Here is a 230686-nt window from a genome sequence, read left to right as displayed (position 1 = left end):
ACGGGCAGTTGATCCAGCCGCAGAAGGAGTACTGGCTGGAACAGCTGTCGGGCGAGCTGCCTGTATTGGAACTTCCGACGGACTTCCCGCGGCCTGCGGTGCAAAGTTTTGACGGCCGGACCGTGAAGTTTGATATTGGGAAAGAACGGACGGAAAAGCTGAAAGAACTGGCCGCACAGACGGGCACGACCCTGTACATGGTGCTGTTGTCTGCTTACTCGATCCTTATGCATAAATATTCGGGTCAGGAAGATCTGATCGTGGGAACGCCAATTGCCGGAAGAACGCAGGAAGAAGTGCAGCCAATCGTAGGTATGTTTATCAACACGCTTGCCATTCGCAGCCATCCGGAGCGTTCCAAGCCGTACCTTAAGTACCTGGAAGAAATGAAGGAAATCACACTCGGGGCTTTTGAACACCAAAATTATTTGTTCGAAGATTTGGTGGAAAGTCTTCACATTCCGCGCGCGACCGGCCGGAATCCGATCTTTGATACGTTCTTCTCCCTGCAAAATACGGAGAATGAGCAAATTGTCATCGAGGGGCTGGAGCAATCGTTTTATCCGTTGGAAAACCGAACGTCCAAGTTCGAGCTGCTTCTGGACATTTCGGAACTGGATGGCCAGCTCGAATGCCGGTTGGAGTACGCTACGGCTTTGTATAAACAGGAGACCGCGGAACGGTTCGCCAGACATTATGACAAGCTACTCGAAACTATCGCAACAGCGCCGGAAGGGGATATTGCTTCGCTGGAAATGCTAACCGAGCAGGAAATCCGTGAACTGGTGCGCGGTTTTAATGATTCGGAGGCAGACTACCCGCGTCAGCAGACGATTCATGGCTTGTTCGAAGAGCAGGCGAAGCTTTACCCGGATAACGTGGCCGCCGTCATGAATGAGCGGCAGCTGAGCTACCACGAACTGAACGAGCGATCCAATCGCCTTGCACGTAAGCTGCGGGAGACAGGAGTCGAAGCGGATCAGTTGGTAGCGATTCTGGCCGAACGTTCACTTGATATGGTCGTCGGCATTCTGGCGATTCTCAAAGCGGGCGGAGCCTACGTGCCTGTCGATCCCGACTACCCGGAGGAACGCATCCGCTTCATGATTGAGGATTCGGGCGCACCGTTATTGCTGATTCAAAAGCATTTGCATGAGAAGACCGATTTCGCAGGAACGCGCCTTGAATTGGACGATTTCGTTTGGGGCCACAAAGGGGCGGACTCCGCTGATGCACTGGACGCTTCGAATCTGGAACCAATTTCTGGCCCGGGTAACTTGGCTTATGTCATCTACACATCGGGAACGACCGGCAAACCCAAAGGCACGTTGATTGAGCATAAAAACGTCGTGCGCCTTTTGTTCAACGACAAGAACCTGTTCGACTTTGGGCCGTCCGACACGTGGACGTTATTCCACTCGTTCTGCTTCGATTTCTCCGTCTGGGAGATGTACGGAGCACTTCTGAATGGAGGAAAGCTGGTTATCGTACCGCCACTTACGGCGAAAAATCCAGCCGAGTTCCTGGCACTGCTGAGCCGCGAACGGGTCACGATTTTGAACCAGACGCCAACATATTTCTACCAACTGCTACGTGAGGTTTTAGCGGATCATCCGTACAATCTGCGGATTCGCAACGTCATCTTCGGCGGCGAAGCACTCAGCCCGCTGTTGCTCAAGGGTTTCAAGACGAAGTACCCGGAGACAAAGCTGATCAATATGTACGGTATTACCGAGACGACGGTTCACGTGACGTATAAGGAAATTACATGGATCGAGATGGAGGCGGCAAAGAGTAATATCGGCAAGCCGATCCCGACGCTGAGCGTGTATGTTCTGGATGAAAACCGTCGTCCTGTTCCGATCGGCGTAGCAGGCGAAATGTACGTGGCCGGTGAAGGCCTGGCAAGAGGATACCTGAATCGACCGGATTTGACGGCGGAAAAGTTCGTTGATTCCCCGTTTGCGGAGGGGGAAAAACTGTATCGCTCAGGCGACTTGGCGGCATGGCTGCCGGACGGCAACATTGAATACCTCGGCCGGATCGACCATCAGGTCAAAATCCGCGGGTACCGGATCGAGCTGGACGAAATCGAGACGCAACTTCTGAACGTGGAGGGCGTGGAAGAAGCGGTGGTGCTCGCCCGTCAGGACAACGAGGGAGAGAAGGCACTTGTTGCCTATTTTGTTGCAGACCGGGCGCTGACAGTCAGCGAAATGAGAACCTCGCTGGCACAGGGAATGCCGGGATACATGATCCCGTCGTATTTCGTGCAGCTGGAGCGCATGCCGCTGACGTCTAACGGCAAAGTGGATCGCAAAGCGCTGCCGGAGCCGCAAGGTAGTCTGCAAACGGGCGTCGAATACGTAGCCCCTCGTAACCTTACGGAGTCCCAGCTTGTGAAGATCTGGGAGGAAGTGCTGGGTTACTCCGGCATTGGAGTCCTGGACAATTTCTTTGAGCTCGGAGGGCATTCCTTGCGGGCGACAAACCTTGTCAGCAAGATTCGGAAGGAAATGAACGTTGAACTTCCGCTGCGCGATGTGTTCCGCTATATGACGGTAGAATCGATGGCAGAGGCTATTGCCAGCTTGAAAGAATCGCAGCACAGCTCGATTCCAAAAGCGGAAGAGAAAGCGTACTATCCAGTTTCCTCTGCGCAAAAAAGGCTGTATGTCCTGCACCAGCTAGATAGCTCGGAGCTGAATTACAACATCCCGAGCGCCTTGCAATTGAAAGGGAATTTGAACGAGGCCAAAATGGAAAAGGCGCTGACTACTTTGGTGGCCCGGCACGATATGCTGCGCACCGGTTTTGAAATCGTGAATGGAGAGCCGGTTCAGCGTATTCATCCGCTCGTAGATTTCAAGGTCGAGAAGCTTCAAGCAAGCAAAGATCAGGTCGCGGCCATTCTGGAAGGCTTCATTCAGCCTTTTGACTTGACCCAGCCGCCTTTGCTACGCGCCCTGCTGATCATACTTGAGAAAGAGAAATTCCTGCTTGCGCTGGATATGCATCATATTGGTTCCGACGGTCTTTCCATGGACGTGCTACTACGCGAATTTGTGGGGCTTTACAATGGGGAAGAATTGCCGGAGCTGCGGATTCAATACAAGGATTACGCCGTTTGGCAGCAATCCGACGAGCAATGTCAGCGTATCAAACGGCAGGAGGAATACTGGCGCGGGGTATTCAGCTCCGAGCTTCCGGTTCTTGAGCTGCCTCTTGACTTTTCCCGCCCAGCCGTCCGGCAGTTTGATGGTCAAACGCTCACGTTTGCGCTGGATGCGGAGAAAAGCGAAGCTCTAAAACGGCTTGCCGGAGATTCGGGGGCGACGCTGTACATGCTTCTTCTGGCTGCTTACTCCGTATTGCTTCATAAATACGCGGGACAGGAAGATATCGTAGTCGGCACTCCGATTGCCGCTCGTTCTCACGCCGACCTGCAACCAATTATCGGTATGTTTGTCAATACGCTGGCCCTTCGCTTGGGTCCGACGGCAGAGCAGACGTTCTTGGATTACTTGCAGGATGTGAAGGAAACGACGCTTGGAGCCTACGAGCACCAGGACTATCCGTTCGAGGAGCTGGTAGAAGCTCTTCAGGTGAGCCGGAATTTAAGCCGGAATCCGTTGTTTGACACCATGTTTTCTTTGCAAAAGCACGAAAGCCTGGATTTAGCCCTGAAAGGCTTGCAATGGTCGCTGTTTGACATCGAGGAAAAGAGAGCAAAGTTTGATCTTAGCCTGGATATCGTGGAAGAGGGTAACGAGCTGGTTTGCAAGATCGAGTACGCTACCTCGTTGTTTAGACAGGAAACGATGGTACGGCTGGCGGGTCATTACGAGCAGCTTTTGGCATCGATCTTGGCTCAGCCGGGTGCGAGGATCTCGGATTTGAATATCTTGAAGGACAGCGAAAAGCATGATTTGCTGGTCGGGTTTGCCGTGTCGTCTTCGGCTCTGGCGAAGCAGTCCGCCTCAGAGGGTCCAGGCTTGGAAGCGGATGAGTCGTGGAGAGAGAGAACGATCCACGAGCTGTTCGAGGAGCAAGCAGAGCGAACGCCTGAGCAGGTGGCCGTTGTCTATGAGGACAGCAGCCTGACTTACCGGGAGTTGAACGAGCGGGCGAACCGGCTGGCGCGATCCTTGCGTGCCTCTGGCGCGCAGGCCGATCAGCCGATCGCGATCATGGCCGAGCGCTCGCTGGAGATGATCGTGGGCATCTATGCGATCTTGAAGGCCGGGGGCGCCTACGTGCCGATCGACCCGCAATTCCCGCAGGAGCGCATCCGCTACATGCTCGAAGATTCGGGCGCTAGGCTGCTGCTGATTCAGAGCCATTTGCGGGAAAGCGCGTCATTTGCCGGGACAGAGCCACTTGGCAGTCTATCGCTCGTCGATCTGAACGATCCATCCGCGTATGACGAAGACGGCTCGAACCTGGAGCCGGCGAGCGGACCGGAGCACTTGGCCTACGTCATTTACACATCGGGCTCGACAGGCAAGCCCAAAGGCGTCATGGTGGAGCACCGTCCGGTGATCAACCGGCTACTGTGGATGCAGAATGCATACCCGATCGACTCCAAGGATACGATTCTGCAAAAGACGGCGATCACCTTCGACGTTTCCGTGTGGGAGCTGTTTTGGTGGGCTTGGACGGGGGCCAAAGTTTGCTTGCTGCCGCCGGGCGGAGAGAAGAATCCCGAGACGATTCTGGACACGATCGAACGGCAAGCCGTCACCACGATGCACTTTGTGCCGTCGATGCTGCACGCCTTCCTCGAATATGTCGAGCGTCAGCCGAGTGAAGATCTGGGTAACAAGCTGTCTTCGCTGAAACGGGTGTTTGCAAGCGGGGAAGCGCTGGCGACGTCGCATGTGAGCCGGTTCTGGCAGTGGATTTCGTCATCCGTGAATCAAGCGCAGCTGATCAACCTTTATGGGCCTACGGAAGCGACGGTTGATGTCTCGTACTACGATTGCGGACCGGAAGAGGCGTATGTATCGGTGCCGATCGGCAAGCCGATCTCGAACATCCGGCTGCATATTGTCAAGGAAGGGACGACAGCGCTGCAGCCGGTCGGCGTGCCGGGCGAGTTGTGCATCGCGGGCGAAGGTCTGGCTAGAGGCTACTTGAACCGTCCCGAGCTGACCGCGGAGAAATTCGTAGAGTGTCCGTTCGCGCCGGGCGGGCGGATGTACCGGACGGGCGATCTGGCCAGATGGCTGCCGGACGGCAACATCGAGTATATGGGCCGGATCGACCATCAGGTGAAAATCCGCGGGTACCGGATCGAACTCGGCGAGGTGGAGGCGCAGGTCCTGAAAGCGGCGTCCGTCCAAGAGGGGGTTGTCATCGCCAGAGAGGACGAAGCCGGTCAGAAGCAGCTCTGCGCGTACTTCGTGGCGGACAAGCCGCTTGCGGCGAGCGAGCTGCGAAGCGCGCTGGCGGAGGATCTGCCTGCGTACATGATTCCGTCCTACTTCGTGCAGCTGGAGCGGATGCCCCTCACACACAGCGGGAAGCTCGACCGTAAGGCGCTGCCCGCACCGGAAAGCAGTATGCTCGTTGGAACGGAATACGTGGCGCCCCGGACGGCGACGGAGCAGACGTTGGTTGCGGTGTGGCAAAAGGTGCTGGGAACGGGTCGTCCGATCGGCGTGATGGACAATTTCTTCGAGCTCGGCGGGGATTCAATTAAATCGATCCAGGTGTCTTCCAGGCTATATCAGGCCGGGTACAAGCTGGAAATTAAGCATTTGTTCAAATATCCGACCGTAGCGGAATTAAGCCCGTATCTCCAGTCGGTCTTAAGACGCGCCGATCAGGTGGTAGCTACGGGAGAGACGGGGCTGACTCCGATTCAGCGCTGGTTCTTCGAGCAGTCGTTCACCGATCTGCACCACTTTAACCAGGCGGTGATGCTGTACCGGGAGGAAGGCTATGACGAAGCGGCGCTTCGTCAGGCCGTGCGGAAGCTGGCCGAGCATCACGATGCGCTGCGCCTCGTCTTCAGCCGGACCGAGAGCGGGTATGCGGCATGGAACCGGGGCATCGCGGAAAGCGATGGCGAGCTCTACAGCCTGGAAGTGATCGATTTCCGCGGAATGACGGACTGCGCGCAGGTGATCGAAGCCAAGGCGAACGAGCTTCAGCGCAGCATTGACCTGCAGGTAGGGCCTTTGCTGAAGCTCGGCTTGTTCCGCTGTGCGGATGGAGATCATCTGCTGATCGCGATCCACCACTTGGTCGTAGACGGCGTATCCTGGCGGATTCTGCTTGAGGATTTTGCTGCCGGCTATGAGCAGGCGCTGCAAGGGCAGCTGATCCGTCTGCCGCTCAAAACGGATTCATTCCAAACGTGGGCGAAACAGCTCGCTGATTATGCGAACGGTCCGGCGATGGAAAGCGAGAGAGCGTATTGGCAGCATATCGAGCAATTGACCTATGAGCCGCTTCCGAAAGATTTTGAACAAGGCACATCCAAGCTGAAGGACAGCAGGCTCGTGACCGTCCGCTGGACGGCGGAGGAAACCGAACAGCTGCTGAAGCAGGCACACCGTGCTTACCATACGGAAATGAACGATTTGCTGCTTGCCGCGCTTGGCCTCGCGGTACAAGCTTGGAGCGGTCGGGAACGCGTGCTGGTGAATCTCGAAGGCCACGGTCGGGAAGAACTTTTACCGGATGTGGACATTACGCGGACGGTAGGCTGGTTTACAAGCCAATTCCCTGTCGTTCTGGAGCCGGGTCACGCTCAGGCACTCGGTCATCAGGTGAAACAGGTGAAAGAAAACTTGCGCCGCATTCCGAACAAAGGAATCGGCTACGGCATTCAGCGTTATTTGTCGGCGCCGCGTGACGGAGAGCACTTCGTTTTGGAGCCGGAGATCAGTTTTAACTATCTGGGTCAATTCGACCAGGATTACGAAAGCAGCGGCTCGCAGCCGTCTCCGTTCAGTCCGGGCTCCGATTCAAGCCCGAATGCTGTGATGAATTATGTCCTCGATATCAACGGTATGGTGTCGGAAGGCATGTTGGAACTCACGATCCGTTATGGGGAAACCCAGTATCAACGGGAGACGGTTGAGCGCTTGGGCACCCTGCTTCAATCGAGTTTGCGTGAAGTCATCAGCCATTGCGTATCGAAAGAGCGGCCGGAGCTTACGCCTAGTGACGTACTGCTTCCAGATGTGACGGTGGAGGAACTGGAGCGGCTGTCAGAACATACGACGGCACTCGGCGAACTGGAGAATGTATACACCCTGACTCCGCTGCAAAAAGGGATGTTGTTCCACAGCTTGCTGGATGCCGATTCGGAAGCCTACTTCGAACAGGTGACCTTCGATCTGTATGGAAGCCTGAATGTGGAAGCCTTCACCCGCGGATTGGATACGCTGGTACAGCGAAATGAGGCGCTGCGGACCAATTTTATTACCGGCTGGAGAGACGAGCCGATTCAAGTGGTATTCCGCGAGCGGAAGTGTGAAGTGTACTTTGAAGATATTCGCTCGGCAAGAGATGAACACCCGGAGAAGACGATAGCCGATTTTGTTAGCGCGGATAAAGCGAACAAGTTCGATTTGGCCCAAGGCTCTCTGATGCGCGTTACAGTTTTGCGTACGGGCGACGAGTCCTACCAAGTGATCTGGAGTCACCATCACATTTTGTTGGACGGCTGGTGCATGTCCTTAATGATCAAGGAAGTGTTCGACACCTACTTCGCGTTCCAGGAGCAACGGACGCTGGAGCTTCCTCCGGTTACCTCGTACTCTCGGTATATTGAATGGCTGGAAGCTCAAGATGCCGCGAAAGCTTCGCGTTACTGGTCCGAGTATTTGGCGGGTTATGATCAGCAGACCAAGCTGCCTCGGGAGAAAACAGGGCTGAAGCAGGGCGCTTTTGAAGCAGCTGAGATCGATGTGGAACTCAGCAAGGAACTGACTGGGCAAATCGAGCGGGTGGCGCGCCAGCATCAGGTGACGCTTAATACATTTATGCAGACCGTATGGGGACTGGTTCTGCAGGTATACAACAACAGCGAAGATGTTGTATTTGGCTCCGTCGTATCCGGGCGTCCAGCAGAGATTCCGGGTATCGAAAGCATGATCGGTCTGTTTATTAATACGATCCCCGTCCGTATTCAAGGCAAAGCCGAGGAGACGGTAGCCGATATTTTGAGAAAAACCCAGGATCAAGCGCTGACATCGGGAGCTTACGAAACGTTCCCGCTCTTCGAAATTCAGTCGCTGAGCGAGCAAAAGAGCGACTTGATCAACCATATTATGGTCTTTGAAAATTATCCGATGGAAGAACAGATTGAGCAGGTTGTCGGCGGAGGACAAGAAGCGCTGAAAATCGCTAATATCCAATCGCCGGAACAAACGAACTACGATCTGGACATTACCGTCATTCCAGAAGAGCATATTTTGCTGCGGTTTACGTACAATGCACTGACATTCAGAGAGCAAGACATCAGGCAGATCCACGGTCATTTTGCCCGTGCATTGGAGCAGGTTGCGGCTAATCCGAATGTTCGTGTACATGAGTTAGAGCTTTTGACGGCGGCGGAAAAAGAAGAAATTGTCGGCGTGTTTAATCCGGTGCAGCCGGAAGTGGCTCCTGTGGCAGCGTTCCATCGACTGTTCGAGCAACAGGCGGAACGCACGCCGGAAGCGGAGGCCATCGTATACGAGAAGGATCGGCTGACGTATGCGGAGCTGAACGAGCGGGCGAACCGCCTGTCGACCACGCTACGTGCAAGCGGAATAGGCCGGGAGACCATCGTTGGCATTCTCGCCGAGCGTTCGGTCGATTTGCTGGTGGCCGTGATGGCCGTCTGGAAAGCGGGAGGTGCGTATGTACCGCTTGACCCGGATTATCCGGCGGACCGCGTGCGGTTCATGCTGGAGGACAGCGGAGCGAAGGTACTGCTGACACAAATGCTGCTGCGAGAGCGTGCCGAATCCTGGCTCGGCGAAGAGGAACTGGCACTGGAGACGGTGCTGTATCTCGATGACGAAACGTCATACAGCGAAGACCGAGCGAATGCACCGATGGACTTCAGCCAAGGCTCCAGCAGTGCTCCCAATCCAGTCAACAGCAAGCTAACGGGGGCTGTGAACGGTGGTGGCGAGAGTCATCCAAATGATGTTGTGGGCATGGACAGCTTCCATGAATCCCGTCCGGATGATCTGGCTTACGTCATCTACACGTCGGGAACAACGGGTAAGCCAAAGGGTGTAATGATCGAGCACCGCAGCCTGGTGAACACGGCGGCAGGCTACCGGCGGGAATATCGGTTAGATCAGTTTCCGGTAAGGCTGTTGCAGCTCGCCAGCTTCTCGTTCGACGTGTTTGTGGGCGATATCGCGCGGACGTTGTACAACGGCGGCAGCATGGTCATTGTACCGAAGGACGATCGGATCGATCCGTCTCGTCTGCACTATTGGATAGAGCGGGAGCAAGTGTCGATCTTTGAATCAACGCCGGCACTGATCGTGCCGTTCATGGAATACGTGCATGAGCAGGGGCTAGAGTTAAGCAGTATGGAGCTGTTGATTACAAGCTCAGACAGTTGCAGTGTGGCGGAATACCGAACCTTACAGGAACGGTTTGGCTCGTCGTTCCGCATCATCAACGCCTACGGCGTGACGGAAGCGGCAATTGACTCCAGTTTCTATGACGAGCAGTTGGCGAAACTGCCGCAGACAGGCCATGTGCCGATTGGCAAAGCGTGGTTGAATGCGAAGTTTTACATCGTGGATGCACATCTGAACCCGGTGCCAGTCGGCGTGCTGGGCGAATTGGTTATCGGCGGAGTCAGTGTGGCGCGCGGGTACTTGAACCGTCCAGAGCTGACGGATGAGAAGTTTGTAGACAGTCCTTTCACCGCTGGTGAGCGACTGTATCGCACAGGAGACTTGGCGCGGTGGATGGAGGACGGCAACGTGGACTTCATCGGGCGGATCGATAACCAGGCAAAAATCCGGGGCTACCGGATCGAGACGGGCGAAGTCGAAGCAAAGTTGCTGAGTGTAGGTGGCGTGAAGGAAGCGGTCGTTGTTGTCAGGGAAGATCAAGAAGGGCAGAAAGCGTTGTGCGCTTATTATACAGTGGAAAAAGGCTTGACGGCGGCAGATTTGAAACGGGCGATCTCCAGCGAGCTACCGGGATACATGATTCCGTCGTATTTCGTCGAACTGGAGCAATTGCCTCTAACGCCAAATGGGAAAATTGACCGGAAGGCGCTGCCAGCGCCGGCAGGGGGAGCAGGCGGAGGCCGCAAATACGTGGCACCGCGCACCGAACTGGAGGCAAAACTGGCCGCCATTTGGCAGGAGGTACTTGTTCGGGAGAAGGCGGTAGGCGTAACGGACAACTTCTTCGACCTCGGAGGACACTCCCTGCGGGCGACAACACTTGTCAGCAAAATGCATAAGGAGCTGGGCGCCCAATTCCCGCTTCGCGACGTATTCCGCTACTCGACAGTTGAGGAAATGGCTGTGGCTATGGAGCATTTGGAGATCGGCTCGTTTATGGCTATTCCGGCTGCGGAACCTAGCGAGTATTATCCGCTCTCTTCTGCGCAGAAACGTCTCTATATCTTGAACCAGCTGGAAGGAGGCGAGCTGAGCTACAATATACCGGGAGCTATGCTGCTCGAAGGGCAGCTCAACCGGCAGCGGTTTGAAGAAGCGTTCCGCGAGCTTGTAGCTCGTCATGAAACGCTGCGTACCAGCTTTGAGATGGTTGAAGGCGAAGCGGTTCAGCGGATTTACGAAGAAGTCACCTTCCAGGTGGAATATGTGCAGATCAGCGGGGAGCAGGCGGAAGAAACGGTGCGCCAATTTGTTCGTGCGTTTGATCTAGCGAAGCCGCCACTTCTGCGGGTGGGCATTGCCGAACTCGCGCCGGACCGGCACATCCTGATGTTCGATACACATCATATCGTATCGGACGGCGTTTCAATGGACGTACTGATCGAAGAGTTTGTGCACTTGTACAGCGGGGAGCCGCTCAAGCCACTCCGCATTCAGTACAAAGATTATGCAGTATGGCAGCAATCGGACGAGCAGAAAACGCAACTTGCCAAGCAGGAAGCCTACTGGATTGACATGTTCCGCGGAGAACTGCCAGTTCTGGAAATGCCAACGGACTATCCGCGCCCGGCTATGCAGAGCTATGAGGGCCGCACGCTGCAATTGTTTATGAATATTGAGAAAAGCGAAGGTCTGAAACGGCTTGCAGCTGAAAACGGCGCAACGCTTTACATGGTTCTGCTTGCGGCATATAACGTGCTTCTGCATAAATATTCAGGTCAGGAAGACGTGGTGGTAGGTACGCCGATTGCGGGCAGAAATCATAGCGACGTTCAACCGCTGATTGGGATGTTCGTTAATACTTTGGCCATCCGAAGTTACCCGGCTGCCGGTAAAACGTTCCTTGACTACTTGAAGGAAATCAAGGAGACAACGCTTGGTGCTTTTGAACATCAGAATTATCCGTTTGAGGAACTGGTGGATAAGGTAAACGTGGCTCGTGATCTACGCCGTCATCCACTGTTTGATACGATGTTTGCTTTGCAGAATACAGAAAATGTGGAAATTCAGCTTCCGGGACTGCATCTGTCGACGTATGCCAGCGAAGAAATTGTTTCCAAATTCGATCTCAGCTTGGACGTCACCGAGATTGAGGACGGCTTGGAATATCTGTTTGAATACGCCACGGCTCTATATAAAACCGAAACGGTGGAGAAGTTGGCTGCCCACTACTTGCAGCTGCTTGAATCCATTCTCTGCAACCCGTCGGCGACTATTGCCGAGCTGAACTTGTTAACGGCAGAGGAAAAAGAGCAGATTGTCGGCGCGTTTAACCCTGCGCAACCGGAACAGGCTCCTATGGCAGCGTTCCATCGACTGTTCGAGGAACAGGCGGAACACACGCCCGAAGCTGAAGCTGTCGTTTACGAAAACGATCGGCTGACGTATGTGGAGCTGAACGAGCGGGCGAACCGTCTGTCGGCCACGCTGCGCGCAAGCGGCATCGGTCGGGAGGAGATTGTTGGCATTCTCGCTGAGCGTTCGGTGGACCTGTTGGTGGCCGTGCTGGCCGTCTGGAAAGCAGGCGGGGCGTATGTGCCGCTTGACCCGGATTATCCGGTGGACCGTGTGCGGTTCATGCTGGAAGACAGCGGAGCGAAGGTGCTGCTGACGCAAACGCCGCTGCGAGAGCGTGCCGAAGCCTGGCTCGGTGAAGAGGAACTGGCACTGGCGACGGTGCTGTATCTCGACGACGAAACGTCGTACAACGAGGAACGAAGCAATGTGCCAATGGACTTTGGCCAAGGCTCCAACAGTGCTCCCGATCGAGTCAACGGCAAGCTAACGGGGGCTGTGAACGGTGGTGGCGAGAGTTATCCAAATGATGTTGATGTTGTCGGTATGGACAGCTTCCATGAAGCCCGTCCGGAGGATCTGGCGTACGTGATCTACACATCGGGAACGACGGGCAAGCCAAAAGGCGTGATGATCGAGCATCGCAGCCTAGTGAACACGGCAGCGGGCTACCGACGGGAATACCGGTTGGATCAGTTCCCGGTGCGACTGCTGCAGCTCGCAAGCTTCTCGTTTGATGTTTTCGTGGGTGACATTGCGCGGACGTTGTACAACGGAGGCACCATGGTCATTGTACCGAAGGACGACCGGATTGATCCGTCTCGTCTGCACTACTGGATAGAGCGGGAGCAAGTGACGATCTTTGAATCAACACCAGCACTGATCGTGCCGTTTATGGAATACGTGCATGAGCAGGGGCTAAAGTTAAGCGGTATGGAGCTGTTGATCACAAGCTCGGACAGCTGCAGTGTAGCAGATTACCGTACCTTGCAGGAGCGGTTTGGCTCGTCGTTCCGCATCATTAACGCCTATGGTGTGACGGAAGCGGCAATCGACTCCAGTTTCTATGACGAAGAATTGGCGAAACTGCCGCAGACAGGCCATGTGCCGATTGGCAAAGCGTGGTTGAATGCGAAGTTTTACATCGTGGATGCACATCTGAACCCGGTGCCAGTCGGCGTGCTGGGCGAATTGGTTATCGGCGGCGTTGGCGTAGCACGTGGGTACTTGAACCGTCCAGAGCTGACGGAAGAGAAGTTTGTAGACAGCCCTTTCACCGCGGGTGAGCGGTTATATCGCACGGGAGATTTGGCGCGGTGGATGGAGGACGGCAACGTGGATTTCATCGGCCGGATCGACAATCAAGCGAAAATCCGGGGCTACCGGATCGAAACGGGTGAGATTGAGTCGCAGCTGCTGCGGGTGGTAGGTATACGCGAAGCGGTGGTGCTGGTTCGAAGTGATGCGAACGGTCAAAAGGCGCTGTGCGCCTACTACACAACGGATATCGAACTGACGGCGGCCGACCTGAAACGAGCGATCTCCAGCGAGCTGCCAGGTTACATGATCCCGTCGTACTTTGTGGAGCTGGAGCATTTACCTCTGACACCAAACGGGAAAATCGACCGGAAAGCGCTGCCGGCGCCGGAAGAGGGAGCAAGTGCAGGGCGCGAATACGTGGCGCCGCGCACCGATCTGGAGACGAAACTGGTCTCCATCTGGCAGGACGTGCTTGGGTCAGTTACGATTGGTGTGACGGACAACTTCTTCGACCTCGGCGGTCACTCGCTGCGGGCGACGACGCTGGTCAGCAAGGTGCACAAGGAGCTGCACGTGGACCTGCCACTGCGCGATGTATTCCGGTACTCGACTATTGAAGCGATGGCTGAAGTGATTAGCCGATTGGAGCAGCAGGAGTTTCTTTCCATTCCGGTTCTGGATAAAAGGGAGTATTATCCGCTTTCCTCTGTGCAAAAGCGGCTGTACATCCAGCAGCAGATGGAAGGGGCCGAGCTTAGTTACAACATGTCCGGCATGACGGTTCTCGTCGGGCGCTTGGAGCGGAATCAATTCGAGGCGGCGCTCAAAGGATTAATCGCTCGTCACGAAGTTTTGCGAACCGGCTTCGAAATGGTCGACGGCGAACCGGTACAACGGATTTATTCGGACTTGGAGTTTGCCGTCGAGTATACAAAGGCGACGGAAAGTGAAACGAAAAGCATTGCGGATGCCTTTGTACGTGTCTTTAATTTGGAGCGGCCGCCGCTGCTGCGTGTGGGCTTAGTTGAATGGGAAGCGGAACGTCATCTTCTTATGCTGGACATTCATCATATCGTCACGGATGGCATGTCGATGGGTATCTTCATCGAAGAGCTGCTACGCCTGTATAACGGTGAGACGCTGGAACCGCTTCGGATTCAATACAAGGAATTTGCCACTTGGCAGCAGTCCGAACCTGTAAAAGAACGGCTGAAACGCCAGGAAGCCTACTGGCTGGACATGCTGGAAGGTGAACTGCCAACGCTTGAGCTACCTACGGACTTTGTCAGACCTGCCGCTCGCAGCTTTGAGGGAGATGTGCTGCCTTTCATTATCGACAAGCAGATGACGGACAACTTGCAGCGCATTGCCGATGAGAACGGTGCTACCCTATATATGGTGTTATCGGCGGCCTATTCAATCCTGCTCAGCAAGTACTCGGGACAAGAAGACTTCATTGTAGGCACACCGGTTTCAGGCCGCACACATGCCGACCTGGAGCCGCTCATCGGAATGTTTGTCAACACGTTGGCGATTCGTCATTATCCATCCGGGGAGAAGACGTTCCTTGCTTACTTGAACGAAGTCAAAGAAACGATGCTGGGGGCCTACGACCACCAGGATTATCCGTTTGAAGAGCTTGTGAAAAAGCTGCAGGTGCCGCGAGATCAAAGCCGCAATCCTGTATTTGATGTCATGTTTGCGCTGGAAACGAAGGAAGATAACGTTCAAAACTTCGGGGATATCCAGATCGAATCTTATCCGGAAACGCATGCGGTTTCCCAATTTGACCTTACCTTGGTCATTTCGTTGCTGGATGAGGGAATGAACGGGCAGTTTGAATATGCAACGAAGTTGTTTACGCGCAATCTGATCGACAATTTCGCTCAGGACCTGCTCGTGATCATCACCCAAATTGGCGAACAGCCTTCGGTGCTGCTCAAGGATATTTCCCTGAACGGGCAATCCGAACAGGAGCAAGATGAGCTAGAGGCTATTGATATTATTTTCTAATCCTTTACACGGCTTGGGTGAAAATGGGTATTTAAGTTATGTAACAGAGGGTCCTGATGACAGTTGTCATCAGGACCCTTTGTTTATGAACGTATAATTAATGTTCTTATGACCAAATCAGTATGAGGCTATTATAATGAAAGCCTTTAACTGATATAGGATGAGTACTCTGGTATTATGGGATGCACAGTGATTTCCATCTATTTTTCAGACTTAGTATTTACTATAGTATCATCCATAGTCATTTTAGTCTTGAGAGTAGCTGTTGATTATGCCCAAGTTGTAATCGTTTCAACCGGGAGACGATAGGAAGGATAGCCATCTTTGGCTGCTTTACCTATGGAGATCAACATCACGGGCTGGAACCGTTCTTTATCCATGCCGAACGCTTCGGCGATTTGACCTTTGTCATAACCGGCCATAGGGTTGGTATCATAACCATGGGCACGGGCAACGAGCATGAGTTGCATGGATATGAGGCCTGAGTCAATGAGGTTCATGTCACGCAATTCGGATGCGTTTATGTTCGCATAATAAGGTTTTACCTGCTGCATCTGCATATCCATGATGTCTTGGGGCATGTACCCAAGTTCCACTGATTTGCTGAAAATCTCTTCCATGTAATCAACGTTGTTGGCATCGTAAAACACGGCAATGACAGCGGAAGACGTTAGTGCCTGTGTCTGGTTAAAAGAGGCCAGTGGTGCAAGCTTCTCTTTGCCTTCAGCACTGTCGATAACAAGAAAACGCCAAGGTTGCATGTTAATGGCCGAAGGGGCACGTGAAGCCTTCGCCAGTATTTCGGTCATCTCCTCGCGGCTGATCTTCACTTCAGGGTCGTAGGCTTTAACGGAATGGCGCTCCAAGACGATGTTATCAAAATCATTTGTTTTGTTGAATTGACCGGTAATAGTGTTCATATTAAAATCTCTCCTCATATCTATATTGGTGAGAGTAGGGTATAAATTATATCTCCATCTGTCTCACTATGAGGATTGTAAACTATGAAGTATACTTTATAGCAAGAAGAAGAAACGGGGGAAATCCATATGAAGATTAGTGAAGTAGCGAACCATGTAAACCTTCCGATATCCACGATTCGTTACTACGAGAAAATAGGTATGATCCCGGATGAACATATGCTGAGAGATCATAATAACTATCGAATATATGCGCAGAGCATTATTCAGCATCTGGAAGTGGTCAAACAATGTTTAGCTGTTGGTTTTACGATCCATGAGATCCAATCTATGATCTCTAAACATGGGTTTTCAAGTAATGATCAAGCAAGCGTTATCCAAGCGAAAATATCAGAAATTGAAGAAATACAAAATAAATTAGAGAATTCCAAACAAAATCTGTACGAAATTCTTAAATCGGATATCACGTGTGAGGATGGTTTTGGTAAGTATTAAGCCGGAAGTCCCTCTTGAGGTTTTCATTCAGTACGTTCTTACATCATATCGATTCAATCGAGTACATATCGTCCTGTATACGCAGATTACCGGGCTGCCCAGTTTCTACCTTCACCTCTGTAACAAATACACCAGGCATACGTCCGTCTGGGAACCAGGGCTTCTGTTTATCAATGACAATAAACATGCCTTCTGCATCACCCGTGGGGGAGAATTGTTTTCCGTCTCCGGCAAATGGTTCAAGTTGATAATGCTCATTCAATGTGTTCATTGTCTCAGGAACATCATCGACAGGCAGACCGATTTCACTAATACATAACAGATGCTTCGCTTCGAAAGCTTCATCAACTCCATTATCGAGTGAATGGTGAGCGATAAATTCCATCAAGTTGCCGCTTGGATCATAAAAATAGAAGGCTGTTGCATCCCAGTAGGGGAAATAGAATTCATCTTGTCCATCTTTGGATAGTAATGAAATGTTACGGTCTTGAGCCCATCTTTTTGCATCAGCAAGTTTATTCGTTGGAATCGTAAATGCTACATGATAGTAGGGCTTCTCTTGTTCTGGTGCCTTCTTGAAAGATAGGACCGAGTTCCCCCCACGGAATGAAACGCATGTTGCATTATCCTCCACAAGATTCAATTCCATTAGTGTACCGTAAAACTCTTTTATGGCCTCGACCTGATGTGTCAACAAACCAACTTCTCTTATTATCATTTCAATATCCTCCTTTTAATCTCACCTTTGATTGAAATACTCGATTGTTTTCTCAATAAATGCCTTGGCCGATTGCGTCAGGTAACGGTCGGACCGATGGATGATCTCAAAGTGCCGGTATGGCGGATCGTCTGTAATTCGGATGCAACGTAGCGTAGGCTCATTCATGGCTTTGATCAGAGGATAAGGCAGCAGTGTTCCTCCGACGTTGGCTTTGACCAGGCTAATGATGGAGGTTGCCGAACTGGTCTCCATGATTGTATTTAGGGTGAATCCATGTTTACGGCAATAGCCATCGACCAATTCTCTGCCTGTAAATCCTTCGGGGAACATCACCGTTTGGATATCACGTAACTCCTGAATTTCAATTGTGCTTCGTTCAGCCCAATCATGATTCTCGGATACGACCAGTACATATTCTTCACTGCACAAAGGAATACGTACAAGCCGCCTATCCGGGGCAGACGTGATCTCGATGCCGATGTCGACTTCATTTTCCAACACTTGATTTACGACATAGATCGAAGAGATAACCTTCAATTGCACCTTGGGGAATCGGGCATGAAAATCAACGAGTAACGGAGTGATACGGTAATCCAAATCCGACGGAAGAACACCAATAACCAATCGTCCCCGCTGATCATTCCGAAATTCAGCTAGCGCATCCTGGGTATTCTGTAAATGCCGGATCATCTGTACACAGTGCTCCAGAAACAGAGTGCCTGCCTGGGTCATCACTATTTTTTTGCCGACACGGTCAAACAAAGGAACACCGAGTTCATCCTCCAACCCACGTATCTGTTGACTCAACGTAGGTTGAGATATGCCAAGTTTCTCAGCTGCCCGTGTAAAATGAAGCTCCTCACACACTGTAATAAAGTTTTCCATTTGACGAATCTCCATGAATTCACCTCTGATCATTGGTTTTAGTAATCATTTTAATAGAAACAATAGTATTGTTCAATCATTATAATGAATCTATACTTAATCGTGCAACACTCAAAGATACTGACATTAACAAATAGGATCTTTGGTGAAGGCAAGAATACTACTCCCATGAGGTGATCCATAATGAAACTTTTTTATATTGTATTGGCGCTTATTCTGGCTTCACTGAACTTAAGACCACCGATTACTTCCGTTTCTCCTCTGATGAGTACCATACAGAATGATCTGGGTTTGAGCGGCATGACCGCCAGTCTGTTAACTACACTACCGGTATTATGTATGGGCATATTCGCTCCATTCTCTGTAAGACTAAGTAGAAGGTGGGGGAACGAAGGTGCCATTGTGCTGGCTTTAATCCTTATTGGGATAGGTACGGGATTACGATTGTTCGTAGGCGCAACTCCGTTGATGATGTTTACTTCTTTTCTGTCAGGTGTAGGGATTGCATTGGCAGGGCCGCTGTTGTCCAGCTTCATTAAGCAGTATTTCCCTAACCGAGTGGCAGCCATGGTCGGCATCTACTCTACAGCAATGGTGATGGGGGCCAGCATTAGTGTGGGGTTATCGGTTCCGCTCCAGCATACGTTGGGGGGATCTTGGAGAGGTTCTTTGGCTACATGGGCATTACTCGCAGCCATTGCATTGCCGATCTGGTTAAAATTAGCTTGGTCTGCGCGTACAGAGCGGCAATCCGGAAAAACTTCGGCTGTAGTCCATGCACCACTTCCGGTGAAGAACAGGCGTGCATGGGTGCTGACACTGTTCTTTGGACTGATGGCCGCGATCTTCTATTCATTAACCGCCTGGCTTGCGCCAGCCATTCAGAGCCATGGATATAGCCAAGAGACTGCTGGCAACATCCAAACATTATTTACATTGATATCACTGCCCTCAACGTTATTCATTCCCATGCTTGTACATCGGTACCAAAGACGTGTCTTCTGGCTTGTTGGATGTGCGATGTTGGAGTTAATAGGTGTCCTGATGCTGAATCTCTCTGTCAGTCCGTGGCTCGCGGCGATTCCGCTCGGGATTGGTGCAGGTGGACTGTTCCCAATTGCACTCATGTTGCCAATTGATGAGACAAACAATGCTCAGGAAGCGAGTAATTGGTCCGCTATGACTCAATCTGGTGGCTACATTCTTGGAGCACTTGGGCCGCTGGCGATTGGTTGGCTCCGCGATCTAACAGGCAGCTTTGTGCAAGCATTTTATGGTTTGGCTATCATCATCGTGTTGCAGATTATCGTTCAATTGGCTATTGGTAATAAAAAAAGTTTAAAAGTTAGCCAGGAGCAGAGCTAAAAGGCATGTAAAGTAAAATGGATATAGAAATATGATGATCTTTATACATGATCCAATAAGTCCAGGTAGTACTGCCTTAATGCTTTCTGTAAGATGACGGGCTCCATAATCTTAATCGATTTACCATAGCCCGCAAGATATCTCACTATGAAATCAAGCTCGTGAGGTTCATACGAACCGACAAGATACATGTGTCCCCTCTTCTCGCTGATCTGCATAGATGGGAAATGTTCTTGCTGGAATAGCTCCATCCCGGCTTCATCAATCAGGCATTTGAATGGAATTGCTTGTTCCGATGGTTTCCATAGAGATTGGGCATCCTGTGAATAGAGTTCCTTTACATGAGTTAAAGGTTCAATCTCCGTTGTTTCGGCTGAAATGATGCGGTCGCAGCGAAATACACGATACGCTTGTTTATGCAGATCATAGGCCTGGCAATACCAATAACCTTTCCTGGTATAGAGCGCGATGGGTTGAATGGTGCGGATATTGGTGTTTGTAGAAGATGGCCTTTGATCAGAGGATCTACGCTGATTAGCGTACGTAATCTGAATCACTATATTCTGCACAGCAGCCATCAACAGAAATTCCAAATGTGCACTATCGCGGATCTGCTCGGTATGTTGGAAGTAAACCCGGTGTTGGATGTTCTCAATATCCTGTCGTTGCTTATCGGATAACGCGTTCATAAATTTCTCATGAATGGTACGGAAAGAGATTTGAAAGGGTAGGCTGGAGAAGCTGCGAAGAGCCTGCATCGCAAAATAAAGGGCATGAAGCTCCCCCGTATTAAACGAAATGGGAGGCAGCTGCATTTGTTGCAACAGTCGATATCCGCCGTAGCGTCCATATTCGACATAGATGGGCGCACCTAACTCTTCCAATGAAGTGATATCTCTTAACGCGGTTCGTTTGGAGATCTGGAACTCCTGCATGAGATCTTGCAGGGTGAACTGTTGTTTTTGGTTAATAAAGCGCAGCATCTGGTTCATACGTTCTGATTTTTTCATATCAAACCCTCTTAAAGGTGCCATAGATTGGCACCTTTAGTTGTTATAGTGATAAGTGTAATCCAATAGGAACAAGGAGGCAATATAATGAGTTTTGAAGTGATACCATTTTTGTCGATGAACGGGGATGCGGCGGCAGCCATTGCTTTTTATGAAGAGTTTCTGGGCGCCAAGGTGATATTCAAGAAAAGTTATAAAGAGATGAAGGAAATGAACCCGGGTTTCGAGTACCCTGCCGGTCAAGATGAGTATATTACACATTCGGTGCTGGAGATTGGGGTTAACAAAGTCATGATTGCGGAAGAAGCAATGGACACGGAGAGAGCATGGCAGCTGGGGAACAGCACGTCACTATGTATTCAGTCCAAAGATAAAGATACCATCGATCAACTGTATCATTCTCTGATGCAACATGAGGGTGTGAAGGTACTGGTACCGTATGAACAAAATGAATTCAGCCCAGGATACGGTATTGTACGGGACCCATATGGCATTGCGATTCAGCTATGTGTCACTGTGCATGATTTTTAAAATGAGTTCAGGCCCTCGGTTAAGCACTCGGTATGTAAACCTGTAACTAACTTAAAAACATCAAAAAAGAAGAGCCATGGATATCATGCGCTCTTCTTTTTTCGGTTTCTATACAAGGTTGTTCGAGCAACCGATGGTTATAGCGGCCCTCTTTTCGTGTAAATCATAGAGGTACGGATGTCGCTGTGTACAAGCAAGTTCAATGGATAAAAGGAAAGAAGGGATAATATGATTACGAGAGGAATTGACCATATTGGAATAACTGTACCGGACATGGAGCAGGCGACACTATTTCTACAGCAGGCGTTTGGAGCTCAACTTGCCTATGACCATATAACGCCGGATGATCCCCACAGGAAGGACCCGAGGCAGAGCTTAAATTAGGACTGCGTTCAGGAGCAAAGGTTATTCATATTCGGATGTTATCGCTCGGGGAGAGCGCCAGTATAGAGTTATTTCAGTACGCGAATACAGCGCAATCGGAGCCAGTTAGGGCATCAGATTACGGATTGCAGCATATGGCGTTGTATGTGGACGATATGCAAGAAGCTGCACGACACTTCAAGGAAGCGGGCGGGGTGTTGCTAACAGAGCCTGGGGCATTGACCGGTCATATTGAAGGTGGAGAAGGCAATCAGTTTGTGTATGGAAGAGCACCTTGGGGGATGCTGATTGAGCTGATCTCCTATCCTGCGGGCATTCAGTATCCGAATCACAGTGAAACGAAGCGCTGGACACCACGAAAGAAATAATGGAGATGAGACTGGATAAGAAACAGGACGATGCACGACAAATCGTTCTGTTTTTCTTGTATATAGGGGTTAAACGGTTATTAAAAAACAGAAATTATGTTACAAATACGTTACAAATACAGAAGTGTATACCTCTTTGCCTTATGTTACGATACGTACTAGTAGATACAGAGATATTTTACGGATAAGATAAGTTATAACGTCTCTTTTCTGGACGATGAACATGCTCCGAAAGTATGTTGATGGAAGCCTTTTATCCAGGATTTTGAAGAAGCATTGAAACGAAGGAACAACTATATATTTTGACTGAACAGGGTTGCAATAAAAATAAATAACAACAGGTGATCCAAAATGCTGCAAATCGGGTATCCATAGTAGAGCCATCTAGAACCTGATGGATACATATGTTGTTATGATTGTTTTTTGCTAGTTAAAGGCTGTCTATTATGGAATGAACTGTGGGGGTTATCAAGTGTCTATATTAGATATGGAAAAGAAAGATGTTGTCACCGATGCAATGGTCATCAAGGCGATGGAGAAAAGTCTTGCTATCATTCGATTTGATCTGGATCGCCGGGTAACCTACGTGAATGAAGTCTTTGCCCAGACGATGGGATATACGGTAGATGAGATGTACGGCATGAAGCATCAGCAACTGTGCTTCGGTCATTTTGCAAATACTCCGGAATATGATGCTTTTTGGAATAGCATATTTAATGGTGTCAGCTTTCAGGACAAGGTTGAACGCAAGGATGCAAAGGGGAATTCCGTATGGCTTGAGGCGACATATATGCCGGTGTACGATGAGACAAATCAGAAGATACTGGGTGTATCCAAAATCGCCACCAACATTACCAACCGTCAGAACAACATTTCGGTCGTAGTGAATGAGCTGAAAACGATGTCCCATGAACTGAATGGGCAGGCAGATGTAGGCATTGAACGGAGCCAGGAATTAATGTCCAGTATCTCCTATATCTCAGAGGTGTCAACTTCTAACCGTGCAACGTTGACCCATCTGCAGGAACAGGCCGGATCGATTCAGGGCGTGGTACGAACGATACGCGAGATTTCGTCTCAGACGCAACTGCTTGCGTTGAATGCTGCCATTGAGGCTGCACATGCAGGAGAATACGGACGAGGATTTGATATCGTGGCCAAGGAAGTTAAGAAACTATCTGCAATGGTGGAGAGTTCGATTAATGAGATTCGTGATAGCGTGACTGGAATAACCAAGGAGATTGGTAATATCACGGGTGGTACCAAAAAAGTAGAAGAATATGTGGAGCAGAGCCAGAAGCAGATTGAGATCGCATTGAATGATTTTACAGCAATTGCTGCTTCAGCTCACTTGTTGGATGCCAAAGCGGAGCATGTGACCAGAATCGTATAACAATATATAGTAATAGCGGTTCCTTGCACAGGAACCGTTTTTTTGTCGTTCAGTACTCAAAAAAACGGGAATTATTGTGATCAAACGGGGACACAATACTTGGGAATACCTGCAGCTATGTCATGCAGAGAAATGTTGGGGTGGGAACATGTGGTCAACAATTGTATCCTACGTGCCGGATTGGTCCATATGGATTCAGGCATTCTTGGTCTTCATCATTCCAATTGGTATTACATTGAGCATGCGCTGGATCAATGCTGCCATTAAGCGCGGAAGCTTCTCTCGTTCCAAGCCATCGTCCATATCCTCGAAGGATATCTCGCCAGCAGCCAAAGGGCAGGGTGAAGGGACCGAAACAGGCCACTATGCCAATATTAAATTAACCGAAAAGTACAGCATAAATCTGACGAGTGTGAAAGAAAGCTTTGGACTCAATGCAGACGTGCATATTCGAGAATTTATTATTAAGGGAACGAATACACGGGCTGCGGTCATCTATACCGAAGGCCTGGTAGATCAGGACTTAGTTGATGATCACTTGATTACACCGTTGATGTTCGAAGGTGTTCCTCTACTTAAGCAGGAGGGTTTTCTCCATCCAGACAACGCACACTTACTGTCGGCATATCTGCAAGATCAATTACTTCCTGTCAGTCTGGTTGAGGAGACGAAGTCCCTCCAAGAACTCGCAGTTGGTGTGTTGTTTGGGAAAAATGCACTGCTGGTTGATGGTTTGCCTGGTGCTTTATTAATTGGAGCTCATAAGATCAAAACAAGAGGTATGAATGAACCCTTGTCAGAGGGACTTCTTCGTGGGCCTCGTATTGGTTTTACAGAGCAATTAAGCGATAATACAGGCATTTTACGTCGTTATGGAAGTGATCAGAGCCTGTTTATTAAGAAGTATGAAGTGGGTTCACGGATCAAAAAAGATTTGGCGATAGCCTATATTCAGGATATTGCCGATCCAAATCTCGTTGCTGAAGTATGCAAGCGAATTGAAGAGATGGATATGGATTCGATGTTGGAATCAGGTTATGTGGAACAACTCATCGAAGATAATACGCTGAGTCCTTTTCAGCAGGTACTGAATACGGAAAGACCTGACCGGGTGATGGGTGCCCTTCTGGAAGGCCGAGTGGCAATTTTGTTGGATGGAACGCCATTTGTATTAATTGTACCGGTGACCTTTAGCATGTTGCTTCAGTCTCCCGAGGACTATTATGAACGCTGGATTCCTGGAACATTTTTGCGAGTGCTGCGTTTTATGGCCGCGATGTTGGCATTACTTGCTCCTGCGCTCTATATCTCGTTTATCTCGTTCCATCCGGGTCTTATTCCAACCAAGCTGGTATTGACGATTATTGAAACGCGTACCGGAGTTCCATTCCCCTCAATTATTGAGGTACTCATCATGGAGCTTTCAATTGAAATCTTGAGGGAGGCCGGGATACGCTTGCCCAAACCGATTGCGCCAGCGATGGGTATCGTTGGAGGTCTGATTATTGGCCAAGCAGCGGTGCAAGCGGGAATAATAAGCCAATTTCTGGTCATTGTCGTTGCGGTAACAGCCATCTCTTCCTTTACGATTCCGGTCTATAGTGCGGGATTAACGCTAAGGATTCTACGATTTGCCGCTATGTTCAGCGCAGCCGTACTCGGATTGTTTGGCGTGGTTATGTTCTTTCTGCTTGTGTGTACACATCTGGCACGACTCTCAAGCTTTGGCGTACCTTATGTTGCACCAGCCGTTCCCTATCACATGAATGAATGGAAGGATTTTGTTATCCGTGCACCGCTAAATATGATGAGAATGCGTCCCAAAATGACTAATCCGATCGATGATGATCGGAAAAAATAAATGGAATTCCATCTACTGAAGGTCTGGAGGTGAACTAAGTGAATGGCTCCCAAGGAAAGCTAACCACGACACAGGCCGTTGTAATTATTGTCAATTACATGCTTGGTGCCGGGATATTGACACTACCTCGAACGACCAGCAAAGCTGTCGGAACACCGGATGTCTGGATTTCCATTATCCTATCTGGATTCATTATCATAGGTGTGGGAATAATTCTGGTTACCCTGTGTCGCAGATTTCCGGAGAAAACCGTCTTCCAGTTCACCCGTGAGATTACGGGCAGCTGGATTGCTTACATACTGGGATTGTCTATGATTATGTATTTCATAGTTATTGCCGCATTCGAAATCAGAGTTATGGCTGAAGTAACTGGGATGTATCTGCTCGAACGCACCCCCACCTGGGCGATTGTGATGGTCTTCATGTGGATCGGTGTATATATGATTTCAGGCGGGCTTGGCGTTATCGTACGCGTGTTTGAGATTATCCTTCCGATTACGATTATTATATTTGTGATTGAAATTTTGCTTAGTAATCAGCTATTCGAGATTGGCAATCTGAGACCCGTCCTCGGTGATGGGATTATGCCCGTTTTCCAAGGGTTGAAGCCTTCACTATTATCTTATACGGGCTATGAGGTGATGTTAATCATGACTGCCTATATGAAAAATCCGAAGAAGAGCAATAAAGCGATGACCTGGGGGATACTCATATCCACTATTATCTACTTGATCACGGTGGTGATGGTTATAGGCAGTTTATCGCTCGATGGCATCAAAACTCGAACCTGGCCAACGCTGGATTTGGTAAGAAGCTTCGAAATCCAGGGTCTGATATTCGAGCGTTTTGAATCCTTATTGCTGGTCATCTGGATTATGCAAATCTTTTCGACTACAGCAATTACACATTACTGCGCTTCGGTGGGTATTCGTGATTTGTTTCGTTCCAAAAAAATCAAAGGCATCATGTACGGCCTGCTGCCGTTCATTTATCTGACAGCAATGATACCCAAAACAGTGGATGATACCTTCGTACTAGGAGATATGCTAGGCAATGTGTCCGTATTTTTGTTTGGCATTTTACCTCTGGTACTACTGTTGTTAAGTCTGATTCGCAAAAAAGGAGGCAAGCATGCATGATTACATTCCGCATGTTGTTACGCTTAGCCACTGTATTATGCATTCTCTTAACGATATCCGGATGTTGGAGCAGTCGAGAGATAGAGGATCTAAGTGTCTACGTTGGTCTCGGGATCGATATCGGCAAAGAGACGGAATTTGAGGAGAACATCGCCAATCAGGGAGGAGGGTACTCCAAGCAGAACAATTTGACGGCCACGGTACAGATTGCTCCCGGTAATTCCAGCAGTCAAAAGAGCCAACAATCCGGTTCGCCTGCTTCTGGTAAAACGTCCTATTCCAATGAACAGCTTACCGGAGATTCCTTGCTGCAAATCTTTCGTCAGTTTGCACTGAGACGAGATCATCCGCTCATCGGACATCATCTGAAGGTTATCGTTGTGTCCAAGGATATCGCCAAAAAGTATGGTCTGGACCAGCTGCTGGATTTTGTACTTCGGGATAACGATATTCGTCCTAACTGTCTGGTGTTGATTAGCCATCATCGCGCTGTTGATGTACTGACTTCAGATGATCCTTCCCGGATTCCAGCATTTTATCTTACAGGTATTACCGGTAATTCATACTTGTCCAATAAAATCCTGGACCCCGTTCTACTCTCCAAATTAGATGCACAAATGCAATCCGGTTCCAGCTTTTTGCTCCAGAATGTACTGAACTTCAATGGAGAGGACAAGTTCTCCGGTGCCAGTATCTTTGATGGGAAAACAACCAAATTCATCGGGGAACTCAGCCAAACGGATCTAGAAGGGCTATCTTGGCTCAGACCTAAAGAAAAAGGAGGTATCTTGAAGACATACAATAAAGCGGGATTCACTGTTGTATATGAAATGAAGAAGAAAAAAACAACAATAATTCCAAAAGTGGTTGGCGATGATATTTCATTCCATGTGAAAACTGAATCCGAAGGCTGGTTGATGGAGGATTGGCGTGCTCCCGAGGAAGAGGAAAAAGGTGCGTATCTCAGTGAATTGGAAAAAGAATTTGCTGAACTTGCCAAACAACAGATTCGACAGTTGTTATACAAACTGCAGCATACCTATAAAGTAGATGTTGCGGATTTTCGGGATAGCTTACGTATCAAAGAACCTAAAACATGGAAAAAAGTCAAAGACGATTGGGATAAAATTTTTAGCACCGTGCCGATCACGTATGAGGTAAAGACCACCATCACGAATCCGGGGTCTTCCACCGAATAACGAGGTGTGCCATATATTATTTAAATGTTGACACATTCATGATAGATCGCTATATTAGTAAAAAATCATTTTCTTATCCAGAGAGGTGGAGGGACTGGCCCTTAGAAACCTCAGCAACAGATCTGAAGGATACTGTGCTAATTCCAGCGGGTGAAAGCCTGATAGATAGGAGCGTTTGTTTTTATTTGTCAGTAACGGCGCACTCTATAGGCAGAGTGGGTCTTTTTTGTTTTTTCTGGATGAAGAAGTAGGGGAGCAGCAGGTATGGAGAACAAAAACGACAAAGGGCATTTTCAGCGGAAAATGCAGGCACGGCATGTGGTCATGCTCTCTCTCGGAGGAGTTATTGGAACGGGATTATTCCTCAGCTCAGGTTACACCATTCAGCAGGCGGGACCACTGGGAACCATTTTGTCCTATCTGATCGGAGCCATCGTTGTATATCTGGTGATGCTCTGTCTTGGTGAACTGTCTGTTCATATGCCAGAGACGGGAGCATTTCATAGTTATGCCGCCAAATATATCGGACCGGCAACAGGCTACACGGTGGCTTGGTTATACTGGTTAACCTGGACTGTTGCGCTTGGCTCCGAATTCACAGCCGCCGGATTGCTGATGCAGCGCTGGTTCCCATCGGTAAACGTATGGATATGGAGCGCGGTTTTTGCACTGATGATCTTTCTGTTTAACGCTCTAACGGTGAAATTTTTTGCGGAATCCGAGTTCTGGTTCTCATCTGTAAAAGTAGTGACTATCGTAATCTTCATTATTATCGGTGGCGCAGCCATGTTTGGGTTCATTCCCATGGCGGATTCTGAACCGGCTCCATTTCTATCGAATATTACCGCATCAGGGTGGTTCCCTCATGGGGCTACAGCGATATTGATGACCATGCTTGCTGTAAACTTTGCCTTCTCAGGCACCGAGTTAATCGGCATTGCCGCCGGGGAGACGGAGAACCCGGAAAAGACGATACCAAAGGCTATTCATACAACGCTGTGGCGTTTGGTTATTTTCTTCATCGGAACGATTATTATCTTGTCGGCCTTGCTGCCCATGTCGGATGCCAGTGTACTGGAAAGTCCGTTTGTAGCGGTAATGGAGCGGGTGGGTGTACCCTATGCAGCAGACATTATGAACTTTGTTATTCTGACGGCGATTCTCTCTGCTGCTAATTCAGGCCTGTATGCATCTTCACGGATGCTCTGGTCTCTGGCTGACAAAAAAACGATCTCTCCATGGTTTGCCAAATTGACCAAACAGGGTGTGCCATTGAACGCACTTCTGATCAGTATGGTTGGTGGTGCGCTGGCTTTGCTGTCCAGTATCATTGCGCCAGGTACCGTCTATATTACACTGGTTTCCATTTCAGGTCTGGCTGTCGTTGCGGTATGGATGAGCATCAGTGCCTCCCAATACATGTTCCGCAGACAATATATCCGGGAAGGACATGCGGTCAAAGATCTGGTCTACCGCACACCACTGTATCCGGTTGTACCAATTGTTTCATTTATATTATGCCTGGCTTCATGCATAGGTATTGCCTTTGACCCGACACAGCGGATTGCGCTGTATTGTGGGGTTCCGTTTATCGCAGTATGTTACGCTGCTTATTATCTGACAGAACGTGTGAATAAGAAAAGAGGACAAGTACATGACGCAAGAACAACAGACTAACCCCATAGAACAGATCCTTCGTGAACATCCGGTCATGATTCTGGATGGAGCGTTGGCTACGGAACTCGAACAGCATGGATGTGATCTCGATGATCCACTATGGTCTGCTCGTGTGTTGCTTGAGAATCCGGATGTTATTGTTCAGGTCCATGCAGATTATTTTCGAGCAGGAGCCGACTGTGCGATTACATCCAGTTATCAGGCGACGGTGGATGGTTTCCGCAAGAGAGGGATCGATGAACAGTCAGCACTGGAGCTGATCCGCAAGACGGTGGAGTTGGCTGCTCAGGCGAGAGATGCCGTATGGGCGGAAGTGCAGAGTGATTTAGTAGGGAGAGAAAGCTCAACAGGTCAGCTTGTAGAAGCTCCTTCGGTACGTGCCGAGACGGTGGAGAATGAGGAGCAAATAACAGAACGTACAGTAGATCACGAAGGAGATTGTCTTCGTCCACGTCCAATTATTGCCGGGTCCGTTGGGCCGTACGGCGCCTATCTGGCGGATGGTTCAGAGTATGTGGGTCATTACGGGGTGTCGGATGAGACGCTTGCCGCATTTCACCGTCCGCGTATGGCGGCGCTGATTGAAGCGGGTGCAGATATTCTGGCGTTTGAGACGATTCCTTCCTTGCAGGAAGCACAGGTGCTGGTTGATGTACTGAAGGAGTTTCCTCATGCGTATGCCTGGTTATCTTTTTCTTTAAAAGACGGGACAAGCATCAGCGAGGGCACACCGCTTGAGGTGTGTGCACAGAAGTTTGGCTCCGAGCCGCAGGTTGCGGCGATTGGCCTGAACTGTGCTCCGATGGAAGTGGTGACGGAAGCAGTGGGTATTTTGAGCCGTACCAGCGATAAACCTGTTATTGTGTATCCGAACTCGGGAGAAGTATATGATGCAGCAACGAAGACGTGGAGCGGACAGGGTACTTGTGGCAGCATGAGTGATGCTTCGGAGCAGTGGGTTGCTGCGGGCGCGAAAATTATTGGCGGCTGCTGCCGAACAACGCCACATCAGATTGGTGCACTTGCGAAGAAATGGCGGAATTAGTTCATATCATGATAACAAGCCCTTCCACATCCTATAGAGGTATGGAAGGGCTTGTTTTATTGTGTTAAGGCATTCTGATTACATTATTCGATAACCAGCATACGTGGCGATGCTTCCCGAATGATTCTCGAAGAGAACCACGAGCCAAGACTGGCTGCAATGATGCTTAGACAGGTGAACAGTACCATTCCACCCCAATGCAGGATCAGTGGAAGCTGTACGATACCATAACCGGAAAGGACCATTTCGAGTAGAAGAGGCAGCAGGTATACGCCGACGAAAATACCCAGTATGGCTCCCACGGAGGACAGTATGAACATTCCCATGGTGAGCGACAACCGGATTTGGCGAGATGTCATTCCCAGCGATTTGTATATCCCGTACGTTCTGCTTTCTTTACGGATATTGATTCTACAAGTACTGAAAATAATGATGAACGTCACAATGATAAACAGCAATCCGATCAGGCTCATCGGATAGATCAGGATGTTAGCGGCTTCCGCGTAAACCGAATCAAGCAAAGTCTTCTGAGTGACTACCGAAGCAAAATCTTTAAATTGCTCATTTAATTCAGAGGCAACCTTACCCGCTTGTGCCATATCGTTCACATTGATGAAGATAACATCAAATTCACTATAACCGGGGTTCACACTTCTCATGGCATCAATGGTGATTCTGCCTGAAACAGACATGTTGGCGATCGCCTGATAGATGCCTGTGATGAGGAATGTACGCTTTTCTCCTTCAATATAGATATCGATAAGATCACCGAGATCTTTATTTGATGTTTTGGCTACACTTACACCAATGGCAATTTCATTCGCATGTTGTGGGTTAACCCCTTTTAACGTTTCGAATCCAAGTTCCTGATAACTCCCGTCCAGTACACTCAAGTTGAGACTGAGGGATTGGCCCTTCACTGTTGCAGAAGACTCCGGGCTAATTACACCCGTTGTGTTCCCTTGCCAGCCTGCATTGCTAATCCTTGTATCCTCTTCTAACGTTTGTTTCAATTCAGTCTTTGGAAAGTTACCTTTGTTCACGACTACTGCTGCGATATTGGCATTGTCATACCCCCATTTAGCTGCGGTTTGTTCAATTCCGGTTATACTGGTCAGCAGAACATAACCCAGAACAAGTACGGAGGAAGCCATGGTGGCTAGCAGGAGTGTTAGAACAGAGCTTTTGGTGTTTTTGAACACATGTCTGAATCCAAGTACGGCGGTGACAGGCAGTCGTGTAAATCCGATCCAGTGTGCCCATGGCGAATTCATTTTGCCAGCCATCCGGCTGTGATCTGTCTCCGACATACCATAACGAATAGCCTGCACGGGCTGTATGCTGCGTGCCTTTTTGGCATATAACACAGTGAACAGAATCACTAGAGCAAATAGTAGTACGCCGGCCAGTATGGCCGCATCCAATCCTTGGACTGGAATGTTCTGATTCCCCACTCGAAGAGAGGATACAGAAATATTAATGATCCATTTGGATATCCATATACTGAGTGCAAGTCCAGGGATAATGGCTACGATGGATATCAATGCATATTGAATAACATAGGTGCCTATCGTTTTTCGGGAAGTCAGACCTAGTGATTTGAGGATTCCTATTGTTCTGTAATTGGCCAGGATGGCATCCGCAATCGTAAACCCGATGGTCATCAGGGCGATGGAGAGCATGACAACACCCATGAATATCATGATAAATCCAATAACCTGATTGATGATCAGATAGAAAGAGGCAATGGCCTCGAACTCCATTTTGGATTCCAGAAACGGAATACCTGTCTCACGATTGTATCGTTCCCAATACACCGAATTCATGCTGTAATCGTTAAAATGGATGCCCATCATACGATTCTCGTTGCCAGCAAGTGTAGCGAGATCATGTTGATAATCGGTAGGATTCATCCAGACCCGTGCTGTATTGGAGAAGGGTGCCCCATATGGTACATCGATGACAACTCCCGATACATTCAATTCGAGTGTGCTTGAGCCGGTTTTGAAGCCAATGGTATCACCTACGGAAATATGATAAGCATTCGCCATGGACGTTGGGATCCAGACGGAGCCTTGTTCGGGAACTGTGTCGGGCGTCCCGCTTGAGAAAATTAGTTCATCCACACCCCAAGGCGGCGGAGGCGTATTAAACATGTACAGGTAGATGTTAGGGATGTGAGTTTCATTCAAAATGATGCCTGACAATGTACGATACGTTAGCAAAGGAGACACCTGAACTCCATCCTGAGAAGCCCACCAGTTGTGCACAGCGTCAGGGTCATTCAGTCCTTTTTCAAACGTCAGGATCTGATGAGATCCATGGGTTCGGGTATGCATTTCATAAAACTGATTGCCTGTGTTCGCCAGAATGACAATAGCTGTAGATACAAGAACTGTCGAGAGTAGCAGGAGCAGCGCAATCAGCGCATTTTGTATTTTGTTCCTACTCAGATACGACAAGCTAAGTTTAAACATGACTGCCATCGTTATTCCTTCCCCGTAACCAAAGCGAAGATAATCGCTTCACGATCCTGAATTTGATGTTCGTCATAAGTGTCAAACTCAAGGATTCCGCCAATCTTGCCGTCCAAAATGTAGATCAGGCGATCTGCCCGACAGGCGGCCTTGATATCATGCGTCACCATAACAACGGACTGTCCTTTCCGGTTGAGATTCGTAAGGATATCGAGAACAGCTGTGCCGTGTTCCATATTTAAGCTTCCGGTCGGTTCATCCGCAAAAATGATATCCGGCGAATTGATCAAAGCCCGTGCAATGGCAGCTCGCTGCTGCTGTCCTCCGGAAGTTTGGGAGGGAAGGCGATTACGCTGTTCATCGATATCCATGGCATTCATCAGCTCAGCAGCGCGGGATTGGATGTCCTTTGTTTTGTTTCCAGCGATATATCCCGGTAAAGCGATGTTCTCTTTGATGGAAAGGTCCGGGACCAGATTGATGCTCTGATAGATATAACCAATCCTGCGGGTGCGGAAGTTGGACATTTCTCGTTCACTGTAAGCGTCAATCCGCTGGTCGTGAAAATAGACCTCACCTGCTGTAATCTGATCCAGTCCGCTTAGCAGATATAAGAGGGTTGATTTGCCAGAGCCAGAGTTACCCATGATGACCGTGAAATCCCCTTCATAGATATCGAGATCAACATTACGGATGGCATGATATTGTTCACTTCCGCTGTTGTACGTTTTGCACAGATTCTGTGCACGGGTAATCACCTTTTTGGACAAGTTGAATCACTCCCGAGTGCAATATAGGATTCATTCTAGAGGAGGGATGTTGAGGAAGCCTTATCAAATTATGAATAAAGTATTACAGCTGTGGAGGGTGCTCAGCAGATCGGCAGATAGAACCGGAAGGTTGTACCTTGTCCTTCTTTACTAGTAAAGGAAATATGGCCTCCATGTGCTTCAATAATGCTTTGGCAGATAGAAAGGCCCAGCCCTGTACCTTCCTGAACACGTTGTTCTGCATGACTCGCCTGGCCTCTGAAGTAACGCTGAAAAACAAACGGCATGTCCTGTACACGTATTCCCTGACCCGAATCGGCAATCGTCACATTCAAATGCTCAGATTCCAGTTCCATATCTATACGTATCGTGTCTCCTGGAGCTGTATGCTTGAGGGCATTGGCGGCAAGATTGGAGATCACCTGTTCAATTCGAGTGGGGTCGATAGCGATTAACACATTGGGGATGTAGTTGGGTCCTTTATAGATAAGCCCCTTTGTTAGGACAACATGTTCAATAGGTTTCAACATCGTCTCCAGTATAGGCCCACTGTACAACTCACGGGTTTCCACCGAAATTTGCCCCAATTCCTGAAGTGCATGAACCAGCAGATCCTCCACAAGGCGTGCCGTTTTATCCGTATGGGTCCGCATGACCCCCATATATTCCATCAGCGTCTCCTGATCGTTGCATAGTCCTTCCTCAATAGCTTCTATGTATGCTTTTATCGTGGTAATTGGTGTTTTAATGTCATGAGATATATTGGTGATGAGTTCTTTTTGTGCTTGTTCCTGCTGAATACGCTGCTCGCTCATATGTTTAATCTCCGTGCGCATGAGATCAAACATGGCATATACTTCGAGCAATTCATCGTTCCGGTTGTACTGGATTTTTTCTTCATAATTGCCTTTAAGCATGGATTCCGCATGTTGCTTCAATTGATGGATGGGAGAGAGCAGGTGTTTGTCCAGTTTTCGTTTCATCCAGAATAGAAATAAGCTCAGGATCAGTGACAGGAGCATGAGTGCGTTAATCAATATAACCGGAAAAGTCATCGATTGCTGAACCGTAACCATGGCTTGGGGGATGGAAAAGATAGCATTGCCGATCTGACTTCCCACCGGTCCGTCCATCACGGGAAACGCAATATCAAGCAAATCGTTACCGTCCGCGGCCTGCGTGGCATGATGCAGATCATAATGGAGAGCTGAACGCAGATTAACTTGCGTTCCTTCAGAGGTGGGGTCGGAGGACAGAATGACTTTTCCATCCAAGTTTAGATAGGTAAGCAGAACCCCGGTCTCTCTGGCGGTGGAACGTATGACTTCACGAATATTTTGTTCATTAAGATGCTGATGATTTTGCTCCAAAGCGAGTAAGATTGGATTGACCTTGAGTCGAACCTGATTCAGGGACAGATTGGATTCGCCTGAATTTCGATCTTGTAACAGCATCATCGACAGTGCAAGGATACTTAAAACGATAATAATGAGAAGCCCAAGTGTTGTTAACAACCAGCGTTTGGACCAGCTGTTCAATGACATGTGGGAGCCTCCAATCTCACTTATTCGTAATTGAATTTGTAACCGACACCCCATACCGTCTTCAGAACGGTCGGATGCGAGGCATCTGCCTCAATTTTTTCACGCAGTCTGCGAATGTATACGGTTACGGTATTTTCATCACCGTAGGTTGCATATCCCCAGATGGCGTCGAGCAACTGGGCTTTGGAGAATACCTGATTCTTGTGGCTTGCCAAGTAATGAAGTAGTTCAAATTCCTTGGCAGACAGAGAAACTTCCGATCCGTTTAATGTAACTTTATAGGCTTTTTTATCAATTACCAGGTTTCCAAGATGCAGCAGATCTGTTCTGTCTCCAACGGATGTCATGCTGTCATAACGCCTGAAGTGGGCATTAATTCGTGCTAACAATTCGCTCAGCGAGAAGGGTTTGGTCATATAGTCGTCTGCTCCAAAGCCAAGACCAAGTACCTTATCGGTATCACTGCCTCTGGCACTTAGAATGAGGATGGGGATATTATTGCGCCTTCTGATCTCTCGACAGACCTCGATCCCGTCCATGTCCGGAAGCATGATATCTAAAATGATGTAGTCTGGTTGAATAAGCTCCATAATCTGAAGTCCGTCTTGTCCAGTGGCTGCCACGGCGGCTTCATATTGATTTTTGGTTAAATAATCTCGCAGAATGCGCGAAATATCTGATTCATCCTCGATGATGAGGACTTTGCGCTGGTGGGTTAGCATATGTATCGCTCCATTATGATAGATGTGAATTTAATGGGTATGTATGAATTTGTAAAACGGCTGTCTCTATGATTGTACAGTCTTGTTCTGTGGGAGTCACATGAAAAAATATTGAAGTGAACTTCATTCTTATAAAAAACGTTCTGACTTCCAGTCGTACTGAGAGTTGATCACAGTTCAATGTATCAAAATAACCCATGAACCTCTTTAAGGTCATGGGTTTCTGATACTGAACATCATACATGCTCCAGATCATCGATAGGCTCATGCTGCTTGGATTTGAGATATTCCGCCGGAGACACACCGAAGTGCGCCCGGAATACCCGGTGGAAATAGGAGTAACTTGCAAAACCGCAGGATTCGGCAATATGCTCCAGTGTCATTTCACTGTATTTCATTCGTTCCAATGCCGCATTCAGACGGATCTCAATCGCATATTGAATCATGGTCTGATTGTAGTGCTCCTTAAATAAACGGACTGCACGTGACAGGCTGAGGCCCGCATAACGAGCCGCTTCATCAAGCTTGAACGTAACAGTGGCATGCTCCTCAATGAAACGTTTTAACTTCAGCGCAGAGGAAACTGCCCGATCGGTCTGTATATTCTCTTTAATTGCCCGGTCGATATACAGACATAATCCGCGTAGTAACGCATCCTTTAGCTCCGCATTTTCCTCAAGAGGCCCGCGACGTTTCTCAAGTAACATATTTCTCCACAGGCTGATGAGTTTGTCATCCAGTCCAATTCGGCTCACGGTAGATCGATGCTGCCGTTTCCACCAGTTCTCGATCCAGCTGCCCTCGCAGAACAGATAATAATCTCCGCTGGACAAACGTCCTTCCTTATGTGGTTCATCGACAACGAGATGGTAGTCGTCACCAGGCTTTAAGAGCAGCAAGTCCCCGCTCGTCATCCTGAATTCCTCATCCTGTACATACACTTTGCACGAGCCTTCGGTCTGCAGACGGAACAGATAGGTTTGCAACTCGCCCTTCATATTATGAGTGAACGCCTTATAGTGGTATGAGTAGTCACAGATCAGTACAGATGTCTCTAACGTATCCAAAGATAAAATCCCCCAATATGTACATCCTTTTACATCATAAGTTTAACTTAACATTTACACGAAAACGGAGAGGACAGAAAGAACCTGAAGAAACGAAGTGTTCGCCTTTATCTCCGGATTTTATCCTTTTGAAAAGGAAATCAAAAAAATCTGGGGATAACAGCGATCGGAAGGTTGTTCTGTCATCGGAGTGCCAGTGTAAATATCTTCAGTTGAAATTAGCTACATTCAATTGATGCAAAATGATGGAAATAAAATTTGATCAGATAGTTCATGTTCTGACTATATTGTATATGTTCATTCTAGCCTGTTTTGCGTTAGGATGATACCAGATAGAGCAATGAAAGCAAATTTGAGAACAGAGGTGTATCCTACATGAAAAAACTTAATATTGGTTTGCAATTGTTTACACTCCGTGATGAAACTGCAGCAGATTTTCGTGGTACGTTACGTAAGGTAGCGGCCCTTGGATATGAAGGTGTGGAGTTTGCCGGATATGGCGATATTCCAGCTGAGGAAATGAAAGCGCTACTAGATGAACTTGGACTGAAAGGATTCAGCAGCCACGTTTCATTACATGCGATGCGCGAAGACTTGCAAAAACAAATCGATTACCTGAAAACAATTGGTGCACAATATATCATTTGCCCTTACCTGATGCCAGAAGATCGTCCTGAGAATGCAGAAGGTTGGACCAAGCTATTCGCTGAGTTACAACAATATGGAGCTGAAGCAGCGAAACAAGGGTTGATCTTCGGATACCATAACCATGACTTTGAATTCCATGGCCAGGTTGGCGATGCTAATGCCTTTGATGCCATGTTCGCTCAAACATCACCGGAAGCGGTAAAAGTGGAAATGGACGTATGTTGGGTACAATTTGCGGGACAAAATCCGATCGAGTATATTAAACAATATGCGGGTCGCTTGCCGCTGCTTCATCTGAAGGACTTCAGCAAAGACGAACAGGGCCAGATGAAAACACTGGAATTGGGACAAGGTTCGGTTGACCTGCCAGCTGTTATTGAAGGCGCTACGAATGCAGGCGTGGAATGGCTGATCGTGGAACAAGACGTATGTCAGAACCCTCCGCTTGAGAGCGTATCCAACAGCTACAACTGGTTGAAAGAAAACTACCTGAACCAATTCTAATGGACCATCGAACCATGAAAAATGCTAATCTATTTGTCAAAGGAGACTTATGTACATGAGTAAAATTAAAGTTGCTGTATTCGGCTGTGGAGCCATTGCCGAGCGCAGACATATTCCAGAGTACGCTGCCAATGAGAACGTAGAACTTGTCGCTTTTGCCGATCCGGTTGTGGAGCGTGCGGAGAAGATGGCCGAGACTTACGGCGGTAAAGCGTATTCCAGTTACGAAGAATTGCTTGCAAACGAAACAGTGGATGCCGTTAGTGTGTGTACACCAAACTATCTGCATGCGCCAATGGCGATTGCTGCTGCAAATGCAGGCAAGCATGTATTGGTTGAGAAACCAATGGCAGTATCCACTGAGGAAGGCGAGCAAATGATCGAAGCTGCCAAGAAAAATGGCGTGTATTTGATGGTTGGACACAACCAGCGTTTGATGCCTCCTCACGTAAAAGCAAAAGAAATTCTCGAATCCGGCAAACTCGGTAAAGTCCTGAATTTCCGTACATCATTTGGTCACCCAGGTCCGGAAGGATGGAGTGTGGACGGAGCTGAAAGCTGGTTCTTCCGTAAAGAAGAAGCGATTATGGGCGCTATGGGCGACCTGGGCGTGCACAAATCCGACTTCATCCGTTACTTGCTGAATGATGAAGTATCTGAAGTAGCTGGTTTCATCAGCACACTGCACAAGGAAGGCACTAAAGTTGACGATAACGCAACTTGCTTGCTGCGTATGAAGAGCGGAGCGATAGGAACGCTCGTAGCGAGCTGGACACAATACAGAGCTGGAGACAACAGTACAGTGCTGTGGTGTGAGAATGGTGTTATGAAGATCGGAACAGTGGAAGGCGATGAAGTTATCGTTGAGCTGACCAATGGTACAGTTGAGACGTACAAAGTTGGTGCCATGGCTACCAACGAGAAACAAGTGCCGAGTGGTGTAATTGACGCATTTGTAGAGTCGATTGTCACCCAAACACCTCCAGCGATTTCCGGGGAAGAGGGCTTGCGTTCCCTGCAAGTGATCTTGGCAGCATTCGAATCCGAGAAAACAGGTCAGATCGTTAAACTGTAATCCAACCGAATGACAGTGCAATTTCTAACATTCTATACGGCTTAATCTATGATATAAGGGACTTATCTTCAGAGAAGTGTTCTGGGGTAAGTCCTTCTTTATTTGTTCCCGGGCAAGTGGGGGAAAGTGAACAGGGATACGGTAATTGTGCAATAGGTTTTACAATAGTGGATCGCTTTTACACAACAGAAAAGGCTGATATTACGCCCTATCGCGTAATATCAGCTCTTTAGAGTCATCAAAATTAATGATGGAATGATTAATTTTCTTTAGATGCCAGCCGGTACATCACTGCCCAGATCCAACCATGCGATTTCAGCAGGAGTAAGCGTGATGCGTGATCCTTCGTCACAGGAGAGCAGTTCTGCCTGATTCTGGGCTCCGATCAGCGCACAGGTTGGGAACGTCTGATTCAATACATAAGCGAGTGCAATTTGAATGGGTGATGTTTTCTTTGAATTAGCCAATTGTTCAGCCCGATGCAACCGTTCCCAGTTATCATCACTGTAGAATACACGCACCAGATCTTCGTTATCCCGAACTTCAGGTGTGAATCTTCCAGTGAAGAAACCACGTGCTTGGGAGGACCAGGATAGCAATGGTAGTTTGGTTTGCTCATGCCATGCCAGCGTCTCTGCATCTGCTGACACACAGCCTTCCCAGAAAGGTTCGTTTGCTTTGGCGAGACTGAGATTTGGGCTGCTGAATGTGAAGCCCTTCAGTCCATTTGCCGCAGCGTATGCATTGGCTTCCTCGAGCCGCTGCCAGGTCCAGTTGGATGCGCCAATTGCGCCGATTTTGCCGGATTCAATATGTTCGTTCAGTGCTTCAAGAATAACACTGACAGGGGTATTGGGATCATCGCGGTGCAAGGCATACATCTCTACGTGATCTGTCTGAAGACGCTCCAGACTTTCCATCAAGTCACTGCGGATGGCATCAGCGTTCACACGTGGCCCATTCTGGTCATGATGCGCGCCTTTGGTGAGAATGACGATCTGGTCGCGGTTACCACGTTCCTTCATGTAACGACCAAGGACTTCTTCACTCTGTCCACCACAATAGATATGTGCTGTATCTACAGTGTTACCGCCAATCGACAGAAAAGCATCCATGTTCGTAGCTGCTTTATCGTAGGCATTATGCACGAAATAATCGGTTCCTTTAATCAATCTGGAGACACGTTTACCTGCACCAGCAATTTCGATATATTCCATAAGTCAGTTCATCCTCTCAATTATAGTGTAATTCGTGTACGTTCTTCCGCTGAACGAAGGCAAGCTTCCAGTACTTTCATATTAGCTACGGCATCGGAAGGGGCGAAGCGCAGATCCTTGCCCTGAAGTACAGCACGTGCCATATCATCTCCCTGTAGAGAGTAGTGGTTCACTTGCGGGACTTCAATCTCTCTGCGTTCACCACCAGCCGTTACATAGAAGTTGGAACTGCGGTCCTGTCCGCTGATAAATGCCGAAGGGACTTCAATAATCCCGTTGGATCCCAATACCTCCAATGTGTTGCGGAAGGCTGCCCACATGCTGCTGTCAAACGTCACGCCGATGTGATTATCGAATTCCAGCAGTCCTGAGGCCATCATATCGACCTGATCATGCTCTGGGGAGAACATGCCAATAACAGTGGCTGCACTTGGTTCTTGACCAAGCAGCAGGCGTGCTACGCTGATGGAATAACATCCGATATCATACAGTGCACCTCCGCCCCAATCCCGCCGAAAGCGGACATTGCCGGATGCATTGGAGTTATTAAATGAAAATGTGCTGTGCATACCACGAATCTCACCAATCTCACCGCTGGCAATGATATCTCGGATCTGCTCATATCTTGGATGATGGCGGTACATGAATGCTTCAGCCAGATGCACACCTGCATCTTCACAAGCTTGAACCATCTCCTGAGCTTCCTGTTCTGTCAGAGCCAGTGGTTTCTCGCACAAAATATGTTTGCCTGCTTCAGCAGCCCGGATCGTCCATTCTCGATGAAGATGATTCGGCAGTGGGATATATACGGCATCGATGGAATCATCAGCGAGCAAAGCTTCATAACTGCCATAAGCCTTGTCGATCCCAAGTTTCTCGGCCGTCTGTTTGGCTTTATCTTCGTCTCGACTGGCAATCGCGGTTACTTCATTTAACTCGGATTGCTGCAGGCCTGGAATGACGGATTCCACAGCAATGCTAGCGCTACCAAGAATGCCCCAACGCAATTTTTGAACTGAATTCATGTGTTGTATCCTCCCGTTTATGAATGTATATTGTGATTATAAAGAATAGATCAATGAATTAAAATGATAATATATTGAAGTTAGTTAACACAATATTGTTGATCGAGGAGAACCGGCTATGATGAGACAAACCGTATTGCTTACTCTGCAGGATATTCCATATTTTTGTTATCCCGAGTCCGTTGGACATTATATGGACCACGTCCAGCATGCCGTGTTGCGTGAGGCCGGCGCACTGAACAACTTTAATATTCACTACGTCGCTTCGGGCAAGGGATATGTGGAAGTGGACGGGGTGGTGCATGAGCTTCGCGCAGGTCAGGCGTTTCTCTATTTTCCGCAACAGCGGCAGCATTATTATAGTAGTGAAGATGATCCATGGGATGTACGATGGGTTCATTTTTATGGTGAACGTCTGCATGATTATATGATCGAGCGGGGGTTACATCGCAATCTATTGTGGACACTGCGGCAACGCAACTCTTGGGAAGAGGCTCATCTGGCCTTGCTCACTGAAGCGGAACAGAACACCATGCTGCGTCCGGCTCAGCTATCCACACTGACCTATGCCGTACTCGCCGAGTTCGTGCAGCATGCAGTACCTTTAAAGAGCACACGTACCACAAGTAAGGCGGAGAGTCGGGTTCTTGCACTTCTTCCACAGATGCAGCAGGAGGCCTGTCAACCTTTCCTGTTACAGGATTGGGCGGATCTCGCAGGTGTGAGTTCGTATTACTTTTGCAAAATGTTCAAGAGTGCTGTGGAGATGACGCCGATGGAATTTATCACTCGTTCACGACTACAGATGGCGAAGCAATGGTTACTCGAACGGCCTACGGCCAACATTGGACAAATCGCGGAGGAAGCGGGGTATCCCAATGCCAGTTATTTTAACCGCCAGTTCATGGCCCATGAGGGGATGACACCTACGGATTACCGCGGATTGTATCACAATTAACCCGTATCCTTTCGATGTTGCCAGCGCTTGAGGTATAGTGGTTTGACACAGAGCTCAATCAAGTCTATTATGGATAAATTAAATCCGTATATAATGAGGTGCCCTCATGAAATATTCAAAAGCGACAAATTATGCTTTGCATACGATGCTTCATCTTGTAAGCACTGCCCCTGAGCAGCTTATTAGTGTACACCAACTTGCAGAATTGCAGAAGGTATCACCAACCTATCTGTCCAAAATATTGACCAAATTGGTTAAGGCGGGCATGATCGAATCAACTTCTGGCGCCAATGGTGGCTACCGGCTTAGTCGTAAAAATCCGGATCCTTCTTTCCTGGAGATCATTCATGCGATTGAAGGTCAGGCGTCCCTGTTCGAATGTTCCCAGAATCATAACGCAGGCTGTTTGATCCAGCAGGTGATGGTGCAGGCGGAAGAAGAGATGGAAAGTTTTTTGAACAATAAAAAAATGTCGGAACTGGCTTCCCAGATGAAGGGTGCACATTCCCTGTAACTTGCAGATAGAAGTGAACTTCAATCGACGTGGTTAACTCGTCTGGAACATAGGTATATCCAGATCTTTCCCCAACCTCGCGAGAGGTAAGGAAAGATTTTTTTGTATCGTTGTACCTAATAGAAGGCGAATGGTACAATAAGGAAGGTATAGTATGCATACATACATGATCCTAATCTTACATCACATTTTACATCTCTGGAGGGACAACACATGAGCCAATCAACGATTACAGGACTGGAACAATTGCTCGCGCTGGAAAATATTCGGAATACCAAGGCACGTTATTGCCGCTATATTGATACGAAGCAGTGGGATACCTTGGGTGATGTGTTTGCTCCGGATGCAGTGGCCGATTTCAGCACGGAAGGCAATCCAATTCCGGTATTAACAGGCCGTGATACGATCGTACAAGTATTCCGTGATCTGGTGGATGTTGCCGTAACCGTGCATCATGTACATAGCGCCGAAGTTGAATTTGTATCTGAGAACGAAGCAAAGGTCATCTCCCCAATGGAAGATTGGGTCACGTTTCCGGAGGGCAATGAGAACAAATCTTTCCACGGGTTTGGGCACTACCACGAGACTTTTGTCAAAATCGACGGTCAGTGGTACATCAAACATACAAGTCTGCAACGTCTTCGTTTGGACCTGTTTGAATAGTAGATAAATTATTAGAGAAGAAAAAATTATTACTAATAGAAGCCCTAAGGAGCACGATGATGCGTCCTTGGGGTTGTTTTGTATTTTGCTTCTGTGTGAAAGGTCAGTGGAATGAATACAAAGGGCGACGAGCCCTAGAAGGCGCGCTCCCAGACGGGCTCTCGACCAATTGGGCTTCGTAGTTCGTCATCTTCCACTGGGAAATGTCCTATGTATGGAATTAAGTTATTTAAGTGGAAGCTTACGCTTTTTCGTTATATGATTCACGTTATAAATGTTAACAAGTTTTAATTCGAATTTTCGAGGGTGATATTTATAAAAATTTTCATTGAAGTAATAGACCACACAGAAGAAGAGGAGATCCGCATCAGGTGTCACCAAGTAGACGAAAAAATACATGAGCTCGTTAATAAAGTAAAAACCGAAACGCTCATGATACTTGGCTATCATGAAGATAAGATTAGCCGCATCAAAATTAGTGATATTTATTATTTTGAAGCTGTTGACGGAAAAGTGTTTGCGTATTGTAAGAACACCGTTCATGAGGTCAAACAAAAGCTTTATGAACTGGAGGAACTTTGCCAAGAGAAACATTGTTTTCGGGCCTCCAAATCCACTATTCTAAATATAGCTAAGATTTCCAGTGTTCACCCGTCCATCAGTGGCCGTTTTCAAGCAATATTGGATAATGGGGAGAAGGTAGTCATATCACGGCAGTATGTGCCAACGCTTAAACACATACTTGGATTATAAAAGGGGACCTATATGAAGTATTCCGAGCTCATAAAAGAAATGATTAGAGATTTCTTAATTATATTCGCTTCTATAATGATAATCATCGCTATTTTACGGCAAATCTATGCTCCTGATGCAAGTTTCGAATTACAGACTATTTTTACAATTATGGCTTTCTCTTTTCTGGGTACTTTGACCGGAATTATTTTATATACGCCGCATGCGATTAGCGAGAATAAAATGCGCCTCCGAGTGATTTTACATTTCTTTTTTCTGGAAGCCCTATTAATTTCTCTGGCTGTCATATTGAATCTTGTAAACGGTACTTTCAGTATACTATTATTGGCTTTGCAAATTGCCACAGTATACGCTATCCTTCGCCTACTAACGTATAAGAATGACAAAAAGGAAGCTGAAAAGATCAATGAAAGACTACAAACATTTAAAAATAAGGTTTAGAAGATATACACAAACTGCTCCTAAATAAAGTCGTATTTGCAGCGTAAGTACACTTCATTGCGTTGTTTTTACAACTTATTGGCTCTCAGCTACAGCTTATCGTTTATGCGTATACACCTGCTCTGCCATTTATTATGATGAACTCATAAAAAGTTGGAGGAGGAGTAGAGAAGCCTTATGGAGATTTTAATACTTGTCGTTACTTTGGTCTCTGAGCTGGCAATTGCGGTTTATTCCATTGCAACCAAGCAAAGCCGCAGCAAGATAAAGAGTTGGACGAGAATCGCAATGTTTATAGGATTCATGATGCTAAGCTTGGGGAAGGTTGTCGTATGGGAGTACACTTGGGGGCTGTTTGCATGCTTGCTCTTAATATTAGCGTTCAAGGAAATAGTTGCACTTCTGCGCAAACAAACAAACCCAGCACGTTACAAAGCGATCTCTACGATATGGAAGTCCCTTCTGTTAACACTGACCGTAGTTGTTACCCTTGTTCCTGTTTTACTTTTTCCACAGTTTAGGTTGCCGCGAGTGACAGGTCCGTATGTAGTGACTACTGCCACATACAGCTATATGGACAAGAATCGAATCGAAGAATTTACGGATCAGAAAGACAAGCGGTCTGTTAACGTGGAATTTTGGTATCCTGAACAGGCAGACGTAACCTATCCTTTGCTTGTGTTCTCCCATGGAGCATTCGGTATTAAAGCAAGCAACACTTCTACCTTTACAGAACTTGCGAGCCATGGTTATTTCGTCGTTTCGATTGACCATCCCTATCATTCATTTTATACCGTTTCCGAGGATGGAAAAGTCGTGACGATTAATCCCGAATACATGCAAGAAGTCAACAATGCAAATAAAGATGGGGTTTATTCACTTGGTGAGTTTTACGAGCTTACTCAAAAATGGATGAAATTGAGAACGGATGATATGAGTTTTGTCATGGATACGATTCTGGAACAAGCCGAGCAAAAGAAAGATTCTGTATATGGACGCATCGATACACAGAAAATAGGTGTCTTCGGTCATTCTATGGGGGGTGCAGCAAGCGTGGCACTGAGCAGAGAACGCGATGACATTAACGCCGTAGTAAATATAGATGCTCCGTTCTTTAGCGAGCTTGTGTATGATAAAGTTACGAACGAAATAAATGCAAAATCCGAAGCTTTCACCATCCCGCTTCTAAACGTTTATTCGGATGATGTGTGGATACAGCTCTACAGCAGTCCTCCGTATATCGCGAATCGTATTTCGAATGAAAATTTTAAAGATGCATACAACGTTCATTTTAAAGGCGCAAAACATTTAAGTTTAACCGATCTACCTTTATTCTCGCCTATATTGGCAGACCTGTTGCATGAAGGCAGAAAAGCAAATATAGATAAATATTACGCGATTGAAACTCAAAATGAACTCATCCTTCGTTTTTTTGACTATGCTCTAAAGAATCAAGGTCAGTTTGCTCCAAAAGCGACGTATTGAGTACTAGTTCAATAAAAGACAAGAAGGAAGCCGGTCAGATTGATTAGCAGAGCTGTTGTCAACTAGAGGAGTGACAATACGGATCGTTGCAGAAATGCTGACGATCCTTTTTGATATACATTGAAAAACCAGGTCTGGACCGTCGTGGCCCTTACCTGGTTTCTTGGGTTTGATAGCGATATAACAGGTTATGATATTAGATCTGATGACTTGTTTTCGTGACTTTCCGTGACTGCATTCTCAGATACACCTGAGAGAAAATAACCGATGCCAGTGCGACTACAGTCATACCCCAGAAAATATTGGTGTACGCTGAGGACAGTGGCATATTCTGCATCGCCGTTAATGCTACGCCAGTAACAGCAACACTGAAAGCACCGCTGAAGAACTGACTGAGTTGGAACAGCCCCATACCTGCGCCCACCTGATCCATAGTCAGATTTCCAGACAATTCATTGGACACGCTGGTGGTTAGGGAAGAGAAGCCTACGCTGAGCAAGACATAGACAGCCATAATGGCGTAGATGTTATTGTCTGCAAATAAGGCGAACAGTCCGGCAGCTGCCAGTAGCAGCCATGGTGCAAACTTCAGCAGCAACGTATTGCCATGTCGGTCAATCATACGGCCGATCCGGTTGGACAGCAGCATAGACACAACTGCACCCGGGAAGATGACGAGTCCCGATTGAGCAGGTGTCAGTCCATATAGATGCGCTAAAATTTGAGGTAACAGGAACAACGTTGAGAAGTTATTGATGTACGATACAATCCCCAGCGAGCTGAGCATCATATATTTTTTGTCTTTAAACAAAGCAGGTTGAACAAACGGATCTGCCGCGCGCCGAATTCGGAACCAGAACAGAAGCAGTGCCGCAGCACCGATAACAAGCGTGTACCACTGACGGGAAGTCAGGAATAACAACACACCGGTAGTACCGATGGCGAGAAGCACGGCACCCAGCAGGTCAAATGAACCTTTTTGCGGTGTTTCCCGCGGGAGCAGTTTGAAGAATACAGGAATCAAGAATAACGTTAATCCCGTAACGATAAACAGATCATGCCATCCCAGAAACTGAGTAATACTTCCGCCAATGACGGGACCAAGTCCAAGCCCCAGTGAACTCGCGGACATGATGACAGCCATCGATTTACCCCGGCGATCATGTGGAATGTACCGGGTAATCAGCACAATGGCAAGCCCCGGAACCGATGCAGCACCCGCAGCCTGGATCAGACGTGCAATGAGCAAAATGATGAAATGATTACTGAAGAACCCGAGAACGGATGCCGCACCAAGTAACGTAAGCCCGGTCGTGAATAATGTACGAATAGGTATGAAATCCGATAGACGTGAGAACGTAATCGAAGAAATGGCAAATACAATAGAATACCCTGTAACTATCCATGAGGAAGCGACGGATGTAAGCATAAATTCGGCTGCAATTTTGGGCAGGGCCAGATTAAACATCATTGTATTCATCACAACGAGTACAACGGTGAAGCCAAGCAAGCTTACAATTAAACCTTCCTGTATTCCGGTCCGTTCCCCTGATGATGCGGTTGCGGTGTTGTTCATAAAAACCTCCTAGAGTGATGTGTATTTCGCAACATTTCAGAAACGGTGTGTAACATTTGCAAAATGTAGTATGATGTCAATCCCGTGCCTAACAGCAGGGGTTACATAACGAAATCATTAAAGTTCGATTAGTGTCGAACATTAGAAATATATCATGGATCTGTGTTAAAATACAATGGATAGTCTGAAAAAAGGAGACTACAATATGAAGATTTTACATCATCCACAAGTATCAGATATTGAACTTTCCTCCGTATTGTACGCATTAAGCGACCCGACCCGTCTTGGGATTGTTGCCGAAGCAGCGAGAAGCGGGGAGCAGCCGTGCAGTCATTTTCATGCACCTGTTGTGAAGTCAACGATGTCGCATCACATTCGGACCCTGCGAGAAGCTGGAGTCATTCGGGTCAGAGTGCAGGGTACACAGCATTTTCTCACCCTGCGATCCGATGATTTGGAAACGCGCTTTCCAGGACTCCTGCAACCGTTATTGCAGGCCGCAGCTCAGTCGAGCACAGATCCTTCCTAAATGTTGTCCTTTCTTCAGGTCGAAGAGAGGACATTTTTATTTTCTATTACTGCACAACCTCTAATACTGATGCGACATTCTGTGTCGTACCAGGCCCTATATAATAACGGTGAACACACAAACCATATCGAAAAGAGGTTCACACCATTGGCAAAAACTAAAAGAGGACGCGTTTTGTGGAGTCTTCCTTCCAGGGGCCGGGGAACATGCCCGGTGTGTAGCAGTACCCGAATTAAATTGTTGTATACGCAAACAAAAACAGACGGTACAAGTCTGAAAGTATGCAAGAAATGCTCCAAAGCCGTGCAATCCAGAGTGGATAAGGCACATGTATAACATAACTGGCCTGTTCTTCGGAACGGGCCATGTCTTTTGATATAATCGAATATATTATGAATGGATGAGATGGGGGCGGGAAGATGAGTAACATGCATCGGATTCACTGGTTTGACGAACAGATTCGGGGTGGACGTTTTCCGAATAGCAGCTGGCTTGCCCGTGAATTTGAAATCTCCCGTCGTCAGGCTCAGCGTGATATTGAATATATGGCAAGTTCCTTGCGAGCCCCTTTGGTGTATATGGCAAAATATCGGGGCTATTGTTATGAGGATCAGACTTTTCGATTGCCCCATTTGTATATGACCGAAGAAGAGCAGCGTGTGCTGAAATATCTGGCGCATCGTTACCGGCATTACGATTATGATCAATCGGACGCGGTGAAACGTGTAGCGCATTTGCTGGAGCGTTTTACGTTGGAGGAACAACAGATGGGAAGTAGCGAGCTTCCGGTATTTTCGGCGCAACCGAAGCAACTGCAATTCTTTGAATTATTGTCCCATGCCATAACTGACTTGCGCAGAGTACATATTCATTACAGGGATCACGATGGAGAACGGCAGTTTTCCTTGTGTCCATTAAAGATGATATCCCAGTTTAACGCCGATTACGTGGTGGGTTATGAAGCAGACCCTGTACAGCAAGTGGCCATTCGTTTGGAGGGCATTGTTCATGTATCGATCTTGGATGAGAGATTTGAGTACAAGTCAGATACCCTCTTAGGTGGATGGGAAGAACCACTGCCTGTGCGTAAACCGTTTGTAGCTGAGGTTCGCTTGAAGGAATTGCAGCAAATGGACCTATGGCAAGGGTATCGTATTCGGGCTAGGCAAGATCAGATTTATTCAATTGAATTTTATGACATGGACGCTTTCTTACAGCATTTGTTTGTTAGTGAATGGGAGGAACTTTTGTCTCCTGGGTGGCTTAGACGCAAGCTTCAGCAAAGCGCAGAAGGATTAATTGCCAGGCTCGCGATACAAGGTAAGAAAAACGTGGAATAAACCAGTGTAGAGAGGAGAAGATCCATCCTTGGCTGAGAACATTTTAGATAACCTCATCATGAAGCGGGAGTCCAAATCGTACGTGGATAGTCTGCATGCGATACTAACCCATACAGGCCAGTTTCAAGGTTCCAAGGTTGTACTTGCCGGATATACGGGCATGGCTTTCAAGCTGTCGGTACATCGCAGACTACTTCCCATGTCGGTTACAGCGTATGGACAATGGGGGGAAGCACATCGTCCCGGAGTTGATAACCTGGGGATATTCACGATCTGGGATGGGGGACGTACACGTCATTCCACGTTCGGTTATTATCAGCAGGATGCAGTGAATTGGGTGAGACGGAGTATTGATGAAGGCAATGGTGTGATTTACTGGATTCCTGAGTTTGGTGTTATTCATGGATATGATGACAGTGACCGCATCTTTTATGTGCAAGACGGATGGAGCAAGGAACCGCAGATTTTGTTGTATGATAATTTCGGCTTGAACTTTTCCGGATTTTGGTATTGTCAGGTGTTTGGTGATCAGGTCCGCATCCCTGAACAACAGATGCTGCTGGAATCCCTGAGACTGGCGATTGAGGATTGGGATATTCCCTATCGACTGTTACCTGATCAGAATATTGCTTCAGGTAGAAAGGCATATGATGTGTGGGTGGAGGCCCTACGGAGTGGGGATTTTGATGAATCCGGTGCGGCTTATATTTTGGAATCCTTCTGCCATGCTCGAACTGAAATAAGGATGTATTTGCAGGATGTTGGAGGGATATGGAACGAACTGGACCAGGCTTATGCATGTTATGAACAGCTTGGGACGTTAATTGAGCAAATAAAAGGATATATAGTTCAGCAGGAAAATAGACGTGTCTTGCGACCAGATACGACAGAAGATCTAGCACGGGTACTAGTGAAGGCAAAAGCATTGGAAGAGCAGGCTATTGATTATTTTCGAGTGATATCCAGGAAGTATCCTGACCGTAAACGGTCCACTGTACCACGGTGGGGGGCACATTCAGCACGATAGAATGAGGGAGGAAGGAGTGACGGATGATGGCAGCCAAAGTATTGCAGGACTTGATTCGCTTCCCGCAAGCCCCAACCTCTGCGGATGAATATAGATCATGGAGCGGTGTGAGCGCATATACAGATGCGTTGTTTCGCATTTTATTACATAAACAGTGGACAGTTTTGCCACACCACATGATTGCAGGCATGACAGCAAGTGCATTCCGATTAGTGGTGGATCGGCGTCTGACGACAGAGTCAATCTCCGCATACAATTGGATGGCAGAGAACTTTGTCGCAGCAGACTTCATTGGTGTGACAACGGGACAACATGGTGGATTTTCATTTGAACCGACTTTTCCGCTTTATCAGAAGCAGGCTCTGCTGGATATCAAAGCTTCCATTGACCGGGGCGTAGGTGCGATTCTCTGGCACGATCAATTTGTCATTGTTATTGGATATGATGATGCGGAACGGGTGTTATTCATCTGTGAAAGTAAAGGTAATGAAATCATTCGTCTGCCCTATGATTCGTTTGGGAGGAACAGTACACCCTACTGGTATTATCAGGTTCTGGAAGCCTGTGGACCTATCGATTTATGGGAAGTCTGCAAGGAATCGTTAATCCAGGCCGTGTACAAATGGGAAACCCATGACTATATGCTGCCGCCCCAAGATTATGCCTGTGGGGCGGCTGCGTATGCCGCTATTGCTGCTGCTTTGCAGTCAGGAACATATGACGCAGAACAAGCGGCAACTGTACTTCGCTATTATGCCAAATCAAGATTGGATATTGCCTCTTATGTTGCAGGACTTAAGCATCTGTCCATTCAAATGGACCAGGTCATAGACGAGTATGAGCTACTCGCAAACCTGTACACAATGATCATTGAGGAAATAGACAACTTCATCTCTTGGGATTCGAGAGAACCGGAATGTGTGCAAAGGGTAATTGAGCTTATCCGGAAGGCAGGGGCTACGGAACAACGTGCTATTGATGCCATTAACCGTGCCTTTCCAGAGACGATAGGCAATCGTTTTAAGGATGTTGGATTAAGATAATTGGAGCATGATAGAGAAAATTGAAAAACTCAGCAGGAATAAAACCGGACAGGCGCAGCCGATCCGGTTTATTTGTATTGAACATATATGCACATCAACTTATATGATCCACGCTAATCATAACTTTTACAAGAAAAAATAACCAAAATTTTAATTTTGGGGTAATCCAAATCCCCTCTTGTTCCGAATATTATATTAGATGGTCTTTTTTGGATGATGATATTCAAGGACAACAGGGGGCGGGAGTATGGTACATAATCCGGAAACCATTCAGGAATGTATCGAGAATGCACGGCAAAGACTCTACCAGATTGCAAGTCAATACCCGGAACTATGGCATCCGGAGGTTATTCGCCAATCCATGGTGCTGGATGAGTTAATTAATGAATATAACAATGCAACTCGCGGGAGAACGATCTCGAATCAACTGAAATCATGATCTTTCTGAACAAAGAATTCCAAGAGGGGATTCCGTGTGTTTGCCTTACTCTTTTACCGCCCCGAGCACAATCCCCTTTACGAAGAAACGCTGCAAGAACGGATATACGAGCAGGATCGGCAGAGCGCCAATAAAGATCTGAGCTGCGTTCACCGTACGTTGAGACATGTTCTGGAGCTGCGTTGCATCCACGTTCATGTTGGAGAAATCTTGCTGTACAATTATGGTCTGCATTAACGTGGCGAGTGGATATTTGGAAGCATCATTCATATAGATCAGCCCGTCGAACCAGGAATTCCACTGACCTACCATCGTGAATAAAGAGATCGTTGCAATGGCGGGCATGGATACAGGCAGATAGATTTTGAACAAGGTCGTAATATGGTTGGCTCCATCGATAAATGCGGCTTCTTCCAGCTCTTTTGGCACGTTGCGGAAAAAGTTCATCATGAGAATCAGGTTCCAGACAGCCACCGCTCCCGGCAAAATGAGAGCCCACATCGTATTCATCAATCCAAGCTTTTGGATCAAAATGTAGGATGGAATCAATCCCCCGCTGAACAGCATCGTGAAGATGAAAAACCACGCATATAACGAACGTCCTTTAAAGTGCAGACTCTCCTTGGATAACGGATAAGCCGTCAGGAAAACAAGTGTCATACTGAGCAGTGTGCCAAGAACGGTACGTTGGACTGAAATCCAGAGTGCGCTGAGAAAGTTACTGTTACCAAATGTTTTGGTATAGGCGTCCACCGTAAAATCAATCGGCCATAGTGTCACCAGATTGGCGGATGCTGCCGCTTTACCACTGAAGGAAACCGCCAGAATATGGACCAGCGGCAGGATGCACAGGATCGAGACGGCCGCGATGAATATCAGGTTAAAACCATTGAATATACGGTACCCGGTTGTTTTGTGATACACCTTGATTCCTCCTCAGAAAATACGGTAATTAGCGATTTTGTACGCCATCCGGTACGCAGAGATGACCAGGAACATTGCGACAAATGATTTGAATAGTCCAACAGCGGTCGCAAAGCTCATTTTGCCATTCAGAATTCCCATCCGGTAAACAAAGGTATCGATAATATCGCCTTTTTCATATACCAGCGGATTGTACAGGTTGAAGATCTGGTCAAAGCCTGCATTCAGGATATTGCCCAGCGATAACGTACCTACCACGATAATCATCGGCACGAGCGCAGGCAGGGTAATATGTAATGTCTGTCTGAGTCGTGTTGCCCCATCCACCTCTGAAGCCTCATACAATGCCGGGTTAATACCCGCAAGTGCTGCCAGAAATACAATTGTCCCGAATCCAAACTCCTTCCACACATCACTGACAACTACCGTTACACGGAACCAGTCACCATCTCCCAGAAAGAAGATTGGTTCAACACCAGCCGCGGCTAAAACCTGGTTTACCAGCCCACCTTCCGGTGATAACATGTCGAGCAGAATTCCACCAAGGACAACCCAGGACAGGAAATGGGGCAGATACACCAAGGTCTGTGAGAAACGTTTGAACGTAGAGTTTCGAACCTCATTCAGCAAAATGGCAAACACCACGGGGGCCACAAGTCCGGCCACGATTTTCATCGAAGCAATCAATACCGTGTTCCAGATGACCTGAACGCTGTCGGGATATTCGAACATGAACCTGAAGTTATCCCAGCCCACCCATTTGGATCCAGTGAACCCCAGCCACGGTTTGAAGTCTTGAAAAGCAATAATAATGCCGCCCATGGGCACATAGGCGAACAGTAATGTGAGCAGTACAGCGGGCAGCAGCATCAGATGCAGCGGCCACGTGCGTTTGAAATTCCAGCGGGTACGTTTGCGTGGATGGGGTGTCATTTTTCGCACCGGCGTATTGGTTGTCAACGGTTGTTCGATAGCCATCAGGGTCCCTCCTTTATCTCGTCCAGCCCTGAAAGTGAGGCGAGTAAGCCTCTCTACAGAGTGGAGCAACTGAATTATAGCAACGGAAAAGGGCGGACTATAGAACAACATTTCAATGCGGATGTTGAAATATTAACTTGTTGATGGGAATAGAGGATTCAAGCCACTGGAAAGCGAGAGAATATAAAATCATATAGAATTGTAAGGGCTTTCAATATAAAATAGGACTTCGGTGTAGAACGACTCCAAATTTAGGGACAGGGTGAAACGATGAAATTCACAGTATTTGCGAAGACGGTCATTCTCTTAATCTGCCTGCTCGTACCCATTCTGCTGCTGTATACATACGCGAACCAGGCAAATGTGGACATGGTCGTTGAAGAGAAACAACAGTCGAGTCTGAACCAGTTCAATTATTTCAGTTCGCAGGTGGATAAAAATATCGAGCAGCTCTCGCTGTATGGCCTGACATTGCTGCGAGATCCGAGTATCCTGCATTACCGTTACATGACGGACTCCACCAGCCAATATGAGAAGAACAGTATCTATCTGGATATTCTCGACAAATTATCGTTGTACCAGTCCACCAGCCGCTGGAAGAACGATATTACCATTGTCCTGCCACAAGCGGAACTTGTGTTATCCACCATGTCCAGCCGGACGGTCTACGATGAGAAGATGTTGACGTTCCCGCAACCTGGCCAATGGCAGCTGGAGAAGGGGAGTTTCACCTACTTTTTCACGGATAACTACGAGTGGAATGAAAAACCGATGAATACAGGCGTGCGAACGGTGATGGAGATTAATTTTGACCCGATGAACGTGGTTGCCATGTTGGATGATTTTAAAGAAACGCAGGGCGGAGATCCCTTCTTGCTGGTACCAGGTAACGATCCGTTGTTGAACCGTACGGCGGACACCGAATTGGTCGAAGCGATCATGCGTGATATGCCTTTTAACGGGCCGGAGAGGGAAGGCAATCATCAATTGGAAGTGGGCGGTAAACAATATCTGGTCAGTTACGTGCACTCCAAACAACTGCAAGCGGTATACGTGAACCCTGTGGTATTGGATGATTTGCTGACCCCAATGGACAAGAGCCGAAATATGTTTATTACCTCCATTCTGTTACTGCTCGTGCTGAGTATCGGGGCCGCACTGCTTTTGTATCGAAAAGTTCAGGTGCCCATCCATCGCTTGATGAAAGGGCTACAACAGATTCGCAAAGGGCAGCTGTCCACACGGATTCCGGTCGATCACTCTCGTGATGAATTCGCGTATCTCACCCAGAGCTTCAACCATATGGCAGAGCAGATTCAGGAACTGATCGAGAAGGTATACGAGGAACGTATTCGCTCGCGGGAAGCAACATTGAAACATCTGCAATCACAGATCAATCCGCATTTCCTGTACAACTGCCTGTTTTATATTAAAAATATGACCCAGCTTGGCAACCGTGAAGCCGTTATTGCCATGTCGCTAAGTCTGGGAGACTACTATCGCTACATTACGCGGGGCGAGAATGATATGACGACAGTAGAGGAAGAAATCCGGCTGCTGGACCATTATTTGTCCATTCAACAGATGCGGACCAACCGGCTGACCTACGAGATTGCCGTACCGCAGCAACTGATGTTGCTTCACATTCCGCGACTGCTCATTCAACCCATCGTAGAGAATGCGGTGATCCATGGCATTGAGCCGATGGAGGGCAGTGGGCATGTCGTCGTAACGGGGATGGCGGTACCCGAACATATTGAGGGTCGGAAATATACAAGATATAGCCTGTTTGTTGACAATGATGGTGTCACGCTGACAGCGGAAGAGATTGCCGAATTGGAACGGGAGATCAATGAACCGATGGGTGAGGAGATTGGAACAGGCACATGGAATGTGCACCAGCGTCTCGTTACGCGATATAGGCTGTCGTCGGGGCTTCATTTTGGAGCGATTCCCTATGGTGGACTTAGTGTAGAAATTCGATGGTTTGAGGAGGAACAACCGCATGATGAATCTGATGGTCGTGGATGATGAACATTCCGCAGTAGAGTCGATCGCTGTCTCCATACCGTGGAGAGAACACGGGATTGGTCAGGTATTCAAAGCCTATTCTGTCAAAGAAGCCTTGGAACATATGGCATCACATCAGGTCCATATTATTATCACGGATATCCGTATGCCGGGTATGTCCGGTCTGGATCTGGTCAGTCACATCCGCCAAAAGTGGGAACAGACAAAATGTATTATTTTATCGGGGCATGCTTCCTTCGATTATGCGAAGCAGGCGCTCAAACATGGGACAGTCAGTTATCTGCTCAAGCCGGTCCGGGACGAGGAACTGATCGAATCCGTGCAGCAGGCCGCAGTGCAGATTCGCCTGGAGGGTGAGAAACAATTGCTGCATCAGCGGGCCATGTATTCGGTAAGGGAACATCTGCCCGAGAAGCGGGCGGAACTGATGAAGGATGTATTGTTAGGGCATAAATTTGCGGATGCTGAACTCGAAGGCAAGCTGGAGCAACTGGAGATCGGGTTCCGTCCACAGGATAAAATGCAACTGCTGCTCATCCGGTATGATGACCATCAACCCACACATAAAGCGTTTCGATTGATGAAGTACGCCATCTCAAATGTGGTGGAAGAGATCTACGGCAGTACCTATCATCTCTGCCATACGGATGATGCCTATGATGATCTGGTCTTCATGGCCAGTCCCAAACAAACTCAGGCCGAACCGGAAATGTTAATGGGCCGACTTGGAGAGCGGTTGATCCACAGTGTGAGGCAGTATCTGAACGCGACCATTTCCCTGTCCGTTAGTCGTATGGGGCGTTTCCCAGATCAGGTGCCGCAGCTATATCATCAAGCTGTGAGTGCACTTCGCAAGCAGGCCGAGGCAGGCAAAGGATTACATCTGAATGCGGCGGCGGGAACCAATGGGGCCACGTTGAAGTCTCTTGCAGCGCTGTATGAACCACCGGGTCTAACGACGTTACTGGAAGCGGGGCGCATGGAAGATGCACACCGTAAGATTGATCAGATCTTTACCGAACTGTCGAACAGTGTGTTCCCGGAGCATGTGTATGTGGCTTTTCATTATTTGGCGGCAGCATTCTCCTATATGGCTCATCGGGAAGGAAGGCAGTTAACCGAAGTGCTTGGCGAGCAATACCAGCAGTTGCTCAAGGATGGTTATGGCATCTCGCTGCGTAGTCTGGAAACGTGGACTCGGTCTGTAATGCAGCAGTGGGCAGAGAGCACAAGCGATGCGGGACAGGATGCCGGATCAACGCTGATTCGGCAGGTACAGCAATGGATTGACCATCATCTTGGCGAGGATTTATCGTTACAAGTCATTGCCGGAGAGGTGCATTTGCACCCCGTATATCTGTCGAAAATGTACAAACAATCCACAGGTGAGGGCATTAGTGATTATATTATCCGTTCCAGAATGGAACGTGCGGTTCATTTGCTGAAGCATACGGCGATGAAGATCTATGAAGTTGGTCAGGAAGTGGGGTACAATAACACGCCTTATTTCATTCAGGTGTTCCGCAAACATTATGGACTGACCCCGCAAGATTTTCGGAACGGTTAACAAATCGATATGAACATTGAAATTGTGATATATGTTTGCCTCCCCGGCTGCACTATCCTTTTCATGTAAGGTGCATTTGGCACATAAGGGTATCCAAGTTACCTGAGGAGGGGTTAGTTCATGTATAGAAAAATGATGACGGCATTGCTCGCAATCACGATGGTTGCTGTAACAGCATGTAGTTCGGGGGCCAAGGAAGAACCGGCGAAGGAAGCCGCTGCACCACTTGCTCTGCAAGATGGGAAGTATGAACCGGCGGTACAGATGAGTTATTTGCGGGCCTGGAATGATGATACGAAATTCAAGAACGGGGAAACAGCCCAGAACAATGTGCATACCAAATGGGCCAAGGAACGGCTTGGCATCGATCTGACTACGCCATGGGCCGTATCGGTGACCAATGATGCATTTTACACGAAATTGCGCTTGTCCCTGTCCGCTAACGAAGAACTGCCGGATATCGTCTCCATTCGGGGAGACTACAATCTGGTACGAGAATTAATTGAGTCTGGCAAATTTGCCAATGCAGGCGAGTTGTTTGACAAATACGCTTCGGACACATGGAAACAGGCATCTGAATCGGCGCCAGAGGAATGGTATCCGTACATGTATGAGGGCGAGCGTTATGGCATTCCAATCTTCGATTATGCGTACAACGGCGATTCGGTCATGTTCATTCGGGAAGACTGGCTGAAGAAGCTGGGACTGGAAGAACCAAAAACCATGGATGAGCTGGTTACGGTCATGGATGCTTTTACGAATCAGGACCCCGATGGGAACGGTAAGAGAGATACGTATGGTCTGACCGTGGGCATGAAAAATGCGCTCAATACCTGGATGACGGAATCCGGCTGGATCTTCGGCATGTACAACACGATGCCTGGACAGTGGAATGATGCCGGAGACGGAACACTGCAATATGGCTCCATTCAGCCAGGTGTGAAGGAAGGTCTTGCAACGATGAAAGATTGGTTGTCCAAAGGTTACCTGCCCAAAGAAGCGGGTGTCTATGACGAGATCAAGGCAGCAGAATTGTTCACCGCAGGTAAAGCAGGCATTATTGTGGGACCACACTGGATGCCAAACTGGCCGATTGATGATGTGAAGAAAAATGTGGATGGTGCCACGTACAAGGCCATTGCTTTACCTACGGGGCCAACAGGTGAGAGCCACCAGCATGGTTCTGGTGCAAGTAACGGCGTGGTGCTGATTAACAAAGACATGGCGAACCCGGAGATTTTCTTCACGTATCAAAATTATCTATTCGACAACTTTGCCAACCCGGAAGTGGGCAGCGAGTTCGAACATGGCTTCGCACAAGGATATGACTATGACATCGTGGATGGCAAAGTTGTTGGTGAAGCTGAAGTGAAGGACGGCGTATCACCACTCAAATATACGATTACGTATGACGGTGCACGGATTCCGAATCTCATGATGGATACGCTGGCGGAACTTGCGAAGGGCAAGGAACCGGAGACTCCTTTTGAGAAAAATACCAAGATTGCCAACAAACCGGAAGTGTTTGTAGCCGCTGAGGTGGTCGTTGCGAATAAAGATAACGCGATCAAGAGCAAGTTCACCGGGGCACCAACCGAGACGATGAAAATGAAGAAGGACGCGATCGACAAGCTGGAGAAGGATACGTTCAGCAAGATCATCTATGGTCAGGTGGGCATTGAGGAATTTGATGCGTTTGTAACAAAGTGGAAGTCCATGGGCGGGGATGATATTACCGCCGAAGTGAACGAGTGGTATAAGACAGTTAATTAATTTACAAAGCAGGGGAGAACTGATGAATTCATCAGTCTACCCTGCTTTTTTTGTCTCGAATAACATTTATGGAAAAATAGAACCTTTGGAGTTATAACTATTAATCTATATCGTACAGATCGATTATGACTCGCAGCGGACAAAAGTTACTTGTTTTCCTAGAATCACATTCTCAACCTTCCATCCGGCATTTAACCAGGATAGTGCCTGTGTATGATTATTGGAATTATTCACCCACCATTGTTCGCGATTATACGCTGTAGGGGGTAACGTAAATCCGAGAATCTCCTCAAGCTCTGCATATGTAAGGGTAATTGAAACTTGATTCAAATAGTTTTCCAAGGGGAAGTATTTGCTGTAGCTCATTTAGTCAGACCTCCTGAAAAGGAATACAATGATTATACAACGTGGGGATGACGATAGCGAGGGCATGCCGAGAGCATACATAGTTATGAAAGGAATCCGTAGATCTCTCTTACTAGCAAACAACCGTGCATAAGCCTTATTGTTCCGGGTGTACTTGAGAGAGTAAAATAATAGGTGATATACGAACATTAATACGTATTTATAACATAGATACCTCGGACTAATCCGGGATTCATAGAGGTTCAAGTGTGTTTGATGAACATCATAAGATGCATGGGAAGGCAGGAGATTAGATGAGTACACTTTATGATCAGGCGATGGAAGAGATGATGACGACGATCCATGAATGGTTTGATGAACAGGAAAAGCGGGATGACTTGGAAAGTGTTGTGAAGCGAACCATGCTGCAAATGGGTATTTTTAATGATATTGTACTGGATTACAAACCTGGACGGACCACGGTAGACAGCCTGGATCTGGGTTTGGATGATGATGTGCAATCGAAGCAGGCAGGAGCTTTTACCGAGGAACAGGTACGGAACGAGATCGGGCCTAAGCTTGTAGAGGTTGTTCAGGGAAGATTGGACAAGCTGGGAGATACTCCGTTGATTGACTACCGCTTCACCTTGCGAGGGAAATTCCCAACAACCGAAGGCAAGCTGCAACTGACTTTATTGGAATGGATCAACGAAGAGAAAAGAAAGCTGCTCCTTGAGCGTATTCATACCTATGTGGACAAGAATCTGGAGAACAGTACATATCCAACGAAGCCATTGGAATCCTTCTTTTTGACGAGTCATCTGCTCGATCCAAAGCTGTTCCCGGAGTTGGATGTAGCATGGACCATCAGGCTGTATGACCGGATACAAGAGTTGAATCAGGGGCGTCCGGAGGTACTTGCGGAACATCGTGGTGAGATAACTCGTGCGGTGACGACATGGGCGGAGAATCAGTTTTTGCCACAGTATTATGATGTTCAGTCTTCGCCTTATCGTACCAATGAGTATTCACTAAAGCCCGGAGCAACGCTGGAGTCGAACGTTGAGACACAGGCAGGCCAACATTTGGACGAGCCTGGGAAGGAGCAAACATCCGAAACTCAACCAATCGATCTGCTATTATACGCGGCGGTCATGATTCTACGTTTTGAGCCGAGTTATAGTAAACCCAAAGGTGTGACTTTTCTGGAGCTCGCGAAGCAACTCGGTAGCAAACGTGCGGCACGTATGATGACAGAAGGTAGCGGAACGTATGCGAAGGACGATATTCATGTGAAAACGGAAGAAGTGGAATGCAAAGCAAATGATGTATTTGCTCTGATGACCATTCACATTCGTAAGGAAGAGGCTGGTGCCTATCAACAGGCACTTACCTTTATCACTCATTTATTGAAACAGGGCTTTCCGAAAGGTTATAAGATCAAGCTCAAGTCCAGCGTAAAGCAGTATTTGCCGATCAAAGGACTTGCGAAGTCGGATACCCACCGATTCTTTGCCAATGCACTGGAGTACCCGGAGCTGCATCCACTCCTGGAAGAGTATGCGCGTGAGGCTATCCAAGAGTTTGAGTTCTACGAGGATACCGAGGGAGAGAAAAGCTGTATGCCGGGCAGTTATGCAACCTTTGGACTGGGGCTTGTGGATGAGCAGTATTTCCCGTTGGTTGAATATTACATGGGTGAAGTGGATGATGAGCATCAGTTGATTCAGGATAAGTTCATTGCGGCATTTGTGGAAAAACAGGGTGTAACGGCTCAATCCATACCTGCGTTAGTCGCCAGCTTGCGTCGTTCGACCGATAGTCTGAAGCTGAAGATTCAGCCCGAGCTGGAGAATGAGGAAATACTTGAACTGCTGGTTAGACAGATTCAAAAACTTGAGCATTATGAAGCGGAACGTGTACTCTATCTGATCTTTGGCAAAGTGGAGAAGCTCTCAACGCTTGCTCGCAAGGCCGAGGGGAGACGGAAGGAATTATTGCTGGAACTGTTGCAGGCTGCAGGGAAGTGAAAATGTAAACAACACAAGTAAGATTGTGCTGTGCCAGCCAGTAAAACATTTTAGAGAAGTGAAAGTGCATAAGGAAAGGTGGGGGAAGTTGTGGAGGCATTGAGACGAGACATGTGGCAGGCGTTGAATGCTCAGGACAAAGAGGCTTGGATGCGTAAGCTTGTTCGTCAGTTACCAGATGGTATGGTATATGAGGGCCTCGAGACATTTGAACGATTTGGTCAGCGGATGGAGACAGGTGTATTTACGGAGGATGGGCTGAGATTTGTGTTTGTCCCTGGGGATCAAGTAACGCTCGGCTGGGATCGTTGGCAGCATGGTATGAACGAAGAGACCTCAGCCGACCTGCATGAAACGGTCAGTGAGTATGGTGTGGAGGACGTGGATTCGTTTCTGGCGAGTCAGATGTCACCTGTAAGAATGGTCAACATTGCGCCGATGCTTGTTGAATGCGAACTGATCTCACTTGGCTGGATTGAAGTGTCCAAGGAGGAAGCATTTGCACAGGAAAATTCTGATTTCCCGTCAGCACTGGAGCAGTTTAAGCAGTCGGAAATACGTGAATATGAATTGCATCAACAATTCCGTCTGATTCGCCAAAGTGAGAATGAAGTCCGAATTCTGTGGTTCAACGAAGGAATAGAGTTGGAAGACGTTGTGAGGGAGGAAGCTGCGGCGGGTTTTGGTTTGCTGACTGAAGACGAATGGGAGTATATCTATGGCGGCGGTTGTCGCACGTTATTTCCCTGGGGTGACAGCTTCGACTATACGATGAGATTGAAGCACTTTGGAAGTCTGGAAGGCGTGGATGAAATTGTGGATGGAGTGGCAGAGACGGCCTCTTCACGGGGTGAAGAAAAGGATGATTGTCCTTATGATCTGGAACTGCCAAATTTCTTCGGAGTGCAATTTGCCGGAGACCCCTACAAGTATGAGCTTACACTGGATTCGGCTGGGGATGTGATGCCCAAAGGCGGAGACGGTGGGAGCCTGATATGTGGTGGTACAGGGCCGCTAGTTGGTTTCTTGCCTGCTGCTGCGGTCTATTATCGAGACGTTAATGCCAGTGAACTCGACTGGGAGGATTTGATGGATGCGATGATGTATCGCAGGGTTATTCGTTTGGCTGAACTAAAGGTTTGATGGGTTAACCGAAACAGCTATTAAGCGGTAGCATCCATACGTAGAAAGAGATTTAGTGAATTCTAAAGGGCAGTTGACAGATAAATGAATAGATCTGTCGCTGTCCTTTGGAATGTTCCATTAGGGCCAGAAGATGGAAGAAAAAGTAATGAATATTTAGATCAAAAGTTCTATACTTAACGAGTCTCAACCAAATCCATTACACAGAGAAGGAGTTAAGTATGTCCAGAGTATCCAAATGGCTCATCGTCAGTTTAGTTTCAATTTTTATACTCAGCATGTCGCAATTCACAGTCTCAGCGTCCACTTCAATAACTCAAACGGCTCAGAACGCAGAGCGATCCATTTCATCCACAGATCGGGTGCAACATAACATTCGTTTTGCAATCAGAGGCACGGAGGTGACCGTGACTACGCTTCGAACGAGTTTTGATACTGGTGAACTCAAAGAAAATGAGTACCATTTTACCGATCCAGCTATTCTCCCTAGAATACATACCGGTCTGACGACAACTTCCCATCAGTATGATCCTATCGTTAGTGACACACCAGCAGGGTTAAAAGGATACATAACTTATTATGCCACGGATGATAAGCAGCATTATTACGTTTTGTACGAGTATGACTATAGCTCGAACACACTTCGCAAGGTCCATGAGGGCGAAAACCGTATCCACTTGGAACCTCAAATCGGAATATATTATACGATCTATGAGAAAAACGTACCTAAATCCAACTACTATTCCATGGTCACAGGAAAAAAAGTATACACTCGCGGAAAGCTTTTGCTGGAAAGGGATTTTACAGATACCAAATATGTGGTATCACCGATTCCACAAACCCGTAATTTTGGGGTTTATTGCACAGATACTTTAGATTGTCACTATCTTGAATATGGCGGTATAAAGGGGAAGAAGGCCAAAGTAAGCGACTTGTGGATGAAGCCCGACCAGAAGACGGGCTTGTCTACTAAAGCTTTTCAGGTAAGTGCAGATGTTCATCTAAATGTTTCTCAAGGCAACACGAGGGATCGGAAATCAGACTGGACTGTGGTTGTAACCAAAAATGGCAAAAAAACTACACTGATTAAAGAGCGAGTGGGCTATGTGCAATCATTTATCTCACCCGAAAGAAAAACATTGGTTCTGGTCACAGAGAACGGTCTGGATAGTAAAATGGAGTCGTCCAAGGTACAAGTCTATGATTTGAAGACCCTTAAGCGGATTCGTTCCTATGATTCTCCTTATCGCGCTCGTACCGAAAGTATCCAGTGGATTACTGAGGATGAGTATATTATTGAACAGTATTTTTCCAATCCAGGCTCTTACCCGCCATCCTTATATGTTATTTCAGAAAATAAACATCTTAAATTGAATTATGGTACGTACAGTGACTGGAAAAAATATTGGAATTCTTTTCAGTTCTCTAATGTGTTTTTCCCGATGGAACCTGTAGCTATTAAGTCTGATCAGGGTGTATTGGAGTATAAAGGGCAGCCCACCTTCTATATGGAAGGTCAGCATTATGTTCCTTTAGAAGAATTCACTAAAGCATTTCATATTCAATATAATCTCGGGAAGGATCGGCTCACCTTCACTCGTGGTCAGCGTTCTTCCAGTGTGAATCAACCTTCAAAACAATTGTTGACGCTATACAATCAGACCTTTATTCCTTTAGGTCAGTGGAGTAAGGACTTGGGGCTCAAAGTGTCGGAAACAAAAGCAACTGGTTACAACAAACAATTAAGCATGAGCGATGAAGAAAAGGGAACTGATCTAGCCATGGATTCCAAAATTCTTCCTTTTCATGCAAGAGCACGATGGATGGATCGGGTAGGGGAGAGTTACCAATTAGATCCGGTAAATACAAGGCCGATGGAATCAGCTGTGCCAGACCGAATTGATGGTGTGGTGCTTAATTTTGATCGAACATTGACCATTTCCTCCTCTAAAGAGTCAATTACAGAGTTGCTGTTCATCAATCCAGACTACACTTCGGTGCTCGGGAAAGTATCTTTAACGGACATACCTGAGAGGAAGTGGGGATTTAGCACAGCCAAGATTCCAGAAAACATGTTACAAGATGGTGTGCTTAACGTGATTGTTCCCGTGAAAGAAGGAAAATCAACGATGGTGTACTCCTTAAAGCTTCCAGAACCATTTGATAAAAATAAATTCTAAAGATTCAAAAAACACACATCAAATCAGCCCCAGCTCATAGAGTGGGACCGAAATGATGTGTGTTTATTTTTGTTTATTTCACTTTTTGTACGGATACTGCCATTTGCTCCAGTTGAGTGTGAGTCAATTGGTTATTCGGCGAGCTGATGGTTACATAACGATCGTCCAGCTTGAATGTGAGCATATCCGTTTGGTCTGGTGTATACCATTTGGCTGATACGCCATTAGGCAGTTTTACCGTTTTGCCATCATAGCTGAACGAGTAGTCTTTAGGGGATACCGTGACATTCATACGATTAAAAACAAAGTTTACACCATCACCACCCACACCTACGCTTTTGAACGTATCTCCAGCAACCATATGTTGTGGGGCATAGGCTGTTGTGAACCCGTCAAACTTCGCAAATGCTTTGCGAATGTTATCCAATTGTTGTTTGCTATAGTTCACATCTGCAAATGCAGTGATCCCTTGATCATTGTTGCTGTTGGCTTTTTGAACAGAGACAGCGACTTGTTGCAACTGAGCTTGGCTCAGCTTATGATCCGGGGAGCTAAGGGTAACGTAGCGATCATCCAGTTGGAATGTGAGCATGCCCGTTTGATCTGGTGTGTACCATTTGGCAATAACACCATTGGACAGTTTCACGTCTTTGCTCGTATAACCGTCCGAATAATCTCTTGGAGACACATCCACTTTCATATGGTTGAAAACAAAACTGACGCCGTCGCCACCCGCACCTACACTTTTGAACGTGTCACCTGCGATCATCTGCTGAGGGGCATAAGCGGTCTCGAACCCATCGAATTGTGCAAAAGCTTTTTGAATCGCCTCTTTTTGTGCTGCGCTATACGTTACATTTGTCAAAGCTGATGGATTGCTTGTTGCTTGGCCGATAATGACCTGTCCTTTTTTGCCGTCATAGGATACAGGCACATGCAGTGCATCGGCAAGCGCTCGTACGGGCAGATAAGTAGAGTTGTTATAAGTAATTGGCACAAGTTTGTTGCCATTGCCATCCGTTGGTGAGTAAGCCGCGCCATCGACATTAAAGCTGATTCCATGGTTAAGGTATGCAGAGATTTTCTCCAGTTGCGTTCCGGCAAATACACCCGTTGCTCCTGTTAATGTCATGCCCAGTACCATCATCGTTGCTACGGATTTCTTCATGTTTTTTTTCATCCTATATCTCTCCTTCAAGTTGGGGTTTGGTTTGTTTAATGGGCTCGCTGTCCCTTATGGCTTTATATTAAACCCCGAACATATCCAGAATAATTCTGAATTATCTCCAACTTGTAAACATGTGTATATAAACGGAGAATGTAGAACGAAAACGGAAGCTGCTTGGTGTGTTGAACGTATTCTTTGCCGAATCGAAACATTTTAGTTAAAAAGATAGAGGATTAGTCCGCCAAAACCAAGTACAATCGCACCAACGTATACATAGGAAAGTTTGCTTAGGTTTTGCTTTGTGCGGCGGTCATATTCGGGGTTGCTGGTCTGATTGGCTTTGGAATTTCCGATGATCATGGTAGCAATACCTCCAAATAAGGCGATACCCACAATTAAAACATAAGGCAACCAGGTCATGAATGGACCTCCTTCGCGAATAATATGATATGTCTTTATTGTACTTCAGGATAACCTTTGATGTAAGCTTTAGTTGAGAAATAAAGGAAAATGAAGTATCTATATTACAGTATGTATGTGGTCTTGGATCGGAAAGATCACTACAATTTCATATTTTTTTAATTCAAAAAAACCTTGATATAACAGGCGTTCGCAACTTTCTTCACTGAAGGCTGTGAATTTTTTTTGTCCACAGAGTGATCCAGAATAGAGAACCCTGCGTTACACCCTATGAAGACGACGACAAGGAAAGAAATTATACACACAACATAATCGAGGAGTGAACACGTAATGAAAATGAAGATGAAGAAGTTTATCGCACCTGTACTTAGCTTGACACTGTTGATGCCGGGGATCGCTGGAGCAGCTGCCGCACCACAGACACCAATGACCATGATGAAAGCATCCGTGAACACACCTGCGGCTGACCTGAGAGCAAACCTGGACCACCTGTTGTCCGAGCACTTTGCACTCGCAGTAACGGCAATGGCCAAAGCATATGACGGAGCAAAAGATGCAGATGCAGCCTACAAAGCACTCGACCAGAATGCACTGGATATGCAACCAGCAATCGCTTCCCTATACGGTGACGCAGGTGCCAAAGAATTCGAACGCATCTTCCGCGCTCATAACAAATACACAGATGATTTGGTGAAAGCAACCAAAATGGGCAACCAGGCTGGAATCAAACAAGCACAGGCAAACATCAACGGTTTCGTGGATGAGTTCTCCACATTCCTGAGCACAGCTACCGAAGGCAAGTTGCCAAAAGCAGCAGCCAAACAGGCGCTGAAAGTACATGAAGATCTCGTGCAAAAAGTATTTGATGAGTATGTAGCTGGAGATTACGCTGATGCATACAAGGCTTACCGTGAAGGTTTCAAAGAAATGTTCGACGTAAGTAAGGCACTCTCCACGGCCATTACTACACAAATGCCTGAGAAATTCGAAAATACCAAAGCGGATACAAAAGCAGCTGATCTGAGATCTGCACTCAACCACTTGGCTTCCGAACACTTTGCGCTTTCGGCTCTGCAAATGCAAGAGGAATTTGATGGACGTACAGCCGCTTCCAACGCACTGATTACAGCTGAAGCTGGAAACACAGCTGACTTCAAAGCAGCGATTGCTTCCGTTTACGGTAACGATGGTGCCAATGCTTTCGAGAAAATTTGGGTGACCAATCACGTTAACGCGCAAAGCGACTATGTAAAAGCTGTTAAAAACAACGATGCTGCGGCTCGTGCAGCAGTAGAGAAACGTATTGATGGATTTACAACAGAGTTCGCTACATTCCTGGATTCAGCAACAGCTGGCAATCTGCCAAAAGCAGCAGGACAACAAGCGCTGACAACGCATGAAAATCAAGTACAAAACGTATTGAATCAATATGCAGCAGGTAACTATGATGCTTCTTACACAACAAATCGTGAAGGCTTCAAAGTGATGTTTGGTGTAGGTCAAGCTCTGGGTAACGCTATTGTGACTCAATTCAATGACAAATTCCAAGAGTCAGCAACACCTGCACCAGCGCCAGAAATGACAACGGTGTGGATGCAACTGAACAGCAAAATGCTGAAAATTAACGACAAAACAACCAACATGGACACCACACCAGTGCTTTGGAAAAACACAACATACATTCCACTGCGTTTCTTGAGTGAAGGTATTGGCGCAACGGTGAAATGGGACAAAAAAGCACAACAAGTAACGGTAATGGCTGGTGATGATACCCTTGAATTCTGGGTGAACAACAACGTTATGGAAGTGAACGGCGTGAAGAAAAATGTGGGTGCAACGGTATTTGTAAACAAAGATGGACGTACGCAAGTACCTCTGCGCTTCATTGCTGAACTTCTGAACTGGGACGTGAAATGGGCACAAAAAGATGGCTCCATTACGCTGACGAAATCGATGTAATAGTAGAGTGAAACAAGATTAAAACAAAAGAGCTGCCCCATACGGCAGCTTTTTTGTATTCACCCAAAAGTTCAAATATTTGGTATAATCATCGAGTAATGACCTACATAACAGCTTGAATAGCCGATGGAGTCTAGAATGATGTATGATAATTTGGTATAAGCAAAATGAAAAGGGGGACAGAGGAATGAGTACATCATCAAAATCGGAGCGCCCAGCGAGAAATGTGGATACCCGGTTATTTGTTGCTTGGGCCGTTTCCGTTATCGCAACAGGGGGGAGTCTCTATTTCAGTGAGATCAAGGGCTTTCTTCCATGTGATCTGTGCTGGTACCAGCGCATATTCATGTATCCACTAACCATCTTGCTGGGCATTGCCTACTTTAAAGATGACGTGGGCATCACCAAATACGTACTCCCACTTAGTTTCGTCGGTGGTGGCATTTCGTTATATCATGTAACGATCCAGCGTATTTTTTCAGCTACAGGTAATGCCGTTGCGTGCGGTAAGGTTCCATGTTATACCGACTATTTGAACTGGTTTGGTTTCATCACGATTCCATTACTGGCACTGATCGCCTTTATTATCATCATCGTGATGCTGTGGGGTATCGGCAAGACACCAAAATCTTCTTAATAAGAAAGGATAGATGGTGATGAGCGGACAAGCTCGTTGGTTCATGCCCTTCATAATTCTGCTCCTCCTGACGGTGGGATGCTCTTATGAGGAACAGTCACAATCAGGCGAGATGCCAGAGATGATCAAAGTGAAACTTGACGTTCCAGAGAAGGCTTCTCTTCATAAACCAACACGGTTGCAGGTGAAGCTTACACAGGGAGACGCACCGTTAAGTCATGCTGACCATGTGCAATTTCAGATCTGGAATGAGCTTGATGATCCGCCTTCTGTCTCTCCGGAACAAGGTATGATGACAGCCGACGAACTGGAGAATCAGGGGGCTATTACGGCTACTGAGGCAGAGGAAGGGCTGTATGAAATCCAGCATACCTTTGAAGAACCAGGTACGTATGTGGTACAGGTCCATGTTACGCACGGAGCTATGCATAGCATGCCGAGAGCGAGAATTGTAGCGGAATGAAGCAGCGGGCGGGTAGCAAGGGTTTGGTTCAGGGTTAGCAGTAGGTTTATAATGTTAAAGGTATGAAGAATGTTGTAGGAAAAGAGGGTGTTATGGCAACTATTCATGATGTTGCACTCAGGGCAGGAGTTTCTGTAACTACCGTCTCGCGTGTATTAAACAACCGGGGATATATCAGTCAGAAGACTCGGGACAAAGTGTATCAAACCATGGACGAACTGAACTATCGACCCAACGAAATTGCCCGTTCTCTTCTGCGTAAGCAATCCAATGTGATAGGCTTGATTATTCCCGATGTATCCCATCCGTTTTTTGGAGAACTGGCTAGCTATGTTGAGTATCATGCTTACCAGAATGGATTTAAAATTATGTTATGCAATTCCCACATGGACCCTTCCAAAGAGCGTGAATATGTGGAAATGCTCAAGGGTAATCGCGTGGATGGCATTATTATGGGAAGTCATACACTGGAAGTTGATGAGTATATGAATCTGCATTCCCCAATCGTGACCTTTGATCGCAAGATCGGTGAAGACATCCCGTTTATCTCATCTGATAACTATCAGGGAGGGGTTATGGCTGCTGAATTGCTGCTCTCGAAGAACAGACGACATTTGGCACATATCTGCGGTAATTTGGAATTGCAAATGCTGTCCAATCGCCGGACGACAGGTTTCGTTGATACCTTGCAGGCTCATGGAGTCAAACCGGTCATGATTCATGAAACCGATCTGAATGTGTTTGATCAGCATCAGTATACGGAATTGGTGGATAAGCTGCTTGCACAACACCCCGAGGTGGACGGGCTCTTTGTAACGAGTGATCTAATGGCGGTGCATGCGCTGAAGCAGATCGTGTTAGGTGGGCGCAAGGTACCCGACGATATTGCTATTATAGGTTATGATGATAGTCGTGCGGCAGCGTATACCGTGCCTGGCATTACAACGATCAGGCAGCCGGTGGAGGCCATGGCTAAGCTGGCGATTGATCTGATTCGGCGCCAACTCGCGGAAGAGAAGATCGAAATGGAGCATATTTTGCCGGTTACCATCGTGGAGAGAGAGACGACCTGATACAGGTCGTTTTTTCATATTCGTCCTTTTGCAACGGAAAAATAAAGGCACGATATTTTTTTTAAAATCGTATGTCAAACGATTGACATGTCAAACCTTTGACATTATAATTCGATTTGTAAGCGTTTCCTTTTAAACTATTGATCGGGGGCCATAACAAGATGAAAAGAGAACAGAGATGGATGAAATTATCGGTATTGTCATTGATTATGATGCTTGTATTGTCGGCATGTGGAAGTAAAGCAGCGACGGAGTCCAACTCCTCCTCAGAGGGTAGCAGCAGTGAGAGTGTTAAAATCACCTTGCTTAATTCCAAGTCGGAAATTAACAGTCAGTTGGAACAAGCAGCTAAAGACTTTCATGCCGAAAATCCAAATATCACACTCGAAATTGTACCCGTAGGCAGTGGACAGTCTCCGTTTGAAAAAGCGTCTGCTCTGTATGCCTCCGGCAGCCCTACAACGATGATGATGCTGGATACAGGGGATGTCGAGAAATTCAAGGATCGTGTTCTGGATCTCACATCCGAGTCTTGGATGAAGGATGCTGTGGAGAACAGTACAGTGGCTACAACGTTTGATGGCAAAAATTATGCCTTCCCGTTCTCTATTGAAGGATATGGATTCATCTATAACCAGAATGTCTTGGATCAGGCGGTAGGTGGGACATTCGATCCAAAGTCTGTACAGACCACTGCACAGCTTGATGAGTTGTTCCAAAAGATCGCTGCTACTGGAAAATCACCTTTGATTGTATCTCCGATGGATTGGTCGCTTGGTGCGCATTATCTGGGGCTTGCATATGGCGGGCAGTCTTCAGACCGTGCGAAGGTGGATCAATTCATTACTGATCTGAAGGCAGGTCAAGTGGACCTTGCTTCCAATGCCGTGTTTAATGGCTTGTTAGATACATTTGATCTGATGAAAACCTACAATATTGACAAGGCTTCTCCACTGTCCGGAACCTATGAGCGTGGACCTGAAGTGCTTGGCAAGGGTGAGGTAGGTATCTGGTTCCAGGGCAACTGGGCATGGCCACAAATTTCAAGCTTTGATACAGCAGATGGAAAATATGGCTTCCTCCCGGTACCTGTGAGCAATAATCCAGATGATTTCGGTAATACGCAAATCTCTGCTGCCGTATCCAAACGAATATTGCTGGATAAGGAAAAGAGCACACCAGCGCAGCAGGAAGCAGCGAAGAAATTTTTGGACTGGATCGTTTATAACGAAAAAGGTCAGGATTTCCTGGTGAATCAAGCCAGTATTATTCCGGCATTCAGCAACATTACATTGGAGCCAACCGATCCACTTGGCAAATCCATTAGTGAATACATCAAGGCAGGCAAAATCGAGGAATCAATGAGCACACTTCCTGCGGATCACTGGTCCAAACTGGGTGCATCCATGCAGAAATATTTGGCTGACGTCATTGACCGTGCCGGACTTGCCAGTGAAATTCAGGCATACTGGAGCAACGTGAAATAAAGGAATTAATCATAGCCCTGTGCAGCACATAGAGAGAGACTTGCGGTACGCCGGAGATGGTGAACATACAGCTTCCACACGAGGTCTGTTCGACTTGTTTCCGGTATAACCGCCAGGCTAATCATTTGGATAGAGTGGAGGTTGACAATGCTGACCGAAAAAGGATTATGGACACGTCTGCGCACCCGCCTGATCTTTACTGGCCCGACATTATTTGCGTTTGCTACGGTGATGATTATTCCATTTTTGTATGGTATTTATTTGACGTTTACGAACTGGGATGGCATTGCCATAGATCAAAACTTTGTTGGCTGGGATAATTACATCGGTGTGTTCAAGGACACCGTGTTCTGGAAATCATTTGGGATGACGCTGGAGTACGTATTTATTACCGTTGTGCTGACCAATGCGGTTGCCTTCCTGCTCGCTTACGTTGTAACTCGGGGAATGAAGGCACAGGGCTGGTTTCGGGCTGGATTTTTCCTGCCAAATCTGGTGGGCGGAATCGTGCTTGGTTTCATCTGGCAGTTTATTTTTAATCAGGTACTCGTCTTTGCAGGACAAAAAATGAATCTCACGCTGTTCTCCACCTCTTGGTTGGCTGATCCGGATAAAGCGTTCTGGGCTCTCGTTGTGGTGACCGTTTGGCAGTATGCCGGTTATATGATGGTTATCTACATTGCAGGACTGATGAATGTGCCGAAGGATGTTATGGAGGCAGCCAGCATTGATGGGGCAAGTAATCGCAAAATGCTGGCGCGCATTGTATTGCCACTGATGGTTCCTTCGTTTATTGTATGCATCTTTTTGTCACTGCAACGGGGATTCATGGTGTATGATCTGAACGTCTCTTTGACCAGTGGCGGGCCCTTCAAGAGCACAGAGATGGTATCCATGCATGTTTATGAGCAGGCCTTTCTTGCTCGTGACTACGGATTGGGTCAGGCGGAAGCCTTTGTTCTGTTTATCCTTGTAGCCGCCATTACATTGCTCCAGGTCTATTTCAGCAAAAAACTGGAGGTCGAGGCATGATGGCTGGACAATCGCGCATTCTCAACTGGATGAAGTTTATTGCATTAATCATTGTGATGATTTTGTTTGTATTTCCGTTTGTGCTTCTAATCGTCAATTCGTTCAAGGCTAACCAGGCAATTACCTCCGATCCGCTGGGCTTGCCAAGCTCCTTTCAATTCGATAATTACGTCAATGCGTTTGACAAAATGGGATATGTATCCGCATTCAGCAATTCGTTGCTCATTACCATTGCAGGTGTATTACTGATTGCTCTTTTTGCGGCGATGACAGCCCATTACTTTGTTCGTCACAAAAGCAAGGTGAATCAGTATCTCTTTTTCCTGATGGTAGCTGCGATGATTATTCCGTTCCAGGCCATTATGATTCCATTGGTTAAAATATACGGCTCGCTCAGCCTGCTGGATAACAAGTGGTCGCTGATCTACATGTATATTGGCTTTGGCAGTCCGCTCGCCGTATTTATCTACCATGGCTTTATCAAAAGTATTCCCCTGGAGCTTGAAGAAGCGGCTCTAATGGATGGCTGCGGCAGAGTGCAGACCTTTTTCCGTATCGTACTGCCAGTGTTACTGCCAACAACCGTAACGATTAGCGTGCTGAATGTATTGTGGATATGGAATGATTTTTTGCTGCCTTCTCTGGTACTGACTTCATCCGAGCAGCGTACGCTGCCGTTGTCCACGTTTTATTTTTATGGGACATATACAGTGGATTACGGTCCATTGATGGCTGGTCTGGTGTTGACCCTGCTACCTGTCCTGATCGTTTATCTGTTTGCGCAGAAGTACATTATTCAGGGGGTCATGCAAGGGGCAATCAAATAAGTTCAGTCGGGTGATATAGAGAGAGACAGGAGTGAAGGACATATGAACCAGGAACGACACGAGAAGCAGGAAATAGACACAAGGCAAGAGACAGACCTTGGACTGACGAGTTCTTCGGCTCAAACGAAGGAGAGGTATACACTCGCCCGGGCCAACGCATATATCAAGGAGCATCGACATCAGGTTGATCCAACCTATCGAATGGCCTATCATTTGATGCCAGAGGTGGGCTGGATGAATGATCCCAACGGCTTCATATACTTCGGTGGGATGTATCATTTGTTCTATCAGCATTATCCCTATGAACCGGTATGGGGGCCGATGCACTGGGGCCATGCGGTGAGCCGTGATTTGGTTACGTGGTCTTACCTGCCTGTTGCACTGGCGCCCGATCAGAGCTACGACAGTGGAGGCTGTTTCTCCGGAAGTGCAATCGTGCAGGATGGCAAGTTGGTGCTGATGTACACGGGACATGTCGTGACTGGACCTGACAAGGATAACGATTACTTGCAGACACAGAATATCGCTGTCTCGGACAATGGGATTGATTTTGTCAAAAGCACGATGAATCCGGTCATTCGGCTGGATCAGATTCCGGAGCATACCAGTCCGAAGGACTTCCGTGATCCGAAAGTGTTTGAACGAAACAGTGTGTACTATTGCGTCCTTGGATCGAATGATGCTGCGGGCAAAGGTGTCATTCTGTTATACCGCTCAACGGACTTGCTGGATTGGAGTTATGTCAACATTATGGCCCAGAGTGACGGGACGCTTGGCGACAATTGGGAATGTCCCGATCTGTTCACACTGGATGGCCGAGATATTCTGATCATGTCTCCGCAACGCATGCCTGCTCAGGGAGATAACTATCGCAACTTGCATTCGACCGTTTATATGATGGGAACGCTGGATGAAGACCAGGGTGTGTTGAAGTACGAGCAGTACGTTCCGTTGGACTGTGGCTTCGACTTTTACGCACCTCAGACGATGGAGGATGCACAGGGACGACGAATCATGGTGGCTTGGATGGATACGTGGGAAACGGAAATCCCGACACAACAGTCCGATGCCTGGGCTGGAGCGATGACGTTGCCAAGACAATTGATTCGTAGGGGAGAACGATTGATATTCCAGCCTCTTTCCGAACTTATACAGTACAGGTCGGAAGGCACCGAGCAGTATGGTATACATTTAAATGGTGATGAACATGATTTTGATCTTGGAATCAGTGGAGACCGTTACGAACTGTATGCTGTATTCGAAGCGGAACAGGCACAACACTTCGGGTTGAAACTGCGTACGGGTGAGGATGAAGAAACCGTAATTTCCTATGATGTAGAGCAGCGTCGTTTATGCTTAAATCGCGAGCAGGCCGGACAAGGGCCGGGCGGAGAACGAGCTGCGACAGTGGAACTGCTTGACGGGAAACTGGAACTTCATATTTTTATGGATGTCAGCTCCGTTGAGGTGTTCATTCAGCAGGGAGAGCAGGTCATGACAGGGCGGATCTACCCAGCGTCGAACTCAACAGGTATCAAGGCTTTCTCGTCTGGAACGTGTATGTTGACTGAACTTCGCAAATGGGATTTACGAATTCCACGATAAAATTCTATCTATAATTCAGCCTTGACCTTGAAGTATACTTCAAGGTTTATTCTTTTTTTATCAAGAAACATTGGAGGCTGAATAATGAGAATTTTAGAATGGATTTTGGTAATCGTGACAGTTATTAGCGCAGTGGTTATTTGGGTGGCTCCCAAACATCGGGTAGTGGGGGGCGGTACGTTGTCGGCACTGGCACTGGCTATCCTTTTGCATGGGGGAATGGATCATTTTCGTTTGCAGTTGATGCCTACCTATATCGTGGCCTTTGTTTTACTGATTGTATTGTCCGTTCAATTATGGAAGTCACGGTGCAATATTCAGAATACACAGAAACAGAAACGTCGATCGTGGTTCAAAACCATTTTGGCATCCATTCTGGTGCTGGCTCTTAGTGCAGGTACAATGGTGTTGACGTCGTTATTCCCTGCATTCACGATGCCCGAATCGACGGGTTCATTTGCCATAGGAACCTTTTCGCAGCAGTTAACGGATGATTCCCGGGAAGAAACGAAATCGGTTGAACCGGGCGACAAGCGGGAACTCATGATCAATGTCTGGTATCCTGTAGATCAGGAAACAGCCAAAGGATTGCCGCTAGAGCATTATCCTGCCGAATTGGGAGAGGCGATCAGCCTGGTATTTGGTATTCCACCAGTGGTATTCAGTTACCTTGACACGATTCCGACGCATGTTGTTAAAGGTGCCGAGGTATCTGCCGCACAGAGCAAGTATCCTGTTTTACTGTTTTCACCAGGGATACGTTCTACTCGCTTTCAAAGTATGACCGCGATTGAGGAACTTGTGAGCAACGGCTACATTGTGGTTGGTATCGACCATCCGTATACATCTGCACAAGTTACATTCTCGGATGGCGATGTCGCTTCTTATCAGCCGGACCCTGACTTCCCAACCTCCAAAGAACTATATCAATATAATATAAAAGGTATAGGTATTCGTGCAGAGGATGCAAGCTTTGTACTGGACACTCTCACACAGTGGAATTCACATGATCCGAATCAATTGCTCGAAGGCAAGCTTGATCTGGATTCTGTCGGTATCTTTGGTCACTCCTACGGCGGTGCAACCACGGCGGAAGCGCTGGCTCAGGATGACCGTTTCAAAGCAGGACTTAGTTTGGAAGGCGGTTTCTGGGGTAAAGTATCCACAACAGCCTTGAAACAGCCGTTTATGTATATCATGTCGGGTGGGACAGCCAAAAGTCTGGACCCGGACGCCACTGCCAAGGATAAAGTATTTTATCCCGAGTTTGAGCCTGATTTGGATCGGGTGATGTCAAACAGTCTTAATGATACCTATTATCTGACAGTGGAGAATTTATTTCATCAAAGCTTTACGGATATTTCGTTAATTTCACCGAAAATGTTTGCCAGAGGCATGACGCCAGAACATAATGTGGATATAACCAGATCCTATGCGCTGGCATTCTTTGACCGTTATCTGAAAGGGAAAGAGCAGCCATTGCTGCAAGGGTCTTCAGCACAATTTCCCGAGGCCACCTATGATGCCACATATACTAAGATACGCAACGAACAAACACAATAAATCTGCAGAAGGATGGAGGCGTAGGTATGGAAACCATGACAAGAGGAATGTTGGCCAAGCGTACCGGTGTAAGTATGGCAACCCTCCGTTATTACGAAGATAGTGGAATTCTTCCTGCTCCCCGTCGTTCCTCCAACGGATATCGGGTGTATACTGAGGATTATTTGGTGAAGATTAAATTTATTAAGGATGCCCAGTCGCTGGGTTACTCTCTAAAGGAAATACAGGATACGTTACAGTTACTCAGTCAGGAAGACATGGAAAAGGATACGTTAAAAACCCTTGTACGCGAACGCATCACTGACATTCAGACACATATTGACCATCTGGAACAGATGCAGATTCATCTGGCACGACTGTTGCATACACCGGAGGACGATATCGACAATTATATTCAATCGTTCAGGGTGCAGAAGAAAGAGCCGTAATCGCGGCTCTTTTCCTGTTTAGCAGAAAACAGGAGTGGACTATTGAGCAGGGAATCGGAGATTTAGAAAGAATACATAGTGTAGTTTGCCAATACATAATGGTGTTTAACGTGATTTCAATAATTTCAATAATGAAACTCACACCACAAAAGGAGTAACATTTTCTATGAGGGATTTGCAAGGTTTTGTATCCGGTTACATCAAAGGAAAGAAACATCTGCATCTTGAGATTGGCGTTATTACAAAGGGAGATATCGAATATCATTCATTGGGCAATCCCAAAAAGAAGAGCGTGGCTTCTCCTGAACACAGGTTGTTCGAAATCGGCTCTGTAACCAAAGTTTTTACATCGATCCTTCTGTTAGAATTGGAACGTGAACAGCAGCTTTCTACGGATGACATGGTTGGCAAGTACATATACAACGCTAAAAACGATTATTTGAATAAGGTTACCTTAAAAAGTCTTGCTACGCATACCTCTGGATTGCCTAGACTTGCCACAAATCTGTCCTCGAAGAAAAATCGATACAATCCGTATTCAAATTATACGGAGGATGATTTACTTGCTTTTTTATCGGATGCTGACTATATGGATCAGATGGGTTCATTTGAGTACTCCAATACCGGCGTGGGCTTACTAGGTTATATCCTATGTAAAGTATCAGACAGTACATATGATGATTTGCTGAAAAAATATATCACAGGTCCATTAAACATGACGGAGACAGCAGCTATGCTGAATGCAGAACAGAATGGCAGATTTGTGGACGGACATACGTCAACGGGGAAAAAGATGCCTCACTGGGATCTTAGTGTACATGCAGGGGCTGGGGCGATCAAGTCATCTGTTCACGATATGAGTTTATTTGTTCAGGCCAACCTTAATGATGATCATCCGGTAGCCTCTGCAATACAAAAAAGTCATGTTCCTATAATGATTGGAGATTCGGACTTATATTTAGGATGGCATAAGGATAAGCTCTTAGATCAGAATATTCTCTGGCATAACGGGGGAACATTTGGTTTCTCCAGTTATTTGGCTATAAATAAGGAACAGAGTATAGGCGTTGTATTATTGTCCAATTATTGTTTTGGATCAGCCTCTATTGTGGATGAGTATCTGGATGCGATATTCAAGTTTATAACTAAAAAAGACCTTTATCCACTCATGCCGCTGGATCCCGTGGGTAATAAAATACTGGAAGCCATGATGCAGAGATAAAAAAACACCTCCAATAGAGAGCACCTGAGGATGTACTTCGGGCGGTCTCTGTTGGAGGTTTTTTTTCGTTCTATCTTAATAGTCTTGATCATGACATACCCGCTTCACGCAGAAAATGGTGCACAATCTTCGTCTGATACTTGATACGGGTCGAGCGTTTCAGACTCCAACAGGTCTCCACTGTGACGGAACGGGCTTGTAATAGTCTTGAAGCCGCTGTACGGGCAGATCCCGTCAATTCATGCTGCTTGAGGTTAAAATGACGATCATGAATGGCAATCGACCGATTCATCCGTTCGATAACTCTTCTGCAAGCTGGAATCGTCCCACTGCCGGGATTAGTGATCAACGTCTGTCCAAGCACCCGTGAACTAAGCTGTGACAGGCCGTTAGCTTCATGCAGATCGAGCCACCAGTCGGCCCGATGTTCACGCGCCAGCTGAAAAACTGCCGCAGCGAGCGGATGCTTGGCCTTGCCTGACATACGACGTGGAAACGTACGATTCAGATCTGGCTTGCCTCTGATTTTCTTAGCGTAGGCTTGCTGGTTCACACGTGGCACGATAATTAACAGCCCTCGCTGAATGGCATGACGACCTGTCGCAATATCATCTGCGAGTTTTTGCGCAGCGGCCATACTCGCCGTTTCATTCCCGTGAACCCCGGATGTAATGAACATCACGGGTCCCGGCATCATGCCACGTACAATGAAGTAGGGAGTAGCGTGTACGGTGGATGCTAGAAGGACATGTTTGGTCACAAGCATGACGCTTCACCTCCGTTATTACAGTACGCCATGTCCCTCTTTCATGTAACGGCGTAAGAACAGGTCTTCATCCTATTTCCTCACAAAATGAGCCGACTAATACACCCGATGAATGATATCTTCAAAATCGGGTTCTTTCATCTCTACATCTTCAATCTCACCCCAGTGCTCCAACTGTTTCAGAATGTCCATTGTGCTCCATTCCTTCCGGTTCACTTCGACGGTGACAATCTGCCCTTCCACTCCTGTAATATGTATCGCGGACGACACAACATCCGGGATATGAAACGCTCCTCGGAACGTTACCCGAATCAGCGTAGGTAGTCCGATGGTTTCGCGAAGTGACGAAATCGTGCCGTCATAGGTCAGTTGACCATGGTTAATCACCATGACCCGGCTGCATAACTGCTCAATGTCGTCCATGTCATGTGTGGTCAGCAAAATCGTTTTGCCAAACGTTTCATTTAATGTACGTAGAAATTGACGAATGTTCCGCTTTGCATTCACATCCAGTCCGATCGTTGGTTCATCGAGAAAAAGCAGTTCGGGATCATGCAGCATGGAAGCTGCGAGATCGGCACGCATGCGTTGTCCAAGCGAGAGCTTGCGGACAGGCGTGGCCCAGAACGATTCGAGGTCCAGCAGCTCGGCGAACTGGGACAGCCGTTTCTTTTTATCCTCGGCACGCACGCCGTACATCTCGGCCAGAATATCATATGAATCTTTCACAGGTAGATCCCACCAGAGCTGGCTGCGCTGTCCAAACACAACGCCCAGTCGACCAACGGTCCTGCGCCTGTCCTGATGAGGGTTCATACCGTCAAGCCTTACCTCACCCGAGGTTGGGTGCAGAATACCTGTCAGCATTTTAATCGTGGTAGACTTGCCAGCCCCGTTCGGACCGATGTAACCCACAAATTCCCCTGGGCCGATATCAAAACTGATATCGCGTACCGCTTCCTTGGACACATACTCACGTGAAAATAACGTACGTAGACCGGAGAAACGTCCTTCGCGAATAACAGGAGTTTTGAATTCCTTTTGCAGATGCCTTGCTGTGATCATGTTCATGATTCGTTACGCCTCCTTAGCTACCTGTACTTTGATATTTGGTCATGCCAAATTGCCAGAAACGCAGACTTGCAGCCAAACTTAGTACGGCAACCGCCGCAACAGCAACAAGAATCCACGCTCCTCCTTCACCCCGTAACAGGTAAAGTGACGGAATGTAGTTGACGAATCCCACGGGAATCACCGTTAGCAGAATGCCAGACATCCATTTGGGATATAACGTTAGCGGATATTGGGCAGCCGTTCGTGCGGCATCTTCAGTGATCGTCTGTAATTCCTCAATACGTGTGGTCCAGAATCCGAGTGTGGCGGTAGCAAGTCCGATGGAAAAGAGAATGACTGCGCCCGTCAGAATAATGAGCAGGGAGAAGGGAATGGCGATCCAGCCAATCTGTCCGCTATGCATCATGCCTGCCACTGACCAGCAGAGAATGAACCCGCCTTGCAGGACTTCCCCAGCCATGATGCGGAAGTTTTGCGGCAGCAGTGCCAGCAATACGGGCATGGGACGTGTTAACAGTTGATCAAGCTCACCATTAACCAGATATTTTTCCAGATGATGAACTTCGTTTCCGAACGTTCGATACAGTGTTTTGGATAACGTCATGATGGCGAAGAGATAACCGATCTCATGGAGGGACCAGCCTTTAATTGCTCCGAATTTGTGCAGCACGAGAGCAACCATCAGAAACTCGGAGATCTGAATTAAAGCGGCCAGTACGGACGCCATGATGAAATTGAACTTGTATTGCATCCGACTGCGGATGCTTGTTCGAATGAGCATTTTATATAAATTGAACCAGGAAGTTCGCTTCATCCGCCTTGTACCTCCACTTTACGACGTAACACTTGGGTGATGGCAAGACAGATCAACGTCATAAAGACACACCAAAGCAAGGTTCCCCATAACAAGGAGCCATCTTCGAAACCAAGATAGATTCGGGTAGGTACATAGAGCAGGAAAGGGTAGGGTGATATCCAGGCAAGTTGTTCAAGCCAGTTCGGTAGCCATTCCAGCGGAATGAAAAAACCAGCCAGCAGATTCATCATCGCGTGATTGCCCCAGTGAAGCCAAGAGGACTCCGTGGTCCACATCGACGTGGCACCAATGATGTAGTTCATACAGATGGACAAGTATGCGGCGCCGGCAAGACCAAGTGCGGCATAGAATAGTGTTGAAACGTCTGAGGGCCAATGCAGGGAAAAGACAATGGAGAAGAGCAGGTAGATCGGAATACTTTTGTACACGAACTGGTAGGCAATCTGCCCCCATTCGCGTGCCATCAGGTGGGTGAACAGATGAACAGGCCTCATCAGATCCAGTGCGATCTGCCCTGTCCTGACGGATAAGGGAATACCCAATCCGTTCGTGAGAAAACCCGAGATCCAGAGAGAGGATTGCGTGAACGCAATGTAACTGATCATCCCCTGTGTCCCGTATTCTCCGAGAGTATGGTCGGCCCCGATGCCGATCCAGAGGCAGGCATACATGTAACCAAACATGGCGCTTGCCAAGTTATGTACCATGTGTGCCCCGCGGTATTGCAGATTCCGGGAGTAGGCTTTGGAAGCCAGAGTGAAATAAAGCATGTGACACCTCCGATAAGTGGATTGAACGGCGTTTCCGTTCACTTCAGTCAAGGCGAAAAAGAGAGAAGGACAACAGCATACCAATTTATTCCTTCACAGGCAAGACATTTTTTTAGCTAATAATGGTATTAACAGGGGTGTTCATGATTGCGCCACAAGACAACGGTCTGTCCGTTCATTTATAATTGAGAGGTAGTATCGCAAACGTTTACAATGTGAAATATTCAAATTTTAAATAAACCGCCGGGCTTGTGCTTGACGATTGAAGATACAGAACGAACAATCCGGCAAGAGAGAAGGATGTCATGAAGAAAATTGCATGGGTCACTGATAGTACCAGTACACTGGATCCCGTTTTTGCGGAGCAAAATCATATCTACATCGTACCGCTGCGCATCGTATTTGGAGAGGAATGTTACCGGGAAACCGATGACATTACATCTGAAATGTTCTATGAGAAACTTGCGGAGGCTTCACGTGCGAGCAGTTCGCAGCCACCCATTGGCGAATTCATTGAACTGTATGAGTCGCTCAAAGACAAGTACGATGAGATTATTACGATTCATTGCTCTACTGAGCTTAGCGGAACGCTGCATACGTCCATGCAGGCTGCAGAGATTGCAGGAGTGACGGTGACCGCAATTGATTCGAAGGCAGGTGCCTATCCTCACCGTGAGATGATTATGCAAGGACTGGAATGGCAGAAGCAGGGATGTTCCGCTGCCGAGATCAAAGTAAACATTGAACAGATGATTGATAACATGTCCTTTTACCTCATACCGGCCAGTCTGCAGCATCTTCACCGCAGTGGCCGGGTGTCGGGCACACAGCTGATCATCAGTCAACTGCTCAAGATCCATCTGCTGCTTCGATTTGAAGAGGGCAAAGTGGTTGTGAATGAGAAGATTCGCACGTTCAAGCGGACAAAAGAGCGCATGCTGGATATGCTCAAGCTGGATGTGGAGAAAGTAAAGCATGTGTGCATTATGCATGCCAACAATCAGGAAGAAGCTGTTACAATCAAAAAACAGATTGCAGCTCTGCTGCCTAGATTAAAGACCGAAATCATGCCGTTTATCCCTGTGGTGAGTATTCATGCAGGTGCAGGAACCATTGGACTGTGCTGGATCCACAGTGAGAACGGATATAGAGACTAGAAGCACCAGCATTGATCTACAGACACTCATAGACCTGGCAGGAAACACACTTATACCAAAGTGGTGCTCCTGTCAGGTTTTTTCGTATGTCATTGCCAATTCAAACAAACTGTGAGGTAATAAAGAAAACTGTTCATGTTGGAGGGAAGCATGTGTTAAGTCACCGCTTGTTGCTTGTTGAAGATGATCGTTCAATTAGTGAGATGGTCGGGCCATACTTGGAAAAAGAGGGCTACGACGTCACTTATGCATATGACGGCTTAGAGGCAGAACGTCAGTTCAGCCAGTCACAACCCGTGTATGATCTGGTTATTCTGGATCTGATGCTGCCCCGCAAAAGTGGGATGGATGTGCTTCAAACCATTCGGGCAGTCAGTCTGGTCCCTGTGCTCATTCTGTCTGCGAAGGATGGGGAGGTGGACAAAGCATTAGGTCTGGGCTTCGGTGCAGATGATTACTTGAGCAAACCTTTCTCGTTAATAGAACTGACTGCCCGCATCAAAGCTGCGATTCGCCGCGCCAATTATACTACTCAGCCTGTGGCTGAAGTGGCTAAAGATCAACGTATTCACATTGGAGGACTCGTAGTTGACATGGAGACGTACGAGGTGGAACGTGAAGGTACACCCGTCAAGCTGACATCCAAGGAATTTGGAATTCTGAAGCTGTTGGTTACCCATCCTGGCAAAGTGTTCACCAAGGCGCAGATTTACGCTTCCGTCTGGAACGATCACTATTATGGAGACGAAAATATCATTAACGTACATATGCGTCGTCTGCGTGAGAAACTGGAGGCAGATCCTTCGGATCCCCAGTATATCAAGACACTCTGGGGCATCGGGTATAAGCTGGAGGCGGAGCAGGGATGACACTGATTTTTGCCAGTACAACAGTTATTCTGGCCATTGCCTTCATTGTATTCTGGTTGAAATTCCGGAAAAGAAACCAACACCTGACCTATATTCATCAGAAAATATCCGCTATTTTGGATCAAGGCACCTTTGAGCGTTTGCTTGTATTCAATAGTGATGAACAAGTCAGTCAGCTTCTGAAAGACATGAACCAGCTGTTGGATCATGCGCACCGCGCTAAGGCCGGTTATGCGAACCAGGAGAAGGAGATGCGTAATATGCTCTCCAACATTTCGCATGATCTGAAAACGCCGCTCACCGTTGTGCTGGGTTATAGTGAGACCTTGCTGCACAGCCCATCACTGACCGATCAGGAACGGAAGATGATGACGGAGAAAATACAAGATAAGGCGCAGGAAGTGCTGCGTTTGATCCATTCCTTTTTTGATCTGGCGAAGCTGGAATCCGGAGATACGGAACTGGTACTTAGTCGGGTGAATTTAAGTGAATTATGCCGGTTGAAGATGCTTTCCTTTTATGAAATGTTGACGAATCTGGGGTTGCACGTGGAGCTGGAGATACCTGATGGTGATCTCTTCGTGCAAGCGAATGAAGAAGCATTGGACCGTGTGCTGGATAATCTCATTACCAATGGAATGAAATATGGAGCAGAGGGTAAGGTACTGGGACTTTCACTTGATCATTCAATAGGTGCACCTGTGACGTTACAGATCTGGGATCAGGGAAAAGGGATTCCTGAGAGCGAGCATAGCCGTGTGTTTGAACGCATGTATACACTGGAGGATTCCCGCAATCGACTCTATCAAGGCAGTGGCCTGGGTCTGACCATTACGAAACGGCTAGTTGAGCGGATGGGTGGAAGTATTCACTTGCATAGTGTGCCACATCAACGGACTGTATTCTCGGTTACCTTAAAGGCTTGGTAGACCCTGCGTTGGCGTGTCCGGTCAGACTTAAGGTTTTTGTAAGATTTGATTAATAAAAAAGAAGACTTTTCTCTTTACAATATAGATATAGGAACCCGGACAGGGGACGTAAAGGAGAACAAGGACGATGAATTATATCGCACGAACAATAGATGTGACCAAAGTATATGAAGGGGTGGAGGTTGTATCCAACGTCAATATGAATATTAAGCAAGGTGAGATCTATGGATTCCTCGGTCCAAATGGTGCTGGTAAAACAACCATCATGAAGATGCTCACCAATCTCGTCAAACCAACCACAGGGGAGATAGAACTGTTTGGGGAGAAGCTTACGCCGACCTCTTATGAAGTGCTGAAGCGAATGGGCAGCATTATTGAATATCCTTTTTTCTACGATAGGCTGTCTGCTCGCGAGAATCTGGAACTTCACTGTGAATACATGGGGTTTCACAACAAAAAGATCATCGACAATACGATGGAAATGGTAGGGCTGAAGGATACAGGCAAGAAACCGGTCAAGGACTTCTCCTTGGGCATGAAGCAGAGGCTGGGACTGGCTCGTGCACTTATAACCACACCTGAACTGCTCATTCTGGATGAACCGATCAACGGATTGGACCCTGTAGGGATCCGGGAGATGCGAGATTTGTTCAAGCGCCTTAGTAATGAGTATCGCATTACCCTGTTGGTCTCCAGTCACATTCTTGGCGAGATAGAGCAGATTGCGGACACAGTTGGTGTCATTCGCGGCGGTCGTTTGGTGGAGGAAGTATCGATGGAGAGCATTCGTGGAAGTCAAAATGAGTACATCGAGTTACAGGCGGTGGATATCCGCAAAGCGACCTATGTCATTGAACACCAGCTTGGTTTGAGTAATTATAAACTGGTTGACGACCAAACGTTACGCATCTATGATCCGGGAATTATTCCATCAGAACTGAACACCAAGCTGATCCAACACGGCATTGAGATCGAATCGATATCCAAACGGGCTCATTCCCTGGAAGAACACTTCATGAAGCTTGTGAAAGGGGATGAAGACGTTGCTTAAACTAATCAGACTTGAGATGCGGAAGCACCGTTTTGCACGTAATTTTGCAGGTGCAGGTATTGCCAGCATAGCCATTCTTCTTTTCCTGATCATGATTGGATTCGTGGATGTGGGAGCAGAAGATTATGCCTATGCCGATTACCAGACCGCCTTTATGATTATTGATACGTTTGTGAGAGCGACCTTTATCATATTTGCAGGAGCTTTATTATCCAAGCTGGTGATCAGTGAGTATAGAAATAAAACGATGAACGTCATGTTCACCTATCCCATCCAGCGTCATAAAATCATCGCTGCCAAATTGATTATCGTGTTTGGTTTTACATTTGTGATGATTATGGTTAACGATCTGTTCATGGGCTCACTATTGTTGATTGTTAATCAATTCTACTCCTTCATTCCTGAATCACTGACGAATCGGGATATATTGGGACTTCTGGTGAAGTACAGTATAAGTTCTTTATCGGCTGCGTGTATGGCACTCATTCCCCTATTCTTCGGTATGCGTAAGCATTCTGTTACAACTACAATGGTCTCGTCCATTTTGCTGGTTTCGATTGTCTGCTCCGGATTCAACGGGTCGGAAGTTTCCATTCATTCTCTTATTATTATTCCTCTGACCCTTGGAGCAATAGGGATATGGATTGCTTCGATGTCCATGGTTCGTCTGGAGACAAAAGATGTGAACTGAATCATTCGGAAAACCATGCTCTGTATGGCTTCAGATGCCATTGACATCCGCTCGTACAAGGGATAGGATAATGTCAACTGAGACACGAAGGAGAATGCAACTACCATGACGATTCCAAAAACATTAACAATAGCTGGTTCGGACACGAGCGGCGGTGCAGGTATTCAAGCTGATTTGAAAACTTTTCAGGAGCTGGGTGTGTATGGCATGACCGTACTGACTACGGTTGTGGCAATGGAGCCCGAAACATGGGATCACCAGGTCTTTCCTGTTGAATTAAATGTGGTTGAAGCGCAGCTTCGCACGGTTCTGGACGGCATCGGTTTCGATGCAATGAAGACAGGTATGCTCGGTTCTGTAGATATTATTGAACTGGTAGCAAAACATATTCGCCGCAGCGGTCTGCCACAGATCGTTATCGATCCGGTAATGGTCTGCAAAGGTACAGACGAAGTACTGCAACCGGAAAATACGGAAGCGATGATCGAATTCCTGTTGCCAGGTGCTGATCTGGTTACACCTAATCTGTTCGAAGCATCCCAACTGGCGAAGAGCGGACCTATTCGCTCCAAGGAACAAATGGAAGCAGCGGCAGCAGCAATTCATGCCCATGGCTCGAAACATGTTCTGATCAAGGACAGAGGTGTCATTAGCCCGGGTAAAGCAATGGATCTACTCTATGATGGAACCAACTACGAATGGTTTGAAGCCGATGTTGTCGGCTCCGGATATACTCATGGTGCGGGCTGCACAACGTCTGCGGCGATTACCGCAGGATTGGCTCGTGGTCTTTCAGTGAAAGAGGCTGTTCGTGAAGGTAAAGCCTTCGTGACCAAAGCGATTGCCGGCGGATTCCCGCTAAACCGTTTTGTTGGCCCGACACTGCATGTGGCACACCGTCTGGAGCAACAACGTTAAGTGTTGCCAGGGAGCGCGCAGTAGCGCATCAATTCTGGATAACACACTTCGATTTCATTCAAGTAGCTGTCAATGAGCAGGAGCTTGCTCGTTGATGGCTTCTTTTTTATGCGAATTTTTATAAAAACTAGTAACTTTTGGCTTATATTAATCGTATATATCATGGGAGCATTCCAAAACATGTGTGGACACATGAACGACACATGGAATAGGTATGTTATCATCAGAAATCTAAAAGGAGAGTCGGCCATGATCAGAACAGTGCTTCTGGTGGAAGATGAAAGCCGCATTCGTGAGATTGTGGCCGATTATTTCATAAAAGAACAATGGAACGTCATAGAAGCAGAACATGGAGTACAGGCACTGGAACTGTTGGCTCTGCATGAGGTAGATCTGGTTATTCTGGATGTTTTGATGCCTGAAATGGATGGATGGACGTTATGTGGGCATATTCGATCCCAATCCACCGTACCTATTATCATGCTGACTGCACGGTCCGAGGATGACGATAAAATTCATGGATTTCAGCTGGGCGTAGACGATTACGTTACCAAGCCGTTTAGTCCACGTGTGCTGGTTGCACGTGCAGAGACATTAATGAAGCGTGTTGAAGGTGCATTTGGACGAGAGCAGGGTGTGATTCGCTTCGGACAGGTAACCCTTGATCCATGGGCCAGACGTCTGGAGAAGGACGGAATCGAAGTGGAACTTGCACCAAAGGAATATGATCTGTTGCTTTATTTGGTACGTAATGCAGGCATTGTGTTGTCCCGGGATGCCATTTTGAATCGGATCTGGGGATTTGATTTTGAAGGGGACTCACGTGTTGTAGATACCCACATCAAGAAGTTGCGCAGCAAATTGGGTGATGAAGCCAAGTGTATCCGGACGGTGATTGGTACTGGATATCGTTTCGAGGCAGAAGCATGAGAAGAAATGGCGTAACGATGAAGCTTTTCCTGGTCATGGCAGGATGTCTGGTACTTCTATATGGGACGACGGTTTTTGCTCAGTTGGTCTGGTTCCCCGACTTCTATCAGCATCAAAAGGTCAGCAGTATGAAGAAAAAGCTGTCCAAGTTCGAACAGCAATACTCCAATGGGCATTGGAGTGATTTACAGCTAGCCAAGGAGACCGGGAAGTTCATGCGTCAGAATCAATCACATCTGGTCATTTTGACGAATACCGGAAGATTGGTTAATGACCCGTTCCACATTACGTTGCTTCAAGAGGATGGAAGTCACGTGAAAGTGTCCTTGTCCTTGTTTATCAATAGTGAGAATGCTGGCTGGATCACATCCCATCTGAAATATGGGCAAGAATTGACGGTGAAAGGTCCGGCCAGCGAATCCATGGTCTATCCATTCAAAATCCAAGATGCCACTTCTGCCGCATGGGGAACAGAAAGTTTTCAGGAATCGATTGAACCGGTAAAGGAATGGTCAGGCGTATTGACCGAGGTCGTTCTTCCCAATCTGGCAACGTGGAGTCAAAGGCAGGGACTGCTGGTGCAAGCACTGGATAGCCGGTTCCCGTTGTCCACCGAAGACCAACTTGCGTTGGCGAATGGCAAAATGCTCAATGAAGAATGGATGGATAGCTGGAGCGGTGTTCGCAATGTCATCACCATTGCTCCAGTGCATCGTTCCGGACCCGAGCAACAACTGATCTTTTCGCTCACCTCTCTACAGGAGATGAGGGAAGCGAATGAGGCAACACGTTTGTTCTATGCGTATTTTGGCATAGGGGCATTTATATTGATTCTGTTGCTGGCGTTGCTCCTGTCCCGAATTATAACGAAGCCGCTTTTGGCCTTGAACCATGTCGCCAAGAAAATGTCTACGCTGGATTTCACGGTGAAATCACCCATCCGGCGTAATGATGAGATCGGGAGTCTGTCTAACAGCCTCAATGCCTTATCGGGAACCTTGGGTCAGACACTGGAAGAGCTGAGGCAGGCCAACACGCAGATGCGTACAGATATGGAAATGAAGCAGGAGATTGAACAGCGTCAGCGCAAGTTTTTTGCCGATGCATCACATGAACTTAAGACACCAATCAGCATTATTAAGGGATATTCTGAAGGGCTGAAGGATGGCGTCAGTGAGAGCAAACGGGAGCGTTACATTGAGATCATTGCCGATGAGACGATCAAAATGGAAACGATGGTTGAAGAGATGCTGGATCTGGTGCGACTGGAATCCTCAGCGGTTCAATTGAATACGGATGCTGTTGCACTGGCTGACATGATTGAAGATATCGCTGGCCGTCTGGGTCCGCAACTAAAGGACAAAGGATTGGATGTAGTGCTTGTATCCACAACAGAACAGACGGTTGAGGGTGACCGAAGCAAGCTGGAGCAAGTTATTTTCAATATCATGATGAATGCTATACGTCATGCGATACCACATACCGATATAACTATTGAGATTAGCAGGCGTGAAGGTTTTGTCCATATTTCCATTGAAAACAAGGGTGAGCACATTGCTGAAGCTGAGCGGCAGTATATATGGGAGAGGTTCTATCGGGTAGAGCGCTCACGTAATCGTAAAATGGGGGGGACCGGGCTTGGTCTGGCCATTGCGAAGCAGATTCTTGATCTGCATGGGTGCAGTTATGGAGTGGAGAATACACCGGATGGAGTCCGTTTTTATATTATTTTTCCTAAAGCCTAGTACGAAAGGGAGTCAAATATTATGAAGTCTTTACCATCGATTTTAACCTTGGGGAATCTGAGTTCAGGCATGCTGGCAGTCATTATGGCTATTCATGGTGAATTTGCCCTGGCTGTGATGATGATATGGGTAGCGATGTTCTTTGATCTGTTTGACGGGTATGCGGCTCGTAAATTGCATTGTGAGGGTGAGTTCGGCAAGTCCTTGGACTCGCTTGCGGATGTAGTTTCATTCGGAACAGCACCCGTGCTGATTCTGTACCTGAATTCCATGATTGAAGTGAGTGTGCTGGGGATGGCACTGACTGCATTGTTTCCGATTTGCGGTGCTTTGCGTCTGGCCCGTTATAACTGTCAGAAGACAGCAAGCAGTGGTTTTGTCGGAATGCCGATTACATTTGCGGGAGGTCTGATGTCCTTTTTCGCACTCTGGAGTCCTTATTTCACACATGGTGTAGCCTATCTTGTCATTATTGTATTATCCGGTCTCATGGTGAGCCAAATCCGATTCCCGTCTCTAAAACAAGTGTTAGCCTCACATGAGAAGGATATTGTGGAACCGAAATAAGGAGCGAGTCAGTATGGAATTTGCAAAAGAATTTATTGGTCAATATGGTTATTTCGCAATATACGGACTACTGGCTCTCGGCGTTATTGGCATGCCGATTCCGGATGAGGTGATGATGACTTTTGTCGGTTATCTCGCCTCCATCTCGGTATTGAATTACTCCGTATCCATCGCCGTCAGTTTTGGTGGCGCATTTACCGGAGGGCTGCTTAGCTACATGATTGGCAAAAAAGCGGGCAGGCCGCTGGTTGAAAAATACGGCAAGTGGGTTGGCGTTAATGCCAAACGATTCAGCAGGGTGGAGTCGTGGTTCCTCAAATATGGGTATTGGTCCATCATCCTAGGTTACTTCATTCCAGGCATTCGTCATCTGATGTGTTGTTTCTCCGGGATTAGCAAGATGGCAATTGGCAGGTACGTAGTTGTATCGGGCATTGGTGCATTCGTCTGGTGTGTTGTCTTTATCTCGATTGGTTTTTATGTTGGCGTGTTAACTTAAAATGGGACAGCCTGTTGTAACAACAGGCAAGGATGGAAGACCTCTTGAGTGTAAGGTGGTCTTTTTTTGTTTTTCTATGAGTTTAGCGAACTTGAATGAGTAATGGCTACGGACGGATAACTTTGTGAATATACAAAAAGCCGCTCTGACCATTTCCAACCTTCGTGTTGAAGGAAGAATGGATCAAAGCGGCGTGTACTTTACGACCAGTGTATTGCATTTTCTAAAAGCAAGTATAGTTTCATATGAGCAATGATTTCAATGCAAGGTAAGCTATCCAGAGATACTCTTTTACAGTTACCCACTCAAATGAGATTCTTCAATTCCTCTTTCGACTTGCTTTTCCCCTTTTTTGCGTGCAAAGGTGATTTTGAGAAGCGGTGGCGTGACCAGTGTTGTAATAATAACCATGATCACAACGCTGGTAAAGTATTCCGGATCAAGCAATCCGGAAGCAAGTCCCGTTGAAGCGATAATCAAGGCAACCTCACCTCTTGATATCATTCCTGAGCCAATGGCCAATGAAGATGACATATTAAATCCGGTCAGTCGTGCACCAGCTCCACCACCGATAAGTTTGGTAACAATGGCGATAAGACTGATAACGACAATAAACCAAATTTGTGAACCCACGCCATCAAAGGTGACATTTAAGCCAATACTTACAAAGAACACTGGAACAAAAATTCCGTAGGCGATTGGTTCCAGCTTGGTTTCGACTTCATGTTTGAAGTTGGTTTGGGAGATGGCGATGCCAGCGGCAAATGCTCCAATGATTCCAGCAACACCCATCCACTCTGCAAAGTAGGAGAAGCCAAAACAAATAATTAGTCCCGCAGTAATGACGGTTTCGGTTACTTTCAGTGGTGCCATCCACTTCATGATGCGTGGAACAAGGAACCAGCTAGCAGCGATGATGATCACAAAGAATAACAGCTTCTTGCCGATAAGCAGAGAAATCGAAGTGTCTCCTCCACCAGTACCCAGCAAGCTCATCATAACGGCAAGAATGACAACGACCAGGACATCATCTACGACAGCTGCACCAAGGATGGTTGTACCCTCACGAGAGCTGAGTTGATCCATATCCTTCAACGTCTGAACCGATATACTGACGGAAGTAGCACAGAATAAAAGTCCAAAGAACAGCGCGTGTGTCTGTGACATACCAAATGCTATGGCCGAACCGTACCCGCCGATAAAAGGCAAAATAATACCGCCGACCGCTACGGCAAAGGCCGCCTTCCAGTTTTTCTTTAACTGCTCCAGATCGGTTTCCAGTCCGGCAATGAACATTAACAGCAATACCCCGATCTCAGCCATATAATGCACGAAATCACTTTGCTGAACCCAACCGAGAATTGCAGGCCCGAGGATGACACCCACAATCAGTTTCCCCAGAACCGATGGTTGACCCAATCTTACGGATAGATCACCAGCAAGTTTGGTAAAGATTAAAATAAGTGCAAGAACCAAAATAAATTCCATAGGTGTACTCCCCTCCAGTAGTAGCGTCTATAGGTTAACCAGCCCAAGGGCGATCCATCCTCCGCTTCAAAAAGACAAAAAGGCACAGAAAGGCATTAAGAAAGTGCCGTTCTGTGCCTGAAAAAAGACAAAGAGGGGCCCTTGGTGACAGGCTCCTCCAGTTTTCAACGCGTATGTGATTAATTGCATTAATTATACCACAAATACGGACTCGGGTAAATGGGAGCCGGTTTGGATTTGATTGAAAACGGCCATAAAGGGGCATTTTATAGTGGGGCGCAGCGGCTTTTGTTCAGAGTGTTGTCACTTAACAGCCCGGAATTGCCGAGATATAATGATATAGAACATAGATGTTAGGATATGAGGAGGATTTTGCATTGGGTAAAAATAACAAAAGGGAACCGAACATTCCATCCCCGACGAGTAATAAAAATTTCGCAGGCATCATTATCACGATTTCCATTCTCGCTAATGTCATTATTTTATTATTGTTCTTCGCACCGTCGATTGGTTACAAAGGTGATGTAACCTTTGATATTACGGTGTTGCCGCGGTTTAATGCCGTGTTTAACAGCTTTACCTTCATATTCCTGCTCGCAGCGCTTATTGCTATTATTAAGCGGAATGTGAAGCTGCACAAACGATTTATTCTTGCTGCATTTTCAACAACACTGTTATTCCTCGTGACCTATCTGACGTTTCATTACCTCTCACCAGAGACGTCCAAATACGGCGGCGAGGGCATCATTCGTTCGATCTATTTCTTCATTCTGATTACCCATAGTATACTGGCAGCCCTGATTGTTCCATTGGCGTTGTTCACACTTGTGTGGGGTTGGACGAATCAATTGAAGAAACACCGCAAAATTGCACGTTGGACGATGCCAATCTGGCTGTACGTCAGTTCTACAGGTGTCGTAGTATACCTGATGATGGCACCATATTATTAATGTGATGAACGTTTCACTGTGCTAATTAGTTTGACTTGTGGGTAATGTTTCCATGGAAGGAGGGTTCACGTTTATGTACAGAGTTGTTTTGATTCGCCATGGACAGAGCATGTGGAATGTAGAGAATCGTTTTACCGGATGGACTGATGTGGATCTGACGACGGATGGTTACGCAGAAGCACGTAAAGCAGGGAAGATCATGAAGGAACAGGGATTTGATTTTGATTACGCCTATGCATCCGTGCTGAAACGTTCTATCCGAACACTCGATATTGCGCTGGATGAAATGGACCTCATGTGGATTCCCATTACGAAGACTTGGAAGCTGAATGAACGCCATTATGGTGCGCTGCAAGGACTGAACAAACAGCAGACTGCTCTGAAGTATGGGGAAGACCAAGTAAAGGAATGGAGACGATCCGTGAACGTATCTCCCCCGGCACTGGACGAAACCGATGACCGATATGTGCAGGATCTGGACAAGTACAAGCGGCTCGGATGCACCATCCCGTTTACGGAGAACCTGATGGATACCTCGAAGCGTGTACTGGAGTACTGGAATGCGGAGATTAAACCGATGGTGTCTGCTGGCAAAAGAGTGCTGATCTCTGCGCATGGGAACACGCTTCGTTCACTCGTCATGCATCTGGACCAATTGTCCGAAGCAGACGTGATGGCGCTCAATATCCCGACAGGCATTCCGCTTGTCTACGAATTGGATGAAGATCTGCATCCCATCGGACACTTTTATCTGACCGCCGATGGTTCGACCTACAAACATGAAGAAATGACCCATGTGGCAACGCCATCTGATTAATTGGACATGGACGTTTGTCTTGATTGTACGAAAGCTTGTATGATTTATCTCGTGCGGTTGATGTTTCAACAGGACGATTGGAAGATGACCGCTGAATTGAATTCGGAGGTCATCTTTTTTTCTGCGATCAAGCCTGTACTTCGTTTCGTTTTGCTCCCACAGGGTAATTGTCAAACAAGACACGATGTACATTTATCCTGAAGGAGGAGAAGCACATGTCTAAAAGAAGAGGAATACTCATGACGGCTATCGGCGCAGGTGTGACTTATCTGATGAGGAACAAACAAGCAAGAGATAAGCTGTTTAGCACTGTCTCGGGTATGATGAAAAACCCCAATTCGTCCAATGGAACAAGTAAAAACAGACCACGTGTGGAAGTGAAATAGATTGCGATAGTTCGTTTATCGATTGAATTTAAATGATGATCACGAGAAACCTGGAGATGAAGTCGTTCCAGGTTTTTTTGTGCAGTTGAAAACTACCCTTTGTTTCGGTGAGGCATGCGATTTTTGCCAGCAAGAATGATACAATGGATACTTGCAGAACGTATGGAGGGAGATGCACATATGAAGAAAAATCGTCTGGGTACATCCGAACTGATGGTGTCTGAGATTGGGCTGGGATGTATGTCACTTGGAACTGAAATGGAGCACGCTGTGGGCCTGGTTCATGAGGCTCTGGATCATGGGGTCAATCTGTTGGATACAGCCGATCTGTATGACGAAGGGCGTAATGAAGAGATTGTAGGACAAGCTATTAAAGGGCGTCGGGACCAAGTCATTGTGGCGACCAAAGTAGGTAATCGTCGTCTGCCTGGCAAAGAGGGCTGGTCATGGGACCCGTCCAAAGCCTACATTAAGCAGGCTGTACATGAAAGTCTGAAGCGTCTGCAGACCGATTACATCGATCTGTATCAGCTACATGGCGGGACCTTGGACGACCCCATCGAAGAGACGATCGAAGCGTTTGAGGAACTGAAGAAGGAAGGACTTATCCGATATTACGGAATTTCCTCCATTCGTCCCAATGTGATTCGGGAGTATGTAAAGAGGGCAGCCATCGTCAGTGTGATGAACCAGTACAGCATTGCTGACCGCAGAGCGGAAGAAGAAGTGCTGCCTTTATTGGAACAAAAGGGGATCAGCGTAATTGCCCGTGGACCAGTAGCTAGCGGTGTGCTTGCCGATTCCGGATCTGCCAAGGCAGACAAAGGTTATCTGGACTATACGCCAGAGCAACTATATACCATTCGGCAAGGGCTAAGTCGTCTTGTTACAGACCAACGCAGTATGGCTCAGACGGCTATTCGCTACGCGTTATCCCATCCTGCCGTAGCAGCAGTTGTCCCTGGTGCCAGTTCAAGAGAACAGTTGTTGCATAATGTTGCTGCTTCGAATTCGCCTGAACTCACCGCTGCGGAAATTCAGGAAATACGAGAGCTCAGTCCCGCTATTCTGTACAAGCAGCATCGTTAACTCCATTAAGCCTATTTTCAATTGTAACTATACGAGGTACAATGAAGATCAGCCAAAAAAGGAACATATAAGGGAGAGAAGACATATGGAAAGAATTCAAAGTGAACAGCAATATTTGGATACAATTAACTCTGATGGTTTTACCGTCATTAAATTTGATACAACCTGGTGTCCGGATTGCAAAAACCTGGATCGTTTTATCGGGGATGTTATCGACCAACATACGGACAAAACCTTCTATGCCCTGGATGCAGAAAAGTTCCAGCCGTTTGCTGAAGAGAATGGTGTACGCGGCATTCCAAGCCTGCTCGTCTTCCAGAACGGCAAGAAAGTCGCACATCTGCATAGCAAATGGGCTAAAACACCTGCTCAAATCTCCGAGTATCTGGAGACGCTTGAATCCAAAGTTTAAGTGTACAAAGGCATCAGTAGTTTGACTAATTAATTTAGCTAAGGAGACCTCTTCTTGTCCTGCGACAGGAAGGGGTTTTTCTGCTTCATCCGAGCACGCATGATGTGCATTCAAATGTGCATTCAAATGTGCATTTGAATAACTGAAGTTGAGAAACAACGCTTGTTTAGAATTTGTTCAGTGCTCCCATGTATACTGTGAGAACAAACTGAATATTTGGAGTGAACAAGATCCGTATGAAGAATGAAATTTTTGAAGAAATGCACCAATTAAGTCACAATGATGACCGAAGATACCGATTGTTGATGATCGGGGTGAAGCAATTGCTGCAGGAACAAAAGGAGAATAGATATAATCTGCGTGAGAGATTGAAGAGTCGAAAGAAACACCGGAACTTTCAAGTAAAAGAGTGGTACTAGCCAGACTGCTTTTCAGAAGTGAACATAAATATGGTTGTCCATGATACATAGTAAACCTAGTCGGCATCACCAATGATCCAACCCACTAAAGAAGGAAGTAATGAAGAATCAGACTTCTTCTAATTACGGATGTTCCTGTCTTTAAGCAGCAAAAAGAATCATAAACCAACAGAAACTTAGCTCAGAATATAAAATATGGCGGCCTCGCTTCCCAAGGGAACGTGAGGCCGCCATTGATTTTGCCTGTCTAATTACTTGAATTGTAATGCTTACATCAAAATAATAAAGAACACGGCTGCCAAGACAAAGCGATACACAGCAAAGACGGTCAGGCTCAATTTTTTCAAAATGGACAGGAACGTCTTGATCGCAAGCATGGCGACGATGAAAGCAGCGATGAATCCAATCGCAAAGATTGGGAAATCACTGCCGTTCAGGTGATCGATACTTTTGTACAGGTCATATCCCGTAGCACCAATCATAATTGGCACAGACACGAGGAATGTGAACTCCGCAGCGGCTACACGGCTTACCCCTGCAAAGAGACCGCCTGAGATCGTTGACCCGGAACGGGAGAAGCCTGGCCACAACGCCAAGATCTGAAATATACCCACCGCGAATGCCTGTTTGTAGGAAATATCATCGACATCATGGGTAGTAATCCGCCCACTCCTCCGGCTCCAGCGTTCGGCCACGATCATCAATATACCACCTATAACGAGACTGTACAGCACTGTTTCCGGACCAAACAAATGTGCTTTGATCCAGTCGCGGAATACAAGTCCGATGACTACGGCAGGAACCATCGCCAGGAAGATATGTCCCAGATTGAGGCGGCGGGAGTAAGGTCTGCTCCCTCCGGTGAAGCGGAACATATCAATGAATTTGTTCCAATACAGTACAACAACAGCAAGTACAGCCCCGAGTTGAACAACCACCTCAAACGTTTTGACTGACTCGTTGTCCTCCGATAAACCCAGCAGGTGGGCAGTCAGAATCATGTGTCCAGTAGAGGACACGGGCAAAAACTCAGTCAAACCTTCGATGATGCCCATAATAATGGATGATATAATGTCCAATTCTCTTCCTCCTTGAAATGCAGGTGACAGCACAGGCTGTCCTGCTTGACCATGCCTGTTCATTTGAACAAGGCTATCACCTATTATGATCACAAATGCACTCAACTTCAACTTATGCTTGTAACCATTTGTTTAAAACTATATTGACAAAAACCTAGTTATCCCATAGGATATAAATTAACTGACTGACTGATCAATCGGGAGGGTTACATGAATGACCAAAATTAACGGTTTGGAACCCGGTGAAGAACGCCGGGACCAAATAATACGCATAGCGATGGAACGTTTTGCAACCCAAGGCTACCATCAGACGAAAATTTCCGATATCGTCCGCGAGGCTGGTGTGGCGCAAGGGACATTCTACTGGCACTTCAAGAGTAAAGAAGCCATTGCTTCAGAGATTGTCTTAACGGGCAAGGAGGAGTTACTTGAGTCGATTGGACAAGGGTACCGCAAGGATGCCGGATCGGTAGAAGATATGGTGAAAGCATCGGAAAGGCTGTTCACTGACCTGTTCATGTTTGCCGCGCAGAATCGTTATTTTATGGAACTGTTACTCAAAGGCATCGTGACGGAAGAATCCGTACAACGCCTGGTTGAGGAGACACGTAATGCTGTGGAAACTGCGTTTCGTCACAATATGGAACGTGCCATCGAACTCGGCATGTTGCCTAAGGGCATGAATGTTCCACTTCGAGCAGCGCTATTGGTAAGCATGATTGAAGGCATGATATCACGCTGGTTGTTTGGTTCCGATGAGTTGCACAGCAAATTTTCAGCCATGACAGCTTCATCGCTGGCAGCTGAGGCAGCAAGCTTTGAGTTTTACGGACTGCTAGGCACATAAGATTCACATGATTAAACAAATAGCAGGGAATAATGGGTACAACTGCGGTTTAGTCACAATAAAGTAACCCAATGTACATCCAGATCAATACACGACTGAGAGGAAGTTAACGTAATGAACAACACATATGGATCGAAAACTCGTAAAGGCTGGTCTTTGACAGCAATTCTGCTGATGACCGTGCTGGTACTTAGTGCTTGTGGAAGTAAGGCAACAGATGGTGGAAGCACAAATGGTGCACAGGCAAGTAATGAACTGGAACAGATCAAGTCGGCTGGCGTTATCAAAGTGGGCATGATGGGCACATACGCACCGTACAACTTCCTGAACGATAAGAAAGAAATGGACGGCTACGATGCCGATATCGCACGTGAAGTTGCGAAACGTCTTGGGGTTGAGGTTGAATTTGTATCCCAAGAGTTCTCCGGTTTGACACCAAGTCTGCAAGCGAAGAAGCTTGATGCCATTATCAGCCAAATGACGATTACCGATGATCGTAAGAAAGTATTGGATTTCAGTGATCCGTATATTACGAACCAAGTTAAAATTATTGTAAAAGAAGACAATAACGATATTACCAAACTGGAAGACTTCAAAGGTAAAACGATTGGCGTAGGTCTGGGTACAAATGATGAATCATATCTGCGTAATGAAGTGTTGCCCAAAGTGGGAGACTTCACGATCAAAACCTATGACGATGTCATCTCTTCACTCAAAGATCTGAATGCTGGGCGGATTGATGCAACAATCAACAATATGTACGCTCTGAAACCGATTGTGGATGCCAACGGATTGAATATCAAAGCTGTAGGTGAAGCTATTAAGAGTGACCAGGCAGGTATTGCTGTTCGCAAAGACAATCCGGAACTTGTAGCAGCATTAAATGATGCTCTCAAAGGCATGAAAGATGATGGCACGTACAATACCATTTTCAAAAAATGGTTTGGTGAAGAGCCTGCGCAATAATGAACCTGCAAGGCGAAGGGAAGATTTGACCCATGGAACTGGTATTTGAGAATATCCCCTTCTTTCTGAAGGGGGCTTATTATACGCTGTATGTAACAGTGATCTCCATGTTTTTTGCGTTCATCATCGGAGTCCTTGTTGCGATTGCTCGTCTGAAGGGACCGATGTGGCTTAGGTTGATCGCAAGGTTTTATGTATCCATCATGCGGGGAACCCCGCTGCTGGTGCAATTATTCGTTATTTATTACGGATTGGTCGATTATGGAGTGACCTTGGGATCGCTCACCGCAGCATGTCTGGGACTGAGTCTGAATGCAGGTGCGTTTCTGTCGGAGACGTTCCGTGGAGCCATTCAGGCTGTGCCTAAAGGACAGACGGAAGCTGCATATGCAACGGGAATGACCCCGGCTCAAGCGATGAGACGGATTATCTTCCCGCAGGCTGTGCGCATTGCGATTCCGCCCATGGGGAACACCTTTATTGGCATGTTGAAGGAAACATCACTTGTGGCGGCGATCGGTGTTACCGAGTTGTTGCGTTCAGCACAGCTGTTGGTATCACAATATGCATTGAACATGCCATTTTATCTGGCTATTGGTGTAATTTACTGGATCATGAGTATCGGCTTCTCGGCCATTCTGGAACAAGTGGAGCGCCGGTTGGCCCGGGCTTACTGATAGGAGGAGAGAACCGATGATTACAACAACTGGACTTACCAAACGTTTTCAGAAAAATGAAGTACTTACGAACATCGATCTTCATGTCGATGCCAAAGATATTGTTGTATTGCTCGGCCCAAGTGGTTCAGGCAAAAGTACCTTGCTGCGCTGCCTGAATGGACTGGAAGAGTTATCCGGAGGACAGATTGAAGTGAACGGCATTGTGGTTAACAGCGCAGATCCGCTGCGAGTCCAACGTGCCCGGGTACTGGAGATTCGTCGCCAGACCGGCATGGTATTCCAGCAATTCAATCTGTATCCGCACAAGACAGTGCTGGGTAATGTGATGGAAGGTCTTGTTACGGTAAAAAAAATCAAGCGTGACGAAGCGGCTGAACGCGGCCGGATTCTTCTGGATCGGGTCGGCTTGTCGGACAAGCAGGATGCGTATCCATCCCGATTGTCTGGTGGACAACAGCAGCGGGTTGCCATTGCACGTGCACTTGCAATGGAGCCGGAAGTGATGCTGTTTGATGAGCCCACTTCAGCTCTTGATCCTGAATTGGTCGGAGAAGTGCTTTCCGTCATGAAGGAGCTGGCAGAGGAAGGCATGACGATGCTTGTTGTGACACATGAATTGAAGTTTGCCCGTAATGTGGCGAACAAAATCGTCTTTATGGCGGACGGGTCAATTGTGGAAGAAGCAAGTCCACAGGCCTTTTTTGAACATCCAACGCAAGAACGCACCCGTCGTTTCTTGCAACAAATTACTGAATTTTGATGAAGATAACAGCGATCGGAAGAACGAACGTACTCGGAGCGGGTATTTAAGGTCATGAACGATATCAGTTCAACTACACTTTTTGCACAAGAACGGAGAGGACAGAAGAAACCTGAAGAAGCGGAGCGTGCGCCTTTATCCCCTGATTTTACCCTTGAAGAAGGAAAAAAAAAATCTGGGGATAACAGCGATCGGAAGGTTATTCTGTCATCGGAGTGGCAAGTGCAAACCTTTTTCGCTTGAACTTAAACTATTGTAAGAAAGAAGGATAACATCATGAATGTAACAACCGTATGGAAAGGCAAACGTGCGTTTACTTCCGAAGGACCCTCTGGCTACGCCGTTGGCATGGATGCCACTGCTGCTTATGGTGGTGACAGCAAGGGTGCGACCCCGATGGAATTGTTACTGGCGGGTCTCGGGGGCTGTATGGGAATCGATATTACGATGATTCTGGACGCTTTCCTGGACAAAATTGAGTCAATTGAGATTGAAGCGCAAGGTACACGCAGTGAAGAGATGCCTAAAGGGTTCACATCCATTGATCTGATCTTCAAAGTCGATGGCGATATCCCGGATTATCGCATCTGGAAAGCCATCCAAATGGCTGAAGAAAAATATTGTGCAGTCTCCGCTTCGCTGAACGCCGATATTCATCCTAAACTGATCCTCAATGGAGTAAGTACACCTCGTCCTTAATAACAAACGAACAGATTCTATACTAAGCAGGCACTTCCAATCGTGGGAGTGCCTTTTTTGGCTTATCCAACACCTCAACAGTGATTTCGTCCATCTAGTAGTCACTAAACTTCTGTCAGTAGAAAATAATTCGGTAAGCCCGGTCGCCATGTTAATGGCGGTCTCTTCTACTAGAGGTAGCCTAGCTTGTAGCCTGGCAATATATTACCCATTGCAATGACAATCCGAATTCTGGCGGTTATGTGGTATGATTAATTCTGAGGACAGAACATCCTGATCCTGCTGTTTATATGTAAGCGCTTATACAGATGACGGAAGGTGCAGACATGTTGAAAAGATTGATACGAACCACTAATAATCTCAAATTAAAGCATAAATTGCTCATTTCCTATGTACTGGTTGTCATGATTCCGGTCCTGATTGTTGGTCTTGCTGTGACCAGTTATTTTCGCCAGCAAGCCCTGGACAATGCGATAGGACAGACGATCATCAATGTGGACAAAATCAAGAGTCAGACGGCAACCATGCTTCGTGTACCAACCGATATATCCAATCTATTAATGTTTAATGCGGATCTCAAGGAGATCGTCAATAAACGGTACAAGAGCGTTGTAGAGCTAACCTCAGCGTATCTTGCATACAAAGACTTTCAGGAGTACAGGCGTTTGTACCGTGAGATAGCAGGCATTCGTTTTTACTCAACTAACCCAACATTGATCAACAACCTCGAATTCATCCCGGTAGACAAGCAGACGGAAGAGAGCTACTGGTACCAACAGGCACTGAAAACAACCAGCATCGGGTGGTTCTACATTCCGGACAAGGAAGATAATCCTGTACACAAGCTCAGCCTGGTGCGCAAAGTACCTTTTGCCGAGTATCGGACCGAGGGCGTGTTGATGATTGTGATCAATCAGGATGAGCTGAATGGATTGTTGCGTCAGGAACAGTTTGAGACGATGATTACGGACGAGCAGGGGTATGTGGTTGCGGCCAAGAATACCGAGCTGGTGGGTAAAACGCTGGATGAGCTTGATTTTGGCGTTGATCTGCAGAATCAGGCGAAAGGCACCATAGAGGGGGATTTCCGAGGGGAACCATCTAATATTGTTATTGATGAGCTGGGCCCTGGATCGAGTATGAACAGCCTGAAGGTGATTTCGGTTTTTGCCACCAAAAATATCGTCAAAGACGCCAACACCGTCAGCTTGATCGGCATGATTTTTATTATACTGGTGCTGGTGATCGCCCTATTATTCGTATATATCATCTCGTTCCTCACTTCGAACCGATTGCTCCGGCTGAGTAAACACCTCAACAAGCTTGCATTAGGAGACCTGAACGTGACTTCACGGATTGATGGAAACGATGAGATTGGGCAACTGTCACGACAGTTCAACTATATGGTGAAAAGTATCAATGAACTCATGACGCAGGTGGTAGAAGCGACCGAACAGAACAATCAATTGGAAATCGCCCAAAAAGAGATTAAATTGAAAATGATGGCGAGCCAGATCAATCCCCATTTCTTGTTTAATGCACTGGAGTCCATTCGGATGAAAGCGCATATCAAGGGAGAAGCAGAGATTGCCAACATCGTCAGGCTGTTGGGGAAGCTAATGCGCAAGAGTCTGGAGATTGGCAGTGGAAAAACAACCTTCCGGGCTGAACTTGAAATGGTACGTTCCTATTTGGAAATTCAGAAATTTCGTTACGGCGACCGCCTTGCATTCCAGATCCATATCGATCCCGAGGTGGAGAAGATGTACATTCCGCCTTTGATTATTCAACCTCTGGTTGAGAATGCGATTGTCCATGGTCTGGAGAACAAAGAGGGCACAGTCCGTGTTCATATAAGTATTCGTTTAGTAGAGAACATTGTGCAGATCCGTGTGGATGACAATGGTGCAGGCATAACGCCAGAACGACTGGCTGAGGTGATGCAGTTTATCTGTGGACCGGAGGAGCAGGAGAAGAGTCGGATCGGCATGCGTAATGTACATCAACGCTTAACATTGACGTACGGCGAGCCATATGGATTACAGATTAAGAGTGTATATGGGGAAGGAACAGAGGTTTCTTTCACTTTGCCAGCAGGAGGGGACCAACATGTATAAAGTGTTTTTGGTGGATGACGAACCGAGCATACGTGAGGGACTGACAACCATTATCGAGTGGGAAAAATACGGATTCCAGGTTATCGCTACAGCTGCCAGCGGGCGTGAGGCCATCTCCCGGTTTGAGGAATTGGAGCCTGATCTGACGATTATTGATATTCGCATGCCCGGTATGACCGGGCTGGATGTGATTGAAGAAGTGCGCCGGAATCATCCGGATTCGCACTTTTTGATATTAAGTGGTTACGCAGATTTTGATTATGCCAAAAAAGCCATCAGTTTTGGTGTGGATGGTTATCTGCTCAAACCGGTGGATGAAGAAGAGATTATTGGTGAACTGGAGCGTATTGCTACAATCCTGACCCGTGAACGGGAGACAATGGCACGTCATGCTGGTGAAGATACCGTCTTTAGGGAGCATCAGATCGAGGCTTTGCTCTTTGACAGTCTGGAGGGTGCGGGTAGCACGGAAGAAGATAGCCTGGGGCTGCACTGGCCTCACTATCAGATTGTGCTGCTTGAGATGCATGTAACCCCCGATCTGCAACGGGGAAGTGTTATGAAACGCAAACTGATTGAAGCATTTGACCATAAAGACCGAGGCATTGTATTCTCGTTCCATTCCGGTCTGGGGCTGTTAAGTAAGGAAATAATCACATCCGAGTCATCTGCAAGAAATCTGTATGATGAGCTGGAAGGACTGCTGGGAGAATGGGAAGTTCACATGTATGGTGCTGCAGGAGAACCCGTACATTCCACTTCTGAAATTGCGCGGTCATACACGCAGGCAAATCGTTTACTCGGGGAACGCTTCTTGTTCACGGAGCAACGCATCATTCTGTGGACTGAAGGCAGCGAAGGCCAAAGCGTTGTTAAACCAGAAGTTGAAGCTGTGGACGGAGCACATGAGCCAGTTGAGGACGAACTCGCGGACAAGCTGTATTATGCGTTAGACATCCGCAGTAGTGAGTCCGTTATGCGGGTGCTGGGTGAGATGGAAGAGCGCCTGGTTCCATATCACCGAACAGAGCAAGCGATTAAGACGGCGTTCTCACAGGTATTTTCCCTGGCGTTCAACAAACTTGCAGCGACGAATCAACATATGCACTCCATTATGCAGGAACATTCGGTTCTGATTAATGAAGTCTATCATCAATTTACGATGACTGATCTCAAAGTCATGGCATCGGAACACTTGAATCGACTTATTCAGCGTATGGGTGGGGGAAGCAAGGATACTGTATTGAAACAGATGATTGAATTTATTCAGCGTAACCCTGGCGAAAATCTCAAGCTTGAGGTACTTGCTGAAGTGTTTAACTATAACAGCAGTTACTTGGGTAAGTTGTTCAAGAATCATACTGGAGAGTATTTCAATGCATTTCTGGACAAGGTTCGTATGGAAAAGGCCAAGGAATTGCTGGACGAAGGACTGAAGGTCCATCAGGTTGCAGCGAGAGTGGGGTATGCAAATGTGGACTACTTCCACGGTAAGTTCAAGAAATATGTAGGGGAATCCCCTTCGGCTTACAAACAGGCCAGAACCCAATCACCAATTAAAGGAACGGCTACGGATATAAACGAGGAATAAGTACGGAGTGCTGGGCGTTGCCCCTGCCTATTGTGTAAAACGTTTTCGAGATTGCTGAGGAATTCCAGATTCATCATATTGTCCATGCACTTCCCATGATAAGCAATGGTCACCGAATGCTTCACATTTTAGACTGGATTTACAAGTATCCAGATGAAGGGATGGCTATACGATATGAATTTGTCTGATATAGGCGCTGTACGTCATACATTGAACTTAAATGGAACATGGCAGTTTTGTTTGGATCTGGAGTCCGATACACTCGTTGAACAAGAGATATTACCACCTTCACAGTGTGAAAATACATCATGGGAGACCATTCAGATTCCCGGTTCATGGGAAGAGCAAGGATACGGAGATGAGCCTGCATACGAAAGGCTCGATACCTGGACCAAGGTACGTGAATATGAAGGCTCAGCCTGGTATGCTCAGGATGTTCATGTTCCATCAGACGATCCCGGATGCCACTATGTATTCAGATTGGAAGGTGTCCGATGGACAACCCATCTCTGGATCAATGGACAATATGCCGGGCAGCAGGATAGTCTGGTGAATCAACAGAAGTGGGATGTTACCTCTCTGGTGAAGCAGGGAGAAGTGAATCGTGTGGAGATGCGCGTGGATAATACGATGAAACTTCCGCTGGCGGGTAGCCACATTCATTCATTGCATACGGCTACAGCCTGGGGAGGAATCACAGGTGGTGTTTATCTGGACATTTTGCCCCCCTGCCGATTACAGACGTTACGTATTCAACCAGAGGCTGAGACTGGAACCATTTTGGTTGATTGTACTGTAAGCGCTCCCGCAAATGAATCGGCTAGAACGATGCAATTACATGTGGATATCCAGCATCCGGACGGCACATGGCTTGATCGATATAGTTGTAATGTTAATCTGAGTGATCCATCACATGTGGATATTAGCTCAGCAGGTGTAACTGAAAGCAACGCTGTAATAGATCAGTGGCGATTGGAACTTGGAACAGAGAAGTCTATCGCAAGATGGTCGGATGAATCCCCTGAATTATACAAGGCTGTGATCCGTCTGCATGACGGTGAACAGGAACTGGATCGGCTGGAGCAATCATTTGGTGTACGCTCCTTTGCAGCAAACGGGAAGCAGCTTGAGTTGAATGGGACACCAGTATATCTGCGTGGGTACGTCGATTGCTGTATCTTTCCACTGACGGGTTATCCCGTCTGGAACAAGGAGCATTATCTTCAGCAATTTCGAATCGCTAGATCGTATGGCTTCAATCATGTCCGACTGCATGGATGGAGCGCGCCGGAGCCTTTCTGGGATGCTGCTGATGAAGCGGGCATGTTGGTGCAGGCAGAACTTCCCCATTGGTCTCGTTTCTTTGAACAATCGGATCAGTCTGCGCCAGTTGAAGTATTGTCCTATCTGACACAAGAACTGGACGGGTTGCTTCAGTCGCTGCATAGACATCCTTCATTCGTCATGTTCTCCATGGGGAATGAACTCATTGGTCCGAATGGCCACCCTGAACTCAATGCATTGGTCTCAAGGGCAAAGGATATGGACCCGACCCGGTTATATACGGACAATACAGGTTTTGGACAGCTTCCGGCGCAAGGGCGGGAAGGTGATTATTATATTCAGTCGTTGAACTGGCATCCCCCGTTGGAATCCGCATATTCTGCTGTGCCGGATACCACGCTGGACTATCATGCAGTCACTCGGCTCGCGGAGCATCCCGTCATTGGGCACGAACATGCACAGTACACCATGTATGTGCGGCCCCAAGAGCGAGCGAAGTATACTGGCGTATTGCGTCCTAGCTGGTTACGACCGATCGAAGAATCGTTAACAAACAAAGGCATGATCGAGGACTTGGAGCATTTTCAACAGGTCAGTGGTACCCATCTGGTACGTTCCTTAAAAGAAGCCATGGAGCGGATTCGGCGAACACCGGACGCTGCGGGCGTACAACTTCTGGACATTCGCGATTTTCCAGGACAGGGACATGCTACGACGGGCATTCTGGATGTATTTTGGGACGACAAAGGCATTACAACACCAGAAGAATTCATGTGTTTCAACGCTGATGTGGTGCTGTTGTTAAGCTGCAAAGAGCGTACATTTTACGCCGGAGAACCCATTCATGTCGATGTACGTCTCTCTCACTACGGTAAGGAGCCGCTTGAGGACGCGGTCATTCAGTGGAGATTAATAAGCGATGATCTGATACTTACTGAAGGGGCATGGAGGACCGGAGATATCCAATGTGGGTCCGTCATGTCACTGGGAAGCCTCGTCGCTACCGCTCCTCATGAAGGGGCAGCAGCTTTTCGGATCGAGGCGGAGCTGATATCAGGCGATTCGGAGAGAACTGTAGCGAATGTATGGCATGGCTGGTCGTTTCCTTTTTACGAGTCTCATCCGGGTTCGAATCGGTTCTGGAATACCATGGCAGAGTTGAAGCCATTCCTGGGTGAAGCGCATGATGATTGCGTAGATCGCATCGATGGATTTCAGTTGTTGAAAAATCGGGAGATTGACTTGGTTATCGTTCAGTCGTTAACACCCAATGTCGTTGATTATGTGGTCAACGGGGGAAGTGTTTGGCTACAGGCAACCGTAGAAGGGTTATATGATTCAGTGGAGACCAAGTATCTGCCTGTATTCTGGAATTACCTGATGTTTGCTACTCAGCCTGGTGCAACGATGGGCATGTATTTGAGAGATCAGCTAGCACTACTAGGCTCCTTCCCGCATGATGGGGCTTCGGACTGGCATTGGTATCACTTGGTGAACGGTACACCAGCGATATGTTTGGATACGTTGCCTGGGGTGGAGCCGCTGATTGAAGTGGTGGACCATTTCCATCGGGCCAAACGACTTGCTTATGCCTTTGAGGCAAAAGTAGGGAAGGGCAAGATTTTGATATCCTCACTTCCGTTTGCCAATCTGGCTGTAATGAAGCGTCCGGAAGCCGCCTACTTATTTCAGGAGATACTTGCGTATCTGAATGGAGATCAATTCCGTCCAGCAACCTCCATATCCGTAGCGCAATTACTCGGCATCGTTAAACTGCAAACCATTCAATTTACATTGTAATCAGAGGGACCCGAAAGGGTCCTTTTTGTATGCCATGTAATTGAAGTAAACGATTACTATAAAACGTTTTCGATATTTTCCACTTTCAATAGTATTTTACCTTAATATTACTTTTATATCATTTGAAAGTATAATTTATCACTGATTTTAACGAATTAATGTCTGATTATATATGTCTATATCTAATTTTTATATGATTTTCTCTAAAATCCAGATGGTATTTTGAAAACGCTCTATCGAGTATGATTATTTTATAAAACAGAGGAGGGGGAACGGAGATGGAAACGCTAACAAAAAAATCCGCTTCCGCGAACAGAAGCAGTGACCCCAAACCGCCTTTAAAGAATCGGCGGAACGGAATTTGGGACAGAATGAAACAGCAGAAATATCTCTATCTCATGTCATTGCCATTCGTAGCTTGGGTTTTCGTATTTAACTATCTGCCACTATGGGGATGGACGATGGCTTTCCAAAATTATAAACCTGCCAGATCGTTTGGTGATCAAGAGTGGGTTGGTTTTAAACACTTTGTAGAGCTGTTCAGTGATGATCGTTTCTATCTGGTACTTCGAAATACACTTGCAATGAGTTTGATGGGACTGGTTGTCGGTTTTATCGTACCGATATTCTTCGCTATTCTCCTGAATGAAATGAGAGGCATGTTCTTCAAACGTGCCGTGCAAACGGTATCATATCTGCCTCACTTTGTATCCTGGGTTGTTGTAGCCGGGATCATTACGAAGATGCTCTCCACCGATGGAGGGATTATCAATGATCTATTGGTAGGACTGAACATTATCGATCAGCCGATCCAATTCATGGCCAAGGGGAACTTGTTCTGGTACATTGTAACCGCTTCAGATATGTGGAAGGAAACCGGTTGGAATGCCATCATCTATCTGGCGGCGATTACAGGTATCGACAATGAGTTGTATGAAGCTTCCCGTGTAGATGGAGCCAACCGCTGGAGACAGATGTGGCATATTACGCTGCCTGGCATACGGACCACGATTTCTGTACTTTTCATCATGTCAATTGGACATCTGATCAGTATCGGTTTCGAGAAGCAGTTCTTGCTTGGCAACAGTCTGGTCACAGACTACTCGGAAGTACTTGATCTATACGCGCTCAATTATGGTTTGAATATGGGACGATTCTCGTATGGTACAGCCATAGGTATATTCAACTCCGTTGTCAGTATCATCCTTCTGTTTACTGCGAACGGCTTGTTCAAAAAATTCACAAAAGAAAGCATCATGTAGGGAGGGGACGACATTATGGCGAACAAAGCATTCAATGCTACTCGGGGCGATAAACTGTTCGATATATTCAACATCCTCGCGATGACCATGGTGCTGGTTGTAACACTTTATCCATTCCTTAACGTACTAGCCATCTCACTCAATAACTCGACAGATACAGTACGTGGCGGAATTTACTTGTGGCCTCGCGAATTCACATTACAGAACTACAAAACGATTTTCCAATATGATGGATTGTTACAAGGTTTGCAAATCTCCATTCTGCGTACACTTGTAGGTACCGTGCTCGGATTGATCAGTTCATCCATGATCGCCTTTACACTGAGCAGACCTGATTTTGGACTTAGAAAATTTGTTTCCACAACGCTCGCGCTCACGATGTATTTCTCCGGTGGTCTGATTCCGGTGTACATTCTGATGCGTGACTTGAACCTGATCGGTACATTCTGGGTATATGTATTGCCTGGCATGATCAGTGCATTTAACGTGTTCATCATCCGTTCATTCATTGATGGCCTGCCATACTCATTGCAGGAATCGGCGAAGCTGGATGGAGCGAATGACTTTACAATCTATTACAGAATCATCTTGCCACTGTGTAAACCAGTGCTTGCTACCATCGCATTGTTCCTGGCTGTAGGTCAATGGAATGCGTGGTTCGATACGTACCTGTATAATGGTTCAAAGGCACATCTGACCACGCTCCAATATGAGCTGATGAAAGTATTGCAAAGTACACAGCAGGGCTCAGGTGCTGGACGAAATGCCAATGATATGGCGCAGCAAATGACACAGATTTCACCGGAATCGATCAAAATGGCGATTACGATCGTTGTAACGGTTCCAATCCTCATTGTATATCCATTCCTTCAGAAGTACTTTGTTGGTGGTATGACACTGGGCGCAGTAAAAGGTTAAACAATTGGGTACAGGCTGCCACATAGAGCGGCCGTACATCTACAAATGAAGCATCAGGATACCCGAAGCGCAGCCATGTGGTCTGCGCTTCACCGTATAGGGCTGCGGTGTGGTATTCATGAAGCTATAGACAGGGACAAAAAAGTCCCGGATAAGACAGACATATGAAACAGGGAGGATTACCATTATGGCAAGTTCCAAAATGAAGATTGCACTGGCACCAGTGCTTGCAATGTCTTTACTCGCAGGTTGCGGTGGAGGAAGCGGCAGTGATACGTCGTTCAAGGATACAAGCGCAGAGACAACTCCACTTACTTTTGATTTCTTCAGCGTTGACCCCAGTCCGAACTGGAATGGCATGAAGGATGAAGTAGGTAAAGTCCTTACGGAAAAAACAGGGATAACCCTTAACGGTGAATTTGCCGTTAGTGGTGGTCAAGATAAAATATCCTTAATGGCGGCGAGCGGAGACTATCCGGATATTGTCTCCCCCAAAGGAGAACTCAGCAAACTGGTGGATGCCGGAGCAATGCTCGATCTGACAGATCTGATCGACCAATATGCTCCCAATCTGAAGAAGCTGTATGGTAATTACATGGACCGGTTGAAGTACAGTAATGAAGATCAGGCTATTTATGTGCTGCCAACGTATTATGCGGTAGACCAGAAGTACTTTGATGCAGGTGGTGGATTTGGCGTTCAGCATCGTGTACTGAAAGAACTCGGATACCCGGAAGTGCGCACACTTGAGGATTACGAGAATGTACTGAAGGCGTACAAAGAGAAACACCCAACGATTGATGGTCAGCCAACGATCCCGTTAACACTGGACGCGGATGATTGGAGAATCATGATTACCGTAACGAACCCGGCCTTCCAGGCAACAGGTGCACCGGATGATGGTGAATACTACATCGATCCAGAGACGTATGAAGCAAGTCTGCATTACAAACGTCCAGAGGAAAAAGAATACTTCCGCTGGTTGAACCATATGTACAACTCTGGATTACTGGACCAGGACAGCTTTATCCAGAAAACAGACCAATACAAATCCAAAATTGCAAGTGGACGTGTTCTTGGTGTCATTGACCAGGATTGGGGTTACTCCGATGCAGAAAATGCATTGAAATCCGCTGGTAAGACTGAAGCAACGTATTCACACTTTCCAGTAACCCTGTCCGAGGATATCAAGGATCATGCCTACCAAGACCCTGGTTTTGTATCCGGTTGGGGTGTAGGGATTACAACATCGAATCCTGACCCGGTTCGTACGATCAAATTCTTCGATTACCTGGCTTCTGAAGAAGGGCAAGTGCTGATGAACTGGGGGATTGAGGGCAAACAGTATGAAGTGCAGGACGGCAAACGTGTCATTCCTGCCGACATTCTGGATCAGAAAACCAATAATGCAGCCGTATTCCAGAAAGAAACGGGTATTGGTCTGTACACCAATATGTCTGGTCACTATGGAGACGGTGTGAAGGATTCAACGGATAACTACTACACTACGAATTTCCCTGAACAGATCGTGGCAGCATATTCCGATGCAGAGAAAGAAACACTCAAAGCTTACGGTGCTACGACGTGGAAAGATCTGTTCCCGAGTGAAGACGAGTTCCCAATCAAACCATGGGGAGCAGCATACAATCTGCCAACACCAGGTGACTCCAACTACAACGTCATCTTCAAGAAAACACAGGATATCATCCGGAAGCGTATCCCGGAAGCCATTCTGAGTACTCCTGAACAGTTCGATGCGATCTATGACGGCATGATTACAGAAGTGAACCAAGCAGGCGCAGAGGATATGGAGAAACAATACACAGAACTCGTTCAAAACCGTGTTCAATTGTGGAGCGGTGAAGAAGCTAAATAAACGATTAGCAATTCAGATCTAAAACGAAAAATAACCCAGATATTCTGGGTTATTTTTTTATCTAAAACGTTTTCTAAAAAACGTTTTCAATTTTATAAATTCACTATTGACAAGGGATATAGGAGCGATTATTATTCAAGTATGAAAGCACTTACATTCACTTGTACAACACGTGCCATACACCTGAATCTCAAAGTAAACATTTGCAGAATGAAGAGGAAGTAAAGCAAGAGAAGAACATTTGTTTATTTTTCAGAAAACGCTTCTAATGTTATAAAAACAAGAAAATTACATTTGTTTCATCTGGTCACGGTATGTGCAGGTCAGCCTGTTATACAAATATACAGCTTCATTAATATCCATAAGGGGGATTACACATGAAGGGCAAAACACCAAAAACATTCGCAATGCTTCTGTTAGCCAGTGCTCTTGCAATTACAGCAGGATGCAGCGGCAGTGGAGGAGGAACTAACGCTTCAGAGAAACCGGTTGATTCCGGAGATACAACCAGTCCAGTGACCTTTACATTCTTTGGTGCAGACGCGAGTCCGAACTGGAATAACATGAAGGATGCTGTCGGTCAAGAAATTACTAAGGCAACGGGAGTTACAATTGAAGCTGAGTATGATGTGAATAATGGTGGTGACCAAAAGATTCCTTTGATGGCTGCCAGTGGTGATTACCCTGATATTATCTATCCTAAAGGCAATTTGTCTAAGCTTGTGGATGCAGGCGCGATGCTGGACCTGACCGATCTAATTGAGGAGCATGCTCCCAACTTGAAAAAAATCTATGGTGATCAGATGAACCGTCTGAAATACAGTCTGGAAGATCAAGCCATTTACACGATCCCGACGAATATGGGTGTAGATAACGTTGAGTTTGACGCTAGGGGCGGATTCGAAATTCAACAAAGAGTATTGAAAGAGCTTGGCTACCCTGAAGTAAAAACGCTTGAGGACTACGAGAACGTACTGAGAACGTATTATGAAAAACATCCAACGATTGATGGTCAACCGACTATTCCGTTAACATTGAATGCAGATGACTGGAAAATTATGATTACGGTAACGAACCCTGCATTCCAAGCTACGGGTGGACCGGATGATGGTGAGTATTATATCAATCCTGAGACCTATGAAGCCGTTCTACACTACAAACGCCCTGAAGAAAAGGAATATTTCCGTTGGTTGAACAAAATGTACAATGAGGGTCTGCTTGATAAAGATACATTTGTTCAAAAGGATGACCAATACAAATCCAAAATTGCCAGTGGCCGTGTACTTGGTCTAATTGACCAAGAGTGGAACTATGGTGAGGCGGAGAATGCTTTGAAATCATCTAACGGTGGAGACAAAACATATGCCCACTTCTCCGTATCCTTGAACAAGGATATTGTGGATCATACGTTCCAACCGACGGGATTTGACGGTTATGGTATCGGAATCACAACTTCGGCCAAAGATCCGGTACGTATTATCAAATTCATGGATTGGCTTGCTTCCGATGAAGGTCAGGTCCTGAGAAACTGGGGCGTTGAAGGCCAACATTACCAAGTCGAGAATGGGAAACGCATCATTCCGGCTGACGTACAAGATCGCAAAACCAATGATAACTCTGCTTTTACCAAAGAATCAGGCGTAGGTATGTATAACATATTTAGCGCCAGATATGGTGATGGTGTGAAAGATGCCACGGATAACTACTATACAACGAACTTCCCTGAACAGATTCAAGCTGGTTACACTGCCGCTGAGAAGGAAACGTTGAAAGCCTATGGTATTACAACATGGAAAGATTTCTATCCTTCCGACGATGATCTGAAGCTGAAAGATTGGGGCGCAGCATACAACATGCCTGTACCATCTGACACGGATTACAACGTAACGTTCCAGAAAACACAGGATATCGTACGTAAACGTATTCCAGAGGCGATCCTTGCCAAACCTGAGAACTTCGACAGCGTATATGATAGTCTTCTGGCTGAACTCGATAAAGCGGGTGCAGTGGAGATGGAGAAACAATACACGGTTTGGATCAAAGAACGTGTAGCTCTCTGGACTGGAAAAGATGTGAAATAAGCTTGAAAACCAAGCATGAAAGCTATTGATTTTCATAGCAAAAAAAGCCCTTGAGAAAGGGCTTTTTTTGTTGTTGACGTGAGGTGATGGATAGCCTATAATCTATCATGTAAGCACTTTCAGTAAGCGGTTTATTCCATTTACGAAAACGTTTTACGTTTGTTAGAAGAAGAATCTTTCTTTTGGCAGAATCGAAACGTCAGCTTCAGTAAACACGTCGGAATGAACGATATCGAAAGCGCATTCAAAAAAAGTGGTATCCTCAGGCATAAAGCCTGTTATACAGATAAAACCTTCATAAATAATAGGGGGAACTAGACAATGAGAGGCAAAATGAAAGGCAATACACCCAAGACGTTTGCAATGTTGATGCTCGCAAGTGCAATGTTGGTTACAGCTGGTTGTGGGAATTCGGGAACCAAAGAGACTTCGGAGTCCAGCGGAACCGAACCGATCACAGTTACATTCTTCGGGGCGGATGCTAGTCCAACCTGGAACAAGATGCAAGATGCTGTTGGTAAAAAGATTACGGAGCAAACAGGCGTTACCATTGAAGCAGAGTATGATGTAAACGATGGTGGTAACCAGAAGATTGCACTAATGGCTGCCAGTGGTGACTTTCCTGATATGATCTACCCTAAAGGTAACTTATCTAAGCTTGTGGATGCAGGCGCGATGCTGGATCTCACGGATCTGATTGAAGAGCATGCTCCCAATCTGAAAAAAATCTATGGAGAACAGATGAACCGTTTGAAATACAGTTTGGAAGATCAAGCGATCTATACCATTCCAACCAATATGGGTGTTGATAATGTTACGTTTGACGCTACAGGTGGATTTGAAATTCAGCAAAGAGTATTGAAAGAGCTTGGATACCCTGAAGTGAAGACACTTGAGGATTACGAGAATGTACTTAGAGCCTATTATGAAAAACATCCAACCATTGATGGTCAACCAACCATTCCATTAACATTGAATGCAGATGATTGGAAAATCATGATCACGGTAACGAACCCGGCTTTCCAGGCAACAGGTGCACCGGATGATGGTGAATATTACATTGACCCTGAAACGTATGAAGCCAAATTGCACTACAAACGTCCAGAGGAAAGAGAATATTTCCGCTGGTTGAATAAAATGTACAATGAAGGCCTACTGGACAAAGATGCCTTTGTTCAAAAGGATGACCAATACAAGTCCAAAATTGCCAGCGGCCGTGTCCTCGGTCTGATTGACCAAGAGTGGAACTATCAAGAAGCAGAGAACGCGCTTAAATCATCGGGTAAGGATGATGCCACATACGCTCACTTCTCTGTATCACTTAACGATGAGATTGTGGATCACACGTTCCAACCAGCCGGATTTGACGGTTATGGCATCGGGATTACAACTTCGGCCAAAGACCCAGTGCGTATCATCAAATTCATGGATTGGCTTGCTTCCGATGAAGGACAAGTTCTGAGAAACTGGGGTATCGAAGGTGAACATTACAACGTAGAAGATGGTAAACGCGTGATTCCAGAAGACGTTCAAGACCGCAAAACGAATGACAACTCCAATTTCAGTAAGGAAACAGGAATTGGGATGTATAACATATTTAGCGCAAGATACGGTGATGGTGTAAAAGATTCTACGGATAACTATTACACAACAAACTTCCCTGAGCAGATTGTAGCTGGTTACACGGCTGCAGAGAAAGAAACGCTGAAAGCTTATGGTATCACGACTTGGAAAGAGTTCTATCCGGCTGAAGAAGATCTGCCAGTTAAGGATTGGGGCGCAGCGTATAACATGTCCGTACCTTCCGGTACAGACTATGAGGTAACGTTCCAGAAAACGCAGGATATCATCCGTAAACGGATTCCGGAAGCTGTTCTGACTACACCAGCAAACTTTGATGCAACCTATGATGCTTTACTGGCTGATTTGGACAAAGCGGGTGCAGTTGAAATGGAGAAACAATTTACGGTTTGGGTTAAGGAACGTGTCTCTCTGTGGACAGGAAAAGACGTAAAATAATATGGATTGTCTGCGATCCATGGTTACACAAGGAAAGGGCCCTATATGGGGCCTTTTTTTTGTGGAATGATGTGATGATTTGCATTGACGCAAATTTTGAAATCACATATAATTTTATTATTGTAAGCACTTACCGAAAACGTTTTATGACATAAGAAATATACTGCTTATTTAGGAACAGGAGCTAAACATGTCCCAACACAATAACGAACCTAAAATCAATCGTCTATGGTATCAACAACCGGCAAAACGCTGGGAAGAAGCATTGCCCATCGGAAACGGCCGTCTTGGAGGCATGGTGTACGGAGGCGCAGCAGATGAACGAATTCAGCTCAATGAAGATACATTATGGTCAGGGTTTCCACGGGATACGATTCAATACAGCAGTCAGCGGTATTTGAAACAGACGCGAGAGTTGATCATGTCTGGGCAGTATGGTGAAGCTGAGGATTTGTTGAACCGTGAAATGCTTGGTCGTGATGTGGAGGCTTACCAGCCGATGGGTCATTTTCTATTGCACCATGAGGGTCTGGATGATCTTTCATATGATGCATTTGAACGGGAGCTTGATCTGGAATCGGGTATTGCAACCACAACCTACTCATTGGAAGGAACTCAATACGTACGTGAAGTGTATTCAAGTGCTTCGGATGATCTGATGGTCTGCACATTAACTGCTGATCAGAAGGGCACTGTGAGTGTAAGTGTTACGCTAGACAGTCCCCATCCTTATCGCGTTGAGACTTCGGGAGATGCTCTAACCATGTTCAGTCGGTGCCCAAGTCATGTGGAGTCCAATTACTTCAGAGATCACCCGGAATCCGTCCTCTATGAAGAGGATCGTGGGACGGCTTATGCTGTTCGTGTAGCGTTTACGGCATCTGGTGATCAGGTGAAGGTCTCCAATCTGGAAGGCAAGTTACATATTCAGGGTGCTGATCAGGTTGTGTTTTATCTGGCAGCGGCTACCTCCTTTGAGAGTTACGATGTGTTACCTGTGAAGGGTCATCTTGTATTGGAAGAGGAATGCAAGGAGATGATCTCCAAAGCGACCACACATGGCGCGAAAGCGCTTCGTGACCGACATATTCAGGATCATAGCGCGTTGTTTAACAGAGTCTCTATTGATTTAGGGGTATCGGCTAACGCCGAATTACCTACAGATGAGCGGCTGCAGGCTTATCAGGCAGGGCAACAAGACCCTGGACTGGAGGCGCTTTATTTTCAATATGGAAGATATCTGTTAATGGCTAGTTCGCGTCCGGGCAGCCAGCCTGCCAATCTGCAGGGAATCTGGAATCATCAGGTAGAGCCGCCATGGCACAGTGACTACACGATCAACATCAACACGGAGATGAATTACTGGCCAGCGGAAGTCTGCAATCTCAGTGAATGTCATGAGCCGCTGTTTGATATGCTGACCGATCTCAGTAATACAGGACGAAGAACGGCGCGGATTCTGTATGGAGCCCGCGGATGGACTGCTCATCATAACGTGGATATCTGGAGAACTACCACACCTACAGGTGGAGACGCGAGCTGGGCATTTTGGCCGATGGGCGGTGTGTGGCTGACCTCGCATCTATGGGAACATTACCAGTTTACCGGAGATCAGCGTTTTCTTGAGGAACGTGCGTATCCCATCATGAAAGAGGCGGCGCTATTCTGTCTCGATTGGCTGGTGGAAGGGCCTGATGGTTATCTGGTTACAATTCCATCCACTTCACCAGAGAACAAGTTTCTCACAGATGCTGGGGAGGCACGCAGTATATCCATGGCTTCAACAATGGATATGACGTTAATTCGTGAACTATTCACCCGCTGTATTGAGGCCGCGAAGCAATTGAATCTAGATGAGTCATTGGCGAGCGAGTGGGGTGAGGCTCTGGACAAACTCTATCCATTCCGAATTGGAAGCGAAGGACAATTGCTGGAGTGGTTTAAGGATTTTGCCGAATCCGAGCCAGGGCATCGTCACGTCTCCCATCTGTATGGACTGTATCCGGGAGAGCAGATCAATCGAGTACACACACCGGAATTGGTAGAAGCAACACGGGTATCGCTTGAACGTCGTATCTCACAAGGTGGCGGGCATACAGGATGGAGCTGTGCATGGTTGATCAATCTGTATGCACGACTACTGGATAGCAGCCAGGCACATCAGTTTGTGCACACGTTGCTGGCCCGATCCACACATCCGAATCTGTTTGATGACCATCCACCATTCCAGATCGATGGTAATTTTGGAGGCACTGCCGGAATCGCGGAGATGTTATTGCAGAGCCACTTGAACGAGTTACATATACTGCCGGCACTGCCTGAACTCTGGACTCAAGGTCAAGTTGAAGGGCTTCGTGCAAGAGGTGGTTATACGATAGCAATAACGTGGACGGACAACAAGCTTGTGACAGCGGTTATTAAGGCAGACCGAAGTGACTCGCTGACCCTTCGCAGTGCTTATCCGCTGCGTGTGGAAGGAAACGAACAAGCCAAGGCAGAGCTTACGCCTCAGGGCGATTATGTAATTATTTTAACCATGACCGCAGGACAGACGATCCGCGTGTCATCATGAGACGGAGGAGCCAACCATGACCATTTTTAAATTTCCGCAAGATTTTCGCTGGGGTACAGCAACAGCTTCCTATCAAATAGAAGGAGCGGCACAGGAAGGTGGACGCGGGGCATCCATCTGGGATACGTTTGCGCGCACACCTGGCAAGGTATATAACGGAGACAATGGGGATGTCGCGTGTGACAGCTACCACCGTTACGAGGAAGACATCGAACTGATGAAGAAACTCGGGATTAATACATACCGGTTCTCCATTGCCTGGCCGCGTATTATTCCTGACGGAGATGGTGAGATCAATCGGGAAGGTCTGGACTTCTACCACCGCTTCGTGGATGCATTGATAGAGGCTGGAATTGAACCGTTCCTCACACTGTATCACTGGGATCTTCCGCAAACGCTGGAGGATGACGGAGGCTGGGGCAACCGCAGAACTGTGGATGCTTTTGTGAAATATGCCGAAGTGATCTTCAAAGAATTCTCTGGCAAAATCAACTTCTGGCTGACATTCAACGAACCATGGTGTATCGCGTTCCTGTCGAACCTTCTGGGGATTCATGCGCCAGGAAACAAAGACCTGCAAACTTCTATTAATGTGGCACATGGATTACTGGTTGCTCATGGTAAAGCCGTTCAATCCTTCCGTCGCTTGGGAACAACCGGTCAGATTGGTATTGCTCCGAACGTGTGCTGGGCTGAGCCGTACAGCAAATCTCCTGAGGACCAAGCTGCGTGTGACCGATCAATTGCGCTTAATACCGATTGGTTCCTTGATCCAATCTACAAAGGTTCATATCCGCAGTTTATGGTGGATTGGTTTGCAGAAGCGGGTGCTACCGTACCAATTCAGGAAGGTGATATGGAGATCATCTCGCAACCAATCGATCTGCTCGGCATTAACTATTACACGATGGGGATCAATCGCTTCAATCCTGAGGCAGGTGCTCTGCAATCGGAAGAAGTTGATATGGGCCTCACCAAAACTGATATTGGCTGGCCTGTGGAATCACGTGGTTTGTATGAATTTATGCATTACTTGCAAAAGTACGGCAATGTGGATGTATATATCACAGAGAATGGTGCCTGCATCAATGATGATCTGGAGAACGGAAAAATTAACGATGATCGCCGGATTTCATATTATGAGCAGCATTTGGCTCAAATTCACCGCATCATTAATGACGGCATTAACCTGAAAGGGTACATGGCATGGTCACTGATGGATAATTTTGAGTGGGCAGAAGGCTACCGTATGCGTTTTGGTCTTGTTCATATGGACTATCGTTCACTCGTGAGAACACCGAAGGAGAGTTATTACTGGTATCAGAACGTCATCAAGAATAATTGGTTGGAGACACGGAACGAACATAATCCCCAATAGTTTGGGTGGCAGGTTTCAAGGGTAAAGCAGGTCCTCATTATATATGGTTCCCTTATTAAAGCTGAGAACGACGGTAACATTGGAGTATTCCAATGTGCCGTCTTTTTTTTGTATTTTTACCGTTGGAAAGGAGTAGTTCATAAAGGTTTCATAAGGTCAAGTGCGGTTCCTGTTATGAAGAGACGTTTTTTGGGTTATAAGAAGTAAGAAAGAAATGAATAATGTTTTGTCAACGGATAAATTTGAAATAAAGTGTCCAAATTGCGAAGAAAATTTGAACATTTGTTGACTAAAAATCATACTGATGTGGTATATTGGTATAAGGAAAGCACTTACAAAAAGGGAAAAGGAAGTGTTTACTATGGCATCGAAGACAGCAATGGTTAGCCAATTGGAGCGCAAAGACAAAAATATGCGGCGCGCCGTCTTGACGATGACAGTTCTGGCATGGGTCGCACTCATTACGGGAGTGATCATGTGTCTGATCAATCTGAACGAATTTAATGATCGTAATCTTGGCTTGATGGTTGGTATTGGATTCCTTGTAGGTAGTGTGTTTATTTACGTTATTGCCAAAGCGATTGGCCTTGTTCATACACGCCGGGAAGACGAAGGCGCCGATTGATTATAATCCTGCGTTAATTCGTTCATAATAAGACTGGATGAGTTCCCGGAATCCAGTCAATAAAGCCCTTTGCGGATTCGTTGACACTGTTCAACGGGACTGCAAAGGGTTTTATTTTGTGACTTGATGTGTAAAGATTACGAAGTACAAATATCAAGCATGCAAGCGATTTGTGAGAAAAAATTCACACATTTAAGGTGTAAAATCGACAAATTTGTTAACAAGAACAAAAAAGTTGTTCATTTCTGATATCTTTAGTAGGAAGAGAGTAGTATACTGATTTTTCAGTATGAGCGAATTTAAGGAGAGGGGATCAAAATGAACAAGAAACCTAGGTCGCTAATCCGGATTATCATTCCGGTTGTCCTGACGTTGGTTACAATTGCATTGATTGTCTGGCCAATGCTGGCAGGCGGACAGTACGTTGTTCTGGATCCGAAGGGGCCAATCGGCGCTTCGCAGAGAGATTTGATTGTCATCTCGACAATTTTGTGTGCTGTCATTATTGTGCCAGTACTCATTTTGGCTGCCGTAATCGTATGGCGTTACCGTGAGAAACCGGACAACAAAGCAGCATATGAACCTAACTGGGCTCATAGCACCAAAGCGGAGGTTGTATGGTGGACCATTCCAATTATTATTATTGGAATACTTGCAATTGTAACGATTCGTTACACGTATGTTCTGGAACCTTCGAAGCCGTTGGCTCACGAGAAAGCACCAATTACCATCCAAGTGTCTTCACTGGACTGGAAATGGCTGTTTATGTATCCAGAACAAGGAATTGCAACGGTTAATACGTTGAATATTCCGGCAGACCGGCCCGTGAAATTTGAACTCACTGCGGATTCACCGATGAACTCATTCTGGATTCCGCAACTTGGAGGACAGATTTATACGATGTCGGGTATGGCGATGACCTTGTATCTGCAGGCAGATCATGAAGGCAAGTACTGGGGTTCAGGCGCTAACTTCACAGGTGAGCATTTTGGAGAAATGCGTTTTGATGTGAATGCTACATCGGACGAAGATTTTGACAATTGGGTAGCTGAAGTGAAACAGAGTTCTCAGGCGTTGACTACAGAAGGTTACAAAGCACTGGCTGAGCCAGGCACAAGCAACGTTGCTTATTATTCTGCCTTCCCAGAAGGATTGTTCCAAAATATTGTGACCAAGTATGTAGTAGATGGTCAAAGTGCTCACAGTAAGCATGGAACTTCAAAAGAAGCTTCTGGAGCCATTCAAAATGCAACTGATACGTCCAATCAAGACGAGGACAAGAGTGCTAACTAAAGATTCGAAAGGAGGCCCCCAATGTTAGAGGGACTTAAAGAGTTTGCATCGGAGTTTTTCGTAACCGGTGATCCGCTCATTTATGGTGCGATGGTAGCTATCGGAATTACCATGATTACTATTGTAGCGGTGCTAACTTATTTCAAAAAATGGGGCTGGCTCTGGCGTAACTGGTTAACGACTGTCGATCATAAAAAGATCGGTATCATGTATATCATTGCTTCCATTATCATGTTGTTCCGTGGTGGTGTGGATGCGCTAATGATGCGCCTTCAGCTAGCTATGCCTAACAATGAATTTCTGAATCCTGAGCATTATAATCAGGTCTTTACAACTCACGGTACGATCATGATCTTGTTCATGGCGATGCCATTTATGTTTGGTCTATTTAACGTTATCGTGCCATTACAGATCGGAGCAAGGGACGTTGCGTTCCCGTTCCTGAATGCACTGAGCTTCTGGTTATTCTTCCTGGGAGCAATGCTGTTTAACCTGTCATTTGTTATCGGTGGTTCACCGGATGCAGGATGGCTGAGTTATCCGCCTCTATCGGAGCTGTCACACAGTCCGGGGGTAGGACAGAACTTCTATATATGGGGTATACAGATATCGGGTATCGGTTCCTTGGCTACCGGTATCAACTTCCTGGTTACCATCATTAAAATGCGTGCGCCAGGCATGAGATGGATGAAAATGCCGATGTTCACATGGTCGGTATTCTCCACTTGTATCATTATCTTGTTTGCTTTCCCGATCTTGACCGTGACACTTGCATTGTTATTCCTCGACAGGTTTGCCGGGGCGCATTTCTTCACACTTGATCTGGGCGGTAACCCAATGATGTATATCAACTTGATCTGGATGTGGGGTCACCCTGAGGTATACATTGTCGTCTTGCCGGCATTCGGTGTTTTCTCCGAGATTGTAAGTACCTTCTCTCGGAAAAAACTGTTTGGCTACAAATCGATGGTATTCGCGATGTTGATCATCAGCTTCCTGTCCTTCTTCACATGGGCGCATCACTTCTTCACGATGGGTTCCGGAGCAGACGTGAATGCATTCTTCGCCGTAACTACGATGTTGATTGCTATTCCAACAGGGGTTAAGATATTCAACTGGCTGTTTACCATGTATCGAGGAAGGATTCGCATGGCGACTCCGATGATGTGGACACTTGCCTTTATCCCGTGCTTTATTGTCGGGGGTATGACAGGCGTTCTGTTATCCGTTGCTCCTGCTGACTTCCAGTTCCACAACAGTTACTTCCTGATTGCCCACTTCCACCAAGTATTGATCGGTGGCGTTGTCTTCGGATACTTCGCAGGTCTGTACTACTGGTGGCCTAAAATGTTCGGTTTCCAACTCGAAGAGAAACTGGGCAAATGGGCATTCTGGACTTGGAATATTGGTTTCTATGTCTGCTTCATGCCGCAGTACGCTGTCGGTCTAATGGGTATGACACGTCGTCTGAGCACATACGGCTGGGATACTGGCTGGTGGGAACTGAACTTCGTATCCACAATCGGGGCATTCCTGATGGGTGTCGGATTCCTGTTCCAAGTTGCACAAATCGCAGACGGTATTCGCAAATACAAATCACTCAAAGCTTCCGCCGATCCATGGGATGGCCGTACGCTGGAGTGGTCAATTCCTTCACCAGCTCCTGAATACAACTTCGCCGTTACACCGCGCGGAGATGATATTGATGAGTGGTGGGAAGAGAAAGAACGTCGTGCCAAAGGCATCTATCCGCCAGAGCAACCGCTTGAGCCGATTCATATGCCGAAGAACTCTGGAATTCCGTTCATCATGTCTGTCTTCTGGTTCATCGCCGGTTTCGGCTTTGTCTTCGGATGGTTGTGGATGGCAATTCTCGGACTCGCTGGCGTAGGGATCTGTATGATCGCCCGTTCATTCTCATATGATACGGATTATTACATTCCGGTTGACGAAATTAAACGTACCGAAGCGTCGTTAAGGGGGTCGGTATAGATGGCTCAAGCAGCCGCTAAGCACGGTGAGAATCATGCACATGGTCACGACCATGGACATCATGATCCACAGGAAATGAAAATTCTCGGTTTCTGGTTCTTCCTGATTTCCGACGTTATCCTGTTCTCCGTATTGTTCGCAACCTTCATTGTGTTGCGTGACAATACGGCGGGCGGACCGATTTTGTCTGAATTGATCAAAATGCCTGGTGTTATTGCCGAAACGTTTATCTTGCTCACAAGTTCATTTACGAGCGGACTAGCCGTACTGGCGATGAATCAAGGCAAAGTAAAACAATTAATCAGTTGGCTGGCAGTTACAGCCGTTCTGGGTGCAAGCTTTATCGCACTGGAAGTATATGAGTTTATTGAGTTGATTCACGAAGGGTTCAGCTTTACAACGAGTGCTGCTTCTGGCGCATTCTTCACCCTTGTGGGAACTCACGGACTTCACGTATCGCTCGGTCTGATCTGGATGATTGGACTTATGTTACAACTGAAAAAACGTGGTATTACCGATGTTACTCGCGGTAAAATTAACGTCATCAGCTTGTACTGGCACTTCTTGGACGTCGTATGGATTTTCCTCCTGTCGATCGTCTATCTCATGGGGGTGATGTAGATGTCAGAGCACAACTCACATGATTCCCACGGTCATGAGCAACATGGTTCACTGAAGTCTTATGTCATCGGCTTCATTCTGTCCGTCGTTCTGACAATCATTCCACTTGTGGTGGTTCTCAATGATATGATGGAAAGAACAGGAACACTCATTGTTGTTCTTGGCACGGCAGCACTTCAGTTTGTGGTTCAACTCTTCTTCTTCATGCATATCCGTGAAACAGAGAAACCACGCTGGAATGTGATGGCTCTTATCTTCGGTTTGCTGATTATGATGACCATCGTAATTGGTTCGATCTGGATTATGCTTAACAATGCTGTTGCACATTAATTGATATGATGAAAGAGCTTCACGACCTTGGAATTCAAGGTTGTGGGGCTCTTTTTTTTCTAAGCAGAAGTTATCGCATATTTTAATGAAAAAAAAGTTGGATTATATCATAATAAGTCGTTGATGAAATAATTTACCAGTGATACTATTGTTATACACTCTGGAAATATATTCAATATTTTAGTTAGAGCAATTTTAGCAAAATTATTTTAGGAGATGTACTAATGAAAGCAAGGGTAATCCGTTATTATCGTTTTGGCGAACCAAGTGAAGTGTTATGTATGGAAGAAAAAGATGTGATACCCCCTGGCCCCGGTGAATTAGCAGTGAGGATGTATGCTCGACCTATTAATCCCTCCGATATTATTCCTGTTCGAGGAGCTTACCCGCATCGTACCCGATTACCAGCTGTTCCCGGGTTTGAGGGTGTGGGGGTGGTAGAAGCAGTAGGGCCGGGAGTTTCCAATCAAATGTTGGGTCGCCGTGTCTTGCCACTAAAAGGTGAGAATACTTGGCAGGACGTCGTGAAGACTTTGGAGCAACATACGATTATTGTGCCGAATGATATCGATGATCACTCAGCAAGTCAGCTCTATATTAATCCGGTTACGGCTTGGTTGATCTGTACAGAGGTGCTTAAGCTTACGTATGGTGATACCCTGATTGTGAATGCAGGGGGATCTGCAATCGGGCGAATCTTTGCACAGATCTCAAAAATCTATGGATTTAAATTGATTGCGCTTACGAGAGATGATCGTCATACTGCTGAACTGTATCGTCTTGGAGCAGCTTCTGTTATCAATACAACGAAAGAGTTGCTACAGGCTAGAATCACGGAATTAACAGAGGGGTGCGGTGCTGATGCAGCCGTGGATTGTATTGGAGGGACAGATGGGGAACAGTTGGTGAGTTGCCTTAAGCCAAATGGGACGGTCATCAGTGTAGGACTGCTTTCGGGGATCACACCGTTATGGCATGAAGTAACCCGGGGAACACAAGTTCATGTGAAACTTTTCTGGTTAAAACATTGGGTGGAACGCTGTACGCAAGAACGCTGGGAACAGGTATTTCATGAGGTAATGGAGTTGGTCAGAGCAGGGAGGCTTGTCATGACAAACATTGGGGCGACGTATGAACTAACGAATGTACAACAGGCTATTGCAGCGGCTGAATCGGGTATCGAGGGGAAGGTTCTCTTAATACAGTAGTACATAAGACTTGGAAAAACTCAACATAAAGGATGCGTAGTTAATAACTAATTCATATTGGGGGCCTTGTTGTGAAGATTAAAGATATGATGTTTACTGCGATTATGGCAGCTGTTATTGCAGTACTTGGACTGTTACCTCCGATTCCACTACCATTTATACCTGTGCCAATTACAGTCCAAACGCTGGGCGTGATGCTGGCAGGCAGTATCCTTGGTGCTCGATTGGGAGGGGTAAGTCTCTTGCTCTTTGTTGTTCTGATCGGTTTAGGAGCTCCATTGTTGTCCGGTGGCAGAGGGGGCTTGGGTGTTCTGGTTGGACCTACAGGCGGGTATGTTCTTAGTTATCCGATTGCTGCTTTTGTGATTGGGTTGTTAGTTCAACGTACATCCGTTGCAGGCATTAAATTTTGGAACTTTCTACTGAGCAACATCGTGGGCGGAATCCTTGTTGTGTATGCAGTGGGTATTCCATTCCTGTCCTTTATAACGGATGTACCAATTACACAGGCTATCATAGGCAACCTTGTTTTCATTCCAGGTGACCTGCTCAAAGCAGTGCTTGCTTCACTTATTGCTGTTAGAATTCTCAAGGTAAGTCCTACAATGATCCAGGATACGAAAAGGCAAACTCCGGGGGTCTAACATTATGATATTCAGAGACTGCACATTCTTAAGCACTTCTATACAAGTAAATCGCGCCAAGTGATGGAGGTACTACAGTGATTCATTTTTCCAATGTAACGTTTGGTTATGCAAACCGAGCAACAATGTTAAACGATATTAACCTTCATATTCGTTCTGGTGAATATGTGGCGTTTGCTGGAAGGAATGGAGCAGGGAAATCCACCATAGCTAGGTTAATGAACGGGTTACTCCTTCCAACCACAGGCCAAGTAACTTTTAATGATTATGTGACATCCAATGAAGATGATTTAAGTATCATTCGTCAGAGAATTGGAATGATCTTTCAAAATCCAGAGAATCAAATTGTGGCATCTACAGTGTTTGAAGATATCGCCTTCGGCCTGCAAAACGTTTGTGTCCCTACTGAAGATATCGAGCGTCATGTAACAGAGGCATTGAGCCAAGTGGGGATGCTGGATTATTATAATTCTGATGTATATTCGTTATCAGGAGGGCAAAAACAGCGTATCGCTATTGCGGGAGTTCTCGCTATGGGACCAGAAGTTATTGTTTTTGATGAATCTACCTCAATGCTCGACCCGGAAGGCAAAGATCAGATTGCATTGCTGATGGGAGAGTTGCATAAACAAGGAATTACGATTGTAACAATTACGCATGACTTAGAGGAGATTGCAGCATCTTCGAGGGTTATTGTACTTGATCAGGGTGACATTTGTTATGATGGATCGCCCGAGGCCTTGTTTCAGGGCGAATACTGGCGTTTTCCCGGGATAACGGCTCCTTTTATTGTCGAGGCAAGAGAGGCACTGAACCGGAAGGGGCTACACTCTTCTTCGGCACTCACTCTGGAAGATTTGGTGGATGATTTATGCAAATTACACTAAAAGAAGTGGACTTCTCGTATCATGTTGGAACACCACTGGAGAACAACGTATTGAGCAACATTACACTCACCATGGGCGATAATCGCATTTTTGCTGTTGTGGGAAAAACGGGATCTGGCAAGTCAACTTTTGTACAGCTGCTCAATGGGCTTCTGCAACCTACAAATGGAACAGTTGATATAGGGGATTTTCGAATGACAACCGATCGAAAGAAAACGTACGTTCTCTACGATAAAGTGGGTATTGTATTCCAATTTCCGGAGCATCAATTATTCGAGGATACGGTAATAAAAGACATATCCTTTGGTCCCAAGAACTTGGGCTGGTCAGCTGAAAAAGTTCGTAGTACATGCTTGGATGCATTACACATGGTAGGTCTGGACGAATCTTTCTGCAATAGATCACCGTTTGAATTAAGTGGCGGAGAGAAGCGGAGAGTGGCAATTGCAAGTGTGTTAGCGATGAACCCGGAGGTGCTTATTCTCGACGAGCCAACCGTAGGGTTGGATTCGGAAGGGAAAGAGCAGCTGATGGAACTCTTTTGTTCCTGGCAGCAGGAACAGGGGAGTACGATCATTATGGTGACGCACGATATGGAGACTGTTGCCGAGTACGCCGAAGAAGTGATTATATTTGAACGTGGTCAAGTGCAAAGACATACGACTCCTCTCCAATTGTTCACTGAATATCAAGTTGAGTTGAAAGATATGGGATTAAAGCTGCCTAAAGCGCTCCAGCTCGTGGAAGCCATAAATGTAAAATTGAACGTTGAATTGCAGCTGGAGTCGGTAAAGAAAGAATGGATTTTGTCATATATTGCTGATTTTTTTCAGAGGAAGGAATTGTAGTTATGTCCTTATCTCAATCCTTTATCATTGGTCAGTATGTCCACAGAAACTCCATCATTCACCGGCTTGATCCAAGAGCTAAACTCGTCATCGCGTTCCTGTTCATGTTGTCTGTCATGCTGTTGAACTCATGGCTTTCATACGTATTGTCTGCGGTGTTTGTGGTGTGTGTAGTCACTATATCGCAAATACCACCCTCCTATATTGTTAGAGGATTGAAACCTGTTTGGCTAATAGTCATTGTCACATCTGTGTTTCACATTTTTCTGACACAAGGGGGGCAGTTATGGCTTGAAGCGGGAGTGTTTTCGATCTACGAGGAGGGTGTCATTAAAGCAGGTAATATAGCCATTCGCATCATTCTTCTTCTCGTCATGGCTTCATTGTTGACACTTACGACAAAGCTGGGTGATCTCGCACAGGCTATTGAAGATCTGTTGAAGCCTGCCAAGCGGTTGGGTGTTCCTACACAGGAATTTGCGTTGATGATCTCGTGGACGATCCGCTTTATTCCAATCCTTTTGAATGAAACCGACAACGTGATGAAGGCACAGCGGGCAAGAGGTGTTCGTTTTAATTCCGGTAATATCGTTCGTCGTCTGCAAAGTTTTATCCCAATTGTAGTCCCTATCCTTCTGTTAGCATTCCAGAAAGCCGAAAGCGCTTCACTGGCCGTTGAGGCACGCGGATATAGCCCTGGCATGAATCGAACGCAACTGAGAACGTTAGCTTTCAAAAAGCTCGACTATCAAGTGCTGATCATATCTATTTTTTGTTTCGCACTTTTGTTGGCATTACGAAAGTGAGGTAAGCTATGAGGATTTACCCGACAAATCTACATGAATATCACAGACTCATTTCAGTATCTAAAGGTGATCAGCCTGCGACAATGTGGTTTAGACAGGCATCTTACTTGAACGTATACACAGGGGAAGTTGAACAAGCGAATATCTATCTGTCCGGAAGTCGTATTGCCTACGTTGGAGCCAAGGAACTACCCACTTCAGACCAGACCCAGGTCATTGAATTGGAGAAAGATCATGTTGTTGTTCCAGGATATATTGAACCTCATGCACACCCATGCCAAATGTACAATCCTTATACATGGGGAGAAGCTCTGTTACAGAAGGGTACGGTCTTGTCCATTAATGATAATCTGTCTTTGTTAACGTTTCTAGGAACTGAAGCTTTGTCATTCATTGAGAAGCTGGAGGAGACAAGTCACCATATGTTCCTATGGTGGTGTAACATTGACCGTCCTGATCGAGCTGATCCAATGACTATGGACAAGTGGCTACAACATAACCTTGTGATACAGAGCGGGGAACTGACCGAATGGCCCAAACTGCTGGCGAACGACGAAGTATTGGTAGAGCAACTTTATCTAACGAAGGCTCATCATGGGATGAGGGCGGAAGGACATTTGCCGGGCGTATCTTATGAAAAAATAAGTACTATGGCTGCAGCGGGCATCACAGCTGACCACGAAGCTCTCCATGCCGAAGATGTACTTAGACGATTAAAAGCGGGGCTATACGCCTCTCTTCGATACTCATCTATTCGTCCTGATTTGCCACACCTCCTTAAAGGGATGAAAGGTGATTCCCGGTTCAATATGAACCGAATGATGCTTACCAGCGATGGCCCGTCACCAAACTATGTGGAGAGGACGAGCTGTGCCAGCATGATCAAGATCTGTATGGAGACGGGAATATCTGTAGCGGATGCCTATCGTCTTGCTACCTTAAATCCGGCAGTATATTACGGTCTGGATGAAGACTTAGGCGGGATTGCACCAGGCAGACTGGCTTGTTTGAACGTCTTAACCTCCATAAATGAACCTGATCCACTGCATGTCCTGCAACGAGGTGAGTGGGTGGTCCAAAATCAAAGGCGAGTAGTAGAGCCAGATGAAGCAGAGATACACACTTGGTTGCGCTCCACTTTTCCGTCTCGTCGAACGATCGGTAACCTGAGGCTGGACCAGATGGAAACTCGAACCGACATCGGTATTGAATTGGTGAACGATGTCATCACCCAATCGTACCATTTTGATCCCCGAGCGGAATTGGAAACGGATGAGAACTGGATGACATTACTGGATGTTAACGGAAGTTGGGTGATTAACACCCGAATCAAAGGTTTAGCGTGTGGGATCAAGGCATTAGCAAGTACTTACAACGCTTCGAACGATACACTTTTACTTGGGCGATCTCTGTCTGTCATGCGCGAAGCATCTCAGGAGTTGGAAGTTCGCGGGGAAGGAATATTAGTATATTTCGTGGATGGGGAGCAACTGTACATTCCTCTTCCTCTCAGTGGAGCTATGAGCTTGGAGAGCGTGGCATCAATCGGCGCTAGTGTGGATCATTTCAATGAGAAAATGCGTGTCCACGGTTACCGATTTGGTGATCCTCTGTATTCTCTTTTATTTCTGACAGCTTCACATTTGCCGCATATTCGTGTATCGGACAAAGGGTTGTATCTGGTTAAAACAGGTGAGATAGTGCTCCCGGCTACCCCCTTAGTTAATACAGTAAGGAAGGTGAAATGATGTTACTGGCTGATGCGATACGCATGCATGCTTCCCAGAATCCTGAGAAAACTGCCATCTTTGATGATGCCCGGCAGATTTCGTACGCCGAGCTATACCATGGAATAAAGCTGGCAGCAAATACAATTCTGGCTACTGAGGAAGATTTCGAAGCCGATGAACTTCCTCTTGTCGGCCTGCTGATGAACAATAGTGCCGTGATGATCGAATACTTTCTTGCAGCCACCAAAATTGGAATGTGTGCTGCTGTATTTGATCCCAAGTGGAGCGATGCAAATCTGACGGAGGTTATTAATGAATGTGAACCTCGTGTGCTTGTCATAGATGTGGAGTTCAAAGCCAGAATACCTCATATTCCATCGTCAACAAGGGTGATTACTGTGGATACAGGTGAACCTCATTCTCTCAGAAGGGAAGAAGCCGAACCACAGCGATCCTCAACTGAAGATAGCCTGTTCTACATGGGATATACCTCCGGGACGACCGGACGACCGAAAGGCTATCTCCGTTCTCAGCGTTCATGGATCGAGAGCTTTGCATATGCGCGTGAAACATTCGTGCATGATGCAGGAGACCATGTATTGGCGCCGGGTTCTTTGGTCTATTCACTTACGTTATATGCGTGCATTCAAACGTTGTATATTGGCGGGACATTCCATCTAACAAGCAAATTCCGAGCGGAATACGTATTGGAGACGTTAGCAACACATGCGGTTACACATCTTTATCTTGTACCTACGATGTTTGAAGCACTCTACAAAGCGTTCATGGCTTCTGATTCAGTTATTGCGCTGCCATCTGTCAGATCTCTCATTACGTCAGGTGATAAATGGTCACCAGAATCAAAACGGAAGGTGAAAGAGGTATTTGAAAATGCAGGTTTGTATGAATTTTATGGTGCCTCCGAGCTAAGCTTTGTCACAGTACTTGATCCGGAAGGAAATCGGTATAAGCCTGATTCAATCGGTAAACCGTTTGCCGGTGTGCAGGTATCCATTCGTGAAGCGGATAGTACGGAAGTAACCGAAGGCGCAGTAGGACAATTGTTTGTGAAGAGCCCGATGATCTTTACCGGATATTATGGTTCCGAGGAAGAAACCAGCCAAGTTGTACATGGTGAATGGGCAACTGTGGGAGACCTTGCAACACGAGATTCCGAAGGTTATTTATATCTGGTTGGTCGAAAGAAAAACATGATTATTAGCGGAGGGCTTAATATATATCCGGAGGAAATCGAGAAGCTGTTGTTAACATTGGAAGGTATTGAGGAGGTCATCGTTGTAGGTGTACCCGATGTATACTGGGGCCAAAAGGTGAGCGCACTTATCAAGCTCAGAATGGGTAGCGAGGTTAGTGATGATGAGATTGTATCATTGTGCCGTCGTGAGCTTGCTACCTACAAGTGTCCAAAGGAAATTATACGGGTGGATGCCTTCCCCTATACAACGAGTGGAAAGATTTCGCGAACAAAACTGAACGAGTTACTGAAAATAAAGATATGAACAATATGTTGATTCCTGTTATTCTTTCCGCGAAGCGAACTGCAATCGGCAAATACGGGGGGATGTTTAAGGAGACACCGCCGGAGATACTGGCTGCAGAAGTCATTCAGGCCATTTTAAGCGAAATTCCCATCCCTCCCGGTGACATTGATGATGTTCTATTGGGGAATGCAGTAGGCGGGGGAGGTAACATCGCCAGGTTATCCGCGTTACAAGCCAAACTCCCAGTAGAGGTCCCTGGCGTGACGATTGATCGTCAATGCGGATCTGGTCTTGAAGCCATTCATTTAGCAGCGAGGCTGATTCAATCAGGTGCCGGGGAAGTGTATCTGGCTGGTGGTGTCGAAAGCACAAGTCGTGCACCCTGGAGATTGGAGAAACCCTTGTCTCTGTACGGGAGTGTAGTACCTCAAGTAATCACTCGCACACGATTCTCTCCGGAATGGATCGGAGATCCGGATATGGGGAAGGCGGCTAACAACGTTGCTAAGAAGTACGGTGTGACTCGAATGGACCAGGACGAATATGCGCTTTCCAGTCATAGGAAAGCGATTGCTTCAATACAAAGCGGGCGTTTCGACAACGAAATCGTTCCATTGTCTATCCCGGAGGGTAAGCAACTTAGAATCATTCATACAGACGAATGTCCTCGGGCGAATACAACACTTACGATGCTTGCAGCATTGCCATCTGTTTTCGAACAGGATGGTACAGTGACGGCTGGTAATGCATGTCCATTGAATGATGGAGCCGCTATCGTTTTAATCATGTCAATGGGAAAAGCATTATCGTTAGGACTTACACCACTAATGAAATTTATCGACAGTGTGGCAGTGGGCGTTGACCCGAACTACTTGGGTATCGGTCCGGTTCCTGCCGTTACCAAGTTGCTCAGCCGAAATCGCTTGGCAATGGAAGACATTGATCTTGTGGAATTCAATGAAGCGTTCGCTTCACAAGTTCTGGCCTCTTTAAGAGAACTGCATATTTCAACTCACATTGTTAATGTGGGGGGCGGGGCACTGGCGCTTGGACACCCGTTCGGTGCATCGGGAGCCATCCTGGTTACACGCCTATTCAACGAGATGAGGCATATAAAGGGGGCTCGGGGAATCACAACACTGGGTATTGGTGGCGGGATCGGGCTTGCATCATTGTGGGAGAAGTGCGAATAGGAGGAAACAGCCTTTGTTGTTAGAGGGACAGGTAGCAGTCATTACGGGTTCCAGCCGCGGAATTGGGCGTGCAACCGCAATACGTATGGCACAAGAAGGAGCCAAGATAGTTGTCAACGGTGTACAAGAAGGTGGGGTATGGGACGTTGTTCAGTTGATTCGGAATCAGGGAGGGACCGCTATTGGGGTCGTTGAATCCGTCGCAAGCATGGCCGGTGGTGAACGCATCATATCGGAGGGTCTTCGCGAATTCGGCAAAGTTGATATCCTGGTGAACAACGCCGGAGTTGTTCACGATAAGATGGCCCATAAAATGAGTGAAACCGAGTGGGATCTTGTATTGAATTCGCATCTTAAGGGAGCCTTTGCTTGTATCCGGTCCGCTCTGCCGGGCATGAGGGAACGAAGGGAAGGCAGCATTATTAATATGATCTCCGTGGCGGGCTTGACCGGAATGATCGGACAATTAAATTATAGTGCTGCCAAAGCCGGATTGATAGGCATGACGTGGACACTTTCGCTGGAACTTGAATCTTATGGCATTAATGTGAATGCAGTTTCTCCCGCAGCGCGTACTGACATGACAATGCCCTATATCGAACGGGCGAAGCAGACCGCTGAAATGAAAGGTGAGTCGTTTCCCGAGTACTGGAAAGTAGGTTCAACGGAAGATGTGGCCGAATTGATACTTTCCTTATGTCTGCCGCGTTGCCGTAGGGTTACCGGTCAGATATTCTCTGTTAATGGTGGAAAGATCGGTGTGTGGTCCCCTCCAGAGCACCGTATAGTTGCCACCCAATCCAGTAGGGAGAACGGTTGGGAAGCAGGCGAACTCTTTGAGCAAGTGTTGTCAGCCTACGTGAAAGTGTAGAACTATTTCCGAAATATACGAATTGATGGAGGAAATTTCGTTGAAGAAAAAACGCATTTTTATTGGGATGATGGCCGGGATGGGGAGAGTGAATCGTTGTCTTCCCATAGCACTAAAGTTACGAGAGATGGGACATGAGGTGGCGTTCACAATCTGGGGAAATGCCGGGGTCGCGATGGAACAGATGGGTTTTACCTATATTCCGATTCCAGTTATTCCTGCTCCCAAGGGACAGGTTTTCCACCCAAACTTCAAGGATATGAATCACTTTTTGTCCATGATGGGTTACTCGGACCCTGTTTACATGCGAAATGAGCTTGAAGCTCGTCTGCGGGTAACCATCGGTTTTAAACCGGACCTTGTTATTTCCGATTCGAGTGTCCCCGCAGCGTTCATTGCCTGTAAGCTGGACATTCCTCTCGTTTCTATGAATCAGTCCAGCACACTTCCAGGTGGTCTTCCTTTTACAACGAATTATGGATTATATGGAGACATACCAGATGTCACGAATGTGTTGAACGGAGCGTTGGTTGAGTATGGTCTGCCTGAAACGGACAACCTTCTCACATTTCTGGCGGGTAATCTTGCCCTTCTTCCGAGCATACCGGATTTTGATCCGGTACAGATCGGGAAGCTGCCCGTTCCAATTGAATATATCGGTCCCGTGGTATGGAGAGATACAAATGAGACAGGAATGCCTGCGAACTGGTTGAAGAAATCAGACAACGACAGGAGGCCACGTGTATTTGTGTACACAAGTCGTCTCGTGGAATGGGGTGTGGAGAGTGGTGGTCATATTTTCAGGGAAGCCGTTAGAGCACTCGGTAACACTTCGACGGAGCTTTTGATTGCTACTGGTTTTAATCCATTGGAAGGGGACAGCGTGGAAGTTCCCCCTAATGTACACTTCACCTCATATGTATCGGGAGTTATGGCAGCCGAGCATAGCGATGTCATGATTCACCATGGCGGACATGGAAGTTGCATGACGACGATCTTAACAGGCACGCCGTCGTTGGTCATTCCGACCTGGGCAGAACGTGAGTTTAACGCCAAGCAGTTACAGGACGTTGGCGGTGGAAGAGTAATGTCCCCAGATGAGGTTACGGGATCCGCTCTAGCTGAGACCGTTAACGCGATGATGACTAATGGAGACATGGATAAGGCTGTGGCGCTGAAGGAAAACGTCTGTACTTCGCAGTACGGAGGAGCCGGGCGTGCAGCTGAACTCATTCGTCGTTTGTTGTAAAGAGGGGGCGAGGTTCTATTGAAAAGTCTTTTGGTTGTCCTGAGAAGTCCGGCCTTACTTTTATTATCCGTATGTATTTTTTTTATTGGTTTGGGATACGGATTAACGCTACCATTCATGCCATTATTCGGAGTAGAACGGGCTGGAATGAGCCCCTTATCATTAGGGATCTTTATGGCGTGTGGATCGTTAAGCGGCATTATCATTAGTACGCTGTTTAGTCGATTGTCCGATAAAAAGCCTGTGCGCAAGTGGATCATTGTTGGATCATGTGTATCTGCTTCTGTAGGCTATGTATTCTATGCAAATACGGACAGTTACATTGTGTTAATGCTGGTTTCCTGTACTTTCATGGCCTTGTCATTCTCGGCCTTTCCGCAATTATTTGCTCTTGCGAGAGAAGTAGTCGAGAGGGAGGCGAGTGAAGATGTCACCGTTGTTATGGCTGTATTGCGAGCTCTGGTGTCTCTGGCCTGGATTCTTGGTCCTGTAATGGCGTCTTTTATAATCTACCAGTTCTCGTACACAGGCCTGTTTCTGGTTGTTTCGTTGATGTACATGCTCGTTGCCGTATTTGTACTGATGATTCGAGCAGACGAGATTCGGGAACCGGGGGGCGGAACGGAATTATCATCTGACTCAGTACGTAGCTTCAAGCGCCTGCTGATGGCACCGCAGATTGTATTTTCATTACTTGCTTTCATGGCATTTGAGTTGGCTAATACGATGGGGGGCATTGTAACTCCTTTATATGTTACGCAAGAGTTGCAAGGCGGGAAGTTGGACGTTGGCATGATCTCGGGAGTTAACGCAGCCTTGCAGGTTCCCACCATGATCATTTTGGGAATACTGGCCAAAAGGTTTGGTAGTATCACAGTTATGAAATGCGCGGGATTGTTTGGAGTCGCCTATTTTTCACTATTTTGGTTTACCCAATCGGGATGGCAGATCATTGCTATCCAGATATTCAGTGCCATTTTTATCGCGATTGTACTTGGAGTTGGAATGACTTTTTTTCAGGATTTGGTTCCTAAAATGACAGGTACGGCCACAACGTTGTACAACAATGCAAACATCATTGGTTCCATGGGTGGTGGATTACTAGCCGGAGCAGTCGGAAATTATTTTGGTTTTAAAATAGTGATTGCCTGTTCGGCAGCACTTGCCTTCCTGGGATTTGTACTATTATTGGTGCCAAACGCAAATAAAAAGGTAGTCCGGCATGTGGGAGGAGATACGTATGAAAGCTAGTGTAATTATTCTATCGCATAATCAGAAAGAAGTGATTCAGGCCTGTTTGTCTTCCTTATCGAGACAGCGTTTGTGTGAAGGCGATCAATACGAAGTTGTAGTTATCGATAACGGGTCTATAGACGGCACGGGCGAGATGATCGGCAGGCTTACGTATGATTTTCCTATACGATATAATTACATTCCTTCTACGGAGCAATCAAGTCGGGCAGCGGCACGAAACAAGGGGATTACTATCTCGAATGGAGATGTGATCGTGTTCCTTGACGGAGATCAACTCGCCGGACCGGACTTTATCTATGAGCATTTGAGAGTGCACAAGCTAGCCGAGGGGAAACTTGTCATAGGGTTTCGAAGATATTTGGGTGAAGAGAGCATCGATATAACGTCGTTAAATCCGGGATGGGTGCATGCTGCTATTACATCATCAGAAGCAGATGAACGATTTCAGCTCATGGAACGTTTTTCGGAAAATGGAAGCGTATTCCGTACAGCGTGGCATCTGTCTTTCAGCTGCAATTTCTCGGTAAACAGAGAAGTACTGATCCGATCGGGTATGTTTGACGAAGGGTTCAAGGGATGGGGGTTGGAAGACAGTGAGCTTGGCTATCGTCTGCAACAGGCTGGAGGAACGTTCGTATTGAACAAAAAAGCGTTAACCTTCCATATCTTTCACCCTTCCGAGTTTGATGAGAATCGTTATGATGGTTGGAAAACAAATCTGGATTATTTCCTCGAATGTCATCCGATGTTTGAAGTACAGGCGCAAAACATCTTAAAGGAATTTTTTGACCCAGAGATTAGAAAATCATGGTGGGATTGTTATATTCGCTTTGAGAAGGTTGTAAGAGCACATCAGGGTTACGAGGGGGATCGATTACCTGTCAGCATCATTGTTGTCTATGCCGAGGGCCCAGAACTGATCCAGACCATTTCGGCAGAAGCTGCCCATAGAGAAGTGTTGGTTATAGATAAGACACCATCATCGGACCTGGATATCTTGTGCCAATGTATTAACGAGAAATTTGATGTTTTGTATTACAAGCATCCTTCGGAAGATCAGTTAATTGACTTGTACCATCAGTATGCAGTCAGGGGAATTGTGAAACATGAAATTTTCAAGTGATTATGGATCAGCTGTTCTGGCCCCAAATGATGACATTTTATACGGGAGGTTGACATGAATTTTGAATTGACAGAGCAACAGAAGCAGATTCAATCCGCCGCACGCCATTTTGTGGACGAGCTACTGATTCCGTTGGAACCTGAATTATTGCGTAACGAGCGTGAGGGAAGACCCGGAATCGAACTTAGACAGATTAGAGAGCTTCAACAAAAGGCGAAAACACAGGGCCTATGGGGTATTGAGACACCAGAAGAGTATGGGGGAGCAAATCTTGGGACGGTCACTAGTGCACTCCTGAAAATGGAGCTAGGACGCACATGTATTCCGTTTGTCTTCGGGGGGGAAGCGGACAATATTCTGTACCTTTGCAACAGCAAGACACAACAGAACAAGTATTTGCTTCCCGTTATTGCGGGCGAGAGACAGTCCTGTTTTGCAATAACGGAGCGTTCGGCAGGTTCCGATGCAAGTCGAATTCAGATGAGTGCTGAGCGTGTAGCGGATGGTTGGGTACTCAATGGAGAGAAAGTATTTATCACAAACGGAAACGAGGCGGATTTTGCAATTGTTTTTGCAATGACTGATGTCCAGGCAGAGCCGGGCAAAGGGATCACTTGCTTTCTGGTGGACCGGGACATGGGGTGGACGTCAGAGCCGATTCCTACGATGGGTGGGGATAAAAGTCCTTCTGTACTTACGTTTAACCAAGTGTTCGTGCCAAACGGAAATGTGCTCGGTGAAGAGGGGCAGGGGTTAACAACAGCGATGCAGTGGATCAGTCGAGGGCGTTGGGTGATTCCGGCTATTGCTGTGGGTGCATCTGGCAGGCTGATCCATATGGCCATTGATTACGTTAAAGAAAGGTCGACATTTGGAGAGCAGTTGGCAAGTCGGCAGAGCATCCAATGGATGATTGCCGACTCTGCGGTTGAGCTGGAGGCTCTGAAATGGCTGGTATTATATACTGCTTGGAGGGTGGATCAGGGGCTGGATGCAAGACATCATGCAACGATGTCCAAGTTGTACGGTGCAGGTAGAGCAAACGATATTGTGGATCGGGTCCTTCAGATTTTTGGTGGAATCGGATATTCGAAGGACTTGCCGATCGAGCGTTGGTATCGGGAAATGCGAGTATGGAGAATCTTCGAGGGCACAGACGAGATTCAACGCATGATTATTTCCCGCAATCTGCTTAAGGGTCATGTCCGAATTGGAGAGTGGGATTAACGGGCCGTGTAACGAACGGATCCTTCATAGGCTAGCAAGTTAGAAGGAACACCCGCTCGATGTTCAATATAGACTGTGATACTGCATGCCAGATGGGAGAGGTTATCCGTGTTGATGACACTCACGAGGACACGGACGACGTCCCCTTCCATCACGGGTGAGCGAAATCGGTATTTTATATCGCATAGAATCCAGTTATCCAACCCCAGCATTTGTAGTCGGTTTCCAATCATGCCACCGATAAGCATACCTTGTGCAATTCGGCGAGGTGCACCTGCTTCATGTGCTTTGAGAACATCCAGATGAATTGGGTTGTTATCGCTCGATGCGGCTGCATAGGCGATGAGCATAGAACTGGTTATGGTTCCAAGACAAGCGTCGAACAGGAGTTCACCAGATGAGAGACGGTGTTTCCCATCCCATTGATAATAAATCTCCGAGGGATATTGCGGATACACAGGCTCGAGTTCGGAGTACGAAGGCTGCAACGCTGGAGAGTCTATAAGTATTAATGTGGTGTTAGCAACGAGTAAGGGTTGTTTCATGACGTTCGTAACCTTCATTGTACAATCAAGGAGCTGGATCTTCCCCAAAGATCCAGTTGTTTCGCGTACGTTTGCAAGTTCAATCCTGTAAAATAAAGCTGCATCATACTTCAATTTACGTTCGTATGTAAACGATTGTTGGCCATGGATCATAATTTTCCCAGGAAGCTCCATCCAGGGTAAGTGTGTCTGTTGCCACCATATCATCGGAAAGGTGAGAGGAATGGATCTTGCGTCGGGACGAAATTCTTCTGGAAAGCCTTGTGTGAACTGGACAATCTGATCTGTGGTAATAACCATTTTCTTGGGAGGAGTAGGTACTCCGATCCATGATTGGTAATCCATAACTTGCATCTCTCCTTTGACTGACCATGTCTTGTATTATATCGAAGGCAGTTAGAATCATAAATGTTTTATCACATAAATTACTTTTTCGAAAATAAAGGTACACAAAAGATACATAATGAACTAAAATGAACTTATATGAACATTATCAAACTCAATCCCAACTAATTTAAATGACGAAAGGAATGGATTAATAATGGAAAATCGTTATGCTGCACATCCCAATGAAGTGAAAACGTATGATACATCTCGCCTGCGTGAGGAATTTTTGATGGAGCAACTGTTTGCAACCGATGAATTGGTAACGGTGTATTCTCATGTGGATCGTTATATTGTGGGAACGGCTGTACCTGAGAGCAAGGACATTACCCTTGAAGTGAACCTGAAAGATATCGGAACGAACTTTTTCCTGGAGCGTCGTGAAATCGGTATCATTAATGTCGGTGGTCACGGAACAGTGACAGCGGACGGACAAGGTTATGAGATTGGAGCGAAGGAATGTCTCTACATCGGTAGAGGTGTGAAGGAAGTTGTGTTCACAAGCAGTGACAAGGCTCAACCTGCCCAATTCTATTTTGTATCCACACCGGCTCATCACACCTATCCAACAGTTAAAGCAACGCAAGAACAAGCTCAGCCAAATCATCTGGGCAGCATCGAAACATCCAATGAGCGTACGATCTATCGTTACATTCACCAAGGAGAAGGCGGAATTCAGAGTTGTCAGTTGGTGATGGGCATTACCGAACTCAACAAGGGTAACATGTGGAACACGATGCCTGCACATACCCATAACCGCCGTTCCGAAGTATACTTGTACTGGAACTTGCCTGAAGACGGTGTTGTATTCCATATGATGGGTGAGCCAAACGAAACACGTCATCTGGTTGTACGTGATCGCCAGGCGATCATTTCCCCAAGCTGGTCTATTCACAGTGGTGTGGGTACAAGCAATTACACCTTCTGTTGGGCGATGGCTGGTGAGAACCAGACGTTCGAAGATATGGACGGCGTAGCGATGAAAGACCTGAAATAATAAATTACAGATGTCTGAGTTAAATTGACAGGGTAGACACTAGAACACTCACTCATTTGACTCAGGTGGTATAGGAAGTTGATTATGATGAATCCATTGAAAAGACATGAAAAAATTATGGAGGCTCTGCTGGAACGCCAGGAAGTAACCGTCAGTGATCTGAGTGAGTTGTTGCAGGTGACGGGGAAGACTGTGCGAGAGGATCTCGACAAGTTGGAGAGTATGGGACTGCTCGTACGTGTCCATGGTGGTGCTATGCTGGCTCAGAATGACCAGTATGGCATCTTGAATAGCCGCGGAGTTACCGAGAAGCATCATTCGGAGAAGACGGAGATTGCTGAACGTGCCCTTGCTTACATTCGACCTGGAGATATCGTTGCTCTCGATGGTGGCAGCACTACGCTGGAGATGGCCAAACGTCTCGATAATCAACCGCTGACGGTGGTGACCAATGACCTGTTCATTATTGCGGAGTTGACCAAAAAGGAGCAAGTGCGACTGGTTGTGCCTGGCGGGGCTCGTGTACGGAATATGCTGGTTGGGGATGATACGGCTACGTTTATATCCAGTCTTAACATTCATAAAGCCTTTATATCTACGACAGCCCTTCATCCGGAATTTGGATTATCCATATACACGGGAGATCTGGTTCCTTTGAAAAAAGCAATGATATCTGCCTCGCAGCAAGTATACGGCGTTGTGGATCATTATAAATTCGGACAATTTGCACTGCGAACTTTCGCCCAGTGTTCGGAACTGGACTATATTATCAGCGATAGTCGTTTGGATGAAGAGACGGCTGCCTTATACGAGCAGAGCGGTGTCACAGTGGATTATCAAAGTTAACCTCATTCATTATTCATGGCATTAAAGAACGGACGGATCTAAGGATTGCATATCAAAACCATGCGGAGGAATCATTCATGAACCCATTTGATTTAAGCGGACAAGTTGCACTGGTGACAGGTACCTCGGGAGGACTTGGACAAGGGATGGCCATTGGTTTGGCAGAAGCAGGTGCTGATGTGGTGCTAGTCTCTTATTCCAAGCCTGCGGCAACGGCAAGTGCCATTGAAGCACTCGGACGCAAAGCTTATGTGATTGAAGCGGATTTAAGTCGTGAAGATGAGTTGTCGGCTGTGTTTGAACAGGCGCTTGCGTTCCAGGGCAGAATTGACATTCTCGTCAACAATGCCGGAATCATTCGTCGCACACCTGCGGCTGATCATGCAGTGCAGGACTGGCATGATGTAATTGGTCTGAACCTGAACACTGTATTTTTCCTAAGCCAATTGGCAGGCAGACATATGATTGAACGCGGAAGTGGCAAAATCATTAATATTGCATCCATGTTGTCCTATCAAGGTGGGATCAATGTGCCAGGATATACAGCCAGTAAACATGGCGTTGCCGGATTAACCAAAGCACTCGCCAATGAATGGGCAGGTAAAGGAATCCAGATTAACGGTATCGCACCTGGTTATATGGAAACCGATAATACTACCCAGATCCGTGCGGACGAGAATCGTTACCGGGATATTACAGCCCGTATTCCTGCTGGGCGTTGGGGAACACCTGAAGATCTGAAAGGCCCGGTTGTCTTTCTGGCATCTGCCGCTTCGGATTATCTGAATGGTCATGTGCTGAATGTCGATGGCGGCTGGATGGCACGTTAATCACTTGATAATCGGATTAGCATAAGGAGGCAGTGAGATGAAACTTGGTATTCTGGCGCATACATTTGGCAAACAGCCTACAGCACAGCTTGCGCAGACGATTGCGGATAACGGATTTAATTCCGTACAGCTGGCGCTGGCCAAAGCATTATCAGATGTGGACTCATCGAATGGCAAGCTGAGCCCAGGGCTAGCGAATGAGATCGGAGATCAATTTGCACAGCGCGGGGTGAAGATTGCGGTACTGGGCTGTTATATTAATCCGATTGACCCTGATCCGGTAAGACGACGTGCGGACATTGATCGATTCAAGGAGCATCTGCGTTATGCCCGGGATTTTGGTTGCAGCATGGTTGCAACGGAGACCGGGGGCTTGGACACTTATCAGGATACACATCCGGATGGATATGAAGAGAAGGCGTGGAGTGTGCTGAAAGAAACGGTTGAGGAGTTGGCTGAGGAAGCGGAGAAATGGGGCGTGCATGCGGCGATTGAGCCTGTGTCCACACATACTCTTCATACCCATGAACATATGACACGTTTGTTTGAAGAGATTCCTTCATCGAATCTGGGGATGCTGTTCGATCCGTGTAATCTGATCAAACAACCACATGCAACAGATCAAGGGGCTTTCTTGCGCGAGGTGATGGAATCGCTGTATCAGCGCATGATTGTGATCCATGCCAAAGATGTAGCCTTTGATGCACAGGGAGAGAAGTACAATCCGGTACCTGGGGCAGGGATACTGGATTACCCGTTATTTTTTGAATTGTTAAAAACGTATAAGCCACATATCGATATTTCACTTGAAGGCGTAACTGCGGAGGAAGCTGTACCTGCGGCCAAACATTTGCGTGAAGTATGGAGTGCAGTTCGGGTCTAACCAAACCCAGGATGAGGTATTGCATACCGGAGCCAAAGTAGCTGAAAAACCTTTGCGAGTGCAAAGGTTTTTTTGGTACAGAAATTGATAATATACATATTTAATATTTCTTATCGGAAAAATCGGAAATAATTCTTTTCAAATGCGACATCTTGTGAGAGAATATGGAAAACATACGCCACCATGCGAAGACATCAGGAACTTAAAGAACGTATACATTGAGGGAGGATTCAGATTTATGTCAAACGAACGTGAGCTTTCATTTGAAACATTGGCAATTCATGCAGGCCAGGAGATTGATCCAACCACCAACGCACGAGCTGTGCCCTTGTATCAGACAACATCCTATGGATTCAAGGACACCGAGCATGCAGCTAACTTGTTTGGTTTGAAAGAGTTTGGCAACATTTATACCCGTCTGATGAATCCAACAACCGACGTGTTTGAGCAACGGATTGCGGCGTTGGAAGGCGGAGCTGGAGCGCTGGCTACAGCTTCTGGTCAGGCAGCGATTACGTTTTCACTTCTGAATATTGCTGGTGCAGGTGATGAGATCGTATCTTCGGCGAGTTTGTATGGAGGTACATACAATCTGTTCTCGACGACTTTGCCGAAACTGGGTCTGGACGTAAAATTTGTGGATTCCAGTGATCCTGAGAATTTCCGGGCAGCGATTACAGAGAAAACGAAAGCATTGTATGCCGAAACGATCGGTAATCCAAAGGGGAATGTACTGGATATTGAAGCGGTGGCAGCCATCGCCCATGAACATGGAATTCCTTTGATCGTGGATAACACATTCCCAAGTCCGTATCTGCTTCGTCCAATCGAACATGGCGCAGATATTGTCGTTCACTCTGCAACGAAATTTATTGGGGGTCATGGTACATCCATTGGTGGCGTTATCGTGGATAGCGGGAAATTTGACTGGAAAGCAAGTGGCAAGTTCCCTGGATTGACGGAGCCGGACTCCAGTTATAACGGTGTTGTATATACGGAAGCGGTTGGACCGATTGCTTATATTATCAAAGCTCGTGTACAACTTCTGCGTGACTTGGGTGCAACGATCTCTCCATTCAACTCCTGGTTGTTGCTGCAAGGACTCGAGACATTACATCTGCGCGTAGAGCGTCATAGTAGCAACGCCCTTGCGGTTGCAGAATTCCTTGAGAAACATGAGGATGTGTCTTGGGTAAGTTATGCAGGTCTACCGAGCCACGGTTCTTATGAGCTTGCACAGAAGTATCTGCCAAGAGGGCAGGGTGCGATTCTAACCTTTGGAATCAAAGGTGGTGCGGATGCAGGCCGCAAATTGATTGAAAGTGTCAAACTGTTCTCTCACCTTGCAAACGTGGGCGATTCCAAGTCACTGATTATTCACCCGGCAAGTACAACTCACGCGCAGTTGACCGAAGATGAACAAACCGCAGCAGGGGTTAATCCGGAGTTGATTCGTCTGTCTGTGGGTACGGAGAACATTCAAGACATTATCTATGATCTGGAGCAAGCCATCAAAGCAAGTCAGGGAGCAAGTGTAGGCGCGTAAATGGCATTTGGGTGGATGTGTAAACAATCACTTAAGTGATATGCCATAAACAGGTCATATGAGTATCAATAGATGGTTAAAGCCGTTGTCCTCCGGGACAGCGGCTTTTTGTCTTTTTGAACACGCATGTATGACTATCCATCGAAAAAAGCCCATTTACAAATGTGGATCGCAGGCATATACTGATTAAAAGTTGTATTGAGTAAACACAATTGCATAAGTGCAAAAATGAATATCATTCTCATTCGAGATTATGTCAAAATCATTCACAAAACCATGCTGCTGCGGGATTCCCGCAGCAGCATGTGTCATTTTTAGGGCATTAACAATGGCTCTCATTCTCAATACAACTTCATTTTTGGGAGCGGAATTTAGCAGACTCTTCATCCGCAAACCTACCATTCGAAAGGAACGTGATTCATATGCAAGCGATACATCAACCACTACACAGACAGAAACAAGCGGGACAGCGCTCATCCCAAACACCCGGCTCCAATGGGAGCAAGAAGCCTGATTTCCGAGCCATGTTGCAGAATAAAGAGATGCAATCTGCATTGGGCAGCGGGCTGTTGATGCTGATTGCCTGGGGAACTGCACCTTATTTTGGTACCTTATCCATCATGCTCTACATTGTGGCGTATGCCGTTGGCGGTTGGACCAAAGCGAAGGAAGGCATCGAGACACTGGTCAAGGAACGTGATCTGGATGTAAACCTGCTGATGATTGCAGCATCCCTCGGGGCAGCAGCCATCGGTTACTGGAATGAAGGTGCGATGCTGATCTTTATTTTTGCACTCAGTGGTGCGTTGGAAAGTTATGCGACAGAGCGCAGTCATAAGGATATCTCATCTTTACTGGCGCTGAAGCCAGAGACTGCACTGCGTATTGAGGATGGACAGATGAACCTCGTGGCTATTGATGATCTGCAACCTGGTGATCTGCTATTGGTCAAACCGGGAGAACTCATCCCAGCAGATGGTGTCGTGTACCGTGGGAGTTCTTTTATCAATCAGTCGTCCATCACCGGAGAATCCCTGCCTGTGGACAAAGTTGCGGGGGATGAAGTCTATGCAGGTACGGTAAACGGGGAGGGTGCTTTATACGTAGAAGTTACAAAATCGGCTGAAGGGTCACTGTTTGGTAAAATCATTAAAATGGTGGAAGAAGCGCAGGCAGAAGTGCCGGATTCCCAGCGTTTCATGGAGCGGTTTGAAGGAATTTACGCACGTATTGTTGTAATGGTGACCTTACTTGTCATTGCAGGAACTCCACTACTGTTTGGCTGGACATGGAATGAGGCATTTTATAAAGCCATGGTGTTTCTGGTTGTTGCTTCACCTTGTGCATTGGTGTCTGCCATCATGCCTGTCATGTTGTCCGCGATGTCCAGCAGTGCGCGCCGTGGCATTCTCTTCAAGGGTGGTGCCCATATGGAGAATATGGCTCGCACGCGGGTCGTGGCTTTTGACAAAACAGGTACATTGACCATGGGCACCCCGCAAGTCACCGATATTATTACGGCTGAACATGTAGATCGTACCCAGCTGTTAGCTGCGGTAGCGGCGATTGAGAACCTCTCCATGCACCCCTTGGCTCGTGCCATCGTAGATCAGGCGAACAAGGAAAACATTACACTTCAGGAAGCAGAGCACGTACAGGCTCTAACAGGCTGGGGCATCGAAGGAACGGTAAACGATGTGGTCTGGAGCATTGGCAAAACAAATGTAATGGAATCGTTGCAGTTAGAGAAGATAAAGGACGCTAACGTTGATGATTCAGATGAACATGATGTTAACCCTGTGAAAGTATCTTCTGAGTGGGGTGATGTATACTCTCGTCTTGAAGGGGAGGGAAAAACCGTATCCGCTGTTATGGCTGATGGTGAATTAGTCGGGCTGATCGCGATGCGGGACACGGTACGGCCACAGGCAGCAGCTGCAGTGAAAAAGCTTGAAGCGATGGGTGTAAAAGTTGCCATGTTAACAGGAGATCGAGCCAGATCAGCTTCTGTAATTGCGCGTGAAACTGGAGTAAGCATGGTCTATGCAGACTTGCTGCCTGGAGATAAGGTGAAGCAGGTACAAGCACTCCGCAAACAGTATGGTCCTGTGCTGATGGTAGGGGATGGTGTCAATGATGCACCGGCACTTGCAGCAGCTACTGTGGGTATGGGGATGGGATTGTCCGGCAGCGGGACTGCACTGGAGGTCGCTGATGCGGTACTTATGAACGATAACATTGAAGAGATCGCTTGGGTGATTGGGCAGGCTCGTCGAGCACAGCGCACGGTGAAGCAGAATATGTTTTTTGCCATCACCGTTATTCTGGCTTTAATTGTTGGTAACTTCCTCCAAGACGTTGCATTGCCTCTGGGTGTGGTAGGTCATGAAGGCAGTACAATTCTGGTTATTCTGAATGGGCTCAGGCTGCTACGGTAATCAGATTTGGAGAGGAAAATGGCTAATTGGTTTCGCTGGTAGTATGCGGCTGGTTGAACAGCTTACGTTTGAACCTTGGGTCAGCGGGTAATGATTCGAAGAGACGATTCGATACTAAGGGAGCTGTGAATATGGGACGTTATGTACAAGTGGAACCAAATGTAAAAGTATATGTTGAAGATATTGGCGAAGGAACCCCGGTTGTCTTTTTGCACGGCTGGCCTGTTAATTATAAAATGTTTGAATACCAATTGAACGTACTGCCGAACCATGGCATTCGTGCCATTGCGATAGATTTTAGAGGATATGGCTTATCGGATAAGCCTTCCACAGGATATGATTATGATCGTATGGCAGACGATGTTCGTGTCGTTATAGATGATCTGGAGCTGAAAGACGCGGTACTCGCAGGATTCTCCATGGGTGGAGCGATCGCAGTACATTACATGGCTCGCCATAAGGGACATGGCGTCTCCAAGCTGGCCTTGTTATCTGCGGCAGCACCTGTGTTCACACAGCGTGAAGGTTATCCGTATGGATTGACTCCAGAGCAGCTGAACGAGCAGATCATTGAGCCAATCTTTGCAGATCGTCCGAAGTTGCTGGAGACGTTTGGCGGCATGTTCTTCGCGAAGAAACACAGTCAGCCATTCATGGATTGGTTCCACGCCCTCGGCATGGAAGCCTCATCTTATGGTACCATTCGCAGTGCAATTGCGTTGCGGGATGAGGACTTGCGAGGTGACCTGAGTTCCATTCAGGTGCCAACAGCCATTTTGCACGGGAAAAAAGATGAGATCTGTCCGTTTGAGTTCGCCGAGCAGATGCACAAGGGCATCGCTTCGTCTCAACTGATTGCTTTTGAAGAGAGTGGTCATGGTGCATTCTATGATGAATTGGAAAAATTCAATTCGGAACTGATTCGTTTCATCCAATCCTGATCAGGAGAGGGCATAATGCCTCTGACAGACGATCCCATTAATTTCATGGAATCTTCATTTGTGGCTAAACAAAGAACCCGGTCGACAGTCTTGGACTGTTCGCCGGGTTCTTTAGTCTTCAATTAGAATAGTTCGGTCAGACCAATCATCGTGATGAGCCCGAGCAAAAAGGACATCGTCGCCACACGTGCATTGCCATCGCCGTGACTCTCGGGAATAAGTTCCTTATAAACAATGAACATCATCGCACCGGCTGCAAAGGCCAGACCATAAGGGACTAGACCAGCTACGAGACTGCTTAATGTGTAACCAATCATAGCTGTAATAATCTCTACCGCTCCGGTCAGGGTGGCAATACCCAGCGCTTTGAAGCGGCCAATGTTCTGGTTTACTAGGAAAAGGGCCACCAGAAATCCTTCCGGCGCATTCTGCAATCCGATGGAAAAGGCAATGAGATTGCCCAGGTTCTCATCCGAGCTTGCATAGCTAACGCCAACGGATAACCCTTCTGGCAGGTTATGCATGGTGATGGCTGCAATAATCATGAAGGCTTTGGTTTCAATTTTAAAAGGCATTTTCTCGGGATTCTCCAGATCGACGTGTGGAATCTTCATCTCCAGCACCAGTAGCACCAGGCTACCAAGCATAATACCAAATGCGAGTACAAAGAGGTTCGATTGGCCAAGCGCTTCAGGAATGAGATTATACACCGAGGCCGAGGTCATAATACCTGCGGCGTATGCCAGCAAGATATCACGCAGACGGTGTGATATTTTGCGCATAAATAGAATCGGTACGGCCCCTAGGCCGGTAGACATGGCTGATATAAAACTGCCAATGAGTGCATCGTTCATGCTTCCATTTTCCCTCCTGATGAAGACTTCTTCATAATCGCTGCCGAGCATTGACACCGTACATAAAAGAGATCATAATGAACAACAGATTAGAATGATTATAAATTAGAATTCCGTTTCTGCATAGGGCCATTGTCATTTCACAGGCAGGTCTTGTGGACATGATGTGGGCTTTTCGTTCTAGTGTATGCAAAAGCCTAAGCTTTTGATGCCGGAGGGTCTAACCTTTTTGCAGAACCCGGGGGAGGAACTATACATGTATAAATCAATTATTATTGGAACAGGCCCTGCAGGGCTGACAGCAGCAATCTATCTGGCACGTGCCAACATGAACCCACTCGTTATTGAAGGACCACAACCTGGTGGCCAACTGACAACAACGACTGAAGTGGAGAACTTCCCAGGTTTCCCTGATGGTATTATGGGTCCTGAACTGATGGACAACATGCGTAAACAAGCTGAGCGCTTCGGTGCTGAATTCCGCACAGGCTGGGTGAACAACATCGATATGAGCGAGCGTCCATTCAAGATTCAAGTTGAAGGTATGGGTGAACTCGTATCGGAAACATTGATCCTGTCCACAGGCGCAACTGCTAAATACCTGGGTATCCCTGGCGAAGAAACGAATATAGGCCGCGGTGTCAGCACATGTGCAACATGTGATGGATTCTTCTTCCGTAACAAAGAAATCATCGTCATCGGCGGTGGCGACTCTGCCCTTGAGGAAGCAAGCTTCTTGTCCCGTTTCGGTTCCAAAGTAACACTGGTACACCGTCGTGAAGAACTGCGTGGCTCCAAAATCATGCAGGATCGTGCACGCAGCAACGAAAAAGTAGAAATGGCTTTGAACCGTACACCACTCGAAGTACTTGCTGGCGACAACGGCGTAACCGGACTGAAAGTGTTAAACAACGAAACAGGTGAAGAAGAAGTGATTCCGGCAAGTGGCGTATTCGTAGCGATCGGTCACACACCAAACACTGGTTTCCTTGGCGGACAGATCACTACGGACGAACATGGATATATCCTGACTACACCAGGTACATCCGAGACAAACATCCCAGGCGTATTTGCATGTGGTGACGTTCAGGATACACGTTACAAACAAGCGATTACAGCTGCAGGTAGCGGATGTATGGCTGCCATGGACACAGAGAAATACATTGAGAGCTTGGAGCACAGCGCAGTTGTTCTGTAATAGAATGAGCTGATTCCAAACAAACTATAGATTAATATAAAACCATATGAGGTGAATTAAACATGGAAAACGTAATTGTATATACATCTACCAACTGCCCGAACTGCAAATCCGTAAAAACGTTCCTGGCTGACAAAGGTATCTCTTATGAAGAGCGCAACATCGAAACTAGCGATGAATTTGCACAACAAGTATGGGACATGGGCGTACGTGCTGTGCCATTGACTGTAATTGGTGAACATCGCATTCTGGGTATGAATAAAACCCAATTTGCCAAAGCATTGGACGCTTAAATCTGGCTGATCATCTGGATCATCATGTGTTGAAAGAAATTTTCGATTCATATGAAATTCCGGTTTTCGCGAGCCGTTAGGATATAGAAAGAACCGTACCCGGAAGGGTACGGTTTTTTGTGCGTTTTCTATGAGTGAATCGGATAGATTGGTATGTGGTCACAAACCTCATTCGCAATTGTCCGATGTACAGAAGTGCGATATCATTTTCTTAAGTCGCAGAGCATAATTGAGGTGAACAAGCAGTATGATTATAGATCAGGAGGAGCATTTTCGCTTCTGGGAACAGGCGAGTATACGAGATATTATGCTCACATACTAGTTAAAACAACTGGAATTAAGGCCATTATAATAATAACTGACATTACTTTTTTATTAGTTCGGGATTTGATCATTAGTTTTCGTGAGGTATACCAATCTCCAAAATTATAAAATCTAGAATGAATAAGAAAAGTTATCAAAGAATTAATTACAAAGAATATCAAAATATAATCTTTTGGATTAACACTCATCATAGGATAAACTTGCAGTTCTATACCCCATAGTAGGGTTATACCAATAAAATAAAGAATAGAACAAAGTATAAAATCAAACAGGAAACCAGATGTCTTTTTAAGCATATTAAAGCTCCTCTCTAATCTAGTGGTAAATCCAATATTAATTTCCAACCAACAATCATTTTACATTGAAAAAGTAAAAAAAACATACTGGTTTGACTACTTTTGTTCCTTTAACTAGGATTAAAGAGTAAGTCAAAAAACTCCATTGCTTATCTTCTGCAGAGGTCAGATCTCAAAACAACGTAAACGTATTAAATATATAGGTACTCAATCCAGAATATCGTTTATATGATTGAAGAACGATTTAAAGAAAGTTCGAGTTGTCCATAATTCAGCATCGATGTTAAGAATGGGCAAAAATATGCAGAAAAATCCCCTTGCGTCTGTAATTCAGAGTACATGATAACGTGTACCCATGAATTACTGCGAAAGGGGATTTTGCATGAAAACAAATAATTACATCTAGAAAAAAATACTCATGAAAGTCTGAAATACAACATACACCAGCAATCCTGACAGCATGTACATGAAACCAGCCTTCTTTTTGCTCTGGAACAATCGGAGTATGCCAAGGCTGAACAGGGGCGCAAGCACAATCAGGAACAGGAGGACGGTGACAAACATTTGCGCCGAGATATCTGAAGTATCCACGTAGGTCACGCTTTTTTTCACTCCGTTTCGTTATCGGAATTAACACAGCTTGATTCACACAGCCATGACAAAAATCACATAACCCCATTATACATCTGGATTTCTTTAACAAAAAGGGAGGAAATGGGGCGAAATGATGTCAATTTTCATCTGTTATTAGACAGACACCCTAATTTTACCTAAAAACTGGGATATCGCAGAGTAAGCGGCACCAACGCGGGTGGAACGGCTGCCCAGAGCTGCCCATTCAATCTGCAAACTGCGGCGGTGATAAGGTAATGTACGTTCCTCGACAACTTGTTTTAACGCTGTTTCAATCCATGGACCTGCTTCAGAGAGCGGACCGCCAATGATAATACGTTCCGGGTTGAAACTGTTAACGATATTGGTAATGCCAATCCCCAGTTTGCGCCCAATCGTGTTGTATAATTCTTGAACAGCCTCGTGGCCTTGCTCCGCATGATGAATAAGCTCGCGTGTGGTATGAGCAGGTAATTTTAGCTGATGATCCGGATGTTCGTAGGCTTTTTCCGATGCGTATAACTCCCAGCAACCACGATTACCACAGGAGCAGGGAAGACCTTCCGCTTCAATGGACATATGGCCTGTTTCCCCTGCGTAGCCCCACGCGCCTTTGTATAATTCACCATCTACCATGATGCCTGAACCAATCCCCATACCTGCACTGATGTAGATCATGTGACGGACACCGATACCAGCACCAAAATTCAGCTCACCATGAGCACCAGCGTTGGCTTCATTATCGATCGTTACAGGCAGTTGAAATTCTTCTTCAAGCATCGAGCGCAGAGCTACCTTCTCCCACCCCAGGTTGGGTGCAAACAGGACCGTTCCTGCCTCATCCACCATACCGGGCACCCCGATGCCAATACCAATGACTCCATGAGGGGAAGGAGGAGCTGCTTCAATGAGCTCTTTTGCTGCCAATTTCAATTGCTCCAGTACAGAGGAGACGTCATGATGTTCCAAGGTCACTGCGTACTCTGTAATGATGTGTCCTTCGAGATCTGTAAGCACGCCTTTCAAGTGGGTCACACTGAGTTCCAGACCGACTGCATAGCCTGATGTCCCTCGAAACAGCAGCATGAGTGGTTTACGTCCGCCGCTGGATTCCCCAGGGCCGATCTCCTGCACCAGGTCATCACTGATCAGATCAGCAACCAGGTTGGATACCGTTGCTTTGTTCAGCCCCGTAACCTCGGACACTCGTGCGCGAGAAAGAGGGGCATGGCGCCGGATCGTATCCAGAACGATCGACTTGTTTATTTTTTTGACCAGCATCTGGTCTCCGGTAATTTTCATATGGTTAAGGCACTCCTATTCTTCTGATAAAAGGGTTCTGACCCACATCCGAAACAAGTTATTCGACTATTATAGCGTAAACAACCGTGTAAAAAACATTTTTATTTTTACTTTGTTTAACCAATAGACAAAGTAAATTCGATGTGATAGGATAACGGTGTAAACGATTTCTTAAAACTATTGAGGAGGCATTTTACACATGGCCTATTTTGAATCCGTTAATAAAATTGCATTCGAAGGTAAAGATTCCAAGAATCCTTTTGCTTTTAAACATTATAATCCGGAAGAAGTGGTAGCCGGCAAATCGATGGAAGAACATTTCCGTTTTGGCATGGCTTACTGGCATACATTAACTGCAGGCGGCAGTGACCCGTTTGGTGCGGAGACAGCTGTTCGTTCGTGGGATAAATACTCGGGTCTGGACCTCGCGAAAGTACGCGTGGAAGCGGCATTTGAATTTTTGGAAAAAATGAATCTTCCATTCTTCTGTTTCCACGATGTGGACATTGCACCAGAAGGCAACAACCTGCGTGAGTTCTACAGCAACATTGATACAATCGTTGATCTGATTGAAGATCATATGAAATCCAGCGGCAAAAAACTGCTCTGGAACACGGCGAACATGTTCTCGAACCCACGCTTCATGTTTGGTGCAGCTTCCACTTGCAACGCAGACGTGTATGCTCACGCAGCAGCACAGATCAAAAAAGGTCTGGAAGTGGGTAAACGTCTGGGAGCTGAAAACTATGTCTTCTGGGGCGGTCGTGAAGGTTACGACACATTGCTGAACACAGACATGCAACTGGAGCAAGACAACATTGCTCGCATGTTCCACATGGCTGTAGACTACGCGAAGGAAATTGGTTTTGATGCACAATTCCTGATCGAGCCTAAACCAAAAGAGCCAACGAAACACCAATATGATTATGATGCAGCAACTTCCATTGCTTTCTTGCAAAAATACGGTTTGGACAAACACTTCAAACTCAACCTGGAAGCAAACCATGCTACACTGGCTGGTCATACATTTGATCACGAAATCCGCGTTGCTCGTACAAACGGTATGCTCGGTTCCCTCGATGCGAACCAAGGCGACATGTTGATCGGTTGGGATACGGACGAGTTCCCGGTTGATATGTACGATGCTACATTGACAATGTATGAAGTATTGAAAAACGGCGGTATCGGCCGTGGTGGTGTGAACTTTGACGCGAAAGTACGTCGTGGTTCCTTCGAAGCTGACGATCTGTTCTTGGCACACATCGCAGGTATGGATACGTATGCAAAAGGTCTGAAAGTAGCAGCGAAGTTGATCGAAGATCGTGTATTCGATGACTTCATCGAAAAACGTTACAGCAGCTTCAGCGAAGGTATTGGTGCAGATGTGGTTGCAGGTAAAGCAACATTGGCTTCCCTTGCTGAGTATGCGTTGAACAACGAAAGCCCACGCAAAAACCAATCCGGACGTCAGGAATTGCTGAGAGCACAACTTAACCAGTACATTCTGGCTGACTAATAGCGGATTAGGCAGGGTTGGTGAACGTCGACCACCGATGGTTACTCAACTCATATGTGTTGATCATTAGTATCCAAGCTTGCCTATGCACAAGATTAGCTTGTACCATGGAACGCCTGAACAAGCATGACATTCGGACCGTCCCCGACTTTCCCTTGGGAAGACGGGGGCGGTTTTTTGGTTAAATAACGCGATTTTTTAAAATTTTTGATATAAATGTTTCTTTAAGATGGTGCATGCAAAACGGAGTGAGCAGAAAGGACCCGAGGAAGCGGAGCGTGCGCTAAGAGCTTTCTGAAAGAAAGCTGGCTTCGGAAGCATAGGCTTATCCCCGGATTTCTCCCTTGTCAAAGGGATTAAAGGAAATCCGGGGGTACGGCGATCCAAGGGTTTTCTGATCACGAAGTGACCATATGAGCATCAAGGATTTCATTTATAACCAATGACGAATCAAGGTCGTTGGATCAATCTTTCTGTTATAAGAACGAGTATGTTTTACACGTTTCATATCCATGTGTGTCCAATATCATGCATGCAGAACGAAGTGAGCAGAAAGGACCCGAGGAAGCGGAGCGTGCGCTAAGAGCTTTCTGAAAGAAAGCTGGCTTCGGAAGCATAGGCTTATCCCCGGATTTCTCCCTTGTCAAAGGGATTAAAGGAAATCCGGGGGTACGGCGATCCAAGGGTTTTCTGATCACGAAGTGACCATATGAGCATCAAGGATTTCATTTATAACCAATGACGAATCAAGGTCGTTGGATCAATCTTTCTGTTATAAGAACGAGTATGTTTTACACGTTTCATATCCATGTGTGTCCAATATCATGCATGCAGAACGAAGTGAGCAGAAAGGACCCGAGGAAGCGGAGCGTGCGCTAAGAGCTTTCTGAAAGAAAGCTGGCTTCGGAAGCATAGGCTTATCCCCGGATTTCTCCCTTGTCAAAGGGATTAAAGGAAATCCGGGGGTAACGGCGATCCAAGGGTTTTCTGATCATGAAGTGACCATATGAGCATCAAGGGTTTCATTTATACAGTCCTGTTACAAACGAGAGGAGTTAACCTATGAGTTACGTAATTGGCGTCGATCTTGGAACCAGCGCGGTCAAAACCGTGTTGGTCAATCGCGAAGGAAAAGTGGCATTTGAAGCATCCGAGGCATACCCGTTGTACCAGCCCAAGGCTGGATACAGTGAACAAAATCCCGAAGATTGGGTAGAGCAGACCATTGTTTCCTTGCGTAAATTGCTTGAAGTGTCTGGCGTGCAGCCTTCGGAAATCGAGGGATTGAGCTTCTCCGGTCAGATGCACGGACTGGTCTTGGTAGATGCTGAAGGCAAACCGCTGCGTAACGCAATCCTGTGGAACGATACACGTACTACGGCTCAGTGCCGTCGCATCGAAAAAGTGCTGGATGGCAAGCTGTTAAGTATTGCCCGGAACCGTGCACTGGAAGGATTCACCTTGCCGAAAATTCTGTGGGTTCAGGAGAACGAGCCGGAATTGTTACAGCAAGCATCCTTGTTCCTGTTGCCTAAAGACTATGTGCGTTATCGCCTGACCGGGGATTACGCTATGGATTATTCTGATGCAGCGGGAACTTTGCTGCTGGACGTTGCAGGCAAACAGTGGAGCAACGAGATTGTAGAAGCTTTCGAGCTGCCAATCTCTCTTTGTCCACGTCTTGTGGAATCGTTTGAGGAAGTGGGCACGTTGCTGCCTGAGATTGCGGATCAAACGGGTCTAGCTGCTGCAACAAAAGTATACGCAGGTGGTGCGGATAATGCGTGTGGTGCCATTGGCGCAGGCATTCTGAGTGAAGGACAGACGATGTGCAGCATCGGAACGTCCGGGGTTGTGCTTTCCTACGAAGAGCGTAAAGATCTCGACTTCGAAGGCAAAGTGCACTTTTTTAACCACGGAGAGAAGGATGCCTTCTATATTATGGGGGTAACGCTTGCGGCAGGATATAGCCTGTCCTGGTTCAAGGATACGTTTGCAGCGGACAAATCATTTGATGTGCTCTTGCAGGGCATTGATCAGATTCCGGCGGGCAGCAACGGATTGTTGTTCACACCATATATCGTTGGGGAGCGTACACCTCATCCGGATGCGAATATCCGTGGCAGTTTCATCGGTATGGATGCAGGGCACAAGCTGGAGCACTTTGGACGTGCGGTGATGGAGGGCATTACCTTCTCGCTGCGCGAGTCCATTGATATTCTGCGTGGTGCAGGCAAAACCGTCAATGAAGTCATCTCCATTGGTGGCGGTGCCAAGAACGAAGCTTGGTTGCAAATGCAGGCGGATGTCTTTAACGCCACGATTGTGAAGCTGGAGAGCGAACAGGGTCCTGCGATGGGTGCAGCGATGCTGGCTGCCTATGGCTGTGGCTGGTTCCCGTCTTTGCAAGAATGTGCAACAGCGTTTATTCGTCCAGCGAAGTCCTATGAGCCGAACCCGGAAACGGTTGCCGTCTATGATGGACTGTTCGCACTGTATCAGGAAGTCTATGGACAGACACGTAGTCTCAATGATCGTTTGGCTGAATATCGTTAATTCATTTATTTCACTACATTAATCTTGTGATTACCTTAAAAGCATCCGCGAAGGCGGGTGCTTTTTTTGTCGTTCATCAAGATTAACCCCATGAAAGGTTTACTTGGTCTGCATATCCGCATTCCGGCTCTGCATAGATTGGAAATAGAGGATTGTGATTCGTCCAGGCATCGTGTGTCGGACATTTTAATAGGTAGAAGTTTGAGCATGGGGGTGAAGCTTTGGATGGACATGAGGAACATGGAAGACCACATATTACCTTGTCGATGATCGTTCGTAATGAAGAGAATCGTTATCTCAGGCAGGCACTGGAGAGACATCGTCCCTGGATTGATCGTGCAGTAATCATTGATGACGGAAGTACGGATGCAACGGTCGCGCTGTGCAGGGAACTTCTGGACGGTATTCCACTCGTATTAGTGGAGAACGCTGCTTCACGTTTTGCAGACGAGGTAAGCCTGAGAAAACAACAATGGGAAGAGACGGTGGCGACCAATCCGGAGTGGATTTTGAATCTGGATGCGGATGAGATTCTAACTAGTGACTTTGGGGTGGTACGTGATCTGCTGCTCAGTGGCAATGAAGATGCGATCTATTTCAGATTGTTTGATATGTGGAGTGAGACGCATTACCGGGAAGATGAGTTCTGGCAGGCGCATGCCTATTATCGGCCATTTCTGATTCGTTATCACCCGGGGATGAACTATGAATGGAAGGAGACACCCCAGCATTGTGGTCGTTTTCCGTTAACGATCCAGCATTGGTCCTATGGATGTCATGCTCCCCGGGTGAAGCACTATGGTTGGGCGCGGGAAGAAGACCGTATCCGCAAATATGAACGCTATCAAGCACTGGACCCTGAAGCAAGATACGGTTGGAAGGAACAGTACGAATCGATATTGGATCAGGAGCCACGACTGTTGGCATGGTTCGAATAAGGAGAGGGGGAGTGAGCACATTGAAGAAAGACCCTTTACGCAAATCGGAAGAAGAATCCCAACCTCAAATAGAGCTGAATTCACAAGAAAAAGAGAATGAGAAAGAACATCAAAAAGAGGAGCAACATGAGAGCCAGAGTAATCATCGACCGTCCAGACGTTCTGATAATTCGCTGGAAACCCGCCAATCGGAAGAGCATGAAGCGTTTGAGCAAGAAAGAATACTGATCGCCAGCCCGATTCGCCAGACAACTCCGGTTCTCCGTGAATTTCTGGATTCTCTGCATGTACTGGAACGAACAACAGTAAAGACGGATTATCTGTTTGTTGACGATAACGTGGAAGAAGCCGCATCGAATATATTGCATGAATTTGTGCTTCAGCATGAAGGGACGGTTATTCAAGCAGATGAACATGGTAGCGGTAGTCCTGACAACAAAGGGGTGTACAGCAAGGATGAGGGAGGACACTATTGGCAGGATGAACAGATTTGGCGTGTAGCCGGTTTGAAAAATCGCATATTGCAATATGCACGCGACAATCACTACGATGCGGTGTTCCTGATTGATTCTGACTTGGTGCTGCATCCGCGGACGCTGGAGCAACTCGTATCGAGTGGCAAAGACATTGTTTCTAATATCTTTTGGACCCGCTGGCAGCCAGATGCCAGGGAAATGCCGCAGGTATGGCTACAAGATGAGTATGCCTTGTATCGCCGCGGTGGCAAAACAGTAGACGGAACCGAGGCGGAGGACGAGGGCACGCAAACGACTGCTTTTCTAAATCAGCTGCGGATCCCGGGTTGTTATGAAGTTGGAGGGCTAGGGGCATGTACTCTTATTCGCAAAAATGTTCTGGCAGCAGGAGTCTCATATGACCAGATTCCCAATGTATCCTTCTGGGGCGAAGATCGTCATTTCTGCATCCGTGCTCAGGCATTGGGTTTTCGTTTGTTCGTCGATACTCATTTCCCTGCGTACCACATCTATCGATTGTCCGAACTGCCGGGGGTATCTGCCTTTAATCGCAGGGCGAGACGAGGGGAGGAGACGATCAGTATTACCCTGTGTATGATTGTGAAAAATGAAGAAGCTTCCCTCGTCAGATGTCTGGACTCGGTCAACGGTATTGCCGATGAGATTGTAATCGTGGATACCGGTTCGACGGATCGTACCCGTCAGATCGCTTCCAGATATACGGATCGTATCGTTGATTTTGAATGGGTGGATGACTTTGCAGCAGCACGCAACTATGCCTTCGATCAGGCAAAGAGTGAATATATTCTGTGGCTGGATGCCGACGATGTATTCGAACCGGAAGATCGGGCGAAATTGATCGCCTTGAAACGTTCGCTGGACCCGGATGTTGATAGTGTCACGATGGATTACAATCTGTCATTCACAGCAGATGGCAAGGTAGCCTACAGCCTGCGCCGGAATCGTCTGGTGCGTCGGGATCGGCAATTTCGCTGGATTGGCGCGGTGCATGAATATCTGGCTGTAGCGGGCAATCTGCTGCATAGTGATATAGCGGTTACCCACAAGAAAGATAAGGAGTATACCGATCGGAATCTGCGGATCTATCGTAAAAGGGAACAGGCCGGAGAGGAATTTGGGCCGCGTGACTTGTACTATTTCGGTAATGAACTGAAGGACCATGGACAGCATGAGGATGCGGTGAAGTACTATGAGAAGTTTCTGGATACCGGACTGGGCTGGGTGGAAGATCAGATCGCTGCTTGCCAGAAAATTGCGGATTGTGAAGCTGCACTTGAACATCCGGAACAGGAAGTCACGGCGTTGTTCCGATCATTTGCCTATGATTTGCCAAGAGCCGAGATTTGTTGTCGATTGGGTGGTTATTTTGCTGACCGTGAAGATTATCGCAAGGCCCTGTTCTGGTACGAACAGGCGACTCGTGCTGTACGTCCCGATGATCCTATGGTAGTGCTGAATGAAGCAGCCTGGACCTGGATGCCGCATCTGCAACTATGTGTGTGTTATGACCGGATGGGTAACCGTGCCAAGGCCCGAGAACATAATGATATCGCACTCGCCTATCATCCAACACATCCAAGCATGTTATATAACGATCGATACTTTAAAGATTTGGAGAAGGATAACGTATTGGAAAATGCTTAGTATTTTCAGTCGAAATGCAGCCTCTTTCGTGGAATTGAATGGGTGAATCAGCCCATGTTCCATGGAGAGGTTTTTTGCATTGTGATAAAAGTACATCCTAGAGTTGGTGACAGACGCATTCACATTGAAATGGATTATTGTATTTCATCCAGGGGAGGATATGCTTTACAATAATGAATAACGGAAAAGCGGTGACCATGATTGCCTGTCTTCGGCTGCCGAATTGATGAAGCAAGGGGAACTGGATATGAATTTGACGGAAGTTCTATTAGAGTCGAGGCTGGTTGCGATTGTGCGCGGTATAAGCCGCGAAGCGGCAGTAACAGCTGGACAAGGCATGACGAATGGTGGCATCCGATTGATGGAAGTCACACTGAACACACCTGGAGCACATGATATTATTGCAGACTGGCGTGAGCGGCATGAAGGAAAGGCTTACGTTGGAGCGGGTACGGTTCTGAATGTGCAGATGGCGAAGGAAGCCGTCGCTGCAGGAGCACAATTTCTGGTGTCTCCCAATGTCGATCTGTCTGTAATTGAATATGCTGTAGAACATGGTGTCGAGATCTGGCCTGGAGCCATGACACCAACAGAAATTGTCGCTGCCCATGAAGCGGGAGCACGAGTTGTGAAGTTGTTTCCGATGGCGAGTCTGGGCATACCGTATCTGCGGGAGATCAAAGCTCCACTGAATCATATTCCACTGTTGGCAACAGGTGGTGCCACACTGGAGAACATTGCTGACTACTATGCAGCAGGCGCTGCTGCAGTGGGTCTGGGAAGTGCACTTTTACCACGAGAAGCTCTTGTGGCAGGAGATCATGAGCAGATTGCAGCATGTGCACGGAGATTTGTGGAAGCAGCTGAAGCCTAGGATTCCAGCATCAGATGAGGGATATGTATACTTGGGTATATATGAAGGTGCCTTTAGATTAATTGTTAGATAAATCTTTATCATAAAAACCCATGTCGCTTAATGTGCCGTTCATTCTATTGTTTTATGATGGATGTATGCCAGAATTCGGAGAGGAGAGATGCCCTGTGAAAGCTAAAACAATGATAGGCGGCATGCTCGCCGTGGCCGCAGTAACGGCAGGTGGATTATGGAAGGCAGCGGTAAAGAGCCAGACACCCAAGAAGATTCCAATCACACTGACACCCCCAATGCCATTTGAGGATGTGACCTTTGACAGTGGGGGAGGTCGGGTGCATGGCTGGTTCATCCCGGCCAGAGCCGACATTCCGAAACCATGGCCGCTCGTTATTATTGCACATGGCTGGGGCTCCAATCGCTCCCGTGTTCTTCGATACGCACGTCCGATCTGGGAAGCAGGATATGCCTTATTTATGTATGATGTGCGTAGTCATGGGGCCAGTGATCCGGTTCGTGCTGCATCTGCCTACCTGTTCCGGGATGATCTGCTCGCAGCGTTGCAGTATACGACTGCACGACCAGAGATTGATGCGGATGCCATCGGAGTGCTTGGTCATTCTTTGGGGGGATTGGGTACGATTCTTGCAGTGACGGAGGGAATTCCTGTATCAGCAGTGATTACGGACTCGATGCCATCGCAATTTGAGGTAATCGTCAGTTCAGAGCTGAGACGCCGGCGTCTGCCCTTGTTTCCACTGGCCCAGTTAATTCCGAGAATCTGGTTCTGGCGACTGGGTGAATCTCTGAAATCTTATCGTCAGCGTGATCCGGTGATCATGCTGAATGAACGGCGCAGGGGGATGCAACTGCCGATGCTTATGGTGCACTCCAAGGGAGATAATTTCATTCCCCCGAGTGAGCTTGAATATTTTATGTCCAAAGCCGATCCGCCTGTTGAACATCTATGGGTCAACAGCGGAGGACACAGTTGTTCTGAGGAAGATCCCGCCTTCTGGGATACCGTTATTCCCTTTTTGAAAACCCATGTCCAAGGTCAGGCGAAGTTGAACGATTCGTCTAAAGCGAGTAGTTGACAAGGTAGATTCAGCCTACATAAGAGTGCAGGCTAACAGAGAAAACGCCAACGAAATTGGCGTTTTTTTTGCTGTTATTAGCAATATGCAGAAATTCACATTTGTAAAATTGCCCCGAAAACGACGATTAAAAAGGAAGCTTATGGTATCATAGAATAGACTGGCAATATTCATGCGAGGTTATTTGTTATGCTTCTTTGTATGAAATTGAAGGGAGAGGTCCAGATTTGAGTTTGAATTGGAAGTTTAATCTACGTTTTAAAATGTTCGCAACCAAAGCAACAACCGCAGCGATGGCAACACTGCTGCTTGCTTCGCAAACACCAGGTTTTGCAGGCAGTGCATCAGCCGCGCAAGCAGAGCAGTTGACCGCAGCGACAACGGGGGAAAATGAACAACTAGACGCAACGAGCAATGACGTGCCTGAGGGAGCGAAAATCTCATCCAGGCAAGCCAGTGAAAATATACTGAAATTATTTCCATTATTAAAAAAAGCAACGATCTCATCTGCACGATTCGATTCACCTAATTCCTATCCACCGCCAGACTACAAGGCGTGGGAGATCGGGTTCCAGATTACACAAGGCAATCATACGTCGGGATTCAGTGGAACTGTACATGCAGGCACAGGGGAAGTGTTAAGTGTACATTTGCCGTCGGATATCCTGGATAAACATGTCTCGGAATCAGATGTGAAGTTAACCAAAGCTCAAGCTGAAGAAAAGGCCGTGGCACTGTTGTACCAAGCGATTCCGGGTCTTAAGGACAATGAATATGCTCCGATTGGAGATCTGTATTCTTCCATCGAACAAGAGTCATTGTTTGGCAGAACAGAGTATCGATACGGGTACCAGTTAAAACATGATGGATTGTTATCTGACGCAGAGACAGTCTACATTAATGTGGATGAAAGTGGTTTGGTGACAGGTTACTCACGGGGTACTATTGAAGCCAAGTATCCCTCATCGAAACCGGCAGCTTCAGAAGAGAAGGCCAGAAAGCAGTTTGAAGAACAGTTCGATGTGGAACTGGCTTATATCGCCAAAGATCGTCTATCTTCCAAACAGGGTCAGCAGTATTACCTTGCATATACACCAAAAAATATCAGTATCGTTCCGATTGAAGCCAATACGTTGGAACGGATTAATACATTAACAGGTAAAGCTGTAGATGAAGATTCTTTGCAGCAGGATACGAAGTTGAAAGGTGATGTAACGCCTTTTGTCCCGGCCAATGGTACGAGGTTAAATGTACAGCAGGCCGCCAATCGGGTCGCAACAAACTTTGATATTCCCAAGGGTTATAAGCTGGAGCATAACCAGTTGGGCAAGGGATATTACTCAAGTCCGAACAATCAGGTGTGGAGTCTGAGCTGGAGCGATCGAAGTGCCAATATGTCCTATATGTTCATGCGGGATATCTCAGCACAGGTAGATGCAGTTACCGGGCAGATCTACAGTTATACGATGATGCAACGAATGGGACCAGAGATGGAACAGGAGAAGTCAACTGAAGAGAAGGAAGGCAAATTGGTAACCCAAAAGCAGGCTGAGAAACTGGCGATGGACACGGTCATTGCGCTAGTTCCAGATGCAACGGAGCAGTTCCGGCTGGCTAACGTGATTGAGGTGGACGATGCTCGCACATTTTTGTTCCAGCGTTATCTGAACGGAATTCCGGTTAAGGATGATACGGTACAAGTACAGGTGTTGAACAACGGGACGATTAACGAGTTCTATACGCGTATCGCGGCAACACCTGAACAACTGCCTGTAGATGTTAAGCCAGCTATCAGTTATGAAGAGGCCAAGACACTCTATCTGGAGGAGTTCAAGCTGATCCTCGCATATTCCCGTTATGGCGGATATGGTATGAACGGTGGTCAAGTCATCCCAGCGGGGGTGAACCTTGCTTATATGCCTACACGTGATGAGAATTCGATCTATGGCAACTATGAAGCGCTGGATGCGAACACAGGGGAGTGGAAGCTTTTATACGGGGACACAAGCTCTGCAACCAAGGCTGAACCTACGGATATCTTGGGTCATGTGGCCGAAGCAGCTCTACGCAATATGACACAGCATGGCGTATTGCTTGCTGATGAACAGGGACGCGTATTCCCGGATCGTGTGATCACCCGAGGAGATTGGTTTAACTATCTGGCAAGAGCGATTAATCCAAATATGGATCTGTACTACAGTGGGGACGGAGATGACAAGTTATACGCTGATGTGACACCTGACAGCCCGTATTATAAGGCAGTTCGGGCATTAATCGATCAGCGCTGGCTTGCCGGAGCGGACCCTGAACAGAATTTGAATCCGCAGGAAGAGATGACACGTGAAGAGTTGGCAGTGCTGCTTGTACGTATCTTACGCTATGAGAAGCTGGCCGGATTCTATACGTTGCCATCCGATCTTCCCAACATTGCGGATGCGAGTGCCATTTCGAGTAAAGGGGCTGTTTCCCTGAGTTTGAAGCTGGGATTGCTTCCTTCGATTGAAGGACGATTCATGCCTGCACGCAAAGTGACGGTAGCTGAAGCGTCACAAGTATTGGAACGGCTGGCGAAGCTTCAAGGTAAGACAGATACGTTTATGAGTGGTAATCGCCTGTATTAGACGAGGAATCACTCATATCGTGACCAAACGAATCATAGGATGAAGATAACGGGTAGTCGTGATTTATTGAACTGAAGATGAAGGGGACCTTCCATAGAAGGTCTCTTTTGATTTGCTTTGACAAAACTAGAAGAATGACGACAGAGCCTTTTGTGATACAATAGGGCGTGAGAACTTTGCAAAGAAGGGTGGGTTCCTTTCATGGGTAAGAACGGGAAACGAATTATCACCATACTGCTGGCAGGCTGTCTGATTGCTGTAGCATTACCACGTACGGTTGATCTGGATCAACTGTATGCTGCATCAGGAACATCAGATATATCCACGGCAACAGATTTGCGCCAGACCTTGCTTACCGCAATGTCACAGCGAACGGAGGAACTTGTTTTTACATACAAAGGCAATGTGAAAGGCCTCAAAAAACAATTACAAACCTCCATCGATGAGGCAATGAAGAGTGACCCTTATATCCAATATACCGTTAAAAGTTATGCATTTAATTATAAAGGCTCCAATGTGTCGGCCGAGGTGCATGTGACTCTCTCCTATCGGGAGACCAAGGAGCAGACCGATTATGTGAATCGTAAAGTCACAAACGTGTTGAAAGAAATCATCAAACCAGGCATGACGGATCATGAGAAGGTCAAGGTCATCCACGACTGGATTGTGCTTAACCTTTCCTACGATACTTCGTTGAAGAAATATACGGCCTACGACGGGCTTGTTACAGGCAGTACCGTCTGTCAGGGATATTCACTGTTGGCATATCGGATGCTGGAGCGAGTAGGTATCGATAACCGGATTGTGGAAGGTACAGCGGGCGGGCAGCTTCATGCCTGGAATATCGTGAACCTGGACGGCAAGTGGTATCACATGGACACCACCTGGGATGATCCTACCCCTGACCGCAAAGGTAAGGTTAGCCACAGCTACTATTTGCTGAGTGATGATGAGATGGCACGTGACCATATCTGGACAGGCAAAAGCAAGTACCCCGCTGCGCCCGCCCCATATCGAGAAGCTTTATTAAAGCTGGTGAAGGCCGGAGATAGCAAAAAAGCCGCTTATCAGAAGCTGTACCATGCTCTGGACTATTCCCTGTATGATGAACAGGATGCTGTTAAAGGCCATGCTGCGCTGAAGACCAAAGTTCAGAGTAAGCTGAAGGAAGGCGGAACCTCGCTGACATTCAGGTACAAGGGTACGGAGGCTGGACTGATTGAAGATTTGCAGGATTTGTACCAACTTGGCATGAAATCGATATCTTATTATGTATCCAAAATGGAAGGTACTACGGATCTGCGCGTCAAAATTAACTGGACACTATAACAACCGTTTGAACAGGATGCTCCGCTTGAGGAGTATCCTTTTTTGTGTTCAATTTTGTGTTCAAAAACGAGGATTTTAGTGTTGTCTATTTTTTGTATATGTCGCTTTGCTATTCTAATCTTCGGCGTATGCCAACACTACGTACGAGGAGGATATGCAAACAATGAGGAAAAAAGTGAGCATAGTGATCATTGCTCTGTTACTGGTCACGCAAATGATGCAGGGTTGGATATTTACACCAACAATGCATGCTCAGGATGAATTAACTAATTTGCCAGCCAGTGCAATCAGCGATACAGCATCAGAAGAAGGTTTGGCAGGTTCGGAAGAGGTCAACAACGTTGACGTTGCTGCCACTCCGGAAGAAGAGGGGGAGGGAAACCTCAACCAGAGCAGTTTAGCAATCGCAGCTGCAGGCCCGGTAATTACAGATCAATTGATTAACAGTGTGCAGATGTACAATCAGGCACCAGAAGACAACGGGAATGGCACGATTGAAGTCAAAGGAGATAAAATCGAGGATATTCGACCACGCATCCAGGATGAGGTGGCTGTAGTCTTTACATGGGGACTTGCAGATGCCAACCACAACTACAGTGATGGCTCTACGTTCACCTTTAACTTGCCCGATAAATTCATCATCGGATCGCAGCTTAAGGGTAATCTGGATGGCGGTGTTGGAGAGTATGTGGTGAATCCAGATGGCACAATCATCTTTACCTTTAATGAACTGATTGAGCATGCGAAGCTGGAAGGTAACTTCTACGTGTGGATTAAGTTCGATGAGAGCAAGATGGAAGATGGCTTGAAACAACAGATAGACTTTAGTTCCGTGGGGCAGGGCATCATTGATGTACATTTTGCCAACACAGCCGTAGACAAGTTGAAGAAATCGGGAAGCGCAAACAAAGAGAACTTCAACTCGGATGAAATTAAATGGACTGTAGATTTTAACCAAGGCGAGAAGGCTATGAAAAATGCTGTTCTTGCAGACACGTTCCCAGCAGGGCTAGAGCTCAAGGGCGATATCGAAATTCGCGAATTGGAAGTGCAATTGAATGGATCTGTTAAAGAAGGCCCAGTAGTTCAAGCAGAACCACAGTTTCCAATTCAATTGGGAGATACAGATAAGGCCTATCGTGTAACCTATACGACAAGTGTTAAAGCACCAACCACTGCTCCGTTCACCAACGTGGAGTATCAAAACCAGGTTGCGCTTACAACGGATCAGAGCGAGCACAACGAAACAGATATTGGCCGAGTTCGTATGAGTTTTAATGAGCCTTTGAACAAATCAGGGCAAGATAGTGCGTATGATCCGGTGACACAGACGATCACATGGAAAGTACAATATAACTACAATCAGCAAGAAATTATGCAAACGAATGCATGGATTGAAGACCGCTTTGATACGGCAAAACAGCAACTGATCAACAATTCCGTCAAAGTGTATCAAGTGGACATTAATGCAAGTGGAGCGGCTTCGAACAGAACACTGATCAATCCAAATGAATACACACTCGAAGCGATGGGTACAGGGTTCGATAATGGCTTTAGATTACATTTTAAGAACGATATTACAAAGGCCTATGAGATCGAATATGATACACAATCCATTCATCGTGTGTATACAAACGACACCATTACGAACACAGTGAACATGTATGATGGTACTTCCAAAACAGGCCGGAGAGACATTCAGGAAGTCATTTTTGCAAAGAGTGTAAAAAGTGAAAACTTCAACACAAAAGAAATCGAATGGCAGATTGTTTTGAACCGTGATTTGCAGGACATGACGGATATCGTCATCACCGACAATTACGAAGGCAGACATATGAAACTGATTCCGGGTAGTCTTCAAGTGAGCGGTGTTAACAAAGACGACTTTGAACTGACTCCAGACCCGGCTGATCCAACGTATGAAAAAGGATTCTCACTTCGCTTGAAAGACGGCGTAACGCTCAGTACGGAGAATGTTATTACTTATAAGACAAGCTTCGATCCCACAGCGGGTATGCCAACGAATGATGAATATCGCAACTCAGCCAAGATCGATTGGGAAGAGTCTGATGTAAAACAGACTGCGATTACCAAATCTGCTGCGGTCAAACCGCAAGACTACACGATTCAAAATGGTAACAAAAAGGGTGAATATAGCGCCAAAGATAAAAAGATCACCTGGACAATCGATGTAAACTACAATTTGTTTGATATTCAGGATGCAATTCTTAAGGATGCTTACACTGGAGACCAATCTTTTGTAGACGGCTCATTGAAAGTTCATGAGTTAGAGTTGCAGGGAGCCAATAATGTTACTGCTGTGGGTAGCGAGGTTCTGCTCACACCTGGTCAATTCCAGTTGAACCCGGACGGTAAAGGTTTTGCGTTGGATCTGGGTAACATGGGCAAAATGGCTTATCGCATTCAGTACCAAACAAGTCTGGATGGACCATATTCTGTCGCAGGCGCATATGCCAACCAGGCTGTTCTGACGGATGGTGAGGGTGGTGCAATACGATTTAATAGATCAGCCAGTGTTACACCTGCCAACGGTGGTGTATACGTCCGCAAAACAGGGAAGCAAGAAGGTACAACGGATAAAGCATCATGGACGGTAAATATCAATCCAAGTCAATCTTTCATTCCTGCGGGTAACCAATTAACAGATACCTTGTCAGAGAACCAGATTTTATTGGCTGATTCATTGAAATTATATGCAACCAATTTACCTGCCAACAATTCAGGCAATGTATCCACCAAAGCTGGACTTGTTGATCCGGCTGATTATGAATTGGACGTGGAGGGCAATACATTTACCTTCACCTTCAAGAAAGATATCCATACTGCATTCATTTTGGAATATCAGTCTTATATTAATGCCGATCATGGCGCCCGAATTGAGAATAAGGTTGAATTTGCAGGCCAATCTTCCTCGGTAATCGGAGAAGGTAATCAGTCGGGAATCAAAGTTTCCTTGGCTGGAGCTGGTGGAGGAGCCTCTACAGGTCTGGGCAAAATCAGAATTCACAAAGTCAGTGATACAGGAGTTCCGCTGGAGGGGGCAATATTTGCAATCTATAATGCGTCTGGAACTACGCTTCTGGAAACATTGAAACCAACGGACGAGAATGGTGTGGTTGAAAGCTCCAGAAACTATCGATTAAACAATCTAACCAACGGTGTACCTTATAAGTTAAAAGAATTATCTGCACCGGCAGGATACTTGGTTGATCCTGAATATGGCTCTGCATCAGGTAAAACGATTGAATTCAAGGATGCGGATATCGCTTTTGAAATTGAAAATAAAAAGATTCGTCAAGGCTTTGAATTAACCAAGGTAGATGCGGTGGACTCCTCGAAGACACTTAAGGGCGCAACTTTCGAATTGTACTCCAAGGACGGCGCAACGCGAGAGAAAATCGATGAGTTAACGACAGGGGAAGATGGAAAGATCGCCAAAGGTGGACTGTCGCCAGGGGATTATGAGCTGGTAGAAGTCGTGGCACCTGAGTTTTATCAATTGGATGCTACACCAATTCCGTTTACGATTGTAGAGAATCAGACGGAGAGTATTACATTGACGAAGTCTAATGCAATGGGTGTAGGTGGTAAACTTGTCGTTACCAAAGTAAATGCCAAGGATAAGTCCGTATTAAGCGGAATTGAATTCGAATTGCGTGATCGTTCCAACATTGTCATCGATACAAAAGTAACCGACCTAAATGGGGTCATTGAATTCGATGGTTTGGATTATGGTTCATATACATTGGTAGAGACCAAGGCAGAAGGCTTTGTTATTGAACAGCCGGAGACCCTTGTATCTATTATCAAACCGGAAACTCAATTAACCATTGAAAATAAAAAAAATGATCGTTCTGTGAAATTGATTAAAACCAATGCGGGTCGAACTCAGCACCTTCAAGGAGCTGTATTTGAATTACGGGCTCAAACTGCATTGATGGATGCAAATGGGAATTGGGAGTTCCACAAGGTAACAGGTTTAGATGAAGCTACATTGACAACCAATCAACAAGGTGAAATTGTACTTGAAGGCTTGGATATCAATAAATATCAGTTGGTTGAAATAAAAGCGCCTAACGGATACATGTTGGAAACAACACCAGTACCATTTGAAATTACGAACATACAAACCGAAGCTGTAGTTGTGGAAAAAACGAATCAGGCTATCCCGGTATCGGGTGGTGGGTCTAGTGGACCTTATAATCCGGGAACACCTACTACGGGTGTAACACCAGATCCAGAGAAACCAGTAACTCCGGAACCAGGAAAACCAATTCCGTCGGTTCCAGGCACGGTTGTAACTGAACCTACAGAGTCTGGGGGAGGAACCGAAAGTCCGACAGATGAAGATTCCGGGGGAGTGACACCGACACCAGGCGATTCGAACGGTGACGACACTGCACCTCCAGTTGGGGATACAGATGCACCTGATGGGGATGGTGCACTCGCACCTCCTGCTGGAACGGATACAGATGGATCACAGGGCAATGGAAATTCTGCATCACAGCCAAACGGAAATTCGGGATCTCAGGGAATGCTGCCACAAACAGGTGAAGAGAGCACAATGGCTTACACTGCTGTGGGCATGATGCTGATGGCGCTAGGTAGCGCGGGATTCATGTACTTCCGCCGCAGACAACAGCTTCATCGCTAGATCGAAACACGCAGTATCTAAAATTCATCGTGTGTAGATAGAAATACCCTCTAGCAATCACTACGAAGACTTAGCGTCGACGTGTGAATATGCTAAGAGGGTATTTTTGGGTGATATTTAGGGAGGATCAGGTCCCCGTAACAGTTGGTTTCACTGCAATAGCTCTTACAATTAGGCGATGTGTTGGATTGACGAGTGGATCACAGGTAATCAAGGTAAGGACCTGTCCAAGCCCGGGATCCTCCAGCACAGATAAGTCAGTTGGCTCCACAACGGAGATCTGATCTACCTTATACTGGATAATCGTTCGATCTGCCAGGGTGACTTCCATTGAATCACCAATCTGGAGTTCTCCCAGACGATTGAACAGTCGTCCTTTTTTGTGGGCGCGATGAGCGGCTATCGCAGCATTACCTTTGTTCCCGATACTGGTGGTTTCAACAAGATGGGTTGCAGCTACCTTCATGTTGGCTTCCGTTGCACCCTCCAGAATCGGTAAGCGGACATCAATCTTGTCAATCGATAACACCCCCAACGTATCCGATGAGACCTCTTGCACTGTACCTGTATTGTCAGTAGTTGGCTCGGCAGAAACTGCATCCTGTATGCCTTGTTCGAAGGAGTGATTAAGCTTAGACAAGCCGTTTTGCAATTGCTCCAGATCGTTCATGACACGGGTTTGCTGCCAGTCATAATACGTTTCCCGCAGGAAAGGAAAGCTGATGATCAGGATGCCCAATAGAACGAGCAGAATAGAGAATTTTTTCATTATACATCAACTCCCGTTGTCCAAGAAAAATAGTATACCTTTCTCTATTCTACTTACCGACCTATACAAAATATGGACAGGGACGAAAGGACGTACAGAAATGTTCAGAGGGGGAAGCTGATCCAAAACAAAACCTCCCCGTTTCGCTACAGTAGGAAGACTGCAACGCCAAGGGGAGGTTTTTTTAATATGAAGTTAAATCGTATCAGTTGTATAAGCTGAACTAACCATTTACATGAGAACGTAGAGGACAGAAATAACGTGAAGAAGCGAAGCTAAAAGCTTTCTGCAAGAAAGCTACTTCGTAAGCATACGCTGCGCCTTTATCACCAGATTTTCACCTTTGTAAAAGTGAATCAAAAAATCTGGGGATAACAGCGATCGGAAGGTTATTCTGTCATCGAAGTGGCAAGTGTAAATATTGCTTCGTTAGTGCTTATCAGCTGGTGAATCCGTAGGTGTGAAGTCACATTCCTGCAGCGGCACCACTTTGGTCTTTTTGATCCATTTGTAACCGAGCCACAACACCAGGAACAGGGGTACGCTCAAGTAGGCAACGATGGCTCCACTCCAGTCGATCTGATCACCCGTGAATGCCTGATAGTTCTGTCCGATGATCACGATGATACACAGGACAAAAGCAAAGATCGGCCCAAACGGGAACCAGCGTGCACGGTAAGGCAGATCGCTCAGATCCCTGCCTTGTGCAACGTATGCACGACGGAAGCGATAATGACTGATAGCGATACCCAGCCAAGTGATAAAACCACACATCCCGGATGCATTCAACAACCAGGTGTACACAATCCCATCGCCGAACAGGGAGGCAAGGAATGCCAACATACCAACGGCTGTTGTAAGCAGCAAAGCATTCATGGGAATACCCTTTTTGTTCAGCTTGCCCAGGAAACGAGGGGCTTTACCGTCACGGGCAAGGGCATAGAGAACACGGCTCGAAGCGTACATGCCTGAGTTACCGGCAGAGAGTACAGAGGTTAAAATAACGGCATTCATCACGGAAGCCGCAATGGCGAGGCCAGCTTTCTCAAACACCAGTGTAAACGGGCTGACACCGATATTCTCCAGGTCACCTTTGAGCAGATTCGGATGAGTATACGGGATGATCAAACTGATCACGGTAATCGCCAAAATGTAAAAAATCAGAATGCGCCAAAATACCTGACGAATTGCACGAGGGACATTCTCGCGCGGGTTTTCACTTTCACCGGCAGCTACTCCGATAAGCTCGGTACCTTGAAATGAGAATCCAGCAGCCATGAACACACCAAGCACAGCGAAGAATCCGCCATGGATGGGCGCATCACCGATGGTGAAGTTGCTGAAACCAACGGCTTCTCCGCCCATAATACCAAAGATCATGAGCACACCAACGGCCAGGAAGATGATAACAGTAGCGACTTTGATAATGGCGAACCAGTACTCGGACTCTCCATAACCTTTAACGGACAACACGTTCAAGGAAAAGATCAGCACGAGGAACAATAAGCTCCATAACATGGATGAACTGTCGGGGAACCAGTATTTAATGAGTACAGTAGCGGCAGCAAGCTCTGCTGCAATGGTTACCGCCCAGTTGTACCAAAAGTTCCAGCCCATGGCGAACCCGAGAGCAGGATCGACAAAACGTGCGGCATACGTATTAAATGAACCGGAGTCCGGCATAAAGGTAGCAAGCTCACCAAGGCTGGTCATTAGGAAATAAACCATGATGCCAACGGCCACATAGGCAATTAATGCTCCACCAGGGCCTGCGGTTGAGATGGCGGTACCACTTGCGAGAAACAGCCCGGTACCAATTGAGCCACCGAGGGCGATCATCGTCATATGGCGTGCGCGTAATCCTTTTTTCAGGGAAGGTCCAGTTGTTGTTGGGTTATTGCGGTCTTGCATGGAAACACTCCTTCATTCGATATACTGATGTTTGCGATACCTGAATTCATAAAAACAAAAAGACCACAGGCATCAGCCTGCGGTCTTTAATATTTCAATGTCCGCACCATGTCCCAGATGATTAAGATAGCTCAACACAGAAGAATTCATACCTTTATATAAAGGAAATGTACTTCCGTGACAGTTCTGCGCCTTTCGACAGCAGCCCCAGCTCACTGGACCGTATAAGGAACGTCCAGCGAGCTTCGGCGGGTACACCTTTCGGCTGATCTCATAAGCGGCTCCTTAGCGCCTCCATCAGCGTACTGATCGCACCCGCGACCTCTACCTCACCATCAATGGATGAGGTGTATCTATTGTCTATGAAATTATGAACAACACAACTTAACACCGTGTGTTCTGTTTAGTAAACAGACAATCAGTATAACGCGCATGGTTTTCCAGTGCAATAACAATTGTTGGATGTGAGGTCTAGAGACGACTATTCCTCTTTTTTGTTACGGCCAGCCATCTGCTGCCATACCGTTCCAGCAGCCTGTTCGCCCGATTCGATCCGCTCCAGAGCCATCTTGGCCTGCAGACTGACTTCGAATTCGGGATCATCAGCTGCAACGCGCAAGGCTTGTTCTGCTTCTTCTGTTCCGACCTCATATAGAAAACGAGCTGCACGCCAGCGTACAAGTTTACTTTTATCGGATAACGTAGCTGTCATGGCTGGAGTGGCGGCAGGATCACCGATATCCGACAAGGTATCCCCGGCAGTCCGGCGTACCGCAGGAGAACTGTCCTGAAGTGCTTCATACAGCAATTCCATCGCTTCCGGTGTGCGAATGTCACCCAGGTATACGACAGCCAAGCGACGTATCTGCATTTTGTTGTCATGCAAGGCATGGGCTACGAGAGACAGTCTTTCTGCCGTAGGCTCCATGCTGTCAAATGCCGCATAGCGAACATTCCAGTCCTCGTTTCGCAGAGCCTCTTCAAGTTCGGCTCCATCCAATTCACGGCGGCGCTCGACGAACTCTTCGGATTTGGTACCATGTTCAATGGCCTGTTTAATGACTTGCTCCAGCCGTTCCGGCGGGTAAGCGGCTTCCAATTCCTGCTCGACTTCACGTGCAATATCAGGCAATTCACCATATCGAACACCGTAATCACTCAGTTTACGTTCTTTGATCATCGTTGCACTGGCGACTTCTGTTACGGCTTTGACAAAGCGGTCTGACAACGAAATTCGTTCTTCCTTGACCCCGGCCTTGACCCTAATTTGCATCGGTACACCTCGGAAGAATTGTACAAATACCTGTGCTTCTCCGAAGTGCTCGCCTGAACCATCTTCGGATTCAATCCAGTCCAGATCGATGCCGTGCTGTCCAAGGCGATTTTGGACTTCGCCCAAGATAACGGACCAGTCGGCATTCCCTTTACGATCAAGTGCCACAAAGTCTGTTGTGTGGAACACACTCTTTACACCGGGAATATGAAGCATCTGGCGAATGAACGCCGGAGCAGATCGTTCGTTGTCCAGTGTATATGTTTTGCGAATTCCGTCCTCCAGACGTTCATCGAGATGTAACATCATCGTATTTGGACTCGGTGTTGGTTCAATGGAAACAATATTCATCAATGTAACCTCCTATAGTACCAGATTCATCTTTAACTTCCCGTAAATTAAATCACACGGGTATTTCTCTATTTTACATCAATGTGTGGAATCTGCGAAATCATCCAGAAGTGAAGTGGACGTGTCTAACACTTAATGTGAAGAAGTACGAAATTTGTTAACACTTCTTTCATGTTCACGCACAAACATTTTTAAACGAAAATTGGCACAATAAAGATAAGAATCAACTGGAGGTATACCTATGGAACCCATTACCGTGCTCTCGGATGGAAAACGTCGTATTGCATATGAGAATATTATTCAATTGTTCAGGAACTGGATTGAGGACTCAACATCTGGTTCTGCGATAGAAACACATCGGGGAAGTTGGGGGAAAGCCCGTTATTGTATTGTTGATTATCAGGTTGCCGAAGAAGCGGTGTCAGCAGCAAATGCCATTCGGGCTTTTATGCCACAACTTCCGTTACTAGTCATTACGGATTTCAAATCCCTTATTCGTAAGCGTCACCTTCAAGAAATTACAGGTACGGGTGAGATGAAGATGATTCTCTGGAACGAGCAAGACCCGAATCAACTAATCAAGGATATGGAAAATTGGTTTCATTCGTCGTCTATCCATAACTCAAAAATAGCCATACCACCCATCTTATCCATGAGATAAAAGAGAGATATGGCCAAAGGTGTTTAACCTTCAAGCGTTACGATCATATTAGATCACATATTTATAGCCTGTTCCCCAAACCGTCTTAATATAACGTGGGTTCTTGGGGTCAGGCTCAATTTTTTTACGCAGACTTGAGATATGAACATCAATGGTACGATCCAGATAGGCACGTTCGGAGCCTTTGATCCGATCCATCAGTTCATTGCGCGTGAACACTTTGCCTGGATTGCGGTACAATTCCTTCATAATCTCAAACTCAATATGAGTGACCTCGATTTCAACGCCATCCACAAACAGAGTTCTCCTGTATTCATTCACATTCACATGTCCAGTAACCTCTGCCTGCTTGTCTTCTTTTACCGGTTTATCCTTATAGGAAATAATTGATCTTCGCAGCAGTGCTTTAATCCGGGCATCCAACTCTTTCAAACTAAATGGTTTGCACAGAAAGTCATCCGCACCATTATGCAATGCGCGAAGTCGATCATTCAGCATGGTGCTTGCCGAGATCATCAGAATGGGCACAGTGGAGTGCTGGCGAAAGGCTTCTACGAGATCATTTCCATCCATTTCAGGAAGCATGAGATCCGTTACAACAATATCCGGCTGGAATTGTGGAAACAGTTGAAGTGCCTCGCGGGCATGATGAACCCGTTCAGTGATGTATCCTTCCTCCTCAAGAAAGAAAGCAATCATGTCGGCCAGATTTTTCTCATCTTCTATAAGAAGTACTTTGATAGTCATAGGGTCACACTCCTGGTGAAAATAATATGTTAAGAAAATGCTAAAAAAACAAGGTGAATTGCGAATAAATGCCGCAAATTTTTTAATGTTTCTATCCCAAAATATAGGATGTATATGTAGAGAAGAAATAAGCTTTTTGAGTGAACTTCAATATTCTAGCATGAATGCAGTTTGGTTGCCGATCAATCAAAATTTCCCAAAGCTACACCAAGTACTAATTACAGTATAATGGATCAGAACGATTTGAGGGGAAAAAAGTAAGATTGTATCCGCTTAAGTTTATAGGGGGAACCAACGTTGTTGTTGAAAACAGAAGAAAAAATGATCCATGAGGGCAATTGCTTATGGATCTTATAAAGGCAAAACAGCTGCTGGAGTGGGTCGTGCTGAAGCTAAGGATACCCTGGTTTGGAACCAGCATACTGATCATTCTTGGCTCACTAAGTACTATTTTTCCACTTACCTTATTCTATGGCGTGCAGTTTATGGTTGGCAGCGCAGCAGCACTCATAGCTCTTCGTTTGCATGGGGCCATCTATGGTTTTGCCACCCTTACAGTCATCTATCTGTTAAATACCACCGTTGTCGGCTTCGAGCCGCGGAACTTAACGGTAATGATTGCGCATTTCATTGAGCTGATCTGGATGATCGGTTGGCAATTGCGTTGGAAGAATGGCAGCCTAATCAAGGCTAATGCTGTCTTCTGGGTAGTGATGCTGCTTCCCGTCATCTATTGCGGACATTATTTATTGGGACTGAATATAGAAGATTTGAAGTATGAGTATATGTATATTGCCGTGATTGGTATGGTGAATGCGTTGATCGCGGGTATTGTGGTGGACTTCTGGATTACTACGGGTGAGCACAAATCAAAACGTACAGGAACTATTCCTATCACCAGAATCGCATTTAAATACGTAGTCGCCTTTGTGGTGTTTGTTTCTCTCCTATTGTTATCCGCAGATAGCCGCAGACAATTAAGTCAAATGAATGATGCCATTATACTTGATATGAAACATGCAGCAAGTGCTGTTGTTCAGGATCTGGACGAACAGTATGTTACCTCGGAGAATATGGATCAGAACATGGCACGGTATCATCATTTATTGGGTGTGAATGTGATTCTGCTGAATCGGAATGATACAGTCGTTACTTCTGGTTTGAATACACTACAGGCTGGTGAGTATCTGGACATGGATAGATACAGTCTCCTTAAGTCGAAAGATAACCTTATGCTATTAAGCTCTGAGAATATTCATTACAGTGCTGTATTGAATCACTGGAAACAGGCATCTTTCATCTATGAAGCGGAGATGACAGCTGTAACACCTTATCGGGTATTCATTGAGACCAGCTCAACCAAGTATTATCCTCGAATAGAATCGATCTATCTTACCACATTGCAATACCTGTTCCTGATCATCGTGGCTTCCATGATTGTAGCGGCTCCTCTGAGCAGTAAGGTCGTTAGTCCACTCTTAAGACTAACCAGAATGACAGGTTCTCTTCCGAGGTTGCTGTTTCGAAATGGGAAGATGGAGTGGCCAACGAGCCATGTAACTGAAGTGCAGATTCTTATTGGTAATTTGCGTAAAATGGCTGATGTACTGCTGGAACAATTCGAACAGATTCGTCACGATAAGTTAACGCTGGAGGACAGGGTCATAGAGCGGACCAAGGAACTCAAGAATAGTGAAGAAGTCAAACGTGCAATTATTGAATCGTCAATAGATGCGATTATCGCTGTAGACTCGAATGGAACCATCGTTGAGTTTAATCCGGAGGCCGAAAGAATGTTTGGATTGCTTCGGGAAGAAGTGATCCTGCACAAGGAAGCACCATCTCTTTTTCAAGGGGCCAGCTGCAGTGAGATCAAGAATTTGCTGGAGCGATTTGAATATATTGAAGGTAAAAGATACACCATCGTTGAAGAAATTTCAGGTATCCGCCGGGATGGTTCCGTATTTCCGATTGAGTACAAAATTGTTGAGATCCAGTTGGGCAAAAATGAGACATTATATAACCTGTTTATTAAGGATATTACGGAGCGGACCAGAGCAGAAGAAGATCGTGTACGTCATGCCCTTGCGCTGGAGAAGCTGAACTCGGAGTTGTTCAATGAGAAGATTGCGATCCAGGAACAGCGAGATATCAGTGAGCAATTTATTGAATCCGTACGAGAAGGGCTCGTGATGTCTGATCGATCAGGGACCATAACCATCGTCAACCGAAGGATAGAAGAGATGTTTGGTTTGGGTGATTTTATGGGAAGATCCATTGAGGATTTGGCGCAGGCGATTGATACGATGGTATTAACGGACAACTTCAATCTGATGGAACAGACAAGAGCATTCCTGAATGGAGAAACAGCGTTTATCGAGACCGAATTTATATTCAATAATGTGGATAAAAGTGTATTTTCCTTGTACATGAAGCAGATGGATGTCCCGGGTAAAAACCATGGATTTCTGCTGGTGTTCCGTGACCGGACAGGAGAAGAACGGCTGGATCGGATGAAAAATGAGCTGATCAGTGTGGTATCTCATGAGCTTCGAACGCCTGTAGCCACCATTATGGGTTATGTGGAATTAATGATGATGTATGACCTTCCGGCAGCTCAGCAGCGGGAATTCATGCAGACCATCTCTTCGGAGGGCAAGCGGCTGAGCAGTTTGCTCGATGATGTACTTGATATTCAGCGGCTAGACAACGAAGGTATGACTTACCACATGACGTATGTACCGCTGGTTGAGTTGGTAGAAGGGGTTGCCGAACAGTGGAATATGAAGTCTACCCAACGTATCTACGTGCATACGTTTAATGGAGACTTCTTTGCTTATGCGGACCAGAACAGGATGGTTCAGGTTCTGCATAATCTGGTGGGCAATGCAGTTAAGTATTCGCCGGGAGCCGATCGTATTGATATTACGTTATGGGAAGAAGAGGAATGGTTATGTCTTGATGTGCGTGATTACGGAATAGGTATTGCGGAGCAAGAGAAGGACATGCTGTTCAATAAATTCTATCGGGTCGATAATTCGGATCATCGGCAGATTGGTGGAACAGGAATTGGGTTGTACATTTCCCGTAAAATTGTAGAGGATCACAAGGGTACGCTGACTTTTATATCTGCACCGGACAAAGGAAGTACGTTCAAGGTCCGACTGCCCAAGCAGGACGTATTGGTGTGAATTTAAGATTGGATGAAGAAATGTATTTCACTTTTTTTATGAACCAAGTTTATGTACGAGACCTACGAATAGAGCCTTTGCCCTTCAACGCGTGAGCGTGATAAGGGGAAAGGCTTTTTTTGTTTTTCAATTTCCCCGGATAAAAAAACAACTTCTTTTGCAAACTGTCTATAGAGCCATAATTTGCATCCCATGCAAAAGGAGGACGGCAGGTATATGTTCCGTAAACAAGAGAAAACACTCATTATCGTCTGTCTGGTTGCAGCTGTGGTTGTGCTGTATGCCGTTGTGAAGAGCATCATCCGAATTATGAGTTATTGAGATACATGTTCAAGCGAGTAACTGCTGTCGTACATAACGATTATGTGAAAGAGGAGTGTAACCATGTCATCCCTGGACCCTGTTTTGCTCAGCCGGATACTAACCGGCCTTACCCTGTTTGTACACATTATTTTTGCCTCTATCGGTGTAGGTGTTCCACTTATGATTGCCTTGGCCGAGTGGCGAGGACTCCGAACCAATGATATGCATTACACCTTGCTGGCACGCCGGTGGGCACGAGGTTTTGTCATCACCGTTGCCGTGGGCGTTGTTACAGGCACCTCGATCGGATTACAGCTCAGTCTGCTGTGGCCGATGTTTATGCGGGTAGCGGGGCAGGCAATCGCCCTGCCGCTGTTCATGGAGACGTTTGCCTTTTTTATAGAGGCGATCTTTCTAGGAATTTACCTCTATACGTGGGATCGTTTCAAAAAGAAATATACGCATATGCTGCTGTTGATTCCGGTAGCTCTCGGCTCATCTGCATCTGCGATTTTCATTACAACGGTGAATTCCTTCATGAACCAGCCTCAGGGATTTACCCTGATTAATGGCATCATGAAAGACATTCATCCGATTGCTGCCATGTTGAATCCGGCAACGCCAACCAAAGTGTCCCATGTACTCGCCTCATCCTACACCTTGAGTGCAGGTATTCTGGCGGGGATAGCCGCCTTCAGTTTGCTTCGGGGACGGGATCATGTGTATTACAAAAAAGCACTGAAACTCACGACGGTATCTGCGCTCGTATTTGCCATCAGTACCGTCATGATCGGCGATTCCTCCGGTAAATTCCTCGCGAAATATCAGCCGGAGAAGTTGGCTGCCGCAGAATGGCATTTCAAGACGATGAAAGAGGCACCGCTCGTCTACGGGGGGATTTTGGATGAGAACAATGAAGTGAAATATGCGATTGAGATACCGTATGCCCTTAGCATTTTGGCGGGTAATCGACCAGATACGGAAGTGAAGGGTCTCGAAGAATTTCCGGCGGATCTGAGACCACCGTTGTCTATTCACTATATGTTCGACCTGAAGGTCACAACGGGAGTGATTATACTGATGATTCCTGTGTTATATGTACTGCGGCGGTGGTTGCCAGGGCGCAAGCCCTATCCCAAATGGCTGCTGCTTGGCATCGTCTTGCTGGGGCCTCTGGCCATGATTGCGATCGAGTTGGGGTGGATGTTCGCTGAAGTTGGCAGGCAGCCTTGGATCTTACGCGGATATATGAAGGTGGCGGAAGCAGCCACGACGTCAACTTCGGTAGGATGGATGTTAGTGTTGTTCATCTTGCTGTATCTGATCCTGTGTTTCTCGTGCATTCGGGTACTCAGCAAGCTGTTCCGTAACAAGGAAGCAGAGAAGGAACTAGAGTCTCTGGGGCTTGAAGGAGGGATCGTGCATTGAGTTTCGAAATTGCAGGCATCGCAATATTATGGACGTTTTTGTTCGGTTACCTGATCGTTGCTTCGATTGATTTTGGCGCCGGGTTCTTCAGCTTTTATAGCATTTTGACCGGGCATGAGAACAAAATTCATAACATCATTCAGCGCTACCTGTCTCCCGTGTGGGAAGTGACGAATGTGTTTTTGATCTTTTTTGTGGTCGGACTGGTCGGGTTTTATCCGGATAGCGCCTTTTATTACGGGACTGCTTTGCTGGTTCCGGGTTCCCTGGCCATTGTACTGCTTGCGATCCGGGGCGTGTATTACGCCTACAATACCTATGGCAATCATGGGCAGAACAGCCGGATCTATATGGCATTGTACGGGGCGACGGGATTGCTGATTCCAGCCGTGTTCTCCACCATTTTGGCAATATCCGAAGGCGGGATCATTGAAGAGGTGGGCGATCAGGTATTTTTTCGCTGGCGTGAATTTTTGACGAATCCCTATACATGGTCGGTTGTTTTGCTTGCACTGGTTAGTGTGCTCTACATCTCGGCGATGTTTCTATCCTATTATGCAAAACGGGCGGGGGATGAGCCGGCATATGAGGTGCTTCGAGAGTACGCGCTGCTCTGGAGTTTGCCTACCATTTTTGCAAGCTTTCTGGCTTTTCTGCAGATTAACAAACAGAATCCCGCACACTTTGAGCAGATGGTGAATATTTCGTGGATGTTCATCGCTTCGTTTATTTGTTTTGTCATTGCCGTGTCGCTGGTGTGGAAAAGTAAATATCTAGGTTGGTGTTTTGTTGCTGTCATGCTTCAGTTTGCCTTTGCCTGGTATGGTTACGGGCGATCCCACCTTCCGTACATTCTGTATCCTTACATCAATATTTACGACGGCTTTACGAATCGCACGATGGGGATTGCGCTCATTACAGCGTTTAGTCTGGGGTTACTCGTGCTCATTCCTTCGCTTGTGCTGATTATGAAGCTGTTCCTGTTTGATGCCAATTATGTGCGCGGTAATTCTGGTAAAAAGAAAGGATGAGTCTGTTCATGGTCACTACTGAGGGAGTCACGGGAATACCCGGTATAACCGGATTGAGCTTTTTTGAGACATTCACCATTATGTACGCCCCTCCACTGATCATTGCGGCTGCTATTGTCTTTCTGTTTATATATCTGGCCGTATATAAGAACCCAAAGGATTGATTGGTTGGTACGTCCATTCCCGTTTGGGGTAATCTGTTGTTAAGAAATGAGGAAGGGAGGAGGGCCCTTTCATGCCAAAAATCCGTTATAACAATATCGATAATGTAAGTACGGACAAAACGCTGAAGGAATTCAAACAATGGAGGGAGCAACGGCGGAGCAAAGTGAAGGACTACTCCTACACCGTGCCCAAACACCCGCCTGAACTGGATTATCTGCATGCCAACCGGGATGACACAAGTATTACCTGGATTGGTCACTCCACGTTTTTCATTCAATATTATGGATTGAACATCGTGACTGACCCGGTGTGGGCCGAAAAAATGGGATTTCAACGAAGGCTCGGTGCCCCCGGCATTCCGATTCAGGATATTCCACCGTTGGATGTGATTCTGATATCCCATTCCCACTATGATCATCTGCATCTGGCTTCCTTGCGTAAGCTGATTACAGCCAAGACGTTGCTGATCGTACCCGATGGTCTCAAGCGCAAGATGATTCGCAAAGGATTCCATCGATGCCAGGAGATGAAATGGTGGGATCATATGACACTTGGCGGAGTCAAAATAACTTTTGTTCCTGCACAGCACTGGACGCGCCGAACGTTGTTTGACACCAATACGTCCCATTGGGGCGGTTATGTATTGGAATCGAATCATTCGGCAACGACTTCAGCAGCGGAAAGTGTTGCAACAACGAGCAATCAGGATGAGTCATCCACGGAATCAGGGAAGAACGATACATCCGGCGGCCCGCCTGTGTTGTATTTTGTGGGTGATACAGGTTACTTCCAGGGTTTCAAAACGATTGGAGAACGCTTTGACATTGGTGTTACCCTGATGCCCATCGGTGCCTACGATCCGGAATGGTTCATGACTTCTCAGCATGTGACACCCGAAGAAGCGCTGCAGGGGTTCGTTGAATCCGGCTCACAGCTCATGGTGCCAATGCATTACGGCACATTCAAGCTGGCGGATGATACGCCCAAGGAAGCGCTGGATCGGCTGGAAGTTGAACGTGAACGTTTAGGCATTGGTAAAGAGCGGATTCGGGTGCTTGGTCATGGCGAAACACTCCGCATTCACCACGAGGAAGGTAAACAGGGCTAACAAAAGTGAGCCAAATATGTTAATGTAGGGGTATGCCTGCATGAACAGTACATTTACCAAATCTTTAATAAGTAAAAAGCGGCCAATTTTCGAATTTGCCGCTTTTTTGTGTTATAATATGGTGCCAGAATAGGCATCGGGATATTGAATCCATGATTTACGCAACTTGCTATTCATGCAGTATGCAGATTAACCAATAAAGGATGGTATGCTTAATGATCAGTACAAGCGGCATCACGCTCCGCTACGGAAAACGTGCACTTTTTGAAGATGTAAATATCAAATTCACGCCAGGGAACTGTTACGGCCTGATCGGCGCCAACGGAGCCGGCAAATCAACATTCTTGAAAATTTTGTCTGGTGAGATTGAAGCCAACTCGGGAGAGGTGCACATCACCCCGGGCGAACGTATGGCCGTTTTGAAGCAAAACCACTTTGAATATGATGAGTATCCGGTTCTCGAAACGGTAATTATGGGTCATAGTCGTCTGTATTCCATCATGAAAGAGAAGGATGCTTTGTATGCGAAGGCAGACTTCACAGAAGAAGACGGTTTGCGTGCAGGTGAGCTTGAAGGGGAATTCGCTGAGCAAAACGGCTGGGATGCTGAACCAGATGCAGCGGCGCTCCTGATCGGTCTTGGCATTGTTCGTGACATGCATGACAAAAAAATGATAGAGCTGAGCGGAAACGAAAAAGTCCGTGTATTGCTGGCACAAGCGTTGTTTGGCCGTCCAAACAACCTGTTGCTCGATGAGCCTACCAACCACTTGGATCTCGAATCCATTCAATGGCTGGAGAACTTCCTGATGGATTATGAAGGTACCGTTATTGTGGTATCCCATGACCGTCACTTCCTGAACAAGGTATGTACGCATATCGCAGATATTGACTTCGGTAAAATCCAGATGTACGTAGGTAACTATGACTTCTGGTATGAGTCCAGCCAATTGGCACTTGCTCTGCAGCGGGATGCCAACAAGAAAAAAGAAGAGAAGATTAAAGAGCTACAAGCCTTTATTCAACGTTTCTCTGCGAACGCTTCGAAGTCCAAACAGGCGACTTCCCGGAAGAAAACACTCGACAAAATCACATTGGATGACCTTCGTCCATCCAACCGTAAATACCCGTTCATCAACTTCAAGCCTGAACGTGAAGCAGGTAAACAATTGCTGACGGTAGATCGTATTGACAAATCCATCGATGGTGTGAAAATGTTGAATGATGTGAGCTTTGTGGTGAACAAAGGTGACAAAATTGCATTTGTTGGCCCGAACGGAAATGCCAAATCACTGTTATTTGATATTCTCATGGGTGAAACCGAAGCAGATAGCGGCGAATATACTTGGGGTATAACGACGACTCAGGCTTATTTCCCGAAAGACAACTCTCAGTATTTTGACGGTGTAGACATGACTCTCGTGGATTGGCTCCGTCAGTATTCGAAAGATCAGGATGAAACGTATCTGCGTGGATTCTTGGGCCGTATGCTGTTCTCCGGTGAGGAGTCCCAGAAGAAGGCTAGCGTACTCTCCGGGGGGGAGAAGGTTCGTTGTATGCTGGCAAAAATGATGCAGACAGGTGCAAACGCACTGATTCTGGATGAGCCAACGAACCACTTGGATCTTGAATCCATCACAGCACTGAATAACGGTATGATTGACTTTGACGGCACAATGCTGTTTACATCCCATGACCATCAGTTCATCCAAACGATTGCTAACCGGATTATCGAAATTACGCCAACAGGCATCATCGATCGCCAAATGAGCTATGACGAATATCTGGAAAGTGATGAAATCAAAGAACTGCGCAATAAAATGTATCCGGTAGAAGCTTAATCTAAGCATCATCTGCGGCACATGATTATAGGAACACCAAAGAACCGCAAGCCTCTGTGAAGAGGGCTTGCGGTTCTTTTTGTAATTCAATGGTTTCTCGGCGGCTTTAAGACCTAAGATCCACCAGTACGGCGACGTTGGTTGTTAGGCTTTTTGTTGTTTTGACTCTTCATCGCTTTAGGTCCGCCTTCAAAGTAGGCGCTGGATTGGTTACCAGAATTTGCTTGTTCTTTCTTTTGCGCCAGTTTTTGGCGTATAGCATCCTGCAAACTGACCTTTTTCGGTTCGTTATTTTCGCTCATCGTTATTTCCCTCCCGGTCTTACAGTGAGCCGTCCAGATTGGACGGGATGTACCTATTTTATACGTTTTATAAAAGCCCCACAAGGGCAACCTGATAAAATGCTCAAAACCTTTGGTTTTACCCAGGCCAACATTTTTTCTCAATAACTACAGCCCTGCCGTCTGGCAACTTTGTTTCGGCTTGCCTACAGCAATGCAACCTGGCAACACTGTTTCTGTAGACCCACACGCTCCGCATTTGGTAACATGGAAAAACCGTAATACGAAACGTTAAAGGGGTGTCGCCCGGTTTGAACGCTTATGAAGAAATTCGAAAAGGGGAGCGAGGGGCTTGGGTTAGTATCGTAGCCTATCTCGTCTTGTCCGCTTTTAAGCTGATCTGTGGATATTTATTTGCTTCCAGCGCCTTGCTGGCCGATGGTTTTAATAACCTTACAGATATTGTAGCATCCATTGCTGTACTGATTGGGCTTCGGATCTCCCAGAAACCACCTGATTCGGATCATGCCTATGGTCATTTTAGAGCGGAGACGGTTGCTGCTTTGGTAGCTTCATTTATTATGGCTATGGTTGGGCTGCAAGTATTGGTTGAAGCCGTTCGCTCCTGGTATGAAGGAGCCTTTGTTGCTCCAAACCTGTGGGCGGCAGCGGTGGCTGTAGTCTGTGCTGTGGTGATGCTAGGCGTGTACCGTTACAATCACCGTCTGGCAAAACAAATTAATAGTCAGGCTCTGATGGCTGCGGCGAAAGATAATCGTTCCGATGCCTGGGTCAGCATAGGCGCTGCAATTGGAATTATAGGTGCGCAGTTTGGACTTCCATGGCTGGATAAAGTAGCTGCCATTGCTGTAGGTCTGTTGATCTGCAAAACGGCTTGGGAGATTTTTCGGGATTCTACACATCGTCTTACCGACGGATTTGACCAGAAGGAACTGACGGATCTCAGATCCTCCGTAGCACGCGTTCCCGGTGTTGAGATGATCAAGGACGTGAAGGCACGTGTGCACGGCAGTCATGTACTTGTGGATGTAGTCATTGAAGTGGACGGAGGCCTAAGCTTGATTGAAGGCCATCAGATCTGTGACCGTGTTGAAGAGCGGTTGAAGCGATCGCATAACATCATGCATGTACATGTACATGTGGAACCAAAGACGGAAGAAGTCACAAGGAACCCTTGAACAGGGAGTGAACATCTTGGAAAATGAAAAGAGGACAGCCGCGATTGTGCGTGCTGTCCTCTTTACTTATCGTTAGAACGATTATACGATGTTATTGAATGGCAACGTGGATCCACGCTTTGCCTTTCCAAGTGTATACTTGTACCCACTCGCCGCCATCGAATCCATCAACCACTTCACCTGTTGTATCGATGACTTGGGAGCCTAATGCACCGATTGGTTTACCGTTAGGTGCATCATAGAACCAAGTGCGCTCCAGAAGGTTCAGCAACATCGTTGGTGCCAGTACTTCATCACCTGGTTTTACGAGTGGCTCTTCAAATAACTTATCTGTTGTAGGAGAAGGGTTATTACCATTAGTGCTGTAGGTAGCACCGGTTACTGTCTCAGTAGTACCTTCTACTGTTTCTACAGCAGGTTTGTTCACTTCAACAGCCGGAGTTGTTGTCGTTGTTGTAGCCTCAATTCCTGTTTCCGGAGTTACCGTTCCAGTAACCGCTTCCTCCGCACCCGCAGCGGCAGCCATCGAACCCATCAATGTTAAAGCAGCGGCAAAACTTACGATTTTTTTCATTTTGTTTTTCCTCCTCGGTAGGTATGTAAAATGTTGTCCTGATTACAAGTAACCAAGCAAGCACCCTTATGAATCACAAATTATAACAATATTTTCTTGCATTCTCCAGTGTCAACTGGCTCATATGTGGGTATATAGCAAGCCTGTAAATATCATACTTCAGTGGGATAAAACCGGGTTGGCTATCTCAAAAAGGTCCTGTTTTTTTTGGGATTCATACGAGAGCGGATTGGAATAAAGCAGAAGGGAGTGCAATACATAATATAGAAAAGTTGACCTATGCCTGAACGCACAAAAGCCAATCGGCTTGGGAGCACGATCGGCTTTTGTATGTAATCGTTTAGTAAACACTCAGACATATCAGAGCCTGAGGTTATCGCATTCGGCTACGTCCCGTAATCAGGGAGATTACGAACAGTACAACAAAGATGAAGAAGAGTACTTTCGCGATTGAAGCAGCTGCTTCAACAATACCGAAGAATCCAAAAATACCTGCTACCAGTGCAATAATTAGAAATAATACAGACCATTTCAACATAAGTATTCATCCTTTCGTATAATTGTTTGTGGAGTGAGTTGTGTTCACCTCACCGCCTTGTGTAGTCTAACTTTAACCGAGTGCTAACCGCTTGAAACATTGGTTTTTTTTCCAAGCGAAGGCATATATGAAGGGATATATAATATTGTTTCGTCCGGGAAATCGCCGGGTAACTATAGCAATAACAAACTGATGCACATATGGAAAGAGAGGTTCTTCTATGATCTATCAAATTAGCGTGGCCCTGATTGCAGTGGCATTTGCAGTACTGGTATTCTTTTTAATTCGTACCTTGAAATCCGCTCAGGGTTCTTTGGACAATGTCTCACAGACATTGCAGGAGGTACAGAAAACCATTGATGAACTTAGTTATGAAGTGAAGCAGACGGTAAGACATGCCAATGATATTACGGTGGATGTACAACACAAAATGAAAAAAATTGATCCTGTTATGGAATCTGTTGAGAATCTGGGAGAAGTGTTGAATGAAGTGACGGCAGCAGCCAAGCAAGTCTCCACAACGCTGATGGCGAAATTTCAGACCAAACGTAACAACGCTGAACAGACCAAGCATGCTGAAGCGGTTCATGTAACTGCACCGCCTGCTACATCAACGGATCGTACCCTGCAATCCTATGAAGCTACATATAATGGTGAAGCTAAGGGCGGGAAAAACTGGATGAAGTATGTTGATGTTGCAGCGAACGTATGGCAACGGATGCGCAAGTAACATGACCGCTTTGTAACCCATGAAGAAGCCTTCAGAGCGGTGATGAACCTGATGAAAGGGTGAGAATCATGATGAAACTACTGCTTGTGATGTTTAGCGTAATTTCTCCCTTTTCCGTTCAACCGGCAGCGGTACCCGCTGCTCACGATATGCAATGGACGGCAATGGAAGAGAAGGCGTCAGAGGTAACTCTGGCTGTTGATCGATCCGAGACTTTCCAGCATTTTCGGACTCTGAATGGCATTTCTCTGGATGACACCATGGATGATTTGTTGGCCAATAAGGGCCAGCCGGGGCATAAGCAGGAAGATCCTTATCTGGGATGTCCTGAATATCACTTTCATGATGTGAAGGTTGGCTTGTGTGAAGATACGGATGTCATTCAATATGTGCATATCGATGCATCTGAGAATCACATCATGTTAAACGGAAAGAGAATTGAGATGAATATTGAAGCGATCCATCATGCTCTAGGGAAACCTTATTATGTGGCAGAGGACGGAGAAGTGTTTCTCCGTGGGGACCAGGCTCTGAAGGTATATATGAAGTCAGGATCTCATCAGATTGAAGGCATTGATCTTTTTGATGACACAGTTTCCTAGGATTGGTTATTACCAAATCGTTTCAAACCCATATAGTATGGTTATATACTAAGTAGCTCGATACAGAAGATTAAATCAGAGGAGAGTGGAAACGATGAATTCAACCAATGAGCAAGCTTATGCAAAAGTGGTAGAAAACGGAGTCCAAGCGGTAGAAGCGGTGAAAGAATTGCAGATTACCGGATACCTTGCTGATCAAATCTTTGTTCTCGCCCATGAGAAGGATCGTACAGATCGAATTGCCGATACAGCAGATGCCAAAGAAATTGGCATAAAGGAAGAAGGCGTATTTGATTCCTTGGCGAATCTGTTCCGCTCACGTGGTGATGAACTCCGGGCCAAAATTGTTTCGATGGGCTTTACCGAAGCCGAAGCGGATTTCTACGAGAGTGAGCTCGACAAAGGTAAAGTACTCGTTATTGCTAAAAAGAAAGATTAACCGATAAGTTGAAGTTTGCTGAACATGGACAAGCTTCTGAATCATTTATGTAAAATGCTTAATCAAAAACATAGATAAGGAATGGGGCTTTCCCCATTCCTTATCTATGTTTTTGCAAGTTTGGAAGCGGGATCAGGACGCTGCAAAAACAGGGTAGGTCGCGGGGATATTCCCCTACGATGGTGCCATTTACTGATAGAAGTTTTTTGTTTTTACGATTATAGTTATACTAGGAATTATTATGTCTACTGCCGTTTTGTATGCAAAATTTGTATAATCAACGTTTGTTTTAACCTAATAAGAATCGACAAACCCGGACGCCACAGATAAGGAGATATCAATGAGAATACTTATTGTTGACGACAATCCGACGAATGTCATTATCATTCGAGAAATTCTGAAAAAAGAAAACTATCGTGACATTGTAACGGCGAGTTCCGCCATGGAAATGTTTGAAGTGTTAGGAATTGGGGAGGAAAGCAACGAACTTCGTCCAAGACCGTCGGATATTGACCTGATTTTGCTAGATATGATGATGCCTGAGATGGACGGTATCGAAGCCTGCAGTATTGTGCAGAAATTTGAGAATCTGAAGGATATACCGATTATTATGGTGACTGCCATCGGAGACTCCAAGAAACTTGCCGAAGCATTGGATGCTGGTGCATCTGATTATGTGACCAAGCCGATTAATAAAGTCGAACTGATGGCCAGAATTCGACTCGCACTTCGTTTGAAACAGGAGAAGGATTGGCATAAAGAGCGTGATCAACGTATTCAGGATGAGCTCAAGTTGGCAGCGATGGTCCAAAATGCTGTATTAAGTCCGGCAATTAGGGACCCGTTGTTCCAAGTGCATGCCATCTATAAACCATCCTTTGAGCTTGCGGGTGATCTGTATTCTTGGTACCCCCTTGGGGAAGGCCGTTACGGAGTACTGCTGCTCGACATGATGGGACACGGGATATCTTCATCCCTGTTTACCATGTTTATCGCTTCTGTGTTGAAAGATACGGTTACCACTTATGTGGATCCAGAGAAGGTCATTCAAGAGTTGAACCGTCGTTTTAACCAGCTCCATCTGGAAAAACAATTGGTGCAGTATTATTTCACGGCAATTTATCTGGTCGTTGATACACGGATGAAACGTATTGATTATGTTAATGCAGGGCATCCACCTGCTTTATTTTTCCGAAACGACGGCAGTGTCACCACATTTGACAGCGTCTGCTGTCCTGTTGGTTTATTTGACAAGATGGATATTGAACCACAAACGATCCATTATGAGGGTGACGGGCATATTGCACTCTATACGGATGGATTATTGGAAGCTGTTCAGGGCGGGCAGGAAGAACAACATGAATTCCTGATCGAAAAACTGACCGGCTCACATCAGTGGAATGAAGCTGCTATGCAGGCCATGTTTTTTGACGACGAAATTCCCCAAGAGCGGGATGATGATAAATGTCTGGTCTGGATTACTTTGAATAAAGGGGCGGTGGATGAATGAAGATCAGGAATAAACTGCTGATTGGTTTTACCGCTCTGATGGCCATTTTGATCGTGCTCACGTTTGTGAGTTATGAACGGTTAAACAGCAGTAATCAACAGATTGATCAGATGTATCAGGAACGTTATCTCAAAGTAAGGTTCACTTCTGCTGCACGTGGAGAGGTCAATGATATAGCCAAAGTGCTGGCTAACTTGTTATTGAATCCGAACAATTCGATTAATGCTGCTGAGGGTGACCTGAAGGAGATGAAGGATCGGGGGGATGGTTACCTCGCAGAAGTGAGAAACCGGGCAGACAGTGCACCTGAACATCAACTGGTGGATCGTGTGAATACGGCGTGGACCGCTTATACATCTTATGCAACGAGACAGATCAACCTGATGTCCCAAAACCGGGTAGAAGATGCGAATAACTACCGCAATTCAACAGGACTCGCGGTGCAAAAAGAAACTGTGGATAGTTTGAATGCTCTTTCACGTTATCAGGACCAAGAGATTGATGCTGAGATCAAGAACGCTAACGAAGCGTATACGAGAGCAGTACAGATCACGATAAGTATCATGATTGCCGGGTTGTTGCTTGCATTGGGTGTCATTCTTTGGGTGCTGCCGAGTATTACACGGGGTCTGAACACTGTATCTATGATGATTACCAGCTTTGGTAAAGGGCGTTACCGAACCATTCGGCGCATACAGGTCAAATCAACCGATGAGATTGGTCAGATTGCCAGTGTGTTCAAAGATGTATCCAGTGATCTGGAAGAAAAACTGGAGATCGAGAGGGCTTATGTGCAGGCTCAGCAGGATCAAAACTGGATGAGTTCGAACATCGCAAGAGTCCCGGAGCTGCTTCGGGGGATTGGCTCCATTCGCCAAATTTCACAGATGTTTATCAGTGAGTTCACACCTGTGCTTGGTGCTCAGTTGGGTGTCGTCTATCTGATCGATGAGGAGAAACATCCCGACGAACTGAGACGTTACGGTGCATACGCATTTGAAGAGAACGAAGATGTTGGTAAGGAAATGTATCGCATCGGGGAAGGCCTGATTGGTCAAGCCGCGCTGGATATGACACCGATTATTCTGGAAAATACGCCCGAAGATTACGTGCATATTGGTTCAGCTTCAGGCTCAACACGTGCTGCGGGTATCATGATCTATCCTGTCGTGTTTGAAGATGAACTGATTGGTGTAGTTGAAGTGGCTTCCTTTGAAGGTTTCAATGAACTGCACAAGCAGTTATTCACACAACTGATTATGAACCTGGGCGTAATTTTGAACAACGTTCGACGTCGTTTGCGTGTGGAGGAGCTGCTGCGTGAATCCCAGGCACTGACTGAGGAACTTCAGGTTCAATCGGAAGAATTGCAGACACAGCAAGAAGAACTTCGTCGTTCCAATGAGAATTTGGAGGAGCAGACAGAGGCACTTAAACGTTCCGAGGAATTGCTACAGCGTCAGCAGGAAGAACTGGAACATTTTAATACGGAACTCATTGCCAAGACGCGGGCGCTTGAAGAGCAGGTGCGTGAAGTTGAAGAGAAAAATGACGAAATTGAGAAAACGAAGACACAGTTGGAACAGCAAGCTACACAGCTGTCGATGACAAGCAAGTACAAGTCCGAATTTTTAGCGAATATGTCACATGAACTCCGTACACCATTGAACAGTCTGCTCATTTTGTCCCAGTTATTGTCGGAGAACAAAGGTGGAAATCTGACTGACAAACAGCAGGAATATGCGCAAACCATCTACATGTCGGGAGCGGATCTGCTGAAGATGATTGATGAGATTCTGGATCTGTCCAAGGTGGACGCAGGTAAGATGGATATCAATTATGAGACCGTACGAATGGAAGAGCTGACCAGCTTTGTTCAGCAGAACTTTGGACCGATGGCGAATAAAAAGGAACTGAACTTAAATATCGATTTCGACAGCGATCTACCGGAATGGGTGTACACCGACAGTCATCGCGTCAAACAGATTTTACGGAATTTGTTGTCGAACGCATTTAAGTTCACCAATCGAGGTTCGGTTAGTCTGATTGGGAGACGGATGAAACCGGAAGAGCTGCCGGGTTATATGAATACCAATCAGGAATATCTCGGATTCAGTGTAAAAGACACCGGCATTGGCATTCCATCGGACAAGACGGATCTTATCTTTGAAGCGTTCCAGCAAGTAGACGGGACCACAAGTCGGAAATACGGTGGAACTGGTCTGGGATTGTCCATTAGCAGGGAATTGGCACGTTTGCTTGGTGGCGCAATACAGGTGGAATCATCCGAAGGGGAAGGTAGCTGCTTTACTTTATACCTCCCGGATAATCATGAAGAGGAAGCCTTGGTAGAGGAAGGTGCTTCAAGAGAAGCAGCTGTATCCTCAGAGGATCTTTATGAACAGTCCATCGAAACACGGACCATGCTTTCAAGTCATCAGTCCATTCTCTCTCCTGATCCGGAGCGTAGCGTGGGTACAGATCTGTCTCCTTCCCATACTCCAGATGTCACGCAGATCGAAGATGATCGGGAGAATATCATGGAAGGTGACAAAATCCTGCTCATCATTGAGGATGACGTAAACTTTGCACATATTTTGATGGATATGGCGAGGGGAAGAGGATTCAAAGCACTTGTTGCCCTTCAAGGTGATAAAGGACTTGAAATGGCACGTCAATATTTGCCGGATGCCATTATCCTGGATATTCAATTGCCGGTGATGGATGGTTGGACCATTCTGGGCGAGCTGAAGAGCAGTTCGGCAACACGCCACATTCCGGTTCATGTGATTTCAGTCATTGATGATATGAAACAAGGTCTGATGATGGGCGCCATTGCGTATCTGAAAAAACCTTCGAGCAAGGATTCACTGGATAAAGCATTCTCGCATATCAAATCATATACTGAGAATCAATTGAAACGACTGTTGATCGTCGAAGATGATGAAATTCAGCGTAAAGCCATTATTGAATTGATTGGTCATGATGATGTGGCAATCACCGCTGTATCCACAGGTAGTGAGGCATTGAATGAATTACACAGCCAGCGTTATGACTGTATGGTACTGGATCTGATGTTAACGGATATGACCGGGTTTGAGTTGCTCGACCAGATTCGTGATGATGAATATCTGAACGATCTGCCGATTATAATTTATACAGGCAAAGAACTGGATTCCAAGGAAGAAATGAAGCTGCGCAAATATGCGGAATCCATCATTATCAAAGATGTGAAGTCACCGGAACGTCTGCTGGATGAGACGACTTTGTTCCTGCATCGGGTAGAAGCCAATTTGCCGGAAGACAAGCGTCGAATCTTACAGAAACTACACAACAAAGAAACGTTGTTTGAAGGCAAGAAAATATTGCTTGTAGATGACGATATTCGTAACGTATTTGCCCTTTCAAGTGTTCTTGAAGGCTATCGGATGGATGTGACGTTTGCTGAGAACGGCCGAGAGGCTTTGGAGATTTTGGACAAAAATCCGGAATTTGATCTGGTACTGATGGATATGATGATGCCAGAGATGGACGGTTATGAAGCGATGACACGAATAAGACAGATCCCGCAGTTTGAAAAGTTACCGATTATTGCGCTTACGGCCAAAGCCATGAAAGAGGATCGCGGCAAATGTATTGAGGCTGGAGCATCTGATTATGTGAAAAAACCGATCCAGACAGATCAATTGTTATCCTTAATGCGCGTATGGCTGTATTCGTAAGTTCATTATTCGTATGTTCATTGTTTGGGTAATGAAAGACAATACGACGAATACGCAAGTAACAAATGAAGAAGTGGAGAGAACTTATGACACCGTGGGAACCTACCGAGACGGGGGCAGATTTGGTCCGTATGCCGCAAGATGAAGAACGCGAGCTGATCGAGATTGAGTTGCTGTTGGAAGGCATGCACCGTTTATATGGATATGATTTTAGAAACTATGCACTGCCATCCCTGAAACGAAGAATCTGGCATCATGCACATGCTGAAGGTGTTAAGAGCATATCCGGCTTGCAGGAGCGTGTTCTTCATGACCGTTCCGCGTTTGAACGTTTTGTACAGAACTTATCCATCCCTGTAACGGAAATGTTTCGAGATCCTTCGCTTTTCCGTATGTTTCGGGAACAGATTATTCCTATCCTGAGAACCTACCCGTATATCCGAATATGGCATGCGGGATGCTCTACGGGAGAGGAAGTTTATTCCATGGCCATCATGTTGCATGAGGAAGGACTGTATGACAAGGCAAGAATTTACGCAACGGATATGAATGATCGCTCTTTGCAACAGGCCAAAGAAGGCGTATATGGTATTGAGAAAATGAAACTATTTACTACAAATTATTTGGAGGCAGGGGGTACCAGAGCCTTCTCCGAGTACTATACAGCGAAATACAATTCGGTGATATTCCATCCTTTTCTAAGGAAGAACATCATTTTCGCCGAGCACAACCTGGCAACAGACCGGTCATTTAACGAGTTTAATGTTATCTTTTGCCGTAATGTCATGATTTATTTTAATGATGAACTGCGGAACCATGTGCATGGGCTGTTTCATGAGAGCTTGAGCCACTTTGGTATTCTGGTTCTGGGGTCGAAAGAATCGATACATTTTACAGAGTTCAGTGATACCTATGAGCCGTTAGACCGGACCGAAAAAATATACCGGAAGATCAAATAGGGGGTTAGGGTTAGCCATGGGGCTCAATGAACCAATCCACATATTATTGGTAGATGACCGCCCTGAGAACTTGCTTGCTCTTGAAGCAGTTCTGGAATCGGAACAATATAAACTCGTTAAGGCAACTTCCGGAGAAGAGGCACTCCGCTGTCTGCTAAAAGACGAATTTGCGGTTATCGTTCTCGATGTGCAGATGCCTGGAATGGACGGAATTGAGACAGCGAAGTTAATTAAGGCACGGGACAAGTCCAAGGATGTGCCGATTATATTTATCTCTGCCAATAGCAGAGAAGCGGAGCACTTGTTTGCCGGGTATTCAGCCGGGGCCATTGATTACATGGTTAAGCCATTTATTCCTCAGATTTTGAAATCCAAAATCGAGGGCTTTGTGGAGATGTTTATCACCAATAAACGTTTGAAGACACAGACCATGCTTCTTCACCAGAAGACACAGGAACTGGAGAAGATGAATCAACAACTCATTCAGGCCAAGGAAGAAGCAGAAATTGCAGCCAATGCAAAGACCGAGTTCCTGGCGATGATGAGTCATGAGATTCGTACACCGATGAACGGAGTTATCGGTATGGTTGATCTGCTGATGGAGACGGAACTGAGGGAAGATCAGAAGGAATATGCAGACATCGTTCGTCGCAGTGCAGATGCACTCGTCACGGTTATCAACGACATTCTTGATTTTACCAAGATGGAATCCGGCAAAATGGAACTTGAAGAGCATCCTTTTGAACTTGTCTCCTGTATTCGGGAAGTGCTGGGATTGTTTGCTGCAGAAGCAGGCAAAAAGAATCTGGAACTGGATTATTTCCTGGAAGATTCTGTCCCTGAATTAATCTATGGGGATATGGCAAGGCTACGTCAGGTTCTCTTGAATCTTATTGCCAATGCAATCAAATTTACAGACCAGGGTGGCGTATATTTGATTGTGTCAGTGAATGAAGAAAAAGACGGACAAATGGCATTGGAGTTTGCTGTTAAAGACACCGGGATAGGTATCGCTTCAGACAAAGTGGATCGCCTGTTCCAGCCTTTTTCCCAGTTGGATACATCCATGACACGTAAATACGGTGGAACTGGCTTAGGACTGGCAATATGCAAGACTCTGGTGGAAATGATGGGTGGACAGATCTATCTGGATACAACAGAGCAACGGGGAGCGATGTTTGTATTTACAATTCAGGCGAAACGTTATGTAGAAACTGAACTGGTCCAGAGGAACGGGGAAGAGAAACCAACGGATGTGAAAAATGAGAATAAATATCCTACGGTATTAATTGTGGATGATCATCCGATCAACCAGAAGTTGATGGCGATTATGCTTGGTAAGCTGGGGTTGCTCTCAGACATTGCTGAAGATGGACAGAGCGCACTCGATATGGTAAACGGCAGCCGTTATCCCTATGACTATGTGTTTATGGATCTGCAGATGCCTGTGATGGACGGTTTGGAATGTACACGGCGGATTCGAGAGAGTCTGACCCAGTCTAATCAGCCAATCATTATAGCCATGACTGCTAACGTGATGGAAGGTATTCAGCAACGCTGTATTGCTGCCGGCATGGATGATTATATTAGTAAACCGGTGAAAATGGGCAATGTAAAACAGAAAATAGCCCAGTTTCAGAAACAACAACAAATGTTAGACCCAGGCCCTTCAGCCATGAATCATGCCAATTGAAACATTTTCCAAACTTCTTTCTGATTCACTCGTGCTGAAGTTGGGTTATTAGGTAAGGAAACCATTGATCAGGAGAGAGATGTCTAATGAATACAAATAAAAATGAAAAATTCAATGCAAGAACTGAAACTCAGGACGGCGTGTGCACGGTGTATCTGACTGGCGAACTGGATTTGTCGGTTGCTCCTGACTTCCGCTTGGTGATGGAGCCGCTCGTGGATAACAAGGAACAGGATCTTGTGATTAACATGAAAGAATTGAAGTATATCGATAGTACAGGGATTGGTATCCTGTTATCTGTTCTGAAGGCCAGACATGGAATGGAAGCTCGCTTTGAAGTACAGGAAGTTCCTGCGCAGATTCAGAAACTTTTTGACATGACGGGCATCGCCAAATTCTTTGTCACACAGAAGAATTCCCAATAGGAAAGGATCGAAAAAGGAATGAATGCAGAAGTTCAAAGAGTCACCCTTAATTTACCTGCGACAGCTGATTACGTTGATATTGTAAGACTCAATCTCTATGGAGTAGCATCCAAAATGGGATTTTCCTACGAAGATATTGAGGATATGAAAGTTGCTGTATCCGAGGCCTGTAACAACTCTGTATTGTATGCCTACTCACACGAAGGCGGCATGGTTGAAGTTGTATTCGAAGTGGATGGCGAAACATTGTCCATTATTGTCAAGGACGAAGGTGCCAGCTTCGAGAACATGAACCCTGCTGTGTCACGTGCCGGTCTACACGACAAAGAACTGACGGAAGCACAGATTGGCGGACTTGGGTTCTACCTGATGCAAGCCTTGATGGATGATGTCAGTGTGGAAAGTGAGACGGGCAAAGGTACGAAAGTAGTACTCGTAAAACGTCTTGCAAGAAGTGAGGAGAAAGTATGAATGAAAAAGTGACTCCCCCAGAGTCCATGTCTGAAGCTATAGGTTTGATCTGGGAATACCAGCAGACCCTAGATAATGAAATTGCAACAGTTCTCATCCGTAAATATGAACCAATGGTCAAGATGGCAGCAGGTAAAATCGCTCGGAATCGCCCCGATCTATACGAAGACTTGTATCAGACCGGGCAGATGGCTTTGATTCGTTTGCTTAAGCAATACGATATCAACCTGGGTATTCCGTTTGAACCTTATGCCATGAAGAGCATGATCGGTCATATGAAGAACTACTTGCGTGATAAATCCTGGTATATTCAGGTGCCCCGGAGGATTAAGGAAAAGGGAGCCCTCGTGCAACATGCCATTGATGAGTTAACCGTTAAGCTGGAGCGCTCACCCGGTGTGAACGAAATTGCTGAATACCTTGATCTGACTGCAGAAGAGACAATTGAAGTTCTGGCTGGTCGGGAATGTTACCACTATGTATCACTGGATTCTCCTTTATCTCAGGATGACAGTGCAGCAACATTGGGAGAACTGATCAGTGCAGATGTGAATGACTATGATTCGGTCGAAAAACGGATGGACTTGCAACAGGCATTGGGACAATTGAAGGAACAAGAACAGCAGGTACTTATTCTAGCATTCCAGGATGGCCAATCTCAGCGGGCAATTGCCCAGAAGCTTGGTGTTTCACAGATGAGTGTATCTCGGATTCAGAAGCGAGCTACAGAGAAATTGAAACAGATCATGTCTAATGCTTCAATGTTATGACAAATGGAACCCTAATGTTGTTGAGTACGGCATAAAGAAGGACACGTCAATGCGCTGAAATGCATACGTGTCCTTTTTGGGATCAAAAAGATGGGTATGCAATGAAGAACATGAGTGCAGGAGTGGATAAAGTGATTGTGAACCAAATCAAGTTGGAAGCTCGCCGTGACAAGTTATCTTGCTCGGACCATTGGCAATGGTGGGATTGGGTTGCACCTGACACCGATAGCATGAACGATGCGTTGGGGGAGCTGACAGAGGCGTTTCCGGATATGCGGTATTGGCTTCATAAGATTCCGGAAGTGGAATCGAATTATTTGTCCGTCCGTTTCGTGAATGGTACTGAACCAGTCATATTTGGTTCATTGTTGTATGCGGTCAAAAATGAGAGAGATGACAAACGTCAAGATAATCAGATGTTTTTCTATGTCGATCGCAATAACCTGGTTACCTTGAATATGGATGACAATACACGAGGCATTATGAAGACGGATGAACGTGCCCATATGTTACAGCAATGTAGTGAAGCCAGGGACGGGATGTTTGTACTTTTTCGAGCTATACTGCATTACTACCATGTAGGGATGGATCATTTTGAGATGAACCTGCGTGAACTGGAACGGAAGATGGAATCCCGCAATGCCCGAACTTTAATGGACCAGATTTTGGCCGCCCGATTTGAACTGTTATACTGGAGCAATCTGTTTATCCCCTACTCGGAACTGATGGCTGCTGCCCATGAGGCTTATCTCAGTGAAATCAACGAAAATCGATATTTCCAGCAGCTCCAACATCGAGTAGAGCGAATGGAACGTTTGTTTAGTCACTACGAGAAAGAGATCGATACGTTAATCTCCATTGATAATGCGATCTCCGGTGTACGTGGCAATGAGATCATGAAGACGCTGACCATTGTTACTGCTGTGTTCATACCTGCCACGGCAGCTGGCGCGATATGGGGGATGAACTTTGAGAACCTGCCCTTTATCGACAAATCATGGGGAGTTGTACTGGTCCTTGTTGTCATTATCTTAAGCATGATCAGCATGTATGTATGGCTGATGATGAAAGGCTGGACAGGAGATCTGCTCAAAGTGAAATCCTCACAGCCTTCAGCTGAAGAGACAGAGAAAAAAGGAGCAACGGAAAAACGTAAGGGATAGCCTACTGTTGGTTAGTCCTCTTAGTTTTTGTAATCTTCAATATAACCAAGCAAGTCAGCGATATATTGGCCCACAATCGGCATATTCACGAATTGGCTGAGAATGAATGCCAGCAAACCGAGAACAACAAAGGTACCCACAGTCAGACCGAGACCTCGTGCCATGCCCGCTGTAAAATTGGTAATAATCCGCTTTTTGGGACTGCTGTAATTCTCAATAATATCCTTGATCTGTGCTCTCTCCAGACTGTCCGCAATCTGGTCCAGACGGGTGTTCAATCGCTTTACCTCATGACGCAATTCAAAAGGATGCTCGCTTGTATCATACTGCTGTGCCGGTGTTCCTCCCGTAATTGGAGTATTACCGTTGATTGTAACTTTACTCATATTATTTGTCCTCCTCAACTCTCATTGGATAAAAAATAGCCAGCTGGAGTGCAGCTGGCTATTGGTCACTCGATCTGTATCGCCTTACAGGCTAGTCGAGTTAAGTTCTTTACGTGCATCTTCCTTCGCTTCAACGGAAGCGGCAGCCACTTCATCAGATGCACGGGATGCTTCGTTAGCCACATCAGCGGACGCTTTTCTCACAGAGTCCATTACATCATTGCGGCCTTGATTTACCGTTTTTGCAATGTCGGAAGTTTTGGAAGAGACCGTTTTAGCCAGTTCAGTGGCTTTGTCACTTACAACAGTTGCCACTTCTTTGGTGCGGTCAGTAACGATGCCCACTTTCTCGGAAAGGTCACCACGCAATTCACGTCCCGGTTTAGGCGCAAAGAGTAGTGCTGCAGCAGCTCCCAGCAAACCCCCGATGAAAATACCTTTTGCGAAAGTCGAACCCGTCTGTACAGGATATTGCTCTTCTGCTTTATTCATGTCTAATCACTCCTTCTTCAATTTAAGAAACAAATACGAAACAACGAACACCTTGTTGCCCGAATCAGGCAGCCTGTCTTAGCAGTCTGGACACAAGCCCCAGCAAGAAAACAAAGAGCGCTGTACCAATGATGGCAGGGATAATGGCAAAGTTACCGATAACTGGTCCCCAGTTACCAAGCAAAAGTGCTCCCAGCCAGGCTCCGGCAAATCCGGCAATCATTGCACCGATTATGCCTCCAGGCATGTTGTGACCGGCAAGTGCATCTCCGATCAAACCGATGATGACAGCCATCACAATGCTGATAATGATGCCCCACATAACAACCGCCTCCTTTAAACTTGATGTAGGATGTTGTCTGTTCGCGTTTGCTTACTTCGTATATAAACCCCGTGCAACCCTGTGAAACAATAAAGATGAGGATGAATGAACTGGAAATCAGAGGAATTGATTCTTTAGTGGCTTTGTTTAATGCCTTTAACCATGCAGAAGATCCATGCCAATCCAGCAGTAAATCCAGTAAATACATCTGTAGGATAATGAACGCCCAACATGATCCGGCTGAGGCCAATCAAGAAAATAAAACTAATACCACATAGAACAGGAAGCCACACACCGGAAGAGTTATGTCGCTGTCGTTCAATGGCCCAGATTACAAAGAGCATGCCGTAAAAGCCCATGGAGATCATGGCATGTCCGCTTGGAAAGCTGTACCCGTGAACGACCAGCAGATGATCCAGTTCAGGTCTGCTTCGTCTGAAAAATTCCTTCAATAAGGTGTTCAGAATCCACATCATGGCAAAACTTCCCGTGAGCGCATATCCATATACAACAAACCTTGGACTGCGTTGAATGAAGAAAAGAAGAGCAAAACCTCCTGCAGCCACAGCAGAGATTTTGAATGAGCCCAGTGCGGTTATGAATGCAGTGTAAGGGAATAGATGAAGACGTGAATCTGAATTCAGATAAAATAATTGCTGAATTTGATCATCCAGACGAATAATAACATCAGCACCCAACCAGGCACCCAGACCTGCCAGGATAAATACGACCGATGCGCTGAGGGCCAGACCAGCCAACCCCCAGTTGAAGAGTGGACGTAATAACGTACCGGAATTTGAACTGAATGAGGCTGGTGAATACGTTTTGCGCGGCATAATGAGTTTCTCCTTCAGTTATTGTAGTAGATGAACATAGATGATAAAGCTATACCCGAAACGCCTGTCGAAAAAACTGTAAAAACGTCGCTTTTGTACTATACTATTTAAGATATCCCATGCGGCGTCGTGACGCAAAGCAGAGATGAAATCGGGAGCACAAAGGAGAGAACTCGCATGGAGAGTGCCTTGTTAATTAAAGAATACCGTGCAGGCGTTATGGAATGCGCCCATTACGGACACATAAGTATTACGGATGAGTATGGCCGAATCGTATACTCGGCTGGTGACCCTCATTTTAGAGCGTTCACTCGCTCATCTGCCAAACCTTTTCAAGCCATTCCAGGTATTCGGGCAGGAATTGCCAGTCACTATGGCCTATCAGCACAGGAGATTGCCATCATGTCCTCTTCGCATCGTTCGGAACCGGAACACATTCGGGTGCTGGAGCAGTTATCCGGTAAAATTGGATTGGGAGAAGAATGCCTGATCTGTGCACCAAGCTATCCGCTTAATGAAGAAAGCCGTAATCAATGGTTACGTGCACAAGGAGAGAAACGGCGCATCTTGCACAACTGCTCCGGAAAACATCTGGGAATTCTGGGGTACAGTCAGATGAAGCAGGTTGATCTGGGCAGTTACGCTGAACCGGAACATCCGGTACAACGAGAAATTCTTGAAACCTTTGCCGACCTGGCAGGTATTGAGGAAAAAGAGATTAAGCTTGGGACGGATGGCTGCGGCTTTCCGGTATTTTCTTTGCCGTTGTCGGCATTGTCGAACGCTTATCTGAAGCTCGCTTGTCCGGATCTTATCGCTGATCCTTCCACAAGAACAGCTGTAGAGACCATAACATCAGCTATGAATGAACATCCGTTGATGGTAGGTGGCACGGAGCGTGTAGATTCAGTGCTGCTGGAAGACAATAACATTGTAGCGAAGGGTGGATTCAAGGGGGTATTCGGTTTTGGCCTGAAAAAAGAAAGACTGGGAATCACCTTCAAGGTGCTTGATGGTTCCGAGGAAGAGTGGGCCTTCATTACCCAATCCATCCTGAGACAGATTGGTTATTCGAATGAGAGAACCATTGCACGATTGGCTGAAGTGTTCCCTTCGGACATCCGAAATGATGCGGGTACCCTTGTAGGTCATGCAGATAGTGAGTTCATTCTTCACTCACTTCAAGATAGCGTATAACCTTAAGAAGGGGCGTGATTAGAGTTGCCGGACCCCGGGTAAAGATGACATACCAACTGGTATTCATCTATACAATTCATATACACGCATGGACTGCCGCGGTAATGTGGCAGCTCTAAACCCTTGGAGGTGGATGAACATGATTAAAGTGGTGACATCGGAAGAAAGGCACACGTCGGATCGAGGTTGGATACACAGTGAATTCAGCTTTTCCTTTGCGGATTATGATGATCCAAGCAACGCCCATTTTGGCTGTCTGTTGGCTCATAATGAAAACACGCTGATGCCGCAAGAAGGCTTTAAGAAACATCCACATCATGATCTTGAACTTGTCAGTTATGTCATATCAGGTACACTCAAACATACGGATAGTATGGGAACAGAACAATTGCTTGAACCGGGAACGGTCCAGGTGATGAGTGCGGGTACGGGAGTGGAACACTCCGAGACCAATCCGTCAGCGGATGAACCGGTACGTTTCCTCCAGATGTGGTTTTTGCCATCGGAGCGTATGCTGAAACCTTCCTATACGAATCGGAGAATAGAGCCGCAGGAGCATTTGAATCGTCTATGTCCGATTGTATCCGGGCAAGGGGGCGAGGGAAGCGAAGGCGCATTGCCTATTTCCCAGGATGTAACCTGTTATCTGTCCCATTTGGAGTCCGGGAAAAAGTTGATGTACCCGCAACACGAAGATCGACGGACACATCTTTTCCTGATCAGTGGACATGTGCAGATTCATTGTTCGGATGGTAACTTCAACCTCAAGCCGGGGGATGCCGCACGAATTCGCAAAAGCTGTGATCTGCAAATCACGAGCACAGACAGTGAACCTGCCGAATTTGTTTTGGTTGACCTGCCTTAAGGATATAAACATATGAAAAAGGACCTGTTCCCACGGTGATGTGGAAAACAGGTCCTTTTTTTGCTTAGGATTTACGAAGATTACCCAGTTCCGAAGCGACAGCTTCCACTTCAGATATACTGAGATGTTCCTTGCTCAAAATCATTTCATACAGGTCAAACAGATCTTCATATTTCTCAAGTGGGAATGAAGAAGCTTGCATGGCGGCACCGCTTGCCATACGAAGTTTGGTTTTGATCGCTTCAATCATATATTCCATATTGGCTGCTGTTGCTTGTGTTAAATCCATCGTTAAGTTCATCCCTTCCGTATCGGAAACTCTTGCTATTGTATCATGATTGGAAGCGCTCAGGCTAATGCTTTTGCGGGGAAACCAAGCATCGGTTACAATGATGGATACAACAACAGGATTTAATGGAACCTGAGTGTACTGGAGGGAATACAGCTTGGCAGCGTATAAGCGAGAAATGGTTCGCCATCAAGGAAGGGAAGTCCGCAAAGGCGTGCCTGCAGAGAATCTGGTCTTATTTTTCAAAAACATCGTTCAACTTCATTCTCCAGCTGAAATCACGTTTGTCTGCATCGGTACTGATCGTTCCACCGGGGATGCTCTGGGTCCACTGACAGGAAGTTTACTGCAAGAGAGCGGAATGGAGAACGTGATTGGCACGCTGTCTTCCCCTTGTGATGCAGATACGCTGGAAAAGAAATTGGCACTTATTCCTGCACACCATGCCATCATAGCGATTGATGCATGTCTGGGTCCAAAGCAGGCGGTAGGTACATACTATCTCTCGAATAACCCACTCATTCCGGCCCAATCGGTCGGAGGCAAGCTCCCCCCTGTTGGACAATACAGTGTAGCAGCTGTGGTTAATGCGAATGGACCAAGGCCCTATTCCATTTTGCAGATGACCTCGCTTCACTTGGTTATGGGGATGTCCCGAACGATTGCAGACGCCGCAATTGAAGCATGGAAATGTAGACAAACGTTTCATTCATGATATGTAGGCTTAATAATATACAACCTGAATTATTTAATTCGCGCAGAGAGAGGGATTCATATGGAAAAAGTGATGTGTGATGGAACGACGATTTGTTATGCCGAACAAGGTAAGGGAGAAGCACTCATTTTGCTCCACGGTTACTGTGGCAGTTCATCGTATTGGGATGAGGTCGTACCTGAACTGGCACGCAGCTATCGCTGTATCATACCTGATCTGCGTGGACACGGAAAAACAGATGCGCCTGTAGGAAGTTATACCATCGAACAGATGGGCAACGATGTATTACAGTTGATGGATGAGTTGAATGTGGAAAAAGCGGTCCTTTTGGGACACTCGATGGGGGGATATATTGCGCTCTCGATTGCACAACGTCACCCGGAGCGTTTGAATGCATTTGGTCTGATTCATTCGACAGCCTATCCGGACAGTGAAGAAGCCAAGGAAAAACGCCTGCGCGCTGTATCCACCATTCAGACCGAAGGTATCGTGAATTTTGTAGATGGACTGGTTCCCGGACTGTTTGCACCTGAACATGTGGAATCGTTATCTAAGCATGTAACACGTGTGAAGGAAATTGGATACCAGACTGCTCCTCAAGGTGCTGTTGGTGCTGCACTTGCTATGCGAGAACGCCCGGATCGCCGCGATGTGTTATCGGCTACACCTTTACCTGTATTGCTGGTTGCGGGAGAGAAGGATGCTGTTATACCGCCAGAACGTACATTTACAAGTGACAAGCCACATATTGTGCAAGCCGTGATTGCGGGTGCGGGTCATATGAGCATGTATGAAGCTCCTGAAGAGTTAATTCAGGTCATTAAACAATTTATGGCTGGATTATCGAAGTAATTGATGAAGTGATTAATGTTGATATCTTTAGAATATAGTTTGGTTTCTGGATGATTCAACCTCTTGTGGAGGAGGAGTAACCAGTTCCATTTCAACCGAGCCCCTGCCACGTCCCTTTGGGATAGGCAGGGGTTTAGTGTGTTCATGGCCAGAGCAAAGACACGTGTGTCTTGTTTTTGGCTTTTTGTCATGGCATGAATTAAAATAAATATAAAGGAACGATATGAGAACGATTGAATGTATAGGGTCGAATGATGAGGGGGCATAGAGCATGTTCAGAAAAGATTATCTGCTCCGCATGATGGAGGAAATGACTGAAGCAATAGGCAAAGTGTTCACGCTCAAACAGCAGCGTAAGCACACCGAGGCATTGTCTGAACTGGATGAGTTGATGCGCAGGCAGTTTGGGTTGAACTTATCTCTACTGAACTCATTGCCAGCAGAGGATGTTATTGAAATGTTCCGTTTTCGCGGAATAATTGAGGTAGATAATCTGCAGCAAGCCGCGAGGCTGATTGAAGAAGAGGCTTACATCTATCAAGAGAAGGCCAAAGTGGAAGGTATAGATGATCAGGAGAGAATGGACGCAGAGGATGACGCCCTCATTCGATTGATGAGATCACTTCATTTTTACCTGTATGCATTGAATCATGGCGCTAATCCCAAGTTGTTGGACGCACCGGAACGGGTGGAGGGTGTGTTGGGGCTTACGAAAGAATATGAACTCCCTGCTCGAACCGAAAGACAGCTTGCCCTGTATCGTGAACAACAAGGACTTTATGACCAGGCAGAGAACAGTTGGTACAGGCTGCTACAGCTTGGTGCTGAATTCCCGGTGAGCTACCGAGATGATGTACAGGCGTTCTATGAAAGGTTGAGCCCACTCACGGATGAACAACTGGAGCAGGGCGGTCTGCCACGGAACGAAGTTGAAGAGGGACTAGCTGAACTAAGTCGTCAAGAGATGAACTCATAAAATATGGATTGGATCAAGGCCTGTTACATGCCTTTACTTGGAGAGGGAACGGAATTGTGGTATGGTAACGGTTGACCAAACCAAATCGAAAGTGAGATGTACCCCGTGGATTCATTGCGAAAGCTTATACAAGACATCTTTGAACAGAATTCGCTGATTACAGCGACCTGGAGCCAGCTGCGCAGACGGGACAATGTCTCGTATACCAAAGTGCAAGTCAAGCCGGTGACACTGAAGAATCAGCTGCATTATCAATTTGCATTTCATTATAACAACAAAGTGCTGCACGAGAATTTGACTCCGGCTGAAGCGGCTGAGCGCATGACTTTGTTATGCGAAGAGACGTTTCGTCAAGGGCTGCTCTGTACGACCGAGGCAGACTATCAAATTTTGATCAGCAAAAAATATAAAGTATCCATTCTGACCAAATCTGCTTCCAAAACTGCGGTGGACCTGTCGCATAATCGCAAAAAGCAATATGTATTGGAAGAAGGCGTACCTGTATCGTTCCTCGTTGAACTTGGTATTATGAACGAAGAAGGTCGTGTGCTGGCTCGTAAGTATGACAAGTTCAGACAGATCAACCGTTTCCTCGAAATGGTGCAGGATGTTATTCCGCATCTGCCGGAGGGGCGTCCACTGACCATCGTTGATTTTGGTTGTGGCAAGTCTTATCTGACATTTGCGTTATATCATTATCTATCTGTTCAACAACGGCGTTCACTCAAGATTATTGGGCTGGACTTAAAGGCAGATGTAATTGAACACTGTAATGATCTGGCTAATCGATTGCATTATGGCGATCTGAAGTTTCTGGTTGGAGACATCGCGGACTACGATGAATTGAACGAAGTGGATATGGTTGTAACGCTGCATGCCTGTGATACAGCTACCGATGCTGCTTTGGAGAAGGCAGTTCGTTGGGGGGCTTCTGTTATTCTGTCTGTTCCTTGCTGTCAGCATGAACTGTTTGACCAAGTAGAGGCTTCCGTGATGAATCCGTTGTTGTCCCATGGCATCCTCAAGGAACGTTTTTCCGCACTGGCTACGGATGGGATTCGTGCCAAGTTGCTTGATCTGATGGGATACAAAACACAATTGCTTGAATTCATCGATATGGAGAATACGCCTAAAAACATATTGATTCGTGCTGTTCGTGGTCAGGCCGGCGAAGTGACGGAGATGTGGAATGAATACACAGCTTTCCGTGATTTCATTCATGCCGATCCATATTTGGAGCGGGCTTGTGCCGATTTGCTTCCTGGCGATGGCAAGCAGGCCAACGGGAAATCAAAATCGAGCAAAGAAACCGATCAAGATTCCGCAAATTGCGACCTTTGCTGAGTGTGCCAATGACAATCCAGGGACATACTGCAACTAGGGTCCCTGAATGTAAAATGATATTCAATGCACATACTTCGTAGCAATCAACATCATAACTGTCAGATGTATATCAGACAGAAGGACCCGTTATCGGGATCTTCTGTCTTTTTGTTATGCATATGGAGCGGTGGAAGGAAGGAGGGTGTATAAGGATGAAGAATAGGACAATGCATAAGGGAGTTGTAAGGTATAGACGAGGGTATGCGGCGAATGAGGAAATGATGGAACAGGCGTTTGAACGGTCTCACCACGCAAATGGTACAGAATATGTAGATAACAGGGACTTATGTAATGGGGGCAAGAGAGACGGTAGAGACAGTAAAGGCAGTAAAGGCAGTAAAGGCAGTAGAGACAGTGCATATCATAGGGAAAATACATACAACAAAGATGATATGAAAGATGATATGTATGAAAAAGATGATACATATCAATCAAATGGAGTTATCCAAATTGATGGGTCAGGTCGTTTTCCTTGGATCTTGAGAAGTGAACATTATTCAGGGTCGGGAGGGACTGTTGGGCTGGGCATACTCTCAATTATCTTGCTACTTGCAGGGTGTCTGAGTCGGGGACTATATTATTCGGCGGATCTGTATCCTGTCATTCTGATCGCAGCAGGAAGCATATTGATTATGTTTTTGCTTTTCCTTGTAGGTATTCGACTAGAGAAAGAGCAAGAGCAGGAGCAAGGAAGAAAACAAGTACCTCTGTCACCGGTACATTGGCTAGGGAACAATGAACGAATGGTTTGGCGAATGATTCGAATCCCGGGAATATTGCGGGTGTTGTGGCCGCTGGGGATGATGACATGTTTTGGGGTACATGCGTGGGCAGGTTCGGTGAGTAAACAGGGCAGCATGGATGAGATGCTGCGATGGAGCCTGCTTGCGATGTTTACTCTGCTCACTGCAATACTGGCTGCGCGCACGAATGGTGCACGTTGGTTAGCTTGCGGTTGGCAGATGGCAGGCGGCTTGCTTGTGCTAAGCGGCATCTTTGCCGTGTGCGGGATATTGCCGCTGCCCTTCGGGGTGATGCGGACTGCTGACCCCGAGATCAGTTCCGCCGGAGCAAGGCTCGGCGGACTATTGCAGTACCCGAATGCGTACGGTGCCGTTGTTGGCATGTACGCATTGGAGCGGCTGACAGCCGCCGCGCGAGTCATAGCCCGGCCTGTGCCGGCCGGGCGACTCATCGCGGCAGTGCTGCCGCTCATGCCCGCGCAAGCCGCGCTCCTGCTGAGCGAGTCGCGCGGCGCTTGGCTGGCGACCGGCTGCGCCGCGGTCGCCGCCTTTGCTTTGCAGCGGCGCGGTGCCCGCCTGCCGCTGCTACTGGCCATGGCCGCGCCACTGGCGTGCGCGGCCTGGCTGTACCGCCAGCTGGCTGCTGCCCAGCTGGCGCCTGCACCAGTGCCCGGCCTGCTGGCACTGGCCGGGGCATGGGCAGCTGCGCTGCTCGGCACGCTGCTGCTGTGCCGTCTATGGCACAGCGGCGCCGCCAAGGCTCCGCGCGCCGCTGCCCTGACGGCCATTGTGCTGGCAGGAGCCGCCGCTGCCCTGATGGCCGTGGCCTCCACCGCCGATCGCCTCGCGGCGGGTGTCGGCACTGGGGTGTCCCGCCTACAGATGTGGCGGGACGCCCTCCAGCTGTGGACCGAGGCCGCATGGCTCGGCCACGGGGGGGATACATGGCGCAACATGTTCCGCGCCATTCAATCCTCGCCTTATGTCGGAGGCGAGGTCCACAACGGCCTGCTCGATCTCGCCCTGGATATGGGCATGATCGGCATCCTGCTTGTCACAGGGTGGTTTCTCCTCACCCTGCGAAGCATCTTTCATTTTGCACCGCAGCTCATGCCATCCGTGCTTGTTTTTGGCCTGCATGGGGCGATGGACTTTGACTGGAGCTTTACACTATTTTGGATGCTCTTCATCTGGCTCGGTGCTTGGGCAACTGCATTGAAGACGGAAACAGAGGGGGTCCAGCGATCCGGCGTAACTGTGAAATATACTCCTGTCAGATCCAAATCGGGATCTAAATCGAGATCTAAATCCAGATCCCTTTTCTTGCGATATTTACCAACCCAATCCCACTCATCAGCTGTGCCGTTGCGTTCCTTCTTTCATATTCTTCAGCGAGTAACTGCTCGGCTAATAAGGGGATCCACAGTGATGATCATCCTTTTCTGGATTGGTGGAATAGTCTGGCTGACCTCCCGATATGCCGTAGCAGAAGTGCAGTACCGTCAGGCGATGTCTGAACCGGATGGCACTCCAGCACAGAAGGTGCATCTTATGGCTGCCCTTCAGTCTAACCCGAATCGACCGGATATCGTGATATCCCTTGCACGATCTCTTCCGGGACGAGAAGCAGAATCACTCCTTTTGAACAGCCTGTCCCATTCCCCGATGCACCCTCAGATTTACATCGAACTCGGACGATTGGCAGCCCAATTCGGCGAAGGACAGCAGGCTGGAGAATATTTTGAACAAGCAATCGCATTGAATCGGTATGATGGCATTGGCCAGTCCACGGCTTTGTATTGGATGGAGCAGGCAGCGCGGAGGGAATGGAAGGCAGGGTTCACGGATCGTGCCCAACAGACTGCCGCCGCTGGTGTCCAGATGTATGAACGGTATCAACTGTTGGCTGAGGAAGTGGAGGCAGGAAACGTTCGCAATGATCGTCGTTTTGTACTGGAAGAACATGCTCCAGGCTATGGAGAGAACCTACGTAGGCTTGCTTCGGCTTCTTCTCCACCGTTTACTCCAGAGTTGACCAAGAGGAGTCCTTGAATCACTGCTGGATATTGACGCTAACCCAAGCGAAATGATGACGGATGTCAGCGTTTAATAATTCTTGAAGTCCAAGCTGGCTGCTCCTTACGGAGGGTATGCGATTTTCTAAGGAACACAGGACGTCTTATTTGACCTTTAGCTCCTCTTTTCAAATTGTAAGGAACATCAGACACGTTATTTCCGGAAATTCCCTAACAAAACCCTATAAAAGTCCAAAAATTCCGAGATAACGTGTCTCAGATTCCTTAGATTTCTAAGAGTGCTTCAAATCCTTGAATAAGACGCCTCAGATTCGTTACCGCTCATGGGCATGAGTATGAGTATGAGTATGAGTATGAGTTATGAGCATTAGCATGAAAATATAATCCCAGCTTATGTTCATGCTCCCCATGGTGGTCGGCTCCATGCTCTGCTCGATCCGCAAGCCAGAGGACGACCCTGAACTCCGCCCAGAGCGAAGCTTTACATCATAAGTGAGCAATTCGCATTTATGTTGTCTCTATCGCTTGCTCGTACGTGAAGGGGGCATTAACATCACACGTTAAGGACACAGTGCCTGTGCCCTCACCCGTTCCTAACATGTTCAGATTCGCTTAAGATTCGCTTCAGCTTTGCTACGTCTTTCAGTAGGTTTGAAGACACAGCTATCTGCCTCGCTCCTCCATAATCTACAGACGATAACCGCCAAATGCGTGCTGAAACGCATCTTTTAATGGTTCAACGTCTACTTCCCACATCGCGGCGATCTCTGCACTGACATCCTTGTTCCACCACTCACATAATTTCTTGCGGTTGTCGCGATTCTCCCCAATCCAGAGCAGATTTGTGATCACCTTACCGTAATAATATTCTTCCGCCTGTTTCATCCGTTCGGGAGAGACATATACTTTTAGCCTTTTGGCTGTCCGGTACAATTCCTTGCTGCATGCTCTGCGAATTCCTCTGGCGGAAGGAAGGTTTTGACCGGATTGCGTATGTTTGACCGGCGGAGAGCCGGGTATTGACTTGTGTGACATCTTCTCACGCTCCTCTCCCCATACCATATGCGGACTGCTGCGAACGGGACACTATCCCAACCTCGTGAAGTAGCAACGTCCACAGCCCTGTGATAAAATAGGGACGAACATCCATGGTGCGGAGGGGCACCGCCAATCAGGATGGAGAAAGAGGGTTGAGATGGACTTTATTCATAACCTTGTTGGCCAATTGTTCGATTGGATTCAAAGTCTTGGGTACTTTGGAATCATGCTTGGATTAATGTTGGAAGTTATCCCAAGCGAAATTGTGCTGGCGTATGGAGGTTTTCTCGTTTCACAAGGTAATATCAACTTCTTCGGTGCTATGATTTTTGGTACGGTGGGCGGTGTGATTGCCCAGTTATTTATTTACTGGATTGGCCGTTATGGCGGCAGACCTGTGCTTGAACGCTACGGTAAATACATACTCATCCAGAAAAAACACATCGACCATTCCGAGGAGTGGTTCCGCAAGTATGGTACAGGTGTCATTTTCACAGCGCGTTTTGTTCCGGTGGTAAGACATGCAATCTCCATCCCGGCTGGCATCACGAAAATGCACACAGGCAAATTCATCTTGCTTACTACACTCGCTGTTATACCTTGGACTGCATTGTTTATATATTTAGGGATGATTCTTGGAGATCAATGGGAGCATATTGATGAGAAAGCGGCACCATATGTTATGCCTATTTTGCTTGTCGCTCTCGCCCTTATGATCGTTTATGTACTTATTAAATGGATGAATGTTCGTAAAAAGAAAGGAAGTGTCTAGTCATGGGTAAACCCAACTTGTCTCACAAATTCGGTAAAGGTCTTCCACCGAAAGATTTTATCGAGAGTATGACCAAGAACCAAAGTGAATTCCAGGCCAACTATGATAGCTTTACTTGGTCGAACGAAGAGGATCGTGAGTTCTTTGAGAGCCTGAACCATCGCGATGATCTGCGTGTGTTAATTCTGGCTGCTGACTGGTGCGGGGATGTTGTCCGTAATATTCCGGTTGTGTTCCAGGCGCTTGAAATCTCAGGAATTCCAACAGAAGTTCTGATCATGGAGAACCATCCGGAAGTGATGGATGAGTTCCTGACGATGGGTGGCCGTTCCGTGCCAGTCGTTATTTTTGCAGATACAGGTGGTCATGTGTTAGGTCAGTGGGGACCTCGTCCGCAGCATGTACAGGAAGTCATGATTGAATTCAAACGCCTTAATCCGGATCGTGAAGCAGCAGATTATCAAGAAAATTTGGCTGTAGCGCGTCAAGAGATTGGTAAACGTTATGGGGAAGGAACGGAGTCACATGCGGCCATTATCCGTGAGCTGCGTGAACTGATTTCGGGTTACTAAGCCGATATGCTTAACATTCGTACGTTTACACTAGGCCCGCTTCAGACCAACGCGTATCTTTTACAAGGAGATGATCCGGGCAAAGCCGTCATTATCGATCCAGGCATGAATCCAGGGCCGCTGCTTAAGGCGATCCAAGACTTGGAGATCGAAGCCATTCTCCTCACTCATGCTCACTTTGATCATATGGGTGGGGTAGATGAGATCCGTAAATTGAAGGGATGTCCCGTTTATCTTCATGACTTGGAGAGTGACTGGCTGACCACCCCGAAATTAAATGGATCTTTGAATTGGCCACAGGCGACACCACCGCTTTCGACAGATCCTGCTGAATATGCCATGGACGAAGGGCAGAAGCTGAATCTGATTGGTCATACGTTTAAAGTGTTCCATACACCTGGACATTCCCCAGGCAGTGTAAGTTTGCTTTGTGATAACGACCTGTTTGCCGGTGATGTGCTGTTCCGCATGGGTGTGGGCAGAACGGACCTGACAGGAGGCCGTGAACGGGATCTGATTGATTCAATCCAGAACAAGCTTTACACCTTTGCTGATGAGGTTAAAGTATATCCAGGTCATGGTCCCAAAACGACCATTGGTTATGAGAAACAGAACAATCCTTACGTGTCCGCAAGATAATCCGACATGATATGTGAAGAAAGTCTGGACAAGTGACAACTTTTTCATTAGAATAGCAATTAGTTGTTACAAGCGTTAAGGCATCATCTAACTGAAGCATTACCAAGAAACACCCAACCTCGCGAAGCACGCAGACTGTGGTCTATACCCGGTTTGCGTTCTTTTTTTGTTTTCAGCCCCTTTTTATCACAGAATTACCCTTTTTTACGCTACATAGAGATGCAAGATGCGCCTCATCACAAGCCAGTTTGATACCAATAGCAAGTTACCAGCAAGTACAGATTGATTTAGAAATAATAAATTTAAGAAATAGTAGATCATGAGAGTGGGGAATATCAAAGTGGAGAAAACAAGAGTTATTCCGTTGAATCAGCGTGTCGAGTATCCGATCATTGAAGAAAACCGTCGCATATTGGAAAGTGGGAAAAGAGAAACAGGTACTGAGCGAGCTTTAATACATAACCCCAGCGTGACCAATGAAGTGATGAAGTCTCAGCAGAATATATGGACAAGCCGTGTTTTAAGAAACGGAGCCCGCAACCAACCGTGGTTCGACAAGCTGCAAGATTACCGGAATCAAGTCTGATTGCCCGGGAAATTGTCGGGTTTGATTTTTTTTGATTTCATTGAACGTTTTTGCAGAGCCTGTCGTATTAACTCCAGATTGAACGGGAAGCAGGTGATTTCATGATAAAGGCAGCTGAGCTGGAAGAGGTACGCAGAGCAGTATCGGGAGACGATAGCGCACTCGCAGCGTTGTTGCAACGTCACTACACGTTTGTATATAAGTATCTTGTGAAAGTGACAATGGACGCTAACCTCGCAGAAGAGACGGTGCAGGATACGATGATTCGTTGTATGGAAAATATCCATCGATATGATGGCACGTCTGCCTTTTCATCATGGATGATCACCATTGCGACTCGCATCTATATCGATAAGACAAGACGTAAGAAGAGAGAACAGAACTGGCTTTCTCTCATTCGGGATCAGGCTGTACGTCGATTCCGCTGGCAGCTTGAGACTCGGAATGAAGAATGGACAGATGTCATGGATGCGATGACAAGACTGACACCCGAACATCGTGTAGCAGTGCTACTGAAGCATTATTATGGATACGGATATGACGAGATCGGGGAAATGCTGGGTATTCCTGCGGGAACGGTGAAGTCACGCACAGCTTATGGTCTCCGTCAGTTAAGAAAGGAGCTGGAATAAGGATGAGCAGATCAGATGATGCACAAGAACAAGAAGTTGTGGAACGATTGCAGCAACACATGAAAGTGCTGGATGATGCATTTGAGCCGACAAGTATTCCTTCTTTGGGTGCACTTGAAGCCCAAGTCAGGGAACGGAGACAGATTAGACGTCGAGCCAATTGGATCGAGATGATATGTTTTTGGTTGGTTGGATTGCTTGCCATTACCTTTAGTGCATTATTTTTCGTATCTGCTCCAGCTCTATATCTGGGAATTCAGGCTCTTGGTACAGCTGTTGCGGTGATTTTGGTTGTAATCTGGGCCGGACGGCGCCGGAAGGAGGTTCATCATGAATAAAATGCATTATTCATTGGATGAGATTTCTCCACTGTGGCTTACATTGCTTGGCATTTTTCTTCTGGTTCAGGGCACATGGATTTTTCAGGACGCACGCAGACGTGGACGTTTCCCTTGGTTATGGGGATTATGGGGCATCACAGGATTTCCCACGCCGCTTATAATATACTGGTTTGTCGTGATTCGATCACAGCGAAAACCAGGTGCACGGAATCCGAAATAACATCATTTTAAAAATGGAAAAAAGATTTTGCACAAATATGTTGTTTAATTCTAGTATTCCTAGACATCGTTATTCTTTTCTAGTAGACTATACAAATAAATATTAATGATAGACTACCAGGAGGTTAGACGATGCTGCGATTAGGAGAGAAGGTTGTCATCGTCGCGGATGCGTTTGAGCAGAATCTTCCTGTGGGGGAATATGGTTTCATCATCGCTTATGACCGGAATCCGGACAATGCGTTCGATTACGTGCTTCGAGTGCCGCAGGTGAACCGGAACTTTTTTGTTCCATCCGGCGACGTCGATCTGGAAGAGGTTCTGCTGAAGCAGGAAGCTGAGCGGGTCGAGCGAGAAGCGTTGATAGATTACGCCCTTGCGACACACAATGAGAAGCTGTTTCATCATCTGATGAACGGAGATTTTCAAGCTGTGGAAGAGGAAGAGGAAACCGCGAACGATGTTATGTCACAGGCGGATTTTATAAAGCAGGTTAATCTGCGTGCATGGATTTAGAATTTTAAGAGTCGGCTGATGCCGGCTCTTTTTTATTTTATAAGTTTGATTTTAGCTTCCCGGAAGCCCGTCAGGTCATTTGCATTGAATTGTCGAACTATCTCACCTATAATGAAAAAAGTTATCTTGAGACTTTAGCCCGTTAAACGAGCGATTCGTTTCAGGTCGTTTCGGGAATCAGAACGAATGAAGGAGGCATCCGCTAATGAGTATTTCGAATAATGACGTTCAGCATGTGGCCAAGCTGGCCCGGCTCAACTTGACTGCTGAAGAAGAACAGACCCTGACAGGTCAGCTGAACGCGATTTTAAAATATGCAGAAAAGCTGAATGAGCTGGATACAGAAGACATCGAGCCCACCACTCACGTTCTGCACGTAAGCAATGTTATGCGTGAAGATGAGACCAAAGAAAGCCTGTCGATTGAACAGGTGATGCGCAATGCACCGGAAGAAGAAGACGGGCAGTTTAAAGTGCCTGCAGTAATGGAATAACGGATAACCGGAAGGAGGACAAAAACTGTGAGTTTATTTGAACAATCGTTGCCTGAGTTACATAACAAGCTGCATGCCAAAGAGCTGTCGGTCAGCGATCTGGTGGATCAGGCGTATCAGAACATTGGCGCGCATGACGATAAGGTTAAGGCATATTTGGCACTGGATGAAGAACAAGCACGCGCTCGTGCACGTCAACTGGATGACCGTCTGGTTAGCGGCGAGGAGAAAGGTTTGCTTTTTGGCCTGCCTGTAGGTATTAAGGATAACATCGTTACGAACGGACTGCGCACGACGTGTGGCAGCCAATTCCTTCGTAATTTCGACCCGGTGTATGACGCGACAGTTGTTGAGAAATTGAAAGCTGCGGACACCGTAACTATTGGTAAACTCAACATGGACGAATTTGCCATGGGCGGCTCCAATGAGAATTCAAGTTTCTCCCCTGTGCGTAATCCATGGGCACTGGATCGTGTTCCAGGAGGTTCCAGCGGTGGTTCGGCAGCAGCTGTGGCTGCGGGAGAAGCATACTTCACGCTTGGATCAGATACAGGTGGCTCCATCAGACAGCCTGCTTCGTATTGCGGTGTTGTTGGATTGAAGCCGACGTACGGACTTGTTTCCCGCTTTGGATTGGTTGCATTTGCATCATCCCTGGATCAGATCGGACCTTTGACGAAAAATGTTGAAGATTCTGCTTATGTATTGCAAGCTATTGCTGGTTATGACGCCAAAGATTCGACATCTGCAAAAGTAGAGATTCCGGATTATTTGAGCGGACTGACAGGTGATGTTAAAGGGCTTCGCATTGCTGTTCCGAAGGAATACATCGGTGAAGGCGTAGATCCACAAGTGAAAGAGACAGTACTGTCTGCATTGAAAGTTCTCGAAGGGCTCGGGGCAACATGGGAAGAAGTATCCCTTCCGCATACCGAATATGCGGTGGCTACGTATTACCTGCTGGCATCTTCAGAGGCTTCTTCCAACTTGGCTCGATTTGATGGTGTACGTTATGGCGTGCGTGCTGACAATCCGGATAACTTGCTGGATCTGTACCATCAGTCCCGCAGTCAAGGCTTTGGTCCCGAAGTGAAACGACGTATCATGCTCGGAACGTATGCACTCAGCTCGGGTTACTATGATGCCTATTATCTGAAAGCACAGAAGGTACGTACATTGATCAAACAGGATTTCGACAATGTATTTGCCAAATATGATGTCATTATTGGACCAACTGCGCCAACTACGGCGTTCAAACTGGGTTCACAGGTGGATGATCCACTTACAATGTATCTGAATGATATTTTGACTATTCCGGTTAACCTTGCTGGTGTACCTGCTGTTAGCATTCCATGTGGATTCTCCGATGGATTGCCTGTTGGCCTGCAGATTATCGGTAAAGCCTTTGATGAAACAACCGTATTGCGTGTAGCGCATGCGTTTGAACAAAATACAGAATTCCACAAGCAGCGTCCGCAGCTGTAGACTGCCCGGAACGGAGGAATATAGAAATGTCCGCATCTAAATATGAAACGGTCGTTGGACTTGAAGTCCACGTGGAGTTGCATACCAACTCCAAAATTTTCTGTGGCTGCTCCACAGCTTTTGGAGCTCCGCCGAACACGCATACCTGCCCGGTCTGTCTCGGACATCCGGGTGTACTGCCAGTACTGAATCGTCAGGCGGTAGACTACGCCATGAAGGCAGCGATGGCCCTGAATTGTACGATTGCTGATGTCAGCAAGTTTGACCGTAAAAACTACTTTTACCCCGATTCACCAAAAGCTTATCAAATCTCGCAATTTGATCAACCAATCGGTGAGAACGGCTGGATTGATATCGAAGTGAATGGTGAAACGAAACGAATCGGCATCACACGTCTTCACTTGGAAGAAGATGCAGGGAAGCTTACCCATATCGATGGCGGATACGCTTCTCTGGTGGACTTTAACCGTGTCGGTACTCCACTCGTTGAGATTGTATCCGAACCTGAGATTTCTTCTCCGGAAGAGGCGCGTGCGTATCTTGAAAAAATGCGTGCGATCATGCAGTACTGTGATGTGTCGGACGTGAAGATGGAGGAAGGATCACTGCGTTGTGACGCTAACATCAGTTTGCGTCCACATGGACAGGAGAAGCTCGGAACAAGAGCTGAACTGAAAAACATGAACTCCTTCCGTGGTGTTCAGCGTGGTCTCGAATATGAACAATATCGCCAGGCTGAGATTCTGGATGATGGCGGCGAAGTGGTTCAGGAGACGCGTCGTTGGGACGAAGCTCAAGGAAAAACACTGTCGATGCGTGGTAAGGAACAGGCGCATGACTATCGTTATTTCCCGGACCCGGATCTGGTGAAGCTTCATATCGATGAAGCCTGGAAAGAGCGGATCAGAGCTACCATACCTGAGCTTCCAGACGAGCGCAAGGCGCGTTACACGGCTGATTATGGATTGCCTAGCTATGATGCAGAGGTTATTACCTCCTCCAAAGCTGTGGCAGATCTTTTTGAAGATAGTCTGAAATACACTCAGGATGCGAAGTCCGTATCCAACTGGATCATGGGCGACTTGCTGGGTTACCTGAATACGAGCAACCTTGAAGTGACTCAAGTTCCACTGACAGGTCAAGGCTTGGGTGAGATGATTGGCCTGCTTGAGAAGGGCACAATCAACAGCAAAATCGCCAAAACGGTATTCAAGGAAATGCTGGAGAGTGGTAAGCTTCCACAGCAGATCGTTGAAGAGAAGGGTCTTGTTCAGATTAGTGATGAAGGCGCCATTCTTGCCATCGTTGAGCAGGTTGTAGCGAATAATCCTCAATCCGTGGAAGACTATAAAGCTGGTAAACAAAAAGCCATTGGCTTCCTTGTTGGTCAGGTTATGAAAGAAAGTAAAGGCAAGGCGAATCCCGCTCTAGCCAACCAACTGCTTGCAGATGTACTGAACCGCTAATCCTTCCGGTGAGGCCGGACAGAAAGAGGCTCGTCCCTGTGACAGCCTCTTTTTGGTATTAATAGATACAAATGTATTTCGGACGGGGGAACGGATATGAACATTCAACCATTGTCACTGAGTGATCTGGAGACGTTGGGACAGTTATGGAGACTACAACATGTGGCCTATCGATTGGAAGCCGAAATCATCGGATTTCAGGAGATTCCTCCTTTGATGGATTCGATGGAGACACTTCGGGATTGTGGAGAGAGTTTTTATGGTTGTATCCATGATGACGGAGAGCTTATAGGGGCTGTCGCTGTAGCGGAGGAAGAGGAGGATTCACTGACCATTACACGAATGATGGTGCACCCGGATCACTTTCGCAAGGGAATTGCGGCCTCTTTGATGACGTATGTGTTGGAACAGCATGCGGATCTTCCGCGTTATATCGTCTCCACAGGAACGCTGAATCAACCCGCAGTGAATCTGTACACCAAATTTGGTTTTACGCCTGTGGAAGTCACACAGATTGCACCTGGGGTGGAATTAACGACTTTTCATAAGAATAAACTTTAATAATATTAACAACTTGAGGAGGAATACCGACTTTGGGCGATCCCTGGTTCATTGATGAGTGGCACATTTTATTACGATTATTGCTGGCTATGCTGCTTGGAGGGCTCGTAGGCCTGGAGCGGGAACGGTCCAATCATGCTGCCGGTTTGCGTACCCATATCCTGGTATGTCTTGGCTCTGCACTGATTATGATGTTGTCTGTTTATGGCTTTAAAGATTTTGCTAATGAATTAAATGTAAGGATCGATCCAGCGCGTTTGGCTACTGCTGTAATTACTGGTGTCGGATTCCTGGGAGCAGGGACAATTCTCTTCACGGGAAAATCCATTACCGGACTGACTACAGCTGCTTCAATCTGGGTTGTTGCAGCCATTGGGCTCGCAGCAGGTGCGGGATTCTTTTTTGCCTCTATCGTATCCACCGTTCTGGTATTACTTAATCTCTGGGTCTTTAACAAATTAGAGCTGAGGTATTTGCGAGGGAACAAACTGCATGTTGTTACACTTCATACCTTGTCAGAACCCGGTTTTCTCGAACAATTGTCTTCATGTATGGAGCAGGAGAAGATCAAAATTCGTAAAATCACCGTGAATGAACAAGACCTGGCTTATGCAGAGATGGTGTCGGTTGAACGTAAAATTGAGATTGTATTACATGTCCAGGTACCGCATGATTTCCAAACGGTAGGCTTGGTATCCAAGTTAAGACAATGGGAACACGTTACCAAGGTGTCGATCGAATAAATGAATTACAGCCCTCCCCAGGCCAGTAGTGCCGGAGGGTTTTTGGTCATATCCATATTTCTTCCAGTTACTCTCCTTGCTCTTTAGGGTACTATCTAACCAAATGCATGAAGAGCGGAAGGTCAGATCAGAAGAGAGGAGTATGTTATGAAACGGAGACGTCAATTGAACCCAAAGACTCGTACAGTTCAGACCAAACCGGTCAGAAATCGGACTCACAAGTTTATTGCGGGATTAATGAGTGCCATTATTCCTGGCCTGGGTCATATTTATCTGAGATTGTACATGAGGGGTTTGACCTTTATGCTGCTTGTTTTGCTTGATCTGTCAGCAGTGTTGTACTTCTCATCTATTGGTATACAGATCAATGTGCCATTGCTCATCTTGCTGGCTTTGTGTATTCCGGTTATTTACTTTTACAATGTATATGATGTGTTGCAATCTGCAGATTGGGTCATGATGCGCAGACGTAGAGCAGTAACCCAGGCAACTTCGGACAAGCCGATAACCAATGAACGTTCTACACGAGATGCAATGATGGTCTGGGAGAGAGGCATATCGTTTGGATTACTTCTGATTGTGGGAGGATCTTTGATGGTACTTTTTTTTCGCAAACCACGTTGGTTTCAAGAACTTCTCGCCATGTACGGCGGATATTCATTTGCAGTTCTCATGATCGTAGGCGGTTTGCTTCTGTTTGGTCGTGAGTTCTGGGTGATGTTGAACAAGAAAAAAATGTAGTGGAAACGATACAAGGAGGGAACGTGATGAACCGTAAAGTCCGGGTTGGCCGCTATACGGCTGCCGCCTTAATCATAGCGGTCGGTGTGCTGTTGATTTTGGATAAACGGTGGGGAACTGACTACGTATATGAGATGGTGGACTGGTGGCCATTTTTGCTCGTTGTTTTAGGTGTTGAATATATTGTGCTGTTCCTGTGGACACGCAGAAGAAACAAGGTGCAATCAGATAACCCGAGCAATCCTGATGAGCAAATCAAAGTACGCTTCAGACCCGATGCCAAGGGCATTCTAACCTCACTGATTTTGGCGGCTTCCGTATTTATCGTCACCGAGCAGGATCACTACATGCACTTATGGAATAGAGTGAGTCTAAATCTCGGAGCGGCATCCATGGACTACAGTCAAGCAGCAGGGTATATGGAGGATAAGGGCACGATTCGTGTACCTGTTCGCATGGATACGTCAGACCTGGTGGTTGAAGGTGTCAACGGAGATATCTCGGTACAACGCGGAGATACGGATGAGATTGAAGTACGGACGGTGATCTGGGTAGATCAGACGACGGAAGTACAGGCAAAGGCCGTTGCAGCAGCCTCTTTTGTAGAGGCCGATGGTACAAAAGTAATTTATATCAAAGCTACAGGCAAGACTTATGGAGACAATGAAAAAACGCAGCCACGTATGAATCTTACCATAACGATCCCGGATGATCGTCGTTTTAATCTGGATATTCGAACTTCCAATGGAGCCATATTATTAAACCGTCCGGAAGCCATTAGTACCATACTGGCCGAAACGGGTAACGGACGTATCCGGATTACCAATGCTGTTGGAGATATCTCCGGGAAAACGTTGAACGGAGATGTCATTGTAGCCAACGCCATAGGTAATGTCGATCTGGACAGTAACCGTGGAGATATGAAGGCTCGCGGTATTTCCGGCGATGTAGATCTTGCTACACAAGTGGGAAGTATCAGTATTGCGGACTCCGTTGGTGAATTCATCGCAGAGACACGCAACGGCAATATTACGCTGGATGGAGCCAATCTGGGAATCAAAGCCCAATCACTTAATGGCAGTATTAACATCGTATCTACCAAAGTCGGAGGGGACTGGGATGTGTACAGTGCGGTGGGAGCCATTAACGTATTACTTCCCGAACGTGGAGACTACAGTCTTGCGGGTTCCAGCAGTTATGGAGATCTAAGTACGGATCTGCCGTTCAAAGTACAGAATAAAACCATAGAAGGCCAGCTCGGTGAGGGCGAGTACAGGGTGAAAATTGAAGGCAATAGTGATCTCACCATTCAGAGTAACCCGGCTGTATCTACGCCTGAAGCAGTTACACCTGATTCTGAAGATACGGCTGAGAATCTGGAACAGACAACCGAAGACGGAGTAAATTCCCAGGAGGATTCTACAGAGGTTCCTTGACTGCCGCGTTGACAATAAACTTGTAATCGCCGTACAATAAATGTACACTGGCAAGATTACACGGCATGAAAGATGGATTGTCGTTCTTAATGGCCGGGAATCAACTCTGAGCGAGGAGACAGTAATTTACTCTTCACCAGAGAATGAAAGGTAAGGCGGTGGGTTTTATGGCAACACGTGTCCAACATGCGTTGGAGCATCTGAAAACGACCGGTGTCCGTATTACACCCCAGCGTCATGCCATATTGAACTATCTGATGGAATCCATGGGGCATCCGACAGCCGATGAAATTTACCGAGCCCTTGAACCCCAATTTCCCAGTATGAGCGTGGCAACGGTATATAATAATTTGAAGATGTTTCTGGAAGCTGGCATGGTCCGGGAATTGACATACGGAGATAATTCAAGTCGCTTCGATGCCAATGTGACGGATCATTATCATGTTATCTGTGATCAATGCGGCAAGATTGAAGACTTCAGCTATCCTTCACTCAAAAGTGTAGAGCTTCAGGCGGAGTCTAGTACAGGATTCGAAGTACACGGTCACCGATTGGAAGTATATGGTGTTTGCAAAAGTTGCAGGGATTAAGAGAGTTGAATTACAATATTAACGTGCAGAATTCAGTATGGATTCTTCACGTTTTTTTTTTAGCATTTATGCAAAATGCTCATCTTTATAACAACTTATGCACACATCCTTATGATCAGCATAATTAACGGAGGTAGACGTTTGGGTAGAAAAAGCAGATATACACGTCAGAAGCGACGTTCATTTTGGCCCGGTTTTCTCGGGGCTTGTCTGATCGCCGGGGGGGCTTACTGGCTTATAACAAATGTATGGTTGAACCAGACCCATGAAGACCCCGACTGGGTAGGAAGAAGCCAGCCTATTTTTGTAGATGGGCAACTGATGGATGGAGACGCTCTGGGTACAGGAGATCAACTCAAGTTGCCTGTAGATGTGCTGCAAGAAGCGATTGATGCAGGCATACGTTATGAATCAGAATCGGGAGATATCATTATTGCCTCTCCTCAGCGAGTCCTTCATATGAAAGATGGAAGCACACAAGCAGAACTTAATCACAAAGATTATCCTATGACAGTTAAGCCTGAGGTTAAGGACGGAGAAGCCTATATTCCGCTCAAACCTTTGAAAGAAGTATATGGCATAACCGTACAGGAAGATTCAGTAACAGGTGCTGTGCTGCTGATGCGTGGAGGAGACATGATTCAGTATGCAGAGATTGATACATTGTCATCCAAAGCGGACAAGACCGTGCCGTTATATAAACGTGGGGGAGAATCCTCACCAATCATTGCCGATATGGAAAAGGATGCACGGGTACGTGTATGGCAGACAGGTGATAAACAGAGTTTTGTGCAACTCGATAATGGATATGCCGGATATGTAGATAATGATTATATTGTCCTCACCGAGAAAAAGAAGGTGGACTTGCCCAAGTATACGCCGACTGCAGCAGAGAAGAAGTGGCAGAATAAACCGGTAAATCTGGTTTGGGAAGCCGTGTACAATCGTCAGCCTGATGTGGGCTCTATCGGTAAAATGCCCGGTGTGAATGTGGTCAGCCCCACATGGTTTCATATTACGGATGGACAGGGCACTGTGAAAAGCAAGGGAAACCAAGCTTATGTGAACTGGGCTCACCGTTCGGGTATGGAAGTATGGGGACTCATGGATAACAGCTTTGATCCGGACGTTACAAAAGAAGCTGTAGCTTCTTACGAGACACGCACTCATATTATTGAGCAGATGTTGGAGTATGCACAGACGTATCAACTGGATGGTATCAACATCGACTTTGAGAACGTGTATACAGATGACGGGCCGAATATTACGCAGTTTGTGCGCGAGATCAAGGCGATGGCTCGTATACATGGATTGATGTTATCAATCGATGTAACACCAAAATCAAACAGTGAGATGTGGTCCGCTTTTCTGGATCGCCGTGCATTAGGTTCTTTTGCAGACTATGTTATTGTGATGGCGTATGATGAACATTGGGCGGCTAGTCCCAAGGCTGGCTCGGTAGCATCTCTCCCCTGGACCGAGGCTTCCATGAAACGCATTCTTGAGGAGGATGAAGTCCCTTCTAACAAGTTGATCATGGCGGTTCCGCTCTATACCCGGATATGGACGGAAGAGACGAATGATCAGGGTGAGGTTAAAGTGTCTTCCAAAGCGGTGGGCATGAATGCCATTGTGGAGCTGATCCAAGAAAAGAAACTCAAACCTGAACTGGATCAGGCAAGTGGACAGAACTATGTTGAATATAAGGAAGACGGAGCTACCAAGAAAATATGGATCGAAGATGCCGTGTCCCTTCAGGCGCGGGTGGATTTGATTGCTTCGTTGAAGCTGGGCGGAGTAGCAGCATGGAATCGGAGTTTTGCTAATGCCTCTGCATGGGAGGTATTAAAGCAGGCTGGTTACCAGAAATAATTTACTCGAACTCAGAGTGTCTGATTTCTTTGATTTATTTTCGCTAAGCTCAAAGTTTCTCCTTGGGTAACATCATACGTGCAGTCTACCGTTTTATTGGTCGTAGAACTTATAACTTAACTTCATATTTTAGCTATTGATAACAGCAATAAGGGTTCACTTATAAGCCAAGTCCAAAAAGGTCCGGTAAACATACCGGGCCTTTTTTTGTTCTTCAATGAAATTAAGGTAAAAGACATTTAGCGGTTGGAGACCATTTTGTGCTAACCATCGGTGGGGGGAGCTTGTGTAGAAGGCGCTTTCAGTTGTTGACTGGTCATGTTGGCCCTATTAGGGTCCAGGGTGAGGATGGTATGACAGAACATACAACGATCCGTTTTGCCAAGCATTTTGGTTAACTTCCCGCATTCCGGACAGTCGACTTGTACTGCGCTGGTGGAGAGCATACCCGCCCAGAAATAAATGGCTAGACTGGCCATCATGGCAATCAGTCCAATGACGAGTCCTACAGCTGCGAATACCTTGCCTGCATGTCCCCAGAAAACAATCCCGGCTGTTCCCAGTATCATTAGGCCCATACCTAGCATGGTCAGTAGTAATCCCCAAGTGCGAAAAGCATTAATTTTTGCTGATTTAAAAATCATGAAAAATGCTCCTATCGTATGAGTAGTATTGGACCTGGAAAAGAAGGAAACTTCAGTCTGGATGTAGAATTACATTATAACTGACTTGGCGCTTATCTGCCATGAAATGTATGGAGGGAATCGTGGAATTAAAGAACCTTGCTTTTTTGTCCGAACAGTCGGAAGAGACAGGGGCAGTTGGGGCTATCGCTTATTCCCACCCGGGAGAGCGATTCCACGGCTCCCTAATTCAAGATTTCGAATTATTAGTACTTGTTGTTCATAATGATGATCAATTGAAGTCGACGGTCGGACATTACAGATATGGTGATCTTCGTTATCAGATGATCTATGCGAGCCGCCATGAATTAAAGAGTAGTGTAGTAACCGGGAATCATAATAATCTCACCCAGTGTCTGATTGAAGGTGAGATTATCTGGGAAGCGGACAGCGCCTTAAGTGATTTGCGAGAAGAACTGTCTACCTTTGGGGCAGAATTGCGTGAGCAGAAGCTGCTTCATGAATTCACCAGTTTCTTGAGAATGTATGTGGAGGCCAAACGTCATATTCAGGAAGGTCATGTTGTAGACGCCTACTACAATGTATTAGAGGCTCTGGGGAACTGGGCAAGAATTGTATTGATTGAACAGGGGATATACCCGGATCATGCCGTCTGGACACATGTACAGAATCTGGATCGCGCTTTATGGAAACTATATCAAGAGCTTACCGTAAGCTCGGAGACGCTGGAGCAGCGAGTAGAGCTTGTCCTGCTTGCCTGTGAGTTTTCCGTAATGTCCAAAATGAGTGAGTGCTCAGAACTGCTGCTGCGTGTGTTAAGAAGTCGCAAGGAGCCGTGGAGCATGAATGAACTTGTTCATCATCCACAGTTAAGATTTGTTCGAGAAGATCTGCCTTTGGTAATACGTAAGTTGGTCTTTCGTTCTATTGTAAAAGAATCGGCAGGATGGCCATCAATCGGAGGAGAGGGCCGGGAAATTCGGTATTGGATTGAGGCATAACCTTCTCCAGAGGCCTGACATTATATTGATCACATAAGGGAGGGGAAACCTTCCTTTTTTGTTTGTTTAATAATTTATAAAAAGATGTTGACTCTCATTCACGATATATGATACATTATATTTCGTTCCTCAAACGAGATTATCGTCAACAAACGATAAATTCTTCAGAGGAAAAGTGAAGAACTAAAGCTTCAAAAAAGAAATCAAAAAAAGTTCTTGACGAAAACAAACGAAATGTGTTACATTATTTAAGTCGCCGCCGAAACTTGGTTGAGACGAAAGAAGAAGTAGAACAAATCGTGTTTGATCTTTGAAAACTGAACAACGAGTGAGTAAACATTCTGCTTACAGAATGAACGCGAAAGTTTGAGACAAGCCTTGGCTTGGATCGACTGGAGCACAAATGAGATTTTTAATCTCGTCAGATTCAAAATGAGCTTATCGCTCTTTTCAATACTTTATTGGAGAGTTTGATCCTGGCTCAGGACGAACGCTGGCGGCATGCCTAATACATGCAAGTCGAGCGGAGTTGATAGGAAGCTTGCTTCCTTGATGCTTAGCGGCGGACGGGTGAGTAACACGTAGGCAACCTGCCCTCAAGTTTGGGACAACTACCGGAAACGGTAGCTAATACCGAATAGTTGTTTTCTTCGCCTGAAGAGAACTGGAAAGACGGAGCAATCTGTCACTTGGGGATGGGCCTGCGGCGCATTAGCTAGTTGGTGAGGTAACGGCTCACCAAGGCGACGATGCGTAGCCGACCTGAGAGGGTGATCGGCCACACTGGGACTGAGACACGGCCCAGACTCCTACGGGAGGCAGCAGTAGGGAATCTTCCGCAATGG

196 protein-coding genes, 1 rRNA gene and 2 riboswitches (1 of these 199 cut by a window edge) are annotated in these 230686 nt (G+C 46.6%); of the genes, 156 read left to right on the top strand and 41 right to left on the bottom strand.

What is annotated here, in order from left to right; all coding sequences use genetic code 11:
- A protein-coding gene (locus tag PAEAM_RS30315) for a non-ribosomal peptide synthetase (RefSeq protein ID WP_100529899.1) crosses the window boundary here: on the top strand, positions 1-15173 show its 3' portion. 3715 nt of this gene lie to the left of the window's left edge; 15173 of the gene's 18888 nt are visible here — the last part of the coding sequence; its start codon lies off the left edge, out of view; its stop codon occupies positions 15171-15173.
- A 269-nt stretch (positions 15174-15442) separates the two neighbouring features.
- Here PAEAM_RS30315 and PAEAM_RS30310 read toward each other — a convergent pair whose 3' ends face one another.
- A complete protein-coding gene (locus PAEAM_RS30310) occupies positions 15443-16093 on the bottom strand; it encodes a nitroreductase family protein (protein WP_100529898.1) in 651 nt (216 codons plus the stop codon).
- Between the two features lie 129 nt (positions 16094-16222).
- Between PAEAM_RS30310 and PAEAM_RS30305 the strand changes: the two genes are divergently transcribed.
- Positions 16223-16588 (top strand): MerR family transcriptional regulator, encoded by a 366-nt coding sequence (locus PAEAM_RS30305; RefSeq protein WP_164783186.1) that lies wholly within the window; start codon positions 16223-16225, stop codon positions 16586-16588.
- A gap of 43 nt (positions 16589-16631) precedes the next feature.
- Here PAEAM_RS30305 and PAEAM_RS30300 read toward each other — a convergent pair whose 3' ends face one another.
- Positions 16632-17306, bottom strand: a complete 675-nt coding sequence (locus PAEAM_RS30300; RefSeq protein ID WP_100529896.1) for a VOC family protein — start codon at positions 17304-17306, stop codon at positions 16632-16634.
- 21 nt (positions 17307-17327) lie between these two features.
- Positions 17328-18209 (bottom strand): LysR family transcriptional regulator, encoded by an 882-nt coding sequence (locus PAEAM_RS30295; RefSeq protein ID WP_100529895.1) that lies wholly within the window; start codon positions 18207-18209, stop codon positions 17328-17330.
- A 168-nt stretch (positions 18210-18377) separates the two neighbouring features.
- Here PAEAM_RS30295 and PAEAM_RS30290 point away from each other — a divergent pair, with 168 nt between their 5' ends.
- Complete coding sequence (locus PAEAM_RS30290) at positions 18378-19559, top strand: MFS transporter (RefSeq protein ID WP_100529894.1); 1182 nt, start codon at positions 18378-18380, stop codon at positions 19557-19559.
- A gap of 41 nt (positions 19560-19600) precedes the next feature.
- Here PAEAM_RS30290 and PAEAM_RS30285 read toward each other — a convergent pair whose 3' ends face one another.
- Positions 19601-20569, bottom strand: a complete 969-nt coding sequence (locus tag PAEAM_RS30285; RefSeq protein WP_076319715.1) for a helix-turn-helix transcriptional regulator — start codon at positions 20567-20569, stop codon at positions 19601-19603.
- Positions 20570-20656: 87 nt separating this feature from the next.
- Between PAEAM_RS30285 and PAEAM_RS30280 the strand changes: the two genes are divergently transcribed.
- From PAEAM_RS30280 to mmuM, 9 genes are all read left to right on the top strand, one after another.
- Positions 20657-21100, top strand: coding sequence for a VOC family protein (locus PAEAM_RS30280; protein WP_100529893.1), 444 nt, complete (start codon positions 20657-20659; stop codon positions 21098-21100).
- Between the two features lie 228 nt (positions 21101-21328).
- Entirely contained in the window at positions 21329-21484 is a 156-nt protein-coding gene (locus PAEAM_RS32440) for a VOC family protein (protein ID WP_243391508.1), read from the top strand.
- A gap of 35 nt (positions 21485-21519) precedes the next feature.
- Entirely contained in the window at positions 21520-21852 is a 333-nt protein-coding gene (locus PAEAM_RS32435; protein ID WP_243391507.1) for a VOC family protein, read from the top strand.
- 487 nt (positions 21853-22339) lie between these two features.
- On the top strand, positions 22340-23245 hold the full coding sequence (locus tag PAEAM_RS30270) for a methyl-accepting chemotaxis protein (RefSeq protein ID WP_100529919.1): 906 nt from the start codon (positions 22340-22342) through the stop codon (positions 23243-23245).
- 148 nt (positions 23246-23393) lie between these two features.
- On the top strand, positions 23394-25106 hold the full coding sequence (locus PAEAM_RS30265; RefSeq protein WP_100529892.1) for a spore germination protein: 1713 nt from the start codon (positions 23394-23396) through the stop codon (positions 25104-25106).
- Between the two features lie 38 nt (positions 25107-25144).
- Positions 25145-26245: a spore germination protein gene (locus tag PAEAM_RS30260; RefSeq protein ID WP_076253519.1), complete on the top strand. Its 1101-nt coding sequence runs from the start codon at positions 25145-25147 to the stop codon at positions 26243-26245.
- The gene (locus PAEAM_RS30255; protein WP_100529891.1) at positions 26242-27444 is read left to right on the top strand and encodes a Ger(x)C family spore germination protein; all 1203 of its coding nucleotides are present in this window, start codon (positions 26242-26244) and stop codon (positions 27442-27444) included. The genes PAEAM_RS30260 and PAEAM_RS30255 overlap by 4 nt, the downstream gene beginning before the upstream one ends.
- Positions 27445-27514: 70 nt before the next feature.
- Positions 27515-27616: riboswitch (SAM riboswitch) on the top strand.
- Between the two features lie 92 nt (positions 27617-27708).
- Complete coding sequence (gene mmuP, locus PAEAM_RS30250) at positions 27709-29121, top strand: S-methylmethionine permease (protein WP_100529890.1); 1413 nt, start codon at positions 27709-27711, stop codon at positions 29119-29121.
- Positions 29099-30166, top strand: a complete 1068-nt coding sequence (gene mmuM, locus PAEAM_RS30245; RefSeq protein WP_100529889.1) for a homocysteine S-methyltransferase — start codon at positions 29099-29101, stop codon at positions 30164-30166. The genes mmuP and mmuM overlap by 23 nt, the downstream gene beginning before the upstream one ends.
- 83 nt (positions 30167-30249) lie before the next feature.
- Here mmuM and PAEAM_RS30240 read toward each other — a convergent pair whose 3' ends face one another.
- From PAEAM_RS30240 to PAEAM_RS30220, 5 genes are all read right to left on the bottom strand, one after another.
- The gene (locus tag PAEAM_RS30240) at positions 30250-32652 is read right to left on the bottom strand and encodes an ABC transporter permease (RefSeq protein WP_100529888.1); all 2403 of its coding nucleotides are present in this window, start codon (positions 32650-32652) and stop codon (positions 30250-30252) included.
- A gap of 2 nt (positions 32653-32654) precedes the next feature.
- Complete coding sequence (locus tag PAEAM_RS30235) at positions 32655-33413, bottom strand: ABC transporter ATP-binding protein (protein ID WP_100529887.1); 759 nt, start codon at positions 33411-33413, stop codon at positions 32655-32657.
- A 101-nt stretch (positions 33414-33514) separates the two neighbouring features.
- A complete protein-coding gene (locus PAEAM_RS30230; protein ID WP_100529886.1) occupies positions 33515-34957 on the bottom strand; it encodes a HAMP domain-containing sensor histidine kinase in 1443 nt (480 codons plus the stop codon).
- 20 nt (positions 34958-34977) lie between these two features.
- Positions 34978-35679: a response regulator transcription factor gene (locus tag PAEAM_RS30225; protein ID WP_036668131.1), complete on the bottom strand. Its 702-nt coding sequence runs from the start codon at positions 35677-35679 to the stop codon at positions 34978-34980.
- A 236-nt stretch (positions 35680-35915) separates the two neighbouring features.
- Complete coding sequence (locus PAEAM_RS30220; protein ID WP_036668130.1) at positions 35916-36746, bottom strand: helix-turn-helix domain-containing protein; 831 nt, start codon at positions 36744-36746, stop codon at positions 35916-35918.
- A 375-nt stretch (positions 36747-37121) separates the two neighbouring features.
- Between PAEAM_RS30220 and PAEAM_RS30215 the strand changes: the two genes are divergently transcribed.
- Positions 37122-37898: a sugar phosphate isomerase/epimerase family protein gene (locus PAEAM_RS30215; RefSeq protein ID WP_047841639.1), complete on the top strand. Its 777-nt coding sequence runs from the start codon at positions 37122-37124 to the stop codon at positions 37896-37898.
- A 55-nt stretch (positions 37899-37953) separates the two neighbouring features.
- A complete protein-coding gene (locus PAEAM_RS30210; protein WP_036668128.1) occupies positions 37954-38973 on the top strand; it encodes a Gfo/Idh/MocA family protein in 1020 nt (339 codons plus the stop codon).
- A gap of 269 nt (positions 38974-39242) precedes the next feature.
- Here PAEAM_RS30210 and PAEAM_RS30205 read toward each other — a convergent pair whose 3' ends face one another.
- A complete protein-coding gene (locus tag PAEAM_RS30205; RefSeq protein WP_100529885.1) occupies positions 39243-40190 on the bottom strand; it encodes an aldo/keto reductase in 948 nt (315 codons plus the stop codon).
- Positions 40191-40210: 20 nt separating this feature from the next.
- Complete coding sequence (locus PAEAM_RS30200) at positions 40211-41215, bottom strand: Gfo/Idh/MocA family protein (RefSeq protein ID WP_100529884.1); 1005 nt, start codon at positions 41213-41215, stop codon at positions 40211-40213.
- 118 nt (positions 41216-41333) lie between these two features.
- Between PAEAM_RS30200 and PAEAM_RS30195 the strand changes: the two genes are divergently transcribed.
- From PAEAM_RS30195 to PAEAM_RS30170, 6 genes are all read left to right on the top strand, one after another.
- Positions 41334-42173, top strand: a complete 840-nt coding sequence (locus PAEAM_RS30195; RefSeq protein WP_100529883.1) for a helix-turn-helix transcriptional regulator — start codon at positions 41334-41336, stop codon at positions 42171-42173.
- A gap of 106 nt (positions 42174-42279) precedes the next feature.
- Complete coding sequence (locus tag PAEAM_RS30190; RefSeq protein ID WP_100529882.1) at positions 42280-42687, top strand: RrF2 family transcriptional regulator; 408 nt, start codon at positions 42280-42282, stop codon at positions 42685-42687.
- A gap of 213 nt (positions 42688-42900) precedes the next feature.
- Positions 42901-43350: a nuclear transport factor 2 family protein gene (locus PAEAM_RS30185; RefSeq protein WP_100529881.1), complete on the top strand. Its 450-nt coding sequence runs from the start codon at positions 42901-42903 to the stop codon at positions 43348-43350.
- Between the two features lie 306 nt (positions 43351-43656).
- Positions 43657-44103 (top strand): LytTR family DNA-binding domain-containing protein, encoded by a 447-nt coding sequence (locus tag PAEAM_RS30180; protein ID WP_207765612.1) that lies wholly within the window; start codon positions 43657-43659, stop codon positions 44101-44103.
- 12 nt (positions 44104-44115) lie between these two features.
- The gene (locus tag PAEAM_RS30175) at positions 44116-44544 is read left to right on the top strand and encodes a DUF3021 family protein (RefSeq protein WP_100529880.1); all 429 of its coding nucleotides are present in this window, start codon (positions 44116-44118) and stop codon (positions 44542-44544) included.
- 177 nt (positions 44545-44721) lie between these two features.
- Positions 44722-46029 (top strand): alpha/beta hydrolase family protein, encoded by a 1308-nt coding sequence (locus tag PAEAM_RS30170; RefSeq protein ID WP_100529879.1) that lies wholly within the window; start codon positions 44722-44724, stop codon positions 46027-46029.
- A gap of 196 nt (positions 46030-46225) precedes the next feature.
- Here PAEAM_RS30170 and PAEAM_RS30165 read toward each other — a convergent pair whose 3' ends face one another.
- Entirely contained in the window at positions 46226-47605 is a 1380-nt protein-coding gene (locus PAEAM_RS30165; RefSeq protein WP_100529878.1) for an MFS transporter, read from the bottom strand.
- A gap of 205 nt (positions 47606-47810) precedes the next feature.
- Between PAEAM_RS30165 and PAEAM_RS30160 the strand changes: the two genes are divergently transcribed.
- The 6 genes from PAEAM_RS30160 to PAEAM_RS30135 all read left to right on the top strand — a co-directional run bounded on the left by PAEAM_RS30160 (position 47811) and on the right by PAEAM_RS30135 (position 51983).
- Entirely contained in the window at positions 47811-48134 is a 324-nt protein-coding gene (locus tag PAEAM_RS30160; protein ID WP_036606795.1) for an ArsR/SmtB family transcription factor, read from the top strand.
- Between the two features lie 147 nt (positions 48135-48281).
- Complete coding sequence (locus PAEAM_RS32430) at positions 48282-48470, top strand: hypothetical protein (protein ID WP_076253532.1); 189 nt, start codon at positions 48282-48284, stop codon at positions 48468-48470.
- A gap of 83 nt (positions 48471-48553) precedes the next feature.
- Positions 48554-49474: a helix-turn-helix transcriptional regulator gene (locus tag PAEAM_RS30150; protein ID WP_100529877.1), complete on the top strand. Its 921-nt coding sequence runs from the start codon at positions 48554-48556 to the stop codon at positions 49472-49474.
- A gap of 28 nt (positions 49475-49502) precedes the next feature.
- Positions 49503-50501 (top strand): C39 family peptidase, encoded by a 999-nt coding sequence (locus PAEAM_RS30145; RefSeq protein ID WP_243391506.1) that lies wholly within the window; start codon positions 49503-49505, stop codon positions 50499-50501.
- 23 nt (positions 50502-50524) lie between these two features.
- Positions 50525-51544, top strand: a complete 1020-nt coding sequence (locus tag PAEAM_RS30140) for a hypothetical protein (RefSeq protein WP_133120501.1) — start codon at positions 50525-50527, stop codon at positions 51542-51544.
- A 247-nt stretch (positions 51545-51791) separates the two neighbouring features.
- Positions 51792-51983, top strand: coding sequence for an aspartyl-phosphate phosphatase Spo0E family protein (locus PAEAM_RS30135; protein WP_036668104.1), 192 nt, complete (start codon positions 51792-51794; stop codon positions 51981-51983).
- 45 nt (positions 51984-52028) lie between these two features.
- Here PAEAM_RS30135 and PAEAM_RS30130 read toward each other — a convergent pair whose 3' ends face one another.
- Both PAEAM_RS30130 and PAEAM_RS30125 read right to left on the bottom strand, forming a co-directional pair.
- Entirely contained in the window at positions 52029-52907 is an 879-nt protein-coding gene (locus PAEAM_RS30130; protein WP_047841631.1) for a carbohydrate ABC transporter permease, read from the bottom strand.
- 12 nt (positions 52908-52919) lie between these two features.
- On the bottom strand, positions 52920-53840 hold the full coding sequence (locus tag PAEAM_RS30125) for an ABC transporter permease (protein WP_036668173.1): 921 nt from the start codon (positions 53838-53840) through the stop codon (positions 52920-52922).
- A gap of 315 nt (positions 53841-54155) precedes the next feature.
- On the opposite strand from PAEAM_RS30125, the gene PAEAM_RS30120 reads away from it, so the two are divergent.
- From PAEAM_RS30120 to PAEAM_RS30110, 3 genes are all read left to right on the top strand, one after another.
- A complete protein-coding gene (locus PAEAM_RS30120) occupies positions 54156-55916 on the top strand; it encodes a sensor histidine kinase (protein WP_100529875.1) in 1761 nt (586 codons plus the stop codon).
- The gene (locus PAEAM_RS30115) at positions 55891-57483 is read left to right on the top strand and encodes a response regulator transcription factor (protein ID WP_100529874.1); all 1593 of its coding nucleotides are present in this window, start codon (positions 55891-55893) and stop codon (positions 57481-57483) included. The genes PAEAM_RS30120 and PAEAM_RS30115 overlap by 26 nt, the downstream gene beginning before the upstream one ends.
- A 120-nt stretch (positions 57484-57603) precedes the next feature.
- Entirely contained in the window at positions 57604-59256 is a 1653-nt protein-coding gene (locus PAEAM_RS30110) for an extracellular solute-binding protein (RefSeq protein WP_100529873.1), read from the top strand.
- A 123-nt stretch (positions 59257-59379) separates the two neighbouring features.
- Here the strand turns inward: PAEAM_RS30110 and PAEAM_RS30105 are convergent, their stop codons facing one another.
- Positions 59380-59622, bottom strand: a complete 243-nt coding sequence (locus tag PAEAM_RS30105; protein WP_036606815.1) for a DUF7662 domain-containing protein — start codon at positions 59620-59622, stop codon at positions 59380-59382.
- 293 nt (positions 59623-59915) lie between these two features.
- On the opposite strand from PAEAM_RS30105, the gene PAEAM_RS30100 reads away from it, so the two are divergent.
- From PAEAM_RS30100 to PAEAM_RS30090, 3 genes are all read left to right on the top strand, one after another.
- Positions 59916-61631 carry a DUF6138 family protein gene (locus PAEAM_RS30100; protein ID WP_100529872.1) on the top strand — a complete coding sequence of 572 codons (1716 nt, stop codon included), beginning with the start codon at positions 59916-59918 and terminating at the stop codon, positions 61629-61631.
- Positions 61632-61721: 90 nt separating this feature from the next.
- Positions 61722-62774 carry a hypothetical protein gene (locus PAEAM_RS30095; RefSeq protein WP_133120500.1) on the top strand — a complete coding sequence of 351 codons (1053 nt, stop codon included), beginning with the start codon at positions 61722-61724 and terminating at the stop codon, positions 62772-62774.
- Positions 62775-62995: 221 nt separating this feature from the next.
- Positions 62996-64954 carry a hypothetical protein gene (locus PAEAM_RS30090; RefSeq protein WP_100529870.1) on the top strand — a complete coding sequence of 653 codons (1959 nt, stop codon included), beginning with the start codon at positions 62996-62998 and terminating at the stop codon, positions 64952-64954.
- Positions 64955-65027: 73 nt separating this feature from the next.
- Here PAEAM_RS30090 and PAEAM_RS30085 read toward each other — a convergent pair whose 3' ends face one another.
- Entirely contained in the window at positions 65028-66134 is a 1107-nt protein-coding gene (locus PAEAM_RS30085) for a stalk domain-containing protein (protein WP_100529869.1), read from the bottom strand.
- Between the two features lie 201 nt (positions 66135-66335).
- Complete coding sequence (locus PAEAM_RS30080) at positions 66336-66542, bottom strand: hypothetical protein (RefSeq protein ID WP_017692174.1); 207 nt, start codon at positions 66540-66542, stop codon at positions 66336-66338.
- Between the two features lie 336 nt (positions 66543-66878).
- On the opposite strand from PAEAM_RS30080, the gene PAEAM_RS30075 reads away from it, so the two are divergent.
- From PAEAM_RS30075 to PAEAM_RS30025, 11 genes are all read left to right on the top strand, one after another.
- Positions 66879-68501 carry a copper amine oxidase N-terminal domain-containing protein gene (locus tag PAEAM_RS30075; RefSeq protein ID WP_100529916.1) on the top strand — a complete coding sequence of 541 codons (1623 nt, stop codon included), beginning with the start codon at positions 66879-66881 and terminating at the stop codon, positions 68499-68501.
- Positions 68502-68688: 187 nt separating this feature from the next.
- Entirely contained in the window at positions 68689-69138 is a 450-nt protein-coding gene (locus tag PAEAM_RS30070; protein WP_047841622.1) for a disulfide oxidoreductase, read from the top strand.
- 19 nt (positions 69139-69157) lie between these two features.
- Positions 69158-69601 carry a FixH family protein gene (locus tag PAEAM_RS30065; protein ID WP_165790108.1) on the top strand — a complete coding sequence of 148 codons (444 nt, stop codon included), beginning with the start codon at positions 69158-69160 and terminating at the stop codon, positions 69599-69601.
- 92 nt (positions 69602-69693) lie between these two features.
- Entirely contained in the window at positions 69694-70674 is a 981-nt protein-coding gene (locus PAEAM_RS30060) for a LacI family DNA-binding transcriptional regulator (protein ID WP_100529867.1), read from the top strand.
- A 161-nt stretch (positions 70675-70835) separates the two neighbouring features.
- Positions 70836-72161: an ABC transporter substrate-binding protein gene (locus PAEAM_RS30055; RefSeq protein WP_100529866.1), complete on the top strand. Its 1326-nt coding sequence runs from the start codon at positions 70836-70838 to the stop codon at positions 72159-72161.
- A gap of 147 nt (positions 72162-72308) precedes the next feature.
- Positions 72309-73193 (top strand): carbohydrate ABC transporter permease, encoded by an 885-nt coding sequence (locus PAEAM_RS30050; protein ID WP_036606829.1) that lies wholly within the window; start codon positions 72309-72311, stop codon positions 73191-73193.
- On the top strand, positions 73193-74020 hold the full coding sequence (locus PAEAM_RS30045) for a carbohydrate ABC transporter permease (protein WP_036607075.1): 828 nt from the start codon (positions 73193-73195) through the stop codon (positions 74018-74020). The genes PAEAM_RS30050 and PAEAM_RS30045 overlap by 1 nt, the downstream gene beginning before the upstream one ends.
- Positions 74021-74062: 42 nt before the next feature.
- Entirely contained in the window at positions 74063-75625 is a 1563-nt protein-coding gene (locus PAEAM_RS30040) for a glycoside hydrolase family 32 protein (protein ID WP_100529865.1), read from the top strand.
- 84 nt (positions 75626-75709) lie between these two features.
- Positions 75710-77188 carry an alpha/beta hydrolase family protein gene (locus PAEAM_RS30035; RefSeq protein ID WP_100529864.1) on the top strand — a complete coding sequence of 493 codons (1479 nt, stop codon included), beginning with the start codon at positions 75710-75712 and terminating at the stop codon, positions 77186-77188.
- Positions 77189-77214: 26 nt separating this feature from the next.
- Positions 77215-77616 (top strand): MerR family transcriptional regulator, encoded by a 402-nt coding sequence (locus tag PAEAM_RS30030; protein ID WP_100529863.1) that lies wholly within the window; start codon positions 77215-77217, stop codon positions 77614-77616.
- A 166-nt stretch (positions 77617-77782) separates the two neighbouring features.
- Positions 77783-78838, top strand: a complete 1056-nt coding sequence (locus PAEAM_RS30025) for a serine hydrolase domain-containing protein (protein WP_100529862.1) — start codon at positions 77783-77785, stop codon at positions 78836-78838.
- Between the two features lie 88 nt (positions 78839-78926).
- Here PAEAM_RS30025 and PAEAM_RS30020 read toward each other — a convergent pair whose 3' ends face one another.
- From PAEAM_RS30020 to PAEAM_RS30005, 4 genes are all read right to left on the bottom strand, one after another.
- On the bottom strand, positions 78927-79604 hold the full coding sequence (locus tag PAEAM_RS30020; protein WP_100529861.1) for a succinylglutamate desuccinylase/aspartoacylase family protein: 678 nt from the start codon (positions 79602-79604) through the stop codon (positions 78927-78929).
- Positions 79605-79700: 96 nt separating this feature from the next.
- On the bottom strand, positions 79701-80669 hold the full coding sequence (locus tag PAEAM_RS30015; protein WP_100529915.1) for an ABC transporter ATP-binding protein: 969 nt from the start codon (positions 80667-80669) through the stop codon (positions 79701-79703).
- Positions 80670-80691: 22 nt separating this feature from the next.
- On the bottom strand, positions 80692-81492 hold the full coding sequence (locus PAEAM_RS30010) for an ABC transporter permease (RefSeq protein WP_047841615.1): 801 nt from the start codon (positions 81490-81492) through the stop codon (positions 80692-80694).
- Positions 81489-82265: an ABC transporter permease gene (locus PAEAM_RS30005; protein WP_036606839.1), complete on the bottom strand. Its 777-nt coding sequence runs from the start codon at positions 82263-82265 to the stop codon at positions 81489-81491. The genes PAEAM_RS30010 and PAEAM_RS30005 overlap by 4 nt, the downstream gene beginning before the upstream one ends.
- A 305-nt stretch (positions 82266-82570) precedes the next feature.
- Between PAEAM_RS30005 and PAEAM_RS30000 the strand changes: the two genes are divergently transcribed.
- The 10 genes from PAEAM_RS30000 (at position 82571) to PAEAM_RS29950 (ending at position 91621) form a co-directional block, all read left to right on the top strand.
- Positions 82571-83422 (top strand): DegV family protein, encoded by an 852-nt coding sequence (locus PAEAM_RS30000; protein WP_100529860.1) that lies wholly within the window; start codon positions 82571-82573, stop codon positions 83420-83422.
- Positions 83423-83625: 203 nt separating this feature from the next.
- On the top strand, positions 83626-84291 hold the full coding sequence (locus PAEAM_RS29995; protein ID WP_430207394.1) for a response regulator transcription factor: 666 nt from the start codon (positions 83626-83628) through the stop codon (positions 84289-84291).
- Positions 84288-85220 carry a sensor histidine kinase gene (locus PAEAM_RS29990; RefSeq protein WP_100529858.1) on the top strand — a complete coding sequence of 311 codons (933 nt, stop codon included), beginning with the start codon at positions 84288-84290 and terminating at the stop codon, positions 85218-85220. Before PAEAM_RS29995 ends, PAEAM_RS29990 begins: the two co-directional genes overlap by 4 nt.
- A 127-nt stretch (positions 85221-85347) precedes the next feature.
- The gene (locus PAEAM_RS29985; RefSeq protein WP_100529857.1) at positions 85348-86271 is read left to right on the top strand and encodes an ABC transporter ATP-binding protein; all 924 of its coding nucleotides are present in this window, start codon (positions 85348-85350) and stop codon (positions 86269-86271) included.
- Positions 86264-86962, top strand: coding sequence for an ABC transporter permease (locus PAEAM_RS29980; protein ID WP_076319681.1), 699 nt, complete (start codon positions 86264-86266; stop codon positions 86960-86962). The genes PAEAM_RS29985 and PAEAM_RS29980 overlap by 8 nt, the downstream gene beginning before the upstream one ends.
- Positions 86963-87067: 105 nt before the next feature.
- Entirely contained in the window at positions 87068-87880 is an 813-nt protein-coding gene (gene thiD / locus PAEAM_RS29975) for a bifunctional hydroxymethylpyrimidine kinase/phosphomethylpyrimidine kinase (RefSeq protein ID WP_017692191.1), read from the top strand.
- A gap of 249 nt (positions 87881-88129) precedes the next feature.
- A complete protein-coding gene (locus tag PAEAM_RS29965; RefSeq protein ID WP_036606855.1) occupies positions 88130-88810 on the top strand; it encodes a response regulator transcription factor in 681 nt (226 codons plus the stop codon).
- On the top strand, positions 88807-90555 hold the full coding sequence (locus tag PAEAM_RS29960) for a sensor histidine kinase (protein ID WP_100529855.1): 1749 nt from the start codon (positions 88807-88809) through the stop codon (positions 90553-90555). The genes PAEAM_RS29965 and PAEAM_RS29960 overlap by 4 nt, the downstream gene beginning before the upstream one ends.
- A 21-nt stretch (positions 90556-90576) precedes the next feature.
- Complete coding sequence (gene pssA / locus PAEAM_RS29955) at positions 90577-91122, top strand: CDP-diacylglycerol--serine O-phosphatidyltransferase (RefSeq protein ID WP_036606859.1); 546 nt, start codon at positions 90577-90579, stop codon at positions 91120-91122.
- Positions 91123-91135: 13 nt separating this feature from the next.
- On the top strand, positions 91136-91621 hold the full coding sequence (locus tag PAEAM_RS29950; protein ID WP_036606861.1) for a DedA family protein: 486 nt from the start codon (positions 91136-91138) through the stop codon (positions 91619-91621).
- A gap of 297 nt (positions 91622-91918) precedes the next feature.
- On the opposite strand, the gene PAEAM_RS29945 is transcribed toward PAEAM_RS29950, so the two are convergent.
- On the bottom strand, positions 91919-93109 hold the full coding sequence (locus PAEAM_RS29945; RefSeq protein ID WP_017692197.1) for a cation:proton antiporter: 1191 nt from the start codon (positions 93107-93109) through the stop codon (positions 91919-91921).
- Positions 93110-93486: 377 nt separating this feature from the next.
- Here PAEAM_RS29945 and PAEAM_RS29940 point away from each other — a divergent pair, with 377 nt between their 5' ends.
- The 6 genes from PAEAM_RS29940 (at position 93487) to PAEAM_RS29920 (ending at position 97182) form a co-directional block, all read left to right on the top strand.
- Positions 93487-94059: a DUF420 domain-containing protein gene (locus PAEAM_RS29940; RefSeq protein ID WP_100529854.1), complete on the top strand. Its 573-nt coding sequence runs from the start codon at positions 93487-93489 to the stop codon at positions 94057-94059.
- 73 nt (positions 94060-94132) lie between these two features.
- Positions 94133-94876, top strand: a complete 744-nt coding sequence (gene gpmA, locus PAEAM_RS29935) for a 2,3-diphosphoglycerate-dependent phosphoglycerate mutase (protein ID WP_076328872.1) — start codon at positions 94133-94135, stop codon at positions 94874-94876.
- Between the two features lie 215 nt (positions 94877-95091).
- Positions 95092-95262 (top strand): hypothetical protein, encoded by a 171-nt coding sequence (locus PAEAM_RS32070; RefSeq protein ID WP_165790107.1) that lies wholly within the window; start codon positions 95092-95094, stop codon positions 95260-95262.
- A gap of 180 nt (positions 95263-95442) precedes the next feature.
- The gene (locus PAEAM_RS29930; protein WP_100529853.1) at positions 95443-96351 is read left to right on the top strand and encodes an aldo/keto reductase; all 909 of its coding nucleotides are present in this window, start codon (positions 95443-95445) and stop codon (positions 96349-96351) included.
- Between the two features lie 85 nt (positions 96352-96436).
- Positions 96437-96763, top strand: coding sequence for a thioredoxin family protein (locus PAEAM_RS29925; RefSeq protein WP_047841605.1), 327 nt, complete (start codon positions 96437-96439; stop codon positions 96761-96763).
- Positions 96764-96999: 236 nt separating this feature from the next.
- Positions 97000-97182 (top strand): hypothetical protein, encoded by a 183-nt coding sequence (locus PAEAM_RS29920; protein WP_036606873.1) that lies wholly within the window; start codon positions 97000-97002, stop codon positions 97180-97182.
- Between the two features lie 269 nt (positions 97183-97451).
- Here PAEAM_RS29920 and bacA read toward each other — a convergent pair whose 3' ends face one another.
- Positions 97452-98261 (bottom strand): undecaprenyl-diphosphate phosphatase, encoded by an 810-nt coding sequence (gene bacA, locus PAEAM_RS29915; RefSeq protein WP_100529914.1) that lies wholly within the window; start codon positions 98259-98261, stop codon positions 97452-97454.
- A gap of 214 nt (positions 98262-98475) precedes the next feature.
- On the opposite strand from bacA, the gene PAEAM_RS29910 reads away from it, so the two are divergent.
- The 34 genes from PAEAM_RS29910 to PAEAM_RS29745 all read left to right on the top strand — a co-directional run bounded on the left by PAEAM_RS29910 (position 98476) and on the right by PAEAM_RS29745 (position 140514).
- Complete coding sequence (locus PAEAM_RS29910; RefSeq protein ID WP_036668073.1) at positions 98476-99108, top strand: TetR/AcrR family transcriptional regulator; 633 nt, start codon at positions 98476-98478, stop codon at positions 99106-99108.
- 114 nt (positions 99109-99222) lie between these two features.
- Entirely contained in the window at positions 99223-100074 is an 852-nt protein-coding gene (locus PAEAM_RS29905; protein WP_076253558.1) for a substrate-binding periplasmic protein, read from the top strand.
- A gap of 32 nt (positions 100075-100106) precedes the next feature.
- On the top strand, positions 100107-100751 hold the full coding sequence (locus tag PAEAM_RS29900) for an amino acid ABC transporter permease (protein WP_017692207.1): 645 nt from the start codon (positions 100107-100109) through the stop codon (positions 100749-100751).
- Between the two features lie 16 nt (positions 100752-100767).
- Positions 100768-101514 carry an amino acid ABC transporter ATP-binding protein gene (locus PAEAM_RS29895; protein ID WP_100529852.1) on the top strand — a complete coding sequence of 249 codons (747 nt, stop codon included), beginning with the start codon at positions 100768-100770 and terminating at the stop codon, positions 101512-101514.
- Positions 101515-101568: 54 nt separating this feature from the next.
- Positions 101569-101757 carry a hypothetical protein gene (locus PAEAM_RS29890; protein WP_076253559.1) on the top strand — a complete coding sequence of 63 codons (189 nt, stop codon included), beginning with the start codon at positions 101569-101571 and terminating at the stop codon, positions 101755-101757.
- A gap of 33 nt (positions 101758-101790) precedes the next feature.
- On the top strand, positions 101791-102213 hold the full coding sequence (locus PAEAM_RS29885; RefSeq protein WP_017692209.1) for an OsmC family protein: 423 nt from the start codon (positions 101791-101793) through the stop codon (positions 102211-102213).
- A 326-nt stretch (positions 102214-102539) separates the two neighbouring features.
- Entirely contained in the window at positions 102540-104330 is a 1791-nt protein-coding gene (locus PAEAM_RS29880) for a sensor histidine kinase (RefSeq protein WP_100529851.1), read from the top strand.
- Complete coding sequence (locus PAEAM_RS29875; RefSeq protein WP_165790106.1) at positions 104323-105921, top strand: response regulator transcription factor; 1599 nt, start codon at positions 104323-104325, stop codon at positions 105919-105921. The genes PAEAM_RS29880 and PAEAM_RS29875 overlap by 8 nt, the downstream gene beginning before the upstream one ends.
- 174 nt (positions 105922-106095) lie before the next feature.
- Positions 106096-109005 carry a glycoside hydrolase family 2 protein gene (locus PAEAM_RS29870; RefSeq protein WP_165790105.1) on the top strand — a complete coding sequence of 970 codons (2910 nt, stop codon included), beginning with the start codon at positions 106096-106098 and terminating at the stop codon, positions 109003-109005.
- A 278-nt stretch (positions 109006-109283) separates the two neighbouring features.
- Entirely contained in the window at positions 109284-110267 is a 984-nt protein-coding gene (locus tag PAEAM_RS29865) for an ABC transporter permease (protein ID WP_036606891.1), read from the top strand.
- A 15-nt stretch (positions 110268-110282) separates the two neighbouring features.
- Positions 110283-111185, top strand: a complete 903-nt coding sequence (locus tag PAEAM_RS29860) for a carbohydrate ABC transporter permease (RefSeq protein WP_036606894.1) — start codon at positions 110283-110285, stop codon at positions 111183-111185.
- 187 nt (positions 111186-111372) lie between these two features.
- Positions 111373-113061 carry an ABC transporter substrate-binding protein gene (locus PAEAM_RS29855; protein WP_100529848.1) on the top strand — a complete coding sequence of 563 codons (1689 nt, stop codon included), beginning with the start codon at positions 111373-111375 and terminating at the stop codon, positions 113059-113061.
- Positions 113062-113438: 377 nt separating this feature from the next.
- Positions 113439-115142 carry an ABC transporter substrate-binding protein gene (locus tag PAEAM_RS29850; protein ID WP_036606898.1) on the top strand — a complete coding sequence of 568 codons (1704 nt, stop codon included), beginning with the start codon at positions 113439-113441 and terminating at the stop codon, positions 115140-115142.
- 321 nt (positions 115143-115463) lie between these two features.
- Positions 115464-117161 (top strand): ABC transporter substrate-binding protein, encoded by a 1698-nt coding sequence (locus tag PAEAM_RS29845; RefSeq protein WP_370511447.1) that lies wholly within the window; start codon positions 115464-115466, stop codon positions 117159-117161.
- 190 nt (positions 117162-117351) lie between these two features.
- Positions 117352-119733, top strand: coding sequence for a glycoside hydrolase family 95 protein (locus PAEAM_RS29840; RefSeq protein ID WP_100529847.1), 2382 nt, complete (start codon positions 117352-117354; stop codon positions 119731-119733).
- Between the two features lie 16 nt (positions 119734-119749).
- Positions 119750-121111, top strand: a complete 1362-nt coding sequence (locus PAEAM_RS29835) for a GH1 family beta-glucosidase (RefSeq protein WP_036668061.1) — start codon at positions 119750-119752, stop codon at positions 121109-121111.
- 361 nt (positions 121112-121472) lie between these two features.
- A complete protein-coding gene (locus PAEAM_RS29830) occupies positions 121473-121736 on the top strand; it encodes a hypothetical protein (RefSeq protein ID WP_036606904.1) in 264 nt (87 codons plus the stop codon).
- Positions 121737-122054: 318 nt separating this feature from the next.
- Positions 122055-123029, top strand: a complete 975-nt coding sequence (gene cyoA / locus PAEAM_RS29825; RefSeq protein ID WP_036606906.1) for a ubiquinol oxidase subunit II — start codon at positions 122055-122057, stop codon at positions 123027-123029.
- A gap of 21 nt (positions 123030-123050) precedes the next feature.
- Entirely contained in the window at positions 123051-125021 is a 1971-nt protein-coding gene (locus tag PAEAM_RS29820) for a cbb3-type cytochrome c oxidase subunit I (RefSeq protein ID WP_036606909.1), read from the top strand.
- Positions 125022-125642, top strand: coding sequence for a cytochrome o ubiquinol oxidase subunit III (gene cyoC, locus PAEAM_RS29815; RefSeq protein WP_036606911.1), 621 nt, complete (start codon positions 125022-125024; stop codon positions 125640-125642).
- A complete protein-coding gene (cyoD, locus tag PAEAM_RS29810; protein ID WP_036606914.1) occupies positions 125643-125972 on the top strand; it encodes a cytochrome o ubiquinol oxidase subunit IV in 330 nt (109 codons plus the stop codon).
- Between the two features lie 224 nt (positions 125973-126196).
- A complete protein-coding gene (locus PAEAM_RS29805; RefSeq protein WP_100529846.1) occupies positions 126197-127180 on the top strand; it encodes a zinc-dependent alcohol dehydrogenase family protein in 984 nt (327 codons plus the stop codon).
- 71 nt (positions 127181-127251) lie between these two features.
- Positions 127252-127824: a biotin transporter BioY gene (locus tag PAEAM_RS29800; protein WP_036668056.1), complete on the top strand. Its 573-nt coding sequence runs from the start codon at positions 127252-127254 to the stop codon at positions 127822-127824.
- A 77-nt stretch (positions 127825-127901) separates the two neighbouring features.
- Entirely contained in the window at positions 127902-128711 is an 810-nt protein-coding gene (locus PAEAM_RS29795) for an energy-coupling factor transporter ATPase (protein WP_036668055.1), read from the top strand.
- Entirely contained in the window at positions 128696-129559 is an 864-nt protein-coding gene (locus tag PAEAM_RS29790) for an energy-coupling factor transporter ATPase (RefSeq protein WP_036668054.1), read from the top strand. Before PAEAM_RS29795 ends, PAEAM_RS29790 begins: the two co-directional genes overlap by 16 nt.
- Positions 129560-129561: 2 nt before the next feature.
- Positions 129562-130365, top strand: a complete 804-nt coding sequence (locus tag PAEAM_RS29785) for an energy-coupling factor transporter transmembrane component T family protein (protein ID WP_036668053.1) — start codon at positions 129562-129564, stop codon at positions 130363-130365.
- An 83-nt stretch (positions 130366-130448) separates the two neighbouring features.
- Positions 130449-132113, top strand: coding sequence for an adenine deaminase C-terminal domain-containing protein (locus tag PAEAM_RS29780; protein ID WP_165790104.1), 1665 nt, complete (start codon positions 130449-130451; stop codon positions 132111-132113).
- Complete coding sequence (locus tag PAEAM_RS29775; protein ID WP_100529844.1) at positions 132110-133615, top strand: AMP-binding protein; 1506 nt, start codon at positions 132110-132112, stop codon at positions 133613-133615. The genes PAEAM_RS29780 and PAEAM_RS29775 overlap by 4 nt, the downstream gene beginning before the upstream one ends.
- Positions 133612-134790 (top strand): thiolase family protein, encoded by a 1179-nt coding sequence (locus tag PAEAM_RS29770; RefSeq protein ID WP_481856149.1) that lies wholly within the window; start codon positions 133612-133614, stop codon positions 134788-134790. The genes PAEAM_RS29775 and PAEAM_RS29770 overlap by 4 nt, the downstream gene beginning before the upstream one ends.
- Before the next feature lie 13 nt (positions 134791-134803).
- On the top strand, positions 134804-135661 hold the full coding sequence (locus tag PAEAM_RS29765; RefSeq protein WP_165790103.1) for an SDR family NAD(P)-dependent oxidoreductase: 858 nt from the start codon (positions 134804-134806) through the stop codon (positions 135659-135661).
- A 40-nt stretch (positions 135662-135701) separates the two neighbouring features.
- Positions 135702-136910: a glycosyltransferase gene (locus tag PAEAM_RS29760; protein ID WP_036668050.1), complete on the top strand. Its 1209-nt coding sequence runs from the start codon at positions 135702-135704 to the stop codon at positions 136908-136910.
- An 18-nt stretch (positions 136911-136928) separates the two neighbouring features.
- Positions 136929-138161, top strand: coding sequence for a sugar efflux transporter (locus tag PAEAM_RS29755; protein ID WP_100529841.1), 1233 nt, complete (start codon positions 136929-136931; stop codon positions 138159-138161).
- Positions 138151-139287 (top strand): glycosyltransferase family 2 protein, encoded by a 1137-nt coding sequence (locus PAEAM_RS29750; RefSeq protein ID WP_165790102.1) that lies wholly within the window; start codon positions 138151-138153, stop codon positions 139285-139287. The genes PAEAM_RS29755 and PAEAM_RS29750 overlap by 11 nt, the downstream gene beginning before the upstream one ends.
- 54 nt (positions 139288-139341) lie before the next feature.
- Complete coding sequence (locus PAEAM_RS29745) at positions 139342-140514, top strand: acyl-CoA dehydrogenase family protein (protein WP_100529839.1); 1173 nt, start codon at positions 139342-139344, stop codon at positions 140512-140514.
- Here the strand turns inward: PAEAM_RS29745 and PAEAM_RS29740 are convergent.
- Complete coding sequence (locus tag PAEAM_RS29740) at positions 140511-141404, bottom strand: MaoC family dehydratase (protein ID WP_165790101.1); 894 nt, start codon at positions 141402-141404, stop codon at positions 140511-140513. The two genes, PAEAM_RS29745 and PAEAM_RS29740, sit on opposite strands and share 4 nt — an antisense overlap.
- Before the next feature lie 196 nt (positions 141405-141600).
- On the opposite strand from PAEAM_RS29740, the gene kduI reads away from it, so the two are divergent.
- The 7 genes from kduI (at position 141601) to PAEAM_RS29700 (ending at position 149924) form a co-directional block, all read left to right on the top strand.
- The gene (gene kduI, locus PAEAM_RS29735) at positions 141601-142440 is read left to right on the top strand and encodes a 5-dehydro-4-deoxy-D-glucuronate isomerase (RefSeq protein ID WP_036668043.1); all 840 of its coding nucleotides are present in this window, start codon (positions 141601-141603) and stop codon (positions 142438-142440) included.
- Positions 142441-142527: 87 nt separating this feature from the next.
- Positions 142528-143286 carry a DeoR/GlpR family DNA-binding transcription regulator gene (locus PAEAM_RS29730; protein ID WP_165790110.1) on the top strand — a complete coding sequence of 253 codons (759 nt, stop codon included), beginning with the start codon at positions 142528-142530 and terminating at the stop codon, positions 143284-143286.
- A gap of 77 nt (positions 143287-143363) precedes the next feature.
- Positions 143364-144116 carry a 2-dehydro-3-deoxy-D-gluconate 5-dehydrogenase KduD gene (gene kduD / locus PAEAM_RS29725; protein ID WP_036606921.1) on the top strand — a complete coding sequence of 251 codons (753 nt, stop codon included), beginning with the start codon at positions 143364-143366 and terminating at the stop codon, positions 144114-144116.
- A gap of 37 nt (positions 144117-144153) precedes the next feature.
- The gene (locus PAEAM_RS29720) at positions 144154-144999 is read left to right on the top strand and encodes a sugar phosphate isomerase/epimerase family protein (RefSeq protein WP_100529836.1); all 846 of its coding nucleotides are present in this window, start codon (positions 144154-144156) and stop codon (positions 144997-144999) included.
- Between the two features lie 238 nt (positions 145000-145237).
- Positions 145238-146545, top strand: coding sequence for a homocysteine synthase (locus PAEAM_RS29715; protein WP_036606925.1), 1308 nt, complete (start codon positions 145238-145240; stop codon positions 146543-146545).
- Positions 146546-146967: 422 nt separating this feature from the next.
- On the top strand, positions 146968-148983 hold the full coding sequence (locus PAEAM_RS29705; RefSeq protein WP_100529834.1) for a heavy metal translocating P-type ATPase: 2016 nt from the start codon (positions 146968-146970) through the stop codon (positions 148981-148983).
- Between the two features lie 131 nt (positions 148984-149114).
- Positions 149115-149924: an alpha/beta fold hydrolase gene (locus PAEAM_RS29700; protein WP_100529833.1), complete on the top strand. Its 810-nt coding sequence runs from the start codon at positions 149115-149117 to the stop codon at positions 149922-149924.
- Positions 149925-150046: 122 nt separating this feature from the next.
- Here the strand turns inward: PAEAM_RS29700 and PAEAM_RS29695 are convergent, their stop codons facing one another.
- Positions 150047-150778, bottom strand: a complete 732-nt coding sequence (locus PAEAM_RS29695; protein ID WP_036606933.1) for a ZIP family metal transporter — start codon at positions 150776-150778, stop codon at positions 150047-150049.
- Between the two features lie 256 nt (positions 150779-151034).
- On the opposite strand from PAEAM_RS29695, the gene trxB reads away from it, so the two are divergent.
- A complete protein-coding gene (gene trxB, locus PAEAM_RS29690; RefSeq protein WP_036606934.1) occupies positions 151035-151976 on the top strand; it encodes a thioredoxin-disulfide reductase in 942 nt (313 codons plus the stop codon).
- A gap of 62 nt (positions 151977-152038) precedes the next feature.
- The gene (locus PAEAM_RS29685; RefSeq protein WP_036668031.1) at positions 152039-152269 is read left to right on the top strand and encodes a glutaredoxin family protein; all 231 of its coding nucleotides are present in this window, start codon (positions 152039-152041) and stop codon (positions 152267-152269) included.
- A 1022-nt stretch (positions 152270-153291) separates the two neighbouring features.
- On the opposite strand, the gene PAEAM_RS29675 is transcribed toward PAEAM_RS29685, so the two are convergent.
- Entirely contained in the window at positions 153292-153489 is a 198-nt protein-coding gene (locus PAEAM_RS29675) for a hypothetical protein (RefSeq protein ID WP_017692236.1), read from the bottom strand.
- A gap of 147 nt (positions 153490-153636) precedes the next feature.
- Positions 153637-154803: an ROK family transcriptional regulator gene (locus tag PAEAM_RS29670; protein WP_100529831.1), complete on the bottom strand. Its 1167-nt coding sequence runs from the start codon at positions 154801-154803 to the stop codon at positions 153637-153639.
- 199 nt (positions 154804-155002) lie between these two features.
- Here PAEAM_RS29670 and xylA point away from each other — a divergent pair, with 199 nt between their 5' ends.
- The 9 genes from xylA to PAEAM_RS29625 all read left to right on the top strand — a co-directional run bounded on the left by xylA (position 155003) and on the right by PAEAM_RS29625 (position 172547).
- Positions 155003-156319: a xylose isomerase gene (gene xylA, locus PAEAM_RS29665; protein ID WP_036606941.1), complete on the top strand. Its 1317-nt coding sequence runs from the start codon at positions 155003-155005 to the stop codon at positions 156317-156319.
- A 1062-nt stretch (positions 156320-157381) separates the two neighbouring features.
- Entirely contained in the window at positions 157382-158875 is a 1494-nt protein-coding gene (xylB, locus tag PAEAM_RS29660; RefSeq protein ID WP_100529830.1) for a xylulokinase, read from the top strand.
- Between the two features lie 221 nt (positions 158876-159096).
- Entirely contained in the window at positions 159097-159813 is a 717-nt protein-coding gene (locus tag PAEAM_RS29655) for a glycosyltransferase family 2 protein (protein WP_243391505.1), read from the top strand.
- Between the two features lie 1070 nt (positions 159814-160883).
- A complete protein-coding gene (locus PAEAM_RS32780; protein WP_100529913.1) occupies positions 160884-161954 on the top strand; it encodes a glycosyltransferase in 1071 nt (356 codons plus the stop codon).
- Positions 161955-162201: 247 nt separating this feature from the next.
- Positions 162202-162828: a bifunctional 4-hydroxy-2-oxoglutarate aldolase/2-dehydro-3-deoxy-phosphogluconate aldolase gene (locus PAEAM_RS29645; protein WP_100529829.1), complete on the top strand. Its 627-nt coding sequence runs from the start codon at positions 162202-162204 to the stop codon at positions 162826-162828.
- A gap of 167 nt (positions 162829-162995) precedes the next feature.
- Positions 162996-163922, top strand: a complete 927-nt coding sequence (locus PAEAM_RS29640; RefSeq protein WP_243391503.1) for an alpha/beta hydrolase — start codon at positions 162996-162998, stop codon at positions 163920-163922.
- 227 nt (positions 163923-164149) lie between these two features.
- On the top strand, positions 164150-166543 hold the full coding sequence (locus PAEAM_RS29635) for an S-layer homology domain-containing protein (RefSeq protein WP_100529828.1): 2394 nt from the start codon (positions 164150-164152) through the stop codon (positions 166541-166543).
- Positions 166544-166744: 201 nt separating this feature from the next.
- Positions 166745-167872 carry a transglutaminase domain-containing protein gene (locus PAEAM_RS29630; RefSeq protein WP_036606951.1) on the top strand — a complete coding sequence of 376 codons (1128 nt, stop codon included), beginning with the start codon at positions 166745-166747 and terminating at the stop codon, positions 167870-167872.
- 163 nt (positions 167873-168035) lie between these two features.
- The gene (locus tag PAEAM_RS29625) at positions 168036-172547 is read left to right on the top strand and encodes a collagen binding domain-containing protein (RefSeq protein WP_165790100.1); all 4512 of its coding nucleotides are present in this window, start codon (positions 168036-168038) and stop codon (positions 172545-172547) included.
- A 127-nt stretch (positions 172548-172674) separates the two neighbouring features.
- Here PAEAM_RS29625 and PAEAM_RS29620 read toward each other — a convergent pair whose 3' ends face one another.
- The 3 genes from PAEAM_RS29620 to PAEAM_RS29610 all read right to left on the bottom strand — a co-directional run bounded on the left by PAEAM_RS29620 (position 172675) and on the right by PAEAM_RS29610 (position 176851).
- On the bottom strand, positions 172675-173316 hold the full coding sequence (locus PAEAM_RS29620; protein WP_100529826.1) for a class D sortase: 642 nt from the start codon (positions 173314-173316) through the stop codon (positions 172675-172677).
- A gap of 429 nt (positions 173317-173745) precedes the next feature.
- The gene (locus PAEAM_RS29615) at positions 173746-175227 is read right to left on the bottom strand and encodes an amino acid permease (RefSeq protein WP_100529825.1); all 1482 of its coding nucleotides are present in this window, start codon (positions 175225-175227) and stop codon (positions 173746-173748) included.
- 119 nt (positions 175228-175346) lie between these two features.
- Positions 175347-175562: riboswitch (Lysine riboswitch) on the bottom strand.
- A gap of 146 nt (positions 175563-175708) precedes the next feature.
- Positions 175709-176851, bottom strand: coding sequence for a virulence factor (locus tag PAEAM_RS29610; RefSeq protein ID WP_036668016.1), 1143 nt, complete (start codon positions 176849-176851; stop codon positions 175709-175711).
- Positions 176852-177092: 241 nt separating this feature from the next.
- Here PAEAM_RS29610 and PAEAM_RS29605 point away from each other — a divergent pair, with 241 nt between their 5' ends.
- Entirely contained in the window at positions 177093-177512 is a 420-nt protein-coding gene (locus PAEAM_RS29605) for a hypothetical protein (protein ID WP_100529824.1), read from the top strand.
- A 48-nt stretch (positions 177513-177560) separates the two neighbouring features.
- Here PAEAM_RS29605 and PAEAM_RS29600 read toward each other — a convergent pair whose 3' ends face one another.
- Complete coding sequence (locus PAEAM_RS29600) at positions 177561-178259, bottom strand: response regulator transcription factor (protein WP_036668013.1); 699 nt, start codon at positions 178257-178259, stop codon at positions 177561-177563.
- Between the two features lie 344 nt (positions 178260-178603).
- Between PAEAM_RS29600 and PAEAM_RS29595 the strand changes: the two genes are divergently transcribed.
- The 6 genes from PAEAM_RS29595 to PAEAM_RS29575 all read left to right on the top strand — a co-directional run bounded on the left by PAEAM_RS29595 (position 178604) and on the right by PAEAM_RS29575 (position 187326).
- Positions 178604-181450, top strand: a complete 2847-nt coding sequence (locus tag PAEAM_RS29595; RefSeq protein WP_100529823.1) for a PAS domain-containing sensor histidine kinase — start codon at positions 178604-178606, stop codon at positions 181448-181450.
- 384 nt (positions 181451-181834) lie between these two features.
- A complete protein-coding gene (locus PAEAM_RS29590) occupies positions 181835-183181 on the top strand; it encodes a cytochrome ubiquinol oxidase subunit I (RefSeq protein ID WP_036606964.1) in 1347 nt (448 codons plus the stop codon).
- Positions 183178-184212 carry a cytochrome d ubiquinol oxidase subunit II gene (locus PAEAM_RS29585; protein WP_076328904.1) on the top strand — a complete coding sequence of 345 codons (1035 nt, stop codon included), beginning with the start codon at positions 183178-183180 and terminating at the stop codon, positions 184210-184212. Before PAEAM_RS29590 ends, PAEAM_RS29585 begins: the two co-directional genes overlap by 4 nt.
- Before the next feature lie 8 nt (positions 184213-184220).
- Positions 184221-184376 carry a cytochrome bd oxidase small subunit CydS family protein gene (gene cydS / locus PAEAM_RS32060; RefSeq protein ID WP_165790098.1) on the top strand — a complete coding sequence of 52 codons (156 nt, stop codon included), beginning with the start codon at positions 184221-184223 and terminating at the stop codon, positions 184374-184376.
- 71 nt (positions 184377-184447) lie between these two features.
- Positions 184448-185485: an MBL fold metallo-hydrolase gene (locus tag PAEAM_RS29580; protein WP_100529822.1), complete on the top strand. Its 1038-nt coding sequence runs from the start codon at positions 184448-184450 to the stop codon at positions 185483-185485.
- A gap of 215 nt (positions 185486-185700) precedes the next feature.
- Entirely contained in the window at positions 185701-187326 is a 1626-nt protein-coding gene (locus PAEAM_RS29575; RefSeq protein WP_036606972.1) for an ABC-F family ATP-binding cassette domain-containing protein, read from the top strand.
- A gap of 113 nt (positions 187327-187439) precedes the next feature.
- On the opposite strand, the gene PAEAM_RS29570 is transcribed toward PAEAM_RS29575, so the two are convergent.
- Complete coding sequence (locus tag PAEAM_RS29570) at positions 187440-187628, bottom strand: hypothetical protein (RefSeq protein ID WP_017692261.1); 189 nt, start codon at positions 187626-187628, stop codon at positions 187440-187442.
- A gap of 290 nt (positions 187629-187918) precedes the next feature.
- On the opposite strand from PAEAM_RS29570, the gene PAEAM_RS29565 reads away from it, so the two are divergent.
- Entirely contained in the window at positions 187919-188806 is an 888-nt protein-coding gene (locus PAEAM_RS29565; protein ID WP_036606974.1) for a cation diffusion facilitator family transporter, read from the top strand.
- Between the two features lie 91 nt (positions 188807-188897).
- Here PAEAM_RS29565 and PAEAM_RS29560 read toward each other — a convergent pair whose 3' ends face one another.
- Positions 188898-189380 carry a hypothetical protein gene (locus PAEAM_RS29560; protein ID WP_243391502.1) on the bottom strand — a complete coding sequence of 161 codons (483 nt, stop codon included), beginning with the start codon at positions 189378-189380 and terminating at the stop codon, positions 188898-188900.
- A 373-nt stretch (positions 189381-189753) separates the two neighbouring features.
- A complete protein-coding gene (locus PAEAM_RS29555; protein ID WP_017692264.1) occupies positions 189754-189918 on the bottom strand; it encodes a DUF1328 domain-containing protein in 165 nt (54 codons plus the stop codon).
- A 220-nt stretch (positions 189919-190138) separates the two neighbouring features.
- Here PAEAM_RS29555 and PAEAM_RS29550 point away from each other — a divergent pair, with 220 nt between their 5' ends.
- The 11 genes from PAEAM_RS29550 to PAEAM_RS29500 all read left to right on the top strand — a co-directional run bounded on the left by PAEAM_RS29550 (position 190139) and on the right by PAEAM_RS29500 (position 202402).
- The gene (locus PAEAM_RS29550; RefSeq protein ID WP_036606976.1) at positions 190139-190648 is read left to right on the top strand and encodes a DUF948 domain-containing protein; all 510 of its coding nucleotides are present in this window, start codon (positions 190139-190141) and stop codon (positions 190646-190648) included.
- A gap of 68 nt (positions 190649-190716) precedes the next feature.
- Entirely contained in the window at positions 190717-191250 is a 534-nt protein-coding gene (locus tag PAEAM_RS29545) for a hypothetical protein (RefSeq protein WP_036606978.1), read from the top strand.
- Positions 191251-191344: 94 nt separating this feature from the next.
- Complete coding sequence (locus PAEAM_RS29540; RefSeq protein WP_017692267.1) at positions 191345-191689, top strand: YflT domain-containing protein; 345 nt, start codon at positions 191345-191347, stop codon at positions 191687-191689.
- 340 nt (positions 191690-192029) lie between these two features.
- Complete coding sequence (locus tag PAEAM_RS29535) at positions 192030-193199, top strand: PP2C family protein-serine/threonine phosphatase (protein WP_100529821.1); 1170 nt, start codon at positions 192030-192032, stop codon at positions 193197-193199.
- Positions 193196-196921, top strand: a complete 3726-nt coding sequence (locus PAEAM_RS29530) for a response regulator (RefSeq protein WP_100529820.1) — start codon at positions 193196-193198, stop codon at positions 196919-196921. The genes PAEAM_RS29535 and PAEAM_RS29530 overlap by 4 nt, the downstream gene beginning before the upstream one ends.
- 86 nt (positions 196922-197007) lie before the next feature.
- Positions 197008-197880 carry a CheR family methyltransferase gene (locus tag PAEAM_RS29525; RefSeq protein WP_036606984.1) on the top strand — a complete coding sequence of 291 codons (873 nt, stop codon included), beginning with the start codon at positions 197008-197010 and terminating at the stop codon, positions 197878-197880.
- 16 nt (positions 197881-197896) lie between these two features.
- Positions 197897-199573 (top strand): response regulator, encoded by a 1677-nt coding sequence (locus tag PAEAM_RS29520; protein ID WP_100529819.1) that lies wholly within the window; start codon positions 197897-197899, stop codon positions 199571-199573.
- An 86-nt stretch (positions 199574-199659) separates the two neighbouring features.
- A complete protein-coding gene (locus PAEAM_RS29515) occupies positions 199660-199998 on the top strand; it encodes an STAS domain-containing protein (protein WP_036606989.1) in 339 nt (112 codons plus the stop codon).
- An 18-nt stretch (positions 199999-200016) separates the two neighbouring features.
- The gene (rsbW, locus tag PAEAM_RS29510; protein WP_036606993.1) at positions 200017-200469 is read left to right on the top strand and encodes an anti-sigma B factor RsbW; all 453 of its coding nucleotides are present in this window, start codon (positions 200017-200019) and stop codon (positions 200467-200469) included.
- On the top strand, positions 200466-201239 hold the full coding sequence (locus tag PAEAM_RS29505; protein WP_036606995.1) for a sigma-70 family RNA polymerase sigma factor: 774 nt from the start codon (positions 200466-200468) through the stop codon (positions 201237-201239). The genes rsbW and PAEAM_RS29505 overlap by 4 nt, the downstream gene beginning before the upstream one ends.
- 101 nt (positions 201240-201340) lie before the next feature.
- The gene (locus PAEAM_RS29500; RefSeq protein ID WP_243391501.1) at positions 201341-202402 is read left to right on the top strand and encodes a magnesium transporter CorA family protein; all 1062 of its coding nucleotides are present in this window, start codon (positions 201341-201343) and stop codon (positions 202400-202402) included.
- Between the two features lie 20 nt (positions 202403-202422).
- On the opposite strand, the gene PAEAM_RS29495 is transcribed toward PAEAM_RS29500, so the two are convergent.
- From PAEAM_RS29495 to PAEAM_RS29480, 4 genes are all read right to left on the bottom strand, one after another.
- Positions 202423-202788, bottom strand: coding sequence for a DUF5665 domain-containing protein (locus tag PAEAM_RS29495; RefSeq protein ID WP_017692276.1), 366 nt, complete (start codon positions 202786-202788; stop codon positions 202423-202425).
- 84 nt (positions 202789-202872) lie between these two features.
- Positions 202873-203280, bottom strand: a complete 408-nt coding sequence (locus PAEAM_RS29490; RefSeq protein WP_076212649.1) for a YtxH domain-containing protein — start codon at positions 203278-203280, stop codon at positions 202873-202875.
- 64 nt (positions 203281-203344) lie between these two features.
- Positions 203345-203602 carry a GlsB/YeaQ/YmgE family stress response membrane protein gene (locus PAEAM_RS29485; protein WP_017692278.1) on the bottom strand — a complete coding sequence of 86 codons (258 nt, stop codon included), beginning with the start codon at positions 203600-203602 and terminating at the stop codon, positions 203345-203347.
- Between the two features lie 134 nt (positions 203603-203736).
- On the bottom strand, positions 203737-204438 hold the full coding sequence (locus PAEAM_RS29480) for a phosphatase PAP2 family protein (protein ID WP_051449537.1): 702 nt from the start codon (positions 204436-204438) through the stop codon (positions 203737-203739).
- Positions 204439-204615: 177 nt separating this feature from the next.
- Between PAEAM_RS29480 and PAEAM_RS29475 the strand changes: the two genes are divergently transcribed.
- On the top strand, positions 204616-205635 hold the full coding sequence (locus tag PAEAM_RS29475; RefSeq protein WP_100529817.1) for an asparaginase: 1020 nt from the start codon (positions 204616-204618) through the stop codon (positions 205633-205635).
- Positions 205636-205774: 139 nt separating this feature from the next.
- A complete protein-coding gene (locus PAEAM_RS29470; protein ID WP_100529816.1) occupies positions 205775-206500 on the top strand; it encodes a pirin family protein in 726 nt (241 codons plus the stop codon).
- 64 nt (positions 206501-206564) lie between these two features.
- Here PAEAM_RS29470 and PAEAM_RS29465 read toward each other — a convergent pair whose 3' ends face one another.
- Complete coding sequence (locus PAEAM_RS29465; RefSeq protein ID WP_017692283.1) at positions 206565-206789, bottom strand: DUF1128 domain-containing protein; 225 nt, start codon at positions 206787-206789, stop codon at positions 206565-206567.
- A gap of 157 nt (positions 206790-206946) precedes the next feature.
- On the opposite strand from PAEAM_RS29465, the gene yyaC reads away from it, so the two are divergent.
- From yyaC to PAEAM_RS29440, 5 genes are all read left to right on the top strand, one after another.
- Complete coding sequence (gene yyaC, locus PAEAM_RS29460) at positions 206947-207504, top strand: spore protease YyaC (protein ID WP_081745863.1); 558 nt, start codon at positions 206947-206949, stop codon at positions 207502-207504.
- A gap of 60 nt (positions 207505-207564) precedes the next feature.
- The gene (locus PAEAM_RS29455) at positions 207565-208356 is read left to right on the top strand and encodes an alpha/beta fold hydrolase (protein WP_100529815.1); all 792 of its coding nucleotides are present in this window, start codon (positions 207565-207567) and stop codon (positions 208354-208356) included.
- 271 nt (positions 208357-208627) lie between these two features.
- A complete protein-coding gene (locus PAEAM_RS29450) occupies positions 208628-209332 on the top strand; it encodes a DUF6483 family protein (RefSeq protein WP_100529814.1) in 705 nt (234 codons plus the stop codon).
- 96 nt (positions 209333-209428) lie between these two features.
- Entirely contained in the window at positions 209429-210676 is a 1248-nt protein-coding gene (locus PAEAM_RS29445) for a class I SAM-dependent methyltransferase (RefSeq protein WP_100529813.1), read from the top strand.
- A 191-nt stretch (positions 210677-210867) separates the two neighbouring features.
- On the top strand, positions 210868-213510 hold the full coding sequence (locus PAEAM_RS29440; RefSeq protein ID WP_165790099.1) for an O-antigen ligase family protein: 2643 nt from the start codon (positions 210868-210870) through the stop codon (positions 213508-213510).
- A 671-nt stretch (positions 213511-214181) separates the two neighbouring features.
- Here the strand turns inward: PAEAM_RS29440 and PAEAM_RS29435 are convergent.
- The gene (locus PAEAM_RS29435) at positions 214182-214529 is read right to left on the bottom strand and encodes a hypothetical protein (protein WP_036607010.1); all 348 of its coding nucleotides are present in this window, start codon (positions 214527-214529) and stop codon (positions 214182-214184) included.
- A 160-nt stretch (positions 214530-214689) separates the two neighbouring features.
- On the opposite strand from PAEAM_RS29435, the gene uptA reads away from it, so the two are divergent.
- The 17 genes from uptA (at position 214690) to PAEAM_RS29350 (ending at position 228196) form a co-directional block, all read left to right on the top strand.
- Positions 214690-215304: an undecaprenyl phosphate transporter UptA gene (uptA, locus tag PAEAM_RS29430; RefSeq protein WP_100529811.1), complete on the top strand. Its 615-nt coding sequence runs from the start codon at positions 214690-214692 to the stop codon at positions 215302-215304.
- A gap of 2 nt (positions 215305-215306) precedes the next feature.
- Entirely contained in the window at positions 215307-215876 is a 570-nt protein-coding gene (locus PAEAM_RS29425) for a thioredoxin family protein (protein WP_017692292.1), read from the top strand.
- Positions 215877-215882: 6 nt separating this feature from the next.
- A complete protein-coding gene (locus PAEAM_RS29420; protein ID WP_036607016.1) occupies positions 215883-216515 on the top strand; it encodes an MBL fold metallo-hydrolase in 633 nt (210 codons plus the stop codon).
- Between the two features lie 340 nt (positions 216516-216855).
- Positions 216856-217101, top strand: coding sequence for a hypothetical protein (locus PAEAM_RS29415; RefSeq protein ID WP_133120499.1), 246 nt, complete (start codon positions 216856-216858; stop codon positions 217099-217101).
- A 101-nt stretch (positions 217102-217202) separates the two neighbouring features.
- The gene (gene sigY, locus PAEAM_RS29410) at positions 217203-217733 is read left to right on the top strand and encodes an RNA polymerase sigma factor SigY (RefSeq protein ID WP_047841562.1); all 531 of its coding nucleotides are present in this window, start codon (positions 217203-217205) and stop codon (positions 217731-217733) included.
- 2 nt (positions 217734-217735) lie between these two features.
- Positions 217736-218071: a YxlC family protein gene (locus tag PAEAM_RS29405; protein ID WP_076319630.1), complete on the top strand. Its 336-nt coding sequence runs from the start codon at positions 217736-217738 to the stop codon at positions 218069-218071.
- Positions 218064-218294, top strand: a complete 231-nt coding sequence (locus PAEAM_RS29400; protein WP_207765611.1) for a sigmaY antisigma factor component — start codon at positions 218064-218066, stop codon at positions 218292-218294. The genes PAEAM_RS29405 and PAEAM_RS29400 overlap by 8 nt, the downstream gene beginning before the upstream one ends.
- 131 nt (positions 218295-218425) lie before the next feature.
- Positions 218426-218809, top strand: a complete 384-nt coding sequence (locus tag PAEAM_RS29395; protein ID WP_024631336.1) for a hypothetical protein — start codon at positions 218426-218428, stop codon at positions 218807-218809.
- Between the two features lie 205 nt (positions 218810-219014).
- A complete protein-coding gene (gene gatC, locus PAEAM_RS29390; RefSeq protein WP_036607033.1) occupies positions 219015-219302 on the top strand; it encodes an Asp-tRNA(Asn)/Glu-tRNA(Gln) amidotransferase subunit GatC in 288 nt (95 codons plus the stop codon).
- A 27-nt stretch (positions 219303-219329) separates the two neighbouring features.
- Positions 219330-220787 carry an Asp-tRNA(Asn)/Glu-tRNA(Gln) amidotransferase subunit GatA gene (gene gatA, locus PAEAM_RS29385; protein ID WP_036667997.1) on the top strand — a complete coding sequence of 486 codons (1458 nt, stop codon included), beginning with the start codon at positions 219330-219332 and terminating at the stop codon, positions 220785-220787.
- 26 nt (positions 220788-220813) lie between these two features.
- Entirely contained in the window at positions 220814-222253 is a 1440-nt protein-coding gene (gene gatB / locus PAEAM_RS29380) for an Asp-tRNA(Asn)/Glu-tRNA(Gln) amidotransferase subunit GatB (RefSeq protein ID WP_047841558.1), read from the top strand.
- 96 nt (positions 222254-222349) lie between these two features.
- Positions 222350-222814 carry a GNAT family N-acetyltransferase gene (locus PAEAM_RS29375; protein ID WP_100529809.1) on the top strand — a complete coding sequence of 155 codons (465 nt, stop codon included), beginning with the start codon at positions 222350-222352 and terminating at the stop codon, positions 222812-222814.
- Positions 222815-222846: 32 nt separating this feature from the next.
- Positions 222847-223557 carry an MgtC/SapB family protein gene (locus PAEAM_RS29370; RefSeq protein ID WP_017692302.1) on the top strand — a complete coding sequence of 237 codons (711 nt, stop codon included), beginning with the start codon at positions 222847-222849 and terminating at the stop codon, positions 223555-223557.
- 147 nt (positions 223558-223704) lie between these two features.
- Positions 223705-224298: a hypothetical protein gene (locus PAEAM_RS29365; RefSeq protein ID WP_100529808.1), complete on the top strand. Its 594-nt coding sequence runs from the start codon at positions 223705-223707 to the stop codon at positions 224296-224298.
- A gap of 26 nt (positions 224299-224324) precedes the next feature.
- The gene (locus PAEAM_RS29360; protein WP_100529807.1) at positions 224325-225734 is read left to right on the top strand and encodes a DUF4097 family beta strand repeat-containing protein; all 1410 of its coding nucleotides are present in this window, start codon (positions 224325-224327) and stop codon (positions 225732-225734) included.
- 167 nt (positions 225735-225901) lie between these two features.
- Complete coding sequence (gene perR, locus PAEAM_RS29355) at positions 225902-226324, top strand: peroxide-responsive transcriptional repressor PerR (RefSeq protein WP_026081471.1); 423 nt, start codon at positions 225902-225904, stop codon at positions 226322-226324.
- 141 nt (positions 226325-226465) lie between these two features.
- The gene (locus PAEAM_RS29350; RefSeq protein WP_100529806.1) at positions 226466-228196 is read left to right on the top strand and encodes a glycosyl hydrolase family 18 protein; all 1731 of its coding nucleotides are present in this window, start codon (positions 226466-226468) and stop codon (positions 228194-228196) included.
- 263 nt (positions 228197-228459) lie between these two features.
- On the opposite strand, the gene PAEAM_RS29345 is transcribed toward PAEAM_RS29350, so the two are convergent.
- Positions 228460-228840 carry a DUF2614 family zinc ribbon-containing protein gene (locus PAEAM_RS29345; RefSeq protein ID WP_100529805.1) on the bottom strand — a complete coding sequence of 127 codons (381 nt, stop codon included), beginning with the start codon at positions 228838-228840 and terminating at the stop codon, positions 228460-228462.
- 122 nt (positions 228841-228962) lie between these two features.
- Here PAEAM_RS29345 and PAEAM_RS29340 point away from each other — a divergent pair, with 122 nt between their 5' ends.
- Positions 228963-229841 (top strand): nucleotidyltransferase-like protein, encoded by an 879-nt coding sequence (locus tag PAEAM_RS29340; RefSeq protein ID WP_036667991.1) that lies wholly within the window; start codon positions 228963-228965, stop codon positions 229839-229841.
- Positions 229842-230299: 458 nt separating this feature from the next.
- Positions 230300-230686, top strand: a 16S ribosomal RNA gene (locus tag PAEAM_RS29335); the annotation flags it as partial.

The sequence above is a fragment of the Paenibacillus sp. GM1FR genome, assembly GCF_002803315.1.
Taxonomy (GTDB): Bacteria; Bacillota; Bacilli; order Paenibacillales; family Paenibacillaceae; genus Paenibacillus; species Paenibacillus amylolyticus.
This window is presented reverse-complemented; position numbering and strand designations above follow the sequence as displayed.

Excerpts from the sequence above, each read along its gene's own strand:
- PAEAM_RS30310 (WP_100529898.1), bottom strand. The coding sequence starts at position 16,093 with ATGAACACTATTACCGGTCAATTCAACAAAACAAATGATTTTGATAAC.
- PAEAM_RS30305 (WP_164783186.1), top strand. The coding sequence starts at position 16,223 with ATGAAGATTAGTGAAGTAGCGAACCATGTAAACCTTCCGATATCCACG.
- PAEAM_RS30300 (WP_100529896.1), bottom strand. The coding sequence starts at position 17,306 with ATGATAATAAGAGAAGTTGGTTTGTTGACACATCAGGTCGAGGCCATA.
- PAEAM_RS30295 (WP_100529895.1), bottom strand. The coding sequence starts at position 18,209 with ATGGAGATTCGTCAAATGGAAAACTTTATTACAGTGTGTGAGGAGCTT.
- PAEAM_RS30290 (WP_100529894.1), top strand. The coding sequence starts at position 18,378 with ATGAAACTTTTTTATATTGTATTGGCGCTTATTCTGGCTTCACTGAAC.
- PAEAM_RS30285 (WP_076319715.1), bottom strand. The coding sequence starts at position 20,569 with ATGAAAAAATCAGAACGTATGAACCAGATGCTGCGCTTTATTAACCAA.
- PAEAM_RS30280 (WP_100529893.1), top strand. The coding sequence starts at position 20,657 with ATGAGTTTTGAAGTGATACCATTTTTGTCGATGAACGGGGATGCGGCG.
- PAEAM_RS32440 (WP_243391508.1), top strand. The coding sequence starts at position 21,329 with ATGATTACGAGAGGAATTGACCATATTGGAATAACTGTACCGGACATG.
- PAEAM_RS32435 (WP_243391507.1), top strand. The coding sequence starts at position 21,520 with ATGTTATCGCTCGGGGAGAGCGCCAGTATAGAGTTATTTCAGTACGCG.
- PAEAM_RS30270 (WP_100529919.1), top strand. The coding sequence starts at position 22,340 with ATGGAAAAGAAAGATGTTGTCACCGATGCAATGGTCATCAAGGCGATG.
- PAEAM_RS30265 (WP_100529892.1), top strand. The coding sequence starts at position 23,394 with ATGTGGTCAACAATTGTATCCTACGTGCCGGATTGGTCCATATGGATT.
- PAEAM_RS30255 (WP_100529891.1), top strand. The coding sequence starts at position 26,242 with ATGATTACATTCCGCATGTTGTTACGCTTAGCCACTGTATTATGCATT.
- mmuP (WP_100529890.1), top strand. The coding sequence starts at position 27,709 with ATGGAGAACAAAAACGACAAAGGGCATTTTCAGCGGAAAATGCAGGCA.
- mmuM (WP_100529889.1), top strand. The coding sequence starts at position 29,099 with ATGACGCAAGAACAACAGACTAACCCCATAGAACAGATCCTTCGTGAA.
- PAEAM_RS30240 (WP_100529888.1), bottom strand. The coding sequence starts at position 32,652 with ATGGCAGTCATGTTTAAACTTAGCTTGTCGTATCTGAGTAGGAACAAA.
- PAEAM_RS30230 (WP_100529886.1), bottom strand. The coding sequence starts at position 34,957 with ATGTCATTGAACAGCTGGTCCAAACGCTGGTTGTTAACAACACTTGGG.
- PAEAM_RS30225 (WP_036668131.1), bottom strand. The coding sequence starts at position 35,679 with ATGCTAACCCACCAGCGCAAAGTCCTCATCATCGAGGATGAATCAGAT.
- PAEAM_RS30215 (WP_047841639.1), top strand. The coding sequence starts at position 37,122 with ATGAAAAAACTTAATATTGGTTTGCAATTGTTTACACTCCGTGATGAA.
- PAEAM_RS30210 (WP_036668128.1), top strand. The coding sequence starts at position 37,954 with ATGAGTAAAATTAAAGTTGCTGTATTCGGCTGTGGAGCCATTGCCGAG.
- PAEAM_RS30205 (WP_100529885.1), bottom strand. The coding sequence starts at position 40,190 with ATGGAATATATCGAAATTGCTGGTGCAGGTAAACGTGTCTCCAGATTG.
- PAEAM_RS30200 (WP_100529884.1), bottom strand. The coding sequence starts at position 41,215 with ATGAATTCAGTTCAAAAATTGCGTTGGGGCATTCTTGGTAGCGCTAGC.
- PAEAM_RS30195 (WP_100529883.1), top strand. The coding sequence starts at position 41,334 with ATGATGAGACAAACCGTATTGCTTACTCTGCAGGATATTCCATATTTT.
- PAEAM_RS30190 (WP_100529882.1), top strand. The coding sequence starts at position 42,280 with ATGAAATATTCAAAAGCGACAAATTATGCTTTGCATACGATGCTTCAT.
- PAEAM_RS30185 (WP_100529881.1), top strand. The coding sequence starts at position 42,901 with ATGAGCCAATCAACGATTACAGGACTGGAACAATTGCTCGCGCTGGAA.
- PAEAM_RS30175 (WP_100529880.1), top strand. The coding sequence starts at position 44,116 with ATGAAGTATTCCGAGCTCATAAAAGAAATGATTAGAGATTTCTTAATT.
- PAEAM_RS30170 (WP_100529879.1), top strand. The coding sequence starts at position 44,722 with ATGGAGATTTTAATACTTGTCGTTACTTTGGTCTCTGAGCTGGCAATT.
- PAEAM_RS30165 (WP_100529878.1), bottom strand. The coding sequence starts at position 47,605 with ATGAACAACACCGCAACCGCATCATCAGGGGAACGGACCGGAATACAG.
- PAEAM_RS30160 (WP_036606795.1), top strand. The coding sequence starts at position 47,811 with ATGAAGATTTTACATCATCCACAAGTATCAGATATTGAACTTTCCTCC.
- PAEAM_RS30150 (WP_100529877.1), top strand. The coding sequence starts at position 48,554 with ATGAGTAACATGCATCGGATTCACTGGTTTGACGAACAGATTCGGGGT.
- PAEAM_RS30140 (WP_133120501.1), top strand. The coding sequence starts at position 50,525 with ATGATGGCAGCCAAAGTATTGCAGGACTTGATTCGCTTCCCGCAAGCC.
- PAEAM_RS30135 (WP_036668104.1), top strand. The coding sequence starts at position 51,792 with ATGGTACATAATCCGGAAACCATTCAGGAATGTATCGAGAATGCACGG.
- PAEAM_RS30125 (WP_036668173.1), bottom strand. The coding sequence starts at position 53,840 with ATGACACCCCATCCACGCAAACGTACCCGCTGGAATTTCAAACGCACG.
- PAEAM_RS30120 (WP_100529875.1), top strand. The coding sequence starts at position 54,156 with ATGAAATTCACAGTATTTGCGAAGACGGTCATTCTCTTAATCTGCCTG.
- PAEAM_RS30115 (WP_100529874.1), top strand. The coding sequence starts at position 55,891 with ATGATGAATCTGATGGTCGTGGATGATGAACATTCCGCAGTAGAGTCG.
- PAEAM_RS30110 (WP_100529873.1), top strand. The coding sequence starts at position 57,604 with ATGTATAGAAAAATGATGACGGCATTGCTCGCAATCACGATGGTTGCT.
- PAEAM_RS30105 (WP_036606815.1), bottom strand. The coding sequence starts at position 59,622 with ATGAGCTACAGCAAATACTTCCCCTTGGAAAACTATTTGAATCAAGTT.
- PAEAM_RS30100 (WP_100529872.1), top strand. The coding sequence starts at position 59,916 with ATGAGTACACTTTATGATCAGGCGATGGAAGAGATGATGACGACGATC.
- PAEAM_RS30090 (WP_100529870.1), top strand. The coding sequence starts at position 62,996 with ATGTCCAGAGTATCCAAATGGCTCATCGTCAGTTTAGTTTCAATTTTT.
- PAEAM_RS30085 (WP_100529869.1), bottom strand. The coding sequence starts at position 66,134 with ATGAAAAAAAACATGAAGAAATCCGTAGCAACGATGATGGTACTGGGC.
- PAEAM_RS30080 (WP_017692174.1), bottom strand. The coding sequence starts at position 66,542 with ATGACCTGGTTGCCTTATGTTTTAATTGTGGGTATCGCCTTATTTGGA.
- PAEAM_RS30075 (WP_100529916.1), top strand. The coding sequence starts at position 66,879 with ATGAAGATGAAGAAGTTTATCGCACCTGTACTTAGCTTGACACTGTTG.
- PAEAM_RS30070 (WP_047841622.1), top strand. The coding sequence starts at position 68,689 with ATGAGTACATCATCAAAATCGGAGCGCCCAGCGAGAAATGTGGATACC.
- PAEAM_RS30065 (WP_165790108.1), top strand. The coding sequence starts at position 69,158 with ATGAGCGGACAAGCTCGTTGGTTCATGCCCTTCATAATTCTGCTCCTC.
- PAEAM_RS30060 (WP_100529867.1), top strand. The coding sequence starts at position 69,694 with ATGGCAACTATTCATGATGTTGCACTCAGGGCAGGAGTTTCTGTAACT.
- PAEAM_RS30055 (WP_100529866.1), top strand. The coding sequence starts at position 70,836 with ATGAAAAGAGAACAGAGATGGATGAAATTATCGGTATTGTCATTGATT.
- PAEAM_RS30050 (WP_036606829.1), top strand. The coding sequence starts at position 72,309 with ATGCTGACCGAAAAAGGATTATGGACACGTCTGCGCACCCGCCTGATC.
- PAEAM_RS30045 (WP_036607075.1), top strand. The coding sequence starts at position 73,193 with ATGGCTGGACAATCGCGCATTCTCAACTGGATGAAGTTTATTGCATTA.
- PAEAM_RS30040 (WP_100529865.1), top strand. The coding sequence starts at position 74,063 with ATGAACCAGGAACGACACGAGAAGCAGGAAATAGACACAAGGCAAGAG.
- PAEAM_RS30035 (WP_100529864.1), top strand. The coding sequence starts at position 75,710 with ATGAGAATTTTAGAATGGATTTTGGTAATCGTGACAGTTATTAGCGCA.
- PAEAM_RS30030 (WP_100529863.1), top strand. The coding sequence starts at position 77,215 with ATGGAAACCATGACAAGAGGAATGTTGGCCAAGCGTACCGGTGTAAGT.
- PAEAM_RS30025 (WP_100529862.1), top strand. The coding sequence starts at position 77,783 with ATGAGGGATTTGCAAGGTTTTGTATCCGGTTACATCAAAGGAAAGAAA.
- PAEAM_RS30020 (WP_100529861.1), bottom strand. The coding sequence starts at position 79,604 with ATGCTTGTGACCAAACATGTCCTTCTAGCATCCACCGTACACGCTACT.
- PAEAM_RS30015 (WP_100529915.1), bottom strand. The coding sequence starts at position 80,669 with ATGATCACAGCAAGGCATCTGCAAAAGGAATTCAAAACTCCTGTTATT.
- PAEAM_RS30010 (WP_047841615.1), bottom strand. The coding sequence starts at position 81,492 with ATGAAGCGAACTTCCTGGTTCAATTTATATAAAATGCTCATTCGAACA.
- PAEAM_RS30005 (WP_036606839.1), bottom strand. The coding sequence starts at position 82,265 with ATGCTTTATTTCACTCTGGCTTCCAAAGCCTACTCCCGGAATCTGCAA.
- PAEAM_RS30000 (WP_100529860.1), top strand. The coding sequence starts at position 82,571 with ATGAAGAAAATTGCATGGGTCACTGATAGTACCAGTACACTGGATCCC.
- PAEAM_RS29995 (WP_430207394.1), top strand. The coding sequence starts at position 83,626 with ATGGTCGGGCCATACTTGGAAAAAGAGGGCTACGACGTCACTTATGCA.
- PAEAM_RS29990 (WP_100529858.1), top strand. The coding sequence starts at position 84,288 with ATGACACTGATTTTTGCCAGTACAACAGTTATTCTGGCCATTGCCTTC.
- PAEAM_RS29985 (WP_100529857.1), top strand. The coding sequence starts at position 85,348 with ATGAATTATATCGCACGAACAATAGATGTGACCAAAGTATATGAAGGG.
- thiD (WP_017692191.1), top strand. The coding sequence starts at position 87,068 with ATGACGATTCCAAAAACATTAACAATAGCTGGTTCGGACACGAGCGGC.
- PAEAM_RS29965 (WP_036606855.1), top strand. The coding sequence starts at position 88,130 with ATGATCAGAACAGTGCTTCTGGTGGAAGATGAAAGCCGCATTCGTGAG.
- PAEAM_RS29960 (WP_100529855.1), top strand. The coding sequence starts at position 88,807 with ATGAGAAGAAATGGCGTAACGATGAAGCTTTTCCTGGTCATGGCAGGA.
- pssA (WP_036606859.1), top strand. The coding sequence starts at position 90,577 with ATGAAGTCTTTACCATCGATTTTAACCTTGGGGAATCTGAGTTCAGGC.
- PAEAM_RS29950 (WP_036606861.1), top strand. The coding sequence starts at position 91,136 with ATGGAATTTGCAAAAGAATTTATTGGTCAATATGGTTATTTCGCAATA.
- PAEAM_RS29945 (WP_017692197.1), bottom strand. The coding sequence starts at position 93,109 with ATGGAATTTATTTTGGTTCTTGCACTTATTTTAATCTTTACCAAACTT.
- gpmA (WP_076328872.1), top strand. The coding sequence starts at position 94,133 with ATGTACAGAGTTGTTTTGATTCGCCATGGACAGAGCATGTGGAATGTA.
- PAEAM_RS32070 (WP_165790107.1), top strand. The coding sequence starts at position 95,092 with ATGTCTAAAAGAAGAGGAATACTCATGACGGCTATCGGCGCAGGTGTG.
- PAEAM_RS29930 (WP_100529853.1), top strand. The coding sequence starts at position 95,443 with ATGAAGAAAAATCGTCTGGGTACATCCGAACTGATGGTGTCTGAGATT.
- PAEAM_RS29925 (WP_047841605.1), top strand. The coding sequence starts at position 96,437 with ATGGAAAGAATTCAAAGTGAACAGCAATATTTGGATACAATTAACTCT.
- PAEAM_RS29920 (WP_036606873.1), top strand. The coding sequence starts at position 97,000 with ATGAAGAATGAAATTTTTGAAGAAATGCACCAATTAAGTCACAATGAT.
- PAEAM_RS29910 (WP_036668073.1), top strand. The coding sequence starts at position 98,476 with ATGACCAAAATTAACGGTTTGGAACCCGGTGAAGAACGCCGGGACCAA.
- PAEAM_RS29905 (WP_076253558.1), top strand. The coding sequence starts at position 99,223 with ATGAACAACACATATGGATCGAAAACTCGTAAAGGCTGGTCTTTGACA.
- PAEAM_RS29900 (WP_017692207.1), top strand. The coding sequence starts at position 100,107 with ATGGAACTGGTATTTGAGAATATCCCCTTCTTTCTGAAGGGGGCTTAT.
- PAEAM_RS29895 (WP_100529852.1), top strand. The coding sequence starts at position 100,768 with ATGATTACAACAACTGGACTTACCAAACGTTTTCAGAAAAATGAAGTA.
- PAEAM_RS29890 (WP_076253559.1), top strand. The coding sequence starts at position 101,569 with ATGAACGATATCAGTTCAACTACACTTTTTGCACAAGAACGGAGAGGA.
- PAEAM_RS29885 (WP_017692209.1), top strand. The coding sequence starts at position 101,791 with ATGAATGTAACAACCGTATGGAAAGGCAAACGTGCGTTTACTTCCGAA.
- PAEAM_RS29880 (WP_100529851.1), top strand. The coding sequence starts at position 102,540 with ATGTTGAAAAGATTGATACGAACCACTAATAATCTCAAATTAAAGCAT.
- PAEAM_RS29875 (WP_165790106.1), top strand. The coding sequence starts at position 104,323 with ATGTATAAAGTGTTTTTGGTGGATGACGAACCGAGCATACGTGAGGGA.
- PAEAM_RS29870 (WP_165790105.1), top strand. The coding sequence starts at position 106,096 with ATGAATTTGTCTGATATAGGCGCTGTACGTCATACATTGAACTTAAAT.
- PAEAM_RS29865 (WP_036606891.1), top strand. The coding sequence starts at position 109,284 with ATGGAAACGCTAACAAAAAAATCCGCTTCCGCGAACAGAAGCAGTGAC.
- PAEAM_RS29860 (WP_036606894.1), top strand. The coding sequence starts at position 110,283 with ATGGCGAACAAAGCATTCAATGCTACTCGGGGCGATAAACTGTTCGAT.
- PAEAM_RS29855 (WP_100529848.1), top strand. The coding sequence starts at position 111,373 with ATGGCAAGTTCCAAAATGAAGATTGCACTGGCACCAGTGCTTGCAATG.
- PAEAM_RS29850 (WP_036606898.1), top strand. The coding sequence starts at position 113,439 with ATGAAGGGCAAAACACCAAAAACATTCGCAATGCTTCTGTTAGCCAGT.
- PAEAM_RS29845 (WP_370511447.1), top strand. The coding sequence starts at position 115,464 with ATGAGAGGCAAAATGAAAGGCAATACACCCAAGACGTTTGCAATGTTG.
- PAEAM_RS29840 (WP_100529847.1), top strand. The coding sequence starts at position 117,352 with ATGTCCCAACACAATAACGAACCTAAAATCAATCGTCTATGGTATCAA.
- PAEAM_RS29835 (WP_036668061.1), top strand. The coding sequence starts at position 119,750 with ATGACCATTTTTAAATTTCCGCAAGATTTTCGCTGGGGTACAGCAACA.
- PAEAM_RS29830 (WP_036606904.1), top strand. The coding sequence starts at position 121,473 with ATGGCATCGAAGACAGCAATGGTTAGCCAATTGGAGCGCAAAGACAAA.
- cyoA (WP_036606906.1), top strand. The coding sequence starts at position 122,055 with ATGAACAAGAAACCTAGGTCGCTAATCCGGATTATCATTCCGGTTGTC.
- PAEAM_RS29820 (WP_036606909.1), top strand. The coding sequence starts at position 123,051 with ATGTTAGAGGGACTTAAAGAGTTTGCATCGGAGTTTTTCGTAACCGGT.
- cyoC (WP_036606911.1), top strand. The coding sequence starts at position 125,022 with ATGGCTCAAGCAGCCGCTAAGCACGGTGAGAATCATGCACATGGTCAC.
- cyoD (WP_036606914.1), top strand. The coding sequence starts at position 125,643 with ATGTCAGAGCACAACTCACATGATTCCCACGGTCATGAGCAACATGGT.
- PAEAM_RS29805 (WP_100529846.1), top strand. The coding sequence starts at position 126,197 with ATGAAAGCAAGGGTAATCCGTTATTATCGTTTTGGCGAACCAAGTGAA.
- PAEAM_RS29790 (WP_036668054.1), top strand. The coding sequence starts at position 128,696 with ATGCAAATTACACTAAAAGAAGTGGACTTCTCGTATCATGTTGGAACA.
- PAEAM_RS29785 (WP_036668053.1), top strand. The coding sequence starts at position 129,562 with ATGTCCTTATCTCAATCCTTTATCATTGGTCAGTATGTCCACAGAAAC.
- PAEAM_RS29780 (WP_165790104.1), top strand. The coding sequence starts at position 130,449 with ATGTGGTTTAGACAGGCATCTTACTTGAACGTATACACAGGGGAAGTT.
- PAEAM_RS29775 (WP_100529844.1), top strand. The coding sequence starts at position 132,110 with ATGATGTTACTGGCTGATGCGATACGCATGCATGCTTCCCAGAATCCT.
- PAEAM_RS29770 (WP_481856149.1), top strand. The coding sequence starts at position 133,612 with ATGAACAATATGTTGATTCCTGTTATTCTTTCCGCGAAGCGAACTGCA.
- PAEAM_RS29750 (WP_165790102.1), top strand. The coding sequence starts at position 138,151 with ATGAAAGCTAGTGTAATTATTCTATCGCATAATCAGAAAGAAGTGATT.
- PAEAM_RS29745 (WP_100529839.1), top strand. The coding sequence starts at position 139,342 with ATGAATTTTGAATTGACAGAGCAACAGAAGCAGATTCAATCCGCCGCA.
- PAEAM_RS29740 (WP_165790101.1), bottom strand. The coding sequence starts at position 141,404 with ATGGATTACCAATCATGGATCGGAGTACCTACTCCTCCCAAGAAAATG.
- kduI (WP_036668043.1), top strand. The coding sequence starts at position 141,601 with ATGGAAAATCGTTATGCTGCACATCCCAATGAAGTGAAAACGTATGAT.
- PAEAM_RS29730 (WP_165790110.1), top strand. The coding sequence starts at position 142,528 with ATGAATCCATTGAAAAGACATGAAAAAATTATGGAGGCTCTGCTGGAA.
- kduD (WP_036606921.1), top strand. The coding sequence starts at position 143,364 with ATGAACCCATTTGATTTAAGCGGACAAGTTGCACTGGTGACAGGTACC.
- PAEAM_RS29720 (WP_100529836.1), top strand. The coding sequence starts at position 144,154 with ATGAAACTTGGTATTCTGGCGCATACATTTGGCAAACAGCCTACAGCA.
- PAEAM_RS29715 (WP_036606925.1), top strand. The coding sequence starts at position 145,238 with ATGTCAAACGAACGTGAGCTTTCATTTGAAACATTGGCAATTCATGCA.
- PAEAM_RS29705 (WP_100529834.1), top strand. The coding sequence starts at position 146,968 with ATGCAAGCGATACATCAACCACTACACAGACAGAAACAAGCGGGACAG.
- PAEAM_RS29700 (WP_100529833.1), top strand. The coding sequence starts at position 149,115 with ATGGGACGTTATGTACAAGTGGAACCAAATGTAAAAGTATATGTTGAA.
- PAEAM_RS29695 (WP_036606933.1), bottom strand. The coding sequence starts at position 150,778 with ATGAACGATGCACTCATTGGCAGTTTTATATCAGCCATGTCTACCGGC.
- trxB (WP_036606934.1), top strand. The coding sequence starts at position 151,035 with ATGTATAAATCAATTATTATTGGAACAGGCCCTGCAGGGCTGACAGCA.
- PAEAM_RS29685 (WP_036668031.1), top strand. The coding sequence starts at position 152,039 with ATGGAAAACGTAATTGTATATACATCTACCAACTGCCCGAACTGCAAA.
- PAEAM_RS29670 (WP_100529831.1), bottom strand. The coding sequence starts at position 154,803 with ATGAAAATTACCGGAGACCAGATGCTGGTCAAAAAAATAAACAAGTCG.
- xylA (WP_036606941.1), top strand. The coding sequence starts at position 155,003 with ATGGCCTATTTTGAATCCGTTAATAAAATTGCATTCGAAGGTAAAGAT.
- xylB (WP_100529830.1), top strand. The coding sequence starts at position 157,382 with ATGAGTTACGTAATTGGCGTCGATCTTGGAACCAGCGCGGTCAAAACC.
- PAEAM_RS32780 (WP_100529913.1), top strand. The coding sequence starts at position 160,884 with ATGATTGTGAAAAATGAAGAAGCTTCCCTCGTCAGATGTCTGGACTCG.
- PAEAM_RS29645 (WP_100529829.1), top strand. The coding sequence starts at position 162,202 with ATGAATTTGACGGAAGTTCTATTAGAGTCGAGGCTGGTTGCGATTGTG.
- PAEAM_RS29630 (WP_036606951.1), top strand. The coding sequence starts at position 166,745 with ATGGGTAAGAACGGGAAACGAATTATCACCATACTGCTGGCAGGCTGT.
- PAEAM_RS29625 (WP_165790100.1), top strand. The coding sequence starts at position 168,036 with ATGAGGAAAAAAGTGAGCATAGTGATCATTGCTCTGTTACTGGTCACG.
- PAEAM_RS29620 (WP_100529826.1), bottom strand. The coding sequence starts at position 173,316 with ATGAAAAAATTCTCTATTCTGCTCGTTCTATTGGGCATCCTGATCATC.
- PAEAM_RS29615 (WP_100529825.1), bottom strand. The coding sequence starts at position 175,227 with ATGCAAGACCGCAATAACCCAACAACAACTGGACCTTCCCTGAAAAAA.
- PAEAM_RS29610 (WP_036668016.1), bottom strand. The coding sequence starts at position 176,851 with ATGAATATTGTTTCCATTGAACCAACACCGAGTCCAAATACGATGATG.
- PAEAM_RS29605 (WP_100529824.1), top strand. The coding sequence starts at position 177,093 with ATGGAACCCATTACCGTGCTCTCGGATGGAAAACGTCGTATTGCATAT.
- PAEAM_RS29600 (WP_036668013.1), bottom strand. The coding sequence starts at position 178,259 with ATGACTATCAAAGTACTTCTTATAGAAGATGAGAAAAATCTGGCCGAC.
- PAEAM_RS29595 (WP_100529823.1), top strand. The coding sequence starts at position 178,604 with ATGGATCTTATAAAGGCAAAACAGCTGCTGGAGTGGGTCGTGCTGAAG.
- PAEAM_RS29590 (WP_036606964.1), top strand. The coding sequence starts at position 181,835 with ATGTCATCCCTGGACCCTGTTTTGCTCAGCCGGATACTAACCGGCCTT.
- cydS (WP_165790098.1), top strand. The coding sequence starts at position 184,221 with ATGGTCACTACTGAGGGAGTCACGGGAATACCCGGTATAACCGGATTG.
- PAEAM_RS29580 (WP_100529822.1), top strand. The coding sequence starts at position 184,448 with ATGCCAAAAATCCGTTATAACAATATCGATAATGTAAGTACGGACAAA.
- PAEAM_RS29575 (WP_036606972.1), top strand. The coding sequence starts at position 185,701 with ATGATCAGTACAAGCGGCATCACGCTCCGCTACGGAAAACGTGCACTT.
- PAEAM_RS29570 (WP_017692261.1), bottom strand. The coding sequence starts at position 187,628 with ATGAGCGAAAATAACGAACCGAAAAAGGTCAGTTTGCAGGATGCTATA.
- PAEAM_RS29560 (WP_243391502.1), bottom strand. The coding sequence starts at position 189,380 with ATGAAAAAAATCGTAAGTTTTGCCGCTGCTTTAACATTGATGGGTTCG.
- PAEAM_RS29555 (WP_017692264.1), bottom strand. The coding sequence starts at position 189,918 with ATGTTGAAATGGTCTGTATTATTTCTAATTATTGCACTGGTAGCAGGT.
- PAEAM_RS29550 (WP_036606976.1), top strand. The coding sequence starts at position 190,139 with ATGATCTATCAAATTAGCGTGGCCCTGATTGCAGTGGCATTTGCAGTA.
- PAEAM_RS29545 (WP_036606978.1), top strand. The coding sequence starts at position 190,717 with ATGATGAAACTACTGCTTGTGATGTTTAGCGTAATTTCTCCCTTTTCC.
- PAEAM_RS29540 (WP_017692267.1), top strand. The coding sequence starts at position 191,345 with ATGAATTCAACCAATGAGCAAGCTTATGCAAAAGTGGTAGAAAACGGA.
- PAEAM_RS29535 (WP_100529821.1), top strand. The coding sequence starts at position 192,030 with ATGAGAATACTTATTGTTGACGACAATCCGACGAATGTCATTATCATT.
- PAEAM_RS29530 (WP_100529820.1), top strand. The coding sequence starts at position 193,196 with ATGAAGATCAGGAATAAACTGCTGATTGGTTTTACCGCTCTGATGGCC.
- PAEAM_RS29525 (WP_036606984.1), top strand. The coding sequence starts at position 197,008 with ATGACACCGTGGGAACCTACCGAGACGGGGGCAGATTTGGTCCGTATG.
- PAEAM_RS29520 (WP_100529819.1), top strand. The coding sequence starts at position 197,897 with ATGGGGCTCAATGAACCAATCCACATATTATTGGTAGATGACCGCCCT.
- PAEAM_RS29515 (WP_036606989.1), top strand. The coding sequence starts at position 199,660 with ATGAATACAAATAAAAATGAAAAATTCAATGCAAGAACTGAAACTCAG.
- rsbW (WP_036606993.1), top strand. The coding sequence starts at position 200,017 with ATGAATGCAGAAGTTCAAAGAGTCACCCTTAATTTACCTGCGACAGCT.
- PAEAM_RS29505 (WP_036606995.1), top strand. The coding sequence starts at position 200,466 with ATGAATGAAAAAGTGACTCCCCCAGAGTCCATGTCTGAAGCTATAGGT.
- PAEAM_RS29500 (WP_243391501.1), top strand. The coding sequence starts at position 201,341 with ATGAAGAACATGAGTGCAGGAGTGGATAAAGTGATTGTGAACCAAATC.
- PAEAM_RS29495 (WP_017692276.1), bottom strand. The coding sequence starts at position 202,788 with ATGAGTAAAGTTACAATCAACGGTAATACTCCAATTACGGGAGGAACA.
- PAEAM_RS29490 (WP_076212649.1), bottom strand. The coding sequence starts at position 203,280 with ATGAATAAAGCAGAAGAGCAATATCCTGTACAGACGGGTTCGACTTTC.
- PAEAM_RS29485 (WP_017692278.1), bottom strand. The coding sequence starts at position 203,602 with ATGTGGGGCATCATTATCAGCATTGTGATGGCTGTCATCATCGGTTTG.
- PAEAM_RS29480 (WP_051449537.1), bottom strand. The coding sequence starts at position 204,438 with ATGCCGCGCAAAACGTATTCACCAGCCTCATTCAGTTCAAATTCCGGT.
- PAEAM_RS29475 (WP_100529817.1), top strand. The coding sequence starts at position 204,616 with ATGGAGAGTGCCTTGTTAATTAAAGAATACCGTGCAGGCGTTATGGAA.
- PAEAM_RS29470 (WP_100529816.1), top strand. The coding sequence starts at position 205,775 with ATGATTAAAGTGGTGACATCGGAAGAAAGGCACACGTCGGATCGAGGT.
- PAEAM_RS29465 (WP_017692283.1), bottom strand. The coding sequence starts at position 206,789 with ATGGATTTAACACAAGCAACAGCAGCCAATATGGAATATATGATTGAA.
- PAEAM_RS29455 (WP_100529815.1), top strand. The coding sequence starts at position 207,565 with ATGGAAAAAGTGATGTGTGATGGAACGACGATTTGTTATGCCGAACAA.
- PAEAM_RS29450 (WP_100529814.1), top strand. The coding sequence starts at position 208,628 with ATGTTCAGAAAAGATTATCTGCTCCGCATGATGGAGGAAATGACTGAA.
- PAEAM_RS29445 (WP_100529813.1), top strand. The coding sequence starts at position 209,429 with ATGTACCCCGTGGATTCATTGCGAAAGCTTATACAAGACATCTTTGAA.
- PAEAM_RS29440 (WP_165790099.1), top strand. The coding sequence starts at position 210,868 with ATGAAGAATAGGACAATGCATAAGGGAGTTGTAAGGTATAGACGAGGG.
- PAEAM_RS29435 (WP_036607010.1), bottom strand. The coding sequence starts at position 214,529 with ATGTCACACAAGTCAATACCCGGCTCTCCGCCGGTCAAACATACGCAA.
- uptA (WP_100529811.1), top strand. The coding sequence starts at position 214,690 with ATGGACTTTATTCATAACCTTGTTGGCCAATTGTTCGATTGGATTCAA.
- PAEAM_RS29425 (WP_017692292.1), top strand. The coding sequence starts at position 215,307 with ATGGGTAAACCCAACTTGTCTCACAAATTCGGTAAAGGTCTTCCACCG.
- PAEAM_RS29420 (WP_036607016.1), top strand. The coding sequence starts at position 215,883 with ATGCTTAACATTCGTACGTTTACACTAGGCCCGCTTCAGACCAACGCG.
- sigY (WP_047841562.1), top strand. The coding sequence starts at position 217,203 with ATGATAAAGGCAGCTGAGCTGGAAGAGGTACGCAGAGCAGTATCGGGA.
- PAEAM_RS29405 (WP_076319630.1), top strand. The coding sequence starts at position 217,736 with ATGAGCAGATCAGATGATGCACAAGAACAAGAAGTTGTGGAACGATTG.
- PAEAM_RS29400 (WP_207765611.1), top strand. The coding sequence starts at position 218,064 with ATGAATAAAATGCATTATTCATTGGATGAGATTTCTCCACTGTGGCTT.
- PAEAM_RS29395 (WP_024631336.1), top strand. The coding sequence starts at position 218,426 with ATGCTGCGATTAGGAGAGAAGGTTGTCATCGTCGCGGATGCGTTTGAG.
- gatC (WP_036607033.1), top strand. The coding sequence starts at position 219,015 with ATGAGTATTTCGAATAATGACGTTCAGCATGTGGCCAAGCTGGCCCGG.
- gatB (WP_047841558.1), top strand. The coding sequence starts at position 220,814 with ATGTCCGCATCTAAATATGAAACGGTCGTTGGACTTGAAGTCCACGTG.
- PAEAM_RS29375 (WP_100529809.1), top strand. The coding sequence starts at position 222,350 with ATGAACATTCAACCATTGTCACTGAGTGATCTGGAGACGTTGGGACAG.
- PAEAM_RS29365 (WP_100529808.1), top strand. The coding sequence starts at position 223,705 with ATGAAACGGAGACGTCAATTGAACCCAAAGACTCGTACAGTTCAGACC.
- PAEAM_RS29360 (WP_100529807.1), top strand. The coding sequence starts at position 224,325 with ATGAACCGTAAAGTCCGGGTTGGCCGCTATACGGCTGCCGCCTTAATC.
- perR (WP_026081471.1), top strand. The coding sequence starts at position 225,902 with ATGGCAACACGTGTCCAACATGCGTTGGAGCATCTGAAAACGACCGGT.
- PAEAM_RS29345 (WP_100529805.1), bottom strand. The coding sequence starts at position 228,840 with ATGATTTTTAAATCAGCAAAAATTAATGCTTTTCGCACTTGGGGATTA.